This window comes from Parasphingorhabdus sp. JC815, from assembly GCF_040717415.1.
Lineage (GTDB): Bacteria > Pseudomonadota > Alphaproteobacteria > Sphingomonadales > Sphingomonadaceae > Parasphingorhabdus.
The window spans coordinates 1-230,686 of sequence record NZ_JBFEFM010000004.1; the positions used below are offsets into that span (position 1 = coordinate 1).

221 protein-coding genes, 4 tRNA genes and 2 pseudogenes (1 of these 227 cut by a window edge) are annotated in these 230,686 nt (G+C 51.8%); 80 read left to right on the forward strand and 147 right to left on the reverse strand.

Translation table 11 applies throughout. The annotated features are described in order from the left end of the window. From AB1K62_RS09895 to hisB, 12 genes are all read right to left on the reverse strand, one after another. On the reverse strand, nt 1-594 hold a 594-nt coding region (locus tag AB1K62_RS09895), incomplete at its 3' end, for a secretin and TonB N-terminal domain-containing protein (protein WP_367003367.1). A 90-nt stretch (nt 595-684) separates the two neighbouring features. Beyond that, nucleotides 685-1,641, reverse strand: coding sequence for a FecR domain-containing protein (locus AB1K62_RS09900; protein ID WP_367003368.1), 957 nt, complete (start codon nt 1,639-1,641; stop codon nt 685-687). After that, nucleotides 1,638-2,183: a sigma-70 family RNA polymerase sigma factor gene (locus AB1K62_RS09905; protein ID WP_367003370.1), complete on the reverse strand. Its 546-nt coding sequence runs from the start codon at nt 2,181-2,183 to the stop codon at nt 1,638-1,640. The genes AB1K62_RS09900 and AB1K62_RS09905 overlap by 4 nt, the downstream gene beginning before the upstream one ends. Before the next feature lie 198 nt (nt 2,184-2,381). After that, nucleotides 2,382-2,457: transfer RNA gene (locus tag AB1K62_RS09910), tRNA-Phe, on the reverse strand. A gap of 99 nt (nt 2,458-2,556) precedes the next feature. Next, nucleotides 2,557-2,760 carry a DNA gyrase inhibitor YacG gene (gene yacG, locus AB1K62_RS09915; RefSeq protein WP_367003371.1) on the reverse strand — a complete coding sequence of 68 codons (204 nt, stop codon included), beginning with the start codon at nt 2,758-2,760 and terminating at the stop codon, nt 2,557-2,559. Nucleotides 2,761-2,769: 9 nt separating this feature from the next. Continuing rightward, entirely contained in the window at nt 2,770-4,233 is a 1,464-nt protein-coding gene (locus AB1K62_RS09920; protein ID WP_367003372.1) for a sodium-dependent transporter, read from the reverse strand. Between the two features lie 64 nt (nt 4,234-4,297). Continuing rightward, nucleotides 4,298-4,678, reverse strand: coding sequence for a histidine triad nucleotide-binding protein (locus tag AB1K62_RS09925; protein ID WP_367003374.1), 381 nt, complete (start codon nt 4,676-4,678; stop codon nt 4,298-4,300). 3 nt (nt 4,679-4,681) lie between these two features. Continuing rightward, on the reverse strand, nt 4,682-4,999 hold the full coding sequence (locus AB1K62_RS09930) for a phosphoribosyl-ATP diphosphatase (protein WP_367003375.1): 318 nt from the start codon (nt 4,997-4,999) through the stop codon (nt 4,682-4,684). 372 nt (nt 5,000-5,371) lie between these two features. Beyond that, on the reverse strand, nt 5,372-6,151 hold the full coding sequence (gene hisF / locus AB1K62_RS09935; RefSeq protein WP_367003377.1) for an imidazole glycerol phosphate synthase subunit HisF: 780 nt from the start codon (nt 6,149-6,151) through the stop codon (nt 5,372-5,374). A gap of 2 nt (nt 6,152-6,153) precedes the next feature. Then, on the reverse strand, nt 6,154-6,879 hold the full coding sequence (hisA, locus tag AB1K62_RS09940) for a 1-(5-phosphoribosyl)-5-[(5-phosphoribosylamino)methylideneamino]imidazole-4-carboxamide isomerase (RefSeq protein WP_367003379.1): 726 nt from the start codon (nt 6,877-6,879) through the stop codon (nt 6,154-6,156). Continuing rightward, nucleotides 6,876-7,517: an imidazole glycerol phosphate synthase subunit HisH gene (gene hisH, locus AB1K62_RS09945; RefSeq protein WP_367003381.1), complete on the reverse strand. Its 642-nt coding sequence runs from the start codon at nt 7,515-7,517 to the stop codon at nt 6,876-6,878. Before hisH ends, hisA begins: the two co-directional genes overlap by 4 nt. After that, on the reverse strand, nt 7,517-8,122 hold the full coding sequence (gene hisB, locus AB1K62_RS09950; protein WP_367003382.1) for an imidazoleglycerol-phosphate dehydratase HisB: 606 nt from the start codon (nt 8,120-8,122) through the stop codon (nt 7,517-7,519). Before hisB ends, hisH begins: the two co-directional genes overlap by 1 nt. A 126-nt stretch (nt 8,123-8,248) precedes the next feature. Here hisB and AB1K62_RS09955 point away from each other — a divergent pair, with 126 nt between their 5' ends. The 5 genes from AB1K62_RS09955 to AB1K62_RS09975 all read left to right on the forward strand — a co-directional run bounded on the left by AB1K62_RS09955 (nt 8,249) and on the right by AB1K62_RS09975 (nt 13,084). After that, a complete protein-coding gene (locus AB1K62_RS09955; protein WP_367003383.1) occupies nt 8,249-8,734 on the forward strand; it encodes a ClpXP protease specificity-enhancing factor SspB in 486 nt (161 codons plus the stop codon). An 84-nt stretch (nt 8,735-8,818) separates the two neighbouring features. After that, complete coding sequence (gene fumC / locus AB1K62_RS09960; protein WP_367003385.1) at nt 8,819-10,216, forward strand: class II fumarate hydratase; 1,398 nt, start codon at nt 8,819-8,821, stop codon at nt 10,214-10,216. A gap of 121 nt (nt 10,217-10,337) precedes the next feature. Further along, nucleotides 10,338-11,261, forward strand: a complete 924-nt coding sequence (locus tag AB1K62_RS09965; RefSeq protein ID WP_367003386.1) for a mechanosensitive ion channel — start codon at nt 10,338-10,340, stop codon at nt 11,259-11,261. Between the two features lie 4 nt (nt 11,262-11,265). Next, a complete protein-coding gene (locus AB1K62_RS09970; RefSeq protein ID WP_367003387.1) occupies nt 11,266-11,574 on the forward strand; it encodes a hypothetical protein in 309 nt (102 codons plus the stop codon). Between the two features lie 190 nt (nt 11,575-11,764). Then, nucleotides 11,765-13,084 carry an MFS transporter gene (locus tag AB1K62_RS09975; protein ID WP_367003389.1) on the forward strand — a complete coding sequence of 440 codons (1,320 nt, stop codon included), beginning with the start codon at nt 11,765-11,767 and terminating at the stop codon, nt 13,082-13,084. A 7-nt stretch (nt 13,085-13,091) separates the two neighbouring features. Here the strand turns inward: AB1K62_RS09975 and AB1K62_RS09980 are convergent, their stop codons facing one another. Beyond that, the gene (locus AB1K62_RS09980; protein WP_367003390.1) at nt 13,092-14,246 is read right to left on the reverse strand and encodes an AI-2E family transporter; all 1,155 of its coding nucleotides are present in this window, start codon (nt 14,244-14,246) and stop codon (nt 13,092-13,094) included. 98 nt (nt 14,247-14,344) lie between these two features. Here AB1K62_RS09980 and gmk point away from each other — a divergent pair, with 98 nt between their 5' ends. From gmk to uvrA, 3 genes are all read left to right on the forward strand, one after another. Continuing rightward, nucleotides 14,345-15,010, forward strand: coding sequence for a guanylate kinase (gene gmk, locus AB1K62_RS09985; RefSeq protein WP_367003392.1), 666 nt, complete (start codon nt 14,345-14,347; stop codon nt 15,008-15,010). Nucleotides 15,011-15,460: 450 nt separating this feature from the next. Next, nucleotides 15,461-17,044 (forward strand): sulfatase-like hydrolase/transferase, encoded by a 1,584-nt coding sequence (locus AB1K62_RS09990; protein ID WP_367003394.1) that lies wholly within the window; start codon nt 15,461-15,463, stop codon nt 17,042-17,044. 184 nt (nt 17,045-17,228) lie between these two features. Next, on the forward strand, nt 17,229-20,120 hold the full coding sequence (gene uvrA / locus AB1K62_RS09995; RefSeq protein WP_367003396.1) for an excinuclease ABC subunit UvrA: 2,892 nt from the start codon (nt 17,229-17,231) through the stop codon (nt 20,118-20,120). A gap of 29 nt (nt 20,121-20,149) precedes the next feature. Here uvrA and AB1K62_RS10000 read toward each other — a convergent pair whose 3' ends face one another. Then, nucleotides 20,150-20,536 (reverse strand): DUF4345 domain-containing protein, encoded by a 387-nt coding sequence (locus tag AB1K62_RS10000; protein ID WP_367003397.1) that lies wholly within the window; start codon nt 20,534-20,536, stop codon nt 20,150-20,152. A 73-nt stretch (nt 20,537-20,609) separates the two neighbouring features. On the opposite strand from AB1K62_RS10000, the gene AB1K62_RS10005 reads away from it, so the two are divergent. Then, entirely contained in the window at nt 20,610-21,011 is a 402-nt protein-coding gene (locus tag AB1K62_RS10005; RefSeq protein WP_367003399.1) for a DUF3592 domain-containing protein, read from the forward strand. A gap of 55 nt (nt 21,012-21,066) precedes the next feature. Next, nucleotides 21,067-21,438 (forward strand): tRNA-binding protein, encoded by a 372-nt coding sequence (locus AB1K62_RS10010; protein ID WP_367003401.1) that lies wholly within the window; start codon nt 21,067-21,069, stop codon nt 21,436-21,438. Between the two features lie 1,745 nt (nt 21,439-23,183). On the opposite strand, the gene AB1K62_RS10015 is transcribed toward AB1K62_RS10010, so the two are convergent. Genes AB1K62_RS10015 through AB1K62_RS10025 form a run of 3 tightly spaced genes read right to left on the reverse strand, consistent with a single transcriptional unit; the run spans nt 23,184 to nt 26,352 of the window. Then, nucleotides 23,184-23,975, reverse strand: coding sequence for an SDR family oxidoreductase (locus AB1K62_RS10015; RefSeq protein WP_367003403.1), 792 nt, complete (start codon nt 23,973-23,975; stop codon nt 23,184-23,186). Nucleotides 23,976-23,986: 11 nt separating this feature from the next. Next, nucleotides 23,987-25,123, reverse strand: coding sequence for an acyl-CoA dehydrogenase family protein (locus AB1K62_RS10020; protein WP_367003405.1), 1,137 nt, complete (start codon nt 25,121-25,123; stop codon nt 23,987-23,989). Nucleotides 25,124-25,158: 35 nt separating this feature from the next. Beyond that, on the reverse strand, nt 25,159-26,352 hold the full coding sequence (locus AB1K62_RS10025) for an acyl-CoA dehydrogenase family protein (protein WP_367003406.1): 1,194 nt from the start codon (nt 26,350-26,352) through the stop codon (nt 25,159-25,161). A gap of 221 nt (nt 26,353-26,573) precedes the next feature. Here AB1K62_RS10025 and AB1K62_RS10030 point away from each other — a divergent pair, with 221 nt between their 5' ends. The 6 genes from AB1K62_RS10030 to AB1K62_RS10055 all read left to right on the forward strand — a co-directional run bounded on the left by AB1K62_RS10030 (nt 26,574) and on the right by AB1K62_RS10055 (nt 33,259). Next, nucleotides 26,574-27,407: an SDR family NAD(P)-dependent oxidoreductase gene (locus AB1K62_RS10030; protein ID WP_367003407.1), complete on the forward strand. Its 834-nt coding sequence runs from the start codon at nt 26,574-26,576 to the stop codon at nt 27,405-27,407. Further along, on the forward strand, nt 27,404-28,834 hold the full coding sequence (locus AB1K62_RS10035; RefSeq protein ID WP_367003408.1) for an MFS transporter: 1,431 nt from the start codon (nt 27,404-27,406) through the stop codon (nt 28,832-28,834). Before AB1K62_RS10030 ends, AB1K62_RS10035 begins: the two co-directional genes overlap by 4 nt. 108 nt (nt 28,835-28,942) lie before the next feature. Next, a complete protein-coding gene (locus tag AB1K62_RS10040) occupies nt 28,943-30,244 on the forward strand; it encodes an acyl-CoA dehydrogenase family protein (RefSeq protein ID WP_367003409.1) in 1,302 nt (433 codons plus the stop codon). A 15-nt stretch (nt 30,245-30,259) separates the two neighbouring features. Further along, nucleotides 30,260-31,345, forward strand: a complete 1,086-nt coding sequence (locus AB1K62_RS10045) for a Zn-dependent alcohol dehydrogenase (RefSeq protein ID WP_367003410.1) — start codon at nt 30,260-30,262, stop codon at nt 31,343-31,345. Between the two features lie 34 nt (nt 31,346-31,379). Further along, nucleotides 31,380-32,441, forward strand: coding sequence for a phosphotransferase family protein (locus AB1K62_RS10050; protein WP_367003411.1), 1,062 nt, complete (start codon nt 31,380-31,382; stop codon nt 32,439-32,441). A 23-nt stretch (nt 32,442-32,464) separates the two neighbouring features. Beyond that, nucleotides 32,465-33,259 carry an SDR family oxidoreductase gene (locus AB1K62_RS10055; protein ID WP_367003412.1) on the forward strand — a complete coding sequence of 265 codons (795 nt, stop codon included), beginning with the start codon at nt 32,465-32,467 and terminating at the stop codon, nt 33,257-33,259. 3 nt (nt 33,260-33,262) lie between these two features. Here the strand turns inward: AB1K62_RS10055 and AB1K62_RS10060 are convergent, their stop codons facing one another. The 10 genes from AB1K62_RS10060 to AB1K62_RS10105 form a co-directional block, all read right to left on the reverse strand. Continuing rightward, nucleotides 33,263-33,937: a hypothetical protein gene (locus AB1K62_RS10060; RefSeq protein WP_367003413.1), complete on the reverse strand. Its 675-nt coding sequence runs from the start codon at nt 33,935-33,937 to the stop codon at nt 33,263-33,265. Nucleotides 33,938-34,048: 111 nt separating this feature from the next. Next, complete coding sequence (locus AB1K62_RS10065; protein WP_367003414.1) at nt 34,049-34,567, reverse strand: hypothetical protein; 519 nt, start codon at nt 34,565-34,567, stop codon at nt 34,049-34,051. A gap of 240 nt (nt 34,568-34,807) precedes the next feature. Further along, on the reverse strand, nt 34,808-36,157 hold the full coding sequence (gene amt / locus AB1K62_RS10070; RefSeq protein WP_367003415.1) for an ammonium transporter: 1,350 nt from the start codon (nt 36,155-36,157) through the stop codon (nt 34,808-34,810). Nucleotides 36,158-36,172: 15 nt separating this feature from the next. Continuing rightward, on the reverse strand, nt 36,173-36,511 hold the full coding sequence (locus AB1K62_RS10075; protein ID WP_367003416.1) for a P-II family nitrogen regulator: 339 nt from the start codon (nt 36,509-36,511) through the stop codon (nt 36,173-36,175). Between the two features lie 140 nt (nt 36,512-36,651). Next, nucleotides 36,652-37,470 (reverse strand): patatin-like phospholipase family protein, encoded by an 819-nt coding sequence (locus AB1K62_RS10080; protein ID WP_367003417.1) that lies wholly within the window; start codon nt 37,468-37,470, stop codon nt 36,652-36,654. A gap of 31 nt (nt 37,471-37,501) precedes the next feature. Next, on the reverse strand, nt 37,502-37,714 hold the full coding sequence (locus tag AB1K62_RS10085; protein ID WP_367003418.1) for a DUF2007 domain-containing protein: 213 nt from the start codon (nt 37,712-37,714) through the stop codon (nt 37,502-37,504). 24 nt (nt 37,715-37,738) lie between these two features. Continuing rightward, the gene (locus tag AB1K62_RS10090) at nt 37,739-38,242 is read right to left on the reverse strand and encodes a CPBP family glutamic-type intramembrane protease (protein ID WP_367003419.1); all 504 of its coding nucleotides are present in this window, start codon (nt 38,240-38,242) and stop codon (nt 37,739-37,741) included. Nucleotides 38,243-38,267: 25 nt separating this feature from the next. Beyond that, nucleotides 38,268-38,807 (reverse strand): DUF924 family protein, encoded by a 540-nt coding sequence (locus AB1K62_RS10095; RefSeq protein WP_367003420.1) that lies wholly within the window; start codon nt 38,805-38,807, stop codon nt 38,268-38,270. A 29-nt stretch (nt 38,808-38,836) separates the two neighbouring features. Then, nucleotides 38,837-40,267, reverse strand: coding sequence for a metalloprotease TldD (tldD, locus tag AB1K62_RS10100; RefSeq protein ID WP_367003421.1), 1,431 nt, complete (start codon nt 40,265-40,267; stop codon nt 38,837-38,839). Between the two features lie 111 nt (nt 40,268-40,378). Continuing rightward, nucleotides 40,379-40,618: a zinc-finger domain-containing protein gene (locus AB1K62_RS10105; RefSeq protein WP_367003422.1), complete on the reverse strand. Its 240-nt coding sequence runs from the start codon at nt 40,616-40,618 to the stop codon at nt 40,379-40,381. A gap of 150 nt (nt 40,619-40,768) precedes the next feature. Here AB1K62_RS10105 and AB1K62_RS10110 point away from each other — a divergent pair, with 150 nt between their 5' ends. The 10 genes from AB1K62_RS10110 to AB1K62_RS10155 all read left to right on the forward strand — a co-directional run bounded on the left by AB1K62_RS10110 (nt 40,769) and on the right by AB1K62_RS10155 (nt 53,091). Next, a complete protein-coding gene (locus AB1K62_RS10110) occupies nt 40,769-41,704 on the forward strand; it encodes an ABC transporter ATP-binding protein (protein WP_367003423.1) in 936 nt (311 codons plus the stop codon). 121 nt (nt 41,705-41,825) lie between these two features. Continuing rightward, nucleotides 41,826-43,427 (forward strand): L-aspartate oxidase, encoded by a 1,602-nt coding sequence (gene nadB / locus AB1K62_RS10115; protein ID WP_367003424.1) that lies wholly within the window; start codon nt 41,826-41,828, stop codon nt 43,425-43,427. 163 nt (nt 43,428-43,590) lie between these two features. Further along, nucleotides 43,591-44,511 carry a DnaJ C-terminal domain-containing protein gene (locus AB1K62_RS10120; protein WP_367003425.1) on the forward strand — a complete coding sequence of 307 codons (921 nt, stop codon included), beginning with the start codon at nt 43,591-43,593 and terminating at the stop codon, nt 44,509-44,511. Between the two features lie 30 nt (nt 44,512-44,541). Then, nucleotides 44,542-45,447 carry a YihY/virulence factor BrkB family protein gene (locus AB1K62_RS10125; RefSeq protein WP_367003426.1) on the forward strand — a complete coding sequence of 302 codons (906 nt, stop codon included), beginning with the start codon at nt 44,542-44,544 and terminating at the stop codon, nt 45,445-45,447. A 79-nt stretch (nt 45,448-45,526) separates the two neighbouring features. Continuing rightward, nucleotides 45,527-46,330, forward strand: a complete 804-nt coding sequence (gene fabI, locus AB1K62_RS10130) for an enoyl-ACP reductase FabI (RefSeq protein WP_367003685.1) — start codon at nt 45,527-45,529, stop codon at nt 46,328-46,330. A gap of 379 nt (nt 46,331-46,709) precedes the next feature. Next, nucleotides 46,710-47,783, forward strand: coding sequence for a chorismate synthase (gene aroC / locus AB1K62_RS10135; RefSeq protein WP_367003427.1), 1,074 nt, complete (start codon nt 46,710-46,712; stop codon nt 47,781-47,783). A gap of 10 nt (nt 47,784-47,793) precedes the next feature. Beyond that, on the forward strand, nt 47,794-49,593 hold the full coding sequence (locus AB1K62_RS10140; protein ID WP_367003428.1) for an SLC13 family permease: 1,800 nt from the start codon (nt 47,794-47,796) through the stop codon (nt 49,591-49,593). A 100-nt stretch (nt 49,594-49,693) separates the two neighbouring features. Continuing rightward, the gene (locus tag AB1K62_RS10145) at nt 49,694-50,932 is read left to right on the forward strand and encodes a dicarboxylate/amino acid:cation symporter (RefSeq protein WP_367003429.1); all 1,239 of its coding nucleotides are present in this window, start codon (nt 49,694-49,696) and stop codon (nt 50,930-50,932) included. A gap of 143 nt (nt 50,933-51,075) precedes the next feature. Beyond that, complete coding sequence (locus tag AB1K62_RS10150) at nt 51,076-52,626, forward strand: ABC transporter substrate-binding protein (RefSeq protein WP_367003430.1); 1,551 nt, start codon at nt 51,076-51,078, stop codon at nt 52,624-52,626. A 42-nt stretch (nt 52,627-52,668) separates the two neighbouring features. After that, nucleotides 52,669-53,091, forward strand: coding sequence for a DUF4112 domain-containing protein (locus AB1K62_RS10155; RefSeq protein ID WP_367003431.1), 423 nt, complete (start codon nt 52,669-52,671; stop codon nt 53,089-53,091). 2 nt (nt 53,092-53,093) lie between these two features. On the opposite strand, the gene AB1K62_RS10160 is transcribed toward AB1K62_RS10155, so the two are convergent. The 16 genes from AB1K62_RS10160 to leuC all read right to left on the reverse strand — a co-directional run bounded on the left by AB1K62_RS10160 (nt 53,094) and on the right by leuC (nt 67,115). Continuing rightward, on the reverse strand, nt 53,094-53,771 hold the full coding sequence (locus tag AB1K62_RS10160) for a ribonuclease T2 (RefSeq protein WP_367003432.1): 678 nt from the start codon (nt 53,769-53,771) through the stop codon (nt 53,094-53,096). Nucleotides 53,772-53,838: 67 nt separating this feature from the next. Next, complete coding sequence (gene nadC / locus AB1K62_RS10165) at nt 53,839-54,699, reverse strand: carboxylating nicotinate-nucleotide diphosphorylase (RefSeq protein ID WP_367003433.1); 861 nt, start codon at nt 54,697-54,699, stop codon at nt 53,839-53,841. Further along, the gene (locus AB1K62_RS10170) at nt 54,696-56,027 is read right to left on the reverse strand and encodes a DUF2254 domain-containing protein (RefSeq protein WP_367003434.1); all 1,332 of its coding nucleotides are present in this window, start codon (nt 56,025-56,027) and stop codon (nt 54,696-54,698) included. Before AB1K62_RS10170 ends, nadC begins: the two co-directional genes overlap by 4 nt. 61 nt (nt 56,028-56,088) lie before the next feature. Then, nucleotides 56,089-57,102, reverse strand: coding sequence for a quinolinate synthase NadA (nadA, locus tag AB1K62_RS10175; RefSeq protein WP_367003435.1), 1,014 nt, complete (start codon nt 57,100-57,102; stop codon nt 56,089-56,091). Nucleotides 57,103-57,157: 55 nt separating this feature from the next. Next, complete coding sequence (locus AB1K62_RS10180) at nt 57,158-58,216, reverse strand: hypothetical protein (RefSeq protein WP_367003436.1); 1,059 nt, start codon at nt 58,214-58,216, stop codon at nt 57,158-57,160. Further along, nucleotides 58,213-58,929, reverse strand: a complete 717-nt coding sequence (locus AB1K62_RS10185; RefSeq protein ID WP_367003437.1) for a DUF4230 domain-containing protein — start codon at nt 58,927-58,929, stop codon at nt 58,213-58,215. Before AB1K62_RS10185 ends, AB1K62_RS10180 begins: the two co-directional genes overlap by 4 nt. Beyond that, complete coding sequence (locus AB1K62_RS10190; RefSeq protein WP_367003438.1) at nt 58,911-59,789, reverse strand: MBL fold metallo-hydrolase; 879 nt, start codon at nt 59,787-59,789, stop codon at nt 58,911-58,913. The genes AB1K62_RS10185 and AB1K62_RS10190 overlap by 19 nt, the downstream gene beginning before the upstream one ends. Nucleotides 59,790-59,878: 89 nt before the next feature. Continuing rightward, nucleotides 59,879-61,810 (reverse strand): M56 family metallopeptidase, encoded by a 1,932-nt coding sequence (locus tag AB1K62_RS10195; protein ID WP_367003439.1) that lies wholly within the window; start codon nt 61,808-61,810, stop codon nt 59,879-59,881. After that, nucleotides 61,807-62,175: a BlaI/MecI/CopY family transcriptional regulator gene (locus tag AB1K62_RS10200; protein ID WP_367003440.1), complete on the reverse strand. Its 369-nt coding sequence runs from the start codon at nt 62,173-62,175 to the stop codon at nt 61,807-61,809. Before AB1K62_RS10200 ends, AB1K62_RS10195 begins: the two co-directional genes overlap by 4 nt. Nucleotides 62,176-62,727: 552 nt before the next feature. Beyond that, nucleotides 62,728-63,063, reverse strand: a complete 336-nt coding sequence (gene grxD, locus AB1K62_RS10205) for a Grx4 family monothiol glutaredoxin (protein WP_367003441.1) — start codon at nt 63,061-63,063, stop codon at nt 62,728-62,730. Between the two features lie 21 nt (nt 63,064-63,084). After that, complete coding sequence (locus tag AB1K62_RS10210; RefSeq protein ID WP_367003442.1) at nt 63,085-63,318, reverse strand: BolA family transcriptional regulator; 234 nt, start codon at nt 63,316-63,318, stop codon at nt 63,085-63,087. Nucleotides 63,319-63,329: 11 nt separating this feature from the next. Continuing rightward, the gene (locus AB1K62_RS10215; protein WP_367003443.1) at nt 63,330-63,656 is read right to left on the reverse strand and encodes a DUF1476 domain-containing protein; all 327 of its coding nucleotides are present in this window, start codon (nt 63,654-63,656) and stop codon (nt 63,330-63,332) included. Between the two features lie 89 nt (nt 63,657-63,745). Beyond that, nucleotides 63,746-64,747 (reverse strand): NADPH:quinone oxidoreductase family protein, encoded by a 1,002-nt coding sequence (locus AB1K62_RS10220; RefSeq protein WP_367003444.1) that lies wholly within the window; start codon nt 64,745-64,747, stop codon nt 63,746-63,748. Nucleotides 64,748-64,821: 74 nt separating this feature from the next. Beyond that, nucleotides 64,822-65,415: a 3-isopropylmalate dehydratase small subunit gene (gene leuD, locus AB1K62_RS10225; protein ID WP_367003445.1), complete on the reverse strand. Its 594-nt coding sequence runs from the start codon at nt 65,413-65,415 to the stop codon at nt 64,822-64,824. After that, nucleotides 65,412-65,678 (reverse strand): hypothetical protein, encoded by a 267-nt coding sequence (locus AB1K62_RS10230; RefSeq protein WP_367003446.1) that lies wholly within the window; start codon nt 65,676-65,678, stop codon nt 65,412-65,414. The genes leuD and AB1K62_RS10230 overlap by 4 nt, the downstream gene beginning before the upstream one ends. 9 nt (nt 65,679-65,687) lie before the next feature. Next, on the reverse strand, nt 65,688-67,115 hold the full coding sequence (gene leuC, locus AB1K62_RS10235; protein ID WP_367003447.1) for a 3-isopropylmalate dehydratase large subunit: 1,428 nt from the start codon (nt 67,113-67,115) through the stop codon (nt 65,688-65,690). A 132-nt stretch (nt 67,116-67,247) separates the two neighbouring features. Between leuC and AB1K62_RS10240 the strand changes: the two genes are divergently transcribed. Further along, complete coding sequence (locus tag AB1K62_RS10240) at nt 67,248-67,760, forward strand: sterol desaturase family protein (protein WP_367003448.1); 513 nt, start codon at nt 67,248-67,250, stop codon at nt 67,758-67,760. 27 nt (nt 67,761-67,787) lie between these two features. Here AB1K62_RS10240 and AB1K62_RS10245 read toward each other — a convergent pair whose 3' ends face one another. The 3 genes from AB1K62_RS10245 to AB1K62_RS10255 form a co-directional block, all read right to left on the reverse strand. Further along, the gene (locus AB1K62_RS10245) at nt 67,788-68,420 is read right to left on the reverse strand and encodes a glutathione S-transferase family protein (protein ID WP_367003449.1); all 633 of its coding nucleotides are present in this window, start codon (nt 68,418-68,420) and stop codon (nt 67,788-67,790) included. A 149-nt stretch (nt 68,421-68,569) separates the two neighbouring features. Further along, nucleotides 68,570-70,057 carry a SulP family inorganic anion transporter gene (locus tag AB1K62_RS10250; protein ID WP_367003450.1) on the reverse strand — a complete coding sequence of 496 codons (1,488 nt, stop codon included), beginning with the start codon at nt 70,055-70,057 and terminating at the stop codon, nt 68,570-68,572. Between the two features lie 179 nt (nt 70,058-70,236). Beyond that, a complete protein-coding gene (locus AB1K62_RS10255; protein ID WP_367003451.1) occupies nt 70,237-71,400 on the reverse strand; it encodes an isovaleryl-CoA dehydrogenase in 1,164 nt (387 codons plus the stop codon). A 236-nt stretch (nt 71,401-71,636) separates the two neighbouring features. Between AB1K62_RS10255 and AB1K62_RS10260 the strand changes: the two genes are divergently transcribed. From AB1K62_RS10260 to AB1K62_RS10270, 3 genes are all read left to right on the forward strand, one after another. After that, nucleotides 71,637-72,695, forward strand: coding sequence for a quinone-dependent dihydroorotate dehydrogenase (locus AB1K62_RS10260; protein WP_367003452.1), 1,059 nt, complete (start codon nt 71,637-71,639; stop codon nt 72,693-72,695). A gap of 37 nt (nt 72,696-72,732) precedes the next feature. Continuing rightward, the gene (gene ggt / locus AB1K62_RS10265) at nt 72,733-74,454 is read left to right on the forward strand and encodes a gamma-glutamyltransferase (protein WP_367003453.1); all 1,722 of its coding nucleotides are present in this window, start codon (nt 72,733-72,735) and stop codon (nt 74,452-74,454) included. A 202-nt stretch (nt 74,455-74,656) separates the two neighbouring features. Next, nucleotides 74,657-76,414, forward strand: coding sequence for an AMP-dependent synthetase/ligase (locus AB1K62_RS10270; protein ID WP_367003686.1), 1,758 nt, complete (start codon nt 74,657-74,659; stop codon nt 76,412-76,414). A gap of 38 nt (nt 76,415-76,452) precedes the next feature. Here AB1K62_RS10270 and AB1K62_RS10275 read toward each other — a convergent pair whose 3' ends face one another. Beyond that, nucleotides 76,453-76,872, reverse strand: coding sequence for a hypothetical protein (locus AB1K62_RS10275; protein WP_367003454.1), 420 nt, complete (start codon nt 76,870-76,872; stop codon nt 76,453-76,455). A gap of 86 nt (nt 76,873-76,958) precedes the next feature. Then, nucleotides 76,959-77,681, reverse strand: a complete 723-nt coding sequence (gene gloB / locus AB1K62_RS10280; protein ID WP_367003455.1) for a hydroxyacylglutathione hydrolase — start codon at nt 77,679-77,681, stop codon at nt 76,959-76,961. A 163-nt stretch (nt 77,682-77,844) separates the two neighbouring features. Here gloB and AB1K62_RS10285 point away from each other — a divergent pair, with 163 nt between their 5' ends. Beyond that, entirely contained in the window at nt 77,845-79,578 is a 1,734-nt protein-coding gene (locus AB1K62_RS10285; protein WP_367003456.1) for a diguanylate cyclase, read from the forward strand. Between the two features lies 1 nt (nt 79,579). Here the strand turns inward: AB1K62_RS10285 and AB1K62_RS10290 are convergent, their stop codons facing one another. Next, nucleotides 79,580-80,020, reverse strand: a complete 441-nt coding sequence (locus tag AB1K62_RS10290; protein WP_367003457.1) for a VOC family protein — start codon at nt 80,018-80,020, stop codon at nt 79,580-79,582. 111 nt (nt 80,021-80,131) lie between these two features. Here AB1K62_RS10290 and AB1K62_RS10295 point away from each other — a divergent pair, with 111 nt between their 5' ends. Together AB1K62_RS10295 and AB1K62_RS10300 are read left to right on the forward strand one after the other, a co-directional pair. Then, a complete protein-coding gene (locus tag AB1K62_RS10295) occupies nt 80,132-80,866 on the forward strand; it encodes an SIMPL domain-containing protein (RefSeq protein ID WP_367003458.1) in 735 nt (244 codons plus the stop codon). A 23-nt stretch (nt 80,867-80,889) separates the two neighbouring features. After that, on the forward strand, nt 80,890-81,669 hold the full coding sequence (locus tag AB1K62_RS10300) for a DUF4163 domain-containing protein (protein WP_367003459.1): 780 nt from the start codon (nt 80,890-80,892) through the stop codon (nt 81,667-81,669). A 27-nt stretch (nt 81,670-81,696) separates the two neighbouring features. Here the strand turns inward: AB1K62_RS10300 and AB1K62_RS10305 are convergent, their stop codons facing one another. Genes AB1K62_RS10305 through AB1K62_RS10315 form a run of 3 tightly spaced genes read right to left on the reverse strand, consistent with a single transcriptional unit; the run spans nt 81,697 to nt 83,647 of the window. Next, nucleotides 81,697-82,497 (reverse strand): hypothetical protein, encoded by an 801-nt coding sequence (locus AB1K62_RS10305; protein ID WP_367003460.1) that lies wholly within the window; start codon nt 82,495-82,497, stop codon nt 81,697-81,699. Nucleotides 82,498-82,536: 39 nt separating this feature from the next. Continuing rightward, complete coding sequence (locus tag AB1K62_RS10310; RefSeq protein ID WP_367003461.1) at nt 82,537-83,286, reverse strand: alpha/beta hydrolase; 750 nt, start codon at nt 83,284-83,286, stop codon at nt 82,537-82,539. A gap of 10 nt (nt 83,287-83,296) precedes the next feature. Continuing rightward, nucleotides 83,297-83,647 carry a hypothetical protein gene (locus AB1K62_RS10315; protein ID WP_367003462.1) on the reverse strand — a complete coding sequence of 117 codons (351 nt, stop codon included), beginning with the start codon at nt 83,645-83,647 and terminating at the stop codon, nt 83,297-83,299. Between the two features lie 370 nt (nt 83,648-84,017). Between AB1K62_RS10315 and thrS the strand changes: the two genes are divergently transcribed. After that, nucleotides 84,018-86,024 carry a threonine--tRNA ligase gene (gene thrS, locus AB1K62_RS10320; protein ID WP_367003463.1) on the forward strand — a complete coding sequence of 669 codons (2,007 nt, stop codon included), beginning with the start codon at nt 84,018-84,020 and terminating at the stop codon, nt 86,022-86,024. Nucleotides 86,025-86,149: 125 nt separating this feature from the next. Beyond that, nucleotides 86,150-86,689 carry a translation initiation factor IF-3 gene (gene infC / locus AB1K62_RS10325; protein ID WP_367003687.1) on the forward strand — a complete coding sequence of 180 codons (540 nt, stop codon included), beginning with the start codon at nt 86,150-86,152 and terminating at the stop codon, nt 86,687-86,689. Nucleotides 86,690-86,737: 48 nt separating this feature from the next. Here infC and msrA read toward each other — a convergent pair whose 3' ends face one another. The 6 genes from msrA to AB1K62_RS10355 all read right to left on the reverse strand — a co-directional run bounded on the left by msrA (nt 86,738) and on the right by AB1K62_RS10355 (nt 94,983). After that, nucleotides 86,738-87,466 (reverse strand): peptide-methionine (S)-S-oxide reductase MsrA, encoded by a 729-nt coding sequence (gene msrA, locus AB1K62_RS10330; RefSeq protein ID WP_367003464.1) that lies wholly within the window; start codon nt 87,464-87,466, stop codon nt 86,738-86,740. A 377-nt stretch (nt 87,467-87,843) separates the two neighbouring features. Beyond that, a complete protein-coding gene (locus tag AB1K62_RS10335; RefSeq protein WP_367003465.1) occupies nt 87,844-89,046 on the reverse strand; it encodes a pyridoxal phosphate-dependent aminotransferase in 1,203 nt (400 codons plus the stop codon). 75 nt (nt 89,047-89,121) lie between these two features. Continuing rightward, on the reverse strand, nt 89,122-89,421 hold the full coding sequence (locus tag AB1K62_RS10340) for an alkylphosphonate utilization protein (protein ID WP_367003466.1): 300 nt from the start codon (nt 89,419-89,421) through the stop codon (nt 89,122-89,124). Nucleotides 89,422-89,644: 223 nt separating this feature from the next. Further along, a complete protein-coding gene (locus tag AB1K62_RS10345) occupies nt 89,645-90,934 on the reverse strand; it encodes an O-acetylhomoserine aminocarboxypropyltransferase (RefSeq protein WP_367003467.1) in 1,290 nt (429 codons plus the stop codon). 24 nt (nt 90,935-90,958) lie between these two features. Then, complete coding sequence (gene pabB, locus AB1K62_RS10350; RefSeq protein WP_367003468.1) at nt 90,959-92,731, reverse strand: aminodeoxychorismate synthase component I; 1,773 nt, start codon at nt 92,729-92,731, stop codon at nt 90,959-90,961. Nucleotides 92,732-92,955: 224 nt separating this feature from the next. Continuing rightward, nucleotides 92,956-94,983 carry an NADPH-dependent 2,4-dienoyl-CoA reductase gene (locus AB1K62_RS10355; protein ID WP_367003688.1) on the reverse strand — a complete coding sequence of 676 codons (2,028 nt, stop codon included), beginning with the start codon at nt 94,981-94,983 and terminating at the stop codon, nt 92,956-92,958. A gap of 191 nt (nt 94,984-95,174) precedes the next feature. Between AB1K62_RS10355 and AB1K62_RS10360 the strand changes: the two genes are divergently transcribed. Next, nucleotides 95,175-95,936 carry an NRDE family protein gene (locus AB1K62_RS10360; RefSeq protein WP_367003469.1) on the forward strand — a complete coding sequence of 254 codons (762 nt, stop codon included), beginning with the start codon at nt 95,175-95,177 and terminating at the stop codon, nt 95,934-95,936. A 40-nt stretch (nt 95,937-95,976) separates the two neighbouring features. Here the strand turns inward: AB1K62_RS10360 and AB1K62_RS10365 are convergent, their stop codons facing one another. After that, entirely contained in the window at nt 95,977-97,146 is a 1,170-nt protein-coding gene (locus tag AB1K62_RS10365) for an indoleamine 2,3-dioxygenase (protein ID WP_367003470.1), read from the reverse strand. A 111-nt stretch (nt 97,147-97,257) separates the two neighbouring features. Here AB1K62_RS10365 and AB1K62_RS10370 point away from each other — a divergent pair, with 111 nt between their 5' ends. Continuing rightward, nucleotides 97,258-97,710 carry an Lrp/AsnC family transcriptional regulator gene (locus tag AB1K62_RS10370; protein WP_367003471.1) on the forward strand — a complete coding sequence of 151 codons (453 nt, stop codon included), beginning with the start codon at nt 97,258-97,260 and terminating at the stop codon, nt 97,708-97,710. A gap of 18 nt (nt 97,711-97,728) precedes the next feature. On the opposite strand, the gene AB1K62_RS10375 is transcribed toward AB1K62_RS10370, so the two are convergent. The 4 genes from AB1K62_RS10375 to AB1K62_RS10390 all read right to left on the reverse strand — a co-directional run bounded on the left by AB1K62_RS10375 (nt 97,729) and on the right by AB1K62_RS10390 (nt 103,765). Next, nucleotides 97,729-98,913 (reverse strand): serine hydrolase domain-containing protein, encoded by a 1,185-nt coding sequence (locus tag AB1K62_RS10375; protein ID WP_367003472.1) that lies wholly within the window; start codon nt 98,911-98,913, stop codon nt 97,729-97,731. A 403-nt stretch (nt 98,914-99,316) separates the two neighbouring features. Continuing rightward, nucleotides 99,317-100,348 carry a DUF6607 family protein gene (locus tag AB1K62_RS10380; protein ID WP_367003473.1) on the reverse strand — a complete coding sequence of 344 codons (1,032 nt, stop codon included), beginning with the start codon at nt 100,346-100,348 and terminating at the stop codon, nt 99,317-99,319. A gap of 23 nt (nt 100,349-100,371) precedes the next feature. Continuing rightward, complete coding sequence (locus tag AB1K62_RS10385; RefSeq protein WP_367003474.1) at nt 100,372-102,621, reverse strand: TonB-dependent hemoglobin/transferrin/lactoferrin family receptor; 2,250 nt, start codon at nt 102,619-102,621, stop codon at nt 100,372-100,374. 454 nt (nt 102,622-103,075) lie between these two features. After that, entirely contained in the window at nt 103,076-103,765 is a 690-nt protein-coding gene (locus AB1K62_RS10390) for a Crp/Fnr family transcriptional regulator (protein WP_367003475.1), read from the reverse strand. Between the two features lie 82 nt (nt 103,766-103,847). Between AB1K62_RS10390 and AB1K62_RS10395 the strand changes: the two genes are divergently transcribed. Genes AB1K62_RS10395 through AB1K62_RS10420 form a run of 6 tightly spaced genes read left to right on the forward strand, consistent with a single transcriptional unit; the run spans nt 103,848 to nt 110,677 of the window. After that, nucleotides 103,848-105,677, forward strand: coding sequence for an acyclic terpene utilization AtuA family protein (locus tag AB1K62_RS10395; RefSeq protein WP_367003476.1), 1,830 nt, complete (start codon nt 103,848-103,850; stop codon nt 105,675-105,677). Nucleotide 105,678: 1 nt separating this feature from the next. After that, complete coding sequence (locus AB1K62_RS10400) at nt 105,679-106,485, forward strand: hypothetical protein (protein WP_367003477.1); 807 nt, start codon at nt 105,679-105,681, stop codon at nt 106,483-106,485. 16 nt (nt 106,486-106,501) lie between these two features. After that, nucleotides 106,502-107,305 (forward strand): class II aldolase/adducin family protein, encoded by an 804-nt coding sequence (locus tag AB1K62_RS10405; RefSeq protein WP_367003478.1) that lies wholly within the window; start codon nt 106,502-106,504, stop codon nt 107,303-107,305. Then, entirely contained in the window at nt 107,302-108,102 is an 801-nt protein-coding gene (locus AB1K62_RS10410; RefSeq protein WP_367003479.1) for an SDR family NAD(P)-dependent oxidoreductase, read from the forward strand. The genes AB1K62_RS10405 and AB1K62_RS10410 overlap by 4 nt, the downstream gene beginning before the upstream one ends. Nucleotide 108,103: 1 nt before the next feature. Further along, entirely contained in the window at nt 108,104-109,705 is a 1,602-nt protein-coding gene (locus tag AB1K62_RS10415) for an NAD(P)/FAD-dependent oxidoreductase (RefSeq protein ID WP_367003480.1), read from the forward strand. Nucleotides 109,706-109,753: 48 nt separating this feature from the next. Beyond that, nucleotides 109,754-110,677 carry an alpha/beta hydrolase gene (locus tag AB1K62_RS10420; RefSeq protein WP_367003481.1) on the forward strand — a complete coding sequence of 308 codons (924 nt, stop codon included), beginning with the start codon at nt 109,754-109,756 and terminating at the stop codon, nt 110,675-110,677. Nucleotides 110,678-110,916: 239 nt separating this feature from the next. Here AB1K62_RS10420 and AB1K62_RS10425 read toward each other — a convergent pair. From AB1K62_RS10425 to AB1K62_RS10445, 5 genes are all read right to left on the reverse strand, one after another. Then, nucleotides 110,917-110,993: transfer RNA gene (locus AB1K62_RS10425), tRNA-Arg, on the reverse strand. Nucleotides 110,994-111,033: 40 nt separating this feature from the next. Next, entirely contained in the window at nt 111,034-111,555 is a 522-nt protein-coding gene (locus tag AB1K62_RS10430) for a DUF1178 family protein (protein ID WP_367003482.1), read from the reverse strand. A 52-nt stretch (nt 111,556-111,607) separates the two neighbouring features. Beyond that, entirely contained in the window at nt 111,608-112,456 is an 849-nt protein-coding gene (locus AB1K62_RS10435; protein ID WP_367003483.1) for a carbon-nitrogen hydrolase family protein, read from the reverse strand. Between the two features lie 2 nt (nt 112,457-112,458). Further along, entirely contained in the window at nt 112,459-112,716 is a 258-nt protein-coding gene (gene grxC, locus AB1K62_RS10440) for a glutaredoxin 3 (protein ID WP_367003689.1), read from the reverse strand. Between the two features lie 55 nt (nt 112,717-112,771). Beyond that, entirely contained in the window at nt 112,772-113,542 is a 771-nt protein-coding gene (locus AB1K62_RS10445) for a ComF family protein (RefSeq protein WP_367003484.1), read from the reverse strand. Nucleotides 113,543-113,582: 40 nt separating this feature from the next. Between AB1K62_RS10445 and AB1K62_RS10450 the strand changes: the two genes are divergently transcribed. Further along, nucleotides 113,583-114,455 carry a methyltransferase domain-containing protein gene (locus tag AB1K62_RS10450; RefSeq protein ID WP_367003485.1) on the forward strand — a complete coding sequence of 291 codons (873 nt, stop codon included), beginning with the start codon at nt 113,583-113,585 and terminating at the stop codon, nt 114,453-114,455. A gap of 26 nt (nt 114,456-114,481) precedes the next feature. Here AB1K62_RS10450 and mutT read toward each other — a convergent pair whose 3' ends face one another. Further along, nucleotides 114,482-114,892 (reverse strand): 8-oxo-dGTP diphosphatase MutT, encoded by a 411-nt coding sequence (gene mutT / locus AB1K62_RS10455; RefSeq protein ID WP_367003486.1) that lies wholly within the window; start codon nt 114,890-114,892, stop codon nt 114,482-114,484. Nucleotides 114,893-114,987: 95 nt separating this feature from the next. Here mutT and AB1K62_RS10460 point away from each other — a divergent pair, with 95 nt between their 5' ends. Further along, the gene (locus tag AB1K62_RS10460; RefSeq protein ID WP_367003487.1) at nt 114,988-115,158 is read left to right on the forward strand and encodes a Flp family type IVb pilin; all 171 of its coding nucleotides are present in this window, start codon (nt 114,988-114,990) and stop codon (nt 115,156-115,158) included. 150 nt (nt 115,159-115,308) lie between these two features. Continuing rightward, nucleotides 115,309-115,473, forward strand: coding sequence for a Flp family type IVb pilin (locus tag AB1K62_RS10465; protein ID WP_367003488.1), 165 nt, complete (start codon nt 115,309-115,311; stop codon nt 115,471-115,473). Nucleotides 115,474-115,580: 107 nt separating this feature from the next. Here the strand turns inward: AB1K62_RS10465 and AB1K62_RS10470 are convergent, their stop codons facing one another. The 5 genes from AB1K62_RS10470 to AB1K62_RS10490 all read right to left on the reverse strand — a co-directional run bounded on the left by AB1K62_RS10470 (nt 115,581) and on the right by AB1K62_RS10490 (nt 121,138). Next, nucleotides 115,581-117,074, reverse strand: coding sequence for a M48 family metalloprotease (locus tag AB1K62_RS10470; protein ID WP_367003489.1), 1,494 nt, complete (start codon nt 117,072-117,074; stop codon nt 115,581-115,583). A gap of 146 nt (nt 117,075-117,220) precedes the next feature. Beyond that, nucleotides 117,221-118,168, reverse strand: coding sequence for an acetyl-CoA carboxylase carboxyltransferase subunit alpha (locus AB1K62_RS10475; RefSeq protein WP_367003490.1), 948 nt, complete (start codon nt 118,166-118,168; stop codon nt 117,221-117,223). A 31-nt stretch (nt 118,169-118,199) separates the two neighbouring features. Further along, complete coding sequence (locus AB1K62_RS10480) at nt 118,200-119,096, reverse strand: tyrosine recombinase (protein WP_367003491.1); 897 nt, start codon at nt 119,094-119,096, stop codon at nt 118,200-118,202. Between the two features lie 47 nt (nt 119,097-119,143). After that, complete coding sequence (locus AB1K62_RS10485) at nt 119,144-121,000, reverse strand: hypothetical protein (RefSeq protein WP_367003492.1); 1,857 nt, start codon at nt 120,998-121,000, stop codon at nt 119,144-119,146. A gap of 3 nt (nt 121,001-121,003) precedes the next feature. After that, on the reverse strand, nt 121,004-121,138 hold the full coding sequence (locus AB1K62_RS10490; protein WP_367003493.1) for a hypothetical protein: 135 nt from the start codon (nt 121,136-121,138) through the stop codon (nt 121,004-121,006). Nucleotides 121,139-121,243: 105 nt separating this feature from the next. On the opposite strand from AB1K62_RS10490, the gene AB1K62_RS10495 reads away from it, so the two are divergent. Further along, nucleotides 121,244-121,807, forward strand: coding sequence for a shikimate kinase (locus AB1K62_RS10495; RefSeq protein WP_367003494.1), 564 nt, complete (start codon nt 121,244-121,246; stop codon nt 121,805-121,807). Continuing rightward, nucleotides 121,804-122,916 (forward strand): 3-dehydroquinate synthase, encoded by a 1,113-nt coding sequence (aroB, locus tag AB1K62_RS10500; protein WP_367003495.1) that lies wholly within the window; start codon nt 121,804-121,806, stop codon nt 122,914-122,916. The genes AB1K62_RS10495 and aroB overlap by 4 nt, the downstream gene beginning before the upstream one ends. Before the next feature lie 22 nt (nt 122,917-122,938). On the opposite strand, the gene AB1K62_RS10505 is transcribed toward aroB, so the two are convergent. The 4 genes from AB1K62_RS10505 to radA are packed head-to-tail and all read right to left on the reverse strand — an operon-like array spanning nt 122,939 to nt 127,044. After that, nucleotides 122,939-124,711 (reverse strand): monovalent cation:proton antiporter-2 (CPA2) family protein, encoded by a 1,773-nt coding sequence (locus AB1K62_RS10505; protein ID WP_367003496.1) that lies wholly within the window; start codon nt 124,709-124,711, stop codon nt 122,939-122,941. A 3-nt stretch (nt 124,712-124,714) separates the two neighbouring features. Then, complete coding sequence (locus AB1K62_RS10510) at nt 124,715-125,149, reverse strand: iron-sulfur cluster assembly scaffold protein (RefSeq protein ID WP_367003497.1); 435 nt, start codon at nt 125,147-125,149, stop codon at nt 124,715-124,717. After that, nucleotides 125,146-125,670, reverse strand: coding sequence for a CvpA family protein (locus tag AB1K62_RS10515; RefSeq protein ID WP_367003498.1), 525 nt, complete (start codon nt 125,668-125,670; stop codon nt 125,146-125,148). The genes AB1K62_RS10510 and AB1K62_RS10515 overlap by 4 nt, the downstream gene beginning before the upstream one ends. A 9-nt stretch (nt 125,671-125,679) precedes the next feature. Next, nucleotides 125,680-127,044, reverse strand: a complete 1,365-nt coding sequence (gene radA / locus AB1K62_RS10520) for a DNA repair protein RadA (protein WP_367003499.1) — start codon at nt 127,042-127,044, stop codon at nt 125,680-125,682. A gap of 105 nt (nt 127,045-127,149) precedes the next feature. Here radA and AB1K62_RS10525 point away from each other — a divergent pair, with 105 nt between their 5' ends. After that, entirely contained in the window at nt 127,150-129,504 is a 2,355-nt protein-coding gene (locus AB1K62_RS10525) for a patatin-like protein (protein WP_367003500.1), read from the forward strand. A 233-nt stretch (nt 129,505-129,737) separates the two neighbouring features. Here AB1K62_RS10525 and AB1K62_RS10530 read toward each other — a convergent pair whose 3' ends face one another. Beyond that, entirely contained in the window at nt 129,738-130,361 is a 624-nt protein-coding gene (locus AB1K62_RS10530) for a TetR/AcrR family transcriptional regulator (protein WP_367003501.1), read from the reverse strand. 121 nt (nt 130,362-130,482) lie between these two features. On the opposite strand from AB1K62_RS10530, the gene AB1K62_RS10535 reads away from it, so the two are divergent. From AB1K62_RS10535 to AB1K62_RS10545, 3 genes are read left to right on the forward strand one after another with little or no spacing between them, the layout of a single operon-like run. After that, the gene (locus AB1K62_RS10535; RefSeq protein ID WP_367003502.1) at nt 130,483-132,816 is read left to right on the forward strand and encodes a TonB-dependent receptor; all 2,334 of its coding nucleotides are present in this window, start codon (nt 130,483-130,485) and stop codon (nt 132,814-132,816) included. Nucleotides 132,817-132,825: 9 nt separating this feature from the next. Then, on the forward strand, nt 132,826-133,734 hold the full coding sequence (locus AB1K62_RS10540) for an alpha/beta hydrolase (RefSeq protein WP_367003503.1): 909 nt from the start codon (nt 132,826-132,828) through the stop codon (nt 133,732-133,734). Further along, nucleotides 133,735-135,006 carry an MFS transporter gene (locus AB1K62_RS10545; protein WP_367003504.1) on the forward strand — a complete coding sequence of 424 codons (1,272 nt, stop codon included), beginning with the start codon at nt 133,735-133,737 and terminating at the stop codon, nt 135,004-135,006. It abuts the gene before it with no gap. A 25-nt stretch (nt 135,007-135,031) separates the two neighbouring features. Here AB1K62_RS10545 and AB1K62_RS10550 read toward each other — a convergent pair whose 3' ends face one another. Both AB1K62_RS10550 and AB1K62_RS10555 read right to left on the reverse strand, forming a co-directional pair. Then, a complete protein-coding gene (locus AB1K62_RS10550) occupies nt 135,032-136,723 on the reverse strand; it encodes a long-chain fatty acid--CoA ligase (RefSeq protein ID WP_367003505.1) in 1,692 nt (563 codons plus the stop codon). 60 nt (nt 136,724-136,783) lie between these two features. Beyond that, on the reverse strand, nt 136,784-138,178 hold the full coding sequence (locus tag AB1K62_RS10555) for a cytochrome P450 (RefSeq protein WP_367003506.1): 1,395 nt from the start codon (nt 138,176-138,178) through the stop codon (nt 136,784-136,786). A 241-nt stretch (nt 138,179-138,419) separates the two neighbouring features. Between AB1K62_RS10555 and AB1K62_RS10560 the strand changes: the two genes are divergently transcribed. Together AB1K62_RS10560 and AB1K62_RS10565 are read left to right on the forward strand one after the other, a co-directional pair. Next, on the forward strand, nt 138,420-139,277 hold the full coding sequence (locus AB1K62_RS10560; protein WP_367003507.1) for a hypothetical protein: 858 nt from the start codon (nt 138,420-138,422) through the stop codon (nt 139,275-139,277). 240 nt (nt 139,278-139,517) lie between these two features. Further along, a complete protein-coding gene (locus AB1K62_RS10565) occupies nt 139,518-140,618 on the forward strand; it encodes an acyl-CoA desaturase (protein ID WP_367003508.1) in 1,101 nt (366 codons plus the stop codon). Nucleotides 140,619-140,684: 66 nt separating this feature from the next. Here AB1K62_RS10565 and gspM read toward each other — a convergent pair whose 3' ends face one another. The 8 genes from gspM to AB1K62_RS10605 form a co-directional block, all read right to left on the reverse strand. Next, the gene (gspM, locus tag AB1K62_RS10570; RefSeq protein WP_367003509.1) at nt 140,685-141,167 is read right to left on the reverse strand and encodes a type II secretion system protein GspM; all 483 of its coding nucleotides are present in this window, start codon (nt 141,165-141,167) and stop codon (nt 140,685-140,687) included. Then, nucleotides 141,164-142,345 (reverse strand): type II secretion system protein GspL, encoded by a 1,182-nt coding sequence (gspL, locus tag AB1K62_RS10575; RefSeq protein ID WP_367003510.1) that lies wholly within the window; start codon nt 142,343-142,345, stop codon nt 141,164-141,166. The genes gspM and gspL overlap by 4 nt, the downstream gene beginning before the upstream one ends. Nucleotides 142,346-142,535: 190 nt before the next feature. After that, nucleotides 142,536-143,750, reverse strand: a complete 1,215-nt coding sequence (gspF, locus tag AB1K62_RS10580) for a type II secretion system inner membrane protein GspF (RefSeq protein WP_367003511.1) — start codon at nt 143,748-143,750, stop codon at nt 142,536-142,538. Then, the gene (locus AB1K62_RS10585) at nt 143,743-145,311 is read right to left on the reverse strand and encodes an ATPase, T2SS/T4P/T4SS family (protein ID WP_367003512.1); all 1,569 of its coding nucleotides are present in this window, start codon (nt 145,309-145,311) and stop codon (nt 143,743-143,745) included. Before AB1K62_RS10585 ends, gspF begins: the two co-directional genes overlap by 8 nt. Then, the gene (gspD, locus tag AB1K62_RS10590) at nt 145,311-147,458 is read right to left on the reverse strand and encodes a type II secretion system secretin GspD (RefSeq protein ID WP_367003513.1); all 2,148 of its coding nucleotides are present in this window, start codon (nt 147,456-147,458) and stop codon (nt 145,311-145,313) included. Before gspD ends, AB1K62_RS10585 begins: the two co-directional genes overlap by 1 nt. Before the next feature lie 27 nt (nt 147,459-147,485). Then, nucleotides 147,486-148,076, reverse strand: a complete 591-nt coding sequence (locus AB1K62_RS10595; RefSeq protein ID WP_367003514.1) for a type II secretion system protein N — start codon at nt 148,074-148,076, stop codon at nt 147,486-147,488. 365 nt (nt 148,077-148,441) lie between these two features. Next, nucleotides 148,442-149,089, reverse strand: a complete 648-nt coding sequence (locus AB1K62_RS10600; protein ID WP_367003515.1) for an HAD-IA family hydrolase — start codon at nt 149,087-149,089, stop codon at nt 148,442-148,444. After that, a complete protein-coding gene (locus AB1K62_RS10605) occupies nt 149,086-150,006 on the reverse strand; it encodes an SMP-30/gluconolactonase/LRE family protein (protein WP_367003516.1) in 921 nt (306 codons plus the stop codon). Before AB1K62_RS10605 ends, AB1K62_RS10600 begins: the two co-directional genes overlap by 4 nt. Nucleotides 150,007-150,089: 83 nt before the next feature. On the opposite strand from AB1K62_RS10605, the gene AB1K62_RS10610 reads away from it, so the two are divergent. Beyond that, nucleotides 150,090-151,526: an NAD-dependent succinate-semialdehyde dehydrogenase gene (locus tag AB1K62_RS10610; protein WP_367003517.1), complete on the forward strand. Its 1,437-nt coding sequence runs from the start codon at nt 150,090-150,092 to the stop codon at nt 151,524-151,526. 62 nt (nt 151,527-151,588) lie between these two features. Then, on the forward strand, nt 151,589-153,244 hold the full coding sequence (locus AB1K62_RS10615) for a thiamine pyrophosphate-binding protein (RefSeq protein WP_367003518.1): 1,656 nt from the start codon (nt 151,589-151,591) through the stop codon (nt 153,242-153,244). Nucleotides 153,245-153,573: 329 nt separating this feature from the next. On the opposite strand, the gene AB1K62_RS10620 is transcribed toward AB1K62_RS10615, so the two are convergent. From AB1K62_RS10620 to coxB, 14 genes are all read right to left on the reverse strand, one after another. Further along, on the reverse strand, nt 153,574-153,981 hold the full coding sequence (locus AB1K62_RS10620) for an EVE domain-containing protein (protein WP_367003519.1): 408 nt from the start codon (nt 153,979-153,981) through the stop codon (nt 153,574-153,576). A gap of 121 nt (nt 153,982-154,102) precedes the next feature. Next, nucleotides 154,103-154,675, reverse strand: coding sequence for a fasciclin domain-containing protein (locus tag AB1K62_RS10625; RefSeq protein ID WP_367003520.1), 573 nt, complete (start codon nt 154,673-154,675; stop codon nt 154,103-154,105). A 114-nt stretch (nt 154,676-154,789) separates the two neighbouring features. Then, entirely contained in the window at nt 154,790-155,560 is a 771-nt protein-coding gene (locus AB1K62_RS10630; RefSeq protein ID WP_367003521.1) for an SDR family oxidoreductase, read from the reverse strand. Next, on the reverse strand, nt 155,557-155,928 hold the full coding sequence (locus tag AB1K62_RS10635) for a dihydroneopterin aldolase (protein ID WP_367003522.1): 372 nt from the start codon (nt 155,926-155,928) through the stop codon (nt 155,557-155,559). The genes AB1K62_RS10630 and AB1K62_RS10635 overlap by 4 nt, the downstream gene beginning before the upstream one ends. A gap of 60 nt (nt 155,929-155,988) precedes the next feature. Further along, a complete protein-coding gene (locus tag AB1K62_RS10640) occupies nt 155,989-156,873 on the reverse strand; it encodes a class I SAM-dependent methyltransferase (RefSeq protein WP_367003523.1) in 885 nt (294 codons plus the stop codon). Continuing rightward, entirely contained in the window at nt 156,866-158,269 is a 1,404-nt protein-coding gene (thrC, locus tag AB1K62_RS10645) for a threonine synthase (RefSeq protein ID WP_367003524.1), read from the reverse strand. The genes AB1K62_RS10640 and thrC overlap by 8 nt, the downstream gene beginning before the upstream one ends. A gap of 48 nt (nt 158,270-158,317) precedes the next feature. Continuing rightward, nucleotides 158,318-158,896 (reverse strand): SURF1 family protein, encoded by a 579-nt coding sequence (locus AB1K62_RS10650; protein WP_367003525.1) that lies wholly within the window; start codon nt 158,894-158,896, stop codon nt 158,318-158,320. Next, nucleotides 158,893-159,288, reverse strand: coding sequence for a DUF983 domain-containing protein (locus AB1K62_RS10655; RefSeq protein WP_367003526.1), 396 nt, complete (start codon nt 159,286-159,288; stop codon nt 158,893-158,895). Before AB1K62_RS10655 ends, AB1K62_RS10650 begins: the two co-directional genes overlap by 4 nt. 6 nt (nt 159,289-159,294) lie before the next feature. Then, nucleotides 159,295-160,164, reverse strand: coding sequence for a cytochrome c oxidase subunit 3 (locus tag AB1K62_RS10660; protein WP_367003527.1), 870 nt, complete (start codon nt 160,162-160,164; stop codon nt 159,295-159,297). 35 nt (nt 160,165-160,199) lie between these two features. Next, complete coding sequence (locus AB1K62_RS10665; RefSeq protein WP_367003528.1) at nt 160,200-160,790, reverse strand: cytochrome c oxidase assembly protein; 591 nt, start codon at nt 160,788-160,790, stop codon at nt 160,200-160,202. Next, a complete protein-coding gene (locus tag AB1K62_RS10670; RefSeq protein ID WP_367003529.1) occupies nt 160,787-160,951 on the reverse strand; it encodes a hypothetical protein in 165 nt (54 codons plus the stop codon). Before AB1K62_RS10670 ends, AB1K62_RS10665 begins: the two co-directional genes overlap by 4 nt. After that, nucleotides 160,948-161,853 carry a heme o synthase gene (gene cyoE / locus AB1K62_RS10675; RefSeq protein WP_367003530.1) on the reverse strand — a complete coding sequence of 302 codons (906 nt, stop codon included), beginning with the start codon at nt 161,851-161,853 and terminating at the stop codon, nt 160,948-160,950. Before cyoE ends, AB1K62_RS10670 begins: the two co-directional genes overlap by 4 nt. 89 nt (nt 161,854-161,942) lie before the next feature. After that, nucleotides 161,943-163,595: a cytochrome c oxidase subunit I gene (gene ctaD / locus AB1K62_RS10680; protein ID WP_367003531.1), complete on the reverse strand. Its 1,653-nt coding sequence runs from the start codon at nt 163,593-163,595 to the stop codon at nt 161,943-161,945. Nucleotides 163,596-163,608: 13 nt separating this feature from the next. Further along, nucleotides 163,609-164,646, reverse strand: coding sequence for a cytochrome c oxidase subunit II (coxB, locus tag AB1K62_RS10685; protein ID WP_367003532.1), 1,038 nt, complete (start codon nt 164,644-164,646; stop codon nt 163,609-163,611). A 251-nt stretch (nt 164,647-164,897) separates the two neighbouring features. Between coxB and pyrE the strand changes: the two genes are divergently transcribed. The 4 genes from pyrE (at nt 164,898) to lepB (ending at nt 167,573) form a co-directional block, all read left to right on the forward strand. Further along, nucleotides 164,898-165,479: an orotate phosphoribosyltransferase gene (gene pyrE, locus AB1K62_RS10690; protein ID WP_367003533.1), complete on the forward strand. Its 582-nt coding sequence runs from the start codon at nt 164,898-164,900 to the stop codon at nt 165,477-165,479. Then, a complete protein-coding gene (locus tag AB1K62_RS10695) occupies nt 165,476-166,222 on the forward strand; it encodes a pyridoxine 5'-phosphate synthase (RefSeq protein WP_367003534.1) in 747 nt (248 codons plus the stop codon). The genes pyrE and AB1K62_RS10695 overlap by 4 nt, the downstream gene beginning before the upstream one ends. 10 nt (nt 166,223-166,232) lie before the next feature. Beyond that, a complete protein-coding gene (gene acpS / locus AB1K62_RS10700; protein WP_367003535.1) occupies nt 166,233-166,637 on the forward strand; it encodes a holo-ACP synthase in 405 nt (134 codons plus the stop codon). Nucleotides 166,638-166,703: 66 nt separating this feature from the next. Further along, complete coding sequence (gene lepB, locus AB1K62_RS10705) at nt 166,704-167,573, forward strand: signal peptidase I (protein WP_367003536.1); 870 nt, start codon at nt 166,704-166,706, stop codon at nt 167,571-167,573. A gap of 15 nt (nt 167,574-167,588) precedes the next feature. Here lepB and argC read toward each other — a convergent pair whose 3' ends face one another. The 8 genes from argC to AB1K62_RS10745 form a co-directional block, all read right to left on the reverse strand. Next, nucleotides 167,589-168,521 carry an N-acetyl-gamma-glutamyl-phosphate reductase gene (gene argC / locus AB1K62_RS10710; protein WP_367003537.1) on the reverse strand — a complete coding sequence of 311 codons (933 nt, stop codon included), beginning with the start codon at nt 168,519-168,521 and terminating at the stop codon, nt 167,589-167,591. A 21-nt stretch (nt 168,522-168,542) separates the two neighbouring features. Continuing rightward, nucleotides 168,543-169,481, reverse strand: a complete 939-nt coding sequence (locus tag AB1K62_RS10715; protein ID WP_367003538.1) for an NlpC/P60 family protein — start codon at nt 169,479-169,481, stop codon at nt 168,543-168,545. A 128-nt stretch (nt 169,482-169,609) separates the two neighbouring features. Continuing rightward, nucleotides 169,610-171,028, reverse strand: coding sequence for a leucyl aminopeptidase family protein (locus AB1K62_RS10720; RefSeq protein ID WP_367003690.1), 1,419 nt, complete (start codon nt 171,026-171,028; stop codon nt 169,610-169,612). A gap of 63 nt (nt 171,029-171,091) precedes the next feature. Next, complete coding sequence (locus tag AB1K62_RS10725) at nt 171,092-172,630, reverse strand: NAD(P)/FAD-dependent oxidoreductase (protein ID WP_367003539.1); 1,539 nt, start codon at nt 172,628-172,630, stop codon at nt 171,092-171,094. A gap of 334 nt (nt 172,631-172,964) precedes the next feature. After that, entirely contained in the window at nt 172,965-174,092 is a 1,128-nt protein-coding gene (locus AB1K62_RS10730) for an MBL fold metallo-hydrolase (RefSeq protein ID WP_367003540.1), read from the reverse strand. Between the two features lie 127 nt (nt 174,093-174,219). Further along, nucleotides 174,220-174,906 carry a DUF1013 domain-containing protein gene (locus AB1K62_RS10735; RefSeq protein ID WP_367003691.1) on the reverse strand — a complete coding sequence of 229 codons (687 nt, stop codon included), beginning with the start codon at nt 174,904-174,906 and terminating at the stop codon, nt 174,220-174,222. Nucleotides 174,907-175,257: 351 nt separating this feature from the next. Continuing rightward, nucleotides 175,258-175,548: a GIY-YIG nuclease family protein gene (locus AB1K62_RS10740; RefSeq protein WP_367003541.1), complete on the reverse strand. Its 291-nt coding sequence runs from the start codon at nt 175,546-175,548 to the stop codon at nt 175,258-175,260. A gap of 85 nt (nt 175,549-175,633) precedes the next feature. Further along, nucleotides 175,634-176,644 (reverse strand): NAD(P)H-quinone oxidoreductase, encoded by a 1,011-nt coding sequence (locus AB1K62_RS10745; RefSeq protein WP_367003542.1) that lies wholly within the window; start codon nt 176,642-176,644, stop codon nt 175,634-175,636. A 129-nt stretch (nt 176,645-176,773) separates the two neighbouring features. Between AB1K62_RS10745 and AB1K62_RS10750 the strand changes: the two genes are divergently transcribed. The 5 genes from AB1K62_RS10750 to AB1K62_RS10770 all read left to right on the forward strand — a co-directional run bounded on the left by AB1K62_RS10750 (nt 176,774) and on the right by AB1K62_RS10770 (nt 180,798). Next, nucleotides 176,774-176,968 carry a DUF1192 domain-containing protein gene (locus AB1K62_RS10750; protein WP_367003543.1) on the forward strand — a complete coding sequence of 65 codons (195 nt, stop codon included), beginning with the start codon at nt 176,774-176,776 and terminating at the stop codon, nt 176,966-176,968. Nucleotides 176,969-177,263: 295 nt separating this feature from the next. Then, nucleotides 177,264-179,582 carry an ATP-dependent Clp protease ATP-binding subunit ClpA gene (gene clpA / locus AB1K62_RS10755; RefSeq protein ID WP_367003544.1) on the forward strand — a complete coding sequence of 773 codons (2,319 nt, stop codon included), beginning with the start codon at nt 177,264-177,266 and terminating at the stop codon, nt 179,580-179,582. 273 nt (nt 179,583-179,855) lie between these two features. Then, nucleotides 179,856-180,188 (forward strand): VOC family protein, encoded by a 333-nt coding sequence (locus tag AB1K62_RS10760; RefSeq protein WP_367003692.1) that lies wholly within the window; start codon nt 179,856-179,858, stop codon nt 180,186-180,188. A 3-nt stretch (nt 180,189-180,191) separates the two neighbouring features. After that, entirely contained in the window at nt 180,192-180,437 is a 246-nt protein-coding gene (locus AB1K62_RS10765) for an HTH domain-containing protein (RefSeq protein WP_367003545.1), read from the forward strand. Further along, on the forward strand, nt 180,391-180,798 hold the full coding sequence (locus AB1K62_RS10770) for a glutathione binding-like protein (RefSeq protein ID WP_367003546.1): 408 nt from the start codon (nt 180,391-180,393) through the stop codon (nt 180,796-180,798). The genes AB1K62_RS10765 and AB1K62_RS10770 overlap by 47 nt, the downstream gene beginning before the upstream one ends. A 10-nt stretch (nt 180,799-180,808) precedes the next feature. Here the strand turns inward: AB1K62_RS10770 and AB1K62_RS10775 are convergent, their stop codons facing one another. The 4 genes from AB1K62_RS10775 to AB1K62_RS10790 all read right to left on the reverse strand — a co-directional run bounded on the left by AB1K62_RS10775 (nt 180,809) and on the right by AB1K62_RS10790 (nt 184,044). Continuing rightward, nucleotides 180,809-181,678, reverse strand: coding sequence for a hypothetical protein (locus AB1K62_RS10775; RefSeq protein WP_367003547.1), 870 nt, complete (start codon nt 181,676-181,678; stop codon nt 180,809-180,811). A gap of 90 nt (nt 181,679-181,768) precedes the next feature. Continuing rightward, complete coding sequence (locus AB1K62_RS10780) at nt 181,769-182,476, reverse strand: Bax inhibitor-1/YccA family protein (RefSeq protein ID WP_367003694.1); 708 nt, start codon at nt 182,474-182,476, stop codon at nt 181,769-181,771. A 254-nt stretch (nt 182,477-182,730) separates the two neighbouring features. Further along, nucleotides 182,731-183,189 (reverse strand): low molecular weight protein-tyrosine-phosphatase, encoded by a 459-nt coding sequence (locus tag AB1K62_RS10785; RefSeq protein WP_367003548.1) that lies wholly within the window; start codon nt 183,187-183,189, stop codon nt 182,731-182,733. 258 nt (nt 183,190-183,447) lie between these two features. Next, nucleotides 183,448-184,044 (reverse strand): superoxide dismutase family protein, encoded by a 597-nt coding sequence (locus AB1K62_RS10790; RefSeq protein ID WP_367003549.1) that lies wholly within the window; start codon nt 184,042-184,044, stop codon nt 183,448-183,450. Between the two features lie 106 nt (nt 184,045-184,150). Here AB1K62_RS10790 and folK point away from each other — a divergent pair, with 106 nt between their 5' ends. From folK to AB1K62_RS10815, 5 genes are all read left to right on the forward strand, one after another. Beyond that, nucleotides 184,151-184,654 carry a 2-amino-4-hydroxy-6-hydroxymethyldihydropteridine diphosphokinase gene (gene folK / locus AB1K62_RS10795; RefSeq protein WP_367003550.1) on the forward strand — a complete coding sequence of 168 codons (504 nt, stop codon included), beginning with the start codon at nt 184,151-184,153 and terminating at the stop codon, nt 184,652-184,654. A 104-nt stretch (nt 184,655-184,758) separates the two neighbouring features. Further along, nucleotides 184,759-184,834: transfer RNA gene (locus AB1K62_RS10800), tRNA-Lys, on the forward strand. A gap of 468 nt (nt 184,835-185,302) precedes the next feature. Continuing rightward, nucleotides 185,303-185,740, forward strand: a complete 438-nt coding sequence (locus tag AB1K62_RS10805; RefSeq protein WP_367003551.1) for a host attachment family protein — start codon at nt 185,303-185,305, stop codon at nt 185,738-185,740. Nucleotides 185,741-185,787: 47 nt separating this feature from the next. Next, nucleotides 185,788-186,012, forward strand: a complete 225-nt coding sequence (locus AB1K62_RS10810; protein ID WP_367003552.1) for a hypothetical protein — start codon at nt 185,788-185,790, stop codon at nt 186,010-186,012. A 32-nt stretch (nt 186,013-186,044) separates the two neighbouring features. Beyond that, nucleotides 186,045-187,142 (forward strand): endonuclease/exonuclease/phosphatase family protein, encoded by a 1,098-nt coding sequence (locus tag AB1K62_RS10815; protein ID WP_367003553.1) that lies wholly within the window; start codon nt 186,045-186,047, stop codon nt 187,140-187,142. 72 nt (nt 187,143-187,214) lie between these two features. Here the strand turns inward: AB1K62_RS10815 and AB1K62_RS10820 are convergent. From AB1K62_RS10820 to AB1K62_RS10875, 12 genes and pseudogenes are all read right to left on the reverse strand, one after another. Further along, nucleotides 187,215-188,102: pseudogene (locus AB1K62_RS10820) on the reverse strand (MFS transporter); the annotation flags it as partial. 177 nt (nt 188,103-188,279) lie between these two features. Beyond that, complete coding sequence (locus AB1K62_RS10825; RefSeq protein WP_367003554.1) at nt 188,280-188,576, reverse strand: MFS transporter; 297 nt, start codon at nt 188,574-188,576, stop codon at nt 188,280-188,282. A gap of 334 nt (nt 188,577-188,910) precedes the next feature. Further along, nucleotides 188,911-189,540, reverse strand: coding sequence for a trimeric intracellular cation channel family protein (locus AB1K62_RS10830; protein ID WP_367003555.1), 630 nt, complete (start codon nt 189,538-189,540; stop codon nt 188,911-188,913). Nucleotides 189,541-189,620: 80 nt separating this feature from the next. After that, complete coding sequence (locus AB1K62_RS10835; protein ID WP_367003556.1) at nt 189,621-190,739, reverse strand: ABC transporter permease; 1,119 nt, start codon at nt 190,737-190,739, stop codon at nt 189,621-189,623. Beyond that, nucleotides 190,739-191,908, reverse strand: coding sequence for an ABC transporter permease (locus AB1K62_RS10840; protein WP_367003557.1), 1,170 nt, complete (start codon nt 191,906-191,908; stop codon nt 190,739-190,741). The genes AB1K62_RS10835 and AB1K62_RS10840 overlap by 1 nt, the downstream gene beginning before the upstream one ends. Then, entirely contained in the window at nt 191,909-192,964 is a 1,056-nt protein-coding gene (locus AB1K62_RS10845; protein WP_367003558.1) for an efflux RND transporter periplasmic adaptor subunit, read from the reverse strand. Continuing rightward, nucleotides 192,961-194,355: a TolC family protein gene (locus tag AB1K62_RS10850; RefSeq protein ID WP_367003559.1), complete on the reverse strand. Its 1,395-nt coding sequence runs from the start codon at nt 194,353-194,355 to the stop codon at nt 192,961-192,963. Before AB1K62_RS10850 ends, AB1K62_RS10845 begins: the two co-directional genes overlap by 4 nt. 230 nt (nt 194,356-194,585) lie before the next feature. Further along, nucleotides 194,586-195,951: pseudogene (locus AB1K62_RS10855) on the reverse strand (catalase). Further along, entirely contained in the window at nt 195,933-196,202 is a 270-nt protein-coding gene (locus AB1K62_RS10860) for a hypothetical protein (RefSeq protein WP_367003560.1), read from the reverse strand. Before AB1K62_RS10860 ends, AB1K62_RS10855 begins: the two are co-directional and overlap by 19 nt. Before the next feature lie 292 nt (nt 196,203-196,494). After that, nucleotides 196,495-197,727, reverse strand: a complete 1,233-nt coding sequence (gene hmpA / locus AB1K62_RS10865) for an NO-inducible flavohemoprotein (RefSeq protein ID WP_367003561.1) — start codon at nt 197,725-197,727, stop codon at nt 196,495-196,497. A gap of 189 nt (nt 197,728-197,916) precedes the next feature. After that, a complete protein-coding gene (locus tag AB1K62_RS10870) occupies nt 197,917-198,243 on the reverse strand; it encodes a YnfA family protein (protein ID WP_367003562.1) in 327 nt (108 codons plus the stop codon). Between the two features lie 85 nt (nt 198,244-198,328). Continuing rightward, nucleotides 198,329-198,403 (reverse strand) — tRNA-Gly (locus tag AB1K62_RS10875). A gap of 266 nt (nt 198,404-198,669) precedes the next feature. Between AB1K62_RS10875 and AB1K62_RS10880 the strand changes: the two genes are divergently transcribed. From AB1K62_RS10880 to AB1K62_RS10890, 3 genes are read left to right on the forward strand one after another with little or no spacing between them, the layout of a single operon-like run. Next, nucleotides 198,670-199,581, forward strand: a complete 912-nt coding sequence (locus tag AB1K62_RS10880; protein ID WP_367003563.1) for a tetratricopeptide repeat protein — start codon at nt 198,670-198,672, stop codon at nt 199,579-199,581. Between the two features lie 2 nt (nt 199,582-199,583). Next, entirely contained in the window at nt 199,584-200,204 is a 621-nt protein-coding gene (locus AB1K62_RS10885) for an LON peptidase substrate-binding domain-containing protein (RefSeq protein ID WP_367003564.1), read from the forward strand. A gap of 23 nt (nt 200,205-200,227) precedes the next feature. Continuing rightward, nucleotides 200,228-200,410, forward strand: a complete 183-nt coding sequence (locus AB1K62_RS10890; protein WP_367003565.1) for a Trm112 family protein — start codon at nt 200,228-200,230, stop codon at nt 200,408-200,410. Between the two features lie 28 nt (nt 200,411-200,438). On the opposite strand, the gene AB1K62_RS10895 is transcribed toward AB1K62_RS10890, so the two are convergent. The 7 genes from AB1K62_RS10895 to mutS all read right to left on the reverse strand — a co-directional run bounded on the left by AB1K62_RS10895 (nt 200,439) and on the right by mutS (nt 207,338). After that, nucleotides 200,439-201,056 (reverse strand): MarC family protein, encoded by a 618-nt coding sequence (locus AB1K62_RS10895; protein ID WP_367003566.1) that lies wholly within the window; start codon nt 201,054-201,056, stop codon nt 200,439-200,441. After that, the gene (locus AB1K62_RS10900) at nt 201,053-201,772 is read right to left on the reverse strand and encodes a hypothetical protein (RefSeq protein WP_367003567.1); all 720 of its coding nucleotides are present in this window, start codon (nt 201,770-201,772) and stop codon (nt 201,053-201,055) included. Before AB1K62_RS10900 ends, AB1K62_RS10895 begins: the two co-directional genes overlap by 4 nt. After that, nucleotides 201,769-202,692, reverse strand: coding sequence for a bifunctional methylenetetrahydrofolate dehydrogenase/methenyltetrahydrofolate cyclohydrolase FolD (folD, locus tag AB1K62_RS10905; protein ID WP_367003568.1), 924 nt, complete (start codon nt 202,690-202,692; stop codon nt 201,769-201,771). The genes AB1K62_RS10900 and folD overlap by 4 nt, the downstream gene beginning before the upstream one ends. Nucleotides 202,693-202,702: 10 nt before the next feature. Next, the gene (locus AB1K62_RS10910; protein ID WP_367003569.1) at nt 202,703-203,005 is read right to left on the reverse strand and encodes a YggT family protein; all 303 of its coding nucleotides are present in this window, start codon (nt 203,003-203,005) and stop codon (nt 202,703-202,705) included. Nucleotides 203,006-203,112: 107 nt separating this feature from the next. Continuing rightward, a complete protein-coding gene (gene argB, locus AB1K62_RS10915; RefSeq protein WP_367003570.1) occupies nt 203,113-204,054 on the reverse strand; it encodes an acetylglutamate kinase in 942 nt (313 codons plus the stop codon). A gap of 95 nt (nt 204,055-204,149) precedes the next feature. Next, nucleotides 204,150-204,728 carry a redoxin domain-containing protein gene (locus AB1K62_RS10920; protein WP_367003571.1) on the reverse strand — a complete coding sequence of 193 codons (579 nt, stop codon included), beginning with the start codon at nt 204,726-204,728 and terminating at the stop codon, nt 204,150-204,152. Then, nucleotides 204,729-207,338 carry a DNA mismatch repair protein MutS gene (gene mutS / locus AB1K62_RS10925; RefSeq protein WP_367003695.1) on the reverse strand — a complete coding sequence of 870 codons (2,610 nt, stop codon included), beginning with the start codon at nt 207,336-207,338 and terminating at the stop codon, nt 204,729-204,731. Nucleotides 207,339-207,657: 319 nt separating this feature from the next. Here mutS and AB1K62_RS10930 point away from each other — a divergent pair, with 319 nt between their 5' ends. Then, complete coding sequence (locus tag AB1K62_RS10930; RefSeq protein WP_367003572.1) at nt 207,658-209,928, forward strand: NADP-dependent malic enzyme; 2,271 nt, start codon at nt 207,658-207,660, stop codon at nt 209,926-209,928. Between the two features lie 139 nt (nt 209,929-210,067). On the opposite strand, the gene bamE is transcribed toward AB1K62_RS10930, so the two are convergent. Next, entirely contained in the window at nt 210,068-210,532 is a 465-nt protein-coding gene (bamE, locus tag AB1K62_RS10935) for an outer membrane protein assembly factor BamE (RefSeq protein ID WP_367003697.1), read from the reverse strand. A gap of 298 nt (nt 210,533-210,830) precedes the next feature. Between bamE and AB1K62_RS10940 the strand changes: the two genes are divergently transcribed. Together AB1K62_RS10940 and AB1K62_RS10945 are read left to right on the forward strand one after the other, a co-directional pair. Next, a complete protein-coding gene (locus AB1K62_RS10940) occupies nt 210,831-211,379 on the forward strand; it encodes a ubiquinol-cytochrome C chaperone family protein (RefSeq protein WP_367003573.1) in 549 nt (182 codons plus the stop codon). Continuing rightward, nucleotides 211,376-211,918, forward strand: a complete 543-nt coding sequence (locus AB1K62_RS10945) for a DUF177 domain-containing protein (protein WP_367003574.1) — start codon at nt 211,376-211,378, stop codon at nt 211,916-211,918. Before AB1K62_RS10940 ends, AB1K62_RS10945 begins: the two co-directional genes overlap by 4 nt. 12 nt (nt 211,919-211,930) lie before the next feature. On the opposite strand, the gene AB1K62_RS10950 is transcribed toward AB1K62_RS10945, so the two are convergent. Then, nucleotides 211,931-214,714: a [protein-PII] uridylyltransferase gene (locus AB1K62_RS10950; protein WP_367003575.1), complete on the reverse strand. Its 2,784-nt coding sequence runs from the start codon at nt 214,712-214,714 to the stop codon at nt 211,931-211,933. Further along, nucleotides 214,711-216,417 carry a class I adenylate-forming enzyme family protein gene (locus tag AB1K62_RS10955; RefSeq protein WP_367003576.1) on the reverse strand — a complete coding sequence of 569 codons (1,707 nt, stop codon included), beginning with the start codon at nt 216,415-216,417 and terminating at the stop codon, nt 214,711-214,713. Before AB1K62_RS10955 ends, AB1K62_RS10950 begins: the two co-directional genes overlap by 4 nt. A gap of 104 nt (nt 216,418-216,521) precedes the next feature. Between AB1K62_RS10955 and lgt the strand changes: the two genes are divergently transcribed. Further along, entirely contained in the window at nt 216,522-217,382 is an 861-nt protein-coding gene (lgt, locus tag AB1K62_RS10960) for a prolipoprotein diacylglyceryl transferase (RefSeq protein ID WP_367003577.1), read from the forward strand. Continuing rightward, nucleotides 217,375-218,439 carry an SAM-dependent methyltransferase gene (locus tag AB1K62_RS10965; protein ID WP_367003578.1) on the forward strand — a complete coding sequence of 355 codons (1,065 nt, stop codon included), beginning with the start codon at nt 217,375-217,377 and terminating at the stop codon, nt 218,437-218,439. The genes lgt and AB1K62_RS10965 overlap by 8 nt, the downstream gene beginning before the upstream one ends. A gap of 3 nt (nt 218,440-218,442) precedes the next feature. Here AB1K62_RS10965 and AB1K62_RS10970 read toward each other — a convergent pair whose 3' ends face one another. From AB1K62_RS10970 to AB1K62_RS10985, 4 genes are read right to left on the reverse strand one after another with little or no spacing between them, the layout of a single operon-like run. Next, complete coding sequence (locus AB1K62_RS10970) at nt 218,443-219,069, reverse strand: ABC-type transport auxiliary lipoprotein family protein (RefSeq protein WP_367003579.1); 627 nt, start codon at nt 219,067-219,069, stop codon at nt 218,443-218,445. A gap of 11 nt (nt 219,070-219,080) precedes the next feature. Beyond that, entirely contained in the window at nt 219,081-220,028 is a 948-nt protein-coding gene (locus AB1K62_RS10975) for an MlaD family protein (RefSeq protein ID WP_367003580.1), read from the reverse strand. A gap of 45 nt (nt 220,029-220,073) precedes the next feature. After that, the gene (locus tag AB1K62_RS10980; protein WP_367003581.1) at nt 220,074-220,895 is read right to left on the reverse strand and encodes an ABC transporter ATP-binding protein; all 822 of its coding nucleotides are present in this window, start codon (nt 220,893-220,895) and stop codon (nt 220,074-220,076) included. Beyond that, entirely contained in the window at nt 220,895-222,007 is a 1,113-nt protein-coding gene (locus AB1K62_RS10985; RefSeq protein WP_367003582.1) for an MlaE family lipid ABC transporter permease subunit, read from the reverse strand. The genes AB1K62_RS10980 and AB1K62_RS10985 overlap by 1 nt, the downstream gene beginning before the upstream one ends. Before the next feature lie 129 nt (nt 222,008-222,136). Between AB1K62_RS10985 and AB1K62_RS10990 the strand changes: the two genes are divergently transcribed. Beyond that, nucleotides 222,137-222,805 carry an HAD-IB family hydrolase gene (locus AB1K62_RS10990; RefSeq protein WP_367003583.1) on the forward strand — a complete coding sequence of 223 codons (669 nt, stop codon included), beginning with the start codon at nt 222,137-222,139 and terminating at the stop codon, nt 222,803-222,805. Nucleotides 222,806-222,822: 17 nt separating this feature from the next. Here AB1K62_RS10990 and AB1K62_RS10995 read toward each other — a convergent pair whose 3' ends face one another. The 3 genes from AB1K62_RS10995 to pepN all read right to left on the reverse strand — a co-directional run bounded on the left by AB1K62_RS10995 (nt 222,823) and on the right by pepN (nt 227,721). Beyond that, nucleotides 222,823-224,181, reverse strand: a complete 1,359-nt coding sequence (locus tag AB1K62_RS10995) for a cystathionine gamma-synthase family protein (RefSeq protein ID WP_367003584.1) — start codon at nt 224,179-224,181, stop codon at nt 222,823-222,825. 146 nt (nt 224,182-224,327) lie between these two features. Next, the gene (gene pgeF, locus AB1K62_RS11000; RefSeq protein ID WP_367003585.1) at nt 224,328-225,116 is read right to left on the reverse strand and encodes a peptidoglycan editing factor PgeF; all 789 of its coding nucleotides are present in this window, start codon (nt 225,114-225,116) and stop codon (nt 224,328-224,330) included. Next, entirely contained in the window at nt 225,109-227,721 is a 2,613-nt protein-coding gene (gene pepN, locus AB1K62_RS11005; protein WP_367003586.1) for an aminopeptidase N, read from the reverse strand. Before pepN ends, pgeF begins: the two co-directional genes overlap by 8 nt. Nucleotides 227,722-227,813: 92 nt before the next feature. Between pepN and AB1K62_RS11010 the strand changes: the two genes are divergently transcribed. Then, nucleotides 227,814-228,611: an SDR family oxidoreductase gene (locus AB1K62_RS11010; protein ID WP_367003587.1), complete on the forward strand. Its 798-nt coding sequence runs from the start codon at nt 227,814-227,816 to the stop codon at nt 228,609-228,611. Between the two features lie 13 nt (nt 228,612-228,624). Here AB1K62_RS11010 and AB1K62_RS11015 read toward each other — a convergent pair whose 3' ends face one another. The 3 genes from AB1K62_RS11015 to AB1K62_RS11025 all read right to left on the reverse strand — a co-directional run. Beyond that, nucleotides 228,625-229,575 (reverse strand): EamA family transporter, encoded by a 951-nt coding sequence (locus tag AB1K62_RS11015; protein ID WP_367003588.1) that lies wholly within the window; start codon nt 229,573-229,575, stop codon nt 228,625-228,627. Beyond that, nucleotides 229,572-230,573 carry a beta-eliminating lyase-related protein gene (locus tag AB1K62_RS11020; protein ID WP_367003699.1) on the reverse strand — a complete coding sequence of 334 codons (1,002 nt, stop codon included), beginning with the start codon at nt 230,571-230,573 and terminating at the stop codon, nt 229,572-229,574. Before AB1K62_RS11020 ends, AB1K62_RS11015 begins: the two co-directional genes overlap by 4 nt. 65 nt (nt 230,574-230,638) lie before the next feature. After that, nucleotides 230,639-230,686, reverse strand: the end of a protein-coding gene (locus AB1K62_RS11025; RefSeq protein ID WP_367003589.1) for a hypothetical protein. The gene runs 135 nt beyond the window's last position; 48 of the gene's 183 nt are visible here — the last part of the coding sequence; its start codon lies beyond the right edge, outside the window; the stop codon is at nt 230,639-230,641.

A 230,686-nucleotide genomic window follows, 5' to 3' on the forward strand; every position in this document is an offset into this window, starting at 1 on the left:
CGCAACCGCCGGGTCGCTCGATGCCGAAATCGCCTTCGTCCCGATCCCGCGGATCGAGAAATTATACATGCTGAAATTGCTTTTCGAAAAGGTCACGTTGGGAACCGCTCGGAGCAGCTCCGAGCCGCTTTCGATTTTGCGCTCGTCCAATGCCGCCGACGACAATGCGGTTACGGCGATCGGAACATCCTGCACAGACTCCTCACGCTTTTGCGCTGTCACGATGATTTCGTTGTTTGTGTAACGGGGATTAGTAGCGGTAGTGTCAGCGTCGTTTCCCACAGACACAACCGAATAAGTCTGCGATCCCGTCCGACGTGCAACGAGGCCAGTGCCTTTTAGCATCACCACAAGCGCCTGTTCGGCCGTCATATCACCGCGAACCGCATTGACCTGCTTGCCCTTGGTATCTTTGCGAGCCGCGACAATCTGGATATCGGCCTGCCTACCGAGTTCCGTTATGCCAGTTGTTGCTGACTGTGCTGGCACGTCGAAGCTTTTGGTTTGAGCGAATGCCGGTGTCGCCACCACTCCCGCTACACAGACAATTGCGGTCGTGGCCATATATGCACTACGGCTGATTTCTATCCCCATATTCCCCTCCTATATCGGGCGTTTTATTTCACGCCTCCGATCTATAAGAGCCCCATGCCGCAATTTTCCTTCTTCTATTGACGGATTTATTTATTGGCCAGGCTCACCAATACGGATTTGGGCGGAATTGGACAGGTCAACCGGCACGCCTAAAGTAACGTGAACGGACTGTGCGAAGCCTTCTGGATCATCTGTCCGGAAAACTCCGTCCAGTTGCTCAACGGCAATGGCGGGGTCCGCGATGACCACAATCCGCTGATTATAACGGTTGAATTCGGCCGCAGCAGCATCCAGTCGTGCGCCAGAGAGGTCTATTTTGCCATTCCGCCACGCAAGAGTGCGGTCAATAGCCGATGGCGCGACGGGCACCTGCTGCATCGCGGCATCGTCGGCAATAAAGCCACGCGATCCGGCTTTTAGCTGTATGCGTTGGCCTTCAGCGCCATTAGCCCATATTTCAACAATGCCCTCAGTGACCATCACTTCGGTCTTGCTGCTATGTCGCCGAACCGAGAAGGCAGTCCCTACTGCGCGGATACGTGCACGACCCGCCGCGACTATAAAGGGCCGCTGTTGATCCTTGGCAACCTGGAACCATGCCTCACCCCGCTCAATAGATATATTGCGGGCTGCATCGCGCAGCTTAACATCGATCGCGCTGGCGGTGTTAATTACGACTATTGAGCCGTCTGCAAGTGGTACCCGCCGGATCTCACCCACTGAAGTACTATAGCCGGTCCCCCCCAGCAACATGATACCGCCCGCAATAGACGCCGCTATGGCTGTGCTGCCACCTGCAAGAACAGTTCGACGGTTCAGCCATAACGCAGGCTTTTCTTGTTCTGTTTGTACGTTAGCTGATGGTCGAGGGATATCTAACGCCATCCACGCTGCTTGCGCTCTCAGCAAAGCGCCGGGATGACGAGGATCGCGTGCGAGCCAACGTTGAAGTCCATCCTCCTGTGCGCTGGTCCACTGCTCGCCGTCCATCTCTGCGACATATCTCGCGGCCACTTCATCAATGTCGTAGGCGGTCTGCTGCTTCATGATTGCCTCTTACGATCATCAATTACTGCCAGTTTTTGCTCGGCCTGTGTTTCACCTTCCCTCCATGCGCGCAGCACGGCTTGCACACCGCGAAAAACTTCATTTTCAACGATGCTTTCCGTCACACCGAGTTCTTTCGCGATTTCCCGCTGTGAATAGCCATCAAGCTTTCGCATCCGAACGATGCGTCTGCGCCGCTCTGGCAAACCGTCGATCAGCGCAAGAATACGTCGGTATTCAAGCCGACTGCCTGCTTCGCGCTCTGGCGAGGGCCGCATATCGTCCTGAAAAGCATCAATTTCAGCAATGGCTTCTATTGGCACGATCTTGGAGCGCCGAAGACGACGAACCAGAAGATTACGGGCGATGGAGAAAAAATAGGCGTCGGCGCGATCAATATGATCGACACTATCCAGTGCTGCAAGCCGCGAGTAAGATTCCTGTATCAAATCGTCAACGTCCTCCTGAGACGCATGGCGCGCTAGCCAGATACGCACGGGCCGTTCATGGGGAATGACATGCTCCGTCACCCACGCGGCCATGCGGCGCCGCCGCTCAAAATACGCGCCCTTCGTCGTGACCTCTACTCTCCTCCCCAGGAAATATATGATCTTTAACTCACAAGAGTCGCAGGCGCTATTTTTCCTTCTTATTTCCGATAATTTTTTTTCGGTCGGACAAACTGGTACATAATGCAACGCCACCAGCGCCGCGGGATATTGAACATAAGGGGAAGAAAGTGGTGCCCGAAGGCGGATTCGAACCACCGACACAGCGATTTTCAGTCGCTTGCTCTACCAACTGAGCTATTCGGGCAACGGGCAGGAAGGTTGTTCCTACCGATTTAGAAGCGCCGCTATAGGCGGGCCTTGCATGGCTTGTCTAGCCTAAAAATTGCTGTTTTGTCACGCACCTTCAAGACTCTCCGTCACGGCCGGATTCTCCGGCGAAATGATCAGCCAGTTGGTTTGGTGAAACCGGTGGGCCGGGGACCTTATATCCCTCGCCCAGCCATTGCAGTAAATCACGGTCTTTACAGCCTGCACTGCAAAAAGGCGCAAATTCAGCGGATTTCGGTTTTCCACATATTGGGCATGACGTTGTTTTAGATTTTGACATAAGAAATTTCTACGTGACCAGATCAGGAAACAAGCCAGTGAGCAAAATAAGCCCGATTATCACGGGGCATACCCAGCGAACAAGAAATAGCCAGATGCGCTGCATACCGCCGCTCAGTCCATTTTCTCTATTGATCAGTTTCCGGTCGACCACCCATCCGACAAATACCGAAACCAATAGTGCTGAAACCGGTAACAGGATTTTAGCCGTCAACTCATCAATAATACCGAAAACCGGCTGATCAGCAAATATGATGAAATTCAGCGGTTTGAAATCGGCCTGGCTATTGAAGGAAAAACTGGCCCAGCCACCAATCATGAAAGCCACTCCGCCTAGGAGGATTGTCATCAGCCAGCGCGGCTGATTAAATCGTCTGATTGCCCAGCTAACCGATGCTTCGAGCAATGCCACCGAACTGGTCAGAGCTGCAAAAAATACCATGATAAAAAACAATAATCCGATTATTGACCCGCCGGGCATGGATTGAAAAGCGACGGGCAAGCTGACGAATAATAACCCTAGCCCCCCTTGCACCTGTTCTGTTCCATCCAGAATGGCCTGCAAACTTAGCGGTGCCAATGTAGCAAAGATGATCGGAAATATTGCCAATCCCGCAACAATAGCAACTGACGTATCTGCCGTTGCAATTTGCACCGATGTTTTCGCAAGATTTATTTCTTTTGAAGCATAAGCCCCATAGGTAATCATTAACGCAGAACCCAGAGAAAGGGAAAAAAGCGCCTGACCAAGGGCTGATAGTTGCACCGACGGATCAAGTAGGCGCGCGGGTTGAAAATCAAACAGAAAAGCCAGAGCAGCACTGAACGCGCCATTAAACGCGCCATAGACGGTTATGCCGATTATCAATAAGAAAAAAATCGGCATCAACCAGACCGCCACTTTTTCAATACCACCGGTTACACCGCGGCCAACCGCAAAAATGGTCATAGCCATAAATATGGCGTGCATCATCAACATTTGGGTGCTGTTGGCGTGCAATGCGGGCAGTATTGCCTGCACCTCCGCGACTGAACGATCCTCTAGTGCGCCATCGGCGAGGGTATTGGCACCGATTGCCCCGATTGTATCGCTGACAAAAATACCAATAAAATGGACGATCCATCCTGCAAGCACGCTGTAATATGTCAGAATTAAAAACGCACCGACCATCCCGACACCAGCTGCCACCGACCACCAGCTGGATGCACCGGATTCCCTCGCGACATTCTTAAAGCTGCCGATGGCTGAAGATTGACCATGCCGACCGACCAAAGTTTCAGACAAAAGAATCGGTAAACCTATCAGACATACACAGAATATATAGAAAATGACAAAAGCACCGCCGCCATTGGCACCCGCCTCCGCAGGGAACCTTACAAGGTTGCCTAGACCAACGGCAGATCCCACGGCTGCCAAAACAAAGGCCGTCCGCGAGGACCAACCTTCGCCTGTTGGTGTTGCTGGTCCTGCCATTCTTAATCTCCCCAAAAAATATTTTATATTATATGTCGTCCAAACGGCTTAGTTGCTATGGTTACTAGCCCTTCACCAGCATTGGGCCAAGTGGTTTTCCGGCAAATATGTGGACATGAAGATGCGGCACTTCCTGATGCGCGTTCTGACCAATATTGGCGAGCAGGCGATAACCTGCCTCAACCATGCCTGCCTCCCGCGCGACATGGCCTACAGCGCGGACGAACCCGCCAATTTCAGCATCGCTAGCTTTTGCGGAAAAATCATCCCAGCTTACGTATTTCCCCTTGGGAATGACCAATATATGCTGCGGCGCCTGTGGATTTATATCTTGAAAAGCAAGAACATGCTCATCCTCGTAAACCGTTTTATTAGGTATTTCCCCACGAAGGATTTTCGCAAAAATATTATCGTCATCATAAGGCAGGGTTGCATCAATCGCCATGAATTAATCCTTTCTCGAAGCTTTTTCAGTAATACCCGATAGTCCCTCGCGCCGAGCTAGTTCGGTCAACACATCATCAATAGATAAGTCCATATCGGCTAATAGGACCATGAGATGGAACAGAACATCTGCGGCCTCCCCTGTCATTCCTGTCTTGTCATCCTGCACAGCAGAAATTACCGCCTCAACGGCTTCTTCGCCTAGTTTCTCCGCCATTTTGGCACGGCCTTTTGCCCGCAAGCTGGCGACATAGCTGCTTGCGGGGTCCGCACTGCGCCGTTCACGGATGGTATTGTCCAGTTTTTTCAGGATATCGGTCATAAAGGCCCGTTTGCGCGAGCAACAGGACAGCCGTCAAGCCTTAGGTTAACACCGGAGAGAATAATCCAAGAGAAAGGGCCGTCGAATCCCCCGATGACGGCCCTTTCATGGTGCAGCAAGATCATAGATCTGCGCTCCAATAGTGACGAAACATTACAATTCTTCAGTGCGATATTCCAAAACCGGTGTTTATCTCAGACATTTTGAAAAACGCATAAACTACCTACGGCTGCTCAACTAATCTTAAGCATCTGACTAGCAGAATATAGGCGCGCAGAAAAGTGCAAGTTAACCTAAGATTAACTTTTGCGGCCATCTGCCCCATTATGGGACCGTTGCTGGATGTTGTAAATTACCGGTTATTTCCCGCGATCAAATATTGTTCCGGGCTGGCAAACCAGCATCGCGAAGCGCATTATGTGCATCCGCTATGCTGTGCTGGCCAAAGTGGAAAATCGAGGCCGCAAGCACAGCATTGGCACCGCCCTTTACCACGCCGTCAACCAGATGGTCCAGATTGCCGACACCGCCGCTGGCCACCACCGGAATGGAAACAGCATCAGCAATCATTCGGGTCAAATCCAGATCATAACCATCGCGTGTTCCGTCCCGGTCCATTGACGTTACCAGCAATTCCCCCGCCCCAAGCTCCGCCATCCGCACGGCATGGTCCAGTGCATCAATTCCGGTTGGCGTCCTTCCACCATGGGTGTATATCTCCCAGCGCGGCACTGCTCCGGAGTCTACCACCCGCCGGGCGTCTATGGATGCAACCATGCACTGGCTGCCAAAGCGGCTAGCTATATCGCTGACAACTTCGGGACGTGTGACAGCTGCGCTGTTGACCGCGACCTTATCAGCGCCAGCCATTAGTAAAGCGCGCGCATCATCTGCTGTACGCACGCCGCCGCCGACCGTGACAGGCATAAAACACACCTCCGCAGTCCGTCGCACGACATCAATGATCGTATCGCGCTGTTCATGGCTAGCTCCGATATCGAGGAAGCACAGCTCATCAGCCCCCGCAGCATCATAGGCACGTGCTTGCTCCACCGGATCACCGGCATCTTTCAAGTCGACAAAATTAACCCCCTTGACCACACGGCCACCTGCAACATCAAGGCAGGGTATTACGCGGATACGAACAGTCATATCTATCGCTTCGCCATCGCTATAGCTGTCTCCAGATCAAGCCGCCCGTCATATAGAGCCCTGCCGGTAATCACGCCTTCGATACCATCGTCGGTAAACTGGCTAAGCATATGAATATCATCAATCCCTTTAACGCCGCCACTAGCGATGACGGGAATATCGACCGCACGGGCCAGATCGACCGTTGCATCTATATTACATCCGGTCAACATACCGTCGCGTCCTACATCGGTGAACAATAAAGACGCCACACCGGCATCTTCAAACCGTCGAGCCATATCAATCACACTGACCTGTGAGACATCGGCCCAGCCTTCAGTCGCGACCATGCCGCCGCGCGCATCAACCGCGACGACAATGCCACCTTCATATTCTTTAGCCATATCACGGACAAATTCTGGGTCTTTCAGCGCCGCTGTGCCAATGACCAGCCGTGCTACGCCAAGCTCAAACCAGCGCTCGACCGTCTCCCGGTTTCTAATCCCGCCGCCAAGCTGAATATAGCCGGGGAAGCTGGAAACAATCGCTTCAACCGCTTCGGCATTGCGCGGAGAACCGGCAAACGCGCCATCCAGATCGACGACATGGATATGCTCTGCTCCAGCGGCGGCAAACAGCCCCGCTTGCTCCGATGGATTATCACCATAGACGGTTGCGCGGTCCATGTCCCCTTCGGCCAAGCGTACAACTGCGCCGGATTTCAGGTCGATAGCAGGAAATACGATCATGGTTTCCACTCCAGAAAGCGTTTCAAGAAAGACAGCCCATAGGCCTGACTTTTTTCAGGATGAAATTGCACACCGACAATATTATCACGACCGACTGCTGAAACCAGCGGCACTCCGTGATGGGTCGTAGCCAATATATCATCAGTATTTGTAGCATCAAAATGATAGCCGTGGAGGTAATATGCCTCACCCGCCAAGATTAGATTATGAGCGCCTTCTCCCGGATCAGACCTTGGTGTCGGTGTGACATCATTCCACCCCATATGCGGTATTTTTATATCCGCAGAAGGTGCTTCGATGGCTTGGACCGTCCCGTTTATCCAGCCAAGCCCCTGATGCTCCCCAAATTCGATACCCTTGTCAGCCAGCAATTGCATGCCGACACAAATGCCAAGAAAAGGCGTGCCTTTTCCGTGTACCCGCTCATCCAGCGCAGCGATCATGCCATCAATCGCGGCCAGCGCATCACGGCAAGCTCCAAATGCGCCGACGCCCGGTAAGATAATACGATCAGCAGCCGCGACTACGTCCGGATCATTGGTCACGGCAATACCCGAGGCACCGGCTGCGATCAGCGCATTATGCACGCTACGCAAATTGCCGGCACCAAAATCAATCAACGCTATGGTTTCAGACATTACCCGCCAAGCTGCCCTTTGGTTGAAGGAACAGCATCACCTTTACGCGGATCACGTTCTACTGCCAGACGCATGGCACGGGCAAAGCCCTTGAAGATGCTTTCGGCAATATGGTGGTTATTTTCGCCATAGAGCAATTCAATATGAAGCGTAATTCCTGCCGCTTCGGCAATGCTTTGGAACCAATGTTTGATCAGTTCCGTATCCATCTCGCCCAGTCGCTCTTGGGTAAACCCAGCCTGCCATGCCAGCCACGAACGCCCTGAAATGTCCAGAGCAATCCGGCTAAGCGTTTCATCCATCGGAGAATAAGTGCTGCCATAACGCACGATTCCCGCCTTGTCGGCGAGCGCCTGATTTATCGCCTGCCCCACAGCAATGGCACTGTCCTCGGTCGTGTGGTGCTGGTCAACATGCAAATCGCCCTTGATCCTCATGGTCAGGTCGATCAACGAATGGCGCGAAAACTGTTCGATCATATGGTCCAGAAAACCGATGCCGGTCGAAATATCATATTCTCCGGTTCCGTCGAGGTTCAACTCGACAAAAATCTCTGTTTCCTTGGTGTTGCGTTCGATTTTCGCTGTGCGTGCTTCTATGGTCATAGCGGTGCCTATAATGGCTGGATTATTACAAGCAAGCCGTTCGCTGTAAAACGCAAAATATCACAGTCTGTGAACAAATGTTCAAATAGTCTTGACCATGCCCGCGTATCGCGCCACCTAGAGTTAATGAACGATAGCGCACCAGACAGTCTGATTCCATATGATGAAATAGTACAAGAAGCTTTGCGCGCGGTTGTAGGGCGCGTGTTGGGCGAGGTGGAGGCCAATGGCCTTCCAGGTGAACATCATTTTTATATCACTTTCAAAACCCGTGCGCCGGGCGTGGAAATACCTGATCACCTTATCGCAAAATTCCCCGATGAAATGACGATTGTTTTGCAAAACCGGTATTGGGATCTTTCGGTCGGTGAAGACCGGTTTGAAGTAGGGCTCAGTTTCAACCAGATAAGCTCTATGCTCCACATCCCGTTTGCGGCTATCACCTCTTTTGTTGATCCGGCGGTCGATTTTGCCCTGCAATTTCAAGTCGATGAAGTCGAAGGTCATCTGGATGCACATGAACCCGCTGAAAATGACGGTGATCAGGAACAGTCAGAGAAAACCGATGACGGTTCCAACGTTGTGACAGTGGATTTTGGCAAGAAGAAATAGCTACTATTCAACTTTTTCTGATAAGTAGCAGCCAGAAACAAGTTCCGGATGACGATTTGGTAGCTTGGTGATACACTCGTCGCCATGACCAACACCCGCACAGAAACTGATAGCATCGGCCCCATAGAAGTTCCGCAGGACGCATATTGGGGTGCACAGACACAACGCAGTATTGAAAACTTCCCCTTTCCCCGTCATGAACGCATGCCGATCAGGGTAATTCATGCCCTCGCTACGGTTAAGCAGGCCGCCGCTCGTGTGAACGGTGCTCATGGAACGGAGAGCAAGATTGCTCCCGAAATTTTTGGCGCGATTGATAATGCCGCCGATCAGGTGCGCTCCGGAGCGTTTGATACACAGTTTCCGCTGACCATCTGGCAGACCGGGTCGGGAACGCAATCGAATATGAATGTTAATGAAGTAATCGCTGGAATTGCTAATGAAAATCTGACTGGTACACGCGGTGGAAAAGCGCCCGTTCATCCCAACGATCATGTGAACCGCGGGCAATCATCCAATGACAGTTTCCCGACCGCCATGCACATCGCCGCGGCATTAGCACTGGAAGTAGAGCTATTTCCCGCACTAGAGCAATTACATGATGCGCTTGAGGCCAAAGCACAGAAGTGGAAAGCCGTTATCAAAATTGGCCGCACCCATTTACAGGATGCAACGCCCCTAACGCTGGGTCAGGAATTTTCCGGTTATGCCGCACAATTGCTCGCCGCGCGCGACAGGATAGAAACAGTATTGCCACGCTTGTATCAATTGGCACAGGGCGGAACGGCTGTTGGAACCGGCCTGAACGCTCCGGATAATTTCGGTGAACAAATAGCCCGCGAAATTGCCAAGATTACCGGGCTGAACTTTACCTCTGCACCGAATAAATTTGCCGAGCTGGCCGCACATGACACGATGGTTGAGCTATCAGGTGCACTCAATACTCTTGCGGTTGCCCTGACCAAGATTGCTAATGACATCCGCCTGCTGGGTTCTGGTCCGCGTTCGGGTTTAGGCGAGCTCAGTCTGCCTGCGAACGAGCCTGGTAGCTCGATAATGCCGGGAAAGGTTAATCCGACCCAGTGCGAAATGCTGACCATGGTTTCAGCGCAAATGATAGGCAATCATCAGGCAGTGACAGTTGGCGGGATGCAGGGGCATCTGGAGCTGAACGTTTTCAAACCGATGATCGCAGCCAATGTCCTGCGCTCCATAGAAATTGCGTCTATCGGTATGTCGAGCTTTACAACCCGCTGTGTCGAAGGGTTGGAGGCCAATGAAGCCCGTATTGCCGAGCTAGTCGATAATTCATTAATGCTTGTCACCGCGCTTGCTCCGGTCATCGGCTATGACAAAGCCTCCCGGATTGCCAAACATGCCCATGAAACCGGAAAAACCCTGCGCGCGGCAGCGCTGGATCTGGGATTGGTCGATGCGGAAACCTATGATGCTTATGTCCGGCCTCAAGATATGACTAGATAATTTCAGTTTAATTGCAACCTTTCCATAACTTAGACGTTGAATTTAACGACTTCCCACAGGCGTTTAGTGCGTTTTCTGGATGAAAAGCGTCTGTAATCGGGGGATAAAGATATGGGGAAAAATGACTAATACGACTAGCACCACTGAAATATCAAAAGACTTTGCTGACAAAGCTGAAACTTCTGTCGAAATTTTAATACAGCAATTAAATGCTATGTGGGAGGGGCTGGTTGCTCTTGTTCCCAGCATGCTGATCGCTGTCGTGGTCCTTGTGATCACTTGGATCGTAGCGCGTTTCGCGGCCAAAATTGCCGGGCGGCTGACAGGCAAAGCCTCGATGAGGCCATCCTTAAGGCAATTGGTGGATACCGTGACGCGCATCGCCATCTGGGTCATCGGTCTGATGATCGCGCTGACCATCCTGCTTCCCGGCCTTACCCCGGCAAGCTTGCTTGCTGCGCTTGGCTTTGGCGCTGTAGCGATTGGTTTCGCATTTCAGGATATTTTTGAAAATTTCATGGCCGGTATTCTTATTATGCTGCGCGAGAAAATGCGTATTGGTGATTTTATTGAATGTGAAGGGGTCGAAGGGCGAGTGGAGCATATTGCATTACGCGAAACCCACATCCGCAAACCAGATAAGGAATTGACCATCGTTCCCAACGCCATTTTATTCAAAAACCCGGTCAAGATTCTGACCGATGTTACTAAACGGCGTCATGAAATGATTGCTGGCGTATCCTATGATACCGATTTGGAGGATGCCCGCAAAGTTATCCTGAATGCAGTGCAAAACGCGGATCATGTTGATCAGGACGAAACAATTGATGTGTTTGCCCGCGAATTTAATTCCAGCTCCGTCGACTTTACTGTCCGCTGGTGGTCGGGATCGCAACCTCGCGACATGCACCAAAGCCGTGACACGGTCATCCGGGCGGTCAAAGCCGCGTTGGACAACGCGAATATCGAAATTCCCTTCCCCTATGTCACCCATACTTTCAAGGAACCTGTGCCGTTCAAAAGCTCCGATAATAATAAGGATTGAACCCATGTCATTCATTAGGAATCTTACGACCTCTTATATAGGCAATAAAGCGCGTCAACAGGCTAACGGCACCGGATTGATGGGCTTTGGCATCGGTGTTCTTGCTGCTCGTCTTGCAACCCGTTCTATTCCTGGTGCGCTGTTTGTTGCCGGTGTTATCATCGCCAAAGCGGTTTATGACCGTGCAAAGGAAAAATCTTCAACGGAGATCAAGCGACTTCCGGCGCCCGATAAAATGACTGAAATCGATGATAAGATTACCCCGCCCGCTAAAGCCGACAGCGCGACCCATAATATTGCAGCGAGCCGATAGAAAAGAAAATACTGCCTCGCGGTTGCGGTCAATTAATATGAAATAATTATACCGCAATATACGGACATTATTACAAGTATATATGGCGCAAATTAGCGCATATAGCAGCACTTTCAAACACAATTTATAAATGACTTCCCTAAATCGATTCTCCTGCTAGCATCGCTGGATAAAAAGTCGGGAGAGAGCTTTGGCAAGCACACAGGTAACGCGGGACGAAGGTAGGCCTTCGATTCCGGCGAAGCATCGTAAATTCTACGGCTGGAACAATGCCGCCCTTCTGTTTTTTATCCAGTTCGCATCTTCCGGATTTGTCACCTATGCTTATGCTGCGGTTTTCCCTGCTATGGTTGTGGCAATGGATTGGGACCGGGGGGATGCGTCCATCGCGCATAGCCTCAACTTTCTGATGATTGGCATAGCTTATCCGGTCACCGGGTGGATGATCGGGAAATGGGGTGTGCGCTTTACCCTTACTACTGGACTAATGCTTGTTTTGATCGGGCTTTTGCTCACCGTTCTTCTCGTTACACAAGTCTGGCATTGGATATTGATCTGGGGATTTCTGATCGGAGCCGCCGGAGCGCTGGCTGGTCCGTTGTGCTGGCATACTGTCGTGATACACTGGTTTGACGCCAGACGCGCGACGGTTCTGGGCATCATGCTAACCGGCAGTGCGCTGGGGGGTTTTGTCGCGCAACCGGTGCTAATGGGAGTTATGGACAGTTTCGGTACCTGGCAATCGGGCTGGCTGGTCAGTGCAGCAGCGGTTGGAGCGGCTGTGCTTTTGACGCGATTCATTATCAATCGGCCACATGACATTGGTCAGTATCCTGATGATATTGATCCGCGAGACGCTAAGGACAGGAATCAGAAATCTATTCCCACGGCACGCACTTACCGCAGCGCACATAACTGGACACTCAAGGAAGTTTTCCGGAGTTATGCGGTCTATTTAGCTATGATTATCAGCATCACCTACCTAGGCGTCGGAACATTTTTACTGACCCATGGCGCACTTTATTTTTCTGATATTGGGATTTCAAGTCTACAGACGGCCTCCATAATCAGCATGTTCATTCTGGGTAATGGAATGGGTCGCATGCCGGCAGGATGGCTGGGAGACAGGATTGAGCTGCGCTGGTTGATGGCGGCGATTATGACGGCCATGCTTATCGGTTTCATCATGCTATGGGCTTTACAATATCCACTCACATTGGCTCTCTCCGCTTTCATATTGGGGTCCTGCTATGGCGGACTTTTTGCGCTGACCCCTGCACTGACCAGTAATTTTTTTGGACAAGGTAGTTTTGCGAAAATCAACTCGGTTTTAGCACCCTTACTTCTGCCGTTCGTTGCCATAGCCCCTGCCGGGGCGGGTTATATTTTCGATATATATGGTAGCTATGACCGCGCCTTCATGATCGGCACGATACTGCTCATCATGTCAGTAATTGCGGCGGTCTGTCTGAAACCACCTCGCCACATGACTGTGGCAAACACAGTTTGATAAACCGCTAAACTTTACCGTCGCTGGAAAGCAGGGCTGCGATTGGTCTGGTTCCTTTACGGCCTGCCAATATGATCATTAAAATTGTGGTGAACGGTACCGCCAGTATCGCGCCGGGAATGCCCCATAATGTGCTCCAGACTGAAAGCGCGACCAAAACGACCATCGGGCTGAGATTGACCGATTTGCTTAGCATATGCGGCTCGACAATATTTCCGATGATCACCTGTGACGCAGTCATCAAGCCAGTGGCGACCAGCGGAACTGTCAGCGTTCCGAACTGGGCAACTGCAAATAACGCCGGAAAAGCGACCCCGACAATCGAACCGATATAAGGAATATAATTGAGCAGACCGATAATAATCGCCCACAACACGGCATATTCAATGCCGAGCAACCGCATGATGAACCAGCAAACTACACCCAATATAATATTGATGAGTGTTTTTGTAGCCAGATAGCTGCCGATATCGTGGTTGATCCGCGCAATCATGTTCAGCGTATCTTTTGATTGCGTATCGCTACCAAAAGCGCGGCGAACCTTGGCCGGGAATCCGGTAATCTCACTCAACATAAAAAATGCATAAAGAATGGTAATAAACACAAATCCACCAAAGCTGGTCAGTGACGACAGAACCGATTGCGCCAGTGCAGCAATATCAACTTCGGTAAGCAATCTAGTGGTAAATTCGCTCGCTGCCTTGATCACCGCGTCACTACCACGATTATATAGTTCACTGGGAGTAGCCATTAAATTACTCAAATCTGTCCGAGTCGGAACGGGTTCTTGTTGAGCGGGGAACCAAACAGCGAACAGATTCTCCAGATTGGATTGATATTTCGGAAGAGAAGGAACCAGAGTTTGAAGGCTGGCCACCAGCATCCGTGTCAGGGCAAACAACAATAAGACCACACCTATGAGCGCCAGTGTCGACCGCATCCACATAGGCGAACGGCCCAATCCCGGTATCCGGGCGACAGCCGCACTGGCCGCATAGAGTATCTGAAGCAGGATTATCGCCGTTACTATCGGCAGAATAATATCCTTGCCCACGTAGAATAACCAGCCGATCATGATCGTTATACCGACCGAGAAAAAAATCGTACTGACGCGGCCTTGCAACATAATCAAAGCGATAGACGGAAAATAAATCCCTGTCATTAAGCGATTCAACCGAATGAATCTTTCTAGCGATTTAAGTAAGATTCTTTTACCGAAACGGTCTTGACGAGATACGTCCTTGTCGGCCAAGAGCCGCTATGGCTGACAATCTATCTCCCGTTTCACATCATGAACTTAGCCGCCGTGGGCTGCTGTTTGTGCTTTCTTCTCCATCAGGCGCAGGAAAATCTACGATAGCTGGCATGCTGCTAAAGGATGATGAGCAGATCGCCATGTCTGTATCTGTCACTACCCGACCGCAACGCCCGGGTGAGGAAGATGGCAAAGATTATCATTTCGTCGGCGGTGATGAATTTGAAGAGATGATCGCGGACAGCGCTTTTCTGGAATATGCCACCGTATTCGGCAACCGCTACGGCACTCCTGCCGCGCCCGTGCAACAAAAGCTCGAAGAGGGTCAAGACATATTGTTCGACATTGACTGGCAGGGAACACAGCAGTTGTATCAGCGTGCAGGCGAAGATGTCGTGCGTATATTCATTCTGCCGCCCTCGCTCACTGTTTTGCGTGACCGTCTGGAAAGCCGCGCGACCGACAGCAACGAAATTATCGAAAGCCGTATGCAACGCGCGGCTAGTGAAATCAGTCATTGGGACGGATATGATTATGTGCTGGTCAATGATGATCTGGATGCCTGCTTTGCCAAAGTGCGAAACATCCTTGCCACTGAACGTATGCGCCGGGCGCGTCAAACCGGATTGATCAGCTTTGTTCGAGATTTGATGGCACAAGAGCGTGGGTAAACTGAGATCCATATAAAGACTCAATTAAACAAAAAGGGATGACGCCGGTAACATCGTGAACAAAGCGCAATTAAGGGGGTGGCGCTTTGAAACCCGGACTGGGAAACGGAGCTGCCTATGCGGTAGGCAAAATTTCCCGGAGGCCCGGATTACGAACCACGTTATCATGTGGCATCATCCCTTCGAAGTGCAAGCCGTTGGGCGATCCTGCACTGGTAAACAACAGTATCGCGATGAGGCTCTGGCGTTACATTATATTCTAATGGATCAATTAATCAGCAGTTTTCGACGAAAAGATGATGGGCTTCGACTACGGTCTATAAAACCGATAGACTGCGGCTTTTGGAATTGAAGCGCAAATTGTAGTCACTGATTTTTAACAGCTCTACACTATAGCAACTTTCCGATTTTATCCTGATTGATGAAGCATTTGATGCAAGGCAGCTCCGCGTGACCAATACTCCAATCGACAGCTCTGTCGGAACATGCTCGATAGGTCGATTTTTGACGGGTTTCATACTGTTTGCCGCAGCCTATGCACTAATCAATGAAGCACTCTTGGTCCATACAGTTCTTTATCGTGCATCAGCTTCTGATTATACCAATGCAGCGCTAGCCATGATGTCCTTTGTGGTTCAAGCGCTGGTGTTATTTGCTGCCGTCATGTTGTTACCACGCAAATACTTTCTATTCTGCTTGGCGCTCGTGACGGTTTCAGCTGCCATTAACGGTATCTATGGCCAAATCGTTGGCGACATTCTCGACCTGCAAAAAACCGCCTGGCTCATAGCTGAAGCGCGGCAGGCAAGTGACGCTGTACGGGAGTTTTCAGGTCCTCTGGCGCTGGCGCTCGGACAATTGGCACTGGCTATACTTTTATTGGTGGCGGCGCGGCGCATGTTGCACTCCGGCATGCACCCTAGCGGAAAAATAGCTGTTCCCGTGATTATAATGTTGCTAATTGCCCCGTCGCTTATTTGGCTGAGACTTGGCCTTTACCCGTTGGCCGCCGAGCGCAATATTTATAATTTTACCGTCTCCATTCTGTCCGCCGACCCGCCGCCAGAGCGTCGCGCGGTTACGCCAGAGCCGGACAGAAATTCCGACGTGGAGAAAATTATCTGGCTGATCGACGAAAGCGTTTCCGACACTGGCTTTTCGCAGATTATTGCACCGCAACTCGCCCAATTCGAGTTTATTGATTTTGGCAAAGCAGCTTCGATGGGCCATTGCAGCACACCTTCTAATGTAGCGCTACGATCGGGTGTGAATGTCAGGACTGTCGGCCCTATAACCGATCTGCGCCGTACCCCCTCTATCTGGGGCTATGCGGCGAAGGCGGGCTATGCCACTATGTTGATTGACGGGCAAATTTCCGGGCCACCTCAAAACCTGATACTGGCTCCGGAACGGGCACTCATCCAAGATTATCGCAGCGCCGCCAACGGTATGAAAACCGACCTTGAAATAGCCCGCATGGTCAATACGGACCTGAAAAAATCAGGCAAACAATTTATTTACATCAACCTGCGCGGTGTGCATTTTCAATATCGTGATCATTACCCCGAAGGCACCCTGCCCCCCGGCAGTAGCACTATCTCTCAATATAAAGCTGCAATAGCCTATTCCAAAACCGGATTCTTCGATGCGTTACTTAGTGGCATCGATCGCTCCAAAGCCGCAATATTTTACACTTCCGACCATGGCCAAAACATCAAAGAGGGCGTTCCCCCGCATTGCAGCGCCCGTCCGGTCGCTGCCGAATTCGCCGTGCCGCTCATCGCATTTCTGCCACCGGATGTGCAAAAGCGCTATATTAATAATGGCTCCACCGCCGTCCGGCATAGCCTCAGCCAGCTATTCCCGACCACATTAGCTCTGATGGGATATAGCGCCGACTATGCGAGCGAGAATTACGATAATCTTCTAACCGCTCCCACCGCACGCTATGTCTGGTTTGGCCGCGGCGTTGTTCCAGCAGAAAATGGCGGCACGATCGATTTGCAAAGTGGAGATATGTTCCCCGGACATTAGCACGAGCGCCATTTTATTCAGGTGAAGAAACTGCCTTGCAAAAGGAACATAACTGGAACATACTTTACGACCTGCTGGACTCTCTTCTTCAACTTCTGCAAAGTATATTTATGATCCTTTTCCCCCATTTGACGGCAAAAACCTTCGCGGTGCAATATTCCATTTCACAGCAGGCATCCCCCTTATGTTGACCCACATCAAAGTCAAAGGCGCACGGGAGCACAACCTTAAAGGCGTTGATATTGACCTACCGCGCGATAAGCTGATCGTTATTACCGGCTTGTCAGGCAGCGGCAAATCCAGTCTGGCATTTGACACCATCTATGCTGAGGGACAGCGGCGCTATGTCGAGTCGCTCTCCGCCTATGCGCGCCAGTTTCTGGAGATGATGCAAAAGCCGGATGTCGAGCATATCGAAGGGCTATCGCCTGCCATCTCGATCGAGCAGAAAACAACTTCTCGCAATCCCCGCTCCACTGTTGCGACCGTGACCGAAATTTACGATTATATGCGTCTGTTGTGGGCCCGCGCTGGCGTGCCATATTCACCCGCAACCGGTGAACCGATTACTGCACAAACCGTCAGCCAGATGGTTGATCGCGTTATGGCATTGCCCGAAAAAACGCGCTTCTACCTGCTCGCTCCCGTGGTACGTGGACGCAAGGGTGAATATCGCAAAGAACTGCTGGAATGGCAAAAAGCGGGGTTTACCCGGATGCGTATTGATGGCGAATTTTACGATATCGAAGATACGCCTAAACTGGATAAAAAGCTGAAACATGATATTGAGGTTGTTATCGACCGGCTGGTTGTCCGTGAGGGCATGGAGACACGGCTGGCGGACAGTTTCGAAACCGCGCTTCGGTTGGCTGATGGACTGGCGTTTGTTGATCTGGCAGAAGGCGTTGTTCCCGGCCGCGAGGAAGCGGCGACTGGTAGGAAAATGAAAGGCACCGGCCTGCCTGACAACCGCATTGTGTTTTCCGAACGCTTTGCCTGTCCGGTCAGCGGCTTTACAATCGAAGAAATCGCGCCGCGCCTTTTTTCGTTTAACGCACCGCAGGGAGCATGTCCCGCTTGTGACGGACTGGGTGAAAAACTTCATTTCGATGTTCAGTTAATTGTCCCTAATCCGGCGCTCTCGATCAAAAAAGGCGCAGTCGTACCATGGGCAAAATCTAACCCGCCCAGCCCTTATTACATGCAGGTTTTGGGCAGTCTCGCACGACAATTTGAATTTTCTCTCGACACCCCATGGCAAGAACTGTCCGATCATCACCGCGATATAATTCTCAATGGTACGCAAGGTTTGCCAGTCACTTTGCGCTTTCAGGATGGGCGCAAAAGTTACGAAGTCAAGAAACCGTTTGAAGGCGTGGTCGGCAATCTCACGCGCCGGATGCTGCAAACCGAAAGCGCGTGGATGCAGGAGGAACTGGCGAAGTTCCAGGCCGCTGCTCCATGTGAAATATGTAACGGTGCCCGGCTCAAACCCGAAGCTCTGGCAGTCAAAATCGCAGACGAGGATATCAGTATTCCGGTTCGTCGCAGTGTTGGCGATGCGCTGGTCTTCTTCAACGGTCTTGCGGATCAACTCGACGCGACCCAGCGACAGATAGCAGAACCTATTCTGAAAGAGATTATCGAACGACTGGGGTTTCTCAACAATGTCGGGCTTGATTACCTGAACCTTGACAGGACCAGCGGAACATTATCAGGAGGCGAGAGCCAACGCATCCGGTTAGCGAGCCAAATAGGTTCAGGGTTAAGCGGCGTTTTATATGTATTGGATGAACCCAGCATCGGTTTGCATCAACGCGATAATGACCGATTATTGACGACATTGAAACGTCTACGCGATCTTGGCAATACAGTGATTGTCGTCGAACATGACGAGGACGCTATCCGTACTGCCGATTATGTTGTCGATATGGGGCCGGGAGCGGGCGTTCACGGCGGGGAGGTTGTCGCTGCCGGCACGCTTAAGCAGGTGCTGAAATCCAAAAAATCCCTAACCGCGGCCTATCTAAATGGCTCACGGGAAATTCAGGTTCCGGATAAACGACGTAAAGGCAATGGCAAAAAACTGACCGTGCACGGCGCGACGGCAAACAACCTGCAAAATGTCACGGCGTCGATCCCACTTGGTACATTTACTTGCATTACCGGCCTTTCGGGATCTGGCAAATCCTCGCTGACCATCGACACGCTATATGCCGCTGCGGCACGCGCACTGAACGGGGCGCGTATTATAGCCGGTAAGCATGACAAAATCAGCGGCCTGCAATATCTCGACAAGGTGATCGATATTGACCAGTCTCCGATTGGCCGGACGCCGCGTTCCAACCCGGCTACCTATACCGGCGCTTTCACGAACATCCGTGACTGGTTCGCCGGCCTGCCCGAAGCGCAGGCGCGCGGCTATAAACCGGGGCGGTTCAGCTTTAATGTAAAGGGTGGACGCTGTGAGGTGTGCCGTGGTGACGGACTGATCAAAATAGAAATGCATTTCCTACCCGATGTTTACGTAACGTGCGAAGAATGTGGCGGCAAACGCTATAATCGTGAAACGCTGGAAGTGAAGTTTAAGGGCAAGTCCATTGCTGACATTCTCGACATGACGGTCGAAGATGCAGTTGAGTTTTTCAAGGCGGTTCCGCCGATCCGCGACAAAATGGCGATGCTTTATGAAGTCGGGCTAGGCTATATCAAGGTCGGGCAACAGGCGACCACCCTATCAGGAGGAGAAGCACAGCGGGTAAAACTCGCCAAGGAACTGTCTAAACGTTCCACTGGGCAAACGCTTTATATTCTTGATGAACCAACGACCGGCTTGCATTTTGAAGATGTCCGAAAACTTCTCCAAGTGCTCCACCAACTCGTCGAGCAGGGCAATAGCATAGTGGTGATCGAACATAATCTGGACGTAATCAAAACCGCCGATCATATCATTGACCTAGGCCCCGAAGGCGGTGTACGCGGCGGAGAGATCGTGGCTGAGGGTACACCAGAAGCCGTATCCAAAGTGGTTAGCAGCTTTACCGGTGGTTATCTGAAGGACATGCTGGGGTCTTGAGGTTCAATAAAAAACTCTCCCCATCCGGCCTAACGGATTATACTTCTGGATGCTTTAATCACCCCGCCCTGCCACAGGATAAATAGCGGCGAGATCAGTTCCAGTCCCATGGCCCCTACTTGCCACATCTCTGCCACGCCGATAGTTAAATAGGACACAGCCCGGCCAATACCGCCAATAAACACGGCAATGATCGCCAAACGAAATGCCAGAGATCGCCGTGCCACATTGCCTGCCGAATAGAATAGCATCACCGCTACGCCGATATAAACGCCGGAGAGATAGCGAAACTGATTGTCGATTGCCGGTGCGACTTCTCCGCTCGCCAATTGTGCCGCGCCAAATATTACTCCGGTAACGCCGAAATATAGTGGTATGAATGCGAAAATAATTGTCGCTATACGAAATAATGTCATGATTGCCCCCCATTTTTCTCCATTTCTCTTTCTGGAAAAGGTTCGGCACTCATCTTAACAATCTGATATAACAATGCTACCCCCAGCCATCGCTACAATCATTCTCTGGATTTTTCTGGCCCTCTCAGGCACAGGATTGGCGCTGGTGCTGCGAAGCGATCTGCCATTTCTGCGAAATCCCGTCCGCCGCACGCGGGCAAAAATTGTTCGCCATGACCGACGGTCGGAAGCGGGCCGCACCCTTTATCAGCCGGTATTTCTCTTCGCTGACGAAAGCGGTACTTTTTTCGAGGTGCGAGACAATCTTTTCATGCCCTTCCCAAAACCGGTAATTGGCGAAATCATCGAAATTATCTATCCCGAAGGCCATCCTATGCAAGCACGCATCCCTTATCCGGTTTTCCGCGGATTGCTCTATGCTGCGCTAGGTTATATATTCGTCATGACGGGAACAGAATTGACCGGGTGGTGGTGATATATCATCCAAATAATTGGTGGCGAAAGCCTTCTATTATGTCTAAATGTTTGTCATGCATATAGCCCATAACCCTGAAGCACCTGTTTGCGATACTATAGACTTTGACCAGTTCCTTAGCGTGGACATACGCGTCGGACAGATCATCCAAGCGCACCCTTTTCCCGAGGCTAGAAAGCCGGCTTTTAAACTCGTGATTGATTTTGGCCCTGTCATCGGAATAAAACGATCATCCGCGCAGATCACGGAAAATTACCGGCTGGAGGATCTGTTGAACCGTCAAGTTGCTGCGGTGGTCAATTTCCCCCCGAGGCAAATTGGCAAGTTTATGTCCGAGGTCCTCACTCTGGGCTTTCCCGATGCCTCGGGACATATTGTTTTATTCAAACCGGACGTTGATGTTCCACTCGGCAGTCGTCTTTCCTAAGAAAAGACAGTAGCAGCAATTGCTGCCGTGCGAGTGGTGGGGAAAGCCTTTGCAGGGCTCACACTAAAAAAGCCCGACGGCCGGGTCGCGAGGCCGTCGGACTTCTTGGAATTACGGCATCAACGCTAGAAGCATATGCCGCCGTAACCCTGCTATGTCAGAGATTTGTAAACTTTGTGTGACCATCCTCACGGAAAGGGAAAAAGAGAGATTTTATTTTTTGTATCGCCACTTGAGTAAATTTACATTTCCCCTAGGAAACCCGGTGGCCGGGTCGCAATACCACCGGGCTTCCAGTGGTATGTCCATTTAGGACACCCAGAGGGAAGTCACCGCCAAGAGGACGTAGCCTCAATGGAAGTGCGAGGCCGCTGCCCCCCACAAATATTTGTGAATTAGCGGCATCGCCTTATTGTGATAACGGGTGATTCCCGCAGACGCTGTGACAGGTATCACTGGCAGTGAAAGTAAAAAATCTTTCTTTCGCTGAATCATAAATAAACAACCGCAACGGTGATATGTGCCCCCTACCACGCTTTTTCATGGACGCGCAGATACGCCCACCCGGAGCCTGTGGTCCACAAACCCCATGGGAACATTAGGTAATCGGCATAAAGGCATGAGATTGCTACCAAAGAAAATGGGAGTCGATTCCTGAATAAATTCAGGTTTCGGCTCCCACTGCGCCTAATCAGGGATGCGACAATCTTTCGATTCGGGCATCCGCTTTTTCGGCGTTCGGCTACTGGGCCAATATCGTTTATGGTTTTTTGGTTTTCCGCAGCATCGCTCGCGCAATGATGTTTCGGTTTAAAACCCGATATTTGGTCCAGCTACCCGGTGATCATTGTCTATCCGATCCATATGGCTTGCGCCGTCATTTAACGGATTTCGTCCAATCACCAATCGAAACACCTTTCTGCTATTCATGCGAAAAACAGATAACATGGTTCGATTATCTTTCGGTGTTGAATCGTCCGGCGGGTCATCACTGACTGGTCGCGGGCCGGGTTCACATCCCGTCCGATAACTCGCTTATAACATGGGGTCTCGAGTCGCTCCAAGTGCCAGAATATGGATCATATCTAGCGCAATGTCCTAATCGGTGGATAGGCTTTCATCGTTTTCCGAACATGCCGGAACGAAGTAATTTATTTTACACAATATGCTGGGTAAAAGGACCTATGTAGAGATTTTATGCAGGTTTATGCTCAATCCGGGATAATGAATATACGGGTTTAATCAAACGAATTGCATTTCGTTCAAGCCATCTTGGCCCAGATCACAGAGCGAGGCTTTGTAGCCAGTGGGAAAACATCCGTTGGTCCGACCCTTTGATTGGGAGGAATCTTGTAAGGGCCGGACCTTCGGGACAATCCCGGCGCCATTAGGGAGGGGGAGAGGCAGCCGGGACTGTGTAACTTTAGCGTTTATACCTGAACCGTAGTCATCAAGATGATGCTGCTAACGGTCAGAGAGGCTAAAATATTGAAAAGCGTTTTCATGGGAATTCTCCTGTTTTTTAAAACGCCGATCAAACATCACTTTTCCTGTCGAACTAACAAGTCTTAGATGGACGCCTAAGAGAAAAGTTGCAATTGAGAACATAGACAGTCGAGTTGCACGTTTTGCAACCGATCCAGTTTAAAAACACAAAACTTGTTTAGTGGCGTCATTATGCCAATGGCACACAACAGCAACGGGAATTTCACCCGCCCACATATTTGCTGCGCCACGCTTATTTTTTATGGATCTATAGTGGCGTCCGGATTTGCTGCATTCACTATCCCGCCATCAACAATCAAAGTCGTTCCGACAACATAATTACCAGCGTTACTGGCGAGATAAATTGCTGCGGCTGCCATATCCTCGGGCCGTCCAATCCGTTTTGCAGGGATGCCTTTTTCAACAGCATCCTCATGGTCGCGAGCGCTTTTATTCATATTGGAGGCGAATGCACCAGGCGCAATACCGGACATAATAATATCTTCGGAAACCAGCTTGGATGCCATTTTGCGAGTCAGGTGCACAACTGCTGCTTTGGATGCCTGATAGCTATATGTCTCCCACGGGTTGACCTTGAAACCATCTATCGAGGCAATATTGACGATCTTTGCGGGCTGTTCAAAACTGGCAGCAGCTTTCAATTGCGGGTGGAGTGCCTGTGTCAGGAAAAACAATCCTTTAACGTTGGTGTCCATGACCTTATCCCAGCCGGACTCGGGGAAGTCGAGATATTCCGCACCCCACGCAACACCGGCATTGTTAATCAGAATATCAAGTTTTGGTTCACAGCTGGCCAATTCCGCGGCTAATGCCTTGCAGCCTTCAACGGTGCTGACATCACCTGGCACGGCGATACAATTGTCGCCCATTTCATCGGCAGCGGCTTTGCAAGCATCGGCCTTGCGGCCCGAAATATAAACTTTTGCGCCCTGAGCCAGAAAACCTTCGGTTATCATCCGACCAATACCGCGGTGGCCACCGGTCACCAAAGCAACACGACCTTCGAGCGAGAATAATTTGTTATAATCCATCAGTAATCCCCTTAATATCCGTGCATTTCGGCAACGCGATTTGTATGATAATTTATATCGCCCATAAATTCGGTCAAGGCGCGGTCCCGCTTCATATACAAGCCGATATCATATTCATCGGTCATGCCGACACCGCCATGCATCTGCACACCTTCCTTGACTGACAGCGCGGTCGCTTTTCCGGCTTTGGCCTTGGCAACGGATACCATCATTTCGGCTTTAGGCGAGCCTTCATCGAGCATCTGCTGCGCTTTTAATACAGCGGCACGGGCAATTTCCATCTCGCTGTATAGATGTGCTGCACGGTGTTGAAGTGCCTGAAATGACCCGATAATATGATCAAATTGCTTACGGCCTTTGATATATTCAACCGTAATATCCATCGCACCGGAACCAACCCCCAAAGTTTCGGCAGCGGCCCCGGCACGTCCGGCATTCAACATGCGCTGCAATACCGATGCACCCTCATCAACCTCGCCAATAACAGCATCTGCATCGACCAGAACCCCGTCAAATTCGACATGGGCCGCCATCGCGCTATCAACCAGACGGACGCTGTCTCTGGACATGCCTTGTGCGCTAGTCTCAACGGCAAAAAGCGTTAGCCCCTTGTCATCACCTGGACTACCACTTGTGCGCGCCGCAACAATCAACATATCTGCCGAACCGCCTTGCACAACAAATTGCTTTTTACCGTCGAGCTTAAAGCCATTGCCCTCACGCGTTGCTGCCATGGCAATCTGTTCGGGACGATGTTTCGCCCCTTCATCAACCGCCAAAGCCAATATACTATCGCCTGAGAGGATGCCGGGGAAATACTGATCGCGCAGTGCCTTCCCGCCCGCATTCAGGGCTTCGACACCCGCGACTGCGGTTGAAAGAAACGGTGACGGGGTCAGGTTGCGGCCAATCTCCTCAAGCACAACACCTGCTTCGACATGGCCCAGCCCCAGACCGCCCTCTTCTTCGGGAATCAATATGCCGGAAAAGCCCATTTCCGCGAACTGTTTCCACAACGCATGCGAGAAGCCGTCCTTGCAATTTTTATCACGAAACTCCCGAAAATGGGCGACATTACCTTCACCCTTCATAAATTCTGCTGCGCTATCGTGCAGCATCTTCTGATCGTCGTTCAAATAAAGCGCCATCGCTTATGATCCTTCTAATTTGGTGCCGGTAATTATTAAGCGTTGGGTAGCTGTAATATCTGCTTGGCGATGACATTCAGCATGACTTCGCTAGTGCCGCCCTCGATACTGTTCGCCTTGGTCCGTAACCAGCTTCGTGCCGTCAGCCCGCCATTGGTTGCATCGCTTTCCCATTCAAGTACCTCACTACCGCCTGCTGACATGATCAACTCATGACGACGTTTGTTAATCTCGGTACCGGCATATTTCATCATATTGGGTTGAGCCGGGTGGCAAAGATTGGCTTTGAACGTGTCGCCAAAGCGCTCCGCCATCGCGCGGAATGCCAAAACGTCAATATCCATTTCCGCCATTTGAGAGCGGAGCATTGGATCATCCAGACGCCCCTTTTCATCGCGGCCGTAAGTATCTGCGAACTTGGCCCCTAGAGAAGTTGCTCCGGCGGAACCATCGCTAGAAATCATGCTGCGCTCATGTCCCAACAGATATTTGGCGACATCCCAGCCCCGGTTCACTTCACCGACAACCGAGGATATACCCTCGCCATAGGTTTTGGGGACTTCTACATCCGTAAAAAACGTTTCGCAAAAAGCGGACTGACCGGAGATCAATACAATCGGCTTAGTTTCAACACCTTTGCTCGTCATGTCAAACAACATGAAGCTAATGCCCTTGTGCTTGCTCGACTTATCCGTTCGCGTTAGGCAGAAAATCCAGTCGGCTTTGTCCGCATAGCTGGTCCAGATCTTCTGACCGTTAATCAGATAATGGTCGCCCTTGTCCTCAGCTGATGTTTGAAGCGAAGCGAGGTCCGATCCGGAACCGGGTTCGGAATACCCCTGACACCAGCGAACTTCACCGCGGGCAATGGGTGGTAGGAAATGTAGTTTCTGTTCCTCGGTACCGAAATGAAGCAACGCAGGCCCAAGCATCCAGATTCCAAAGCTCGCCAAAGGGGAACGTATCTTCAAACGCCCCATTTCCTGCAACAGGATTTTGGTTTCTTCACGGGACAATCCACCGCCGCCATATTCCTTTGGCCAATCCGGAACGGTCCAGCCTTTCGCGGCCATTATATCCATCCATTCCTTCTGCCCTGGTTTGTAGGTTGCGTTTTTCCCACCCCAGCACATATCGCTTTCATCAGTAACAGGCTCACGCATTTCCGGAGGACAATTAGCCTCCAACCATTCGGCGGTTTCAGCGCGGAAACTTTCAAGATCGGACATGATGGTTGTTCCTTTAATTGATCGATTAAGAGCTAGCTACCATAATTAATGATCAATCTTCAATGTCCCGCTTATTAAAAATAAAAGAAAATACAGAGCATCAACTGTTTGCCAAGGATTCCGTAACGGCAAGTAAAACTCTTGTCAGAATTGATTGACGGCCAATTCACGCTAGGCCTATGCTCCAAAGAAAAACAAACGAGGATGCAGGAGCGTAAGCTATGAGATTTAAAGGCAAAACTGCTGTAATTACAGGCGGTTCATCGGGTATTGGTCGTGCAACAGTTGATCTATTCTTGCGCGAGGGAGCCCATGTGATCATGGGCGATATAAACGTTGATGAAGGCACAGCCATGATGTCTTCACTCGGTGACAGCTTTCATTTTCAACAATGCGATGTCACGCAGGAAGACCAGATCAAAGCGCTAATGGACTATGCGGCTGAGACAACCGGGGGTATCGATATTGTCTTTAATAATGCAGGAGCCGGCGGACCACGCGATAGAATTGACGAAATTAGCGGCAATGACTGGGATTTCGCAATGGCATTACTGCTCAAATCCGTCGCCATGGGCATACGACATGCTACTCCATATTTGAAAAAGCGTGGCGGCGCAATTATCAACACAGCTTCGATCTGCGCTTTTCAGGCAGGCTTTGGTCCGATTGCCTATTCCACAGCCAAAGCAGGAGTTTTACATCTTACCAAATTGGCAGCTGCAGAACTTGCCCAACATAAAATACGGGTGAATGCCATCTGTCCCGGATTCATCCAGACCAATATTTTTGCGGCTACAGTGGGCGCCAATAAAGAAGAAGCGCTTCAGATTAACGCCATAATGGGACAGGCTGCTGCAAGCGTCCAGCCCATAGCCCGGCCCGGCGTACCGGATGATATTGCTGAAACGGTTGCCTATCTTGCATCTGATGCAACAGGATTTGTAACTGGTACGCATATACTGGTTGATGGCGGATTGCTTGTAGGTACACCGGCAAGCTGGAACCCGGAAGCACCTGGCTTACTTGATGCCATCGTACCGGAGCATCTCCGTTGACAGAATTGTCTGAGAAGCTCCCACTTCGGACCAAGGTTCTTTATGGCTTTGGTTCGGCCGCTTATGGAATCAAAGACAACGGTTTCGCCGTTTTTCTTCTTTATTATTATAATCAGGTTGTTGGCATGCGCGCTGACGTGGTCAGCTTAGCGATTGCGATCGCGCTGTTCGTCGATGCTATGGTTGATCCGCTTATAGGCCAAATGACTGACCGGACCAGAACCTCAATCGGTCGCCGCCATCCATGGCTTTATGGCTCAGCAGTTCCGATAGCGATTGCATGGCTATTTCTGTGGCACCCGCCCCAAGCGAGCGCAACGGTTCAGTTTTTCTATTTGCTGGCAATGGCCATGCTGGTACGTTTCTCACTTTCTGCAAATGAAGTTCCGTCATTGGCAATAGTCCCCGAATTGAGCAAAAATTATCACGATCGCACTGGCATCCTGCGCTTTCGCACTTTGTTCGGCTGGGGAAGCGGCCTGAGTATGATGGTTCTGGCATATGGCGTACTTCTGGTGCCCAGTGAAAATTATCCGGTCGGCCTACTCAATAAGGATGGGTATTCAACCTTCGCATTTATTGGTGCCGGTATAATGGTTGTAGCCGTTTTGGTTTCAGCGCTCAGCACTCACAAGAAGATCGTGAACAGGTATAAGGCGGAGAATTCACATCCCGAAACTGCGGAAGGCTTCACCCAGATGCTGGCCGCTTTCCGTTTTTCGCCATATATGCTTCTGATGTTCGCGGGAACTTTTGCATTCACCAATCAAGGCCTGATGTTTGCAATGACCCCCTATCTTCTTACCCATGTGTGGGAATTCGGTTCTACTGAACTTACACTCTATTCTGCTATATTGTTCATCGGCGTTGTTATGGCTTTTGTTCTGGTTACTCCGATTTCTATGCGAACCGGAAAAGCTAAAGGCGCTGCGTATCTTACGTTTTGCGCGGTAATTCTCGGTACCTCGCCTTATTGGCTTCGGATGGTCGGGCTTTTTCCGGTTCCCGGTTCTGCCTATCTAATTCCTGCGCTATTTTCGTTATCCGTGATCGCGATAGCAGCAAGCATTTCGGCAATGATTTTAACCTTTTCTATGATGGCCGATGTCACCGACGCCTATGAATTTGAAGCTGGCAAACGGACAGAAGGACTATTTTCTTCCGGTATGTGGTTAATGCAAAAAATGGTCGGCGGCATGGGCATTTTACTGTCGGGCCTGATCATCGCCTTCATTAAACTGCCCGAACAGGCCGTCCCGGGCACCGTGGACCCTGCCATCGTGGATAATCTTGCCTTGATTTATGTCACTATAATGTCCGTTATAGGCATGACAGGGGCATGGGCTTACACATTATTTCCGCTCACAGAAAAAGATCATAGTGACCGACTTGCCAAGCTCGCAGCTACATCGTCGCCGGCGGAGTGAAAAGAGGAAAACCGTCAACCCGACCATTATTCGCTGTGGCAATATTTCTACAGCTCTGATAAGTTAATTGCATAGTTAAATTGAAAAGCTTTCAAAAAGGATAGAAGCATGGATTTTGATCTCACCGAAAAGCAAGAATATTGGCGCAATCGAGTTCGTGAGCATATTGAGAATCATCTTCGTCCACGTATTGCCGACTTTAAAGCGGAAGATGAGTCAGGAGACCGCTGGAAAGTCCTTCAGGTTGTTGAAGAAGAAAAAGCAAAAGCAAAAGAAAAGGGCATCTGGAACCTTTTCATGCCGCCCTCAAACCCTAACCTCACTCATATCGACGATAGTTTTGAGTTTGATGGCCCGGGCCTTACAAACCTTGAATATGCTTTATGTGCAGAGGAAATGGGCCGTGTCGGCTTTTCGTCCGAAGTTTTTAACTGTTCCGCTCCCGATACCGGCAACATGGAAGTGTTCCATCGCTATGGTACGCTGGAACAAAAAGAACAATATCTTCGTCCGTTGATGAATGGTGAGATTCGCTCTGCATTCCTGATGACAGAACCCGCAGTAGCTTCATCCGATGCTACCAATATCGAAACGGCAATTGTTCGCGATGGCGATGAATATGTCATCAATGGCCGCAAATGGTGGTCTTCGGGCCTTGGTGATCCGCGCTGTAAAATTGCCATTGTCATGGGAAAAACGAGTTTCGAAGGTAGTCGTTATACCCAGCAGTCACAGATACTGATGCCCACTGATGCACCCGGTGTAAATATTATCCGCCATTTACCTGTTTTTGGTTATGACGACGCACCGCACGGCCATATGGAAGTCGAAATGAAAGATGTTCGGGTTCCTGCTTCCAATATCATTCTTGGTGAAGGACGCGGATTTGAAATCGCTCAGGGTCGCTTGGGACCTGGCCGTATTCATCACTGCATGCGTACGATTGGTGTTGCGGAGGAAGCGCTTGAGAAAATGGTCAAGCGCCTTCAATCACGCGTCGCTTTTGGCAAACGTATTTCCGAGTTTAGCATTTGGGACGAGCGCGTAGCGCGTGCACGTATCGACATTGATATGAGCCGTTTGCTTTGCTTGAAAGCTGCGGACATGATGGACAAAGTCGGTAACAAATATGCAAAAGCCGAGATCGCAATGATCAAAGTGCAAGCTCCGAATATGGCTTTGAAAATTATCGACGACGCTATTCAGGCCCATGGCGGCGGCGGCGTCAGCGATGATTATGGTCTTGCCAGCGCGTTTGCACATCAGCGGACCTTGCGCCTCGCCGATGGTCCCGATGAAGTTCATAACCGCACTATTGCCAAGATGGAATATGGCAAATATGCCGAAACCGCCGATGGCAGCAAAATGAAGGAAAATATATCTTCAGGTGACATGGGCGCTACGCGTTAAGAGAGGTAAAAATCCATGAAAGCAGCAGTTCTGGTAGAAGCGGGTAAACCGCTTCAAATCGAAGACGTCGTTATTTCAAAGCCGGGGCCACATGAAGTGTTGATCCGAACGGCTGCCTGCGGGCTATGCCATTCGGACCTTCATTTTATAGAAGGTCAATATCCACATCCCATGCCCGCGATACCGGGCCATGAAGCAGCGGGTATCGTAGAAGCAATTGGCAGCGAGGTTCGTACGCTCGCGGTCGGAGATGCTGTGATATCGTGTCTTTCCGCATTTTGCGGCCACTGTGAGTTTTGTGTGACAGGGCGCATGTCCTTATGCCTTGGAGCAGACACACGGCGTGGCGAGAATGAGGCTCCGCGCATCACCCGTCCCGACGGTACGCCGGTAGCGCAAATGCTCAATCTGTCTGCTTATGCTGAACAAATGCTGATTCATGAGCATGCCTGTGTGCGGATTAATCCGGATATGCCACTTGATAAGGCAGCCATAATTGGCTGCGCAGTCACCACAGGTGCCGGAACAATCTTTAATGCTTGTAATGTCACCCCTGGAGAGACTGTCGCAGTCATCGGGTGTGGCGGCGTCGGATTAGCTACAATCAATGCTGCGAAAATTGCGGGTGCTGGCCGTATCATTGCAGCGGACCCGATCCCCGAGAAGCGCGAACTTGCGGTCAAGCTAGGGGCAACTGATGTCGTTGATGCGATGGCTGATAATGCCGCTGAACAGATTTTAGAAATGACAAGCGGCGGTGTTGATCACGCAATCGAGGCCGTGGGTCGTCCGGCATCCGGCGATCTGGCCGTTGAATCACTACGGCGCGGCGGCACTGCGACAATTTTGGGCATGATGCCGCTTGATCACCAAGTCGGTCTTAAAGCAATGGATTTACTGTCCGGCAAAAAATTACAAGGTGCCATCATGGGTGGCAACCGTTTTCCGGTCGATATACCGCGTCTTGTTGATTTCTATTTGCGCGGTATGCTCGATTTGGACAGTATCGTTGCAGAGACCATTCCGCTTGAACAGATCAACGAAGGTTTTGAAAAAATGAAAAAAGGTGATGCGGCGCGTTCCGTCATTACATTTGAGTAGATCAGATTTAGGGTTAGACTATGAGTAAAATGGCATGAATCCACAAGAAGACATGACAGGCACCATGGAGGTGCCGGAGAAAGACAAGCTCGACGAGGCAAAGCTTGCTATATGGATGGATGCAAATGTCGAAGGCTTTGCTGGGCCTATGACCATCACCAAATTTAAGGGCGGGCAGTCCAATCCAACTTATAAAATAGAGACGCCGGATACCGATTACGTCCTCCGGAAAAAACCATTCGGGAAATTACTACCATCGGCTCATGCTGTTGACCGAGAGTTCAGGGTCCTGGCGGGGCTTTACCCGGCCGGTTTCCCGGTTGCGAAACCCTATGGCCTGTGTGAAGATGACGATGTCCTTGGCACCATGTTTTACGTCATGGGTATGGCAGATGGACGGACGCTCTGGGACGGCAGCTTGCCGGGCATGGCCCCTGATGAACGGCGCGCTATTTATCATGAAATGATTGATACTCTGGCATTATTGCACAGCTATAATCCTTCGGAAGTCGGTTTGGAAAACCATGGCAAGTCCGGCAATTATTGCGAGCGCCAAATCTCTCGCTGGACCCAGCAATACAGGTTATCGGAACTCGAAACCATTCCGGAAATGGATCGGCTGATAGACTGGCTGACAAAGACGATCCCTGAACAAAAGGGTTTCGGCATTGTTCATGGCGACTATCGGCTCGACAATATGATTTTCGCGCATGACGAGCCCAAGGTTATTGCCGTGCTTGACTGGGAACTCTCCACGCTTGGTGATCCGATTGCGGATTTTGCATATTGGTTGATGGCCTATGAGATGGAACCCGAAGGACGAAGCGGCCTCAAAGGTATTGATCTGGAACCGCTTGGTATTCCATCTCGTGACGAAGCAATCGCACGCTATTGCGAGAAATCTGGCATAGATAATTTACCGCCGATGGATTGGTATCTTGCCTATAATCTTTTTCGGATCGCAGCTATTTTACAGGGCATCCAGAAGCGTGTAGTAGATGGCACCGCAAATAGCGCAGCGGCAGCCGAAATGTCCGATAGGGTTACCCCTCTTGCTCAGGCTGGATGGGAAGTGGCAAAAAGGGCTGGCGCATAATCCAGACTGACAGGAGCGAAACTATGGCAGACCTAAAAGATAAAGTGGCCATTGTTACCGGAGCAGGCAGCGGTATTGGCCGGGCTTCGGCGCGGTTATTTGCCGAGCATGGCGCCAAAGTCATAGCTAGCGATGTCACCGATGCGGTTGAAGATACTGCCAAAGGTTCAGACGGAAATATCATTGCGATAAAAGCGGATGCCGGTTCCGAAGGTGATGTTGAAATGCTGGTTGAGGCAGCTGAACAAAAATTTGGCGATCTGCATGTTTTTTTCGCCAATGCCGGTATTGGTGGCGGTTTTGAAGGCATCTTCGATAGCAGCGTTGCCGAGTGGCAGGAAGTTTTACGTATTAACCTGATCGGGCCATTTCTGGCCGCCAAATATGCAGGCAAGGTAATTGCCGAAAGTGGACACGGTGGCTCAATCATCTGCACTGCCAGTGTAGCCGGGATTAGATCAGGCGCTGGTGGCCCGGCTTATTCGGCGTCCAAGGCCGGTGTCATCAATCTTGTGAAGGTGGCAGCACAGCAATTTGCGACCTCCAATGTCCGCTGTAACGCGATTTGCCCCGGTATTACAGAAACCGGCATGACCCAGTTTATCTATGATAAAGCGCGGGAGAAAGGCAAGGAGGACCGGCTTGGCTACCTCAACCCGCTGCGTCGCGGCGCTAATCCGATCGAGATGGCAGAAGTCGCTCTGTTCCTTGCCTCTGACCGCTCATCCTATGTAAATGGACAGGCGATTGCCGTTGACGGGGGATTGAGCGCATCACATCCTGTCACGCGTCAGGAGTTTGGCCGTACAGCGGTTTAACGATCAGTTTGCAAAAACAAGGTCGCCGTTACCCAATTGCACAAAATCAACCCGCCCATCGGATGCGCCGCATAAAAACGCACGTTGCGTGCTACCAGAAAGCGCCCCCTCGACGCGCCAGCCATTGCCGTCCCGTGCAACTGACTCTATCTCGGAAACGCGGGCGTCCCCTCCGGCTTGTATCTCAGCAGCATCGGAGCAGATATTTATAGCAGTATCCATTGAACCAGTGCCACGATCACTTCTACGGTCGTACCGGTCATTATAGCGCCAATCATTGCGTCGATCATCTCTATACCGATTATTTCGGGACCGATCATAACGATAATCAGAATCATTATTGCGATCCTGTTTTGAAGCCGCGCTGGCAATAGCAGCGATACCGCCAATTATTAATATACCCGCAATTACATCGCCTGCATCAACCCGGTTGCGACGATAACCACGTCCATAACGATACCCGCGATAGCCCCTATAACCACGATGTCCCCGGTAACCACGCCAGCGATTGGCTTTATCATTTTCCGCGCTCCAGCCCAGACTGGTTATATCAATGGTATTATTCGCACTGACAGGCGCAATCGCAGGATTGACCGTTGCCGCCATAGCAGGCGCAAATCCGGTGAAGACTAGCGCTACAGACGCGGTGATAGTTGATAATTTTTTGGCAAAATGCATATTTCATACCCCAATGACTAGCAGATTCTGCGCCCCGGAATCGACTCGTACACTATATATAGGTGGTCCAGCCTGTCACCAGGCTGAACCATATTCTTTTATTCTGCAAAATTATCTACGATAGCGCAGGTTTTTAAAACGCACATCGGACACTCTGTTGCCATTGATATAGCAAGTGAATTTACCCCGATCAGTGCCACGCCGATATCCGTTATCTACGATTACCCGTCCTTTGACCTTATACCCGTACCGGGTCCGATCAACATCGCGAATTCGGGTAACATTGGCACGGCCATAATAGCCGGCCCTGCGTTCAGTTGCCCGAACACATTTTCTCACAGCTCGACGGGGACTAATACGTCTTTTGTGGCGATATTTCCGGCCATAGCGATCATAGCGGTAGTAACGATCATAACGATCATCATCATAGCGATCATCGTCATAGCGGTCATCATCATCCGAACTTGCAATTGCTGCGATCGCGCCAAGAACAACAGCTCCGGCAATGATTTCCCCGGCGCTAATCCCGCCCCGATCACGGTCATATCCCTTGGCCATTGCCGGTGTTGCAGAAACGGCCATCGCAGTTGCAGCAGCGGTTCCGATCATTGCTTTCTTAATAGTGTCCATCTCCACTTTCCTTTCACAAACTACCCGAGAACCATTTGTCGAGCTTGTGACCAGTTATAATGGTTAGCCATTGAGTAGAGACTGAACCTTTTTGTCAGCAACCGTTCATGTAAATAAGGAATTTCCTGAACAAAAAAATGGCCGGGGCTTGCACCACCGGCCATAAAGTTGATGTTCTCAGGAGGAACATGGTGAGGTGCCGATCATAAGTTCAAAGAGAAAGGACCAGCAACAAACGGGTTAACCTTTGACGAATTCCGGATAAGCCTCGACACCGACTTCTGCGATATCCAGGCCTAATCGTTCGTCTTCTTCGGTAGGACGCACACCGATGGTGTATTTCAATAGTGTCCAGACGATAGCGCTGATAGTGAAGACGAACGCACCTATGGCCACGACGCCCATTGCTTGCACACCCAATTGTGCACCGACGCTTAACGTCACGCCATCGACCTCTGATTGTGTATTCCACGCCACGATTAACGTGCCCCATATCCCTGACAAAAGGTGAACGGGTATAGCACCGACAACATCGTCGATCTTCAGTTTATCAAGCAATGGCACTGCCACCACTACGATCAAACCACCGATACCGCCAATCAATATGGCAGCGGGAATAGAAGGGGTAAGCGGTTCAGCGGTAATAGATACCAGACCCGCCAGCGCACCGTTAAGCGCCATGGTGACATCAATTTTCTTATATAAAAGCTGCGTCAGTATGACTACCGTAACCACACCGCCAGCAGCGGCCATATTGGTGTTTACGAAAATCTTTGAAATATCGCTGACATCGCTAATCGTGCCCATTGCGAGTTGTGACGCACCGTTAAATCCGAACCATCCCAACCACAGGATGAAAGTGCCCAATGTCGCCAGAGGAATATTGGAACCGGGCATCACCGTAATCCTGCCCCCGACATAGCGCCCCATCCGCGGCCCAATGATTAGCGCACCAGCCAAAGCAGCCCAGCCCCCGACCGAGTGAACCAGTGTTGATCCGGCAAAGTCGCTAAACCCGCGCTGGTCCAACCAGCCCGCACCCCATTCCCAGCTACCCGTAATCGGATAAAGAAACCCGGTCAGGATCAGCACAAAAATCATGAACGGCCAGAACTTCACCCGCTCCGCCACGGTCCCCGACACAATCGACGCTGTAGTGGCACAGAAAACCATCTGGAAAAACCAGTCCGATGCCACGGAATAGCCAGTTCCGATATCTGCAGTGCCCACAGCCTGCATGCTATATGGACCGAAAGTTCCGATCCAGCTCGTCACATCGGTATACATCAGGTTATATCCCGTAACCCAGAACATGATCCCGGCAAGCGAATAGAGGCTGATATTTTTCAGGCACTGCATCGACACATTTTTGGACCGGACCAGTCCCGCCTCTAGCATCGCAAAGCCAGCGGCCATCCACATGACCAGAAATCCGCCGATCAGGAACAATAACGTGTTAAAAATATAGCCGACATTAGAAGTCAATTCGGCTATTTCAGGATTGGCTATTTGCGCCGCATCCCGCGCCAGTGCGGGTGATGCCATCCCGATGCCCAGCAATCCCGCAGATAGTGTTAGAATATGTTTCATTATACGCTTTCCTGTTTAAATCGCGGTTTCGCCAGTTTCGCCCGTACGAATACGAACGGCATTTTCCAGACTGATCATGAAAATCTTTCCATCGCCGATGGATTGTGTGCCCGCAGCGTTTTGAATAGCCTCCACCACATGCGCGGCTATGTCGCTGCTGCATGCGATTTCCAGTTTCACTTTCGGAACCATATTCGTGGTATATTCGGCGCCCCGATAAATCTCGGTCTGCCCTTTTTGACGCCCAAACCCCTTAACTTCCGACACAGTCATGCCCGCGACGCCGACTTCCGTCAGCGCATCACGCACTTCATCGAGCTTAAATGGTTTTATAATGGCAACGATAAACTTCATTACGCCCCCTTTTTGTGGTTCAAGGGGATATTCGCAAAGCCCGTGCCAAATTGTTAAAGCACTGTAATTAAAAAGAAAGATTTAAATCTTATGCTGAAGCGGGGGTAAAACTTGAGCAGTGAAAGAGGATTGCCTAATATTTAGGCAGCGCCTTTCTTCATTCTCTCAAGAATGTCAGGGATGATCGCGGCGGTTTCCCGGCGGCCTATTTCGATCAGTTCATCTGCTTTGGTGAAATTCTGCATATCAATATGGCCAACCGCTGGCGACAAGGCAAAATCGGGCGGATCGAGAGCCAATGAATAGCGACCCAGATTACGCAGAGAAAGGCCGATAGCGGCTTTCACAATGGCGATAGTATTGGGATATTTTCCGTCATGGCGGCTGATACCAGCCATTTCCGCGCGGTTGATAAAATCGTCCTGTAAATTGACGGACAGGCACAGCGCATCAGGTGCCATCTCCCGCGCTGGCGAAACAGGAACCGGTAGCGCCGTGCCCCCATCAACCAGCAAGCGACCATCATATTCGACCGGTTTGAAAATACCGGGCAGGGACATGGATGCCCGTAGCGCGGGAACCAGCTTGCCGCTGTTCATGATGATCGTGTCGCCAGTCCTCAGATCAGCCGCGACCGCCGCCACGGGAATAGCAAGATCCGAAAAATCCAGATTGCCAAGCTGTGTTTCCAGTTCTTTTTCAATTGTCCGCGCGCCCATAACCGCGCCGCGTTTGAAATGGGGGTCCATGAAACGGATCAAAGTCCGCAAATTAGCTGTGCGCGCGGTTGCTTCCAGATAATCGAGCTTTCCGGCGGCAAAGCTGGCCCCTGCTATAGCACCAATAGATGTTCCGGAAACTGCGGCTATTTCAATCGGCGATTCTTCCAGCGCGCGCAATACCCCGATATGGGTCCAACCCAAACCGGCGCCGCCGCCAAGAGCGAGGGATAATTTCATCGCCATTAGGCTCCTACAGAAGGAAGGTCAGTCATAGCGACACATCCTCCGCCAATATCAGCTTCGCGTGATTCAAGTCTTCGGCAAGCACCATGACGCGCGCGGGTAGCGCGATCCCTGCCCCCTCCACGATATTCACGCCGCTGTCGAAACAAACTGCGCCAATACCAGCCGCTTCCAACCGGCCACGGATAATTTCTGCTTCATGGCTGTGCATATGGCGGGACAGTTCAACCAAACTCATATATTATTCCGTTTAATAGCCCGCTCAATAGAATGGCCCTCCTAACAGAGATTTCCAGATCAAAACAGCAAACCAATGTATCAGAATCGTCGGCCAAAGCGAACGGGAAACGATGCGAACATGCGCCAATATAACACCGAGGACCAGCATCGCGCCCCAAAATGTAGGGTGCAAGAATATGTCAGCCCACGGCGGACCGATGGCCAGCGCCTGTAACGGATGCCAGACGACAAATAACAACGTCGATAGCCATGCGCCCCAGCGCGGAGTTAGCTGTATAAGCCAAGACAATAAAACTCCGCGAAAAACAATCTCTTCTACCAATGCGGGCACAAAAAACAATATTACAGCGGTTGTCAGCAAGGCCGGAACATCTGTCACCGGCGCCCAGATCAGCCACTCCGCCAGAAAACCCAGTGCAGCGATAATGGCCAACGCCGGTATGGCAACGCGCAACGCGGCGCTCCATTGCTTGCGTTCTGGCCAGATTTTCAAAGCGGCCATAGTTTGCTGAAATATTTTTTGCACTACTCCAGTCCTGCCAGATGCGGCTCTACCAATTTTCCCCTTGTTCTACCGCTGCCTGCTCTTCCGGACGGGTTTCGCGGCCAAGCACTGCATTGCGATGCGGGAAACGGCCATATTGTGCGATAATATCCCGATGCTCTTTGGCATATTTGATGTTGGATTTTCGTCCCAAAGCAGTGAACAAGCCCAGCGAACGGGTCTGGTCATCCAGATCTTCGCTGTGCATGAATGGCATATAGGCGAATGTGCGCTGATCATCGGACAATTCGTGATCATATTCCCGGTCAATCATTTGTTGAGCGATTTGCAGCGCCAGATGGTCGGTAGAAAATGCCTCTGCCGTACCCCGGAACATATTGCGGGGAAACTGGTCAAAAAGAATGATCGCGGCAAGAGCGGTTTGCGGCGTATCAAGAAAGTCCGCAGCGGTTTTGGATTTTTGCTCCTCCCACAGCTCGTGGAAACGCTCGACAATCTGTTCGTCAACCGCGTCACTTGCGCCGAACCAGTCACTACTACCCAATTCATCAAACCAGAAGTCCCGAATCTCTGTGGTCCAGTTCATTTCAGCCTCTCCTGCATCGGACCGCGCGGTCAAGCTGCCGTGCCGCCAACAGTTAAACCATCGACGAGCAAAGTCGGCTGCCCGACACCAGCGGGGACGGATTGTCCGCCCTTGCCGCACACACCAATTCCTTCGTCCAGCGCCATGTCATTGCCGATACCGGACACTTTGGTCAGTACGGTCGGGCCGTCACCTATCAGTGTTGCCCCCTTAATCGGAGCACCCAGCTTGCCGTTTTCTATCTTGTAAGCCTCTGTGCAAGAAAATACGAACTTGCCAGAAACAATATCCACCTGCCCTCCGCCGAAACTTTTGGCATAGATGCCGTTTTTGACCCGGCTCATCAACTCGTCCGGATCATCATTTCCGCCCCGCATGAATGTATTGGTCATGCGCGGCATAGGTGTGTGGGCATAGCTTTCGCGCCGTCCGTTACCGGTGGCCGGAACCCCCATCAGACGAGCGTTCAGCCGGTCCTGCATATAACATTTCAGAATACCGTCCTCGATCAGGATATTTTCCTGCGTCGGCGTGCCCTCATCATCAATAGTTAGCGAGCCGCGCCGTTCGTTGATTGATCCATCATCAACAACCGTCACGCCCGGCGCTGCCACGCGTTCGCCAATTCGCCCGGAAAAAGCACTGGTCCCCTTGCGATTAAAATCACCTTCCAGACCGTGACCTATTGCTTCGTGCAGGATGATGCCGGGCCAGCCGGGCCCAAGCAACACAGTCTGCTCACCCGCAGGCGCAGCCACGCTTTCAAGATTAACCAGCGCCTGATGCAATGCCTCGTCTATCGCGCGGTTCCAGCGTGCTTCTTCAAATAGCTGATCGTATAAATAACGTCCGCCCATACCGAAACTGCCGGTTTCACGGCGACCATTTTGCTCCGCAACAATGGAAACATTCAGCCGGACGAGAGGCCGCACATCGGTTGCGACAAATCCGTCCGGACGGACGATCTCGATCACGCTCCAGCTACCGGACAGACCGACCGACACCTGTGCTACGCGCGGATCACGGGCGCGTGCGGCAGCGTCAATTTGCTGACATAATGCAACCTTTTGGGCGAAGGGGATAGATTCCAGCGGATTGGCCTCGCCATAAAGATGTTGGTTGGAGCCGCGCGGTGGCGGAGCGGGTTGCCCCTTGGCCGGGTCAAGCAGTTGCAGCGTTTGAGCTGCGCGCGTAATCGCTGCTTCGCTAATTTCATTGCTGTGCGAAAAGCCGGTCATTTCACCGGAAACACCGCGCAGGCCAAAGCCGCTATCGGTGCTGTAATCTGCGGTTTTCAAGCGGCCATCATCAAAGCCAAAACTCTCTACCGCACTATATTGAAGATAAAGTTCACCATCATCACAGGCCGTAAGGCTGTTAGATACTAACGCCTTGGCCCGCTCCGGGTCCAATCCGTCGGGGCGATAAAGAAACGAGCGGGGGTCCATATTTTTCATCATTCCGCTTATATAGAAACGAAATCAGGGCGGCGCACCCCTTAACTGGGAATATCGTACAGATAATTCACCGCAGGTCCGGTTTTCAGCAATAGCCGTTAAGCAAGATTTGGGTCAGGCAGGCTTCGACAGTTCGCCGACTCCTGCCGCATCCGCAGCTATCGCCGTCACGTCTGCCGGTCCGCCGATCAAGATGAAACGCCGGTCACAATAACCGCAATCCACATAGCCTTTTTCATCTATTTCCAGCCACACACGCGGATGGCCCAGCGCTACCCCACCAGGAATTTCGGATGCTCCATCACAGACATTACGTCTTTTTGAGGTTTTTACAGTTTCAGCTATGAGAGTCATGTCGCGGAATTAGCAAGAGTTACCGGTTCACGCAATATATTACGCCATAATTGAATATCAAATTTCACGCGCATATCTTGTTGGAATAGTGCAGACGGATAATCGCGCAAAGCCTTTGATTGTAGTTGATAAGATGTTTATGCGGTTTGCATGACAGAAGCAGCAATTTCCATAAACCATCTCTCCAAAACCTATGCCGGCGGCAAGAAAGCGCTGGACGATGTCACTTTCGACGTAAAGCGAGGAGAGATTTTCGGGCTTTTGGGCCCCAATGGCGCGGGCAAATCTACATTAATCAATATTTTATCCGGTATGGTAAGGAAGACCAGTGGCTCAGCCAATATCTGGGGATTTGATATTGATGACGATCACCGCAATGCAAAGGCATCAATCGGTATTGTTCCACAGGAAATCATGTTCGACCCGTTTTTCACACCAGCCGAATCGCTGGAGGTTGTAGCCGGGCTTTACGGGATAAAAAAAGCAGACCGCCGAACGAAGGAATTGCTACGCGCCGTTCACCTTGAGGACAAAGCCGACGCCTATTCACGCACCCTGTCGGGCGGGATGAAACGCCGTCTTCTGGTCGCCAAAGCAATGGTACATTCCCCGCCTATACTAGTGCTGGACGAACCCACGGCTGGCGTGGACATTGAATTGCGGCAACAGCTTTGGGAATATGTTGAGCAACTTAACAAATCCGGCGTCACTATAGTTTTAACTACCCACTATCTGGAAGAAGCAGAAAACCTTTGTGACCGGATTGCGATTATTAATCATGGCAAATTGGTCGCGCTCAAAACGACACCGGAACTGGTTAACATGGCGCGTGAAAAGCTGGTTGAACTGACATTAGACAGGGATTTATCCGAAATATCCGACGTAATCACCTTTACCGATGACCGCTTCCTGAAGGCAGACATAATCGGACCGCGTACCATTGCCATTACATATAGCAAGGACCACACCAATGCTGGCGGCGTGATGGAAGCTGTACAAAAACGCGGATACCAGATTGTCGAAGTCACAACCCGTGAAGCGGATCTGGAAGATGTCTTCCTGAACCTCACAAGGAAAGCCGCTTGAGCGGGCGCAAAATTAAACGCCCCCTCTTTAGTCGAGATGTTGGGGTAAAAGAGTCAGGTCGCTACGAGAACGACATTTTTCGTATTGTGGCCGCTACGGCCTCTGTGGAGGAGCGGTATAAGTGACGCATGACATCATTATCGTCGGTTCCGGCGCAGCGGGACTGAGCGCGGCAATTACGCTGGCGCAGACGCATAAAGTGCTGGTATTGGCCAAAGGTGATTTGGCAGGCGGGTCAACTGCATGGGCGCAAGGCGGGATTGCCGCTGTGCTTGATGCCGGGGATACGTTTGAAGATCATATTAACGATACCATGGTTGCAGGAGCTGGCCTCAACCGGCGAGAAACCGTGGAATTTGTAGTCGAAAATGCTCCCGCCGCGATTGAGCGGCTGGAAAAAATGGGCGTGCCGTTCAACCGCGAAGCAGAAGCCCTGCACCTTACCCGTGAAGGCGGGCATAGCCACCGGCGGATCGTCCACGTCGATGATGCCACCGGCTGGGCCGTGCAAGATGCGTTGCAAAGAACCGCAGCCGCTCATCCCAATATCACGATGCTACCACATATGGTGGCGATTGATTTGATCGTGGACCGCAATGCCCAAACGCCAACCGGATCGAAAAACGTCTGGGGAGTATATGCGCTTAATAACAGCACAGGACGGGTCGAAACACTGACAGCCCGGGCCACCATCATGGCCAGCGGTGGCGCAGGGCGAACCTATTTATTTTCCACTGCACCGCGCGGGGCGACAGGGGACGGCATTGCCATGGCATGGCGCGCAGGGGCACGGGTTTCCAATATGGAAATGATGCAGTTTCACCCGACCTGCCTCTATAATCTTGAAGTCAAAAACTTCCTGATTACCGAAGCCGTGCGTGGCGAAGGTGGACATTTAAAATTACCGCCTTCGGAACACGGCACCGGGCCAGAAGCTGGAGAGCGATTTATGCAACGCTTTGACCCTGAACGTAAGGAGCTGGCTCCGCGTGATATCGTGGCCCGTGCGATTGACCATGAAATTAAACGTCTTGGCCTGGATTATGTCCATCTTGATATTTCCCACCGCGATCCGGACTTTGTGAAGGGCCATTTCCCGAACATTTATGACAAGCTGCTCAGTCTTGGCATTGATATGACCAAGGAACCGATACCTGTTGTCCCGGCACAACATTATACATGCGGAGGGATATTGATTGACCTTAATGGCCGCACCGATCTGCCCGGTCTTTATGCAGGCGGCGAAGTTAGTGAAAGCGGCCTGCACGGAGCCAATCGGCTTGCCTCGAACAGCTTGTTGGAATGCTTCGTTTTTGGTGATGCAACAGCCCGTGACATCGCCGCCAACTGGAGTGACTTTCATGAACCGCCAGCTATCCGGCCATGGGATGAAAGCCGCGTTACCGATAGTGACGAAGAGGTGGTAATCAAGCAAACATGGACAGAAATCCGCCGTTTCATGTGGAATTATGTCGGTATTGTCCGCACGACCAAACGGCTTGAACGCGCACAACACCGCATCGACTTACTACGCGGAGAGGTTGAAGAATATTATGGGCATTTCCGCGTAACACAGGACTTGATCGAACTCAGGAACCTGATCGTGGTTGCCGATCTGATCGTAAAATCCGCACTGGCACGCAAGGAAAGCCGGGGACTACACTATATAACCGATTATCCGGATCTTTTGCCCGAAGCAGAAGATACGGTTTTAGTACCTTAAAGCCTCACATATTCCGTTAATCTGCGGTTTTATGCGTCATCAAGCACTTGCAGATACCGTAGTAGCGCAATAAAGCACGGTTGAAATAGCGTTCAAATATCGTTGAAATATCAGCGTGCGGTTCCAATCTCTACAAGGATAAGGAATTGAAAAAGGGTAAATAATGGTAGATCCATATCAGGCATTGGGCGTAGCAAAAGGCGCCAGCGAAAAGGAAATTAAAACCGCCTATCGCAACCTTGCCAAAGAACTGCATCCTGATCGCAACAAGGACAACCCCAAGGCCTCGGAACGATTTTCCGATGTTACCAAGGCTTATGATCTGTTGCTCGACAAGGATAAGCGTGCACAATTTGACCGCGGCGAGATTGATGCCGATGGCAACCCTTTAGGTTATGGCTTTGGTGGCGGACAGCGTGGTGCTTATACGCGCGGCGGCGGTCAGCAATTTGATTTTGGCAATAGCGGCACAGATTTTGGCGATATTTTTGAAGGATTATTTGGCGGCGGAGGCGGCGCTCGCGGGGGCAGTCCCTTTGGCCAGCAACGGAGTGCCCCGCCCCCCAAAGGCGCCAATGTCTCTTATCGGCTAAAGGTCGAATTTATTGCTGCGGCGACATTGGAAAAACAGCGGATTACGCTGGAAGACGGCAAAACTATTGATCTCAGCCTGCCCAAAGGCGTTGAGGAAGGCACGCAGATGCGGCTGAGCGGCAAAGGCAAGCCGGGGGCCGGAGGCAATGGGGATGCAATTATAACCATTCACATCGGTAGCCATCCTTTTTTTGAACGTGATGGCGATAATGTGAAACTGGAATTGCCGATCGGCCTTAAAGAAGCTGTTGAGGGCGCAAAAGTCCGTGTACCAACCGTTGATGGCCCGGTGATGCTTTCGATTCCCGCTGGCTCCAACTCCGGCAAGACACTGCGTCTAAAGGGTAAAGGCTTTCACAAGAAATCCGGTGGGCGCGGAGATCATCTTGTGACCTTGATGATCACCTTGCCAAAAAATGATGCGAAACTGGCAGAATTTGTAAAAAACTGGAACAACGAAGATAATCCGCGTGCCGCGATGGGTGTGTGATCATGGCTGACGGACATTTCACCGGGCTTTATGTCTGACCCGTCTTTTCTTTCCGCCGAAGAACGACGTGAAGAACGGCCGGCAAAGGAAACGTGGCCAAAGCAGATAGTCGCTGTGATAGGTCGCACCGCCGTCGGGGTTTATACTGATGGCTTCACTTTTGCAGGAAACTTTGCCTATCTTTCGCTATTGGCGGTTTTTTCATTTTTTATTGTTGCCGCCGCGATTGTCGGCAGCTTTGGCCAGACCGCTATCGGGACAGATTTTGTCGAGGCTTTCCTAAGGACCGTTCCCCCATCAGTTGCACGCGCACTGCATGATCCGATCAGCGCCGCGATGACAGCGCGGACTGGTCCGTTGTTGTGGTTTAGTGCAGCCGTTGGCCTGTGGACCACAGCCAGTCTTATCGAAACAATCCGCGAGATACTCCACCGTGCTTATGGAATAACGGCGCAGCGGGCGTTTTGGGAATATCGGCTAACCTCTATCGGGCTAATCATTTTATCCGTATTTTTGGCGATGCTGGCGCTTAGTACACAATTTGTCATTGCCGGGATCAGCGAGTTTCTTAATGCTTTTTTCCCGCATCTGATCCAGAGTTCAACATGGTTCTCACTTTCGGGCATCTTTCCGTTTCTGACCCTGTTTTTAACTCTCTATATTTTGTTTAGACTGCTTACTCCCCGCCAATACCGACCACGCATTTATCCTAAATGGCCGGGCGCTGTTTTCATTAGCGGCTGGTGGTTGCTTATCACCGGCTTTCTACCGCTATTCCTTAAATATGCATCCAATTATCAACTGACTTATGGCAGTCTTGCCGGGGTGATAATCACACTGATTTTTTTCTATCTGATCGGCCTTGGCATGGTGATTGGTGCTGAACTAAATGCCGCTCTGGCTGATCGACCACATAACGAAAAGACGGATTTATGATATATTACTGATGATTCTCTGGAACATCAGCGACATGAACGCTATTGAGCTTGATATATTAGACATAAAAGGACTGGCAATGAATGGACTTATGAAGGGCAAGCGCGGCCTGATCATGGGGTTGGCGAACAATAAATCGTTGGCTTGGGGCGTAGCCCAAAAGCTTGCCGAGGCAGGCGCGGAACTGGCGATCAGCTATCAGGGCGAAGTTATGGCCAAGCGGGTTAAGCCACTGGCGGCAGAACTGGGCTGTGATCTCCTGCTGGATTGCGATGTATCCGATATGGGACAGCTCGACAGAACATTTGCCGAGCTAGCTGAAAAATGGCCAACAATCGACTTTATTGTCCATGCGATCGGCTTCACCAACAAGGACGCCCTGCGCGGTAAATATTTTGATGTAACGCTTGATGACTTCCTGATGACTATGAACATCAGCGTTTACAGCTTTACCGCCGTCGCCAAACGCGCCGCTGCGATGATGAAACCGGGCGGTTCCATGTTGACCCTGTCCTATTATGGCGCGGAAAAAGTCATTCCCCATTACAACGTCATGGGCGTTGCAAAGGCGGCGCTGGAGACATCGGTCAAATATCTTGCCAATGATGTCGGCCCCGACGGTATCCGGGTCAATGCGATTTCGGCTGGACCGATCAAGACTTTGGCAGCATCCGGCATCGGGGATTTCCGTTATATCCTGAAATGGAACGAATATAATGCGCCGCTGCGCCGGAATGTGACGATTGATGATGTCGGATCATCCGCACTTTATTTGCTGTCCGACCTGGCATCCGGAGTGACCGGAGAGACACATCACGTTGATGCCGGTTATCATACGGTTGGCATGAAACAGGAAGATGCCCCCGATATCGCGCTGGATTGATGATAATAAGAGCCGAGCAACCCGGCGACGAAACATCAATGTTTGCAGTTAACCAATCGACTTTTCAACGAACGCCGAAGCAAGGCTTGTAGATATGTTGCCCGCGGACGGCGATTTATATTTTTCGCATGGGGCTGAAATCGATTTTTGCCAAAACGGATGAATGGCAGTTGATGATACTGCTGGGCGAACCGGAATTATGAACAGTTGAGCCTTTCCGTTGACGATGCGAAACCATTTGCTTCCCCTTATGCAGGCTCCTATTTTCAAGCACTCTGGCTTGACGAAGCAGTGCAAAAGCCGCAGTCAGGTCGAGCTGAATATGCGCCCGTGTTTGGTCGACTGTAAAAACAACAAATGCGCTAATGAATGAGGGTTTATGAGTTTTAATAGTTTCGGCCACGTTTTTCGCTTTTCCACTTGGGGAGAGAGTCATGGACCTGCTCTGGGTGCGGTTGTCGATGGCTGCCCTCCGGGTTTATCACTTAGCGAAGCCGATATTCAGCCGTTTCTGGATGCGCGGCGACCCGGCCAGTCAAAATATACGACGCAGCGACAAGAACCTGATCAGGTCAGGGTCCTGTCGGGCGTGTTTGAAGGTAGAACTACCGGCACACCTATTTCGCTGATGATCGAAAATGTCGATCAGCGGTCCAAGGATTATAGCGACGTCGCCAAAGCCTATCGCCCCGGCCATGCCGATTATGCCTATGATGCCAAATATGGTTTTCGTGATTACCGTGGCGGTGGCCGGTCCAGCGCCCGTGAAACAGCATCGCGGGTAGCTGCAGGAGCAATCGCTAGATTAGTTATCCCGGAAGTTTCAATCCGCGCTTGGGTGGCAGAAATTGGCGGCGATGCGATAGATATGGCGAATTTTGACGCCAATGAAATTGGCAATAATCCGTTTTTCTGTCCCGATGCACAGGCCGCGAAACGCTGGGAAAAGCTGGTCGACGGCGCGCGCAAGGATGGCAGCAGTATCGGCGCTGTTATCGCATGCGAGGCAACCGGCGTCCCGGCGGGATGGGGGGCACCGGTTTATGCAAAGCTTGATAGCGAGCTTGCTGCCGCAATGATGACCATCAATGCAACCAAAGGCGTAGAAATTGGTGACGGCTTTGCCGCTGCCCGTCTGCGCGGCGAGGAAAATGCTGATGCCATGCGCCCCGATAAAAACGGGGCCGGCCCCGAATTTCTCTCCAACCATAGTGGCGGAACAGCGGGCGGCATTTCCACCGGACAGCCGGTTTTCTGCCGCATCGCATTCAAACCGACCAGTTCCATTCTAACACCGGTGGACACAGTTACCCCCGAAGGGGAAGCAACCCAAATTAGCACCAAGGGCCGCCACGATCCCTGTGTCGGCATACGCGGTGTGCCTGTAGTGGAAGCTATGATGGCATTAGTTCTAGCGGATCAAAAAATGCTGCATAATGCCCAGTGCGGATAAGTAACCTTCAATGATCGACCTCGTCCTACATGTCGTTGATGACTATATTCAGGCGCATAAGGCGATCATCGGCCTCGTTATTCTGGTGTTTTTGTTCGCCGGTTTCATCATGGAACGTTTCCCTGCGGCTGTTGTTGCGGTGCTTGGTGCCTGCACTTTCCTGCTCCTTGGCATCATCGATTCAGATGGTCTGTTTTCGGTTTTCTCCAACACCGCACCGATCACCATTGCCGCCATGTTCATCCTGTCTGGCGCACTGTTGAGAACCGGCACGATTGACGCCATTGCAGGATTCATCATTGAACGTGCCAAAAAAAGGCCAAAACTTGCTGTCGTAGAGATGTTCTTCGGCGCATTTATTGCTTCAGCATTCATGAACAATACACCCGTGGTGCTGGTGTTGATCCCGATTATCATCCGCTTGTCCCGCGCGACCGGAATTTCATCCAAAAAGCTGCTTATTCCGCTTAGTTTCATCTGTATATTGGGCGGAACTACGACATTGATCGGGACATCAACAAACCTGATCGTCGATGCCGTGGCTCAAGATAACGGTATGGAAGGTTTCGGAATTTTTGAAATCTCGCCTTACGGTCTGGTAGCAGCACTGGCCGGAACGCTTATGATATTATTGTTCAGTAGTTGGCTGTTACCTGATGGTCAGGTCGGCGGCGCATTTGATAGCAGCGATGAAAGTGATTTTCTTACCGAACTAACCGTGCGTACAAGGTCATCTGTAATTGGCAAATACCTCCCGGACATACCGGTATTCCGGCGGGCGGGTGTAAAGGTTTCCACGATCATCCGGCTCAGCACATATATCCGACATGACCTGGACTATCATGAATTGCGTGCCGGAGACCGCATAGTTGTGCGGCTTGACCTCGCAGAGCTTATATCACTACGATCATCGGAAGATTTCAAAGTCGGCATTGTCCGGTCAGGTGACGTCGGACCGTTGGGCGAAGAACTGGTCGAAGCGACGGTAGCCCCCAGCCATCCCAGTATCGGCAACCGCCTATATGATATTCCCTTTCTCAGCCGTTTAAATGTGCGGCTATTAGGGATGACACGGTATCGCAACTTACCGCGATCCGATTTGGCTAATGCGCGCATCCATGCCGCTGACCGCTTACTCGTCACCGGGTCGAGCAAGGATATTCAGCGGATGTATGAAAACCCCAATCTGTTCGGTGTCGGCCAGACCAAAATCCGCGCCTTCCGGCGGGATCGCGCACCGATTGCGATTGGCGCGCTCGTCGCTGTTGTTGTCCTGGCCGCCCTGAATATTGTTCCGCTACCGGTCGCGGTTATATTGGCGGTTGGCGCGATATTGCTGGCACGTTGTATAGATGCAGAAGAAGCATGGAGCGCAATTGACGGCAATGTGCTGGTGTTGATTTTCGCGATGCTGGCGGTCGGCCTCGGTCTGGAAAAAGCCGGTAGCGTTGACCTGATTGTCAATCAACTTACACCCTTGCTGCAAACGATACCTCCATGGACACTGGTATTCGTTGTATATGCATTGTCGGTTATCATGACCGAAATCGTTACCAATAATGCTGTTGCCATACTCATCACGCCGATTGCGATTGCCATAGGTCATGATATGGGGGTTGATCCCCGGCCATTGGTGATCGCCGTCATGTTTGCTGCCTCCGCGAGCTTTGCAACGCCAATCGGATATCAGACTAATACGCTGGTTTACGCAGCCGGTAATTACCGGTTCACGGATTTCTTCAAAGCCGGTATCCCCGTCACATTTGGCGTGGGGCTGGCCTCCTGTCTTGCCATTAGTTTCTGGGTCTGAGCCGAGGCGGAAACGGTTGCCCTATGGGTTTGGCCCAGATACACCTGAAATATAGTTGTGGCAGAATGCCAAATAATAATAGTCTTTAGGGGTGCGTAATATGCTGACTTTCTGGTTCAAAATACCGCTTTGGCAGAGAGTTATCGGCGCATTGATATTGGGTATAATTACCGGTTTCCTTTGGGGACCGGAAGCAGAATCGATCAAATGGATTGGTGATTTCTTCATTAAATCGATCAAAATGCTGGTCGTGCCACTGATCTTCTTCTCTCTTGTCGCTGGCATTGCCGCCATTGGAAATATCCGAAAACTGGGCAGCGTCGGTGGGCGTGCGATGTTATTATTTATCATTACGGGCCAGATTGCCGCATGGCTGGGTCTTGCGCTCGGTTCTTTGGTAAAGCCAGGAGCCGGAGTTGTGGTCGATGCTATCGAGAAGGGTGAAACACCCAAGCCCAACAATACCAGTGCGGTAGACATGATCCTGTCGATCGTACCCGATAGTCCGGTACAGGTCATGGCGGATGTCAATGTTTTGCCTTTGATCGTTTTTGCGCTGCTTATTGGCATCGGCATATTAATGGCCAAGGAAGACGGTAAACCGCTCGCTAAAATTTTTGATAGCGGTGCGATTGTGATGCAGAAAGTCACCCTTATCGTAATGGAGCTCACCCCTTTTGGCGTGTTTGCGCTTATGGCGTGGGTCGCAGGCGTTTTGGGTATGGATGCGCTTCAATCACTCGCCTGGCTGGTCGGCTTAAATTATTTTGGCTGTTTGCTGATCATCCTTGTCGTTTATAGCTCGATGATAAAATTTCTTGCCAAATTACCGGTCATAGACTTTTTCCGCGGCATTGTTGATGCGATGGTCGTTAGCTATTCCACCGCATCATCCAATGCGACTATACCGGTTACGCTCAAGTGCACACAGCGCAATCTGGGAGTCTCGCAAAGCGTATCAAGTTTTGTCGTTTCGCTAGGCGCGACGATAAACATGAACGGCACTGCCATGTATTTGGGCTTGGCTACCTTATTTGGTGCCCAGATTTTTGGAGTTGATCTGAGCTGGGGCGATTATCTGATGATTACGATCACCTCTACTCTTGGAGCCATTGGCGCTGCGGGTATTCCCGGCGCGGGCCTTATCATGATGGCGCTGGTTTTTGGCAGTGTCGGCGTACCGCTTGAAACCATAGCCTTTGTAGCCGGTGTGGACCGGATTATGGATATGATGCGTACAACTACCAATGTCTCCGGGGATGCCGCCGTAGCAACAACGGTAGCGGTTATGACAGGTGAGATTGATACCGCGGAAATGATCTCTGCCGATGATATTTAATAGCGATATTTAAATATATGCCAGCCGGTTTGCTGCGAGTGAGTGAGAGCATCACTGTGAATCGCTACTCCAGAATATATGGATAAATAGCAGAATAATATTTCCAATGTTTATCCCGGTCATAGTTTGCGTATAAGTGCCGTATGATCCAAAATCATCGCTACGACTTCAAGACATGTTTTATCGCGATGCTTGCATCTTTATGCTTGTCATCCTGCGGTTTGTCAGGCGATCAGGATCAAGTCCATGTAACGGTGATCGAAGATGCAGAACCCGTAATCAAACCCGTTGGCATAAATCTAAACTATGCCTCCGCTACGACCCGCGCAGCAATAGCCAAGGGTCTGGTCGGCCTTGATGAGGAAGGCCGCATTGTCCCGGCACTGGCAGTCCGCTGGATCGTGACCGATGATGGTTTGAGTTATATTTTCCGGTTGAACGATACGTATTGGAACGATGGGCGTGAGGTCACCGCAGAGCGAGTGGCAAAATTGTTACGGCAACGGATTAGAGAGTTACGCTCCAGCCGGTTGAGCCAGGATCTGGAGGCAATTGCAGAAATTGTCTCGATGACAGGCCGGGTAATAGAAATTCGTTTAAAATCTCCGCATCCGAACTTTCTACAGCTTATAGCGCAACCTGAAATGGGGTTATTTCGCGCTGGCCATGGCGCTGGCCCGATGAGTGTATTGAGCAATGGTCGCGTATATACATTGGGCATTTCCAATCAAAGCCCCACAGAAAATGAGGAGAATGATGGAAATAGCGATCGGGATGCCGATGAAGATTCCCAAAACGAAGATATGGACGAGGATCCCCGCCAGATCACCCTGCGTAGCGAAAACGCTGCAAAAGCACTCGCGCGATATACATCCGGCCATACTGATATGATCTTGAACGGAAAATTCCATCATCTGCCACTGGTTGACGAAGCTGGCGTGAACAGTAATGATTTATATCTGGATCCTGTGGCGGGCCTGTTCGGGCTGAAATTTATAAAAGCCGACGGTTTCTGGGCCTTGCCCGCAAACCGCGAGATATTGTCAATGACTATTGACCGTCCAGCGCTTTTGACGTCTTTTCCTAAGGTATCAGCATGGCAAAGCCGTCACAAAATCATTCCCGATGCCTTGAACGTTAGTGGTATTAACGCCAGACCGGACTGGTCCGGTATGACCATGCAGGATCGACAAGCATATGCGCGCGAACATGTCCGCCGCTGGGAAGCGTTGGAAGGCCAGGTTCCCCCTTTGACAATCGCTTTACCGGATGCCGCCGGTGCAGACATATTATTCTTGCGTATCCGCTCTGATTTACGCCGCGCAGGACTGGATGCCCGTAAAATCACTTTGAGAGATCAGCGGAAAAACGGCGAGGCCGACGTGCTCCTCATGGATGAAATCGCGCCTTATGACAGTGCCCAATGGTTTTTATCCCGCCTGACCTGCTCGCATAGCCCGGTTTGTCTGAACGATGCTGATGATAAAATCGCCATGGCCAACGCTGAAGTGAATTTGCAAACCAAGGCCCGGCTTTATGCCGAAGCCGAAGTTCTTTTGGTTCAGCATTATAGTTTCATACCTCTGGCCGTTCCGGTTCGCTGGTCTATTGGCAAGCCCGGCACACGCGGATTTGCAGTTAACCAGCGCGGGTGGCACCCATTGAATTATCTCGTCGGGATTCCTATTTCCTAGTAATAAAGCAAATATCGCTTTGGAACTATTACGGAAGGTCGCATGGCAATTTCGGAAGAGAAATTAAGGCGTTTGGCCGAACAGCTGCCCGATGTCAGCCGCGATCCGCAAGCTGTGCGTACCCGTGTCGAGGCGATGGAGAAAGTGCTGGAACGCGCCTTTGTCGTTCCCGGTATTAACAAGCCCGTGGGGGCTGATGCTCTGGTCGGCCTAATCCCAGTAGTCGGTGATATAGTGACCGCAATCATGGGGGCTTATATTGTATGGGAAGCCCGCAATCTGGGGATGTCCAGATGGCAGATCACCCGCATGGCGACCAACGTCGGCATTGATACCGCGCTGGGCGCAATTCCGTTAGCGGGCGATGCTTTTGACTTTTTCTGGCGCTCTAATACGCGCAACTTGCGGATCATCCGCAAACATCTCGACAAGCATCACCCCGGCACTCGCACGATTGATGGGTGAGTTTACGCTCCTCGCCATATCTTAACCGGTTTATTATCCTGCACCGCTTTCATATGGCCGGGACAGCGTCGGGGCCGGAAACTTTTGCCCAGACACAGCCGCACATCTTCTAGCCAGCCACGCCGGTTGACTTTAAGCCGCATCATATCTGGTTCCAGTCCATCATTGGCTGACGCAAAGGCCACACGAAATTCACCAGCGGTCAGCGGCTTACGTGACAGGCGGTCCATATCGGGATACTGCACTGCACCAAACATGATCCGCGAAACACGAAAATAGGTCCCAGGATTTCTGGTCATGCAAGTGCCGTGTTTGGCCCATTCGCGGGCCATCAGGCGCACTGATGGCATCATGCAAAAGTTACGCTTAACAACCGCCGGAGGGAGCGGTTTCGTTGCACGGCACCACTGCGGATAAGAAAGCCCTTGTCCGTCGGGCCAAAGGCCATGCAAGATGAAACCAAAGCTGCCATCATCACCGCTACACTGGGTTTTATGCCGCCTATCATCCTTGCGTAACCGACAAAATTCGGGCGACCAGCTCATCGCGAGTGTATAGCCTGTTATCTCCATGGTCCGGCGCGGCTCATCGACCGGTTTACGGGCCGGTGCGGGTGATGGCACTTTGGAAGGCGCGCGGCATTGATAGGATTGGGCTATCGCCGGTACTGTTGGAAGCACACACAGAGCCATCACCCCTGCACACACCCACACGGCCCGCCGGATTAAGCCAAAGTCGGCGCGTGCATCAGATTTGAGCAAAATCCAACCCGATGTCCGCTGCGGGCGCTGATTGCGTTAAACGGCCAACCGAAACAAAGTCCACACCGGTATCCGCCTTTTCAAAAATAGTTTCCAGCGTGATACCGCCAGACGCCTCTACCGGCACACGCCCGCCGATCAGCGTTACTGCGCCGCGCAAGATGGCCGGTTCCATGTTGTCGAGCAATAAATAGGTTGCACCGGCAGCGAGAGCAGGTTCGATCTGGTCAATCTTGTCTACTTCAACGATAATCTTTTCAATGCCTGCATCAACTGCACGTTTAACCGCTTCACCAATGTTTCCCGCAACCGCGACATGATTATCTTTTATCATAGCCGCATCCCACAATCCCATGCGATGATTTTGCGCGCCGCCCATGCGGGTGGCATATTTCTCAATCATGCGAAGGCCGGGAATCGTTTTGCGCGTATCAAGCAATATGCAACCTGTACCATATATTTTTTGCACATATTCATTGGTCATCGTCGCAATACCGGAAAGATGTTGCACCGTATTAAGTGCGCTGCGTTCTGCGGTCAGCATCGCGCGCCCCTGCCCTTTCAAGCGCATGACTTGGGTTCCAGCGTCCACAGCCTCACCTTCCTGCACCAGAATTTCGATCTCGACTTCAGGGTCGAGTGAACGGAAAAAAGCTTCTGCGATCGGCAATCCTGCGATCACCACGGCATCACGGCTACTCATAACGCCGGTAAACATCGCCTCAGCGGGGATAACCGCTTCGGACGTCACGTCACGCCCGCCTTCTCCGGGCGGTGCGCCAAGGTCTTCGGTCAGTGTGCGGCGCACAAAGTCATCAAGGTCAAAAGAGTCCAAAGCAAAAGTCAATTCATCTCGCCTTTCATTTTCAGCTTAAAGTCGCTCAACCGCACTTCCAGTTCCTCCAATGAAGGGCCGGATAATTGCGTTCGTGCCAATCGAACCATGGTCTGTGCTTCCAGAACCAGTAAGTCAGATCTTTTGCGGGAACGACACGCACTACTCGCGGCATAAAGCGCGTCGATAAACTTAAGTGAGGCCACAGCGCTGGTTGCTGCTGCGCTACGGATGACTCCAAAACTGCGTTGCACATAATGGTTGAAATCATCGCTGAGCGGTTGAACGCAGTCCCAGTCATAATCCTCCTGCTCAGGCCCCCTGTCAAGGTCACGCCGCGCCAGTTCCGCCACCGCTGCCCCTGTCCAATGCATGGCTGTAACCGCTGTAAAAGGGTCGTTTATGCCCGGTGACAATGCGCGCAATGCAATCTCGGCCAGCTCATCAATCAGATATTCCAGATCTTGTGTTGCCGAGCGCATTCCTCCTGTGCTGATACAGTTACGGATTTTTCTGGAAATATCGTCGGTGAGATCGATATTGCTAACCTCAACTAGCGGAACCAGCGGGTGGATGAAATCACCCGTGCGGATTTTAATCGCTATCGTCGCGCCGCAGTTTCTTGCAATGTCATCCAAACCGTCAAAATCAATTATTTTGACATAGCCCACACTGGTAGCAACAACCTTTTCGCCGGGTGACTGCTCTCTTGGTTCGCGTTCTTGTGCGTCGGTCGGAAACCGCTCCTTGATATCATGGATAAGCCGTTCGCCAATACCTTGTAGTACCGTATTGATCCGGATACTCGCCGGAATATGGTGCAGGAAGTATACCAGAACCGCGACCGAAAATATCGCTAATATCATGCCCACCATCAACGACAATTGAGGTGTAAAGCCTGGTAAGGCGGTCGCCCCGGCGCTCATGGAGCTAGCCGCCGCCTCATTCTCATTCCGCACAGTACGCAGCACCATAAGGGAATAGGTAAACGTCGCTATAAAGACACCTAAAGAGAGCTGATTACCGCGATCTTCCATAAAATTGGTAAGCAATCGCGGCCCGTAGTTACCCGAGGCATAGGCCACAGCAGCAATAGTAATCGAGAAAACTGTAGCAGCAATACCGATCATTGAGCCGGCAATTACAGTAAATGTCGTTCTGGCTCCTTCGGGACGGCTAGGGTGCATCCAGTCAAACTGCTGTAGCCACTCCGCTGCGCCATTGCGATCCAGATAGACTGTCAGCAATGCAAGGAGGCCGGCCAGTATCGAAAAAAGTGCAGGAAAAAACCAGTAGCTGGCATTGATCGAGACCAATAATGAACGAATACGCGCGATCATATCGCAAACATATCGTGCAAAATCATCACATCAGCACCTTTTGGGGGACGGGTGATCGCAACTAACCTTCATGTGCCAAATCAGTTGGCCCCAAGTCCCCCTGCCCAACGGTCGCGCTGGCCATTTCCATCATTCTGTCTATCGACTTGCGAGCCTCAAGCCGCAATTCCTCATCCATCTCGATGCGAGGTTCCAGATCGCGCAGCGCAACATAAAGCTTTTCCATCGTGTTAAGCGCCATATACGGACATATATTGCAATTACAGTTGCCGTCCGCACCGGGTGCACCGATAAAATTCTTCTCCGGCACCGCTTTTTCCATCTGGTGGATGATATGCGGCTCGGTTGCCACAATCACTGTGCCACTGTCGGATTCTTTGGCAAATTTTAAAATTGCACTGGTCGAACCCACCATATCGGCATGATCCAGAATATAGGCAGGACATTCCGGATGCGCGGCAATCGGCGCGCCGGGATGCTGCGCTTGCAATTTTAACAGTTCGGTTTCGCTAAACGCTTCATGGACGATGCAGACACCGGGCCACAACAGCATGTCACGCCCGCTCTTCTTGGAAATATAGGCGCCAAGATGTTTATCAGGTCCAAAAATAATCTTCTGGTCCAGCGGGATTTGCGACAGAATATGTTCGGCAGACGAACTGGTTACGATAATATCTGAAAGCGCCTTCACCTCCGCAGAGCAGTTGATATAGGTCAGCGCGATATGATCGGGATGTTCGTCCCGAAACGCTTTGAACTTGTCGGGCGGGCAGCTATCTTCAAGGCTGCATCCCGCGTCCATATCCGGTAGCACAACAATTTTCTCAGGCGACAGGATTTTGGCCGTTTCCGCCATGAATTTTACACCGCAAAAGGCGATAACATCAGCATCTGTCTCTGCTGCCTTACGCGATAGCTCAAGACTGTCACCGACAAAATCGGCAATATCCTGTATTTCCGGTTTCTGGTAATAATGGGCAAGGATAATCGCATTACGCTCTTTGCGTAGCTTGTTGATTTCCTCAATAATATCCACTCCGGCTAGACTGCCGCCAATTCCGCCACGTGCGTCCATTGTTTCTTCCTTATAAGTAACTTGCCGCCGCTATGCCATGAAGAAGCAGCGAAGATCAATCATCTATGCGGAACTTCATAATCCGCGCTGTCACGGCCTGATCCGCGTCCATTCCGCCTATAATATAGTAATCATTACCCGCTTTTACGAGCCCGCGATGATCCATGCTCGGTTCTGGGAGTTTGCCAAGTTCAATCCACTGGTCCGTTTTTAGATCATATCCGAAGATCCGGTCCGTTGGTTTTGACCGGACACCGTCATAGCCGATTCCATCGTAATTATACGGATTATCACCGCCGCCAGCAAACAGGATCAGGCCGCGATCCTTATCGCCCATTGCCGCCATGCGGTATAGCGGGGCGCCGGGATGAGCGGCCACTGCACGCCATGTTATATGCGCCGGATCATCTGCATCAATATCACCGCGCCATGCAAACGGGGCAGCGACAAATTTACGTTTTCCATCGACCAACCCGGCCACGGCTACGCCATCGCTTATAATCATGCTGTTACCCGCAATGCCGCCGGCGTGGCCAAATACAGGCGTTCCGGGAAACTCGTTCGCCATCTGCCATGTATCAGTTTGCGTGTCATAAAGCTGGACCAGAGCAACGTTACCTTCATTATGCCAGCCAGATACCAGATAAATATAACGTTCACGGTAAGGCAGAGCGACCATATCATCCACTGGCGTCGGCATATCGGAAAGACGTGCATATTCTTCTGTTTCAGGATCAAATATAAACAGCTCGGGTGCCGAAACCTCGGCTCCGTTTTCTGCAACAGTATAGCCACCGAAAATATAGATTTTACCGGCCACAGTAACAGCAGTGCTAGCCAGCCGCCCATCACTTACCGGCACAGACGCAATTTCTTTGCATGTTTTTAACCCGATATCACATGCAAAGGCGGCGTTGCTAGTATCTTGCCAAGTTTTACCGGATTTCAGGCCGTTAAAGCTATAAATCGCCTGATTCCTGCCCGCCAATGCAACTGCATTATTGGTTATCGGGACGGGTAGCGCAAATTCAGTGGCTGTGGATTGCTGTTCATCTTCCGCTTGCTGACAGGCAGCCAACATTAGCACACATAAACCGATCCAAAGGCTCCTCATCTTGCATCATGCCTGTCTTTTTCCGCCAACACTTCCTTGATTGAGCGGGATACGTCCCAGCGATCTATATTGCCATTACCCCGTTCGTATGGAAAAAACGCATCAACTTTAGCATCCAGTCCGGCTGCGCGCAATGGCAAGACAAAACTTGATTCCACCGCCCGCCGCGCCGCATCACGCGCCAGCCGCATCTGCAGAGGATTTTTTGCTTGCTTCGCCAGTTCAGCCACACCTTTTTTCCGATTGGCTTCATCGAGCGTCTTTTCCGCATCGGTCAGGGCTAATAATATACCGCCTTCGCCATAGCTTTGAATACGGTCAATCTGCACCTCTGGCCGGGCAATTTCTATTGGTGGCATCTCCACGGAGAGCGTGTTTGTTTCTGCATCCCAGCGGACATTATCAGCATCCAGCTTTGCAAGATCGACCTCATAACGCACTGCCCCCGGCATGATCAGAGTCTTGCGCGCCGATAGCCCCATACGCGTCATTGTGGTCGTAACAGTCGCATTATAGCTTGCGGAAAAAACCGTCAGGCGGTTCTGTTCACGCAATCCGTCCAGGCTGGCGCTGGCAATAGATACGGGATCAGGACTAAAGCCGCTTTCAAATTTTGAGAGCAAACCCCATGACAATGCGCCGATGATTACCAAAACACCAACCATGATCGCCATGGGTATGGCGATGCGGCGGTTCATGTGGACATTTGCCATATATCGCCATCTTCACCGACAATCCCCCTGTTCTGCAAGTCGATCAGATGCGCCCGGACGGATTGACCGGCCGCTCGTTTCAAGCGGGGATCAAGCCCTTTATACATTTGTGTGACCATATCGGGAATAGCCGCTGCGCTGCCTTCAAGAAGTTTTAATATTTGTCGCTCGCGCTGTTTGCGATGGCCCATCATACCGCGGACCAATTGTCGGGGCTTCTCTACTTTCTTTCCGTGTGCGGGGTAATATATCTTGTCATCGCGCTCATAGATTTTCTGCAAGCTGGCCATATAATCAGCCATATCGCCATCAGGTGGAACGATAACACTTGTCGACCAGGCCATGACATGATCGCCAGTAAATAATGCGCCAGATTCTTGTAAAGCGAAACACAGATGATTGGATGTATGACCCGGCGTCGCCACCGCTTCGATCGTCCAGCCATCACCCGACACGGTTTCACCATCGCTCAACACACGGTCAGGATTATAATCCTTGTCGAAACTTTCATCTGCGCGCGGCCCATCATCTTCCAGAACCAGAGGCGCACAACCGATAATCGGTGCGCCTGTGCGTGCTGCCAGCGGTTTTGCAGCCGGACTATGGTCGCGGTGGGTATGGGTGCACATGATCGCAGTGATTTTTGTATCGCCGACCGCCGCCATTATAGCGTCAATATGTCCATCTATCACCGGGCCGGGATCAATGACCGCCCGGTCACTGCCGTTGCCGACAATATATGTTTGTGTGCCGGTATAGGTATAAGGGCTAGGATTGCCAGCCAACACCCGGACGACTAGCGGTTCCAGTTGTTCCGAAATACCAGTCGGGAAACTATCGGGGTCAAATTCTGTGCTCATGTTCAAGATGTGGCATGTTTACACCAGAAAACAACCCGAATTTCATCGCAAAATCGGAAGATCCGCGCTTTTCGCCTTTTATATTCCGGTCAGGCTTCAACTTTCGCAGTGTGCATGCCGTCTTTTTCGTTGCAAGCCGCCGTCTTTATCTGTTCGTGCTCTACTATTTTCAACGCATTTTTCAGCAACGGTTGCTTTTCCTGAATCGGGCAACCTGTCATATTGGCCCAGACCAGATTACCCATCCCGCCCGTAGTAACCGCTGCTATATTTACGGATGTGCACTCAGGCTTGGCACTGTTCACGCTCATGGATCGGTTAGCGTTATTAGCGGATGCAAAAGATGAATTGAAGCTAATTTGCGATGCTGACCAAAACCGGCCTGCGACGGTTTGTGTCTTAATGGCTTTTTCCTGGCCTATCCGCCGGGCCTCTCGTTCGGCTTGACGCGCTTCATATTCCGCTTCTTTTACCGCCTTTTCTATCTCGTGCTGGGCCTCTCTAAAAGCACGCTCAATTTCCAACCGCGTTTCATGATCTAGAGGAGCTTTTGCTGACCGCTTTTTCTTCCACTCATTTTCCACCTGCTTCATTTCCCGTGCGGCTTCAGCAAGCTTGGCGCGAATTGCATGGCGCTCTATTTCTGATTGCTTAAGGCTCTCTTCTGCTTCACGCCGGGATTCCTCGGCTTCCTCAACCATTTTCCGGACTTCATCCTTATTGAGATCTTTGTTGGTTCTAAGAATGATAGTCCGGCCATTATGTTTAATTTTGTGAACAAACTCATCGCCGTTCGCTATGACTTTGCCCCAATCCTTTTCGCCGTTCAGTATCGTTATGGCTTGATTTCCGTCAGCTGGATCAAAATTTCTGGATTTCAACGAATCGCTATTGACCGGCTCTACCGGAGCCATATGCGGCAGGTTTGCACTGTGCGGCGCACCCACTTTCTGCAAAGTGCTCGTCATTTCCTGTTTTTGCTGATTATTTTCTGAAAGAGAATATCTACTATCGCCGGTATTATAATCATTCCCAGCACCGGCGCTGACAACGGCGACGCTATTGCCGATCTGATCCTCATCCGGTTGCACTTCGACGGCATAGGTCACCGTGGCTGTTAACGGCAATGCAACAACCGTGCTGACCCCAACCATCAAAGCACCCATCCGCTTACGCAAAACCGACTTTTCAGTCTGCCCCAGCATTTTCAGCCGATCCTTGATTTTATTCTTTTGATTCAACGGACTTGCAAGGCCTAGTTGATGGCCGGATACGGATTTCGCGATCGTCCGGCCATATACCCCGCGCAGCTCGCGACCGCCATTTTGCAGAACACGAGCATCACAAGCGGTTTCCTGATCCTGCCGAAATGCGATCCACGCATACCATGCCACCGGGTTAAACCAGTGTAATGACAAAACCAACAGACCAACGAAATTGGCCATTAGATCACCCGATTCATGATGGGAAATTTCATGTTCCAATGCCAGTTCACGCTCACGTGGCGCAAAATCCCGAAAGAAATTGGTCGGCACTGCTATATATTTTTCCAGCAATCCAAAAGCCAAAGGCCCGCCCACTGCCGCTGTTTCAAGGATTTTTATCCGTCCATGCCGTCCGACAAGTTTACCATCGGAGACTATATCCTCGCGAAACTGAAAATAACCCGCCAGTTTGCTTATAAATAGCATGCCAGCACCGCCAATCCATACCACCAAAGCGACCATCATCCAATCGATCGAGCCAAGCGCACTAACCGCAGCAGACTTGTCCGAAGCGACGATTGCGATGTCCGAAAACAACGGCGACGCCGCTGCTGTTTGCGCGGATGTTTGCATTGTTTCAACAGGCGCTGGGGCTTTTATCGTCAGGGTAGGCATGAACAGCCGGGCAAGCGGCAACGCCCAGAGCAAATAAGCGATATGTGCACCAAAATAATGGCTTACCGGCTTTCGGACCATCAGCACCAGAGCCATCAGAAGCGTCATTGACACCATTGTGTCCATCACCCAGTTGGTCATCCCTTCAACTCCCTCAAAAGCTCTTCAATTTCCTTTATATCATCCGCGCTTAGCTGATCCGCTTCGGCCAGATGCGCCACCAGCGGCGTCACTTTACCTCCGAAAAGGCGATCTACAAACTTGCGGGAGACACCCGTCAGATACGCATCACGCTCTACGAGTGGGGAATATAGAAAACGCCGACCATCACGTTCTGTACCGATAGCCGCTTTGGCAGCCAGACGGGACAAAAGCGTCTTGACGGTTTGCAACGACCAGCCTCTGGCATCACCTATACGGTCAGCCACTTCTGTCGCAGTCAAAGGTGCCTTTTTCCAAAGCACCTCCATGACTTCATGTTCGGCATCGCTGATACGTTCGACCATGTCCAGACACTCCCAATAATCCCAGAAATAGAATCAACAGTGACTACATGTGTAGTTTCATTTGCCAAAAATGTAAATAGCCTTCATCTTTTAGGCATCTTTCTGGCATTTTTTGTTAATCTGCTGAGTGGCGGTTCGCGTTGGAGCGGACAGCTTGCCATGCGGGGCAATCGAACAGCACCTGTAATCTGTCGATAAACTTTACAACAGCAATATAGTTAAAGCGATTTTAACTATACATCATGTTGAAATATAATATAAATCAAAAACTGGCACAGGGAATGCAGTGATATAGGGGTTCCTACGTTTCACTACCCATGAAACACTTTACGAGGGGCGGCATACTGGTCTGTGCCGCCCCCCTCCCAAATAAACGTCTTTATGGAACTGCTACAAAAATACCGGCATTCCTGCATCGCAGAAAACCGGTATCTTTTCCAGTAAGGCTCTAATGAATCGGGCCACATCGGCACGAAGAGCCAGTGATTATATGCAGAATTATTGCTCGGTAGACTTAAAAAACACCGTCACCGGACACACTAACACCGCGCTTTAGCTTGCCGCAGGCGCGACCTTTTTTTCGGCCATTAATTCGCCCAGCTCGCCTGCTTCATACATTTCCATCATAATATCGCTACCACCAACAAATTCGCCTTTGACATAAAGCTGGGGGATGGTCGGCCAGTCGGAAAACTCTTTTATTCCCTGGCGCACTTCCATATCCTGAAGCACATCGAAAGATTCAAAACCGACACCGAGATGCTCAAGGATCGCAACTGCTTTGCTTGAAAAGCCGCATTGCGGAAAAAGGGGCGTTCCCTTCATGAACAGGACCACGTCATTCGACTGGACCATTGTGTCAATTTTCTGGTTTACGGCGTCACTCATCTTCATTCTCCATTTCAGGTTCTATTCCGGAACCCCGGTGGTTAATTGCAGCGCGTGCAGCTCTCCGCCCATTTTACCTTTTAGAGCCGCATATACGGCCTGATGCTGCTTTACCCGGTTCATACCTGCAAAAGCGGGCGTTAAAACCGTTGCTGCATAATGATCTCCATCCCCGGCAAGGTCCTGTATGGTAACCTCGGCATCGGGAAAAGCTTCAAGGATCATTGCCTTGATATCGTCACTTGCCATTGGCATATTAAATTATCCTATGAAGCCTCTTCAATATACTGACGCCGCGCCTCGACCATTTTGTTGGACAGCTCTGTGCGTATACCGGCATCATCAATTTCAACCCCGGCGGTTGTTAGATCACCTAGTAGCTTGCGAATAACATCTTCATCACCGGCTTCTTCAAAATCCGCCTGAACAACCGCCTTGGCATAAGCGTCCGTTTCTTCAGCTGTAAGACCCATTTTTTCAGCAGCCCATTCACCAATAAGGCGATTGCGCCTTGCGGTTAACCGGAACTGCATTTCTGCATCGCGCGCGAATTTATTCTCAAACGCTTTTTCACGATCTTCAAAGCCAGTCATAATTTTCCCTAATTAGCGTTTATCCATTACTGGATCTTGTTGAATAGAAATAGGCATTGCCCGCACAGTCGGCAAGAGGCCCGTAAAAATCATTCTGCCACTTTCACCACCAGCTTACCAATCGCACCGCGATCTGCTAATTTCTGAATCGCTTTTCCAGCATCAGCAAAGTCGAATACTTCCGATACGCGTGGTTGAATCTTGCCCTGGTCCCACAGTTTGAACAAATGGTCGATATGTGCCCGATTACCAGCAGGGTCGCGCGCTGCATAAGCGCCCCAGAATACTCCGCAAACATCACAGGACTTCAGCAAAGTCAGATTAAGCGGTAATTTTGCAATGCCGGCAGGAAAACCGACAACCAGGAAACGTCCCTCCCATGCAATGGAACGCACTGCCGGTTCACTGTAATCGCCGCCAACCGCATCATAAATTACATCTGCGCCATTGGGGCCGACAGCCTCCTTGAACTGCGTCGCCAATGCTTTGGACTGGTCTTTGTCAAAAGGCGCGCGTGCGTAAACAACCGTTTCATCCGCGCCAGCCGCTTTGGCAAATGCGGCTTTCTCTTCAGAGGATACCGCAGCTACAACCCGAGCGCCAAATGCTTTACCCAGCTCAACCGCTGCGATACCGACGCCGCCGGACGCTCCAAGCACCAGTAAGGTGTCGCCTTCTTTGATATGCCCGCGATCGACGAGCGCGTGGATCGACGTGCCATAGGTGAGTATCAATGCAGATGCGTCTTCAAAGCTGACACTATCGGGAATCTTGAATAGGCTGTTTTCGTTAACCGCCACTTTTTCAACCAGACCGCCATGGCCGGTTGTGGACGCCACACGGTCGCCCACGGCAAAGCCGTTCACCCCTTCGCCAATTTCGGTAATGATGCCCGATACCTCTCCGCCGGGCGCAAAGGGCCGGGGTGGTTTGAATTGATAGAGATCCTGGATAATCAGGACATCGGGATAGTTGATCGAACAGGCTTTGACATCAATGACCACCTGCCCCTTGCCTGCTACCGGACTATCAACCTCAAGCATTTCCAGACTATCGGGACCGCCAACCTTTGTAGACATTAATGCCTTCATTATCTTCTCCTGTTATAATATTTCTGGCCAGTTAAATCCGGCCTTAAAAATGATCTGACCTTATAGTGATACAGCTATTCCGCCACTGGCCTGTGCCATGGCTGCACAGAATCAATATGTTGTTCATGAGCTTTTATGGCATTGGACTTGGCCATTGTCAGGTCAATTTCATCAAGCCCTTCCATCAAACATTTTTGCCGGAAAGGGTCCATGGTGAACGAAAAACGATCCTGAAACGGGGTCGTCACACTCATGCTTTCCATATCTATCGTGATCGGGTCGGTCTTTGCGACCTCCATCAACCGGTCTATCGCCTCTTGCGGAAGCGCGATGGCAAGCAGACCGTTCTTGAAAGCGTTGCCGGAAAATATGTCCGAAAAACTGGGAGCAAGTATCGCCTTGATACCCATATCTTCCAGCGCCCATGCCGCATGTTCGCGACTGGATCCGCACCCGAAGTTATCACCGGCAATCAAGATAGGAGCCCCGGCATATTCGGGATCATCAAACACATTACCCTCTTGTGCACGGACCGTTTCAAACGCACCCTGGCCCAGCCCTTCCCGCGATATGGTTTTAAGCCATGCCGCGGGAATAATCACATCGGTATCGACATTTTTCTGACCAAAGGGAATAGCACGCCCCTCGACCTTTTTTACCGGCTTCATTCTTCTTCCTCTTCAATAGCATCATCAACCGGCTCATTTTCATAGCGGATGCCCGCTTTCGGCTTGGGAGTTTTAAATTCATCCAGCTTACGCATCTTGTGCCGCCCGGCATAGATTAACGCCGCTGCAATCGCAGCCGAGCCGACCGCCGCGCCGACTTTGGCACCGGTAGTCCATTTGTCATTTTTACTATCACCGCCCTTGGTATCGGTTTTCTTTGATTCAGAACCTTCAACTTCAGGCTGTTTCTTGTCATCTGCCATAGCTAAATCTTATCCTAGTTCACGAATATCTGTAAGCTTGCCCTTAATCGCGGCGGCTGCGGCCATTTCAGGAGACATGAGATGGGTTCGCGCACCCGGCCCTTGACGCCCGACAAAATTGCGATTGGATGTCGACGCACAGCGTTCACCCGGCGGTACTTTATCCGGATTCATACCAAGACAGGCCGAACATCCCGGTTCACGCCATTCAAAACCCGAATCAATAAATATCTTGTCCAGCCCTTCTTCCTCGGCCTGCGCTTTCACAAGTCCCGATCCGGGAACGATGATCGCCCATTTTATGCCAGCGGCAATTTTGCGGCCTTCCAGCACTTTTGCGGCAGCGCGCAGATCTTCTATCCGGCTGTTGGTGCAACTACCGATAAAAATATTTTCCACCGCCACATCGCTTAACGCCTGCCCGGCTGAAAGCCCCATATACTCCAGAGACTTACGGGCCGCATCCTGTTTGGAAGGATCTGCAAAACTCTCAAGATCGGGGACATGGCCCGTAACCGGAACAACATCTTCCGGACTGGTGCCCCATGTTACGGTTGGCACAACATCGGCTGCGTTGATCGTAACGCTTTTGTCGAATGTTGCGCCTTCATCGGTTGGCAATGTTTTCCAATATGCGACCGCAGCATCCCAATCAGCACCTTTCGGAGCCATCGGGCGACCTTTCAGGTAAGCAAAGGTTTTCTCATCCGGTGCGATCAATCCTGCGCGAGCGCCCGCTTCGATTGACATATTGGCTATTGTCAACCGCCCCTCGATCGACATCTGATCAAAAACCTCTCCGCGATATTCGATTACATGGCCGGTTCCGCCCGCCGTGCCAATCACACCAATGATATGAAGGATCAAATCTTTGGGGCTGATACCGGGGCCAAGCAAGCCCTCAACCCGGATCTCCATGGTTTTTGAGCGTGACAATTGCAGTGTCTGCGTCGCCAGAACATGTTCGACTTCACTGGTTCCGATACCAAAAGCCAGCGCGCCCAATGCGCCGTGGGCCGCCGTATGGCTGTCGCCGCAGACCAATGTCGTGCCGGGTAGCGTAAACCCTTGTTCGGGACCGATAACATGGACAATGCCCTGCTCCTTGTCGCTGGCACCGATATATTTGATACCATTTGCAGGCGCATTGGCCTCCAGCGCTTCAAGCTGAGCCGCGCTTTGCGGGTCGGCAATGGGAATCTTATTACCATCGGCATCAATGCGCGCTGTTGTCGGCAGGTTATGATCGGGAACAGCGAGTGTCAGATCAGGTCGTCGCACCTTGCGACCGGCCTTGCGTAGCCCTTCGAACGCCTGTGGGCTGGTAACTTCATGCACCAGATGGCGGTCGATATAAATAAGCGCAGTGCCATCATCGCGCTGATCCACTACATGCGCGTCCCAAATTTTCTCATACAGGGTTTTTGCTTCGGTCATTCCTTATTTATACCGTCCTTATGTATCTATATGGCTTTATAAATCTATATGGTGCCCCGTTTACCGAGATCAATTGGCCTTGCAAGGGAGAAGTGTCTTCAAAAGCACTTCCGAAAGGCGTATTCTCATCCCATGAGTCTATTTGCAATCCTTGCTACCATATTTGCTTCTGTCATAGCGATGGAGATTGTCGCTTGGTCTGCACACAAATATATCATGCACGGTTTCGGCTGGAGCTGGCACCGCGATCACCATGAACCGCATAACAAACTGCTGGAGAAAAATGACCTTTACGGCATAGCCGGTGCGCTGATGAGCATTTCGATGTTCATGGTCGGCAGCCCGATGATTATGGGCGCTGCTGCGTGGGAGCCGGGCACATGGATCGGGCTGGGCATATTATTCTACGGTATTATTTACACGTTAATCCATGACGGCCTGGTGCATCAACGTTACTTTAAATATGTTCCGAAGCGAGGCTATGCCAAACGCCTTGTGCAGGCGCATAAACTGCATCACGCCACCATCGGCAAGGAAGGCGGCGTGAGCTTCGGTTTTATATTTGCCCGCAATCCGGCAAAGCTGAAAGCCGAATTAAAGGTTCAGCGCGAAACCGGAAAAGCTGTGGTCAGGGAGTCTGCCTGACCAACAGCGGATCTTAACCTGCCAGTTCTACCCCGCCAACGTGGGAACAACCGGCCCACCCAGTTCAATCGCTTTCTTGTAAGCCGCCCGTGCCATCATCCGCTTGCCATAAGCCATGGAAGCGGGACGATTGGCAAGCATCCCGCCCGCCATCGCCAGTTCGATGACATAGGTGATATTGATATCGGCGCCCGTGAACCCGTCCCCGACCATATATTCACGATTGTCGAGATGATGCTCTACATAGTCGAGCAGCTTGACCACCTCTCCTTCAACAAACGGTGCATAGCCCTCACCCAGTCCGCCAAAACGGGGAGCAAGCATCTGGATAATAACCGGATTGGCCAATGTCCCTTCGGCAAAATGCAACCATTCGAGATATTCGGCGCGATCCTTTGACCCCACCGCCGGAGCCAGCCTGCCTTCGCCATATTGTTCCAGAATATATTCAATAATTGCGCCCGATTCCATCATCAGATGGTCATCGACAATAACCGTCGGCGCTTTGGCCAGCGGATGTATCGCCGCGAGGTCTGCTTGTGCCCGCATGGTTTCAGGATGCCGTTGATGCCGCACCATATCGTATTTCAGGCCCAATTCCTCAAACAGCCAGATAATCCGGGTTGAGCGGCTATATTCCAGATGGTGCAGTTTGATCATGGTGGTCTCCTGTGGTTTTTCCTAGAGCCTAGATGGTGTCTGTAGGACAAACAACAAAAACAGTGTTTGCCGCTCTATTAACATCATCGCCATGCTGCAAACGCCATCATCGCAGGCACAAAATGACTGTGGCTTTAAGACCCCGTCAATCAGTGCCCGATGACGCCCAGACTTTCAAACGGCCGATCATTTTCGCTATATTTCTCGACCAATGTCGCGCTGGCTTGATTCAGGCCGATTACCTCAACCTTTTTGCCCTCACCTTTTAGCCGGTCGACAATCTTGTCGAGCATACCCGTCGCCGAAATGTCCCAGAAATGCGCGTCGTGCACATCAATGATCACCGTATCAATGCCTTCTTCGTTAAACTCCATTGCCTCATAAAGCATATCAACAGAGCCAAAGAAAATCTGACCGGCAAAGACATAGCGGTGCGTTGTCACTTCGATAAAATCCTGAATAGTGACAAGCTGACGCACCTTCCATGCGAAGAATATGCCAGAGAGCAAGACACCCGTCAGCACCCCGATGGACAAATCATGCGTGGCCACCACCATTACAACAGTTGCCAGCATAACGACATTGGATGGCCACGGGTGATGGGCAGCTTCGACAAAGCTTTTCCAGCGGAACGTGCTGACCGACACAAATATCATTACAGCGACCAGGGCAGGCATAGGGATTTGCGCTACTAGCGGCCCCAATCCGACAATCAGAACCAAAAGCATCACGCCTGCAACAAAAGTAGAAAGCCGCCGACGGCCACCTGATTTAATGTTGATGACAGACTGGCCGATCATCGCACAGCCGCCCATGCCGCCGATCCAGCCAGTGATGAAATTGGCAATGCCCTGCCCATAGGTTTCACGCCGTTTATCGCTGCGTGTTTCTGTCATATCATCGACTATTGAAGCGGTGAGCAGCGATTCCAGCAAGCCGACCGCAGCCATCGCCAGAGAGAAAGGCGCAATAATCTGCAAAGTTTCCCAAGTTAGCGGAACCTGCGGAATATGTAGCCATGGCAAGCTGTCGGGCAATTCACCCATATCGCCGACGGTCGAAACATCCACTTTGAAATATATGCTCACCCCCGCCAGCACAATGATCGCCGCCAGTGGTGATGGCACCAAACTGGTCAATTTTGGCAAGCCATAGATAATCGCCAGACCGGCAGCGACCATCGCATAGGTCTGCATAGTAAAGGCTTCGCCGGTCAACTGGGGAAGCTGCGCCATGAAAATCAGGATCGCCAGTGCGTTGACAAAGCCGGTAATCACCGACCGCGATACAAAGCGCATCAGCAGATCGAGCCTTAATAAAGCGGCAATCCCCTGAAAAACGCCCATTAATATCGTTGCGGCGAATAGATATTCGACGCCATGATCGCGCACCAGCGGAACCACCAGCACCGCGACAGCCGCGGTTGCGGCGCTAATCATGCCCGGACGCCCACCGACCATAGCGATAATCACCGCAATCGAGAAACTGGCATAAAGCCCTACACGCGGATCAACCCCGGCAATGATTGCAAAACCGATGGCTTCGGGAATCAGGGCCAAAGCCACAACCAGTCCGGCCAGAAATTCGGTTTTCGGATTGGAAAGCCAGTCGCGTTTGAAATCGCTGTGTATCGCCATGCTATTGGCCCCCGCTGAATGTATTTTTAGATTGAAATGCTGCGCTGCAACATCACTGGTCGCGGCTTTAATCTATTGATTAGACGGGGTCAAGCACACGGCCCTATTCCATGTTTGAACGATGAGCGCGTGATTGTGAGGGCCCCGCTATTCAGACCTCGCTATTCAGACCCCTCCGATCAATTCCCGCCGATCAGCTCACGCCCGATCAGCATCCGCCGGATTTCATTGGTTCCCGCGCCAATGTCGAGCAGCTTGCTGTCGCGCCAATACCGCTCCACCGGCCAGTCGGTTGTATAGCCCGCGCCGCCCAGTGCCTGCACCGATTCCTCGGCCACGCGAACGCTGCTCTCCGACGCATACATGATAGCGCCAGCCGCATCAAATCGGGTTGTCTGGCCGCTGTCACAGGCTTTATTGACGGCATAGACATAGGAACGCGCACTGTTCAGACGGACATACATATCGGCAATCTTGCCCTGCATCAGTTGGAACGTGCCAATCGGTTTGCCAAATTGCTTGCGCTCCCGAACATAGGGGATGACCGTATCGAGACAGGCCTGCATCAGGCCGAGCGGGATAGCGGCCAGCACCGCCCGTTCATAATCCAGTCCGGACATCAACACGCCTACGCCGCCGTTAATCGGCCCCATGACATTTTCTTCCGGAACTTCGCAATCATCGAACACGAGTTCTGCGGTAGGGCTGCCTTTCATACCGACTTTCTCGATTTTTTGGCCGATGGAAAAACCTTTCATACCCTTTTCTATCAGAAAAGCGGTTATGCCACCTGACCCCGCTTCGGGCCGGGTTTTTCCATATACCACCAGAGTATCGGCATCGGTTGAATTGGTAATCCAGAATTTCGTGCCGTTCAGAATATATCCGCCCTGCACCGCTTCGGCCTTCAGCTTCATGCTTACGACATCGGACCCTGCCCCGGCCTCTGACATGGCCAGCGAACCGACATGCTCGCCGGAAATCAGTTTCGGCAAATATTTTGCCTTTTGCTCCGGTGTGGCCCAGCGGCGGATCTGGTTGACGCATAGATTACTATGCGCCCCGTAACTAAGCCCCAGTGCGGCGCTGGCCCGGCTAACTTCCTCCACCGCAATAGCATGCTCCAAATAGCCAAGACCCAAACCGCCATGCTCTTCCTCAACGGTCACTCCGTGCAAACCCAGATCGCCCATCTGCTCCCAAAGTTCGCGCGGGAACCAGTCTTCACGATCCATTTTCTGCGCCAGAGGCATGATTTTTTCTTCAGCAAAGCGCCGTGTCGTATCGCGGATCTGGTCGGCCATTTCACCAAGCTGGAAATCAAATTCAGGGGTGGCGATCATATTATTGTCCTTTGCAATATGATTACCCGTTTAACAGATTTGGCGTCAGCTTCTAGTCAATTCCGGCCTGAGAGATAGGTGTAGAGATAGATGTAGAGACGGGTATAGAGTTGGCCGGAGAGATAGCCGGAGCTATGATAGCAGAATTGTCTCTTTTGCCCCTGTAGTGGTTTAAGTCATCATTCCCCTACACAAGCATATTGCGCCGTTTCTTTCTCGCTGCCATAGGCCCGATCATGCTCTATGACCTTGCACGCCCGTTTATTTTCTCGCTTGATGCCGAAAAAGCCCATGGGCTGACTATCGCCGGATTAAAAGCACTGCCGCTTGGGCCGGCACCTAAATCCGATCCCATATTGGCTACCACGCTGGCCGGTTTGAATTTCCCCAATCCCATCGGCATGGCCCCCGGCTTTGATAAAAATGGTGAAGTGCCAGATACGCTGATCCGCATGGGTTTTGGCTTTGCAGAGGTCGGCACTTTGACACCGTTGCCACAGCCCGGAAACCCTAAACCGCGCATATTCCGGCTGGCCAAAGACAAGGCCGTTATCAACCGTTTAGGCTTTAATAATGATGGTCAGGAAACCGCCGCGCCGCGCCTGAAACGGATGCGTAACCGCATGGGTAACGGCGTGCTGGGCATAAACATCGGTGCTAATAAGAACAGTGACGACCGCATTGCCGATTATGTTATCGGCGTTAGAAACATGGCACCGCTGGCGGACTATCTTACGATCAATATATCATCACCCAATACGCCGGGCCTTCGAGCCTTACAGGACAAGGGCGCGCTGGAAGAATTGCTTGCAGCCGTCATGGAGACACGCGATACAGTGGCAGGCAGCGCCCGGAAAGTTCCGGTTTTCCTGAAAGTTGCGCCTGATCTGGAGCCTGCCGATATTGATGATATTGTCGATGTCACGGTCAAACAGAATATCGACGCGCTGATTGTTTCCAACACAACCATTACGCGGCCTTCATTACGGTCGGCCAGTAAAGACGAAACCGGCGGCCTGTCTGGCGCGCCCTTGAAAGACCTTGCGCTGCAACGGTTAAAGGATTTTTACGCTGTTAGCGGCGGCAAAATTCCGTTAATCGGTGTTGGCGGGATTGCTAATGCAGATGATGCCTATGAGCGGATAAAAGCCGGAGCCTCACTGGTGCAGCTGTATACCGCAATGATCTATGAAGGCCCGTTAATGGTCCGGTCTATGAGCTGCGGCTTGGCTCGGCTTTTGAAACGCGACGGATTTTCCTCAGTTGCCGATGCGGTGGGATGCGCCCATAAATGATTTGCCAAAGCAGTGAGCCGTCCATAAACTTGGCGGCATGAAAAAACTGCTGACTTTATTCGCTTTTTCCTTCCTCACACTTTCGGCTGTTCCGGCACTGGCCACTTCGGCAAGCGCGCAATATTCCGGCACTGCTGCTTCCGCCCATCCCGAAGCCACCAAGGCCGGTTTTGAAATATTACAGGCCGGCGGGTCCGCCACTGACGCCGCAATGGCGATGATGCTGGTATTGACCGTGGTGGAACCGCAATCCAGCGGCATTGGCGGCGGTGGATTCTTTTTGCATCATGACGGCAAAACTGGCTGGATGGAAACAATTGACGGGCGGGAAACCGCCCCCGCAGCGGCCAGTTCCGACTGGTTTCTGGATAAAGACGGTCAGCCCATGGGCTATCGTTCAGCGATTCCGGGCGGAAAATCTGTCGGTGTCCCCGGCAATATGCGATTAATGGAAATGGCGCACAAAAAATGGGGCAAGCTGCCATGGGAAAAACTCTTCAAACCCGCGATTAAACTGGCCGAGCAAGGCTATGCGGTCAGCGCGCCGCAGCATGACTGGATAAAACGGCTTGAAAAACTCTGGGTAGATTTTCCTGCCATGCAAAAGCTTTACTGGCGTGACGGCGCAGCGGCTCCGCGCGGCACGATCATCAAAAACCCTGAACTGGGCACATTGCTTCGCGAATTGCAGGCTGGCGGCGCAGATGCCTTTTACACGGGCAAGACCGTCGCAGCCATTTCTGCGGCGGTGGCCAACGCGCCAAGCAATCCGTCCACGCTGACGCAGCAGGATTTCGCCAATTACAGCGCCATATTGCGCGCGCCGGTTTGCTCCAGCTACCGTGAATACCGGATTTGCGGCATGGGGCCGCCCTCTTCGGGCGCGACAACCGTGCTGCAAATACTCGGCTCTATCGAGCGTTTTGATATGGGCGCGCTTTATAAAAACGAACCGGCCCGCGCATGGCATGTGATCGGGGAGGCCATGCAGCTTGCTTATGCCGACCGTGAAAAATATCTGGCGGATCAGGGTTTTGTTTCCGTGCCGGTCGCGGGCCTGATCGACAAGCGCTATCTTGCCAAACGTTCAGCCCTGATCAGCTTGCAAGGCGCACGGACGCGGGTTCCGGACGTAGAAACCTATCCCGCCGGTAGCCCGCCCGGAGCAACTCCGCGCACCGCCGCTATATCGTCGGAAGTGGCTGGCACAACCCATTTCACCGCCGTCGATAAACAGGGCAATATTGCCAATATGACGTCAACCGTCGAAGGACCATTCGGCAGCCAGCTACTCGCCCGCGGTATGGTTTTGAATAACGAATTGACCGACTTCACCTTTGCGCCGGAAAAAAATGGCGCACCTGTGGCGAACCGAGTGCAAGCGGGCAAACGCCCTCTTTCCTCTATGTCACCAACCATTGTCTATGATGCAAATGGACAACCGATACTCGCTTTGGGTTCTGCGGGTGGCAAGCGGATTATCATGCATGTAACCAAAACACTGATTGGCGTGCTGGATTACGGAATGTCGCTAAAAGACGCGATGGCGATGCCCAATATCTATTTCAACCAATCCGGCTTGATCGTCGAGGAGGGCAGCGATCTGGAAAAATTGCAAGATGCGCTGACCCGGCTCGGTCATGTTGTTGAAACTGGCGGCCTGCCCTCAAAACTTGCCGGCGCGCAGAAAACCGATGCGGGCTGGGTCGGCGCAGTGGACCCGCGCAGCACTGGAGAGGCAGTTAGCAGGCTTCCGTAATATAGAAATATTCTGATATTACCGAATGACCATCGAAACCATATCCTAAAAGATTGCCGGATAGTTTTATCCGCGCTAGCCTGTGTTTCCGATGGTGCTAAGCCTTTGATATTATAAGCCGCGCGAGAGGGTGAATAGAGTGTCAGCAAAAACGAAGAAGAACCGCTATCTGGAATTTGACGGGTTCCCAAATCTGGTTTCCATGTTTTTCCAGCGCGCGCGCGAGGGTGGAGACAAACCGTTTTTAAGTGCCAAAATCGACGGCCAGTGGCAGGCAATCAGTTGGGCGGAAGCCGCGCGGCAAGTTGCGGCGCTGGCCAAATCTTTTCAAAAATTGGGCCTAAAACCGGGGGACCGCATCATGCTGGTATCCGACAATTGCCCCCAATGGTGCATCACCGATCTGGCCATCATGGCGGCGCGGTGCATCACTGTTCCGACCTATACCACCAACACGCCGGGCGATCATCAGCATATTTTGGATAATAGCGGCGCAAAGGCCGTGGTCGTCGCAAATCAGAAACTGGCACAAAATCTGATACCGGCGGTATTAAAATCCTCGGAAGCAGATATAGTCATCGGCTTTTCCGATCTTCGCATCGGGCAATCGGGGGAATTTTCAATCCTCCAGTGGAACAATCTGGTGCAGGGCAGCGATGAAGATGTCGCTGAAGTGACGGCTCAAGTTGCTGATATAACCCGCGAAGATGTTGCCTGTATCATATATACCAGCGGCACTGGCGGTAAGCCACGCGGGGTGGTGCAATCACATGGCGCTATATTGCATAATGTCAAAGGTCCGACGGAAGTCATCGAAAATGATTTTGGCTGGGATGATGAGGTTTTTCTGTCTTTTCTGCCGCTGAGCCACGCCTATGAACATAGCGCCGGTCAATTTTTCCCGATGGGGCTGGGTGCAGAGATATATTATTCGGAAGGGCTGGAGAAGCTCGCTTCCAATATTGAGGAGGTTCGGCCTACCATCATGGTTGTGGTGCCTCGCCTGTTTGAAGTGCTACGCCAGCGGCTCATCAAAACGGTTGAAAAACAGGGCAAAATGCCCAGCTATCTGCTCGGCAAGGCGATAGCTATGGAGGAACGTGAGGCAGACGGAAAAAGGCGTTTGCGTGACAAACCGATGGATATTTTCCTGGACAAAACCCTCCGCCCCAAGGTTCAACAACGCTTTGGTGGCCGGATTAAAGCCATGGTATCCGGCGGAGCGCCGTTAAATCCGGAAATTGGTGTGTTTTTCCAATCACTCGGACTGACACTCTTGCAGGGCTATGGCCAAACCGAGTCCGGGCCGATTATCTCTTGTAACCGTCCGCGGGCTGGCCTGAAGATGGATACAGTAGGCCCGCCGATGATTGATACAGAGGTGAAAATTGCCGAGGATGGTGAAATAATGGTTCGCGGCGAACTGGTCATGAAAGGCTATTGGCGCAATCAGGCCGAAACCGAACGCGTGATAAAGGACGGCTGGCTATATACCGGCGACATCGGCATGATTGACGAGGCTGGACGGCTTGCGATTACCGACCGGAAAAAAGACCTGATCGTCAACGACAAGGGGGAGAATGTCGCTCCGCAAAAGGTTGAGGGTATGTTGACACTGCAACCGGAGATTCTCCAAGCCATGATTGCCGGTGACAGACGGCCTTATATGGTTGGCCTGATTGTGCCGGACCCGGAATGGGCACTGGAATGGTCACGCGAAGAAGGCATGACCTATGACTTTTTGAAACTACAGGCCAACCCCGCCTTCAAAACGGCGGTTGGCAAAGCGGTGGACCGTGTGAACAATAGCCTGTCCGTAACCGAAAAAGTCCGCCGGTTTGAATTTGCCGACGAACCGTTCGCAATCGAAAATGAAGAGCTGACGCCCAGCATGAAGATCCGCCGCCACATCATTCGTGACCGCTATGAAGAGCGTCTTAACGCCCTTTACAGGAAATAGGACAAATTAACGAGCCTAGGTGTCGCGCTAAATTATATTCAATCTGACATTTTGGTATAAGGCACGAAATCACTGAAGCTACAGCTATTGATGACTATATCCGATTGCAGATCCTTGACCCGCGCAATCTCTCCACGACATAGGCGCGACGTGGATTTGCGCGTTACCAATGTATAATGTTCCGCATTTCTGCATCCACCATAAGGTTCATTCACATAGATAGTCTTGGGATTGCTGCTACGCTGATAGACCAGATATTTGTCACCGATCACTGTTAGCCTCTCCTGATCAGCCCGGCTGATACAACTCACAGGCTCGCCAGCAGTTCGGCCTTCGACAAGATTGTCAAACCTGGCTTGATCCTTTTCGCTAATTTTGACTTCAGCCGTACCGCTATATGCGGCTGGTGCAGCAAGCATCAATGCCAGCGGCAGAGTAAATATGATTTTACGCATCATGTTTCTCCATTGCCCCGCGAACCGTTCCTTAAACGGCAATCCAAGTCCTCATTATACCATAAAGTTGCAGAAAACCGAAACCGGGTTCAGAAATTATCTTTCGCTTCCCGTCGTTCTGCCAATTGCTCAACCGATGACGCCCGCATGAACGGGTTCGTTGCTAATTCCAGTGCAATTGTGGTCGGAACTGTTGCCTCTCCCCTGCTCCGCGCAGCCAGGACTTTCTCCATACGCTCTTTGAGTGCCTGATTGTCCGGCTCTGCGACCAGCGCATATTCGCCGTTGGCCTGTGTATATTCATGAGCGCAATAAACCTTCGTATCGCTGGGCAATTTTGAAAGTTTTTGCATATTATCATACATTTGCGCCGCCGTACCTTCAAACAGGCGACCACAGCCCATTGCGAAAAGCGTATCACCGACAAACACGATTTTTTCCTTTGCGAGGTGAAAAGCAATATGCCCCGCTGTATGGGCCGGAACGTCGATCACATCGGCCACAACTTCGCCCAGACGCACTGTATCCCCCTGTTTCACCAGAGTATCCAACGTCGGAATACGGTCTTTTTCCGCTTCGGGGCCAGTGATATGACATCCCGTCGCTTCCTTGATTGCCGCATTACCGCCGGTATGGTCGGGATGCCAGTGGGTGTTCCATATCTGGGTAATTTTCCAACCGCGCTTGTCCGCCTCGGCCAATACCGGCTCGGCCACAGCAGGATCAACGACCATGGTTTCTTTGGAAACCGCTTCATGGACCAGCCAGACATAATTGTCGGACAATACGGGAATACGGATGATTTCAAGCATGGCTGGTAATTTAGGACACAGTATCTTCCCTGTCGAGGGTTAACGACAAAATAACCAATGCCGCTTAGCAACTATGAACTCGAACATAGAAAAAAAACGAGGGCAAAGCTTTTGAATTTGAACGAAAGCTTTCCCGGAACGATCCATTAGAAAGGGCCGAAATTTGCGCCTACCCGCTGCATTTCTGGCATTATTTATATTTTTCATTGCACCGATGTTTTCCGGTCCGACGCACGCTGCCGTTCCTTTGTCTAATGAGCTGTGTACATATAGCACAGCTATAAACGGCACCATCGACGATATATTAAGGGTCAGTGACAAATTTGACTGCTCTGACCAGAAATATGCAGTTAGCGGGCCGCGCGTATGGGTCAAAATACCGTTCAAGGATGCTGCCATTCAAGATGGTGCGGTCGAGGTCCAGAGCGATAGTAGCGGCCTCTCATCCATGGCTTTATATGCCGTTCTTGATGACGGCAGCGTTCGCTCTGCTGAATTTTCGGAAAGCGAAGTCATCCATAGCTGGCGGCCCAAAGGCTATTTCGGACTGGTCGTGCCAGGCTCTGAAGATCCGCAAATCCGGCAGAATATCCAACATGTCTATGTTGCGATGAACAATCCCAAAGTGTCCAGCTCCATTTTGCTTTTGCAACTTGCATCAAAGGAAGCGTCGAACAAACTTGTGCTGCCCCTGTCAGTGATGTTCGCTATCCTGTGCGGCATGGCGCTCATGCCTCTTTTCTATAATATTTTCTTCTATGGCGCGCTTCGTCACAGCTTTTTGCTCTGGCATAGTCTTATGATTACAGCCAGTGTGATCTATACATTCAGTTCTTCCGGCCTGATTTTCATTGCCTTTCCGGACACTACACTGACGACTAAATTCCTGCTTAATTACTGGACTTTGGCAATCGCCATTGCGGCCAGCGGCTTCTTTCTGGTTCGTTACATAGAACCAGGAAAAATAGCCAAATGGTTAGAATCGACCATTCTACTAACAGCGGTGTTTCCGGTATTTGTCACCGCTCTGGCCCTGCGTTTTGATGGGGGATATAATCTGGAAGGGCGTCACTATTACCACGCAGCCTTCCTGCCTTATTTCTTCGTTGTTATATATTCGATGTTCCACGCGTGGCGGCGGGGCAGCCAAGCAATCTGGTATCAAATAATAGCCTGGACCCCGATCCTTTGCTTCACTCTTGATCGTATCTTGCGCGGCATGGATGTTTATGTTGGTATTCCGGCAATGGATTACGGCCTGTATTTCGTACTGGTCGCTGAAACAATCATATTGGCCTTTGGTGTCGCCCACCGCATCATGCAGTTGCGACTTGCTCATGAAGACACGTTACTTAAACAGGCTGAACTGACATTGCTCGCAGAAACTGATGGCCTGACCAGCATCGGGAACCGCCGTGCATTTGAAAATGCCTTCAAGGTAAATCGCGGCAACCAAAGCTATGATCATCTTGCCATTTTGGACATTGATCTGTTTAAGCGCGTTAATGATTTATACGGGCACGAAGTGGGTGATGACGTGTTGCGGATTGTTGGTCAGGAACTACAAAAAACACGTCATTTTGCTGCCCGTATTGGTGGTGAGGAGTTTGCGTTACTGCTTGCAAAGGACGGACGGGAGAACCGCAAAGAGCCTCCCGCCACAGAATTGACCCGGATATGCGAAAGCCTGATCCGGGCGGTGCACCGGCACGTTCCGGTAATCAAAGATCCCGTTACATTTTCCGCTGGAATTGCCGCCATTACCGAACAGTCATCGCTGCGATCAACTATGTCCGTGGCCGACCGGCGGCTTTATACTGCCAAGAATAATGGCCGAAACCAGGTCATCAGCTTTGACTTGCCACAAATACCAAGGGGCACTCGTGACGCGGCATAAGCTACCAGTGACCGATATTTTCCATGCTGGCCCATGGCTCCTGCGCCGGCAAAGCATCACCGGCCTGTAATAATTCTACCGATATATTGTCCGGTGTCCGCACAAAGGCCATATGTCCGTCGCGTGGAGGCCGGTTGATTGTCACACCGGCATCCATCAATGTCTGGCAAATCTGGTAAATATTATCGACCCGGTAAGCGAGATGGCCAAAATTGCGCCCTTCGTCATATTCTTCCGGGGGGCTATCTTCGCTGGGCCAGTTATAGGTTAATTCAACTTCTGCGATGTCTTTTTGGCCCGGTGCGGCGAGAAAGATAAGTGTAAAGCGGCCTTGCTCGCTATCATAGCGGCGCACTTCTTCAAGGCCAAGGAGGTTGAAAAACTGTATTGTTGCATCGGGGTCACTGACCCGCAACATGGTGTGTAGATATTGAATTGGCATAGAGGGGAACTCCGTTTATCGTTATTCAGACACGGTTCATCGCGGCTGACGCAATGTCCGAATGTCTCAGTCAATATAGTTTAGAATGATAGGAACGGGAGGGAAAGCACTATGAGCGAATATACTGACAATGGGGGGATTCTAGGAAAGCGAAACAATGTTTTGTTGGCCAGCGCAGGACTGCTGACCATCGGGATGATTGTTGGCGGCTATCTGCTTGGCGATGGGTTGCTCCGTTCCAAAATGGCAGACCGTAGCGTCACAGTGCGCGGGCTTTCTGAACGTGAAGTGACAGCGGATCTGGCAACCTGGACCATCGCCTATAGTGCTCAGAGCAGTAACCTTGCCACAGCGCAAGCCGACATTGATGCCGATACCGCAGCGATTAGCAAGTTTTTTAGCGAACTTGGCTTTGAAGCAGATGCGCTGAAACCCACGGGCGTCAACGTCAATCAATATACGAATAACGGTATTCCCCAATATACAATCCGCCAGCGGCTTTCTCTTCGCACCACTGATATTGAAAAAGCACAGGCCGCCGTTGCCCGCCAATTTGATCTGGTCCGCCGCGGCGTTGTGCTGGAGGACGGGTCGGGCATGAGCTATAATTTCACCAAGCTTGAAGACATTAAACCGGCAATGGTCGCAGAGGCCACCAAAGACGCCCGCAAAGCTGCCCAGCAATTTGCCGAAGACAGCGGAACCGATGTCGGCGGGATCAAATCCGCAACCCAAGGCTATTTCTCGATCAACTCCCGCGATGGAGATGGCGGCGGATATGGCGTGACTGATACGCCCTATAAAAAAGTGCGCGTTGTCACGACAGTTAATTTCTATCTCGATTAAACACAGGAGCTTAAGCCAGCATCATGCACTATCGTAACGTCCGGAATCTCATGGGCGCTCTCCTCCTGCCCGCCATGCTGTCGTTTAGTCCGTTAAAGGCTGCTACAGATGATACTGCCGAAACTCCGGAGACTTATGGCATAACTGCCGAAACAGAAAACCATAGGTTCCTGTATAGCTACCCTAAGGCGCTGGCCCGTGAGCCGGCTTTGTCCGGCTACCTGAGCAACAAAGCTCTGGGCGAGGCTATAATTTTTTCCGCAGATTCCGACCGCGACCATGCAGAGGCAGTGGCCAGAATGGGAAATGGGTACAGGCTTAAGCCCTATGATTATCAGGTCCTATGGACCGAGGAAGCAGAAACCTCCACCTACATCAGCCTGTCGCGCAGCATATATCAATATCTTGGCGGCGCACATGGCATGTCCACAACCACCAGCCTGCTGTGGGACAAAAATGCTGACGGGCCGGTCGAAACCATGGCATTATTTGGCGCAGAAAGATTTGATCAGGCATTGCAAAAGGCGTTTTGCGAACAGTTAAATATCCAGCGCGCGGAAAAGCGCGGTCATCCCGTAGACGCCAATAGCGAGGATGGTTTTGACGCATGTATCACTCCCTCGGAACAGACCGTGATATTGGGATCGGCAAAGGGCGCGCGTTTTGACACTGTGTCTATCAACGTTGCTCCCTATGAAGCCGGGCCTTATGTCGAGGGTTCCTATCAGGTGGACCTACCCGTGACACGGACGATTATCAGCGCGGTCAAACCCGAATATCGCAAGCATTTTGCGATTAGATAAGCTCAGCCCGATTAGGTATAAGCAGACCTATTGCGAAACGTCGGTTGCTAATTGCTCAAGATATTTCTGCGCTGCTTTAGCTGAGCGGCTTTGGGCGTCCATCTTTACCGCCTTTTCCCAATTGGCTTTTGCCTCGACCAGATCACCGCCTGCATAAGCGATATTACCCGCTTCCAGCGCAATCGCCGGGTCTTGCGAAGCCAGCTTGGCAGCTACCTGAATATCCGCCTTGGCCAGTGCCAGATCATTTTGACGACGCGCCAAAGTTGCGGATAAAAGCCAGCCCAGCGGGTCTTGCGGGGCCAGTTTTTGGACCATTGCAAATTCCTCTCTGGCGGCATCATAATTATCCATCGCAACATGCACGCGTGCGCGGTCCAGATGCACCTCGCCCTTTTGCAAGCCCGTCAGGCTATTTTGCACCAAAGCGGCATTAAGATATTCCAGCGCTTTTTCCAGCTGATCTCCAGCCAGGGCAGCATTGCCAGCCTGTGCCCAGAAATTGGCTGTCCGGGGATATTTGGCAATCTCTGCTTCACGCGCGGCTTCTACGAAACTTGTGGTGGCCGCGCTCCAGTTAAATTGCTCGGCATAAGCAAATCCCAGACAGTGCCGGGCCAAAAATCCGCCACCTTCCATGCGCCATTTATTGGCTGCGACAATCCCGCTAGGCGGGTCATCCACCGCCAGATCAACACATTCGTTAAACCGCACTTCGGTCATCGTCATGGGAACCGACAGACCGGAACCAGCCTGCTCGGGAACAGGTTGATCAGGACTAGCTTGATAATCCGGAGCGGCAAGAGCCAAAGCAAGAGTTATAAACATACGAACATCCAAATCGAGGCATACGGCCAAATCAGGGCTTCAAGAAAGCCGTGACACCACATCAATCAAAAGATGAATATCCTGATCGCGTGACAAGCGGTGATCGCCATCTTTTACCAGATGCACCTGCACATCGGCTGAACGTATTTTCTTGGCGATTTCGATTGCATAAGGCCATGGCACATCGGCATCTTCCTGTCCGTGCAGCAATCGCACCGCACCATCAAAGGCAATTTCTTCCTTGTGGAGCAGGCGATTAGCTTCACCGGACTGCCAGAATATCTTGGTCGTGACATAGGGATCATCGCTATATTCACTATGTTCTTCCAGCTTGCCTTCGCGCAGGATGGTCATTTTCTGGTCTTGTGAAAAACCCCAGTCGGTGAAATCGGGCGCCGCGGCAATACCGACTATCGCCTTCACCCGCATAGGCCGCGCGAGCGCCACAAGCAGCATCAGCCACCCGCCCATGGATGATCCGACCAGTGTGAGCGAACCGGATGTCAGTTTCTCGATCAGGAAAAGCACATCATCGCGCCACCCGGTCAGGCTCTGTTCTTCAAATGCGCCGCCGCTTGCTCCGCATCCGGCATAGTCAAGCCGCAACATCGCGCGTCCTTGTTCCTTTGCCCATGCATCAAGCGCCAGTGCCTTGCCACCTTCCATATCCGACATATAGCCGGGCAGAAATACCAGCGTGCTGCCCTTTACCCCCGGTTTGGCTGGGTGGTAACAATAAGCCAGATTAGCCCCGCCGGGGCGTTCGAGATAGTGTATTTCATCTTCCATAGCCCGCTTATTAAGCGGCAGCAGCTAAATAGACAATTACCAAACATAGAATAGCGATCACGGCCATCGCGCCACGGCCCAATGCGGGGCGTTTCAATTTGGGTAATAATCCGGAAAGCTGTGCTGGCGGCGAACCGATAAAACCAACTTGCCAATGCGGACGCGCCTTGATCCCGTCCTCAAGACCGAAAATATGTGAACCACCCTTCAGGCCGCGATACACCAGATCGCCAAAATAATAGGCTTCGCTACGCCATTCATTTTCATAGAACAGAAAAGTCTTGCCAATCGTTTCCATCCGGACAGAGCGCTTGCGCGCACCCTTTGTTTCGCGGTGCCAGATGGAAATATTATCGTCCATGAAGAATTACCCTTATTTTGCAGTAAGTTATAGACCTATACCCTAATATGTTTGCAAAATGGTTGAGATGAAATCCGCCCTCCCTACACTCCATACCGTCGTTCCCGCGAAGGCGGGAATCCAGCTTACTCTGCACGGCTTTGATAGCTGGATTCCCGCCTTCGCGGGAATGACGCAGATGGAGTCGGCATGAAGGATTAATGATTTGATGCTGTGCATGACTTAAAATCCTTTCCTACCAAGAGCCATCCGTCTATGAACGCCGCGGTTGACTTGGCGGGACCACGGCCTAAGTCAATAAAAGCCATGAATCGCTGTTTGCCACGGTTCCTTGGTGTGAACTTAGTGAACTTAAGAGATACATGTACCCATGACCAAGATGATAAAAATCACCCTTCCCGACGGCAGCGCGCGTGAAGTGGCATCGGGTACGACACCGGCGCAAATTGCCGCCGATATTGGCCCCGGCCTTGCCAAGGCGGCTTTGGCTGCGCGCATTGACGGCGAGATCCGCGACATCACGCGGCCATTGGAAGATGATACCGAACTGGCGCTCATCACTTCGCGCGACGAAGCGGAGGCGCTTGAACTGGCGCGTCACGACTTTGCCCATGTGTTAGCCGAAGCGGTGCAAAACCTGTATCCCGGTACGCAAATCACCTTTGGCCCTTCCACCGATGACGGCTTTTATTATGATTTTGCGCCCGCGGGAGATCCGTTTACCGACGACGACCTGCCCAAGATCGAAGAGGAAATGCGCCGGATTATCAAGGCTGACAAACCATTGCGCCGCGAAGTGTGGGACCGCAATGACCTGATCGCGCTGTGGGAAAAAGACGGAGAGACATTCAAGGCAGAATGGGCGGCCGAGCTTCCCGAAGATGATGAAATTACGGTTTACTGGTCCGGTGATGACTGGATGGACATGTGCCGCGGTCCGCATCTCGCCTCTACCGGCAAACTTGACCCGCAAGCCTTTCAATTGACGCGCGTGTCCGGTGCCTATTGGCGCGGTGATCAGCGCAATCCGCAATTGTCGCGTATTTACGGCACGGGCTGGCTCAACAAGAAACAGCTCAAGGCGCATCTGGTCCGGCTGGAAGAAGCGGCCAAGCGCGATCACCGCAAGCTGGGTCAGGAAATGGACCTATTCCACTTTCAACCCGAAGCGCAAGGATCAGTATTCTGGCACAGCCAGGGCTATGTGATGTGGCGCGAGCTGGAAGCCTATATGCGGCGCAAGCTGGACGGCGCGGACTATAAAGAAGTCAAAACCCCGCAAATCATGGATGCCCGCCAGTGGGAAGCATCGGGCCATTGGGGTAAATATCGCGAAAATATGTTCGTGGTACCCGACGAAGTGCCCAATGTGGACGATGATGCGCCGGTTATCTCTGCAGATGCCGATATGATGGCTTTGAAACCGATGAACTGTCCGGCGCATGTCCTGATTTTCCGTCAGGGAATCAAAAGTTACCGCGACCTGCCGATGCGTATGGCGGAATTTGGTTGCTGTCACCGAAACGAACCGCACGGCGCACTCCATGGATTGCTCCGCGTGCGACAATTTACGCAGGATGACGCGCATATTTTCTGTCGCGAGGACCAGATTGTCGATGAAGTCCGGCATTTTTGTGATCTGCTTGACGAAATCTACAAGGATCTCGGCTTTGAAAGCTATGCGATCAAACTGGCGCTGCGTCCCGAAAAGCGTTTTGGTAGCGACGAAATGTGGGACAAGGCGGAACAGAATTTGCGCGATGCCGTGCATCAGGCGGGCCGTGCGGGCGAAGAATATGCGTGGGAAGAGCTGGAGGGTGAAGGCGCTTTCTATTCGCCAAAACTGGAGTTTCACCTGACCGACGCGATTGGCCGGACGTGGCAATGCGGGACGATCCAGCTAGACTATGTCCTGCCAGAACGGCTCGATGCCAGCTATATTGGCGAGGATGGCGCACGCCACCGCCCCGTCATGCTGCACCGCGCGATATTGGGCACGTTCGAGCGTTTTCTGGGCATCATGATCGAACATCATGCCGGACGCATGCCATCTTGGCTGGCCCCCACGCAAGCGGTTGTTGCAACGATTGTGACGGATGCCAATGACTATGCAACAGAAGTAACCGCAAAGCTGAAAGCTGCCGGAATCCGGGTGGAAGCCGATCTGCGTAACGAAAAAATCAACTATAAGGTGCGCGAACATTCGCTCGCCAAAGTGCCTAATATATTGGTCGTGGGCATGCGCGAGGCCGAAGAGGGCAAGGTTGCCCTACGCAAATTGGGCCAGAAGGAACAGCTCTTCCTTACGCTGGAAGAAGCGGTTGCGATGTTGAAAGAAGAAGCTCTGGCCCCCGATCTGAAAGAAGCGGCAAATTGACATTATTGTTCGTGATTCCGCCCATTGATCCGGACGCTGTTAGACATTAGATATACAGAATAATTTGCGACCGAAGCGATTTAACGCTATTGGCCGCTTCATTATAGCAATCAGGAGTATATAACATAGCTGCACCACCACGCCGTCCAACGCCGCCCGTCAAAGGCGGTCCGCGTTTCAACAATTTGATTATTTCGGGCACTGTTCGGGTCATTGACGATAAAGGTGAAAACCTTGGCGTAATGAATACGGGCGAAGCGATTGAGCGAGCCAAGGAAGTTGGCCTCGATCTCGTAGAAGTATCCCCGAATGCCTCCCCGCCAGTCGCAAAATTCCTTGACGTCGGCAAATTCAAATATGAAGCCCAGAAAAAGGCTAATGCGGCGCGTAAAACGCAAAAAGTGCAGGACGTTAAAGAAATCAAGATGCGTCCGAATATCGACGATCATGATTATATGGTGAAGATGAAAAACGTCACCAAATTTATCGACAATGGCGACAAGGTAAAAGTCACCCTGCGTTTTCGTGGTCGTGAAATGTCGCACCAGCAGCTTGGGATGCAATTGTTGCAGCGTGTGCAGGAAGACATGAAAGAAACCGCGAAGGTCGAAGCCTATCCAAAGCTGGAAGGCCGGCAGATGTTAATGGTGCTGTGCCCCAAATAAACATCACCCCGTCATTCCCGCACTGGCAGGAATGACGGTTAATGTGGCTTAGCTTACCGGCTTTGCGCGATATTTTGCGGAAAAATGCTTTTTTAGATTGGCCAATTTCGGTTTGTCCCAGCGCAAGATATAACCGTTCCGGGGGTTCTTCTGCATGAAATCCTGATGGTTGGTTTCCGCGGGATAAAAGGCTTTATAGGCCTCGACCGTCGTTACAATGGGCCGGTTCCAATATTTACCGGCATTAAGCTGGGCCAGATATACCCGCGCTGCTTTGGCCTGTGCCTTGTTCATCGGTATCAGCGCACTGCGATAATGTTTACCGCGATCGGGTCCTTGAGCATTCATCATCGTTGGGTCGTGGACCACTGAAAAGAATATCTGCATTAACTGGCCATAGCTAATCACGTCCGGGTCATAAATGACGCGCACCGCTTCGGCATGATCGGTCATTCCCGCGCTGACCAGCTTGTAAGATGCGGACCGCTTACCACCGCCATGATAGCCCGACACCGCGCTGATTACACCTTTGGTATGTTCAAACACGCCCTCCACACCCCAAAAACAGCCACCGGCAAATATGGCGACGGCACGATTACCCTTTTCGGGCGCGTCAATACGGGGAGCAGGAATGATTACCGCTCTTTCAGCGGCATAGGCCTCACCGGCAAACAGGTTATTCTCATCGGGAGAAGCGGCGTTGATACCAACCCACACTATAGCAAAAGCAGCAAGGCTTGCGCCGACGATAGCTATTTTGGGAAAGGTCGTATTCATATCAAACGCCTTTCTGTTTTCATCGGACCTAGTGCATCACCTGCTGAGCGTTGCTAATAGCCGAAGAGGAATATTGATTAAAACTCTGCTGCTCGTCAGCCGGCTGCATGAAAAACAGGGCAAGCGCGCCGAGGATGAACCCGCCGCTCAAGCTATATGTCAAATCTGATTTCAAAAACCTCGGCATAATTTAACCCTTGTGACTATTCGTTGTCTGGTCACTTTTGACCCTGATCCGGAATGTCTCCTGATTCGGTTACTGTAATAATTTAGTGCAACTTTCTACGCTGTGAATGGCGTCACAAGACGATATTCAGTTTTTAAGCGCAAAGTTTTCCTTTTCGGTTATCGCTATAGCAATGCTGCATGACAATAACCTAGCGCAGCGCAGAACATGCCCGTTGAATACGGGTGCATGCTTCCTGCAAAATCTCTTCAGATGTTGCATAGCTCACGCGGAACGCGGGCGAGAGACCAAAAGCAGCGCCATGGACAACTGCGACCTGTGCTTCGTCAAGAAAATATCCGATCAAGTCCTGATCGCTTTGAATGGTCTCACCCTTTGGTGTTGTCTTGCCGATCAGCTCGCTGGCATCGGGATAAACATAAAAAGCGCCTTCAGGTGTCGGACAATTCAAGCCCGGCGTATCATTCAGCATCGAAACCACCAGATCCCTGCGGCTCAGGAAGGCTGCATTGCGCTCTGTCAAAAAGTCCTGTGGCCCGGTAAGCGCAGCTAGTGCCGCTGCTTGGGAGATTGAACTGGGGTTGGATGTTGATTGCGACTGCAATTTGCGCATCGCACCGATCAACCATTCCGGACCACCGGCATAACCAATACGCCAGCCGGTCATCGCATAGGCTTTTGAACAGCCATTGACCGTCAACGTGCGGTCAAACAGATCGGGGCAAACCTGCGCGATAGTTGTGAACTGGGTATCGGCGTACCAGATATGTTCATACATATCATCGGTCATAATCATGACATGCTGGTGCGGCAGTAATGCGTCACCAAGCGCCTTCAGCTCTTCCCTGCTATAAGCAGCGCCAGTCGGGTTGGAGGGAGAATTGAGGATCAGCCACTTCGTTTTCGGTGTAATCGCGGCTGTAAGCTGCTGCGGTGTTATCTTGTAATTCTGGTCCGCGCCTGCCTGAACAATGATGGGTGTGCCGCCGGCAAAATTGACCATATCGGGATAGCTGACCCAATAGGGCGCAGGGATAATAACTTCGTCACCGGCGTCAATTGTCGCCACCAGCGCATTGAACAATGTATGTTTACCGCCACTGTTCACCGAAATCTGCGAAGGCGTATAGTTGAGATCATTGTCGCGCGCAAATTTCTCGGCGATAGCATCTTTCAAGGCAGCCGTGCCATCAACGGTGGTATAATTGGTTTCCCCGTCTCGGATCGCTTTGATAGCCGCTTCCTTGACGAAATCCGGGGTGTCAAAATCCGGCTCGCCCGCCGACAGACCAATGATGTCGATGCCTTGTGCCTTAAGCTCATTGACCCGGCCAGTCATAGCCAGAGTAGCGGAGGGTTGAATACGGCCTAAAGCTTCGGAAATTTGGGGCATGGAAAAAACCTGTTTCAAGGAAAGAACAGCCAGCGCATAATGCCGTTGTGACAGCAGTGCAACAGGGCGATTTACTTAGCTGCGTTTTTTCACAAATTCCGCGCGCAGGACCAGACCTTTTATCCCCTCATGCTTGCAATCAATTTCCTGTGCATCGCCGGTAAGCCGGATGGACTTTATCAAAGTCCCGCGCTTAAGCGTTTGCCCGGCCCCCTTTACTTTCAGGTCTTTTATGAGCGTCACCGCATCGCCATCGGCCAGAGGATTACCTACCGCATCAACAACGTCCGGCCCTTTCTTCTTCGCAGCTACATCTTCGGGACTTAACCACTCTCCGCTGTCCTCGTCATAAACATATTCATCACCTGAGGTCATGTTGCTCTTTCTGTTATGGGGCCAATTTCGCTCAATATGGCGGGACTGAACTTTATTTAGTAAAATATCGTCATTCTGATGGTTTTTATCCCCGTTGGTCAGGCAAGAAATTGTTAGTGGTGAGCCTACCGAACCCGTTTCTAAATCAGGTATAGCATCAAATCACTAACCGTTTTGACTTCTCACCTGCTCAACGAGGGAATAAAACTAACCTCAGTTCCGACTATAGCGACGATAGCGCCTGCTCCATATCAGCGATAATATCATCAATATGCTCAATACCGACTGACACGCGGACAACATCCGGTCCGGCACCTGCTGCGGCCTGTTCTTCCGCATCCAGTTGGCGGTGCGTGGTTGAAGCCGGGTGAATGATAAGAGAACGTGTATCGCCGATATTGGCCAGATGGCTGAACATTTTTACCGATGATACAAGCTTAACTCCTGCATCATAACCACCTTTAAGGCCGAATGTGAAAACAGCGCCGCCTTGTCCGTCAAGATATTTCTGTGCAAGGCTGTGGTAGGGGCTGTCCGGTAAACCGGCATAGGAGATCCAGCTCACTTCATCACGTTCCTTCAACCAGTTCGCCAGGGTCAGTGCGTTGGAACAATGCCGCTCCATCCGCAGCGCCAGTGTTTCCATGCCGGTCAATATCTGAAACGCGTTAAACGGGGATAGCGCCGGTCCCAGATCACGCAAAGCCAATGCCCGCGCCGCCAGAATGAAGGCCAGTTCGCCAAAGGCTTCGGTAAAGACCTTGCCATGATAGGATGGATTGGGTTGATTGAGATGGGCGAATTTCTCGCTCTTCGTCCAATCAAATTTGCCGCTGTCAACGATAAGACCGGCAATGCTATTGCCGTGACCACCAAGGAACTTTGTGCCGCTATGCACGATAATATCCGCGCCATGCTCAAATGGACGGCATAGCATGGGTGATGCCATCGTATTATCAACAATCAGCGGGATACCAGCTGCATGGGCAATATCGGCAATGCCGGCTATATCCTGAACCACGCCGCCCGGATTGGCGAGGCTTTCAATGAAAACGCAACGTGTTTCATTGGTAATGGCGTTTTGGACTTCTTCCAGATTATCCGCATCGACAAAAGTGACATTCCACGCCATTTTCTTGAACGCATGGGCGAGCTGGTTCAGCGATCCGCCGTAAAGTTTATTGGCTGCTACAATATGTGCGCCGGGGTCCATCAATACATGGAAAGCCAGCACTTGTGCAGCATGGCCAGAGGCCACGGCCAATGCAGCCGCGCCACCCTCCATCGCAGCGACCTTGCCTTCAAGCGCGGCATTGGTCGGGTTCGTAATGCGGGTATAAATATTGCCTACGGCATCCAGATTGAACAAATCTGCTGCATGATCGACGTCATCGAACACATAAGAAGATGTCTGATAAATCGGGGTGATGCGCGCATTGGTTGTCGGGTCAGGTTCGGTCCCGGCGTGAACTGCCATAGTCTCCAGATGAGTGGTTTCCAGATCGTCAGTCATAATATTCTCCGTAAAAATATATATTCAAACTAGCCGGGCCTTCAGCAGGCCCCGTAAACTATTTCCAACATAGAGGTTACTGTCTATATCTCCAGCCTGTAAATCAGATTCAACGGCATCTCCGTTTGTCAGTAACTCTGCGCGCAATATTCCCGGCAGGACACCGCGCGAAAGAGGCGGTGTCAACAATTTGCCACCCCGTTCAACAAATATATTCCAGATCGCCCCCTCGGTCAGATAACCGTCAGGGTCATGGAATAATGGATGTGCCTTACCCTGAATTGCGGGCGCGTCATAAATGCTGCGGTCGCTCGTTTTGTGGCGCAGACGGTAATCCATGGAGTTGGCCAGCATAGGTGTCAGCATCATCTTCACCGGCTCTGCGAGCGGCTCCGGCATCGGTTGCAATTCAATCGCGATCGCGCCGGAGCGGGCCAGCATCAACCGCACTTTTGCGGGCTTCTCCTGATAAAAGGTGATCGCCTGTATGGCGTTACGAGCGGCATGGCGGTCAAATTCAAACTCCAGTGCAGCGGCACTCGCCTTCATCCGCTCCAGATGGGCCTCAAGACGCACGATACCGCGTTCGGGAACAAACGCCATCGTCTCCATTAAGTCCACTATATCGTCTGCGCCTTCACTCACGGCAGCAAATTTCCCCTTTGCGAGACATTCCCGCCATTCATCATCCACAACAGAATCAGCCACTACGCCAGAGCCAAGGCCGATGGAAAGCGTTTCTTGTCCTTGGCCAAGAAAGAACGTACGAATTGCAACATTGAAAGCCGCGTCACCATTTGCATCAATCCGGCCGATCGCACCGCAGTAGATGCCACGCTGATCGCTTTCCAGTTCATCAATAATCTCCATGGCGCGGATTTTTGGCGCACCGGTAATAGAACCGCATGGATAAATCTCACGTAACAGGTCCACCGCATCGCGGTTCTCAGCAAGCTTTGCCGTCACAGTCGATGTCATTTGATGAATGGTTGGATAGCTCTCTACTTGAAATAACTCCTGCACCTGCACACTACCCGGCTCCGCAAGCCGCGATAGATCATTACGCAGCAAATCAACAATCATCAGGTTTTCGGCTCGCTGTTTCGGATCGCTTTGCAACTGTGCCCGTGCTTCAGCATCGGCTGTTTCATTCACAAGCCGAGCGGAAGTTCCTTTCATCGGTTTGGCAGTGATCCGATTGTCTTTTATCGCAAAAAATAATTCGGGAGAAAATGATAATAGCCAGTTCTGACCGTCAAATACTACTCCGCCATAACCAGCTTTTGCTCGCCTGCGGATCGCTGAATATAGCCCTAGCGGATGGCCCGCATATGCTGCATGGGCACGAAAGGTCAGATTAGCCTGATAAATGTCCCCTGCGATAATATAATCCCGAACCTTGCCAAACACGCTGTCATAGTCCTGCCGGCTAATATCAGGCTGTATTTTTCCCATCCACGCACTCTTGGCATCCGGCAGCCATATTGTCATGGCTTTGGGGGTCAATAAATCATAACCTTCAAACAACCCGAACCATGCCAATGGACATGTGCGGTCGGTGCGCAGTCGCATGGCTAATCGATCTTCCAATGTCAGCCCTGCTTCATAAGACATGTAACCTACTGCGTGGAGACCTTCCCTTTGCGCAGCAGCCACATGGTTTAAAACCGCATCAAGCTCGTCCGGCTCATTGGCCATAAGCGTCTCTACCGGATTACTGTAAAGCCGTGCCGGAGCTGCCCCTTCGCCTTCGCGGGCATCATCAAGCAATATGAAAGGGCTGTTATCTGGAACCATACCCTTCCCTAATTGCTTTTGATGCGGTTCGTCCATAAGCAGAAATGAAATTATACAATAAGAACCGCTGATACGCCTGACATTTGCCGCCAGTTACCTAGCTGCATCAACACAACATATAGCCCGCCCCAATACGGGCTTCGTAACCAAAGGTTTTTAGAATGATGTCCAGACGCTTCGCGTGAACAACCCAATGACCTGCTTCACAAAAGGCTACTGCTAATTCACACTGCCGCTGCCATGTAGCTAGCCTGATTAATAGCAGCCTTGGCGTCGAGTTCCATTGCCTCATAAGCTCCGCCAACCAATTCCGCCGACAAACCGTCCGCAACCAGATCCTCATATAGATCCCTTAATGGATCCTGCCCGGCGCAAATGATGATGGTATCAACTTCCAACAATTGCGGTTGACCGTTCTGTAAAATATGCAGGCCATCATCATCGATTTTGACATATTCCACGCTGTTCATCATCCCTACTCCGCGGCGCGCAAGAGTGATCCGATGAGTCCAGCCAGTAGTTTTACCAAGGCCAGCACCTACGCGGCTGTCTTTGCGTTGTAAAAGGGTGATTTCACGATCCGATTTTACGACCTTCGGTTCGACACCGGTAACGCCGCCACGTGGATGAGTTTCAAAATCAACTCCCCATTCGGCCGCGAACACATCACGGTCTGTAGCACCGGAAGGCCCGGCATGGCTGATCAACTCGCAAACATCAAAACCAATCCCGCCAGCACCAATGATGGCGACCTTTTTACCGACCGGTTTTTTACCGGTTATCACATTAATATAACTGACAACCTTGGGATGATCGATACCTTCAATGTCGGGAGTCCTGGGCTTGATGCCCGTAGAAATAATTATTTGGTCGAACCCCTCAGCTTTAAGCATCGCAGCATCAGCTTTGGTATCAAGCCTGAGATCAATAGCATGTACCTCGATCATTCGCTTATAATAACGGATCGTTTCGTAAAATTCCTCTTTGCCGGGTATTGTTTTTGCCAGATTAAACTGGCCGCCAATTTCTGAAGATGCTTCGAACAAAACGACCTTATGCCCACGTTCCGCTGCTACTGTCGCATAAGCCAGGCCGGCTGGCCCTGCCCCAACAACCGCGATACGTTTTGCCGCGGTCACTGGCTCGTAATTTAAAATTGTCTCGTGACAGGCGCGCGGATTGACCAGACAGGTCGTCAATTTTCCTGAAAATGTATGGTCCAGACATGCCTGATTACACGCGATGCAGGTATTGATCTCATCTTCACGCCCCTCAATAGCTTTACGCATAAAAGCACTATCCGCCAATAATGGCCGCGCCATAGACACCAGATCGGCATCACCGCGGGCCAGCACGTCTTCGGCGACCTGCGGCATATTGATCCGGTTGGACGTGATTACCGGCACGTTGACTTCTTTACGCAGACGTCCCGTGACAGATGTAAAAGCTGCTCTGGGCACCATGGTTGCGATGGTTGGCACTGCACTTTCGTGCCAGGTAAAATGGGTTGAAATAATTGTCACACCAACCTGTTCCAACCGCTGAGCCAGAGTGACTATTTCTGCCCAGCTCATACCCCCTTCAAGCATATCCATCGCCGCAATACGAAAAATAAGGATGAAATCCTCACCCACTGCAGCGCGCGTTTGCTCTACGATTTCAAGAGCAAAGCGCATCCTGTTTTCATAAGAACCGCCATATTCATCGTCACGCAAATTTGTCTTTTCCACCAAAAAGGTGGAAATCAGATAGCCCGCCGATCCGATAATTTCGACCCCGTCATAACCAGCCTTCTTGGCCATTACAGCGGCGCGCACGTGATCATCGATCTGTTTTTGGATACCTGCTTTATCTAATTCATTCGGAACATAGCGTGCAATTCTTGATTTTACCGCAGATGGCGCAACAGCTTTTTTTGTATGAGCCAATGGACCGGGATGCAGTATCTGCATACATATTTTGACATCGGGGTCCGCCTGATGTACCGCATCTGTGACCAACCGATGCTTTTCCGCTTCCTCTTCGCTGGACATCATAGCACCACCGCTGGACGATTCTTCATTTGGCGCGATTCCGCCCGTGATAATCATCCCGATATTATTCGCCGCACGTTCAGAAAAATATGCAGCCATACGTTCAAACCCGCCCTCCATTTCTTCAAGGCCGGTATGCATAGACCCCATGATGGAACGGTTTTTTATGGTGGTGAAGCCAAGATTAAGTGGCTCTAGCAATAGAGGATAATTCATAATTTTTCTTTCTAATGAAATTTATCAGCGTTTCTATTATCCTAACTATTAGTCTTGGGAATATTTCCGAATAACTATCTATTGATAATTTCCAGTTCTCAAGCTCGTTATTTCTATATTGGTTTTTTCAATGATGGCCTAAGATTTGATAAAATATGGTCGCCAAGCCTGCTCTATTCAGTAATAGAGGCCCAATGTGTATCTTAGCATTTGCATGGCAAGCGCACCCACGCTGGCCGCTTGTTGCCATGGCCAATCGGGACGAAATCCACACGCGCCCGGCAGAAGCGCTGGCCAGATGGGATGATCCCTCTCATTTATTGGCGGGACGGGACACAAAAGCTGGCGGAACGTGGCTTGGCATTTCCGAAGAGGGCCGCTTTGCCGCTATCACCAATCTCAGCGGGCATGGAGCGGCGGATATTGAGCGGGCTTCACGCGGAGATCTTCTAAAAGACTATCTATCAGGTCATGGCCGTTTTGCAGAGCTCAGCACTACCCGGTTTTCAGAATTTAATCCGTTTAATTTAATCACTGTTGATCGGAACCAGGCGTTCATCCATTCTAACCGGCCCGATACAGTCAGCGACGTTCTTGCGCCGGGAATCCACAGCCTTTCAAATGGTCCGCTGAACAATCCCTGGCCAAAAGCCGCGCATCTCAATTCCGTTTTGGAGCACTGGATAGACCAGCGCGTTGACGATCCGGAGACTTTGCTGGAGCCGCTGCTTGACCGGAAGAATTTCCCGACTGCTGCTCAAATAAACGGTGGCGCGGAATATTCGCTCGAACCCCGGAATTCAGGTATTTTCATCCAGAACCCGGTTTATGGGACCCGATGCAGTACAGTCGTTGCCATAGACGATAAAGGCACAGGGACAATCATCGAAAGGCGTTTTGCAGCTTCCGGAGAAACGACCGGCGAAACCCGTCTTGCCTTTACTTGGCCCATCTAGGCGATAGTGCGATCAAACATATTGATCTGCAAGCCGCCTTTTATAGCATATGAGCCGCTGCTTCATCCCGATGCTTCTTCAGATATTTCATGAACGGCGTTCCGCCCGTGCCAACATCTGATACGTTACCAGCGCCGCCTTTGGACTGCTTATTGATATAGCTGGCTGCATATTCCAGATGCCGTGTGCGGAAACGGGTCAAATTCTGCACACATATATTGTAAAGCTCATTCAATATCGGCGAACCGGCGGACGTGACAAATGGCCGCAAGACACTGTTTGCGCGAATATCATCTATAAACTGGCGGTGTTCGGGTGGGCGATAAATATGGAGTTGATCAAGATAAGTACGCAGCGGGTCTCCCGCATGATCAATGCCGAGAAACGCATCCATTGACGGAACAATGGATGATTGCGACCCGGTCTGCCCACGAAAAGCCTGTGGCTCACCGCCTGTTTCCATAACCCCTTCGTAAATCATACCTTTTTCCAGTGCCGGATTATCTTTCCAGCCATGAATCCATGGCCGTACCCGGTGGAAATAAATATAGGGATCACAGCGGTCCGTCATCCTCCCGAAAATATCGTTCATATCATCCCAAACCGCTGACATAGCCGATAATCCGGATTCCAGTGTCGCGGTATCTCCGCTCTTGCACGCCTCCACCAGTGCCGGAATAGATGCCAGCATTTCTCCCGCCCTTGCTTCAATCGCAACGTGGACCAGCACAAACCATGCTTCGTCCTGCCCGCTCTGAAAAGGTTGGATCATATAAATATTCGACAGGTCTATAGGTCCGCTGTCATCAATCCTCCCCCAATTATCGAGCACATAGCTGGAATAAGTGAGCAGTGGTGGCTGTCCGATGGCATTGCCCAATTGCCAAATTGGCAATGCGATACATTTGGGCAGCGCCTTCGGAGGCTCCGGCTCACCCCAAACATAGGCTTGCACCAGAAACGAGTAATGGACCATCGCCAGTCGTCGCTGGGCCAGACTGGCGCTCGCGCAAAAATCAGCCAGATCAATGAACGGCAGTGCCTCTATATGCTGGCGAGCTTCGCCAGTAACGATAATGCGCGGCAATGCCATGGCTAAATCGCGAGCCGGATGTAATTCGGCTGGTAGAACGGTGTGCGCTGAATCGAAGGAGGAAAGGAAGCCACGCTCGGCCGTAATATCGTAATCTGCAAGATCTAATGCTGTCATGCTGCGCTCCATATGCTGCTTTTGGTGTTGACCAATGACCGCACAATAATACCGCAAAATGCCCGCAATATTCTTGCTTTATAATCGTCTTATCCTAGTATTATGCAATATATGATGGATTTGGATAACATCAGCCGAAATATATTGCTTCAACTGGAACGCGATGGACGAATCAGCAATATTGATCTGGCCGCAAAAGTGGGGCTTTCCCCATCCGCCTGTTTGCGGCGTGTGCAAGAACTGGAACGCACCGGCCTGATTAAGGGCTATCGGGCGGTTATTGATCCTTCTGTTCGCGGTGCCGCCATCATTATTTTCGTTATGGTTGGCTTGTCCGAACATTTGAAGAAGGACTCGCTGGCATTTGAGCAAGCGGTTGCAAAGGCGCCTGAAGTACGTGAGTGTCATAATATTACCGGGTCCGTTGAATATCTCTTGCGTGTCGAGGTAGCTGACCTTGCTGCATATAAGGCTTTTCATGCCGATATATTAGGAACGCTGCCACAGGTGAGCAGTATTACCTCCCATATCTGTCTGGGCTCACCGACCGACAAACGCGCATAGGTCGCGCAGCCGCGAAAGCTATTCTCGCAACAGACGGTAAGTGGCATCGACCAGGCTTTGACCGCGATCATTGAGCAATAATCCCATGCCCATCTGGTTCATGGTATAGCTGAAAGCCAAACCATATTCCGGGTCCGCAAAACCGATTGAGCCGCCTGCACCAACATGACCAAAAGCGGCGTCACCGATTATTACCGACATCTGGTCCCCGCCGGGATAGGCGCGATTATCCATTGATTTCATGAAACCCGAAGCAAAGCGCGTAGGGGCAAGTAACGTTGCATCAATTTGGGTCGCTGTTGACACCTGTCCCATATGGGCCAAGCGTTCAGGCGATACCAGTCTAACGCCTTTATGCGATCCGCCGAGGGCTAATGGCTCATACATCGCGACTTGTCCGCGGGCATTTGCCATGCCTCCACCTCCCCCGATCTCGGCTTTGTGAGCCGCCGGGTCATTCTGATTCCACCCACCATTGTTGAGGAAAGAGAGCGCTTGAATAGAATCAGGTTCCCTCATCAGTTTTTTGGTAAAAGGACTAAGCTCCGCAGTCGGGTCCGGCGTCGGCGGAGTAATCCGCGCAATCGGATTGGTCACATCATCAGGCAGTCCGATCCAGAAATCAGCGCCCAGCGGCCCGGCAACCTCATCCTGAAAAAACTGGCCCAGCGACTTGCCCGACACCCGGCGGACCAGTTCGCCAACGGTCCAGCCAAAATTGACCATGTGATAGCCATTCCGGGTTCCCGGCTCCCAAAATGCTTCTTCATCCTCCAACCGTTTAATCATATAGTCCCAGTCCAGAAAGCCGCCCGGCTTTACCGGATCACGAAACGCTGGCACCGCGCTTTCATGATTGAGCATCATCTGCACTGTCGTATTCTCTTTACCGTTTTTGGCAAATTCCGGCCAATATTCCGCTACCGGCGCATGCAGTTTAAGCAAACCGCGGTCCACCAATATATGCGCGCACAGAGCGGTCGCAGCCTTTGTGCAAGAAAATACAATCGAGATTGTGTCACGTTCCCATGGGGTATCTGTTTTCACATCAGCGATGCCGCCCCACAGATCAACGACTGTCTCGCCATTGACACTGACACAGACCGATGCGCCAACTTCTCCGCGTTCTGCAAAATTACGTGCGAATTCATCTTTTATGCCCGCGAATTTCGCTGAAGTCGTGCCTTCGATGATTGCCGTCATGTTGGTGCTCCCCTATGTTTCGACAGTTTTGTTAACGCTGCTCACAAAGGAAAACCATCTATTTCTGCCAAGCTGGTGTTACCGACGATGCCGCAGATGACAGTATCTCAGTGTGTTTTCTTTTCCGTCTATTAGGTCATTTGCTGAGCGAAACTACATTTCAAAGTTCACACATTTCACACACCCCCGCATCGGGGTTATTGTCGGTATTTTCCCGTAAATCTGCCACTGGCTCGATGATTATATCCTCTCCTGCAAACCTTAAAAAATGGCGTTTATATTACCATGGAAACACACTTGTAGGAAAGGCCCAGACGTAACAGGAAACCAGCAATCCCGCGCAGTTGTTATGGCCGCCCGGATTGGCGGCCATAACTGACGTGTTTTTCGCTTTGAGTAGGCTTTAATAGGCTTCGGATTTTGAAACCTTTTTAGCAGTCTGGACCGCGCCGGGACGCGTGGCATTGGCGATAAGGCTAACCGCTTTTTTCGAAGCGCTGTCACTATCCAATTCACCATTGGCAATTTTTGTGCCCATTTCCAGCAATTCACCGCTGATAACGGTTCCGGTTTGCGCTTCCTCTTCCACAGTCACTCCGTTGCCAGATGCAAATGCTTCTTCCCAAGAATTGCGAACCTTGGCCCAATAATCTTTGGTTTTTGCCCAATAGTCATCGGCTGCCTGAACATTATAATCATCAAATTTAGTATAGGTGTTCAGCACATATTCCGAAACAATGGGGACCAGTTTGCCATCGACCATTCCCATTTTTATATTATCCTGAAAATGGATCCAGCCATCTGGTGTCGGGCTATGGCGATTGATGGCATAATAGCGATCATAAGGGGTGTCGCGGACCGCATCACGACGGGCCAATGGACGCCATGTCCAACCCGAACGCCAGCGCCGGATGCCGCCTTGTGTTTCCCATTCGCCCAGGCTGGCATAGCGCGGGCTATCGTCCACCTGATAAACGGTTTGTGACCAACGACCATTACGGCGTTTTTCCGATACCGGTTGATATTCCCAGCTATTCCGGTCGGAATAGGCAAGAATCTGTGCTGGCTCATATTGCCAGTCCTGACGCCAATGCTTCACAATAAAATCTGTGCCATCATCCATTCTGGCAACCAGCAAATGTTGAAGAACAATTTTTTTGCCGCTGTCTTCAATAACTCTCACAACTTCATGGCCACCGGAAATTTTGCGCTCACGCGGCTCGTAATCCGCATTCCATGGCGTGGATTCCTGCATGTCAAACCGGACCTTATAATTTCCGGCCATTGCCAATATGTCGGCCCGATCGGCTTCAAAGGCTGTTTTTTCTGCATGAGCAGAGCGTTCGGGAATTGGCGGATGCGCCAGCACCGGAGCAGAGCCGAGGGCAAGAGCAAATATCGCTGCGCCCAATTTCGCTTTAAGTTTTCTATTCATAGTCGTTTCTCCCTTTAGTAATGTTAAAATGACAGGCTGAGCGAGACACTGGCGTTGCGTCCCGGCTGGGTATAAGCGTCGGTAATGCTCGACGTTTCGGTCAATCCGCGAACATCGCTCCACAACGCATATTTTTGATCGGTGATATTGAAAATACCGGCACGGACAGTGAAATTATCATTGATCCGAACAAAAGCCGTTGCATCAATAATCGCGGATTCCTGAGGACGGAAACAGCTGCTGCTACAGACTCCGGCAGTCTCGCTCGCTTCCTTGCGTGCGTTATAGCTGACGATCACTTCACCGCCAAAACTGCCGGCAGGATCGCGGTAACCAAGCCCCAATATCGCATTAAGCGGATCAATCGAACCCAGTGACGAGACACCGCCTGCCGGGGATTTTATTTCTCCATCGGCATAAGCAATAGCAAATCGTGCGCGAAAACCATTATCCGCTTCATAAGATGCTTTGGCTTCGATCCCCTGCACATTCACGCTGTCAAAATTGACAAATTGGAAAACCAGAGGGTCCGCAGGTGTCCCGGTTCCAGAAGTGCTGATCTGTTCGATAAAACCATTAAATCCCGCGGTATAGCCGGTCAGGGTCAACTGAATGTCGTCTGTGACATAGCGGATACCCGCTTCGAAACTCTCACTGGTTTCCGGGCGCAGATCAGGATTGGGAGCAGATGTATATCCAAATGCCAGATTTTCGAAGAAATTGTTGACCTGACTGGGGGTTGGCGCGCGAAAACCGCGGGCATAATTGCCGAATATTCGGACATCATCACCCAGTTTGACCACTGCGCCCAATTTTGGCGACAGCTTCGACCCGCTCTGTCCGGTAGCCGCAAAGCCGGGAAGCAGCCGCGTTTCTTTGGGGTCCAGATCATAAAAATCAAAGCGCAGTGCGGGATAAAGCGTCACAGCGCCTTCTGCAAATTCTATGGCATCCCCGACGAAAAACCCGCCCAGAGTAAAATCGGTGACCGGAAACGCACGCGATGGGAATATTTCCCCGAATGGCGGGTGCGTGCCGTCGCGCAGACCCTCTTGCCGTGTTTTGCTGATATCGCCGCCAAAGCTGAGCGTATGTGTGACAGAGCCGGTGTCAAAAGCTGACCGGAAATCTGCGACCGCGCCAAATACCTCATTATCGAACGTGTTAAGCCGCTGTCTGTCCGGACGCGGTGTCGAACTGACAGCTGTGCGGCTTTCCTCGGCAAACTGGCGGTCGTTACCTTCCTGCCAATATGCAGCAAGATGGGCATAGTCGATTAGCCCGGAACTTTTCGTTCCGGCATCATAAGTATAGTCAAAAGATGCCCGGACGCGCTTGCTCTTGTCTTTTGCGATCACATTATCGACAATCCAGACCGGCGTTGGACCGAATAAAAAGGCCGGTCCACGGCCTGACAAAATGTTCGAGAAAACTTTCCGTTCCAGATATTCGCCGGTCAAGCGGACACGGTTATTGCCCTGATTCCAGACCAGTTTTCCCAGCAACGCATCTGAATGTCCATCTTGAGGATTGGGCGCTGTGCGGGTGGCATCTTCGGTTTTGATCGTGCCCTTGTTATCCAGCTCTTTGAAATCACGGCGCGAATAAGCCAGCATGGCAGAGAAATTTCCTGCCTGGCCCGCCAGCGCGGCCGTTTCGGAAAACTCTTCATCGGCGGAGCTATATTGCGCTCTTGCAAATCCGCCGACGCTATTGCCTTCAGGGATGAAATCGGCGGGATCGGAAGTCACGAAACTCACCGCTCCTGACAGGCCATCGCTGCCATATAGGGCAGAAGCCGGGCCGCGCAAAATCTCAACCGATTTGATCAAGCCGACATCCGTTGCATTGCCGCGTCCGACCTCTTGTGCACCGAAGCTAAACCCTTGTGGAGAGCGTATCCCATCGACCTGAATCAGGACACGGTTGCCGCCAATGCCGCGAATGTTAAATCCTTCGTTACCGGCACGGCCAACCGTCCCTAGTGTGGCGCCGAAACGCGCCGGTGCACGGCGGACGCTGACCCCCGGTTCAAAACGCACAACATCCCGGATATCTGTTACCAGTTTATCCGCAATGCGGTCCGCATCAATAACCGTAACCGTTGCAGGGGCTTCATCCACATCAACCGGCGCGCGGGTAGCAGTAACGGTAATCATGTCATCAATATAGACGGAACCGGCATCGTCTGCGGCATGGGCGAGCAAGGGAAATCCAAGCGCAAAAATGCCACAAGTAACTGCCATCCCGCGGCGCCGGTAGTCAAAATTCATATAGTTCACCCCTTTGATTACCTGCTTCACCTAATTGCTAATGCAAGTGATTCTCATTCGTAATTAGGGGGATTTAACATATTGTGTCAATTAAAAAACTTGGTTGTTTGGAAAATGGCTGATTGACTGGGCCGCCATGGGCCAGCCGGGACGGGACTATGTTACAAATCTCCGGATGCAGATGATATTGCGACTTTCACTGGACTCCCGGAATTACAGCCAATCCGCGTCTACGCCGGACTTGCACAAGCCAAAACGTCCGAAAAGCGGGCAACGATTGCACGTGCTGAACTAAAACGACTTGGCGGATAAAACGCATAATATTGAACGAGGCAGACAGCACCCGCCTTGCTGCTCATTGTGGTGGCGGATTCCACAAAAGCTGCAATGAATGAGGGAAAAGTATGATCGTCGAAATTGCTCTATATTGCGCCACCGCTAAGCGTCTAAACTTCTAGCGGTTGGCTATTTCCTTCAATCCGTCCGGATCATATATCTCGATTTGGGCATAACCTACTTTGAGAAACCCTGCCTTTTCGAAAGCTGACAAATGTATGTTCATTGTTTTGCGGGTGAGGCCCATCATTTCTCCGAGCAGCTCTTGGCTGATCTTCAAAATGCTTGTTTCATCCGGGCGGTCGGACTCGGCCATAGCCACAAGTCGCGCCGCTATGCGCTCACGCGGGCGCAGCGATATGACTTCGGCTGCCATGCGTAATGCTGCGCGCGTGTGAGTATAAGCGAAGCTTGCGATAGCGCGCCAGATTTCAGGCGACTGGTTCGCAATCTCGTCCAGCGCAGTTTCGGATATTTCGAGCAACAGGCTGGGTTCAACGCAGACCGCTGTCACCATCCTTGGCCCGCCGCTATAGCAGGTCGCGTGGCCAAGGACCGAACCAGGACCAACAAGACCAATCAGAACCGATTTATCGCCTGGAGCGGCGCAATAGGAGTGTAGCAAACCCCTTATCACAATGAAAAGCCCCATGCGATTATCACCTTCGGACTGCGCCCATTCGCCTACTCCCAAACGGGTTAACCGCCCTTCGTTGACAAGCCGCTCGGTAAGCGCGGGGGAATAGCCTTTCAGCCAGCCCACTTCACCGAGCACATGGAGCGCCAATTTTTTCTCATCCTGTTTCATTGTAGAATTGTAACTCTGGTAACAATTGTTCGCAAGGGTTCGTGATAAGCCGGGTAATAAGAAAAAAATAAGGAGAGTATGCTTGGACACGCAAGCTGACGACAAGGTCATACGGATTGGCGGCGCAACTGCGTCTTTTTCCGACACGGCGCTTTCGGTGCCGCAACTGCTCGCGGGCGGCAATCTGGACTATCTGATATTTGATTATCTCGCTGAAGGTTCAATGGCGATTTTTGGCCGGATGCAGGCTGCAGATCCGTCGGCCGGATATGGCACAGACTTTCTGAACGTTCATGTTGGGCCGTACCTTCATGAAATAGCATCACAAAAGCTGAAGATCGTTGCCAATGCCGGCGGAGTTAATCCATCCGGTCTGGCCGCTGCGCTAGAGGAAATGATCGCGAATGAAGGACTTTCCCTGACTGTCGCATATGTTGAAGGGGATGATTTGCGCGAGCGTACATCCGAGCTGCGCGATGCCGATTACCGCGATATGTTTACCAATTCGCCCTTTCCGGAAAATATAGTCAGCTCCAACGCTTATCTGGGCGCATTTCCTATTGCTGCCGCTTTGGCCGAAGGTGCGGATATCGTCATCACTGGCCGGGTCGTCGATAGCGCAGTCGCCCTTGGCCCGCTCATCCACGAATTTGGCTGGAAACACGACGAGTTCGACCTCCTCGCGGCAGGAACACTCGCAGGTCATTTACTCGAATGCGGTGCACAGGTCACAGGCGGGACATTCACTGACTGGCGCGATGTGCCCGATTGGAGCAACATCGGCTATCCTATAGGCGAATGCCATTGCGATGGCACGATCGTCATCACTAAACCAGAGGACACAGGCGGACTTGTTTCGGTCGGAACGGTCGCGGAACAAATTTTATATGAAGTAAGTGATCCAGCCGACTATATCGTAGCTGACGTGCGCTGCGATTTCAGTCATGTGCAGCTCGAACAAATCGCCCCTGACCGTGTACGCGTTACCGGAGCCAAAGGTCTGCCCCCAACCGATACTTACAAGGCATGCGTCACTTTTGAGGACGGGTGGCGGACAGTCGCCTATCAGCCAATCATTGGCGAGGATGCCGCCGAAAAAGCGGTGCGTCAGGCAGACGCGCTGTTCAGCCGCGCCCGCACCTTACTGCGCTCTCGTAATTTACCCGATTATACGCTGACCGATAATATATTGATTGGCGAGGAATCCAGCTTTGGCGCCCATGCCACCACCTCCGGCACTCGCGAGATCATATCCAAGTTGGTTGTCGATCATCCCACTCAGGAAGGCGCCGGTATTTTCGCGCGTGAGCAATGGGCAGGCATTTCTGGCATGTCCGTAGGCACGTCGATCAATCTGGGCACTACTATATTACCGAAAACGGGTGTTTTTCTGTTCCTGATAGAAAAGCAATCAATCACGCCCAGTTTGACAGTGAACGGCACGAAACGGGATCTGCCGAAGGCCAACGGCACCTTGGGAGCAAAAAACGCCCCGGAACGCGGTACCGAAATAGCATTACCTGTTGAGCCAGGCACTACTGCTGTAGATCTCGTCCAGCTTGCATGGGCGCGCAGCGGCGACAAGGGGCATTTGTTTAATGTCGCGGTTATTGCCCGCCACCCTGATTTCCTCCCCTATCTGAAGGCCGCTTTGACATCAGAGGCTGTGGCCGAATGGTATCGGCACTTTGGCCCGGATGGCCAGCCCCCGCGTGTTGAAGCCTATGAAGCGCCGGGGCTCAATGCGCTTAATTTCGTGATCAATGATGCCCTGACCGGCGGGATAAATGACAGCACCCGGCTTGACCCCGCAGCCAAGGGAATGGCGCAGATGTTATTGCGTTTCCCGGTCAAGCTAACGTCCGCCATCGCTGCCCGACTGGCTGGAAATAGCGCAAAGCAAGGAGACTGATATGCCTGATTATTCATATTTGATGCAAGGCATCAAGAAGGTCGAGACCGACAGTAGCTTACTGGTCAGTTCTTCAAAATATCTCAACGACGCGCGTGTGCGTGACTGGGTCTCGACGCATCTTTTACGGCGCAACGGATCGGATGTTCCAACGCCTTCGGATTCGATCCAGTTGGTGCAGATTCTGCGCGAGGTTCAGGACATTGATTATATCAATGAATTGATCGCGAACGAGCGAAAAGCCAATCCGGAGCTTGACGCTTGGTTCGCGGAAGGTTTTTCATCCAGCTTCACCTTGAAGGATTTGAGCGAATATGCGCCCGATACCGTTGGTGGTATTTTCCATACCCAGCTTAGCAACAATTCGCTTGATGTGAACATTGTTCCGCCATTCGAACCGCAAAATGATTTTGAGTATTTCAACCTTCGCGCTGGGCAAACACATGATCTGGAGCATATTCTTGGAGGCGGCGGCTTCGACTTTATCGGCGAGCTTGTGCCTTATTACATGCGGCTTACCAACTTGTTCGTGCATCTCAGCCCCGAACTGGCCGGAGAGCTTTCCGCCTTCTCGATTCTCGGCTCGACCCGCATCATCACCCGCGCAGTGCTGCATTATCCCCAGACATGGCTGATCACGCAAAATGCCATGGAACGCGGCGCAAGAGTGGGCCGGGAATCAGCTCCGCTCTATATGATGAAATTCGAGGATGTGTTCGACATGACGCCAGACGCTGCGCGCGAACAATTGGGTATCAGATGCGTTGAAATCGTCGATACATCTGCCGCGTCGGCGCAATGGAACTAGGGTAAAGGACAACACTATGGAAGCTCCGAAAAGAAGCAATCCGATGATGGAAAAGCTCGCACCGCGGCCCGGCCGCTACGCCTTGCTTCCTGAACTGACACCGCAGCAAGAGCTTGCATTGCTGGCCCGTGCGCTACATCGCGAAGGATATGACGATCACATCGCCGGCCATATTACGTTGGCGCAGCCGGATGGAACATTTCTGGTAAATCCATGGGAACTGGCTTGGGATGAGCTGACCGCTTCGGACATAATCCGCGTCGATAGCACAGGCACCGTGATCGAGGGCGAGTGGAATGTTACTCCGGCAATCGGCTTGCATCTGGAAGTTCATAAACGGCGGCATGACCTGAAAGTCGTGCTCCATAACCACTCGCGTTGGGGACTGGTCTGGTCTGCTTCAGGGCGCGTACCGCCGGTTTACGATCAAACGTCGGGTCAAGTCGCAGGGGATCCGATATATTATGACGAATATACCGGCACAGTCGACGGTGCCTCGGAAGCCGAAGCCGCCGCCGCCGCATTGGGTAACGAAAAATGGGCTATCTTGAAGAACCATGGCGTTTTTATAGTCGCCAAGGATATCCGTCAGGCACATCTACGGTCTATCACGCTGGAACATCGCTGCCGATTGGCATGGCATGTCGAATCGCTGGGCGAAGGCCATCCTATAACCGATCTTGAAACATTCCGCGTGGCGCAAATGTCTGATGATCTGGGCTTTCCTTTTCTTTGGGAAGCAATGGCCCGCAAAGAAATTCGTCTCGATCCGGCAGTTCTCGGCGATGAAGCAACAACTAGTGCGGAGCGTAAAGCATGACTGTCGCAGTGATCACGGGAGCCGCCAGCGGTATCGGTGCCGGTCTGGCCCGCCATGCGGCATCGCTCGGCATGGATCTGGTGCTGGCGGACTGGGACGAGTCAGCATTGCAGGAAACGGCAAACAGCCTGTCATCACAGGTTCTCGCAGTTCCGACCGATGTCCGCAATGAAGCCGCCGTTCAGGCTCTGGCAAAAGCTGCCTATGACAAATTCGGGGCCGTTGATCTATTGTTCAATAATGCCGGTGTTCTATCGAGCGGTCTCACATGGGAAATTGATACCGCGACGTGGCAACGCTCGCTCGACATCAACATCGGCGGGGTGATCAACGTGATCCGGGCATTTGTGCCCCGGATGATCGACGCAGAACGCCCTTCCCGCATCATCAATACCTCCTCACTGGGGGGCTTTCTCACTTCTCCTTTCATGGCACCATATACTGCGACCAAATTTGCGGTGGTCGCCATCTCCGAGGCATTGGCGGGCGAGCTTTCTGCAACTGGCAGCCAAGTCCAAGTCTCGCTGTTAGCGCCCGGTCCGGTACAAAGCGCGATCCTGAACGAAAAGGCACCTCCCCATACTGCCGACTTCATGAATGTGATGCGTGATATGAACAATGAAAACGGGATGACGCCGGACGAGTTTGCACCACTGGTTTTTGAAGCCATTGAGCGCGGGGAATATTGGATCGTGCCTCAGCCCGAATTGCTCGACGCGGGGCTGCGCGATCGGACAGAAATGATTTTGAACAGGACGCCACCAAAGAGCTTCCTTGTGGATGAGGATAGAAATTAAGATGGCTGAAAACCCCGAAGAGTTCGACATTGTTGTCATTGGCGCCGGTTTTTCCGGCCTTTACGCACTTCACAGGCTCCGCAAAGATTATAAAACCATATGTTTTGAAGCGGGCGATGGCGTCGGTGGCACCTGGTATTGGAACCGCTATCCTGGTGCTCGCGTCGACATCCAAAGTGTTGAATATTCCTACGGATTTGATGAGGAACTCCAGCAAGAATGGAAATGGCCGGAATATTTCTCTGCCCAACCCGAGCTGGAGGAATATGCCAATCATGTGGCTGATCGCTTTGAACTGAGGGACAACATCCGGCTATCAAATGCAGTGGAATCGCTTCGTTTCGATAAAGAAACCAATCGCTGGCACGTCCAGTCGGAAAATGGTGATTATGTCTTATGCAAATATATCATCGCTGCGACGGGCAGCCTGTCGGCACCAAATATGCCAGACTGGCCAGGGCGCGAGAAATTCCGCGGAGAAATATACCATACGACGCAGTGGCCACGCGAACCTATTGATTTGAGAAATAAACGCGTCGGCATCATCGGCACCGGTTCGACCGGAATACAGGCGGCTCCGTTGTTAGCCGAAAAAAGCAAGCAGCTTACCGTGTTCCAGCGCACACCGGCGTTCAGCATGCCATCAGGCAATCGCCCGACGGACGAAGAGCATGAGCGCAATTGGAAAGAAAATTATGGCGAGCGCCGTGACAAAATGCTCGACACCTATGGCGTATCGCTGATTGAATATGGCACCAAATCAGCACATGAATGCACACCGGAAGAACAGCATGCTATTCTTGAAGAAGGCTGGACCTCGAAGAGCGCGTTTCAGATGATGGTTGCTTTTACTGATGTCATGACCGACCGTGCTGCGAATGAAGTGGTCTGCGAATTCGTCAGGAGCAAAATCCGCGAAATAGTTGATGATCCAGCAACAGCTGAATTGCTTTGCCCCACCGATTATCCAATCGGCGCCAAACGATTGTGCATTGATAACGGCTATTTCAGCATGTTCAATCGCGACAATGTTTCGCTGGTCGATGTAAAAGCGGCTCCTATTACCGAGTTGACGGAAACCGGACTAAAAACAACCGATGCTTCCTATGATCTTGACGTGATCGTCATGGCAACCGGCTTTGATGCTGTTACAGGCGCGCTGACACGGATTGAAGTCGAAGGCGTGGACGGGCTTAAACTTCGGGATAAATGGAGCGAAGGCCCAACCAGCTATTTTGGATTCATGGTCGCAGGTTTTCCAAACTTATTCATGATTCACGGGCCGCTGACACCAGCCGCGCTCGCACAAATGATCACGGCAGGCGAGTGGCAAGTTGATTACGCCGCTAGGGTCATTGATGATATGGAGAAGGACAATTACTCCTGCATCGACACCACCGAAGAGGCCGAACAATCCTGGGCTGATGAAGTCAACATAGCTGCTTCGCATACCATCTTTGGTCAGGCAAATTCGTGGTATAACGGGAAAAATATTGAGGGGAAGAAGGGTGGCTTCATGATCTATGTCGGCGGCTTCCCGCGCTATCGTGAACTTAGCGAGAATGCCTTGAATAATAACTACAAAGGTTTCGTGCGTAGCTGAGCCTTATAGCCCACGGCCATCAAACTTTATGCATTGGACCCCGACACCATGATTGATCCACATCTCCAGACAATTTTGAAAGCGATGGCGGATAGCGGATTCCAGTTGCCCGACCCATTGGAAGTCCCTTCGCTTAGAGCCATCGCGGATGCGCCCATTCCTGCCCCGCAGATAGAGATTGCCCAGCAACGAGATCTGACCATTGCCATTGATGGTCGGGAACTTGCAGGCCGGCTATATCATCCCGAGCCGAGTAAGCTCTTACCAGTTGTGTTGTTCTTTCACGGTGGAGGATGGGTTCACGGCACGCTGGAAACGCATAACCGTCTTGCGGCTCATATCGCAGTGAAGGCGCATTGTGCTCTGATCTCGGTCGATTATCGCCTTGCTCCGGAAAATCCCTTTCCCGCAGCATGGGACGATGCGCTATTATCGCTACGCTGGCTCAAAAAACATCACGGCGATCTGAATATCGATGCAGAACGCATCGCTCTTGCCGGTGACAGCGCCGGTGGTAACCTGGCTGCGGCTGCGGCGCAGGCAGTTGCTGGTGATGCTGCTATCGTCCATCAACTACTATTCTATCCGGTGCTAGACGGACGCTGCGCTACCGCTTCCTTCGCACAAGATCATCCCGGTTTCCTGTCATCCGATCAGATGCGCTGGTATTGGGATCAATATGCTCCCGCCAAGAAGCGGTCCGACCCGCGTGCCTCCCCCGCTGTAGTCTCTATTTCTGCGGATCTTGCTCCTGCGACAATCATCGTAGCAGGTAATGATCCGCTCCATGATGAAGGAACCGCTTATGCGGCAGCGCTTGAAGCAGCGGGAGTCGCGACAAATTTGCATGATTTTCCCGTCGCCATTCACGGATTTGCCAGCCTTTTCGGCATGGCACCGATAGCCGATGAGGCCATTGGCAAAGCTACGGATGCTTTAAGATCTGCTTTTCGTTCAAAGCAAGATGAATAGAATTGGCGAAATTGGCCCCAAGAGCGCAATCTGAAAAGCGTCTGAAGGGACGAACTAACGAGAATGAGATTCTCGACTATTGGCACAAACCGATAGAATGACACTCACAACAGCCAGGTTTACGATGAAGACATCCACTGGTCATTTGCGCCGCTGCAAACCAACGTTCCGATAATTGTTAACGCTTCAAGCCCTCTGGCATGGCCATACGCCTCAAGCCTTGCGCCGTACCCAGGATATGGTGCGCCCGACAGGATTCGAACCTGTGGCCCCCAGATTAGGAATCTGATGCTCTATCCACCTGAGCTACGGGCGCTTATGCGTCGTTTAGCGAGTGATGGGTCGATAGACCAGCGTCAATTTTGTGCTTTTGGAGGGGTGACGGGAAGGGGCAAGGGCATAATATCTATGCCTTCGTCCTGTAACTCGGTGACATCATCGGCTGATGCTGTGCCGTGGATAGGCGTAGCATCTTTTTCGCCATAATGGATGGCGCGCGCCTGTTCAGGAAAGTCACTGCCAACCCATTTTGATTGCTCCAGCATTTTCGTTTGCGCCTTGGCCAGTTTTCCGATCAGTTCCTGATATTCGGCAGGGATCGAAACCGTCGTCGCCAAGGATTGATCGGTCATCGGCACTCCGCTCTGTGCCGGTTCAATATTCTCTCTGTTGCTGGAGGAGGCGGGCGGCAGGCTTGTACGCTGATTGCCTTTCACGCCGACATTGGGAGCCATTACCGCTTTTTCAATGGCGCTGGAGCCACAACTGGGACAGTCAATCAAACCCGCTGCAAGCTGTTTTTCATAATCATCCGAAGAACCGAACCAACCTTCAAATTGATGGCTGCCATCCCGGCAAATAAGATCAAATACTATCATCAAACACCTTTAAGTTTTAGCAGATTTGGCCAGTGCATCACTTACCAGTGCATCACTTGTAACTCACGTTAGGCGGAGCAAATTTCCGGCGATTGGCAATCGCTGGGATACGGCTCCGTATCTTTGCAATATCGTTCAAATCAATATCGCACGTCGCTATGCCAGTATTTGTGCCCATGTCCAGTAACACTTGGCCCCAGGGATCGATCACCATCGAATGTCCATAAGTGCTGCGGCCATCTTCATGCGTCCCGGATTGCGCTGCTGCGACCACGAAAACACCCGCCTCTATGGCGCGGGCGCGAAGCAATATTTCCCAATGCGCTTCTCCCGTAGGGACAGTAAATGCCGCAGGTATCGACAGTATATCTGCCCCGCCATTGGTCAACGCGCTATAAAGCGCTGGAAAGCGAAGGTCATAACAAACCGACAAACCAAGCAGGGCTTTGTCACCCGTCACCGAAACCGGCGCAACGACTGCTTGGGCCCCACCCTCATACGCAGCGGATTCCCGCCAGCTCTCACCAGTATCCAAATCCACGTCAAACAGATGGATCTTGTCGTAACGTGCAGTAATTTGACCGGATGGATCAATTAAGAACGAGCGGTTTACCCATTTTCCATCGCCCTGTTCTTCAGACCTTAAAGCAAGTGAACCAAGGGCGACCCAGATACCTGCCTGTCCAGCCGCTTCACAGGCTTGTTGTAACACAGCATCTTGCTGTTCAATATGGATATTATCCGCTGCCCTATGTCTGTTGCGGTCCACCAGTCCAGTCATCTCCGGAGTAAAAAGTATATCCGCGTCCTGCGAGGCTGCTTCATCAATATAAGTTCGCAACATTTTCGCATTGGCGGCCGGTTCAATACCGCTGCACATTTGTGCCAAAGCAATACGCATATTCAGGCCGCCAACAATGGGTCCAGTTTTCCTGCGTGCTCCAGGGACATGAGTTCGTCGGAGCCGCCAATATGCTGGTCATTGATAAAAATCTGCGGCACAGTTGTGCGTCCGTTAGAGCGCTGGATCATCTCCTCACGCTTGCTGGCATCCATGCTAATGTCAGTTTCTGCAAATGTTACACCCTTTTTTTCCAGCAAGTTTTTCGCTCGAAAGCAGTATCCGCACGTGAATTTGGTATAAATTTCGACTTTTGCCATGACCGTTTTCCATTGGTTTCTATCATTCATCAAATGGACATTATGTCCGTTTATTTCAACTCTGGCTATAATCCGTCAAAACTCTGGCCCAACAGAAAACCAGCACCCGGCCTGCTCCGGCTGTCTTTAATATTCTGGCGCAGGCATTGGCTGTTGATCCGCTAGTGTATACATCATCCACCAGAATGATAGTTTTCCCATCTATTTTGATTTTGGCGTCACCGTTCAATGTAAAAGCATTTTTGACAATATTATGCCGCTGTTTTGCGGACATAGAGCGCAGCGGCGGTGTCGCATTTTTTCGTTTCAGCAAGGCTGTATCCATTGCAATGCCGCTTTGCTTTGACAGCGCCCGTCCGATGAGCACGGACTGATTAAATCCGCGCGACCAAAGGCGCCAGCGGTGAAGCGGCACTGGAATAATCAAGGACTCCGGCCCAAGTTCGGACATGAAGCGTCCCAATTGACCGGCGATTAATTCCGCAAAGCCCAAGCGCCCTCCATATTTTAATCGTATCGGCAGCAAGCTGCTATTTTCATCATAAGCGACAACCGCTCTGACTCCATCATGATCGGGCGGTTGTTGCAAGCACGATAGGCAGCGCGCCTCGTTACCTTGTGCAAAGGCGAAAGGCTTTCCGCACGCAGCGCACCAAGGCTCGGTCAGGAAATCCAGACTGTTCCAGCAGGATAGACAGAATCGGTTATCAGCCTCTACCGTGACGCCGCAAATGGGGCATCGCGCCGGAAGTGCAAAATCAAGAACCGGTTTTACCAAAACCGATTTAAAGAGGGCCGATCGGAACAGGGCCGACAAAATTTCCATTTGCTCTTGTCGCCCGTTCCGACGAAAGGCACAAGACTATATGAGCAAGATTGGCACCCCCGCAGAAATATTTGACCGAAACCGAAGACGGCACCTTCGTGACCGTGCGTTTGAGCGAACCGGAGGACGGGATTTTATCGGCAAGTTAATGTCTGAAGAAATATTGGACCGGCTATCGCTGGTTAAACGGGACTTCAAGAAATGCCTTCTGGTCGGACAGGCAGGACATGGGTTACGGACTGCGCTAGAGGACCAGAATATTGAAACGGTCGTTGCGGATTCCAGCTTTGCACCTGCACTGAGCCATGGCGGCATTCAATGCGATGAGGACCGTTTGCCATTTGCCGATCATAGCTTTGATCTGATAATCAATATTGCAACACTGGATAGTGTGAATGATCTGCCCGGCGCATTGGTTCTTACACGTCGTATATTAAAACCGGACGGGCTATTTCTGGCTTCGTTCATTGGCGCAGAGAGCCTGACCACATTAAAATCAATTTTAATGCAGGCCGAAGGAGACCGCGTGTCGGTCCATATTCATCCGCAAATTGATATCCGCACTGCAGGCGACCTGATGGCTCGTGCCGGATTTGCCCTGCCGGTGATTGACAGTGATGGCCTGCGCCTCCGCTATTCCGCTTTTGACAAGTTGATTAGCGATATCAGGGATATGGGCAGCGGTAATATTTTGAAAGGCCGGGTGCAGACGTTGCCTCGACATGTGTATCAGCTATCAAAGAGCGCTTTTGAAAAGAGCGCAGATGATGACGGCAAGACAACCGAACAGATTGAACTGATATATTTGTCCGGCTGGGCGCCTCATCCCGATCAACCCGCCCCCGCCCGGCGCGGCAGCGGTCAGATGTCTTTGAAAGATGCTCTAAAAAAGCCGCCCAAGAAAACCGACTGAAAGAACAGGTGGATTAAGCCCTGAGTTCACAGCGCGGCCATCAATTGATTCACCAGAGGAATGTCGGCAGGGGGCATATCCAGATGCTGCAACTCATCCAGCGGCAGCCATTTCATATCCGGGCATTCCAGATTCTGTACTTCACCCGCCCAATACTGACATGTGTATAATAAAAGCAGAAGATGTTTGCTCCCCAATGGCTCGCTGGCAAATGCAACGGGATTAAGTGCTTCTTCCGATACCGTAATCCCCAGCTCCTCTCGTAATTCCCGTACCAATGCTTGTTCCGGAGTTTCATCAGCCTCGATCTTTCCGCCGGGGAACTCCCACAAACCTGCCATTTGTTTACCTTCCGGACGTTGCTGCACCAATATGTTCCGGCTTTGATTGATTAATGCTGCGGCGACTACGAACAGATATGTCGGTTTATTTTCCACTTTTCTTCCTAATTTAAGTATTTTGTTAATCCCTTTCTGTGAAATCTGGAGTGTTCGCAAGCCAACAAAAGTTTTGCGATGCTGAGAGAGGTGTAATGCATTTAGTCAAAAGCCTAATCTGTTCTGAAAAAGGCGCTACAGCCGTTGAATATGGCTTGATCGTAGCACTGATCGCCATCGCTGCTATTGCGGCTATAAATGGTGTCGCAAATTCTACTGGGAATATGTGGGACCATGTTGCTGAAGAAATTACTTCAAATTCTTGAACGGCCCATATTCTTAGAAAACCCCCATATTCTTAGGCAACTTTAGACGATTAAACATTTATAAAGTTTTCTAAAATAATGTTTGAGCATCGACCCGAAATTCGGGGTTGATTGGGTAAGTGAAGTTCGTAAAAATACAGGAGACCAGTTATGAAACTCGTACATAAAATGTTCAAAAATGAAGAAGGCGCAACGGCTATCGAATATGGCCTGATCGCTGCTTTGATTGCTGTTGCAGCGATTGTTGCAATGGGATCTCTGGGTAATACCCTGAGCAACACGTTCAGCCAGGTTGATACAGAAATGCAGAACTAAAATGTCAAAAAGCGCTGACAGTTAAAGCGCCTCAGACATTTTATAAAAATAGACGGCAGCCTGTAAATGGCTGCCGTCTTTTTTGTGCCTTATAAAATTACTGAAAATCAATATGTAACGATCTTCACCTTCTGTCCTGCATGAAGACTGTCGGTAGAACGCATCCGGTTCAGCACCAAAAACCGGTCTTTCTGATAATTAGTATAAGCCATGCGCCTAGCGAGACTGTCGACAGTATCGCCGCGCCTTACTGTCACGACATCAATCTTGCGTGGTTTAATCGCCGCCGCTTGGGCAGAAGAAAGCCGGGTCAGGCTGTTATACATCGGTGTAAATACAGAAGCCCTCCCTGCTGGCGTTAAAGTGACAAAATGAAATGCACTGTTTTTAGAAAATTCATAAGCAAAAACCGTTACATCAATCTGGCCATTCTTACTGTTGACCCGCGCAGTTGAATAAGCTGCGGGCAATCCGTTAACGGTTGTTCGCTGAATATTGCTATGGGCTATATTCTGGCCTTGCCCTGACAATGCCTTGAAAGCAGACGCAATATAGGTCGCCATGTTGCCGTTATAAGCGGCGGTTGTAAACTTCCCCTGACCAGCAGAACCATTGATTGTAACTGCCCGGGTTCCATTTTGCATCGTAAACCCACTCGGCACGGAAAATTTCATCTTCAAGTCGGGATGGAGGAAGCTGTTCCCCTGTATCACACCCTGCTTGGGATCATCGCCATACATAACGCCATCAAGGTTGGTTAAAAATATATCGCGATTACGTTTCCCGCTAGAAACACCAAATTTTTTCGCGTTTCTTGCCGCTCGGGCTACCCGTTCGGCAGGATTAGGGTGAGTACTGGCCCATTCAGGCACACCTCTGGCGTCCCGACCAGCAACCCGAGCATCAATTGCCGATTGCGCCGCGAGAGATTCAAGCATTGTCGATAGCGCATCCGGAGCATAGCCTGCAGACGCGAGATATCTGATACCAAGATCATCCGCTTCATATTCCTGACTCCGTGAATATTGCAGCGTCAACAGCTGGCTACCAGTACCAAAAATTTCCTGTCCCAACTTACCAAGCGCAGTGTCGCCGAGCAGAACCGCTGCTCCAATCTGGCCCAATACGCCTAATATGCTGTTACGTGTGGCTGTTTTTTGTCGCTTCTCGCTATGACGAGCCGCGACATGACCCACTTCATGGCCCAAGACGCCTGCCATCTCCGCTTCGTCATTCATCAAAGCCATGAGCTGCCGTGTCAGATAAACATAGCCCCCCGGGATAGCGAAAGCATTGTTTACGGGGCTATTGAGCAATGTCACCGTAAAATCACTACGCGCATTGCCTAATCCGGACTGGACAGCAATATTCTGCCCGATCCGCGTAACATAAGCACTTTGCGGCCCGGTATAAGCGCCGCCGAATTCCTGTAGAAGCTGGGGATGCGCTTTTGCGCCCTGGCGCTTTTCCTCAGCCGATATAGATCGCGCTTCGCCAGATTGTGCTGTGGAACTACTAGCGGATTCCACAGAATCACCACCTACTCCGTTACAGGCTGCCAGTGATAAAATTGCGACTGTTGATAATAGTTTCTGGGACATGGTTCACGATCTCCTTTTGCTACGATTATTATAGAGCATTTTCCAATCGCAAGACTCAAGAAAAAGGCCCGCTGGAAACGGCGAACCTTGTAAAATCATGTAGCGACTGGCCGCGCCAGTTACGTTTCAAATTAACGGTCGGAGAGTTATATGGTTCCAATGTTCAGGAATTTTTCCCGTCGCATAGCACGCAAATCGGACCGGTCCAGTTGAGCCAATGCGTTGATTTCCTCGGTTATCGCTTGCCCTAACGTTGCAATACACAGACTAGGGTCGCGATGAGCACCGCCCACAGGTTCTGGCACGATACGGTCTATAACGTCCAGTTCTTTCAGATTTTGTGCAGTGATTTTCATTGCATCGGCTGCGACATCGGCCTTGTCACCCGTCCGCCACAATATTGATGCACAGCCTTCCGGAGATATGACCGAATAGACCGCATGTTCCAGCATCAACACACGCTCTGCAGCAGCCAGAGCCACAGCACCGCCAGAACCGCCTTCTCCAACGATAACCGCAACCATTGGAACCCCAAGAGAAAGACATTTTTCGGTAGAGCGCGCGATTGCTTCTGCCTGCCCTCGCTCTTCGGCGGAAACACCGGGAAAAGCGCCAGATGTATCAACCAGCGTTACCACGGGAAGAGAGAAACGATCAGCCAGATCCATTAGACGGATGGCCTTGCGGTACCCTTCAGGTTTACCCATCCCGAAATTATGGCGTAAGCGGCTTTGGGTATCGTCACCCTTTTCGTGGCCGATAACCATCACGCGCAGATCACCGATTCTGGCAAAACCACCGATAATGGCCTGGTCATCGCCAAAATTACGATCCCCGCCAAGGGGAATAAACTTGTCAAACAGACCAGCAATAAAATCTTTGAAGTGCGGACGCTCCGGATGGCGAGCGACCTGTGTTTTTTGCCACGGTGTCAAGTTAGCATATGTATCCGCCAGCATTTTAGCGGATTTTGTCTGCAACTTCGCAATTTCCGCTTCAATATCCAGCGACCCTTCGTCGGCTGTCTCTCTAAGCTCAATAATTCGCGATTCCAGCGCGGCGATCGGTTTTTCAAAATCAAGAAAGGATGTCATGATATCCGGTTAGAACCGCTGGACAAAAACGTCAACGCGTCAGATCATGACGATTGAGTGGATGACGATTATTTACCAGCTCCACCAACCGCGCACTATCAACATGCGTGTAAATCTGGGTTGTGCTGATATCGCTATGGCCAAGCAACACCTGAAGCGCACGAAGATCGGCGCCCCCTTCCAGCAGATGTGTCGCAAAGGCATGGCGCAGGACATGAGGACTTATTTTTGCGGGGCTGATACCAGCCTTCACAGCCAGGTCTCTGATAATCTGATATAATCTGATCCGGCTTAGATGTCCGGTGCGGGAGGGAAAAAGATAATCTTCATCCTCATCAACAAAGGCGGTCCATCGACTCACAGCATTTCGGGCGCGATCGGAAATGGGAACAAGTCGCTCTTTCCCGCCCTTACCACGCACAATCAAAAAGGGGCGATCACCCATCACTGACCGCCGTGGCAGAGAAACCAGTTCACTCGCCCGAAGTCCGGACCCGTAAAGCAGTTCGATCAGAGCCGATAACCTTAGATCACCGGGCTTTGCTTTGGGATTAGACAAGCAGGATTCGATTGTCTCAAACAATCTGGCAATTTCTTCGTGCGACAGAATCTTGGGCAAATTACGCTGCTTTCCGGGGCGTGGCAAAGCTGGTGACGGGTCGTCCTGGCGGAATCCCTCTTCCATCAAAAACCCGAAAAACCGCCGCAAAGAAGAGGATTTACGCGATATGCTACTGTTTTTCAGATCGCTCCATTCATGGGTGATTTTCTCAAGCGCACCGTGATCTGCCTGTGACAACGCCCCCTTCATGAAATCCGATGCCTGTTCAAGATCCGAACGATAAGCCGATATGGTATTTAATGAGGCGCCGGTTTCGGCGGCCATCATCTCTAGAAACCGGTCGATATAAATAGCATCATTGCTCATTATTTCATGACGATAACGGCGAGTCGCCTGAAATGCCACGACTCAGTTTACGGAATACGCATCAACGCTTCGGCTGCGATCATACGCGCCTCTGCTTCCATTCCGACGCGGGAGAGTGCGCGCGTGATATGGAACAGATGGAGAGGCGACATCGCATTCCAGCTTCGCCCCTGCATTCCAACAGCCGCCAGCAATGCGACGGTCCCGCCCTGCCCGCGCTGCGCTGCCGAACGTATCGCTTCGCTCCAACGCGACGTTGCTGCGAGGTTCAGGTCGAGGTCGCTGGAAAACTTCTGCAACGCGTCGCCTTCAACACGGCCCAGTCCGGCGAGTGCAGCCAGCAGAAATTTGCTTTTTAACTGTCCGGCGCTTTCATCATTATCACCAAATTGATCCAGCGCGCTATAATCAACAGTGACTGCAACATCCGGCGCTCCAACTGCAAGCAAGGCCCAGCCATAGCTACCCGATTTTACTGTATTGGCCCAAAGCGCCGCATTGCGGTCTAACCCGGCTGAAAGCATGGATGCGATTAACTGCCCACTGCTATCGGCAAGCGCGTCAGAAGCAGGGATTCTGGCCGCTGCACGGGCTGTTAATATTATTGCCGAATAGGAAGTCAAAGCCCCGTCGGACCGGTCCCATAAAGCGCGCATTGCCTCAATCCGCCGCTCAGCGGTTGCGCTGTTATACGCCTGACGCAACAAAGAGGCTCGGGCTTTCAGGTCATCATTTGCTTCCGGATCGTCATAGGTCGCGGCGTACAGATCGACCATCGCACGGTTGGATAATACACCGATTGCCGCTGCAGTATCAGCCGCTTTCATGCGCGAGTTTCTCGAAAGCATGGGCGCACGGACACGCCACCCCTGCACATGCCGCCCGGCCTGTTCGTAAAGCCGGTCCGGCGGCTCTACTCCGGTTGCCAGCCCCAGACCAAAACGCCAGTTATTGAAATATTGAATATCATCCCATTTTAGCGTGACAGCGCGTCGGCCATCAAAGCCCGCTCCGACTGTTTTTTCGGTAAGCAGATAATCTATTCCGGTTGCTACCTTATTCTGGCGTGCCTCTCTCAACAGTGTCGTCGCCCGGCTTTGCTCACCCGAAAGAGAAGCGCAAATAGGACGGAAAAAAATCCAGGTCGGTTCATCATTGACTTGCGAACCACCGTAAACATAGGGGCAAACCCCGGCTGGATCGGCTGTTGCCAAATGGGCCTGCATCGCGACAGTATATAGCCGCGGTGTGAAATTGCTCGCATCAACTTTAAGCACCAGCGCCCGGGCGGCTTCTGCCTCTCCCATGCGTAATAATCGCCATGCGCGTTCAGCAACCCAGTCAGCCGGATCGATATTTTCCGGACTATTCACGTTGCTGAGCAATGTCCGGCGCAGCAAGATCGAGGCCCAGCGCGAAATGATCGGTCCGTGCAGATTCTTGATAAGATTGGTCAGATATTGACCGCCTTCGCCGCCAAATGCGTCCGCCTTCATGCCGCCGGAGCTTTCCGTCAAAACACCAATTTGATCCATTGAGCGCAAGGCTTTGCTCGGCAGATAATATTGCTGCATCAACCGTTCATCAATCGCGCCAAGATCGACTTCACCCTCATCAAGCGAATCCGGACCAGCGGCCACGGATTCTTCGGAAGACATACCGGAGGAATTGGTTACAGAACCGGAAGCTGGACCAGATGCTGTATTGGATGAAGATGGGCGCGGTGCAGGTGTGGGCGCCGGAGAGGGCGTCGGGGACGGCGTTGGAGCTGGCGCGGGGTCAGGATCACCAAAACCGGGCGGCAAAAGAGATTCGGGCGAACTTTGTCCCAATACCGGCAGTGACAAAGCAAGGGCAGCAATACCGACAGTCGCCAGCGATATATGTTTCGGGCGAAGGCGCATCGCTTAATTCGATTCTCCGACAAGGACCGGCTTTTCAACCGGCTTCACGTCCTGCTCGACATCCATTGATGCCAGAAAAAACATCCCGCCAATGATGACAACCAGAAAAACGATCAGAAAAACCAAATTGCGCGGCATATATGTTCCACTATCCTGCTTTTGACGATATAGGCGGTCGCAACAGCATTGGGTTTTGCACTCGCTACCATCCTATGTATAGCCTTTGCCTCAATGGACAAAAACATGAAAGACCCTTTTAATCATTCCACCGAATTATCCGGTGAGAAGCCTGATATACTGGCCGAAAAACCACTGGTTTTGATCGGACTGATGGGCGTGGGCAAAACAACCGTAGGGCGCAGACTGGCAAAAAGGCTGAACCTACCCTTTGTCGATGCCGATGAAGAGATTGAAAAAGCGGCGGACCTGAAGATTACGGAAATCTTTGACCGCTTTGGCGAAGATTATTTCCGTGACGGGGAAAGACGCGTCATAGCCCGCCTGATCGAGGGGCCGCGCCGGGTTATCGCTACTGGTGGCGGCGCATTTATGAATGAGGAAACCAGAAGCCTCATCCTCTCCAAGGCCACTGCAATATGGCTGGATGCGGATATTGAAACGCTGGTTAAACGTGTGTCCCGGCGCGATACCAGACCCCTGTTGCGTAACGGCAATAGCGAAGAAATCTTGCGTAATCTGGCTGCAATAAGAAACCCGGTTTATGCGCTCGCCCATCATCATGTGACCGGCAATGATGCCCCGCATGATTTGACCGTAGATAAAATAATCAAGGCATTACGCACATGAACCGAATAGCAGTAAATCTTGCTGGCAATGGCTATGATATTCTGGTCGAACCTTTTGTTTTTAACGCGGTTTCGGACCATCTTGTTCCCCATATTAAAAGGGACAGGGTTTTTCTGATCACCGACGTCAATGTTGCGGCTTCGTGGCTGGAACCGCTGGAAACGGATTTGCAGAAATCTGGCGTCAACGTGATAAGCCATGTGCTTCCTGCGGGAGAGCAGACCAAAAGCTGGGCCGAACTGGAAAAACTGACTGACTGGCTATTGGACGAGGGCGTAGAACGGTCGGACACATTGATCGCATTGGGCGGCGGCGTGATTGGCGACCTCACCGGCTTTGCAGCCTCCATATTGAAACGCGGTTGTCATTTTATCCAGATACCGACCAGTTTGCTAGCACAAGTAGATAGCAGCGTTGGTGGCAAAACCGCGATTAACAGCCGCGCGGGTAAAAATCTGATCGGGCGGTTTAACCAGCCTGAATTTGTTTTAATTGATCCTTTGGTTCTGAACACATTATCCAGCCGCGAACTGCGTGCCGGCTATGCCGAGGTGGTTAAATATGGCCTGATTAACAATGCACCGTTTTTTGAATGGTGCGAGGAAAATAGCGAGGCTTTGCTTAACCGCGATCCAGCGGCATTAACCTATGCGATAACGCAGAGTGTTCAGGCAAAGGCCGCGATTGTTGCGGAAGATGAAAAGGAAGTCTCTGGCCGCCGGGCGCTACTCAATCTGGGCCATACATTCGGACATGCGCTGGAAGCGGAAACCGGATATTCAAACGATTTAGTCCATGGCGAAGCGGTTGCGGTGGGCATGGCACTGGCTTTTCACTATTCCGTCCGGCGCGGACATTGTGATGAGGCCGAGGCGCGCCGCGTAGAAAATCATCTTAAAAACGCGGGATTACCCCATAGTTTGAGCAGCGTAGCAGACGGGATATTAGCCGGTGTATCCGGTGACACGCTGGTCCAACATATGCTGCATGACAAGAAAATGGCTTCAGGTAATCTGCCGTTCCTGCTAGCCAATGGCATCGGCCAGACATTTCTGGCGAGCGATGTTGACTTAGCCGATGTCGCAGCCTTCCTTGATCAGACAGGCTAAAACGCTTGAACCGCCTGCTTGCTCAATCATCGCCCTTATCTGTCTCGGTCACGCCAAAGGCAAGATGGCGGCCCGCGAACATGTCACCGGAAGCGCTCTGCGCCTCCAGTCGGTCACAATCCAGTTTCCGATATTCGCGCTCAACGTCATCTATCAGCACCTCGTCAATCTCGAGCCCCATCATAGTCTGGCGTGCAAGATGAATTGCTGATTCAAAAATCTCACGCTTGGCACCGGCAATTCCGGCCTTTTTCACCTCAAGCAAATGGACCCTGTCATAAACGCGCATATATAGTTTCGCGTTAGGAAATGCCGTACTTATGCCCCGCAGCACTGCCGCATCCAGCTTTGTGCCGTCGATGCAAAAAACGATTGCCGCGCATTTTTCAGCCCCCGCACCGCGTAAGATGTCCACGCGCATGCCATCACCATAGAAGACCTTGCGCCCGTATTTCCGGCTAGCGCCGATCTGCTGCGGTTTAATGTCAATCATTGTCACGGGCACCTTTGCGCCGCTGAGCATCTGTGCCACTGTCTGGCCGAACCGGCCATGGCCAACTACAATGACCGCAGCCGGATTGGCATTGCTTGCGTCATCATAGTCCACATCGCCAATGGGGTCAGCAGCGTAAAACCGTCTGGCAATCAGCATCAAAAACGGTGTCGTTGCCATCGAAAGCGTAATCACCGCGCTGAACAGGCTGCTCGCCTGCGGCTCAATCAGCAACGCCTGTTCAGCGGCACCGAACAAGACAAAACCAAATTCACCGCCTTGACTGAGCAACAAGCCCATGCCCAAAGCGGGCAATGTATCCATGCCGAACAATTTACCCAAAGCGAAAATAATAGCTGTTTTTGTCACAACAAGCGCAATCGCCGCGCCGAATACAAATGCCGTATTCTCCATAATAATGCCGATATCCAGCATCATTCCTACGGCAAGAAAAAACAGTCCCAAAAGCAATGAGCGGAAGGGGTCAATATCGGCCTCCAGCTCATGACGATAGGGGGAATTGGCCAGCATGACCCCCGCAATAAACGCGCCCAGTGCCGGGGATAGCCCGATCATTTCCATCAAGGCCGCGCTGCCAAACACCACAACCAGCCCCGCGACAATGAATAACTCCCGCTCCGCAATCTTCCCGATCAATTCCAAAGCAGGTTGCAGCACATATCGCCCGGCAAAGATCAATCCGCCAATCGCCAAAACACCGAAAACGGCAATCTGCCATCCCGGCAGCGCCCCTTCCGCCGCAGGGGCACGGGACAATGCTGCCACAATTGTCAAAAGCGGAATGATCGACAAATCCTGAAACAACAGGATCGAAAATGTTCTTTCACCGCCCGGCGTATTAAGACGACCGGAAGATTGCAACATCGGCAAAACCTGTGCGGTAGAAGAAAGCGCAAGTGGCAAACCCAGTGCTAGCGCAGCGCCAAGAGTGAAGTTTGTCGTCGCCATGATGAGCAGGAAAAGCGCCAGTCCGCATAGCGCCACCTGCCCCATGCCCAGACCGAATATCGCCCGGCGCAACCGCATCAATCGGGACGGAGCGAGTTCCAGCCCGACCAGAAACAGCAGCAGAATGATCCCGATTTCGGAAAACTCAAGGATGTTGGCACCCTCACGGATCAGGCCCAACCCTTGTGGGCCGATCAATATGCCTGCAATAAGATAGCCCAGAACCGCACCAATTCCGAATTTGCGAAACACAAGCACCAATATCAGCGCTGCTCCCAGCATGGTGAAACCGCCAAGGAGCAAATCGCCTAAATGTGTTTCTGTGCCGTCCATCCGTTAGACCACCTCATCCTCATGGGTTTCAAATGCGGCCAATATGGCATCATAAGGCAAAACTATTGCGGCATGACGACCGGCATGGTCCTTCGCAGCGCGTAGATGCTCCATGTTATCCCAATCGCCGGGTTGTTCGTGTGAACCTGCCAGAAATCCGGCTAAATGCTCCCGGGCTGCGGCAATGTTTTTTGCCGATTTTCCGATTGCCTGCGCCGCCAAAATCGCTGTGGAAGCCTGACCCAATGCACAGGCCTTCACTTCTATTCCCAATTGAGAGATCAGCCCGTCATCCGACAATATAATATCGGCAGCGACCCGGCTGCCGCAGGTGCGTGAGCGGACCTCCGCCGTGCCATCGGGCTTGTCCAGTCGCAATTGATGCGGAATTGAAACAGCCAGACGGAGTATCTCGCGGTTATAAAGTGCGCCGCTCACTCCTCAACCTCCGGCCCGAGCCCAGTAATTTCCTTCTGTTTTCCAACAAATTCAACCATCGCATCCCCGCTGGCATTCAATAACGGATATGTCCGCGAATCCGCAATCCACTCTGGTCGCGGCTCAGCTGCACCATAGATGCTGTCATAAACAAGGATAACCAACAGATAGGCAAGCGTGGCGCCAATCAACCCCTTGATCATACCAAAACCGAAACCAAGCACACGGTCAACAGGTCCCAACAGCGATTTACGCGACCTTTGACCGATTGATCTGGCGATCCAGCGGCCCAAAGCATAAGTGACGATGACAATCGAACAAAATGCCAGAACCGAAGCGCCGCCTTCCGTTCCGATCGGCGCAATCAAAAACTCCGTCACCGGCATATGCAGGAAACGGACCGCAAAGATGACCATCACCCATGCAATAAGTGCAAGTATTTCTTGCACAAATCCGCGCAGGAAACCCAATATAGCTGCGCCGCCCATCAGCAGTAAAACAAAGATATCCAAACTGGTCATAAAATCTAGCTAAGCGCGGGCAAGCATATGGTCAACGAGATTGGCAAGTTTTGCAAATTGTTGTTGTTTTACAGTGCCGCCGACTTTCTCTCCGGAAGCCGGAATCATCGCCCGGTCAAATCCCAGTTTCGATGCTTCTTTCAGGCGAAGCGGTGTATTGGACACAGGACGGATTTCCCCCGAAAGCGCAATCTCACCGAATATAACAGCGTCGCTGGGCATGGGCCGTTCCGCATGGGCAGAGATCAGCGCCGCCGCAACTGCCAGATCAGCCGCCGGATCAGTCAAACGGTATCCACCGGCCACATTCAGATATACCTCCGCGCCAGAAAAGCTGAGGCCACAGCGCGCTTCAAGCACCGCCAAAATCATCGCGAGGCGCGAACTGTCCCAACCGACAACCGAGCGGCGCGGCGTAGCCCCGCTGGCCAGCCGGACGGTCAGCGCCTGAATCTCCACCAGCACGGGCCGTGTTCCTTCCAAGGCAGGAAAAACGGTCGCGCCGGTCACTTCTTCGCTTCTGTCCGTCAGGAAAAGTGCGGAAGGATTCTGCACTTCGCTTAGCCCCATTTCCTCCATCGCAAACACACCGATCTCGTCCGTGCCGCCGAAACGGTTTTTTATGGCTCGCAAAATCCGATATTGGTGGCTGCGCTCCCCTTCAAAGCTCATCACTGTATCGACCATATGTTCCAGCACGCGTGGACCAGCAATATTGCCGTCCTTGGTGACATGGCCGACCAGCATGATCATTGTGCCATATTCCTTGGCAAATTTGATCAGCTCCTGCGCGGATGCGCGCACCTGACTGACCGTTCCCGGCGCCCCTTCGATAAGATCACTGTGCATTGTCTGAATGGAATCAATCACTACAAAATCGGGCGCATCCTTGGACAAGGTGGTCAAAATATCACGCACCGAAGTCGCCGACGCCAGTTTAACCGGCGCACTCCCCAAGCCCAGCCGCCGTGCACGCAGCCGCACCTGATCCGCGGCTTCTTCACCCGATATATAGGCCACAGAACAGCCTGCATTGGCGAGCCGTGCAGACACCTGCAACAGCAATGTTGACTTGCCAATACCCGGATCGCCGCCCATCAACGTAGCGGAACCGGCTACCAACCCGCCGCCAACCGCGCGGTCAAATTCCTCGATACCCGTTTTTTTGCGTTCCGGCAGTTTGATTTCGGAATCCAGCCCGACCAGCCGGACTTCCCGTCCGCCACTTTGCAAATTATGCTTGGCGGCAAATACGGTTTCCCCCGCCTCTTCAATCAGCGTGTTCCAGTCACCGCAATCAGCGCACTGCCCCTGCCAACGATGCGAGATAGAGCCGCATTCCTGACATACATATTTTTTCTTTGGCTTGGCCATGACCATACTTTCACTAGAACAAAAACAGAACGCTATAGTTTTTCTTGGTTTTTTCAACCACTTTCATGCTTGCGCCATGCCCTTCATGCTGCCAATCTTGGAAAAATGCGCCAAAAGGAACTCAGACTCGCTCTTATTTGCTATGGCGGCGTTAGTCTTGCCATTTATATGCATGGTATAACCAAAGAAGTCTGGAAACTCGCCAGAGCCAGCCGGGATTTTTACGATGGCGAGCAGCCCGGGAACAACAGCCGCGCTGTCTATCATAACATCATGACCTGGATCGAACAGGAAACCGGCGTCAAACTGCGTGTGCTACCGGATATTATCTCGGGTGCCAGTGCCGGCGGGATTAACGGCATTTTTCTGGCTCAAGCGATTATTTCGGGCGAATCGCTGGAACCGCTAACGGAGATGTGGCTGGAAAAAGCGGATGTTGATACATTGCTTGATCCCGATGCCAGGCCGCTGTCACGCTTTTCCAAATTCTGGGCTGAACCCATTGCATGGATGGCACTGGGCCGCAAAGGCGGAGCGGTAGAGCAAACCGTTTCAAAAGAGGCGCGGGAAGAAGTGAAGATGAAACTCTCCCGCTTTGTGCGTGCGCGCTGGTTTGCGCCTCCATTCGGGGGAAAAATATTCTCTGGCCTGATCATGGATGCGCTTGCCAGCATGAAAAATGCCAAACTTGGCCCGAAGTTGCTGCCGCCCGGACAACCGCTGGACTTGTTTGTGACGGTTACAGATTTTGTCGGCTATCCCGAAAGACTGCAACTGCACAGTCCATCAGAAGCCCTGGAGATGGAGCACCGGATCACGATCAGTTTTTCGACACGGGGAACAAACCGCTCGAACATTGCCGATCCGGCTGAACTGGTGTTTGCGGGCCGAGCGACAGCCAGTTTTCCCGGTGCTTTTCCGCCATTTACCGTTGCAGAACTCGATAATGTTTTAACGGCTCGCAAACTTGACTGGCCCAACCGGAAAAATTTCCTGAAACGCATATTACCCAATCAAAGCCGTGCCGGAACCGCTGAAGACACTGTGCTGATAGATGGCTCTGTTTTAGCTAACGCTCCCTTTTCCCAAGCGATAGATGCATTGAGAAACCGGCCTGCAAAACGCGAGGTGGATCGACGCTTTGTCTATATTGATCCTCGTCCCGATCTGGATGTCGACAAAAGCAAACGCGCTTTGCGGCGCTTGCAAGCAGCACAGGAGGCCGAGGACGAAAGCCTGCCCGGTTTCTTTTCCACTATATTCGGAGCTATTTCGAATATTCCGCGCGAACAGCCGATCCGTGACAATCTTGATGATATATCGCGGCGCTCCAACCGGATCATCCAGATGCGGCAGATTATGGAGAATCTGCGAACGGAGGTTGATTATAATGTTGAGACCATTTTCGGAAGAACGCTTTTTCTCGACAGCCCGACAGCAGCCAGACTGGCTTCATGGAGACGCAAATCTAGGGAAAAAGCAAGCAAGATGGCCGGGTTTTCCTATAGTGCCTACGGTCATCTGAGGCTTGCTACTGTAGTCGAGGATATCGCCCATACGGTAAAGCGCGCGCAGTCCGATACTTCTTCGCATAATCACCACGCCGTGCGATCGGCTTTATGGTCTAATTTGCAGCAGCGCGGTTTTGACGATCTCTCCAAAAAGGGCGGGCTTGGCCCATCGAAAATAGCTTATGAGTTTTTCAAGGCCCATGATCTGGGTTATCGCATACGCCGCATTCGATTTTTGGCGCGGCGCTTTGCCGAAGACCTTGACCGCACAGTTCCAGAGAATTTTGCAGTGGTCGAGCAAGCCCATGATACGATCTATGAGTGCCTTTCGCTTTATATCGAGCGTGAGACAATCGAATATCTGGGCGATGATTTTATGGCCATGTCCGAACATGCAGAGACACAACCGGCGGCTATGCTGGAGCAGTTGGCCAGCGCCCGTGATCTGGTCGCAGTAGACGCAATGGTTGATCGGAAACTGATCAAAGCCATGGCTAAACTGCCTAAGGCTGAGCGGCGGTCAATGCTCTTGGCGTTCCTTGGCTTCCCGTTTTACGACATTGCCACATTGCCCCTTCTTCAGGGCGAGGGACTGGACGAATTTGATCCGATAAAAGTGGACCGTATTTCACCCGAAGACGCCACAACCATCCGCACAGGCGGTGTCCTTGCGACGTTAAAAGGTATTGAATTTAATAATTTCGGAGCGTTCTTTAGCAGAAGCTACCGCGAGAATGATTATTTATGGGGCCGGCTGCACGGTGGTGAGCGCATGATCGACATATTGATCTCCACGCTTCCTGAATCCAAACAGCCTGATGCGGCCAAAACGCTGGAATTTAAAAAAGCGCTGTTCCAAGCGATTATTGATGAAGAGGAAAAGCGACTGTCCAAGATAGAACCGTTGATCCTGTCTCTCCGCAAGGAGATTAACCGGGCAACTGTTTAATGTCAGCCGGCTGAGCACCCAGCACCAATATTAGCCCCCGCACCGAAAAACATGGCAATAGTATCGGCCAATATTACGGTCTTTATCACAACCTCTGCAAGCGAACCGTTTCCTGCGCGTAGCCCTGTGAACAGGCAAACAGGACCATTGGGGAAATACCAGCAGCGATAGCGTCCGGCATAGAGGGTCCTTCATCGGTTCTTCCCGTAGCGTGGCGGATCAACCGGAGAACATCAGCTACGCGCCACGATCCCTTTGGAGAGAATATCATTGGCAATTTGCGCCACTTGCGCGGCGGATTTATCCTCGCTCCAAATGCCGTAGCGCAAACCGAGAAACACGTTCATGCCCATGATTGCCCATGCGTGTGCTTCTTCCAGATCACCGCGTAGATCACCTGCTTCGCTACCTTCCTGCAATCGTTCAAAAATACGTGCAGCAGTCCCTTCATAATGGCGATGATAGCTTTCCGGATCGACAAATTCGGCTTCGTCGATGATGCGGTAAATTTCCTTATTTTCGCGGGCAAAGTTCATAAACGCTTCAAGCGCCAGCTTTTCCCGTTCCAGCGCATCCTGCCATTCGTTCATCGCATTGCTGGCATGGTCTTTGACGCGAAGACTCATATCGCGGACCAGCGCACTGAACAATTCGTCTTTCGAATCGAAATAAGTATAAAAACTACCAAGCGCCGTTCCCGCCCGCTGGGTTATCCCGGTAATAGAGGCTTCGTGAAAACCTTTTTCCCCAAATTCCAGTGCCGCCGCATCCAGAAGCTTGCGCTTGGTTTTAAGGCCCCGTGCTGTGCGGGGTTGCTTGTCTTTGGACTCGACATAGTCGGTATATTCTGTGGCCATAAAAGCACGGCTAGCGTCATTTTCTATAATTGGCAAATTCTCAAGTTGAAATATGGTTCAAGTTTCAATATAGGTGTCTTATAACCCGGAATAGCCGGGAAAGATTCAGGAGGGTGTTCTTATGAAATTTCAACACAGCGTAAGTTATGCGGCTTTGATAAGCGGCTTGGCGACTAGCCTGCTCACACCGACTGCGGTATACGCGCAGGCCACGGAATCCGTTAGTCAGGATAATGATGATGGCACAATTGTCGTCACCGCCCGGCGCCGTGAAGAACGCATTGCGGATGTCCCTTTGTCGATCACAGCCATTAGCGGAGATGCTTTGGCTACTGCCGGGGTGCAGGAGATCACCGAAATCGGCCAAACGGTTCCCAACATGACACTGGAAGTATCTCGCGGTACAAATACAACGCTGACGGCTTTCATTCGCGGTGTGGGACAACAGGATCCGGTTGCCGGGTTTGAAGCTGGTGTTGGCCTATATGTCGATGACGTTTATTTGAACCGGCCTCAGGCGGCTGTTCTTGATGTATATGATGTTGAACGAATAGAGGTTCTGCGCGGACCGCAGGGCACTCTTTATGGCCGCAACACAATTGGCGGCGCGATTAAATATGTTTCCCGGCGCTTGTCCAGCGACACACAATTCAAGGTCAAAGGGACTTATGGTTCTTATGATCAAGCCGATCTGATCGTCACTGCTTCTACGCCGGTCACTGATAACCTGCGTATCGGAGCCAGTGGCGCACGGCTTAGCCGGGGCGGTTTTGGTGACAATCTGGAACAGCCGGGTGTCGAAAATTACAATAAAGACGTCTGGGCGGCCCGTGCCAGCATGGAATATGAAAATAACGGGTTTTTCGTCCGTTTGTCCGGTGACTATATCCGCGATGAAAGCAATGCGCGGCAAGGTCATCGCTTGATTCCCGGCCAGCTTTCCGGTGCGCCGGTGCTCGACGATGTTTATAACACACGCGCTGGCCTGAAAGTTCCTGACCAGTTGGTAGAGGCTTATGGTGGATCGCTGTTGATTGAGGCTCCGGTATCGGAAAACATCACCCTAAAAAGCATTACGGCCTATCGCAAAGACAGTTCGGCCTCGAATATCGACTTTGACAGCCTGCCTTCTGCGGACCTTGACGTTCCGGTAATTTATAAAAATGACCAGCTCAGTCAGGAGTTCCAGATTCTTTATGAAAGCGATAATCTGAACGGCGTTTTGGGCGCATATTATCTCGATGCCAATGCGTTCAACGTCTTTGATGTGCTACTCGCTACAACCGGCGATCTTATTAACCTACCTGGTCTGAACGCACAGACGCTGGGTGATGTTGACACCAAAACATGGTCGATCTTCGGTGATTTCACCTATGATCTGACCGATCAGTTCAGCGTTTCTGTTGGTGGCCGCTATACCAGTGACAAGCGCAGTGCGCGTATTTTACGGACAACATTCATCGGCGGCTTGTCCGATGCATTTGACGGACCGGGTGTTCCAATTGCGGTAACGTCCGACTTTAACGGCAGCGACACGTTCAAGGAGTTTACACCGCGTGCGTCGGTTAGCTGGAAACCGGACCAGAATAACAATATCTATTTCACCTATTCACGCGGCTTCAAAGGCGGCGGGTTTGATCCGCGTGGACAGACCAGCGCGACACCGGACTTTAATCTGGACGGCACGGTTTCGGACGACGAGATATTCAACTTCCTGCGTTTTGAACCGGAAACGGTCGACAGCTATGAACTTGGCTGGAAAGCCTCTCTGCTCCAGAACCGCCTGAACGTCAGCATTGCTCTATTCAAAGGCGATTATTCCGACGTTCAGATACCCGGCTCTGTCGGCGTTGACACAACCGGAGACGGAATCAGTGACAGCTTTGCCGGGATAACATCCAATGCGGCAAGCGCTGATGTAAACGGCTTTGAGTTTGAAGGACGCGCACTGGTCGGCAGAGACTTTGCCGGAGCCGGTAGCCGTTTCAACGTCAGTTGGTCGCTGGGTTATCTGGATGCCAAGTTCAATAAATTCATCGATGCATTTGGCAATGATGTGGCTGATCAACGGGTGTTCCAGAACACACCGGAATGGACGGGTAGCATGTCATTCAACCTTGGTGTGCCCGTCGCCAGCGGAATGCTCGACCTGATTAGTTCAATCTCGTTCCGCAGTGATGCCAGCCAGTTTGAATCGCCTAACCCGTTCCTGGATCAGGATGGATTTTCGCTGGTCGATGCCAGCGTGGTTTACACCGATGACAGCGACCGGTTTTCAGTCGGTGTCCATGGCAAGAACCTGTTTGACAAGCGTTATAAAGTGGCCGGTTATAATTTTGTCACCGGCGGACAAAATGGCGCGCCTTTCGTGCCTAACCTTGGACTGGAAGGGACGTTGACTGCGTTTTACGGCGATCCGCGGCGTGTATTCGTGACTGGTGAAATCAAGTTTTAAGCCGGATATATGACCTATGATAGCAAGCGGGCGGATCAAGCCGATCCGCCCATTTACAAAGATCATTTCTATCGCAGCGGTGATGACCGCCTGACGCTATATGCGCGGATTTATGAAGGTGACGGAGAGGACAAACCAACATTATTGCTGATGCACGGATTGACCCGTAACAGCGCTGATTTTGAAACTCTGGCCGCATATCTGGCCGGGCGATACCGGCTGATTGTTCCGGACCAGCGCGGACGCGGGCGCTCCGATTATGATCCGGAACCGAAAAATTACACACCGGAAGTCTATGTTGCCGACATGATGGCGCTCATTTCTGGGTTGCAACTTGACCGCATCGGTCTGATCGGCACGTCGATGGGAGGCCTGATGGCCATGGCCATGGCAGCAAACGAACCGGAACGGTTTACCTGCATCATTCTTAATGACATTGGGCCGATTGTTGAAAAGGCCGGTCTGGACCGGATTCAGGATTATATTGGCGAGCGCGAGCCATTTAATGACTGGCAGGATGCTGCGGCACATGCCCGCAAGGTCCATGGCAGCGCCTTCGCAGGCTATGACGCGCATGACTGGATGGGATTTGCCCGGCGTACTTGCCGCGAAATGGCTGATGGCCGCGTGAAATTTGACTATGACCCTGCCATTGCTCTGGGCCTGTCCGGTAGTGACCAGACCGTTATTCCACCCGATCTCTGGCCGGTTTGGGACACGCTTTCTGCCATACCCGCCTTGATTATTTATGGCGCTTTGTCCGATATTATATCCACCCAAACGATAGAAGAAATGCAGCAACGCCATGCAGGACCGATCAGCGCAATAGAAATTACAGGCCGGGGGCATACACCGATGCTGGACGAACCAGCGGCCTTATCCGCGATTGATGCGTTCCTGAAGAAAAGCACCCGATAAATGGCAAGCACAACAATCACCGGGCCACGCACGACATCACCTAAAGTTGCACTTGGTTTATTGTTGGTGGTTTATATTTTCAATTTCGTCGATCGTCAGATTCTGGCGATCCTGGCGGGTCCGATACAGGCTGATCTGGGGTTGAGCGATACCCAAATGGGTCTGCTTGGCGGAATTGCTTTTGCGTTACTCTATTCCACTCTGGCGGTGCCGCTTGGCTGGATTGCCGATAAGACCAACCGTAGCTGGGTCATCACCATTTCGCTGGGTGTATGGAGCGGATTTACTGCGCTATGTGGCTTGGCTCAGGGTTTCTGGTCAATCTTTCTTGCCCGGCTCGGCGTCGGGGTTGGCGAAGCAGGCGGCGTCGCGCCGTCCTATGCACTTATATCCGATTATTTTCCCAGCACCAAAAGAGCACGGGCGCTGTCCATCTATTCACTTGGTATCCCGCTCGGCTCTGCGACCGGCGTGGTTGCAGGCGGCTATATCGCAGCAGCAGTGGACTGGCGCCTTGCCTTCATGGTTGTCGGGCTTTCGGGTATATTGCTCGTTCCCGTCTTCAAATATTTTGTCCGCGATCCGGTGAAGCCCCCTGTGACCGAAATTGCACCAGCGCAACCTTCCTTTATGCAAACAATAGAAATCTTAGCCAAAAAACGTGCGTTCTGGTTTCTCGCTTTGGGCGCAGCGTGCAGTTCGATGCTCGGCTATGGCATTGCTTTTTGGCTGCCTAGCCTTTTGCAGCGCAGCTTTGGCCTCGACCTGATTGAAACGTCATTATTCTTTGGTTCCATTTTGTTGATCGGCGGGGTCGCCGGTGTGATGGGTGGCGGTCTATTGGGGGATTGGCTCGGCGGCAAAAATAAAGCCGCTTACGGGCTGGTTCCGGCCATAGCCTTTCTGCTCGCGGTGCCGTTATTTGCAGCGGGCATCATGAGCAGTTCGGCCACGCTGGCTTTCATCTTATTCCTGATCCCGCAAGGTCTGGCCTATATATGGCTGGGACCGGTCTTATCAGCGGTGCAGCATCTGGTAACGGCAGAAACACGAGCCACGGCCTCAGCGCTATTCCTGCTCATCAACAACCTTGTCGGCATTGGAGGCGGGATATTTTTTCTGGGCGCATTATCCGACATTTTGACGCCGGTTTATGGCGAAGACGGCCTGCGCTATTCCATGCTGATTTCGCTAATATTCTATACATTTGCCGCCGGTTTAATGGCCTTGGCAGCACGTTATTTACAAAAGGAATGGGTCGAGGATAGCTGAACGAAAAAGCGGTTGCCCCCATCTGTTAACCCAGCTCTTCTGTCCTTAACGCTTTGCGGTCCAGTTTGCCGATCATCGTCTTGGGCAGACTTTCCCGCACGACGACATCCTCGACCCGTTCATGTTTGCCAAGCTGCGGGTTGAGCCAGTCTTTCAGCGCAGCGCCATCAACATCCATGCCGTCTTCCAACGCCACATAAGCCCTGGGGCTTTCTCCACGATAATCATCAGGCACGCCGATAACCAGCGCCTCTTTAACCGCTTCATGGCGGTAAAGTATTTCCTCGACCTGACTGGGGAAAACCTTGAAGCCGCCTACCGCGATCATATCCTTTAGCCGGTCGACAATCTTGATATAGCCATCGTCATCAATCACGGCGACATCGCCGGTGCGAAGGAATCCATCAACAAATACTTCTTCATCTGCCTTGGGCAGGTTCCAATAGCCTTGCATCACCTGTGGACCGGAGAAAATCAGCTCGCCCGGTTCTCCGTCCGGTGCCGGTTTTGCCGGGTCTTCCTTGTCCACCAGCTTAACCATTGTGCCCGGTACCGGCTGACCGATCGTGCCGGTTTTGTTCAAGCCGGAATAAGGGTTGGCGCTGACCACGCCGGAACTTTCGGTCAAACCATAGCCTTCAACAAGTTTCGCACCTGTCTTGGCTTCAAACTTTTTCTTTAACTCCTGCGGCAACGGCGCACCGCCCGACACACATATTTTCAGCGACGAAAAATTGGTCTTGTCGATGTCGGGATGGTCGAGCAAAGCCTGATACATCGTCGGCACGCCGGGCATGGCGGTAATCTGGTTACGGGAGATCGCCTTTAATGTTTGCTTGGCATCAAAGCGCGGCAACATCACAATCTCTCCGCCACGCTCCACCGTGCGGTTTAGCACCGCGCTATTAGCAAAAACATGAAAGAACGGCAGCACCCCCATTAACCGGTCTTCCTCGTCAATAAACGGATCAATGCTGTTAATCTGACGCGCATTGGCGGTCAGATTCTGGTGCGTGAGCATCGCTCCTTTTGGTGTACCAGTGGTGCCGCCGGTATATTGAAGCAGCGCAACATCCTTCTCCGGATGGATATTGGGCGCAGTATAATTGCCGTCGTTGTCGGTCAAATCGGCAAAAGGTGTAATCCGGTCATCATCGGGTTGCGGTGTGTTTTCCTTGTTACGAAACAGGCGATAGAATATCGCCTTTCCGGTCGGCAGCGCCCCCGCCACACTGCCAACGACCAGCCGTTCCAGACTGGATTGTTTAAGCACTTCATAAGCGACCGGAAAAACCGCGCTGGCAGATAGCGTGAAAAGTATTTTAGTTCCGCTATCCTCAACCTGATGGTTTAATTCCTCAACGGTATAGAGCGGCGAAAAATTGACCACGGTGGCACCAATCGCCATCGCGCCATAATATGCGCTCACATAATGCGGGACATTGGGCAGGAACAGGCCGATCCGGTCGCCCTTTTTGACACCCAGATCCTGCAATCCTTTGGCAACCCGAATGACACCGGAAGCTACTTCGGTATAGCTATATTTCCGCCCCATGAAATCGAGCAGATTTTTGTCACCCCGCCGCCCCGCCGAGCGAAAGAACATACCGGGCATCGACAGTGGCGCGTAAAACTGGTCCCAATCGGTGGGATGATTATAACGCGACTTCCATATCGGAGAGCGGTCTTGAGAATATGTTTCCGGCGTGTTGTTCATAATATTATTTCTATGTGAATACGTTCGGGCTGACAATGGCAATCGCCGTGCAAGCCATTATCAAAGCTTTTCGAACCGCACCGGCAGACCGTCTTTGGGCTGAGGGATCGGGAACACTTGCCATTCCGGTTCATAGCCTGGCCCACCAGCTAAAACGACGCGGTTTTGAGTGAGCACGGCATGCATCAAAATCTTGATTTGCATATAGGCGAAATGCAGTCCCAGACACATATGGGCACCGCCGCCAAAAGGAACCCAGGCATATTTGTGGCGGCCTGCACTGTTTTCCGGGGTGAAACGCATGGGGTCAAATTTGTCCGGGTCCGGCCAGTGCTTTTCCATTTTGTGAACAAATTGCGGGCTGACACCAACATTAGTGCCAGCGGGAATAGTATAGTTGCGGAAGGTAAACTCCTTGATCGCGCGGCGCGGTATGCTTGGCACCGGCGGGATCAGGCGCAGCGCTTCCTTGAACGCCATTTCTGTTAGTTCCAGTTTACCGAGATCCTCATACGCCACTGGCTGACCGGCAGGCGCAACGGACAGACATTCATCGCGTAGCTTGTCCTGCCATTCAGGATGCTTGGCGAGCAGATAAAGCATAGTGGTGGCAGATGACGTAATCGTATCATGCGCTGCCATCATCAAAAAGTTCATATGGTCAACAACTTCGCCCTCGGTAAGCAAGGTGCCATCCGCGTTGGTTGCCAGACAAATCTGCGTAAAAATATCTTCCCCGCCTTTTTCGCGCCGCGCCTTGACCTGTGGAGTGAAATAGCTGAGCAGATATTCACGCGCCTTCACGCCGCGCCACATTTTTGTGAACGGGATCGGGGAACGCACAATGCCGACAGAGGCCTGCACTTCATCAACAAAGGCTTTATTGATCTTGTCCGCTTCCGGTCCCCATGGAATCCCCAGAATCGCGCTAGCCGCCGTATCGAGAGACAGAGACTTGATCGCCGGATAAAATTTGAATTCGGTTCCGCTCCATTGCGCCACCCGCTCCGCTATGCCTTCGTTCAATACCTTGCAATGATGCTTCATCGGACCCGGCTTGAACGCCACCGACAGTGCTTTGCGATCTGCGCGGTGGTGGTCAAAATCCATCAGCATCAACCCGCGCGGGAAAAGATTGTTGAGCACGGGTCCCCAACCCTGTTCGCTGGAGAAAATCTTGTCTTTGTTAAACATCACCAGCTCTGTCGCATCCGCGCCCAGCAGCATGACACTGTCGCTGCCAAAACTATATGTCCGGTAAACCGATCCATGTTTTTCAAACATACGCCGGCTAAAACCGATGGGGTCTTTAATCACCTGAAGCGTGGTGCCGAATATGGGTATCCCATCCTCACCGGGGATGTGGGCAAGCGCCGCTTTATCCGGCGGAGTTACCCAATGCGGATTCGCGGTTTCCGTATGTGGAAACCCATGAGCTTGTGCAGCGCTGGCCAAAATAATATCTCCTAAAATGCTCTTTCAGGACTTTATACCAATTACTTTCATTAATGTCAGCAAACATCTCCGTTCATGCCCAATTCAATCGTTTAGCGTTACATAAGAGCTATTAAAAATGGTTCGGGCAGGGGTCCGGACCAATAGGGCAGATCCAGACTACGGATACCACCGTTCAGGGATATTGCCGTCAGGTGCGCTATGATCCAGCATCACAGGCGTACAAGCAAGGGGTATGAATATGACACAATTTTCAATCAAAACACTGGTCAAGCCTGCGCTGATTAGCGGAGCGATGCTTGGCCTGAGTGCCTGCACCTATGGCGGGTCTTATGGTGATGGCTATGTGAACGGCGCTGGCTATGCCTGTGACCCCTACGCCCCGTTTGATGATTATTATTCCTGCGATTACAGTCACGGCTATGCCAATATCGGATTTGATGGCGGCTGGTATGACAGCTTTTACTATCCCGGCTATGGTATCTATATTTTTGACCGTGGTGGATCGCGTCATGCCATGCAGCGTCACCACCGGCGATACTGGGCGCGTGAACGTGCAAGATATGGTTCACGCCATGCCCGTCGTGTTGAAAGGCGGGCTGAGAGAAGAGCTGAAAGACGGGCCGAGAGACGGGCTGAAAGACGATATGAACGCCGTGCAGAAAGACGGTCTGAACGTCAAGCCAACCGCCAAGCCGAGAGGCGCGCTGAGCGCCAAGCCCAAAGACGGGCCGAACGCCAAGCCCAAAGACGCGCAGAGCGCCAAGCTGAGCGACGGGCAGAACGACGGGTCGAGAGACGCCAGGCCAAACGACGGGCGGAGCGCCAGGCCGAAAGACGGCAGCGCCGAGCAGAAAATCGCCGGAATATGACACCGGCCCAGCGCGCCCAACGTCAGGAGCGCCGCGCCGAACGGCGGAAGCGTAACGCAGAGCAGCCACGCAGTAGAATGCCGCGTGCCGAACGCCGCAACCGTCCAGTGGTCAAGCGCAAGCAAGCTCCGGCTACCCGGCGTGCACAGCGCATAGCGCCTGCGAAGCGGACTAGCCCGCGCTCATCCCGCAGCGAAATTTCCCGGCGCAATGTCCATGATGAGTAACTATGTCCCCGGGCGCTTTATATTTTGATCAAAATATATGGTGCCCCGGTAATTATTTTCGCCGGTTTATGATGACCTATATCAATAGCAATAGCCTGATTTTACACGAATATATAATCATCCGACATGGAAACACAGACATTATCCTGCATTATTAATTAACCCGAATAGTTAACTTGTTTGTAACTTTTCGTAAAAACCGCTAGTTTCACTGTTGTCAGTTAGATTGGGGGTAAGGCTATGGCGACAGCTTATAGTGATATTCAGCCGGATAATTTCAAACCAACACAGAAACATCCGCAGCATGGCGTAATTATTGGCGGTCCTGCCGCGCGGGCAAAGCGGATAGAATATGGTATATTATTGTCGTCCATGGTGATCGGATCGCTGGGCGCACTCTATTGGACTTTGACTCATGCAACCGGCTGGGTCGAATGGTCGGCTTTCCTGTTTGGTTATATATTGATCAATATGGGCGTCGGCATCGGCTATCACCGTTTTTACACGCATCGCGCCTTTGAGGCTGGCCCGAAAATGCGGCTTGCTATTGGCATCATGGCGCAAATGGCCTGTCAGGCGTCTGTTCTGAAATGGGCCGCCGACCATCGCCGTCACCACGCCTTTGCCGACCGCGTCGGCGATTTGCATAGCCCTTATATCGACGGCCACGGCAAGAAAATGTCAAAGTGGAAAGGGCTTGGCATTGCCCATTTTGGCTGGCTGTTCGACAATACGACATCAGATATGAATGTTTATGGCAAGGGTCTGATTGATGATCCTCAGGTGTTGTGGTGCCATCGTCATCGCTGGACCATTGCCATTTTCTCCAGCATCGTGTTTCCGGCATTATGGGCGCTGGCTTTTGGCGGACCTGAACATATTATCGGCACCATTTTGATCGGCGGGTTTTTCCGCAATTTCTTTTTCCTCAATTTCGTAATGGGCGTGAACAGCATCGGTCATGTCTTTGGCTCTCAGCGGTTCAAGACAAAAGACGGATCACGCAATAACTGGTTCATGGCATGGATGACCTTTGGTGATGGCTGGCACAATAACCATCACCAGCACCCGCGTTCGGCCTATGCCGGTTTAATGTGGTGGGAAATTGATGTGAACGGCTATATTATTTCTCTTTGGGAGAAAATGGGTCTGGTCTGGAATGTCCAGCGCGCACCAAAATATACGCGCGACGCCGATGGCAACTGGGTACAACAAAAAAAGCTGGCCGCGACAACAACCGAAGAGCCGCAAAGTCCCGAAGCCATGTCGGCGGCTGATGGCGGATTCATGTTTGCTAGTGAAGCAAAAACCCCTGATGTAAAGGTTACAGCTACCCCCTAAATCATCACAAAATAACAAAAGCAGGAAAGCGGTTGCGATGATAGGGGAGCTGGGAGGCCATTGCAGCTACTCCAGCTCCACCGGCTGCAAAATGATTGTTGCGGTAACCGTTTGATTCGCTCCGGGATTAACCGTGAGTTCTGCAACAGATACACCGCGACTTTCAAGCGCTGAGAGCCAGCCGAACAAAGCGGTTGGATTGGCGGAATCAATCGCAAGCAAGATTGTGCCATCATTTTGCGGGTCCAGCCGCCCGACCGCAAAGCCTGCCTCTCCCGCATTTTGACCGATGAAAATATCCAAAGGACCATCCACCGGCTTTATCGCCGTGTTTAAGGGAGCTGTCAGTGCCGCGACCTTGGCTTCAATTTGCGTTTGCCGGTCAATGGCCTGTGTATAGCGGTTTTGGGCGCTTTCATAAGCGCCTAAAAACGGAGCAATAAGGGCATAATAGCCCAATATCAGCGCAATCAGAAAGCCTAGCACGCCGATCAAAATCTGCTCGCGCTGGCTCAAGCCCAGAAACCGGTCTTTGATCGTCGCGATCATGGCGCCCTCACCATAATATCTGCTTTAGACGCTCCTGCCGCGTCGGTTCGCGCTGTTGATGTGATTATAAAACCCGCATTTCGTAGCGCAGTCACCACCTGATTTATATCCCCGGCCCTGACCGCGCCTAACGCAGCAGAAACCATGCCGTCCCTGCGATAGCTAATCTTTTCGATTACCACGCCCTCGGCTTTCTGAACCGCAGAGAATAGCGCCGATGTGGGAACGGAGAATATTATGTTCCCGCGGTTTTCGCCGATAAACCTTTCACTTAATAGCCGGTCCGCCTCTTCCGCGCTTTCCACTGGCCCGGTCAGCGGTCTTGCTATCGCCAGCGCAGCTTCATCTGCCGCCGACGCAGCGCGGTGATATTTGACCAACTGAATTATCGGGATCAGCAATGAAATAACAAGTGCTGCCAAAGCCATCCAGCCCAATATCCGTTTTTGGCGAAGCGTCATCGACCGGCGGATCTTTTTGGCAAAATCGCCGCAACGCAAATTCAGCGACAGTTTCTCCGCTTCATGGGTTCCTAGATTAGCCAGTGCCTCGTCAACTGCTTGAGGCAAGGCAATCACGGCGCTGTCACCTATCAGGTGCGCCCGCAAGTCCGGTTCGTCCGGCACAATCATCCGCTTGCCCCGCAACAGTTTCTCAAAACCGAAATCAGCTTCAATAACCACGTCTTCGCGCGGCGTAATCAGCCAGCCAGCGGGTACGACCGCATCGGGATCAATGCCAAGCGCCTTGAGCTTTAGTAACCCGCTCGCCATGACATCCTTGCCAACCGTGGCGGTTACTGCACCTCCAGATCCGTCCATCGTCGCCGCGATATGGACATTCTCCCCGTCAAGGCTGCGTTCGCGGGCGGCAAGACGGGCCGCAGCCAATATCTGCTGTTCGGTAAGACCATCCATTGGATCATGCCAGCGAACAACCCCTCGCGCCGACGGCATGAGCGCAATCATCACTAGCGGCTCTTTTTCCGGTACCCCAGTATCAGATCCCCCGTTTTCTGCTTTTTCACTCTCGCCAGACAGCCGTTGTAAACCGGCAGCAAGCAGTGGATCAACGTCACTGCCCTTGGCTTCCAGCACAGCTTCATCGCTATCTACAAGCCACCATTGCAGCACCTGATTTTCTGTCGTCGGGAAAACAGTTATAAAGAACCGGGACATCAGTATAGTGACTTCAAAGGGGCGAAACGGCCAGGCGGCAACGGATGTGTTTCCAAAATGGCCTCCCCCGAATCAACTGAAAAATCTCGTGTTTGCAGGCATTGGTTAGTCAATTTTACCTGCGCTGTCACGATCTGGCATTATCCGCTGGCATAGCTATATTGGGCATATATCCGCGTCATCACCCTGCCTATAATCCGGCCAGATTTTGAAGCTGTAATATCGGTAATAATATCGCCAGAATCACTATCGCGACAACGCCGCCCAACACAACAATGATCAGCGGTTCCAGTAATGACAGGGCTGTGGAGGTGAAATTATCAAACTCCCGCTCCAGATAATCCGCAGCGCGGGCCAGCATATCGTCAAGCTGTCCCGATGCTTCGCCGCTGGCGGTCAGATAAACCAGCATCGGCGGGAATACACCGGAATATTTTAGCGCCTTGGACAGACTGTCCCCGCCACGAATCGCTTCGACCATATCTTCCGATGCTTTACGCAATACGCTGTTGCTGATCGTGCCGGTTGTCAGGCGCAATCCTTCTAGGATAGGTAAGCGGCTTGCTACCATGGTGGACAGGGTTCTTGCCAGCCGCGCCGCGTTTAAATCGCGCAGCAACCGGCCAAAAAACGGCAGGCGCAGCAATAAACTGTCAAACCGGAAACGGATCTTCGGCTCTTTCAATGCGCGCCACCCGATGACCATGATCACGACAATTGCGGCCAGTATCGCCCACCACCAGTTGGCCAGAAAATCGGATATGCCGATGACCAGCCGGGTAACAAAGGGAAGCTGTTGGTTCACATTGTCAAATTGCTCGACCACTTTGGGAACAACCACAATCATCAGCAAAGCTACAACCAATATCGCCACAAGCGCCAGAACAATAGGATAGGCCAGCGCACTGACCAGCTTTCCGCGTATTTCGGCTTGCCGCTCAAGCAAATGGGCCAGACGTTCCGTAATGTCCGGCAGTGTGCCGGAGCTTTCTCCCGCTGCAATCATCGCGCGGTAGAGCGGGGGAAAACTTCCCGGTTCGCGGCGCATCGCTTCGGCCAACCGCTGTCCCTCCATAACACCGCTATGGACTGTGCTTATCCGGTCTCGGACATGGGCTTTTTCATTCTGGCTACCGATAGTCCGCAAGGCTTCTTCAAGCGGGCTGACCTGCACAAGCGAGGATAGTTGCCGGGTAAAAAGCGTCAGTTCTTTTGAGCCAAGCTTACGCGGGCCGAATAAAGAGCCAGACGGCTTTCCCTCTTCTCCCCGAGCAGGTTCCACTTTTACCACGTAAAAATTGCGTTCTGCCAGTTTTGCCCTTGCCGCTTCGTTACTATCTGCGCTCAACCGTCCGGTTTTTTCCTGCCCCTTCGGGTCAATCGCGGTGTAGGAAAAATCAGGCACCGGCCTGTTCTCCGGTTATCTGTTCCTCATGCTCTTCACGGCGGGAAATGCGTATGGCTTCTTCCGCGCTGGTTATCCCTTCCCGGACCAGCGCCCGCGCCGCTTGCGACAGGCCGGATTTATTACGGAAAGCATGGGCTGCGATAGCTGCTTCATCACCGCCATCGTTTATCAGCTTGCGGATTATCTCATCAATGCGGATCGCTTCAAATACACCAATCCGCCCCTGAAAGCCGGTCTGGCTGCAATGATCGCAGCCCGCCTCCCGATAGATGGTCGTGCCATTATCAAAACCCAGCAATGCGGCCAGCCTGCCCTCTGCCTGCACAGGAATACGGCAATGCGGACACAGCTTGCGAACGAGCCGCTGCGCGATAACTGCGCGCAAGGTCGAGGCAAGCAGAAACGGTTCAATCTTCATATCACGCATGCGGGTGATCGCGCCGACCGCATCATTGGTGTGCACCGTAGAAAGCACCAGATGCCCGGTCAAAGACGCCTGCACCGCAATGTCGGCGGTTTCCTTGTCACGGATTTCGCCAACCATCACTACGTCGGGGTCCTGCCGCAAAATTGCGCGCAAACCAGCGGCAAAGGTCAATCCGACCTTGGCATTAACCTGTGTCTGGCCGATGCCGTCAATGGCATATTCCACCGGATCCTCGACCGTCAATATATTGCGGCTGCCATCATTTAATTGTTTCAGCCCCGCATAAAGCGTGGTTGTTTTGCCCGAACCGGTTGGCCCTGTGACCAATATAATACCATTGGGCTCTGCCAGTGCATCGGTCAAAATCCGGTGCGTGCTTTGCGACATACCGAGCAGGTCCAGTGATATTGCCGCGCTTTCTTTGTCCAATATCCGCATCACCACCCGTTCATTGGCGCGGTTAGGCAGTGTCGAGACACGCACATCAAGCAATTTCCCGCCAAGCGTCAAGCTGATCCGCCCGTCCTGCGGTATCCGCCGCTCGGCAATATCCAGCCGCGCCATAACCTTTACCCGGTTTACAATCACGCTGGCGACATGCGGCGGCATGCGTAGTTTTTCGTGCAATAGACCATCGACACGCATACGCACGACAAGGCCGCTTTCATAAGGTTCAATATGAATATCGGACGCGCCTTGCCGGGCTGCCTCCGCGATAATCCCGTTGATCAAACGGATCGTCGGCGCATCGTCAGCGCTATCGAGCAAATCTTCCGCGCTTATATCTCCGGCAATCTCATCAAGCGCATCCTGGTTCAGGCTCATATCCCCGGCCATTGCCGCAGCGCTGCCATCCATCGCATAATGATCGGATAGAGCTTTTTCAAACGCGGCAAGCGAGACTTTTTCTACGTCAAAAGGCATCGTCAAATGGCGGCGCAGTTCAAGCAATCCCTGTGGGTCGGCACCCTCGCGCATTAAGGCAACCGCGCGTTCTCCGTCGCGGACCAATAATATGCCATGGTCCCGCGCAAAGGCATAAGGAATATCGGGCGAGGATATGGTCTGCGGATCAACCGCTGGCGTATCGCTATCGCCTAACCCACTATCTGCTCCCTGCCCGGCTTCCATCAATCCCCTCTCTGCGGGCTGCTTGTAGGAACCGGAACCTGCTCTACCGGACCGCTATTTTGCGCTGCGCCGATCGCTTCGGGCGCATATATGATCTGGTCGCCGGGACGGCTCACAGCGGTAGGGGGCACAGTGCCCATATAATCGCGGACCAGCACATCGAGTGAGGGTTCAAGCTCCGGATTGCGGCGAAGCTGCCGGTCGCGGATATAACCATAGCGGCGCGCCGAAAAATTGCGTGCCTCGGCGCGGCTACGTAGAATTTTTGGCCGGATAAACACCATGAGATTGGTTTTGACCCGTGACTTGCCCCGCGATTTGAATAATTCCCCGAGTAGCGGAATATCGCCCAGAAACGGAATTTTCTCGATCGTGCGGCGTTCATTATCGTCCAATAAACCGCCCAGCGCGATAATCTCTCCATCCCCGACTGTGACTGTCGTGTTAATCTCGCGTTTGTTGATAATCAGTTCGCTGAAATCCTTTGAAACCGGCCCTGCAATAGAGCTGACTTCCTGACGCAGTTCCAGCCGTACCTCGTTCCCGGCATTGATTTGCGGGGTAACTTCCAGTTCGATACCGACATTTTGCCGTTCAATGGTCCGGAACGCATTATCAAAATTATTGGACAAGGCTTCGCCGGTAGAAACCGGAATTTCCTGACCAAATAATATGCTGCCCTTCAAGTTGTTATTCACCGTCAGCGAAGGCGTGGACAACAGATTGGAATCCGAATCGCGCTGCACCGCATTGATGATCGCGCCCAATATAGTGTCACCACCCAAAGATGTTGCAAAGCCGGAAAACGCACCCCTTGCGCCCAGCGCCGCGTTCGCTGCATTTTCCCGCAACATATCACCGACCGCGCTATTCGTGGTGGTGGTTGTCGCTGTGTTCGTGGTCGTTGTCGTCGTCGTATCAAATTGATCGGCCAGCAACCCACCGGCAATATCGACAATATTGGGGGCCGCGTTGGAAAAATTGGTGACAGCGAAGGGTGTATCTTTTCCGCCGATCAGAAATTGCACACCCAATTCACGCGCCAGCGAGTCCGAGATTTCGACAATGATCGCTTCGACAGAGATTTGTTCCTGCCGGTTATCCAATTGCCGGATCAATTCGCCTACCATCCGCTGAACATCGGGATTGGCAGCAACAATAATTGCATTTGACCCTTCATAACGTGTGACCACTGCCGGACCGTGACGCGCTATACCGCCACCCGATATTGCGGTGGGCATGGGGGCAGTTGTCTCTGCGCTGCTGCTTGTCGTGACCGGCGCAGAAATACCGCCGCCCCGCCCCAATAATTGCTCGATTACCGGCAGCAATGTTTCGGCATTGGCATAATCAAGCTGATGCACCCGGATTTCGGTTCCGGCTTCGGCGCGTTGGTCAAGTTCGCGCGCCATTTGGGTAAATTTAGCCACCGCACCGGGATCACCGCGCAGCGCGATACTATTGCTACTGTCAATCGCAACCACTGTGACCGGCGCCACGCCCTCACCGCCCTGCCCCGCCAGCGCTTGCATGGATGCAGCGATTTCACGTGCGCCCGCATTTTTCAGATTCACGATCTGCGATGCCGCACTGTCGCGGTCAATCTGCCGGACCAGCTCTCGCACCCGTCGGATATTGTCGGCATAATCGACAATGACCAAACTATTGGCGTTGCGATTGGCTGTAAGCGATCCTTGCTTGCTGATCAGCGGGCGCAATGTTTCCACCGCAGCAGCCGCTTCGATGGATTTCAGGCGGACAACCTCTGTCACAAATTGATTGGCGGGGGATTGGCGCGTGCCAATCCGGGTGGGCTGGGTCGCGGCACCATCGGCGGGCTGAATGCGATAAGCCCCGCGCGTAGTCGGTATGGCGACCAGATTATTGGCACGCAAAGTCGAGAGAAAAATCTCGAAATATTCGGAGCGCGAGAGCGGCCTGTCTGTCACAACCGATACCTTGCCTTGCACCCGGCTATCAACGATGAAGGTTCGTCCCGTCACCCGCGCGGCATCCTGAACAAAAGCGCGGATATCGGCATCACGGACATTCAAGCTGTGCTGCGCCGCCACCGGAGCAGTAGCAACACCACCCAATAGGGTTAGGCATGCCACCCATTTTACGGCCAATTTTATCAGCATTTTCATTCTTACGCGCTCATATTCATTACTGGCCTATATTGCCGGAGTTTCATCGTCATTGTCTGTATCTTCGGCGCTTTCATCAGCCCTATTTTCCGTATCAATCACGGCCCCGCTATCAATGTTATCGCCCACAATTTTTGCAGGAACGGATTGATCCAGATACAGGCTTTCCCTGATCCCGCCGCGATCAATCACCACATGATCGAAATGCACCGCATATAATGTGACGCCGGGCATAATCTCTTGCCCCACAGGATAGCTTTTCTGCACGCCGTCCGGCCCTGCCAATATCGCTGAACCCAAACCGGACCCCGTGTTCATTCTGATGCCGTATAAAGTGAGTTGTAGCGATGTAACTATATTGACGCTCGCCGTCGGAGCACCGCGATAAAAGGGGTCGAAATTATTGAACAATATTGTTCGCGCCTGCGGAGAAAGCACCTGTACCTGCGCGGCCTGCCAATCGCCAACCGGCCCCATAGGCGTCACCACAATCCAGAACAGCCGGATCATCTGCACCGCCAGCACGACCGCCAATATAGCATGCAAAACCGGATGTATGCCCGGCATGGAAAATGCCCGGCGCTTTATCAAAAGCTGGTTTGATGACTGATTATCCACGAATCCCCACACTCCCTGAAACGCGTATAACGGCTTACAAGACAACCTGCGACTCATTGATGGCAGAAAAGTTTTTTGGCAATGAATCCTGTAAACAAGTTCACTATTATCCATTCGGCCAAGGATACTCACAGTATATTCGCAGCCCTCCAACACCGTCATTCCCGCGCAGGCGGGAATCCAGCTTTTGGGTCTGCTTTAGCTGGATTCCCGCCTGCGCGGGAATGACGAGTGATAATGTGTTTATTTCAAAAATATGGTTCGACAGGTTCAACATTAACGGCAGCATCCTTGGCCGAATGGATAATAGTGAACTTATTTATTTTCGATAGTTTATGAAAGTAACTTCGGCTTCACCATGCCAGCTACCCTAGCGGCATTTCCAACAGGTCATGCAAATCTTTCAAAGCCTGCTCCTCACTGGTCACTTTGATCGCCGCCATGCCGAGCGCCGCCGCCGGCTTGCAGTTAATACCCAGATCATCAAGGTAAATGCACTGCTGCGGCTGCACATTAAGCGCCTCACACATCATCTGGTAAATGCGCGGATCAGGTTTACGAACCCCCGCTTTGCTGCTTTCAATAATATGATCAAAGCGCGCCATGATCTTGGCAATTGCAGCCGCTTTCTTATCATCCGTCGCCATGCCGGAGCCTTTGCCTGTCGGCACATTATTGGTGATGCAGCCAATGGTGAAGTTCTTGGCTTTCAATATATCAAGCATCTCCACCATCGCGGGCCTGATGTCCCCGGCCAGACAGGCAAGCACTTCGCTGCCGTTCAGATCAACACCAAGGGCGCGTGCTTCTTCGGCAAAAAGCCGGTCGAAATCCGCGGCGTCAATTTCGGAGCGTTCAAATTTTGCCCACGCATTATCATGCGGGTTGGTGCTGTTGATTTTGCGGACACTATGCTTGGGCACTCCGCGTTTTTCCTCAAGCCGGTTAAACGCGTCAAACGGCGATGATGTAATCACTCCGCCAAAATCGAAAATTACTGTATCATATTTCATTTATTCAAAAATTCCAGTTTAAGGCCGGGACGTTTCCAGCGGGTTTTGACAAGACGGCCAGACGCGGACAGACAGAGCCATGCATCCATCATATCCTCGCCGCCGAAACAGATATTGGTGGTAAAAATATCGTCGGTCTGGACAAATTCGACCAGATTACCATCGGGAGAAATCACGCTAATCCCGCACTCCCCGATAGTGGCAACGCAGATATTACCGCTTTCCTCGACCGCGAGACTATCAAAAAACTTGTAGCCTGCGGGGCGATAGACGGGGATACCCGGACCGCCCGGACCGGCATCGGGGGCCACTTTCCCCGGCGCAGTGATATTGAATTTCATCAACCGGCAGGTATATGTTTCCGCTGCATAGAGCGTCTTTCCATCGGGTGAAAGGCCCACGCCATTGGGGTTTTGCGAGGGGAAGATAACTTCCTCAAGATAGCTGCCATCGGCTTTCGCATAGAATATACCAACAATATCATGGACGCGTTTTCCATAATCGGTCTTGCCATGATCGGTGAACCAGAAGCCGCCATGTTCATCAAAAACAATATCATTGGGTCCGCGCAGCACACAATCGAAATCGCCGGATTTATACAATAGCTCAACCGCGCCGGTTACCGGGTCAATCCGTTCGATCCGGCCACCGGAATAATCATTTGCAATTCCAGCAGGGGTCAGGAACCCGCCCGATTCCTGATATTCAAAACCGCCATTATTACAGACATAGATTTTACCATCCGGTCCCAAGGCCGCGCCATTTGGTCCGCCGCCCGGTTTTGCGATAACATCCTTTGTCCCGTCGGGCGCTATGCGGGTTAGCTGCCCTGCTTCAATTTCGACCAATATGACGCTGCCATCAGGCATAGCAATCGGGCCTTCGGGAAAGCGCAGACCATCTGTTACAAGTTCCATAATATCCCCTCCGTTTTGATGACAGTCATTGCGGGAAAGGAGCGACAAGTCTAGTGCTGTTTATATCAGTAACAGGAGCAACTATGTCAGATACTTACCCCCGGACACTGCAACTTCATATTGATGGCGAGTGGATTGATACAGGGGACCGCAAGGTTCATCATGTCGTCAACCCATCTACCGGACAAACTATTTCCGACCTGCCCAAGGCCAATGCCGCAGACCTCGACCGCGCTCTGGATGCTGCGGACCGCGCGTTTCCCGTCTGGCGCGATACTCCTGTGAATGAACGCGCGGCCATTCTTCGCAAAGCCGCCGAGTTAATGCGCGAGCGTGCACCGGACATCGGTCGCATGATGACCGCCGAACAAGGCAAGCCGCTGGCTCAGGCCGTTGGCGAAGTTACCAATTCCGCCAATATGTTTGACATCATGGCAGAGGAAGCCAAGCGCTGTTATGGCCGCGTTCTGGTGCGCCCCGCTGGCCAGCAAAGTTTCGTCAAATATCAGCCGGTTGGCCCGGTTGCGGCGTTCAGCCCGTGGAATTTCCCTGTCTTTACGCCTGCCCGAAAACTGGCCCCCGCGCTTGCCGCAGGCTGTTCGATCATCCTCAAACCAGCCGAAGAAACGCCTGCCAGCCCGATAGAGATGGTGCGATGTTTGATTGATGCGGGTCTGCCCTCTGGCACTGCTCAGGTCGTATTCGGTGACCCAGCCGAAGTGTCCAGCCACCTGATTGCATCGGATGTCATCCGCAAAGTCAGCTTCACCGGATCGGTTCCGGTCGGCAAGCATCTGTTAAAATTGGCCGCAGAGGGCGCCAAGCGCACGACGATGGAACTGGGCGGCCATGCGCCGGTGCTGGTCTTTGATGATTGCGATATGGACAAGGCTCTGGATCTGCTCGCCGTTTCCAAATTCCGCAATGCCGGACAGGTCTGTGTCTCGCCCACGCGATTTTATGTGCAGTCCGCTATTTACGAGAAATTTGCGACAGAATTCACCAAGCGCGCCGAAAAGGTTCAGGTCGGTGACGGCTTTGGCGATAATATCGACATGGGGCCACTCGCCAATCCGCGCCGTCCCGCTGCGATGGAAAAACTAATCGGTGATGCCCGCTCCAAAGGCGCGGATGTCCGTCTTGGCGGGGAAGCCATGGGGGACGATGGCTATTTTTACCGGCCTACAGTTTTGACCAATGTGCCGCTTGATGCCGATATTATGAACTCCGAACCATTTGGCCCGGTGGCAGCAATGCGACCTTTTGATACATTAGACGAGGTCATAGAACAGGCCAACCGCTTGCCGCTTGGACTTGCCGCTTATGCCTTTACCGAAAACCTGCGTACCGCCAATATTGTTGGCGACAAAGTGGAAGCGGGCATGGTTGCGATCAACAATCTGACCGTCAGCCCCGGCGATGCGCCCTTTGGCGGGGTCAAGGAATCGGGCCACGGATCAGAGGACGGTCCCGACGGGCTAAAAGCCTATATGGTGATGAAAGCAATCCACCAGAGTTGAACGACAGGGTTAACTCGTCGCCCCCGTCACCGCGGGTGTGACAATATTTAGGGGAGATGAATATGGCAACCACACGGAGCGGCGCACAAATTCTGGTCGATCAACTGGTCATACAGGGCACCGACCGCATTTTTACCGTTCCGGGTGAAAGTTTCCTGTCCGTGCTTGATGCGTTGCATGATTGCGGGACAATCGAAACCGTCACCACGCGTCAGGACGGTAGCGCGGCTTTCATGGCAGAGGCCGATGGCAAGATGACCGGACGCCCCGGCATCGCCTTTGTCACGCGCGGCCCCGGTGCGACCAATGCCAGCATCGGCGTCCATACCGCGATGCAGGACAGCACCCCGATGATATTATTCATCGGTGATGTCGCACGCGATGACCGCGACCGTGAGGGCTTTCAGGAAGTCGATTTCACCGCCATGTTCTCTCCGCTTGCCAAATGGGCAGCGCGGATCGACAATGCAAAGCGCATTCCCGAATATCTCGCCCGCGCTTTTGATACCGCCAGTTCCGGTCGTCCCGGTCCAGTAGTGCTTAGCCTGCCCGAAGATATGCTGCGCGATCAGGTTGAAGCGCTCGACCGGCCCAAAGTCGTCGCACCGGTGCAGCCGATGTGCCCGGATGCAATGACCACGCTCACCGATTTGCTGCGCGATGCGACAGACCCTATCGCAATAGTCGGCGGAGCGGGCTGGTGCGCCAGTGCGCGTGAATATTTCGCGCAATATGCCGAGCGGATCGGCCTGCCCGTAGCCTGTGCGTTTCGGCGGCAGGATAATTTCCCCAATACAAGCCCCGTCTATGCCGGCAATCTGGGCTATGGTCCCAATCCCAAATTGGTCGAACGGATCAAGGTTGCGGATCTAGTCATCGCCGTTGGTGCGCGTCTGGGTGAGGCAACCACCGATGGCTATACGCTTATCACGCCCGATCATCCTGACCAGATATTAGTACATATCCACCCCGACCCGGACGAGCTGAACCATGTCTATCGCACCGACCTGCCGATCTGCGCCGAAATGCACGAATTTGCCGAGCAGGCCGCATTATGGGATGATGATCTGCTCAGTTTCGATAGCGGCAAGGTCGCCCATGCAGAATATCGGGAATGGGCGACCGTAAAGCCAAATGGTGCCAGTCTGGACCTTGGCCCCTGCGTTGCGGCGATGCAGGATATATTGCCCGCCGATACGATAATCAGCAACGGAGCCGGAAATTTTTCCGGCTGGTGGCATCGCTATTGGAGTTATGGCGCTTTCCCCAGCCAGCTTGCACCGACATCGGGCGCAATGGGTTATGGCGTGCCTGCGTCAATCGCTGCTGCTTTGCGCTTTCCCGAGCGTGTCTCGGTCGTGATTGCGGGTGACGGCGATTTCATGATGAACGGACAGGAACTTGCCACCGCCATCCAATATGAAGCGAACCTGCTCGTCATCATTATCGACAATAGCAGCTTTGGCACCATCCGGCTGCATCAGGAACGTGAATATCCGGCGCGGCTATCTGCCACAACCTTGCGAAATCCCGATTTTGCTATGCTCGCACGGGCCTATGGCGGATGGAGCGCAGTCGTGGAAAGAACCGACCAATTTGCCCCCGCGCTGGAACAGGCCATGCAACAAACCGGCCTGCGCCTGCTTCATTTGAAAACCGATGTGGAGCATCTAACGGCGGCGGGCGCGACGGTGAGCGGGCTACGCGCTAAAGCCTGAAAATAATGCGCCGTTTCATGTGCCGAGCACTGGCTCCACAACCGCTATTTCCAGCAACCAATGATGGATTAACCGCTCTTTGATTTAGAATATTGACTTGAGACTTATAAACTGGCTCATGCCCCTTTCCTACAGACACCCGGCTATGATATTTCTGTCTTTGTTCTTTCTCAGCTTTGAATAATAGTAGCGCATCTTTCGCTTGGCCGAAAATGTTAAATTGCGCGCAGGCCAAACCTATATTTGCAATATTTGGCAGAAAATAAACGCTCCTTGGTGTGAACTTAGTGAACTTAAGGAAAATTGAGCGCAGTTACACAAAAGCTGATTCACCCTGCCATAGCCAATATTTCATCCCATTGCGCCTTGGTCACAGCGGCGACGGACAGGCGGGACTGGCGAATTATTTGTAAGTCGGACAGCTTGGGATTTTGTTTCATGGCTTTCAGCGTAACTGTCTTGTCCAGCTTGCGGACCGGCTTTACTTTTACGGCAACCCACCGACCCGTATCATCAAATGGATCGGGGAAATGCTCTTCGCTGACTTCCATGATGCCGACAATTTCCAGCCCTTGCCGTGAATGATAGAAAAAGACCTGATCCCCGACCTTCATCTCTTTCATATTATTGCTGGCTTGCGAATTTTTGACACCGTCCCAAGTGCCTTCTTTTTCGGCAACCAGATCATCCCAGCCATATTCATCAGGTTCCGATTTCATCAACCAATATTGTGTCACCGCTCCGCTCCTTCATGCAAAGTCGGGATAATAACTGCCCCAACCCCAATAACAAAGTCCCAACAAAAAAGGCCTTACCGGTCGGGCAAGGCCTTTTGAAAAAAATGATGAAAACGGCTTATTAAAGGTGAACAACCGTATCAATGCCGTGAATGACGCCATTTGTAGCTTCAACATCAGCTACAACCACAGAAGATTTCTTACCTGCTTCATCTTCCAGAATAACCTTGTTACCGGCCAAAGAAGCAGTAAGCGCCCCACCTTGAAGCGTTTTCAGGGTCGCGGTGCCTTCGCCCTCTGCAATAGCTTTAGCGATATCTGCTGCTGTCATCTTGCCCGCGACAACATGATAGCTAAGCACTGCCGTCAGTTCGTCTTTCTTTTCGGCAGTCAAAAGTTCACTCAATTTGGTCTGGTCAACTTTGTTGAAAGCAGCATTGGTTGGACCAAAAACAGTATATGGGCCTTCTTCAGCTAATGTGCTGCCCAGATCGGCAACCGCCAATGCAGTCACCAGAGTAGAGAAATTTTCGTCACGTTGGGCTGCTCCAACAATAGATACCGGCTCAGCCGCTTTTGCTGCGGCTTCCTCTGCAGCAATCTTGTCAGCTTCGCTTTCAGCGCTGTTATCGGCACAAGCGGCCAAAGAAATAACAGCAGCACCTGCCACAAGAATTTTAGAAGTAATACGCATTAGATTCCTTTCAGAGACATGTGAATAATGATGAGGGGGAGATTTGGCCTCGGAATGGAGAAATCCAGCCAGTAAGCAAGGATTTTATAGACGAACCGAGGGGAAAATTACGACCTACCGTTGTTCCATGAACATAAAGTCCCGTTCAAAGCTTTTTAGATGGGCGCCGCCATCAACAAAAATTGTCTGACCAGTCACACTTTGCGCCCCGGCCAGATAGCAGACGGCATCGGCAATATCATCCGGAGAGGACAGTCGCTCTAAGGGCATAAGCTCGGTCAGGCGTTGCATTTGACCGGCGGTATAATCTTCTGTTTCAATGGTCAGGCCGGGCGCAACGCCATTAACGCGCAAGCGGTCGGCACAGGCGGCAGCCAAAGTCCGCACCGATGCTGCCAAAGCCTGTTTCGACAAGGTATAGCTTAGCTGATCTCCATTGGGATTGCGGACTCGCTGGTCAATAATATTGACTACGGACGCACGTTTCCCGTCCGAAAACAGGTTTGATAACGCGGTCGTTAACAAGGTCGGCAGCATCATGTTCACCTGAAAATGTCTTTCCAGCGTCACTACGCTTATCGTCCCGGCATCATCATAATCAAAAATGGACGCATTATTGACCAACAGATCAGGAGCCCGGCCAAAATGTTGAACAATCTGGTCCATCAAACTATCCGCTGCCCCCTCCTCTCCAAAATCAGAGACGAAACCGGACCATTTCGTATCGCAGTCCTTCAATATTCCGGCCAGACCATCTTCAGGAACAGCATCGCTATGACCATGGAGGGCCAGTGCATAGCCAGCTTTTGCCAAACGGCCCGCAATATGTGCGCCCAGCCGCCGAACGCCGCCCGTGACCAGGGCCAGCTTTACCGGATCGTTCATTTACGCTCTCGTGAAAGGGTAATACCTATGGCCTCTCCCTTTTCAGAGAGTAGCAGTTTTACAATCTTTACCGTGACCCGCAGGACAGCTTTATCCTGAAGAAACAAAGTCTCGATGATGTGATCCGCAACCGCCTCGATCAGCTTGAAATGCACACCATCCGGCAAGGCTTTGGTCGCGGCATCTTTAAGATCCATATAGTTTTTGGAGCATTCGAGCGGTGTTTCCGGCTCATAACGATCCTGAACCTTTAGCTCTGCCGCGATGGATATACGCAAGGGTTGCGGCAAATGTGTCTCTTCGGAATAGATGCCGGTCAAGACATCGACCTCCAGATCATTGACTTCTAATATGAGTGTATCTGTCATAATATATATTCACCACTTTGCAGGCTCAGGGCAAATTGCCCCGCCCGGAATGAGTTTCGTCTATCTTGACCAGCGCGCATAAATCGCTGTCGGCAAAATCAATCCGCGCGCTTCTTCCCGGACAGCCAGTTCGCCCACTTCAACAGTGCCACCAAGATGCTCAAGCTTTTCCCTGAGCAAAGATCCCAGCGCCAAAGCCGACATTCGCACAGCATAAACCGTGAGGAAAAGACACCGGCTGTTTTCATCAAGCAGCTTACCGCAATTTTCTATTAGCGGTGCAAGGTCTTCTTCCAATCGCCAAACCTCACCATCCGGCCCGCGGCCATATTTGGGTGGGTCGAGAAGGATTGCATCATAGCGCCTCTTCCGCCGGACTTCGCGGGCAGCGAATTTCGCTGCATCGTCAATAATCCAGCGCACCGGACGCTCCGCCATGCCGGATAGCGCCGCATTATCACGTGCCGCCGAAACAGATTTTTTGGAAGCATCAACATGCACCAGCTTCGCTCCCGCTGCAGACAGTGCCAGAGTTCCGACCCCGGTATAGCCAAACAGATTAAGGGCTTGCGGGTCCTCGATCCCTTCCAGATTAGAACGGATCCACCGCCAGACCGGATCCATATCCGGAAAATAGGCAAGATGACGAAAGGGCGTGCATTGCGCTGTAAAAGTGACCTCTTCCCAAGTTAACGGCCATCCTTCTTTCGGGACCGGACGGTTAAAGTGCCAGCGGCCACCGCCATCATCATCGGAGGCGGGAATAAACTCACCATCTGCTTGCCAATCAGTCTGTGCGGGTGCCCACATGGCCTGGGGTTCAGGGCGGATGAAATGATAAGCACCATAGCGCTCCAGCTTGCGCCCACCGCCACTATCGATCAACGCATAATCGCTGCGGGGATCGCTGATCATCACGCCCGGATTTAACACCGTTTCAGCCATGGGCAGGCGTTGCTTTTGCGGTAATATAATCCTTCACAGCGTCATAATCGCCTGGCAATTTCTTGCATGCCTCCTCGCGGTCGAACAAATCCCCGATCCGGCGCGGCAAAATAGGCCGCGTGCCGGTAGCCCGCTCCACAGCCTCACGGAATTTGGCAGGATGGGCAGTGGCAAGAGTAACAATAGGAACAGACGGGTCGATATCCGCTGTCTTCGCAGCAGACAGGCCGATGGCAGTATGAGGATCAATCACCTCTCCGGCCTTTTCCTGCGCCTGACTCATAGCCAGCGTCATGCTATCAGGGTCCACCCTCGAACTAGTGAATATTTCTGCTGCCTTAGCCCGCATATGTGGATCAATTTGCATTTTACGTGTTTCTTCGAAAGCACTCATGCGGGCAGCGGTTTTAGCGCCATCGCGGCCTTCGAGGTCAAATAACAGCCGTTCAAAATTACTGCTGATTTGAATATCCATGGATGGTGCAGCGGTTGGCGTCACGGTTCCGGTAGAATAATCACCCTCACTTAACGCCCGGTGCAATATATCATTAACGTTAGTTGCGACAATTAATCGCTCAACCGGAAGTCCCATTTGCGCCGCAACATATCCAGCGAACACATCACCAAAGTTCCCGGTTGGAACGGAAAACGCGACTTTACGATGCGGTGATCCGAGTTGGGAAGCGGCATAGAAATAATAGACTATCTGCGCCATCAGCCGGGCCCAGTTAATCGAGTTTACTGCAGAAATGGCAAACTGGCCTGTCACCAAAGTGTCGGCAAACATACGTTTGACCATGGCTTGTGCATCATCAAAGCTCCCGTCGATCGCGATGTTATGCACATTAGGAGCTAGAACTGTAGTCATCTGGCGCCGTTGGACATCCGATATACGTCCATCGGGATGCAACATGAATATATCTACCTTGTCGCGTCCGGCCAACGCATCAATAGCCGCTGACCCAGTATCTCCGGACGTAGCCCCTACAACGGTCAGATGTCTGTCCTGCCGGGCCAAAAACGTCTCAAACAATAGCCCGAGCAATTGCAACGCAACATCTTTGAATGCCAGAGTTGGGCCATGAAACAACTCAAGTAGCCAATGCTGCCCATCCAGTTGCACAAGAGGAGTCACTGCACTGTGTGCAAAACGGCCATATGCCTTTTCACACAGGGTGCGAAGTTCGTCTTCCGACAATATATCGCCAATGAACGGCTTCATCACTCGAACCGCAACTTCAGGATATGACAGTCCAGCCATATTAGCAATTTCGGCCTGTGTGAGTTTTGGCCAGTGAGTCGGGACATAAAGCCCGCCATCGCCTGCCAAGCCAGCAAGTGTTACCTGTTCAAAATTAAGTGGTGTTCCGCCACCGCGCGTTGAGATATATTCCATGATGGCGGGTTAGCGATCTCGCTGAACTAGAGCAAGTTTTTAGGCTCTCTACCTCCTATTACGCAATCGCAAAGCCAGAATATAAATAATTAAAGCAATAGCCGCGAACAAAAACCACTGCACTGCATAGGCGATATGGTTATTCGGGATATCCTCGGTCGATGGTGGCTGGCTTTGTGTTAAGCCCGCGACAGGATCATTTGCAACAAGCCTCACAATATACTGGCTATCAGGAGCAATAACACCGCCTACAATCCCGCCAGTCCATTCCGGATTTTTGGATGATCTTGACCAACCGGCAACAATTTGTGCTCCCGGCCCTTCCCCTCCTGAGGTTCGGCAATGCGCTATATGAGCCCAGCCTGATTCGCCTTTGGCATTTCGGCCGCTAACCGCACGCCAACCCAAAACTTGCAGGCAATTGACTGTTGATCGCCGGAAATAAGGTGGATCACCTGCAACTGGAACAGATGGATACGTGATAGCGGGTTGATCACGCGCAGTTGCATAGGTTGCGAGCAACTCGTCTTTCCACTCCGCGCGCTGTAATTGCCAAATGCCAAGCCCGATCATCGTCGCTATAGCTGTCAGGGCTATAAATGTGGCAACAACCGGTAATCGGTTCATTCTATCCCACCATCATCAATACTGCCCTCACGGGCCTGATTGCGATGTTCCAGAATCAACAGCAATCCTTTTGATAGCCGCAACGAGCCGACGACGGCTCCAATCGTCAAAGGAACCCATAATAGAGCATGCACCCATACAGGTGGATAAAAATTCAACTCTACTATTAACGCCAGAGCAAGCACCATGCCGCCGATGATCAATATCAGGAAAGCCGCGGGCCCATCACCGACATTATATTGGTCATAGTCCAGCCCGCAAGCCCGGCATTTCGAGGAGAAAGCGGTTATACTACGGAAAAGCGTTTTTTGTGCACAATTGGGGCAAAGTCCCAAAAGGGCAGCCGAAACAATGTCCGGCTGCCCTTTGGTATTTTCATCATCAGTCAACAAACTGGCCTAGTGCACCGGCGCGCCCCAGCCGCCCCACACATAGACAACAATGAAGAGGAACAACCACACGACATCGACGAAGTGCCAATACCAAGCCGCTGCTTCAAAACCGAAATGCTGTTTCGGTGTAAAATGCCCTTTATATGCCCGCGCCAGACAAACAATCAGGAAGATCGTGCCGACAAGAACGTGGAAACCATGAAACCCGGTCGCCATATAGAAAGAACTGCTATAGTTTAATCCAGAAAACGGGAAAGGTGCGATGCTATATTCATAAGCCTGAATAGCAGTGAATACCGCGCCGAGGATGATCGTCAACCACAGACCAGTGATCAATCCCTTACGGTTTCCGTGGATCAAGGAATGATGCGCCCATGTTACCGTAGTGCCTGAGCACAGTAATATCAGGGTATTCAGTAACGGCAATTCAAACGCGTTAAGAACTTCAAGTCCTTTAGGTGGCCATTGCACGAGAGCTTCCACCCCTTCTTGACCAATCATATTCGTGGCAATGCCATCTGCAAATTCGATTGGCTGAGGGAAGAGTGAAAAATCGAACCAAGCCCAGAACCAGCCAACGAAGAACATGACTTCGGAAGCGATAAACAGGATCATTCCATATCGAAGATGCAATTGGACCACAGGGGTATGATCGCCAGACTCCGCCTCAATAATGACTTTTCTCCACCACCCGAAGAAGGTCAGAGCAAGCGCAGCGACGCCAATGTAGAAGACTAGAGTACCAAATGCCCCGAAAAAATCAGGGTGCAACCACATTATACTGCCCATAGCCAAGGTTAGCGCTGAAAAAGCACCAAAGAACGGCCAGATGTCTGGCGGTAAGATATGATAATCGTGGTTTTTGGCTCCAGCCATGGTGTAATTCCCCAAACTTCTTTCGTTACTGTTCTTTAGCTACCGCTTATCGCGGGGTCTACTGCTATGCCGTCTTTTGAGCGATAAAAAGTATAGCTCAAAGTAATCTCTTCAATATCTTTGGTATCCGGATCATCAAGGATCGCCGGATCAACAAAATACAGCACTGGCATCCGCATAGTCTCTCCGGGTTTCAATACCTGCTCAGTGAAGCAGAAACACTGTACTTTATTGAAATATTTACCAGCCTGAACCGGCGTCACATTGAACGTCGCTGTGCCAACGACAGGCTCATCTGACAGGTTTGTCGCCAGATAGATCGCCATATCGCGCGCGCCAACAGTCACCCGGTCAACGGCTTGTTCAGGCTTGAAGGTCCATGGCAAAGCAGCATTAACGTTGGAATCAAAGCGTACAGACATAACTTGGTTCGTTGATTTCACAGTAGCCGCCTGCGCCTCACCAACGCGTTGCGTCGTGCCACCATAGCCGGTGACACGGCAGAAAACTTCATAAAGTGGCACCGCCGCATATCCTACGCCGAGCATTGCTAGCCCTATAGCGCCTATTGTAAAACCGATCCGGCGGTTTTTAGCCGCCAACTTGCCCGACTGTGCTTGTTTCATGATGCAGACCCATTAATCTTAACGAAAGTGATAAGATAAAATAGCACCACCAGAAAAAACAGCAAGCCAGCCATAATAGCCGCCCGATGCTTCTGACGTGCCTGATAGGCTTTTTGCTCTTCTGGCGACATGGGCTTTGTATCAGGATCTATCTTGCTCATAGCAAAATGATCCTGTCTGCGATCAGCGCGCCAAAAAGTGCGAATAGATAGATAATGGAAAAACTGAATAAATGCTTTTCTGCCTTCATCTTTTTCGGGTCTTCGGTTTTACTGAGCGCGACACGGAAGGATAAGAAAGCGAAAGCTGTACTAAGCACAATTGCAACAGTGCCATAAACCACGCCGGTCATGCCAAACATGAAGGGAGCAATAGCACAGGCTGCTAATATTAGGCTGTAAACTGCGATTTGGCGGCGAGTGGATTGTCTGCCTGCCACAACCGGCATCATGGGAATTCCGGCTTTTGAATAATCGCTGTTAACGAACAGAGCGAGCGCCCAGAAATGCGGCGGTGTCCAGAAAAATATGATTGCGAACAACAATATCGGCATCAACGTAATATCACCGGTTACCGCTGCCCAGCCAATAACTGGAGGGAATGCCCCCGCTGCGCCGCCGATAACAATATTTTGGGGCGTACTGCGCTTCAGCCAGATAGTATAAACAACCGCATAGAAGAATATTGAGAAAGCCAAGACTCCGGCACTCAACCAGTTAACCGCCAAACCCATAAGCACGACAGAAAATACAGCAAGACCGATACCGAAATGAAGCGCAGTTTCGCGGTCCATTCGTCCCGCTGGTAATGGACGGTTTGCGGTGCGTTTCATTACCGCATCGACATCATGTTCATACCATTGATTCAAGGCCGCTGATGCCCCCGCGCCCAGGCTAATCGCCAAGATAGCCGTAAAACCGATCACGGGATGAATTGATCCCGGTGCAGAGAGCAAACCACATATTGCTGTGAAAATAACCAGCGACATCACGCGAGGCTTGGTCAGCGCAAACAGATCCTGTGCACTGGCCAGCTTATAAGGTGATGTCGAGGCAATAGTCATTATGTTTCAAATATCTCAATCGTCATTACGGCCTTCTGTCCGGCAGAACCAAAGCCACCGGACAGATAGAGCCAGTCAATTTTCCCCGATTATTTAATCTGGGGCAGTGTTTCAAACTGGTGGAATGGCGGCGGGCTGGACAAAGTCCATTCCAACGTCGTTGCGCCTTCGCCCCAGTAATTATCTTCTGCTTTGCGTCCTGCAATGAATGCCCACGCAATGTTGATGAAGAATATCACCACACCAACTGCCATGATCGCATAGCCGATGGAAGCAATTTCATTCCAATAGGCAAATTGCTCCGGATAATCGGGATACCGACGTGGCATGCTCTGGTTTCCAAGGAAGTGCATGGGGAAGAACAAGACATTCACACCGATAAAGAAGATCCAGAAATGCAACTGACCCAACAGTTCACTATAATGGCGACCCGACATTTTCGGGAACCAGTAATAGAAGCCCGCAAACATAGAGAATACAGCACCCAATGAAAGCACATAGTGGAAGTGGGCAACCACATAATAGGTATCATGCAGGTTGTCGTCGATTCCGCCATTAGCCAGAACAACACCGGTCACACCGCCAACGGTGAACATGAAGATAAAGCCCAATGCCCAAACCATCGGGGTTTTGAAGGTCATCGACCCGCCCCACATGGTTGCAATCCACGAGAAGATCTTGATGCCGGTCGGCACCGCGATAACCATCGTCGCAGCGGTGAAATACATTTTCACGTTAACCGACAGACCGGTTGTGAACATGTGGTGAGCCCACACAACAAAGCCGACCACGCCAATCGCGACCATGGCATAAGCCATGCCGAGATAACCGAAAATCGGTTTGCGTGAGAAGGTCGAGATGATGTGGCTGACCATACCGAAACCGGGCAGGATCATGATATAAACTTCGGGATGGCCAAAGAACCAGAACAGATGCTGATACAGCACTGGATCGCCACCACCGGCAGAGTCGAAGAAGGCTGTGCCGAAATTACGGTCCGTCAACAACATCGTGATAGCAGCGGCCAGTACAGGAAGCGCCAGAAGCAACAGAAAAGCTGTGACAAGAACCGACCATGCAAACAGCGGCATTTTGTGCAGCGTCATACCCGGCGCCCGCATGTTGAAAATGGTGGTAATAAAGTTCACTGCGCCGAGAATGGAGCTTGCACCGGCCAAATGGAGCGACAGGATAACCATATCCACAGCTGGCCCGACAGACCCGCTGGTCGAGAGCGGCGCATAAACCGTCCACCCGGTACCAGCACCGTCACCCGTACCGCCAGGCACAAAAGTCGAACCAAGAAGCAGAATGAATGCGGGGACCAGAAGCCAGAAGCTGACGTTGTTCATGCGAGGAAACGCCATGTCTGGCGCACCGATCATCAGCGGCACGAACCAGTTACCAAAGCCGCCGATCATCGCTGGCATAACCATGAAGAACACCATGATCAGTCCGTGAGCGGTAACCAGCACATTCCACAAGTGGAGCGCTTCATCCGCAGAAGCGCCTGAACCAACCCAGTCTGCAAGATACTGGATACCCGGCTCAGCCAGCTCCAGCCGCATCATACCGGAAATTGCACCACCGATAACACCGGCGACAATGGCAAAAATCAGATATAATGTACCAATATCTTTATGATTGGTAGACATGAACCAACGCTGGAAAAAGGCCGGTTTGTGATCTGCATCATGTGCATGATCGTCTATAATCTGCCCATCTGCTGCAATAGTTGTCATCGCTTGCTACCCCTTAATTCACAGCTACGGCTGCACCAGCAGACGCGCCTTGTATATTCATGCCATCAAATGCAGCAACCTCTGCTGCAGGCTCACCACCTTCAGCGGGCTCATCACCTTTTACGGTTCCGCCATTGGCGCGCACCCAATCGTTAAACTTGTCTTCCGGCAAAACCTCTACCGCGATTGGCATAAAGCCATGCCGCGCGCCGCAAAGCTCGGAGCATTGACCATAATATACGCCAACTTTGTCAATTTGCAGAACCTTTTCGTTAATCCGCCCTGGCACAGCATCCAGCTTGAACCATGCAGAAGGAATTGCAAAGCTGTGGATCACATCCGCCCCGGTAACAAGCAGCTTCACAGGCTTGCCGACAGGAATAACCATACGATTATCTACAGCAAGCAGTGACGGCTCTCCACGCGCTTTTGCCTCATCTTCGGGCAGCATGTTGGAAATTACTTCGAAATCACCATTGTCAGGATAACCATAACCCCAATACCACTGATAACCGGTCACTTTTATTGTTAAAGATCCATCGGGCGCTGGCTCAAACTGCTTAGCCAACAAGCTGATTGAAGGAACAGCAATAACCAACAAGATCAAAACGGGAATAACCGTCCAGACCACCTCGATAAATGTATTATGCGTAGTTTTTGAAGCCTCGGGATTGGCGCCTTTGCGGTAACGGATCACCACTACAAAAAGAAGCACAAGAACCAGCAAACATACTATTGCCATAAGAGGCAGCAATATCGAGTTGTTGATCCATTTGGCTTGCTCACCGGTCGGGCTGACCTGTGGCTGAAAATCAATACCGCCATCTACAGGCATGCCAACGCCTTCGGTTGGCTTCATTGGGGTATAAAGCGCTGGATCAAGACCAGAGGCAGGAGCCTCTTCAACCGCAGGCGCTTCTGCCTCAACATTTTGTGCAGCCGGTGCTGCATCTACGTCCGGCGCTGCCGGCAAGGCATCTTGTGCCATTGCCGCCGCTGGTGTGAGAATCAGGCCCAATGCCAAAATCCATGCTTTCACGTAATGAGTCATTACTTGCCCAACCTTATTTAAACCATAGTTTTCCGACGCTTACCGCCAATAGACCTATCAGAAATTTCCAATAATTTGTCCAGACAGACACTGAACCTACCAACTCGAAACATCCCATTTGGAGCGGCTTATAAGCAGGGTTGTCGCAAGCCTCAAGCTACTCTACGCATATTTTTGAACTTTTTGGACTTTCATCGTATCAAAGATGTCACCAATTCGAGAATTCAGACAAAGCAGGATGGAAAAATAAATTGACCGAAAACGAGATACTCGACGAATTTCGCACCAGCGACGCTCTGTTGGAGGGGCATTTTATATTGTCCTCCGGTCGGCACAGCTCACAATATTTGCAATGCGCGCGGGTATTAATGAACCCTGCACGGGCAGCCCGGCTTGCACAATCGCTGGTCGCCAAGCTGCCGGACGACATTCGCAATGCTATTGATATTGTCGTGTCCCCTGCAATGGGCGGTGTTATTGTTGGCCACGAAATGGGCAGAGCGCTTGGCAAGGAAGCGATATTTCTTGAACGACCCGAAGGCACATTTGAATTGCGCCGTGGTTTCCATCTGGAACCAGGCCAGAAAGTTTTGATGATGGAAGATGTCGTGACCACCGGCCTGTCATCACGCGAAGCTATTAAAGCGATTGGCGCGGCGGGTGGTGAAGTCGTCGCTGCGGGTGCGTTGGTCGACAGGTCTAATGGCGCGGCCAGCTTTGATGTCCCCTTCTTTCCGTTGATCGCTCTGGACGTGCCATCTTATGCGGATGATGAAGTGCCTGCGGAACTGGCCGCCATTCCAACGTCAAAACCGGGCAGCCGCAAACAATGACTAGAAGCCTGAATCAAACCCGGCATCTCCGCTTGGGTGTTAATATTGATCATGTTGCGACCATCCGTAACGCCCGCGGAGGCGAACACCCTGAACCTATTCGCGCTGCAACCATTGCGGCGGCCGCCGGAGCTGATGGCATAACCGCCCATCTTCGGGAAGACCGCCGCCATATCCGTGATGATGATCTGGTCGCACTTATGGGTAGCCTGTCTATTCCTCTGAATCTCGAAATGGCAGCGACTGACGAAATGCTCAGCATTGCGCTGCGTCACAAACCGCATGCAGCGTGCATCGTGCCTGAAAAGAGGGAAGAACGCACAACCGAAGGCGGTCTGGATGCTGCAAGCCAGCAGGAACGGTTAAACGATTTCGTCGGTCAGTTACGGGACGCCAATATCCGCGTGAGTCTGTTCATAGAGCCTGATCCCAGACAAGTTGAAGCTGCCATTCATCTGGGTGCGCCGGTGGTAGAATTTCATACTGGCCATTATGCCGAAGTCTCCGGAGCGGAACGGGAGGCAGAATTGCGGAGGATCAGCGACGCCGCCGCTCTCGCTGCGAAAAACGGTATCGAACCACATGCCGGTCACGGGCTGACTTTTGACAATGTCGTGCCAGTCGCCGCAATCCCGCAATTGGCGGAATTGAATATTGGCCATTTCCTGATCGGGGAGGCCATATTTGGCGGACTGGCCGGAAGTATCCGGCAGATGCGTGCCTTAATGAATGATGCAAGATGATTATCGCACTATGATAATAGGATTAGGATCAGACCTTTGTAATATAGAGCGCATTCAAAATTCGCTCGATCGTTTTGGTGAACGCTTTGAAAAACGGGTGTTTACAGAAATCGAGCGCGCCAAAGCTGCTCGGCGGCCTTATACAAAGGCAGGGACTTATGCCAAACGCTTTGCCGCTAAAGAAGCCTATTCAAAAGCGGTTGGGACCGGCTTTCGAGCGGGCGTGTTCATGAAGGATATCGGAGTCGTCAATTCCAAAAGCGGCGCACCGACGCTTGCTCTTTCCGGCGGCGCAAAAAAACGGCTCGACGCGTTGACTCCGGCGGGATATGATAGTGTTGTTCATCTCACACTCACTGACGATCATCCATGGGCGCAGGCATTCGTGATTATCGAAGCGATCCCCTCCCGGTAGAGGGGTGTCGATATGGCTGTTTTAATTTGTGTATAAAAAGAACGACAATAAAGAAGAAAACAGGATATGAGTTTAGACAAGGCGGATCAACAGACGGTCAAGCCGGATGATTCCAAAAAGGAAAAAACCGATTGGATCGGGGAGGCAAAGAGCATCGGACTCTTGTTGTTAGCGGTTCTGGCCTTTCACAGCTTTGTCGCGAAACCTTTTTATATCCCTTCTGTTTCAATGATGCCGGGCCTGTTGGTTGGCGACCGCCTGATCGTCAGCAAATATGCTTATGGCTGGTCGTGGGTATCCCCTACTTTTCATATATTACCACGGATGGAAGGACGGCTTTTCGGATCATTGCCGGAACGCGGTGACATTGTAATCCTGACACCAAAAACCCAAAGCAGTGATTATATTAAAAGGGTCATCGGCTTACCGGGAGATATGCTGGAGCTTCGGGGAGGCCAGGTGTTTCTGAATGGCAAGCCGGTTAAACAAGAAGTCCAACCGGATCTAAAGCTACCGATTGATGCCAATGCGCCTTGCGGTAGCCGTGAATTTCCTGGTCTTCGGGACACGGATGAAGCTGGCAACAGTTTTTGCTCCCTCCCCATTTTGCGCGAAACCCTGCCCAATGGGGTGAGCTATGACATTATTGATCTGGGACCACAGGTTTCGGACGATATTCCGCCGGTTATCATCCCCGAAAACCATGTCTATCTGCTGGGCGACAATCGCGACCTTTCTGCCGATAGCAGGGTGGCCAGTCCGCTTGGGCTAGATGGTGCGATTCCTTGGGAAAATATTGGTGGCCGCGCTGAATTTATTACCTTTTCGCTCGACGGGACAACCAGTTTCAACCCCGTTAGCTGGTTTACTTCATTCCGCAGTGGCCGTGCAGGAACAAGCCTGCGGCCACATAAGGAAAGCGTCGCCGCCAAATAGGCTATATTGTGGCGTTTACAGACGCAGTCCCAAAGTTTCGTCCAGTCCTGCCATGATATTCAGGTCCTGAACCGTGCTGCCTGCTGCCCCTTTGCCCAGATTATCAAGCTTTGCAGCCAAGCGAATATAATTGCCACATTCACTGGTAAATACATAGAGATCAAGCCGGTCGGTTGCTGGCTCATTATCATTCAGCAACAACTCGCTCATACTGCTGCCATCATGCACGCCGACAATTGGCGAGCCCGTATAATGATCTTTCAACGCAGCGAGTAAATCCGCAGCTTTTACGTCGCAGTTCATCGCGGCAAGGTTGAGCGGAACCTCAACAATCATGCCCCGATAGGCCTGTACGACCGCTGGCGCAAAAATAACTTCGTGGTCTAGGCCAGCATGGCGTTTCATCTCTGGCAGATGTTTATGCGCAAGGTTGAATCCATAACCGCGAAATCCAATAGTCTGTTCTTGCTCGAACCGTTCAATCAGTGCTTTGCCTCCGCCTGAGTAGCCTGAAACAGCGTTAACCGTATAGGGCCAGTCCGCCGGTAGTAGTCCGCGTGCGACAAGTGGCGCGACAAGTCCCAGAAAACCTGTTGGATAACATCCCGGATTGGATACCCGCTTTGCCGTCGCAATGCGTTCGCGCTGCCCTTCGCGAAACTCGGCAAAGCCATAGACCCAATCGGGTGCGGTGCGATGGGCGGATGAGGCATCAATGACACGCGTCTCGTCATTTTCGATCAATGACACTGATTCTATGGCGGCATCATCAGGTAGGCACAATATGACAAAATCACTATCATTGATTGCTTCCCGGCGGGCGCTTAAATCCTTGCGCTTATCCTCTGGTAAACGCACAAGAGAAAACTCCTGCCGATCAGCTAGCCGGTCGGCAATTTCAAGGCCGGTCGTTCCGACTGCCCCATCTATAAAAACACTGTAAGTCATGGCTTTCCTTTAACCGGCCATTTAACCGGACCGTTTGCGCGCTAATACGGGCTGCTTAACATCTTCGCCGTAACGGGCAATCACCTTGGCCAGCGGTTCGATGACAACTTGCATCCAATGTGTATTGGCGTGAATAATATGTTCATCATCGGCCATGATCCCGACATTGTCCGGGAAGAATATAAAATCGCCGCGACGCAAATCCTCATCATCGGAAATTTCCGAGCCTATGGTCTTTAATTGCTGGTCTGCGTCACGCGGTGCTTTCTCTCCGGTTAAGCCAAGAATCATCTGGATTAAACCAGCACCATCTAACCCGTCACCACTGCGCCCGCCCCATAAATAGGGTGCGCCCACAAGCTGTTCTGCAAAAGAGACCGTGTTATTCGCGCCATCAAAAACACGTTTGGCGCCAATTTCCTGAATATGGCGAATATGGACGTAGCCCTTCCCGGTTTGCAGGAACTGACCACATTCACTCGCTTCACCGCAAGCCAGCCTTGCGCCCATTGGCAGACGTTTGATTACGCCCGATTTAATATCAGGCGCAATGAATATCAGCGCTGCCCGTGCGGAAATCAGGTGGGTGGGCTGCGGCGTCTTGCGCTGATGCTGCAAAGCATGCACCGGCAAATAACCGACATAACCGTCATGATCGCAATAGCCCCATGCCCAGTCGCCAACCACATCAAGCAGGTGAAAATCCTCACCATGTAATAGTTCGGACACGGCTTCGTAATTTTTACCGCCCTGCTTGCGGAGCATTGCCTTTGGTGCGGCACAGCGCATCGGCATTGTCTCTGCATAATGCGGCGCAAATAATTTCCCGGCAAGCGCTATATCGGCCAGATCGCCGCGATGCGCCGTAGTTCGCGGATCGAATTCTTCTTCGGGGCCGCGGAGCGAAAATTTCGCACGCGCCGCAATCTCTCCGGCTTTCATATCCCCGATAACATTCATTATTTCCAATACCCTATTAACGATTTTCGCCGCAACCACGCGAATTCAACGTTTTTAGCGATGCGGTGACAATAGCCGCCCTTAAACGAGAAATAGCATATTGATCAAGCAGCGATGCGTAATGCCCATCAGTTATAACGCGCTTTCAGGTAATTCCAGCTTGCCCGCAAACCCAGCGCTTCTCCCCCCTTGGGTCGCCCTGCCTTACTGGCCGGACGCCACGCATAAGTATCAAAATGTGCCCACGCCGTATTTTCGGGGACAAATTTCTGCAAGAATAATGCAGCGGTAATACAGCCCGCAAAAGAACCGCTGGCGACATTACTGATATCAGCAATATTGCTATTTAGACGGGATTCATAGCGGGACCACAAAGGCATTCGCCACAGCGGGTCATCTTCTTGATCGCCCCCCTCTATCAAACCCGCTGCCATGGCATCATCGCTACAGAATAAAGCCGGTAAATCGGGACCAAGCGCAACCCGCGCTGCGCCGGTCAGGGTCGCAAAATCAATGATGAGCTCCGGTTCATCCTCACCTGCCAGCGTCAATGCATCGCCCAGTACCAGACGCCCTTCCGCATCGGTGTTGCCAACTTCTACAGTCAACCCTTTGCGGCTGTGCAAGATATCACCGGGGCGTAAGGCATTGCCATCAATCGAATTCTCAACCGCGGGAATCAATAAATGAAGCTGAACAGGCAATTTTGCTTCCATGACCAATCGGGCCAAGGCAATGGCATGGGCCGCGCCGCCCATATCTTTTTTCATCAACAACATGCCTGCCGGCGATTTCATCGAGAGGCCGCCGCTGTCAAAGGTAACGCCTTTTCCGACCAGCGCAATTTTCGGATGATCCGGCTTACCCCATTTCAATTCAATCAGCCGCGGCGCGTGATCGCGCATCGCAGCTTTACCCACCCCGTATATCATCGGAAAATGTTTCTCTAGCGTATCTCCGCGTGTTATTTTCAGGTCGGCACGGTGCGTTTCCGCTAGCTTTTCAACGATAGACTCAAGCCTGTCCGGCCCCATATCAGCCGCAGGCATATTGACCATATCGCGCACCATCGCGGTTGCCTCGGCCTGACGAAGCGCTTCGTCAACCTGACTGATTTCGTCTTTGACTAATAAAGTGCTTGGTCCCTGACGATTTGGCAATTCTTTGTATTTGTCAAACTCATGCTGTGGAATTAACCAGCCGAACAGCGCGTTTTTCGCATGGGCTCCCGCTAGCCGGTATTTTCCTTCAGGCAGCTTCCCGCCCAGCTTCGCCAGTGCCCACGGGTCCAGTTTTTCGTGGTCAATAACACCGGCAACAACAGTAAAGTCGCCTTGCTCTGCGCTATCGTCATTGCCTTTGCTCGATAAAACCGGAAGGATCAGATATGATTCCGGATTAGCGGTAAAATTATAGGCCGTCACAATGTTGCGGATAGTATCTGGCTGATCTTTCAGCCAATCCTCGAAATTATTAACGTCCAATATCCGGATGGTCCGGGCAGGCTGGCCCTTATCGGCCTCAATCAATGCGTTAAAGTCAGTCATCATCACCCTATAACTACACAATGACCTGAACGCGAGTGCCTATTCTGCTGCCTGCCCAGGCAGTTATTCCGCTGCTTCCATGGTCAGTTCTTCCTCACTGGAAGCTACGCTATTGGGCCCGTAAAACTGGATGACACCATCGTCCACCGGCTCTTTCAGCAACACCTTTTTATCAAACAGATAATCCTGATTGAGCTTCCACGGCATTTTGGTGCTGTTACGCGGTAACTCGTGGATAGAGCGTTGAATATAGCCGGACGAGAAGTCAAAAAGCTCATCCTCCTCGACCCCGTCCGTTAACACCGGATTGGCAATCCGCGTGCTGGTAGCATCCATATGATTGAGCAAACGGCAGGTATATTCCGAAACAATATCCGCTTTCAGCGTCCATGAGGCATTAAGATAGCCAAAGACAATGGCCATATTCGGAATGTCGGAGAACATGCAGCCTTTATAATAATAATGGTCGTGGAAGTTGATCGGCTTGCCATCGACTTCAAACGCAACCTTACCTGCAACCGCCAGTTTAAGGCCGGTGGCAGTGATAATAATGTCTGCATCCAGTGTCTCACCAGACTTCAGCTTTATACCGTCAGCCGTCACTGTATCAATATGCCCGGTTTTGACATCCGCTTTGCCAGCACGGATAGCCTTAAACATGTCGCTGTCTGGAACAAGGCACAACCGCTGCTCCCACGGGCCATAAGGCGGAGTGTAATCTTCCTTGTTATATTTATCGCCCAGTTCTTTTTTCAGGGGTTTTTCAAGTTTTGCGATAACCTTTTCCGGGTTTTCACGGGCCGTGCGATAAACCTTATCCTGCATGAACACGTTTTTCTTGCGGATAATATTATAAGCCCATTGGTCCGGCATGATCTTGCGAAGGAAATTGGCAAGATGGTCCCTTGCATCACGCGCAAAATACCATGTCGGCGTGCGCTGTAACATGGTGACATGCGCGGCCTTTTTCGCGATGACGGGAACGATCGTGACTGCCGTAGCGCCACTGCCGATGATTACGACTTTCTTGTCGCTATAATCCAGATCTTTTGGCCAGAATTGCGGGTGGACAACGTCGCCCTTGAAATTTTCAATCCCCTCTATCTTTGCGTCATAACCCTGATCATAATCATAATAGCCGGACCCCATATAGAGGAAATTGGCGTGCATAACGGCATGGCTGCCATCAGATTTTTCCGCTGTTACAGTCCAGCGTGCATTTTCGCTAGACCAACTGGCAGACAGCACTTTGTGTCCCAAGTGCATATGTTTTTCCAGATCATTTTTCGCTTTGATCCGGTGGAGATATTTCATAATCGAGGGGCCATCGGCAATGGCTTTTTGCTCGGTCCAAGGCTCAAACTTAAAGCCCAGTGTATGCATGTCGCTATCAGAACGGATACCGGGATATTGGAACAGGCTCCACGTTCCGCCAATTTCGTCACGCCGGTCCATTAGGGCAAAAGATTTTCCCGGACATTTATCACGTAGGTGAACGGCCATACCGATACCGGAAATACCCGCCCCCACTATGAGGACATCGACCGATTCCATAGTCGCCTCAGACGCTTTATTGCTTTTCTTGATAGCTTGTGTTGTCATTTGCCGTCTCTCCCAGCTTTCCATCCACTATGCCATTTCTGTGATAAGGTTGCAATTGGCAATTTAATCGGCTGGTTAAGCGCTAAGTTCAGTAAGTTCACACCAAGGAACCTTGGCGTTAGGCCAAAAAACCAAACTATGGCCGGAATAGTCAAATAAGAAACCATAGCAGTCAAACGGACCCCGGGATTTGAAAATCCCGAAGTTCATACGAATCGTAATAAAAACCCTCTCTGCACGGATAGAATAGCGCAAACCACATCTATCTGCCGATCATGTATAGCGTGCCGGTAGCCATGTAGGACAGGATTATTCCTATCGGTCTGCCGAGCCGTCAAACAGCGCTATACCAAGCCGTGCCGTCTTTCATTTCATGCTTTGCCCGGCCAGTATATTCCAGATGGCGGAGCGTTGCCATGGCTTCGCCAGTAGCCATTCCGACCACATCCGGCCCAATCGGTCGGGAGAATAAGAGCGGGAAACTATCTACCACCCGCATCGGCCCTTTCGCCAGCGCAGCGACAACATCGTCCAGCGCTTCATTATGGCGCAACGCCAATGTATCCAGCCGCTGATGCGCGCCTTTGAACGGGCGGCCATGGGCGGGCAAGACCAACAGTTCAGGGTCAATTTCGGCGCGAAACCTTGCGATACTGGCCAGCCATTCACCCAATGGATCGGCGGTAGGCTCGCTTAACATGACCGAGATGTTGGACGTGATACGCGGCAATATCTGGTCGCCGGAAATCATCACGCGGTTCTTGTCATCAATCAAACAGGCATGCTCGGGTGTATGGCCGTGGCCGATCATCACCCGCCAGTCATTATCGCCGATGGTCAGGTGGTCCCCCTCATCCATACGGATATGGCCGATGGGCAACCGCGATACGGCGCGGGCAAAGCGCCCCCAGCCACCTTCGCATTTTTCCTTGATCAGCTCTTCATCCCATCCGGCAAAACGCCATTCGTCAATCGCCTCTTGCGGGACTTCTTCGCTGACATCCGAGGTCAACATACGTGTCAGCAACCATTCAGTGCGGTTCATATGCAGAGGGGCCTTGAACCGGTTGGCCAGCCATCCGGCACAGCCTACATGATCAGGATGAAAATGGGTTACGACAATTTTTGTAGCGGTTTTACCATTTAGTCCGGTTTCAAAAAGCTGCTTCCACGATTCGATAACGGCGGGCATGAACAAGCCGGTATCGACAATCGCAAAGCCGGGTTCCCCCTTTTTCGGGCCATCGGAATGCACATCGTCCAGCACCCAGTTGTTAATATGACCCAATGGCCCTGGAACCGGCGTCCGGGTCCAGCCGATACCGGGCATCAATTCAAAATATTCGCCATATTTTGGCTCATAATCACCCAGCGGATAGGTTAATCCTTCCGCTACGATAGGGTCAAAACCATGGTCGGCTAATGTGGCATCATAAGCGGGAGATTTTATCGGGGCATCCATGATGTAACCATAGACACAGGCAGAGAACCGGCGCAACCATATTTAACCGTATAGTTAAACCAGCCCTCTTATACGGCTAGTTCGGGAAGCTATGTTATTTCGCTAGCCCTCAATTGTCTTTGAACCCTCAATTGTCTTTGAACAATGTCTCGGCTGTCAGATCTTCCTTTGTGCCCTCTTCTTCACCGGACTCGGCTGCCAAAGCAGCTTCAGCATCCCTTTCGGCCTGCGCCCGTTCTTCGCGCAATTCAGCAATAAGAGCTTCCTTATCACCGCCAAGCTTCTTGTCTTCCGGCACTTCAGGTTCAATTCCGGCCTTTTTCGCGGCTTTGGCTACCACAGCGTCAAGCTCGCGCTGTGAACAGAGACCCAGCGTTACCGGATCCTTGGGTACGATATTAGCAATATTCCAATGCTCGCGGTCGCGAATCGCGTTAATTGTGGTGCGGGTCGTGCCGATAAGTTTGCCCACCTGTGCATCGGAAACTTCCGGATGATTGCGGAGCAACCATGCAATGCCATCGGGTTTGTCCTGACGCTTGGAAACCGGTGTATAGCGAGGCCCTTTGGTCCGTCGGACCTGATCCGGTCCTTTTTGCATCTTCATGCGATATTCCGGATCAGCTTCCGCTTTTTCAATTTCTGCGTTGGTCAATTCTTGCGATTGCACAGGATCTCGTCCGGTATATTTGGAACCGGCAAGATCGTCCGCCATCGCATTAACTTCCAGAATGTGTATTCCGCAAAATTCGGCAATCTGCTCAAAACTCAAACCGGTATTGTCAACCAGCCAGCTTGCGGTTGCATGCGGCATCAATGGTGTCGGATTATCATGGGCCACGGCGGCATCCTTTTCAATAAATCGGGCTTTTCAGTACACGACTTTTTTAAATATAGTTTTTCAAAACACAAAAAATAAGGGCCGCCCCTTGCGGGAGCGGCCTATTAATACCGTCATTGTAGGCGATATCGAAAGAGTCGGCAAGATATTTGGTTCTACTACATGTTTTTAAGATGGCGAGGTGGCTTAAAATAACCCTCGACGAAGAAAGCGAGCTGGATTCCTGCCTTCGCAGGAATGACGAGGAGGGTTGGCAGAGACAATGGCCTAACTGTTTCCATACGTCCCATCGTCATTCCCGCGCAGGCGGGAATCCAGCTTCACCTATCCGTTTAAAATATCAAACAGATCATCCCAATTTGGGTTCTGTTCTTCAATTAACCGGAATTTCCATTCCCGTTTCCATTTTTTCATCGTCTTTTCTCTGACGATCGCATCCTCGATATTGTCATGGCGTTCCATGTAAACCAGCCGGTGGAGGTCATATTTCTGGACAAATTGTGAACCGTTGCCACTTCTGTGCTGCATAACGCGAAACGGAAGATTGGCGGTCACACCGATATATTGTGTCCCGCGATAGCGATTGGCCATAATGTAGATATATCCGCCAGCCAATGGGTTTTATCACTTTAAGACAGCTGGATTCCTGCCTTCGCAGGAATGACGGTGGGGCGCGAGAGGTTTATGGATAGCGCCGCCTTCATTCCACTTTCAGAATGATTTTCCCGATATGGTCGCCCGCTTCCATATGGGCGTGGGCCTTTGCTGCATCTTTCAGGGCGAAAACCTCGTCCATTACAGGTTTCAACTTGCCTGCTTCAATATCGGGCCAGACATAGCGATAGATTTCATCTGCCAACAACGCCTTGCGCTCGGCTGATTGCGGGCGCAGGGTTGATCCGGTTAGCGTCAATCGTTTCATCATGATCTGGGCCATATTCAGGGTCGCTTTCGCGCCGCCTTGCACAGCGATAGTGACATGCCGGCCATCTTCTTTCAGACATTTGAGATTGCGCGGGACATAGTCGCCAGCAACCATATCAAGCACCACTTCAACCCCCTGCCCGTCGGTGATTTTCTTGATTTCCTCGACAAAATCCTGCGTTTTATAGTTAATCGCGTGGTCAGCGCCTATCGCCTTGGCAGCGGTGCATTTCTGATCGGAACCGCAGGTCACAACCACCTTTACACCGAACAGCTTGCACAGCATGATCGCCATCGTGCCAATCCCGCTGGTGCCGCCGTGGATCAATGCGGTTTCATCCTCACGGGCAAAACCGCGATTGAACAGATTGCTCCACACCGTGAACAATGTTTCGGGCAAGGCCGCGGCCTCTTCCATCGTCAGGCTATCTGGCACGGGAAGGCATTGGCCCACCGGAGCCACGCAATATTCCGCATAGCCGCCGCCATTAGTCAGCGCGCATATTTTACGACCTATCCATTCCGGTTCCACGCCAGCACCCAGGGCAACAACAGTGCCCGACACTTCCAGCCCCGGAAGCGGAGATGCGCCCGGCGGAGCAGGATAAAGCCCCTTGCGCTGCACCACGTCCGGACGGTTCACTCCAGCGGCGGCGACCCTGATCAACACTTCCCCTGTGGCAGGTTGTGGAACATCCATTGTTTCAGTCTTGAGGACATCCGGCCCTCCTGGCTCGCTGATCGCGATAGCTGTCATTTCCGACTGCAATATTTCTGAAACTGTCATGGCTGCCCCCCAATATCCCCAAAAAAGCGCACGGATATCATGCCTTTTTCCATGGCCGCCTTATTGACAGCAAAGCGGCGCGGGTCAACATTACCAGTATCAATGGTCGAAAAAAACAGGAATTTTTACATGAATGACGACGATAATCTGCCGCGAAACGCTAATGATCCGCTCAGCCTGCTTGTAAAACAGGATATTGATCCCTTGTCCGTCGATGAACTGGAACAACGGATTACGACGCTAAAAAACGAGATAAGCCGCTGTGAAGAGCGGAAGAAATTTGCGGTTTCGCATCGTGCCAATGCTGATAGCCTGTTCAAGTGAGGCCCGGCATATAATATTGCTAATATAATATAATGGGCAGGCTTTTGTTAATCCTGTTCCTTAATCAAAAGGTTTAAGTTGATCCGGGCCGAACCGTATAGAAAGTAGTAGAAAAATACGTTTAACGCCGGTTGAACACTTGCCGTTATTGGGCCGTTATTGGGAAATGCCCTTGATGTTTTTCGGGTTACGCATAAATTAAGAGTGACACCGAATAGTTACGACCAAGGTTCCAGCTACTCTGGCGAAACTATCGGTTAGCGGGACAAACATTGTCCCATCAAGGAGTAAGTACATGCCTTCATTCGCAGAATCACTGGAAAAAACACTACATCAGGCGCTGACGAATGCGGCAGAGCGGTTCCATGAATATGCGACATTGGAACATCTGTTACTGGCATTGATTGACGATGGTGATGCCTCGCAGGTGATGAATGCCTGTGGTGTTGACCTGACGGAACTGGAAGATGCGGTTGTCCTGTATCTCGACAGCGAACTTGATTCCCTGAAAGTGGAGAAATCCATTGACCCTTCCCCGACATCCGGATTCCAGAGGGTAGTCCAGCGGGCGATTTTACATGTACAATCCTCGGGCAAGGATGAAGTAACCGGCGCAAATGTGCTGGTCGCGCTCTTCTCCGAACGCGAGAGCTATGCAGTCTATTTCCTTCAGCAACAGGATATGAGCCGCCTTGATGCGGTCAGCTATATCAGCCACGGCGTTGGTAAAGGCGGGCAAACTATCGACCCGGCCGAACTATCCGGCAGCGACGGGGATGAAGACAAAAAAGAAGCGAAAAACAAAAAAGAGACCGCGCTCGACCAATTTACGGTCAATCTGAACGAAAAAGCCAAAGAGGGCCGGATTGATCCGCTGATCGGTCGGCAGGCAGAGGTTGACCGCACGGTGCAGATATTGTGCCGCCGGTCAAAAAATAACCCGCTTTATGTGGGTGAACCCGGCGTTGGCAAAACCGCCATTGCCGAAGGTCTGGCCCTGCGTATTGTCGAAGAAAATGTTCCTGATGTGCTGAAGCCGGCGATTATCTATTCGCTCGACATGGGGTCACTGCTTGCCGGAACGCGATATCGCGGTGATTTTGAAGAACGGTTGAAACAGGTCGTTTCCGAGCTTGAAAAAATGCCGGACGCGATATTGTTCATTGACGAAATCCACACGGTCATCGGCGCAGGAGCGACCAGCGGCGGCGCGATGGATGCGTCTAACCTGCTGAAACCCGCATTGTCGGGCGGTGTCATCCGCTGCATCGGATCGACCACCTACAAGGAATTTCGCAATCATTTCGAGAAAGACCGCGCCTTGCTGCGCCGTTTTCAAAAGATTGATGTGAACGAACCAAGTGTCGAAGACACGATCAAAATCCTTGCCGGATTGCGCGGTGCGTTTGAAGAGCATCACAAGGTGCGTTACGCACCCGACGCCCTGAAATCAGCGGTTGAGCTGTCCACCCGCTATATCAACGACCGCAAATTGCCGGACAAGGCGATTGATGTGATCGACGAAGTGGGGGCCATGCAGATGTTGTTGCCGCCTTCGCGCCGCAAAAAAATGATCACGACCAAAGATATTGAAACGGTTATCGCTACAATGGCGCGGATCCCGCCTAAATCCGTGTCGAAGGATGACAAGAAAACCCTCGAGAATCTCGACAAGGATCTAAAGCGTGTTGTCTTTGGCCAGAATGAAGCCATTGAAAAGCTGTCGAGCGCGATCAAACTGTCACGTGCCGGGCTGCGTGAACCGAACAAGCCGATCGGCAACTATCTGTTTTCCGGTCCTACGGGTGTGGGTAAAACAGAAGTGGCGCGCCAATTGTCATCTATCATGGGCATACCGCTCAAACGGTTTGACATGTCCGAATATATGGAGCGCCACAGCGTATCACGCCTGATCGGCGCGCCTCCGGGCTATGTTGGCTATGATCAGGGCGGATTGCTTACCGATGCAGTGGATCAGAACCCGCACTGTGTGCTGTTGCTCGACGAGATCGAGAAAGCCCACCCGGATCTGTTCAACATCCTGTTGCAGGTGATGGACAATGGCAAGCTGACCGATCATCACGGCAAGACGGTTGATTTCCGCAATGTCATATTGATTATGACCACCAATGCGGGCGCTTCCGACATGGCAAAAGAAGGCATTGGCTTTGGCAATGTGTCCAAGGAAGATGCCAGCGACGAAGCGGTGAAAAAAATGTTCTCACCGGAATTTCGCAATCGTCTGGATGCGATTGTGCCCTTCGCCTATCTGCCACCCGAAGTGGTCGCGCGGGTTGTCGAAAAGTTTATTCTCGAACTCGAGTTGCAACTGGCGGATCAGAATGTCCACATCACGCTGGATGATGACGCAACCAAATGGTTGACGGATCGCGGTTATGACAAGCTCTATGGAGCGCGGCCAATGGGTCGCTTGATCCAGGAAAAAATCAAGCAGCCGCTGGCCGAGGAATTGCTGTTCGGCAAGCTGATGAATGGCGGCGAGGTCAAGGTTCATCTGAAAGACAATGAACTGACGTTCGAGGTCACTCCTGCTGCTCCTTCAGGCAAAGCGAAAAATACCAAGCCCAAGAAAAAGACGCCGACAAAAAGCTAATAGTTTCGCGTTAATGATGGGGTTGAGGCTTTAATCCCATCATATCCCACCGTCATTCCCGCGAAGGCGGGAATCCAGCTACAACAACGCAAGAAGCTGGATTCCCGCCTTCGCGGGAATGACGATCCTGACCAAACCGGATGATACGCATGATTTTAAAACACTACTGACAATATGCTGTCAGTAGGCCTATGACATAAGCTGCTTTTCCCGAACATTGAAAGGCACAGCAATATGACCGAAGCAAATTAGAGACGCCTCTATTGGACTGAGATTCCAGTAACCGATTTGAAACGTGCACACGCATTTTATGAAGCGACCCTCGAAGCGCCGTTAACCGAACATGATGATGGACCGCAGAAGATACTGCTTTTACCTGCATTCGGCAGCACAGGTGCAATTGGCCATCTGTATGAAGGGAAGCCGGTAACAGCAGGTGACAGGATAACCGTGCATCTTGCCGTGGACGGCAGTTTGGAAAATGCAATGGAACGCATCAAAACGGCGGGCGGCGAAGTGGTTTCTCAGGTAATCTCTATCCCGACAGGCTCTTTCTTTTATGCGAAAGATACAGATGGCAATTCCCTTGGCATCTTCAAATATTGAATCATGCGTAGAGCCGACCCCTTTTTCCAGATTGTCCAATATCTGCGCGGCGGGCGGCTTGTAACCGCGGCCATGCTCGCCGGGCGTCTGGAGGTTTCCGAACGCACCATTTACCGCGACATTGCCGACCTGCAATCCACCGGCGTTCCTATCGACGGTGAAGCCGGTATCGGTTATATCATGCGCAGCGATATGCGCCTATTTGGCCGAAGCATTCCCCGATGCGGGCCTTGCTCCCACGGACGATGAGCGTGCCGATTACTATCGCTGGCTATTCTTTGCCGCTGGCCCGCTTGAAGCGGCGATTACAAACAAGTCTATGGGCTTCACAGTCGATCCGGACAAAGAGAGAATGGCCGGCTATGGCAATTATGATCAGGTTGTCGATGTGCTAGACCAAAAACTGTCCGTCAGTGACTATATCTGCGGAGACCGGTTCACCATGGCCGATGTTTATGTCGGAGCCCATGTCGATTGGGGACAGCAATTTGGCAGTCTTCCCGAACGTGACAGTTTCCAGGCCTATGCCCGGCGTCTGCGCGACAGAGCAGCCTATAAGGCGTCAAAGGCGGTGGACGCCGCATTGTTGCCCGATCAGCCAACAGGCTGAATGAGCCGGATTAATCGTCGGTAGGCGGCACAATTTTTGTCGCTGGCACGCTGCTCGTTGCCGGTTCGTTGACTACAGGAGCCGAAGGCTGGCCTTCATATTTCTCCGGATCTACCAGCCCGCCGGTCAGTCCGGTTGTGTTGATTGTCTCGTCAACAGCATCGCGAGCCTGTTCAGGTGCATATTGCACTCGCCAGGCATCAAGCGCTTTTTCATATTCCTCATAGGCCAGATAAAAATCGTTGAACGGTTTTTCCAGTTCCAACAATGCTTGTGCACCGAAAGTTTCCAGATCTTCCTTGGTCGTTACGATTGCGCGTTGGCTGACCTGAACCGCCTGATCACAAAAAGGGCGACGCAGAGGGGAGAATGACCAGAAATTATACATATTGGTCTGGTGACGGTCATGGGCCTGTCTGTAATCTTTGCCATGTTCGCGGCGATATTTGCTGATTATCGCATTATTTGCATTGCGTAGATATTTCTCATTATTGCTGAGAAACAGATTATAATCGTCGATAATCCGGCTATATTGCGGATCGGTGCAACTTAGCGCCGCGACATTCAACGCACCGCGCACATGCCATAATGTTTCCAGCGGACCAAGGTTACGGTTAATCGTTTGACGCAAACCATCTGGCCGCAGTTGTGGCACAATGGTGTTCGCGCTGGCATTGAACGGGGTTGTCGGTGCGCGAGGGATCGGTTTCGGTGCAACAACCGGCGGAGGCGCAGGAGGAGGAGGCGCCTGACAGGCAGCCAGTGCGGCCACCGCCGTCGCAACCAAAACTAGCCGTAGATTCTTGATACCGTGAAACACTTCTATCTCCTCAATCCATAGGGAAATGCTTATGAGCGGGGCAGAGTCTTGTCCAGCCATAGCACGCCAAAAATCGACAGAATGCCTAAAGAAAAAGCCCAGCAATTTCTTGCCGGGCTTTTCTGTAAATCAAATTACCTGAATAAAGGCTTATTCCTGACTGCCCATGAAGGTGAGCAGGAACTGGAACATGTTGATAAAGTCCAGATACAGGTTCAGTGCGCTCATGATAATCACTTTCCCGACCATGTCGGTTCCGGCAACATAAGCGTACATGCTCTTGATCCGCTGTGTATCATAAGCGGTCAGTCCTGCGAAAATCAGAACACCGATCGCACTGATTACAAAATGCATCATCGTAGACTGCAAGAAGATGTTAATCACCATCGCAACCAACAGGCCGACAACACCCATAATCAAGAAACTGCCCCAGCCAGACAGGTCTTTCTTGGTCGTGTAACCAAAAAGGCTAAGCCCCAGGAAAGCCGCCGCGGTGGCGAAGAAGGTCTGGGCAATCGAAGCGCCGGTGTAAACAAGAAAAATCGTCGACATGGATAGACCCATCAAGGTCGCAAAGCCCCAGAACATTCCCTGAAGCGTGAACGTCGAGAATTTATTCTGCCCAAAGCTCATCGCAAAAACGATCGCCAGCGGTGACAATATAATCACCCACTTCAGTGGGCCACCGCCAAGCATGATGTCCGCCGCCATGCCGGAGTTGGCAAAAAGCATTGCCACAATACCGGTGAGCAGCACACCGCTCGCCATATAGTTATAAACTTTCAGCATGTAGGACCGCAGTCCGGCGTCATAAGCCACATCGGATTGCGGTGTCGTACCAGCTGGTGTCCGCGACATTGTCGCTCGTGGGTCAGGCCAGGCCATGATTTCAAAACTCCTCAATATATTAAGCCGCAAAAACTTCTGCGTTTCGAGGCTATCCCGATCAATATCGGTTTAATAGGTGAATAATTCAAGAAAAACCGCATGGCGAAACGATAAAATAAACATCCGATTTCATAGATATTATCAATGAGCGGTCACGATAGGCGGATAAACTGTCAACTTCACCTTGTCATATGCTCAGCCAGCAGGTTTTGACTGAATGTGTTTCAGGACAGCTTTGCGATCAGCGCTTTAGCCCCGGCGACCACATCGGCCCAGGTTGTTTCAAACGCTTCATCGGCTTCATAATAGGGATCAATGACATCCTGACCGTTGCGTCCTTCCAGAAGGTCTAGAAACAGCGAGAGCTTAGCCGAGCCATCAGATGGCGCCATAGATTTCAAATTACTCAGATTATCGTTGTCCATCGCTATGATATGATCAAATGTCCGGAAATCTGCGACGCGAACCGGGCGAGCGCTAAGATGGTCAATCGGTGCGCCATATCGGGCAGCGACAGCTTGTGCCCGGTCATCAGGAGGATTGCCGGTATGCCAGTCTCTGATACCAGCAGAATCAATAATCATGGTCTTTCCGGCCCGCGCGCACTCCTGACGCAGCGCCGCCTCTGCCATGGGAGAGCGGCAAATATTACCAAGGCATACAAAAAGAACTGAAGTCGTCATAGAGTCTCCGATAAATGAAAATCATGGATGATATTACATGGGATATTTGCGCCAAGAGCCAAGCAGCTCTTTACTATCTGGTCGAAATACTGGCCAGATAGGCGCAGATTACGCTGCTTGGTCTTTGAGCTGGGCTAGCCTGCCTTATAGTCTGGCATGCTATGCAAGGCCATAGTCAAGTGGCGATCAGACAAGGCTCGTAAAGAGGGGCGAGACACAGCCAGAACAATCATTCTAAAGCTCGGCGTTTTGGACCGTTTATTTAGCGGGCTTAAAGCGCTGGATCTCAAAAACACCGCAAGCTATCCGCCCTCCGCTCTCACCCGATGGATCGGTTTTCATGTCATCAGGCCCGGCATGTATCACAAAAGCCGCACCATCTGCATCCATTAGCGGGGTCGAGCCACCTTTCAAGCTCGCTCCCTCAATTCTTGTTTCGAGCGCACCTGTGCCGTTTTCACCGACCTCAAGGTTCAACAAATCACCCATATGGGCGCCCTCCGGATTATCAAATCCATGTTTTTTCCCGGCCGGATTCCAATGTCCACCGGCTGATTTGAAATCGGGCGCTTCGCATTGTCCGGTCTCATGAATATGGACGCCGCGCGGCCCCGGCTCCAGACCCTCCGCCTTGATCTGAACGATCAGGCCACCATCGCCCTCTCCAATTATGACTTCGCCATACCGCGTGTCATCTGCGCCAGTTAACACAGCCCGAACTATATCTTCTACCGGCTCTGGCGCGGTTTCTGAGCCATTGTCACTACAGGCTGCCAGTGAAAGAGCCAGCCCGGACAGCAATAGCCCTGCCTTCACTTTACCTGCACGCACTTTACCCATATTATGACTGGCCATAATCCCGCTCTCCGTTTTGACTGAATATCCATTCATGATAGCAGTCCATTTTGGTTGTTGGAACCGTTAGTATATAGTTATTTTTAGCAAATTATGGGGAAATCCTGTGCCGGACACCCGTTTCCTGATTGCCCTCGGCTCCAACCAGCGCCACGTTCGCCATGGCTCCCCGCGGCAGGTGATTTCGGCTGCGCTATCCGCATTGGAGCACGCAAACCTGAGCATTATCAAATATTCCGCAATCCTGTCATCCCGTCCCGTCGGTCCATCAAGCCGCAGCTATGCCAATGCAGCTGCAATCATTCAAACGGCCCTGGATCCGGACGAGCTACTCATCCTTTTCAAGACCATCGAATCGGATTTTGGCAAAAGGCGCGGCCAACCATGGTCACAAAGAGTGCTAGATCTGGACATTATTTTATGGAGTGAAGGCTCCTATTCCAGTGACAAACCCCAACTCACAATCCCCCACATCATGATGCGGGAACGCTTATTTGTCTTACGCCCTGCCGCAGAAATAGCGCCTAAGTGGCGCGATCCGCTAAGCGGGCTGACCATCACGCAACTGGCCTCACAATTGGCCGCAAACTCGACTTCCCGCACATATTGATCACAAAATCCGGAAAAAACAGCGCAAAGCCGCTTGACCCCACGGGCAACCACCACTAGGGAGGCGCTTCTCAAGGGCATTTATGCAAAGCATTGGATGTCAGAGGGCCCTTAGCTCAGTCGGTAGAGCAACTGACTTTTAATCAGTAGGTCGCTGGTTCGAACCCAGCAGGGCTCACCATATTTATGTGGTTTATTAGATGATCCCGCTTCACGGGTTGCACATTTAATATCTTGGGAAGCGTTCTGATAGCATCTCAACTTTTGACTCCTGCCAAAAAGTGAAACTCGTCTGTAGGGCGACAAGAAATGGCGTAATAATACTTAGCTTCAGAAATATAATTTCGAAGTCCGTCATACCAACATTCGCACGGCTCAACCTCGAATCAATTTTCGATATTGTGTAAGATGTGATCGGCGGTGTCTTGCCTATCATCGCTCAATGACCAATGGCCTTTGGCATATTCAGACTGGCCATAACCAACTCGGTGGTTATGTTGGTAGGGATGCTCATGAATATACAGGCAGAAGACAATGTGAAGAAGGCAATGTGATTAGCAAAATCTTGCATAAAGATTGCTTACTGCCCGAACGTGCTATGATGTCTCCCTTATTAGAACATAATAGATATAACTGTTAGGAGCCCCTTATGCTTATAGACAATGGAACTTACATTTTGGTGCTGAATGGCGCGACCATGACAGTTTACCGGAACCTCGGCAAAGCTCTACATGTCGATCTGGAACTTGTCGAACAGAAGGAGCAATTTACACCCGAAACTTCTGAACTTGGCCGGGATCGGCCCGGGCGATCCTTTTCGAGAGTGGGTGACCATCGCAGTGGATATAAAAACACCGATCTGCATAGTCAGGAGGAGGAACAGTTTATCAAGGAATCTGTAGCCCGCCTCGACGCGCTAGCCACTGCTGAGCAGAAACCTGCGATCATTCTTGCTCCGCCGGAAGCGCTGGGTATCGCGCGCAAACATTACCGTCCGGCGCTACAAAAACTGATCACGAAGGAAATTGACCGCGATTACTCGACCCACCCGGCAAAAGAGGTCGCCGCGTTTCTGGCAGATTATTGAGGCACTATATTCAAAGCGATAAACAATAAGCCGAGAGGTAAAGGAGCATGCGCCAACTGTGCGACGCTGATATTGTGGATATAGATGGACTTGAAATCGGTGAAGTCGAGCGCATCATGCGGGATGCCTCCGGCACGGTAACCAAGCTATTGGTCGAAGTGGAGGATTCAAACCCGGACCATATTGTTGAAATCTCGCTTGCAGGATTAACGCCAACGCAAAACGGTGATGACTGGGATCTGGGATCTGGTAACTGCTATGTCCAGAGATGATCTTATGGCTCTGCCGAACAAGAAATAACTGCATGACCATGTCCTGTTTATATGGCTATTCCCCTGCCAGAACCCTCAAAAAACTTTTGTTGATTATCTGCGTTACCGGATTGTCTGGATGTGCAGATCACATATATGAGACGCGCAGTCTTGCCGGTAGCCCCGTCCCGGTTCCTGAAATAACCAGATTGCAGGACGGATTATTGACGACAGAAGTCAGCGTCCTCATTTATAATGTGGAGGGATTACCATGGCCCGCGCGCAGCAACCGTAAAGGAAAGCTCCGTCAGATAGCAGATGTAATAAAAAAGTCGCGTGAGAACGGGAACGGACCGGATTTCATTTTTCTGCAAGAAGCTTTTTCCAAGAGCGCGGCAAAAATCGCTGAAATATCCGGCTATCAAAATGTTGTTGCCGGACCTCGGCGTTCCAGAAAACGGAGAGACGAAAGCGCCGACATTCCCAAAGATTTCAAAAAAGGACGGCGACGCTTCAAAGGAGAACGTTTCGGCAAGTTTCTGAACAGCGGGCTTTATGTGCTTACCGACCATGAAATCATTTCATATAGAAGAGACCCGTTTTCGAAGCGCGCCTGTGCCGGTTTCGACTGTCTGGCGAACAAGGGGATTCTTTCGGTCCGGGCACAGGTTGCCGGCGTTCCAACACCGATTGACCTTTTTACGGTTCACATGAATTCCCAAAAAGCATCGGGGGTCAAAACTCCTCGCGCCAACAAGGCGCATGAATATCAGGTCGACGAGACGACTTTTTTTCTTAGAAATCACCGGGACACGCAAAACCCTTTTGTGTTCGCAGGTGATTTTAACATGCGGAATTCATCCGGTCGGCTGGAATATTTCAGCTATCAACTGCCTTATAATGTCGTGCGCCATTATTGCACTGTGATTGTCCAAGACTGTCAAATCGAAATGTCCTGGGATGGCGATGAACCGTGGCTCGATACGCAGGATTTGCAGTTTTTCGGAAACGGACAGCACGTAAAAATTCGTCCCATACACGCAAAGGCGATGTTCGATGAGAAATATCCCGATGGAAAGCTGTCAGATCATGACGGATATCTAGTGACTTACCGTTTGTCGTGGGATGAGAAATATTGCTTCAGCCAATAGCTATGATGTACATCGCGTCATAAAGCTTTTTCAGACGCATTTTTCGCTCCGCCATTAGTTTATGGACGGCATTTACACGCGAATACGCATATCTCTGACCGCAACGAGGAGCGCTAGCAATACTGCAAAAGAGATCAGGCCGAACCCGACGATCATCGCCGTTGCCCAGGATGTCTCCGCGAGCACGGAGAACATTGCTGCCGTAATTACCGCGATTCCAACCGCTGTGCCGACACGTTGACAGGTCTGCATAATAGCCCCCGAACTGCCAGCATAATCGAGCGGCACCTCCGCAAGGGTCAGTGTCTGGTTCGGACTGATGATTGATCCTTGCGCCAAGCCGACAAGAGACAGGGGTGCCATGAGCCACCAGATGCTCAAATAATCAGCTTCGTGCATCATAATCACGACAATGCTAAGCGCGAGTCCTAACAGAGCTAATGACAAGCCGACGATAACCAGTTTACGGCCAAAGCGGGCGACCCGGCTCCCCGTCCAATGGGCAGCATAGGCCGAAAGCATGGCTGCCGGTATTCCGAAAGCTCCTGATTGTAGCGCCGTTTTCCCATCGCCTTCCTGCAAATAAAGTGCAACCAGCACCCACACACTGGTTATTCCCATGAAATAAAGTGTCATGATGGCGATACCGTTGGTATAATTTTTGGTCTCGAAAATCTTGAGGTCAACCATCGGACTATAGCCGCTACGCGTATAGCGCCGTTCCCACATTATCCAGAGCCAGACCAGCAAGAAACCAAATGGCAGTAATAGCCAGACATATACGCCGCCCCTCCCTTCGACAAAGGGATATAAGATAGCAAGCACAGCCAAGCCCAGAAGAACCGCGCCCATAGGGTCGAGCGATCGCAGACTGCCTCCTGCTGCTCTTGATAGTCGTGTGACCAAAGGCCGCGGAAACCATAAAAGTCCCAGAATGATGACAAGAGCGCCTATTGGAACATTGACAAGAAAGGTACCAGTTCGGGGCCGCCAATCTCAATCAGAAAGCCGCTGAGAACCGGCCCGATGGCAACCGATAGGCCCACTGTCGTACCGAAATACCCAAAGGCACGACCACGCGCGTCGCCGCGAAAAATTATGCTGGATCATCGAAAGGCCCTGTGGATTGAGCAATCCTCAACCGATCCCTTGCGCGAAACGGGCGGCATTGAGCCATTCAGGGTTAGGTGCCAGACCTGCGGCAACCGAGGAAGCAGTAAAAATACCAACGCCCGTAAGGAACAACCCGCCCCGCCCCATAATGTCTCCGGCCCGGCCAGCCGCCACCAAGACAACACCAAAAGTCAGCACATAGCCTGATAATACCCACTGGAGATCGGATTGGGATGCGTCGAGCCCCTGTCGGATTGAGGGCAACGCAACGTTAACGCTGCTGATGCCGATCAGCGTCATAAAAATTGTGATTAACAACACGAAAAGGATTCGCCATCTCACCGGGTCCGTTGATGAATCAGCTCCGGATTTCGCAGATATGTTCACAACTGTGTCTGGCGGAACCATTCTACAGACTTTCTCTAAAAAATACGGATGCGCTAAGATATGACAAGAATAGCCAAAAGCGTTTTAGCGTGGTCAAGCAGGGTTAACGAATTCTATCTGTGCTGCATAGTCGTGGACATGTTTAATGAATAATATGGGATGTGCCAATGAACTGCGCGTTTTTGGTGCAATGGACTCTGCTAAATATCAAAAGATCACACTATTATGAGACTCCTTTGGACCTTGAAGCAGGGCTTTGATCCAATCGTCAATTCTTGCCCCGTGCGCGGGGTTTGTAACGCGGGATCGACCAGCCGAATATCAGCGCACCGGCGCGCAGACCGAACCCAGCCACCAGAGCAAAACCGATCGAAATCTCGCGTGACAGGCCAAGAGCATCCATACCAACGAAACTGAACGCAGCAGTCAGGGCAGCGGTCGCATAGATTTCGTGAGAATAGATGATCGAGTCCTCTTTCCCAAGAACATCGCGGATGATGCCACCAAAACAGGCAGTAATCACCCCCATTGTAATCGCGACAAGTGGTTCTTCTCCCAAGGTAACAGCTTTTTCGGCGCCAGCAATCGCAAAAATAACCAGCCCGAGAGCGTCTAGCCAGAGAATGAATCGATAACGCGAAGCCGTCAATGGAGCCGATAGAAACACAGCGATCGAAACCAATATACACACTGCGAGATAAAGCGGCTGGTCCAGCCAAAAGACCGGATGTGCATCAAGAAGCAGGTCACGGATCGTACCGCCACCGATACCGGTCACAGTGCCAAGAAGCACGAAACCCACGACATCCATCTCGTGTCGTGAAGCTACCAATGCGCCCGTGATGGTGAAGGCGATAATGCCAATCCAGTCAAGAATGATGATGCCATGGTCAAACATTGATCGAGATTGCTACACTGCTATTTGCGGTTCCGCTAGTAACAGATGATCCACCAGACCAAAGGTTCACAGCAATATTCTCAGGACAATCTGCTGTGTTTGTACTTAGAATCTGGACGGCAACGCAGCCATGCGATTGATCCGTAAATGAGCGACAATAATACCAGATTGATAATCTCGCTTGTGACTTGGCTCAAACTCGTATCCATCTGGTTGATAGCAACGATCAGATTTATCCCTGCGGTTGTGGGAACGAGCTTGGCAACCCATAGCAAAAGCGGCGGGGTTGCTTCTGCTGGCCATGATAATCCACTAAGAAAATAAAGCGGCAACGATGTGATAATCCATAGCTGTAACACGCGCTCGCGAGTTTTGAAGAAGCTGCCAAGAAACAGCGCAAAGGCAACTATAGCAATGACAAAAATGGGTGCCGCGATCAGTAAGCCGGCAAAATTACCACCTCGCGGATAGTCCTGGAACCAGAAAACAAAACCGCTAAAATAGGCTATATTGACCAGACCGATCAATACGAACGCCATGGATATTCCGGCAAAAGTTGCAAAGGGGATCTGTACCGGCCCTAGTTTTTCACGCCTGCTGGCATATAGCAATATGAGCCCGACCAGCAATGTTTGCTGGAGAATTAGCCCGACCACGCCCGGCACTATCCCGCTGCCATAGCCTTCACTGGTGTTAAACAGCGGGCGCACACTCAAAGCGATGGGAGGGCGAGCGGGTTGGCCCATGAACCGAGTTTGTGTGAGCACTGCCTCTGCGCCAAAATCACTAAGCGCGCCCCCCATACCAGTCAAAACTATGCTGCTTCGCAGCAGATAGGCGCCGTTACCGTATAGAGCGATCTTCGCCTGCCTGCCGCTTAGAATATCACGTTCGAAATCATCCGGAATAAGCACAATCGCAAAAGCTGCTCTTTCTTTGATCAGGCTCTCTGCATCCGCGATAGTTTGTTCTTCGGCAATAATATCAACCTGTGGCAATCCCGAAAGGCGTTGTAGAACGGCTCGGCTCATGGCGCTTTTATCATTATTTACGATTACGATGGGGATATTGTCTGCCACCTCTCCTGAATAGGCGGACGGATAAAAGAAAGAATATAATATCACCGAGCCAAACAGAAGCATGAGCGCAATCTGGTCGGCAAAAACAGCCCGGAATGTCTCCCTGAATGCGGAAAACATCAGCGCCGCCTCCAGAGTTTGGGATTATCAGCAGCATTCATATAGGCGGGTAAGCCTATAACAGAACCGATGATGAAAAATGCCAGCATGATCCAGACATGGCGCAGCGAGGTCAGAATATCCGCACCCATCGACAATTGCTCGATCTGCAAATTTGTGTAGGCAGTATAAGGAAGCAGCGCGCTCCAAATCTGGGCAAAGCGGGATGCGGATTCTATCGGGAATATGGCGCCCGCAAACGCAAATGACGCTCCGGCATATAGCCCTGCTGCCGAGAGTGATTGTGACATCCTGCGGCTAATGCCGACGATCAACAGGCTCACACCCGAATAGGCGAGATACATCATGGCTGATCCAAGCAGGATCATCGCGGCGCTCCCCCCGATACTCCAGCCACGAATGACGGAGATGTAAAATAATGCAGCGATACTCCAGACGAAAAATATCATCAGATATAGTGCAATTTTGCCGCCAATGGCTGCGACTTTTTGCGCTGGTGAGCCATGGAGCCAATCGGCAATTGTCGCATCGCGAAGCTCGCGCCCCAGCGCGCTTATTATCGCCACCATAAAAATGAGATGCAGTAATGCGGGATGGATAAGAGAGACCAGCTGAAGCTCGTAGCTGCTTTGGGGATTGAACAGAATGGTTGTTTGCACAGCGACAGGGGCTGGCCGAATGTTTTCCGGACCTTTGATTGCCGCGATGTCATCCACTACCAACCGCATACCCGCTGCACCGATAGCAGAACCAATTTCGCGGGCAGCAGCGCCGCCAGCTGTTAGATAGCTCGCGTTAAAATATGCGACTACCGGCGCGGACTCCCCCTGATATACCTTTTTTTGTATATCCCGTGGGATCAGGACGACGGCATAAACCTTTTTTTCGCGGATCATTGCTTGAGCGCCCAGCATATTTTCTGGCGCGGCAACCACTCGCAAACCCGGCGCCGCTTCCAGATGCTGTGTCAATTTGCGCGATACTGACGTTCCGTCCTGATCCACAACTGCAATAGGCAAGTCGCGCATAACGCCTGACGAAAACTGCCAAGCCATCACGGCCATTAACAATAAGGGAATCCAGCTAACCAGCGCCATGTCCCATGAATTGTCTTTTAAAAACCGCCACTCACGTAACAAGCTATCTGAAAATGCTTCCCGCACGTCCATCTAATGCGGCCAGTCGAACAGGACACTCATACCGGGCCGCAAACCTTCCACTTTTTTAACGGGGGTCAATCGCACCTCAAAGCTTTTGACATCAAATCCGGACGATTGCCTGGTAGCACGCCATGTCGCGAAATCACCTGCCGGAGCAATGAAGCTGACCTTGAAATCAGCTTTTCTGTCACCAAGCGCCGGGATTATACCCGCAAATACAGCGTTCTTTTTTACTACGCTAAACTGATCCTCGCGCAATGTGATCGTGACCCACGGATTTGCTATATCGGTTATTGTGAATACCGGATATCCAGCAGGCACCAACTCACCGACTTCCGCCAATCGGCGACCAAGCTCACCCGATGATGGCGCGACAATCTGTGTTTCTTCCATGGCGGCGTCCACTTCGGCAATTGCGCCGCTGGCTTGCTGCACTTGACCGCTTGCTGCTGCTTTGTCTTCGCTACGTGCACCGGCAAGCGCCAGCTCATATTGGGCTTTTGCCGCAGCAGCCGCCTCTGATGAGGCGACCGCATTTGTTCTGGCCTCATCGCGGCGCTGTCTTGGCACCACGCCTTCACTATATAGCCGGTTCGTGCGTGCATAAGTGTTTTGCGCCAGGTTGGCCGCGGCTTGCGCGCGGCTCCACTGCGCTTTTGCCGCGCGTATTTCCTGTGGCCGGGCGCCCGTATCGGCCTTATCCAATACCGCTCTGGCTGAGGCCAAGGCACCTTCGGCTTGCTGTCTTTTCGCTTTGATTTCCGGACTGGTCAGAGAGAAAATAGGTTCGTTTTCACGCACCATCTCGCCTTCCTGGACGAAAAACTGATCAATTCTACCAGCCACTTTGCTGGATATCCGCACCTCGTGGGCATCAACCATGCCTTGCACCTGCTGGGGCTTTGACCGGAAAGACAGCCACAGACCTACCGCCAGTAACGCGAACAGGATCAATATAATAACGATAATCCAGAACCGGCTGATGCTGCGCGTTTTATCTTCGGCAGGTGCACCGTTGTGGCTATCTTCGCTGCCCGTCTGATCCATGATAGGTTTTTGTGTCATTGCAGAACCTGATCGGCCCGTGCGACATATTCCGGAAAACGGCGCGTTTGGCCACTGGCATTAAGCAATTGCGCCAGTGCCATAACATAGTTGAACGCGGCCTCCGATCGCTGCGTCTTGGCACGGCCAAGTCCAAGCTGTGCATCAATCACATCCAGCGATGTGCCCAGTCCTTCGCGATAAGAAAGTTGTTGCAGCCGTAAATTTTCATTGGCGGACGCGATCGAACTGTCGAGTAGATTAAACCTTTGCCGGGCGCTTTGCATTTCATTCCACGCTTTCGTAACGCCAATTTCCAATTGCATCCTTGCTTCCCTCATCCCCGCATCCGCCTGCATGACCTTTTGCCTTGCCGCATCTACAGATTGGCGCCGACCCAGCCCGCCAAATATCTTGTATCGAACACCGATACCGAACGCCCAATCCGGCTCAGTCAGCAAAGCATCGTCGCGATAGAGATCATATTGCGCGAAGCCATAGACAGTTGGCCGTAATTTCGCCTTTTGCATTTCGACACCGCTTGATGCCAGTTTGCCACGCGCATCGAGACGGTTAAGCTGCGGATGAGCATCTCGCGCAGCTTCAAGAAACGCGTCCAGCGATCCAGAAATACGGGAATTGACGAATAGCTTCGTAGTCGGCGCAACCGGACTATCTGTACGCAGCAATGCGGAAAGATAGGCATTGCTTGTTGCCAAATCGCTTTGCGCTTGCTGCATTTCCCTTTCCGCCTCATCGCGGGCAACCTGTACTTGTAAAAGCTGCGCGCGGCTCACAAAGCCCTCTCGCTCCAACTTGCTCGTATCGGATAAATGTCGGTCCAGTCCATTTCGCACCTGTGTGCGGATATCATAGGCCTGTTCTGCTAGCTGCTGGGAAAAATAGGCCTGTATAAGCTGCATCACTCCATTTTCTGCCGCGATGTTTAACTCCGCTGTTGCCTGAGCGACTTGCGCCTTGGCACCTTGTTGGGTGGCGCGTATTTTGCCTCCGGCATAAATCGGCATCTGAGCAGAAAGAACGGGGCGTAGCCGCACGCCGCCTTGCCGGAATTTCAAGGGATCCTGTATATTAAATGCAGAAGCTACCGGCGCTAGCGACCCTAATGGCAAAACCAGCGTTTTTTGATAATCCATCACACGCGTATCAATGTCGAGATCCGGGCGACGCAGCGACCGGGTTGCTTCCTCTTGCAATGTCAGCCCGCGCACATTTGCTTTTGCCGCTTCGATAGAGTCCGATTTCGATAAAAATCGCTGCTGTGCATCGGCATAGCTGATTTCCAGCTGCCCTTGTGCGTATGTTGGGACAGGAATAAAAAGCAAGCAACTAGCAATTGACGAGAATATACTACTGAGGACGAAGCGAAGCCTGTTAACCTCAACGCTCATCGCGCAGTCCTTTTGCCCGAGTGACAGTGGATTTTACGGTCGTGATGGAACTCTCTATCAAGATGCTCCAGGCCTTCATTCATAACCTCGTGCCCAGTTTCGATAAACATATCACCCGATCAGTTGCGTATAACGGCGTCAAATGCTGAACAGAAGGCTCATCCGCACGTTTATATCCACATACTCTTTTAATTCCTCCCGGTCCAGACAGCGCGCCAGTAGCCAACAGGCTACTCCGCTAATTCAGGCTCCGGTGAAAGCTCTGCTGCAGATTTGACCGACATCCCCATAGCTTTGGCCACTCCTTCGCCATAAGCCGGGTCGCAACGGGTGCAATTGTCGATATGGCGCTGTTTAATGAAATCCGGCGCGTCGCCCATATTCCGGCTGATCAACCCATTGGCCATAGCTATTTGGCTGATAATGCGGCAATCCGCCGTAGTTGCTGTCCGCTCGCCCCCGCCCGTCACGGTGATTACTCATCACGGGGCATTTCGCCGCATTTACCGGAACCTGATGGTAATTTACTCCCAGACGATAACGCTGCGAATCAGGATAATTGACGAGCCGCGTCTGCAACATCTTGTCAGGGGAAACGCTGATTCCCGGCACGAGGTTTGATGGCGAGAAAGCTGCCTGTTCGACATCCAAATGATAGTTTTCCGGATTACGGTTCAATTCAAATTCACCGACCTCGATGAGGGGATAGTCACCCTTGTACCAAACCTTGGTCAAGTCGAAGGGATGCACTGAATATGATTCAGCTTCGGCCTCGGGCATTATTTGCACAAACATTTTCCAGCGTGGAAAATCACCACGTTCGATAGCCTCATATAGGTCCCGCTGATGACTTTCCCGGTCATTGCCGATTATTGCGCCTGCTTCAGCGTCACTTAGATTCTCTATGCCTTGCTGGGTTTTGAAGTGGAGCTTCACCCAGAAGCGCTCACCCTCTTCGTTCCAGAAGCTGTATGTATGGCTGCTAAACCCGTGCATATGACGATAGCTTTTTGGAACACCACGATCCGACATCAAAATGGTAAGCTGGTGCAATGCTTCAGGAAGCAAGGTCCAGAAATCCCAGTTATTGGTTGGAGAACGCATATTGGTGCGCGGGTCGCGCTTTACCGCCTTGTTGAGATCAGGGAATTTTTTGGCATCGCGCATGAAGAACACAGGGGTATTGTTACCAACCATATCCCAATTGCCTTCTTCGGTATAGAATTTGAGCGCAAACCCACGAATATCCCGCTCGGCATCCGCTGCGCCGCGTTCTCCGGCGACGGTGCTGAAGCGGGCGAACATCTCGGTCTTCTTGCCGACTGTATTGAAAATACTGGCGCGGGTGTAGCGTGAGATATCGTTGGTCACAGTGAAGGTGCCAAACGCGCCGGACCCTTTGGCGTGCATCCGCCGTTCCGGGATGACTTCGCGAACGAAATTCGCAAGTTTCTCGTTAAGCCAGACATCCTGAACAAGGACGGGACCGCGTTTGCCCGCTGTCATCGAGTTTTGATTGTCAACAACCGGAGCGCCAAAAGCCGTGGTCAGGTGGGACACGGGACATTTACCCTTGTTCAAGATATCATCAGACATGGTTTTTCCTCTTCAGTTATGTTTTTTGTGACAAACAGCATCGAAACGGTTGCTACGAATTTTTCACTATCGCCATGGTCAAATGCTGCGGACATTTCGTCAACGACTTTTCTGGCCGAATATTCGTTTTTACGCCATTTTTCACAGTCGCTCACAGCTGTTACAGCACTGGCATAATCAGTAAAATAAGTGATTGGCAGCGCCAAGCGTTGAAAAAGGCCTGTGCACATCCACTTTGCATAAGATCCCATAATTGTCATCTTCACACTAGTGTTACACAATAATTGGAAAACCCGAAGAAACTAATTCGGAATAGATAAATCAGTTGAAGCGCTATTTAAGAAGCGCTGCGTATGATGGGCTTTGAATTCTGTTGCTGGGGCTGTTCTAATAGGGCAAATATATATGCAACTATCGCTTGGCGAAAATCATGAGGTCCGGCTGGTCGCAAACGCGCACAACGTTGATAACCCGGTAACTGATAATTGGGTATCGAACGGGGCAAAGCGCGCGCTTCGCCCCGCTTCATTCTTACACTTGGTGCTATGCCGCTTTTTCGAGATCCTGACGCGGACCAAAAAATTCAAAATGCACCTGCGATGACGGAATACCCCACATCAACAAATCCTGATAGATATTGATCATGAAAGGCTTTGGACCACAGAAATAATAATCAGCGTGACGATTTGGCACCAGCGATTCAATCAGTTTGGCATCGACCATACCAGCCGAACAATTTTCCTCTTTGCACGCATCATCTTGCGCCACATCACTATAGCGATAATGCACTTTCAGGTTCGGGTGTTTTTCAGCTAGTTCGTCAATGGCAGTTTTGAACGGCTGCACTTCGCTGGTCAGACACCCGTGGATCAGGATGGTTTCACGGTCCGGCATGGCATCAAGCGTGGTTTTCAAGATGCTCATAATCGGAGTAATGCCTATTCCGGCAGCCAACAACACCAGCGGGCGTTCATGCCGGTCTTTGACATTCAGGAAGAACTCACCGCACGGCGGGCCGATTTCAAGCGTGTCGCCTTCCGCTATATTATCGTGCAGCATATTAGACACATAGCCATTAGGGACATTCGCAACCGGAGCGACCTCTCTTTTCACACTGATCCGGAAATAATCACGGCCCGGTTTGTTCGACAGGCTGTAATTCCGCATCGTGGTTGATCCATCGGGGGTCGGCATCCGAATGGTAATATATTGTCCCGGCAAAAATTCCGGCAACGCACCGCCATCTTCCGGCTTCAGGTAGAATGAGGCAATATTGCTGCTTTCCTGATCTTTGGTGTGAACCTTGAATTTCCGGAAACCTTCCCATCCACCCTTTTTGGACGCGCTATCACCGTAAATCTGCTTCTCCCGGCCAACCAGAATATCGGTCAGGAAACCATAAGCCTCTGCCCAGGCATTTATAACGTCATCCGTGGCCCCGTCGCCCAATACTTCTTTGATCGACGCAAGCAGGTTTTCTCCCACAATCGGATAATGTTCGGGCTTAATCATCAAGGAAACATGCTTATTGGCAATAAGCTCTACCGCATCGCCCAATACCTCCAGATTATCGATATTCGCTGCATAGGCACATATCGCCCCGGCCAGAGCGCGTTGCTGTGTCCCTTGTGATTGATTGGCCGGATTAAAAAACGGACCCACTTCAGGGTTATGGGAAAACATGCGTTCGTAAAAATGCCGGGTCAGTGTTTCACCGTGCTCCTGCAATATGGGAGCTGTAGATTTTACGATGGCAATTGTATTCTGGTTCAGCAATTTTCTGTCCTTTTCAAAAGATGTATATTTAATACATCTTCCCGTTAGGGCGGCAAAAAGGATGTGACAACCCTGTATTTCAGAAATTTTCCAAAACCGGTTTAGCTCTTCTTTTCAGGCAGTCGTGAAAGGTTACGCACATGCGCTCATACTGCCGCGATCCGTGGTTTCATCAGCAGGCAGCTCCCGCTAAACTGGTCGCGGTCCCCATAAAATAATGGCCGCGCCGCCCAGTGCCACGGCTGTGCCAATCAGATCCCACCTGTCAGGAGTGTGCCGCTCCACAGTCCAGAGCCAGAGGATTGATGCCATAATATATACACCGCCATAAGCCGCATAGGCTCGGCCCGCGTGGGCGCTGTCCACCCGTGTGAGAGCATAAGCAAAAATGGCAAGGCTGAGCATCCCCGGAACAAGCCACCACGGAGATTTATCAAGCCGGAACCATGCCCAAAATGCAAAGCAGCCTGCAATCTCGCCCAGCGCAGCGATAATATACCATCCGATTGTAACCATGAACGCCGCGTTAGCACGGGCAGACGAACCCGACAATTGCCCCGCAAGGGGTAACAGTTAAAACCAAAAATGATTTCTGGAAAACTGGAGCGGGCGAAGAGATTCGAACTCTCGACCCCAACCTTGGCAAGGTTGTGCTCTACCCCTGAGCTACGCCCGCTCGGCGATGCTGTGACATTGGGTTATAGGCTATCGTCATCAGCAGTTGAGGCGCGCGGTTAGCACGGGTTTTGGGGTCCGGCAAGCCCCATTTTTCAAACTATCGCAATGAAATGTAAAAATAACCTTGGCTTTGGCGCCTCTCTCCCCACATAAAGTACGGATATAACAGAAGACACTCCGCGATTCCCTTGGAAAACAGCCCTTTGTAAAAATGGTCTATTGGGAGAGTGAAGCGGGAACAGAAAGAAATTAAAGGAGCAGCAATTGGCGACAGCAGGACTAACAGTGGACGAACAAAAGGCGGTTGAGGAATTTCAACAGACCGTCGTTGTCCCCAGCATGAACAAGCTGGTGATTCTGGATTTCTGGGCAGAATGGTGCGGCCCGTGCAAAGCGCTAACGCCAGTACTGGAAAAAGTGGCAGCCAATTATGCCGATAAGGGCGTGGTTCTGGCAAAGATCAATGTGGATGAAAATAAATTCATCGCCTCGCAGTTTCAGGTGCAATCGATCCCCACTGTCTATGCTATTTTTCAGGGCAAGCCGGTCGCAGACCTGACCAGCGCCCGGACCGAAAGCCAGTTGGGTCAGATAGTTGACCAGCTATTGGCGCAGCTTCCTGTTGGTGGCGGCGATGAAGAGCCAAAACAGGATGTTGCCCCCTTACTCGCCATGGGTGAAGAAGTGCTTGGTCAAGGCGACGGGCAACGCGCGGCGGGTATTTTTGCCCAGATCGCGGATATGGAACCAGACAATGCCGAAGCGGTTGGCGGATTGATTCGCGCACTGGTTGTTGCCGGGCATCTGGCGGAGGCCGAGACGACTTTGGCTGGTGTGTCCGAAACGATTTCTGCTGATCCCGCCATTGAGCGCGCCAGTTCTGCTTTGAAACTGGCGAAAGACAAGCCGGATGACAGCGCGGTTGAAGCATTACGCGCGGCAGTTGCTGCTGATGGCAATGATTTTCAGGCCCGTTATGATCTGGCTGGTGCGATGATAGCATCGGGTGATTATGTTGGCGCGGCGGAGCATCTGCTTACGATCATTGAAGCCGACAAGGACTGGAATGACGGCGCTGCGCGGGCAAAGCTGCTCTCGTTATTTGAAGTTGTCGGGCTGGAAGATGAATGGGTATCGGCCACCCGGCGCAGACTTTCCGCGATATTGTTCGGATAGATATGACCGAAACCAAAAGAATATCCATTTTCCCGCTTGCTGGCGCGCTGCTTTTTCCGGGCATGCATCTGCCTTTGCATATTTTTGAGGAACGTTACCGCGCACTGATTAACGATGCGATGGCGCGTGACCGCCGAATCGGGATGATCCAGCCAAAGACGGCTGGCGACATGCCGGAATTGTTCGACATTGGTTGTGTTGGCAAAATTATTGACATTGAAGCCATGGAAGACGGACGGTTCAACATTGTTCTGGAAGGTGTCGCGCGGTTCCGCGTAATCGAAGAAATAGACGCGTCCACCGCTTTCCGTCAGGTTCGGGCAGAGATTGAAGACGATATGGAAATGGACGAGGTTCTGGCCAGCGCCGAACGTGCCGCTCTGGAAATTGAGTCCCGCAAATTCGCTGAGTCCCAGGGCTATCAGGTTGACTGGGACAGTATCGGTCGGCTTGATGATATGTCCTTTGTCAACGGGATAGCGCAGATTGCTCCATTTGATGCTGCGTCTAAACAGGCATTGCTGGAGATTGACGGCCTGTCCAATCGCGCGGAGCTGATCATTCAATTGCTGGATTTCTTTGGCCGACAGGACGGCGATGAAGGTCGCGTCACTTTACAGTGAAGGCAGACAATGAAAGACGCATAATGGACGGGAATATAAACAGCTTCGACACCGAATTGCTCGACATATTGGTTTGTCCGGCAACCCGGGGGCCATTAAGCTATGACGCGGAAGCACAGGAGCTTATCAGTGAAGCCGCAGGCGTGGCCTATCCGATTAAACAGGGCGTTCCGGTCATGCTGATCGAGGAAGCGCGAAAGATATAGCCTTGTCTCGGACTAGTCGATTTAAGCGCTAAAAACTGCCTCTTAACCCATCGACAACAAACTGCACGGCCAAAGCGCCCAGCAACACACCCAATAAACGGGTGACGACCGCTTCGACATTACCGCCCAAAATACGCATCAGCGGCCCTGCCAGCATCAATCCTATCAAGGTCAACAGCAAAACCAGTCCAAGCGCGCCCATGATAACCAAACGGCTTTCTACGTCTTCGCTTCTGGACATAAGCAACATGACCGCCGCGATCGACCCTGGACCGGCAATCATTGGCATTGCCATAGGAAAAATGGAAACATCTTCTATTTCGGGCTGGTCGATAATTTCCTGCGCCCGGTCTTCGCGGCGCTGGGTCCGCTTTTCGAACACCATTTCCAGCGCGATCATGAACAGCATGATACCACCGGCTATGCGAAAACTGTCGAGACTGATACTTAAAGCCCCCAGCAGCTGTTCACCGAAGATTGCAAAAACAGCTAAGATCAACGCAGAGACAACCACCGCACGAATAGCCATATTCCGCCGCTGTGCGAATGAGGCATCACCGGTCAGGCTGGCATAGATTGGTGCACAACCGGGCGGATCAATGACGACAAAAAACGTGATGAAGGCGGAAATGAAAAGTTCGGTCATCCAACAGGCGCCGCTACATCGTTAAAGATAATTTCTTCCCATTCGGCGCCGTTCCACATCCGCACCAATAATGAACGTGATTGGTCAGCAGAGCTTTCAGCGCTCCAGAACATGGTGCGATCGGCGGAATATCCACTCTTGTTTTTCTCACCCGCTGGCGGGGCTGGAACGGCTGGTAGCGCATCTTTGGAGCATGCCGCAACGCGTGTGCTTATAAAATCGGGTTCTGGCAAAGGCTTTTCCAACCGAACGCCATGATCGAATACCCATTTCCACTCGACATCCTTACCGCGCAGACGGCGGCTCTTCGCATCCTGTTTTTCCCAGATGGTGGTAAAATAACCCATGACGCCAGCCGCGCTTTGCCATGCTCCCGTAGCCACGCCCATGCTGCCATCACAGGACATAAAAACTTTATGCACCTGCCATTCCGTTGCCTGCGCCGGGTCAGCCTTGCCACTTAACCAGACCGGCGCGCTGACCAATTCTGGCATGAACATCAGTGCATCGGACGCTGCCGTTTCACGAAAAGCTGTCCACTGCCCCTTTTCCCGTGCAAGCCGGGCAAAGGCCAGCTCCGCTTTCACAATGTCGCTGGGGTTGGCAACCGGTTTTCCGGCTGCACGAATATATCGCTCCCTGTCGGTCGGTCCGCTGCTCGCGCATCCGGTCAGAGCCAGTCCCAGCACAAGAGCAACCAAAAACTGTTTCATCATAATCCTTCCGGCTTGGCGAGGCCAGCACGAGCAGATGCGGCAACCAATGTATTACGCAATAACACAGCTATGGTCATTGGCCCAACCCCGCCGGGAACAGGAGTAATCGCACGGACATGATCCATGGCTTCTGCAGTAGCAACATCGCCCACCAACCGGCCTTTGTCTTTACCGGGGTCGGGCGCCAGCCGGTTTATCCCGACATCAATGACAACTGCGCCATCTTTTAGCCAGTCACCCTTTACCATTTCTGCCCGCCCGACCGCAGCGACAACAATATCGGCGCGGCGCACAACATCGCGCAGAGCGCGGGTGCGGCTATGTGCAATGGTGACGGTGCAGTTTTCAGCCAGCAATAACTGCGCCATTGGCTTGCCTACCAATATCGAGCGTCCGACAACCACCGCATTCATACCCGACAAATCGCCCAGTTCATCCTTGAGCAGCATCAGGCTGCCCAGCGGGGTGCACGGCGTCAAAGCCTCTTCACCATTGGCCAGCCGCCCGGCATTTATGACATGAAGGCCATCAACATCCTTATCCGGATCAATCGCCATGACCACCGCTTTTTCATCAAGATGAGCGGGCAACGGCAATTGCACCAATATACCATCCACGGCATCATCGGCGTTTAGTTTCTCAACCAGCGCGATCAGATCGTTCTGAGTAGTGTCAGCGGGCAAGCGATGTTCAAAACTTTCCATACAGGCGGCCAGCGTCGCCTTATGCTTGGATGCTACATAGACCTGACTGGCGGCATCATCGCCCACTAGCACCACTGCCAATCCGGGGACACGGCCCGTTTGTTGCTCAAAATACGGAACAGCGTCTTTTATCCGTTCACGTAGGCCAGCGGCAAAAGCTTTGCCATCAATGATTGATGCTCCGCCGGTAGGCTCTTGGCCAGCTTCTTTGCTCATAAAATAATGCTCATAAAACGGGGATTAGGGCAGCGGCGAGCGGCGGAAGGATCGCGTCCTGCAAAATGATGATACCGATAATCACCACCATCGGTGTCAGGTCAATCGATCCGAAATCCGGCATGATCCGCCGGATCGGATTATAAATTGGCGCTGTTAGCGCATCCAGCGTCGTCCATAGCGCGCGAACAATATCATTTTGCAGATTGATCACATTAAAAGCGAGCAACCAACTCATAATCGCTTGCACGATGATGACGGTAATCGCGACAGTTAACAGGATATTGATAATCTGAAACAGGGCAAAAAACATGGACAAGGACCTTTTAATTCATGTTGGTCACTAAACGATAGTAGCGCGCAATGCCAAGCAATCTGTGCTAAAAACTAGTGTATCACCATTATAATACAGTGCAGCGATTAATCAACCGTTTCAAAATCATCCCGGATCAGCGTCCCCGCTCCTTCGCTGGTGAAAATTTCCAGCAGCATGGCATGGGGTACGCGGCCATCCAGCACGACAGCGGCATCAACTCCGTTCACCACTGCATTGACACAGGTTTCCAGCTTTGGAATCATACCGCCGGATATAGTCCCATCACCCTGTAGCCGTTTTATGTCCGATGGATTCAAATCCGTCAGCAGCTCGCTGTTTTTATCCAATACGCCTGCCACATCGGTCAGCAAAAACAGACGTGCAGCCCTGAGCGCCGCTGCCACCGCGCCCGCCATTGTATCGGCGTTTATGTTATAGGTATGACCATCATCACCGACTCCGATCGGAGCGATAACAGGAATCATTCCGGCGGCTGAAATCGTATCGACGATGCTGCGGTCTACCCGCTTTGGTTCACCGACAAAACCCAGATCAATTATCCGTTCGATATTACTGTCCGGATCACGGGCAGTGCGGCGCAACTTGGTTGCTTTGACAAAGCCGCCATCCTTTCCCGATATGCCAATCGCGCTTCCGCCAGCCCGGTCGATCCAACTAACCAACTCTTTGTTAATCGCGCCAGACAGGACCATTTCGGCAATTTCAGCGGTTTCCTTGGTCGTGACCCGCAGACCGTCGACAAATTTGCTTTCTACCCCGACTCGTTCGAGCATAGCACCAATTTGCGGCCCGCCGCCATGCACCACAACCGGGTTAATGCCGACCGCTTTTAACAAAACAACATCTTCGGCAAAATTGCGTGCCAGTGCCGGATCTCCCATGGCGTGGCCGCCATATTTGACGACAAAAGTTTGCCCTGCGTAACGCTGCAAATAAGGCAAAGCCTCGGTCAGTGTTTCGGCTTTGGCCAGCATTGCAGGATCGGGCGCGTGATTGGCGGTTTGTTTTGGTGCTTTGTCGGTCATGCCGCCTTTCAATCCAGCTTTATGGCAAATGCAAGTTCTTTATGGATTTTCTCGTGCTTTGAGGGGCGCTGCGCTTTCCCTTCCCACTAGACCAATTAACTTTCGGGCGGGGCAGCAAGTTTAGCACGGGCCAGTTGTTCAACTTTTTCCAATGTCAGTTTCACATGTTTCTTGGGGTCTTGCCCACTGTGCGCCAGAACGATTTTGCCATTTTGGTCAATGACATAACTGGTCCTGTTCGTCAGGGCCAGCTTAGGCATCATTCGCACATGATAGCCGTCCATCACCCTATCATTAGCGCGGGCAACGGCGAATTTGTCGCGACATTCCTCGATCGAGAATTTGGCCAGCGTTTCGACATCATCGCCTGACATACCGATAACAGTTGCGCCCGCTGCTTCAAAATCTTTGGTTGCTTCGGCAAACATATTTGCTTCAATCGTACAGCCTTCGGTGAAGGCCTTGGGGAAAAAATACAGCACAACCGGGCCTTGCGCCAGTTTATCCGACAGACGAAATGTAAACTGTTTTCCCGCAAGCGCGCCGGTCGCGGTAAAATCAGGCGCAGTTGCGCCGATTTCCAGCGGCTCGGCATTGGCGCTGCGCGTGCTATAGACATATGCACCGCCGCCCAACAGAAACACGGCTATTATAATTATGATCCAGCGGTTCATTCATTCCTCCTCCAGCACCGATTTCAGCGCGTAAAGTTGATCTAGCGCATCACGCGGGCTTAACGCATCAATGTCCAGCTCCCGTAAAGTCTCCCTCAACATATCGACCTGTTTATCTTCATCTGCAAGGCTGGCAGCGAATAATGGCAAATCGCCAAGCCCGGCAGCCAGACCGCCTGTCTCCGCTTTCCCGGCTTCCAGCTTGTCTAGCACTGATTGGGCGCGTTTCAAAACCGGCTTCGGGATACCGGCCAGTTTTGCCACCGCCAGACCATAGCTGCGATCAGCCGGACCTTTTGCCAGCTCATGCATCAGCACCAGATCGCCCTTCCACTCCCGCGCGCGCACATGGTGCAGCGACATGGCATCAAGCCGGTCTGCCAGCCGGGTCAGTTCATGGTAATGGGTTGCGAACAAACAGCGGCACCGGTTGGTCTCGTGCACCGCCTCAACCACCGCCCAAGCCAATGCCAAACCATCATAGGTCGATGTGCCGCGCCCCACTTCATCAAGGATGACAAAACTTTTATCCGTTGCCTGACTTAAAATCGTGGCAGTTTCGACCATCTCGACCATGAACGTGGAACGCCCCTGCGCCAGATTATCCGACGCCCCGACGCGGCTGAACAAACGGTCCACCAGACTGAGCCGCGCCGATGCTGCTGGGACAAAGCCTCCTGCCTGCGCCAGAATGACGATCAGCGCATTTTGCCGCAGAAAAGTCGATTTACCGCCCATGTTCGGCCCCGATACCAGCCATAGACGCTCATCATTGGACAAGGCGCAATCATTGGCCACAAAGGGATGACCAGCTGCATCAAGCGCGGCCTCAACTACCGGATGGCGCCCTGCCCTGATCTCCAGCATATTGCCATCGGCAAATTCCGGGCGGCACCATTGCCCCTCAACCGCGCGCTCTGCGAGCGCTGCTGCCACATCAATCCGCGCCAGCGCATCAGCGCTATTTGCAATAGCATCCTTGCGTTTCAATATCCTGTCGATCAGTTCCTCAAAATGCGCGGCCTCCGCTGCCAGAGCATGGGCCGCGGCCTGTGTGACCCGCACGGCTTCTTCATGAAGCTCGGCAGAGTTGAACCGCACGACACCGGCCAGAGTCTGACGATGGGTAAAGCCGGAATTTTCGGCCATCAGGCTGTCGCCATGCTTTGTCGGAACTTCGACAAAATAACCCAGAACAGCATTATGCTTGATCTTGAGGGAATTAATCCCCGTCGTCTCGCGGTAGCGCGCCTCCATCGTAGCAATCGCCTTGCGACCATCGGAACCGGCGCTGCGTAATTCGTCAAGCGCGGGATCATAGCCCGCCGCGATATAGCCCCCCTTTGTCATATCCGTCGGCGGTGTTTCAACCAGAGCGCGGGTCAGCAAATCAACCATCGCGCCGTGACCATCCAGCGCGGGCAGCAAATTGTTCATCAAATCGGGCAGAGCCATATCGAGCGCAAGCCGTTCGCGCAAAAGCCGCGCCCCGCTTAACCCGTCGCGTATTTGTCCCAAATCACGCGGACTGCCCCGCCCCGCCGATATGCGCCCCAATGCGCGGCTAATATCAGGCATGGCCTTCAGCGCATCTCGCACCACGTCACGAATGGCGGGCGCGTCATGAAACCATTGGACCATTCCCAGCCGCAGGTTAATCTTTGTTTCGTCAAACAGCGGAGCCGCAAGATCCCGGCCCAGCAAACGCGCGCCGCCCGGTGTCACCGTACGGTCAATATTGCCGAGCAGACTGCCCTTGCGCTCTCCCGCCATTGTACGTTCAATTTCCAGACTCGCCCGGGTCGCTCCATCAATCAGCAGATATTCACCGGCATGGCGGTGCACCGGCGGCTTTAAAAAAGGCGTGTCCCCTTGCGCTGTATGTTCGATATAGGCGATCAATCCGCCCGCAGCCGCCAGTTCGCAGCGAGAAAAATCACCAAAGCCGTCGAGCGTCGAAACACCGAATATAGATTTCAGCTTGCGCTCGGCTTTCTGACTGTCGAAATCTTCTTTTGGCCACGCTGTTGCCGCAAGCCGTTTATCATCCAGCCGTTCATTGAGCGACGGGCTGCAAATAATTTCAGACGGAGCAATCCGCGATAATTCAGCGGTCAACTCACCCAAACTCTCCGGACCTTCGCCAGAAATCCGCAGCAATTCAAAATCGCCGGTGGAAATATCGCTCGCGGCGATACCAATCTCTCCCTGCACTTCGGCAACCGCGACCAGCATATTGTCCGACCGTGCATCAAGCAGCGTGTCTTCGGTCAGCGTTCCGGCAGTAACAAAGCGGATGATGTCCCGCGCAACCAGTGCTTTGTGTCCACCGCGCGCTTTTGCTTGAGCGGGCGTTTCGGTCTGCTCGGCAATTGCTACCTTGAAACCGGCACGAATCAGCTTTGCCAGATAGCTTTCTGCGGCATGAACCGGCACACCGCACATCGGCACAGATTCCCCCGCATTTTTCCCGCGCGTGGTCAGCGCGATATCAAGCGCCGCAGATGCCAGCTTGGCATCTTCGTAGAATAATTCAAAAAAGTCACCCATGCGATAGAAAAGCAAGCAATCATGCGCCTTTTCTTTCAGCGTGAAATATTGCTCCATCATAGGAGTCAGCTTTGGCTGTGCACCGGCTGCACTATCCGTTTTATCCGATTTTCGGGGCTGAACTTTCGTGGGCATGAGCGCAGCGATAGCGGACTATGCTGGCACATTAAAGAGCCGCAATTTCATATTTAGTCCATATTTAGGCTATAAATAGTTTCCAACAATCCAATCAGCTTATCAGCAACCCTTGCCGAATAGCTATATTTCAGAGTAGGCAAGCGCCGGACACTTAATTGCTGGGCACTTAATCACTGACTGGGATCACTGGCTGGGATCACTGGATTGGGGGACGCCGGAATATTAATTATGGAGATATCATTTGGCTGACAACGATGACAATAACGTAGAATTTTCCGAGCGCGAAGCATTGTTATTCCACTCCCACGGACGTCCCGGCAAAATCGAAATTGTCGCATCCAAGCCAATGGCTACCCAACGGGATTTAAGCCTGGCTTACTCACCCGGCGTTGCTGTTCCCGTCCGCGCCATTGCCGAAGACCCTACCAAAGCCTATGAATATACCGCCAAGGGCAATCTGGTCGCCGTTATCTCCAACGGCACCGCGATTCTGGGTCTTGGCAATCTGGGCGCACTTGCCTCGAAACCCGTGATGGAAGGCAAGGCCGTATTGTTCAAACGCTTTGCCGATGTAGACGCCATTGATCTGGAACTTGACACCGAAGATACCGAAGCCTTTATCAACGCGGTGCAATTGATGGAACCCAGCTTCGGCGGCATCAACCTTGAAGATATTGGTGCACCGGCCTGTTTCATCATAGAACAGACCCTGCGCGACCGGATGAATATTCCGGTCTTTCATGATGATCAGCATGGTACCGCCATTATCGCAGCCGCTGGTGTCATCAACGCCTGCCTGCTGACCAATCGCGAGGTCAAGGATATAAAGGTCGTCGTTAACGGCGCCGGAGCCGCAGCCATAGCGTGCGCGGCACTGATAAAGGCTATGGGCGTGCCTCATGACAATCTCACCATGTGTGACCGCAGCGGTGTGATCTATCGGGGCCGTGACAATGTTGACCAATGGAAGTCCGCGCATGCAATTGATACCGATGCCCGCGACCTTAACGATGCGCTGAAAGGTGCTGACGTATTTCTGGGTCTTTCGGCGGCTGGTGTGTTGAAACCGGAAATGGTCAGGGACATGGCCGATCAACCGATTATCTTTGCCATGGCCAATCCGGATCCTGAAATCACCCCGCCTGATGCCAAGGCAGCACGGCCCGATGCGATTATTGCGACCGGCCGGTCCGATTATCCCAATCAGGTCAATAATGTACTCGGCTTTCCGTTTATCTTTCGCGGCGCACTGGACGTTCGGGCCACTCGCATCAATGACGAAATGAAAGTGGCGGCGGCCAATGCGATTGCCCAACTGGCCCGCGAGCAGGTGCCCGAAGAAGTGGCACTGGCCTATGGCGGACAGGCACCAAGTTTTGGCGTGGACTATATTATTCCCGCGCCCTTTGACCCGCGATTGATGGAAGTCGTCTCCGCCGCCGTAGCAAAGGCGGCAATGGACAGCGGCGTCGCACAAAAACCGATTGATGACCTTGATGTATATCGCCAGAATCTCAAGGCACGGCTCAATCCGACCACATCCGTCCTTACCCAAGCGTATGAAGCGTGCCGTGTCGCGCCAAAACGTGTTATTTTTGCAGAAGCGGAAGAAGATGTCGTGCTGCGCGCCGCAATCCAGTTTCAGGACGGCGGCTATGGCACGCCGGTTCTTGTTGGCCGCGACGACCGGGTACGCAACAAACTGAAAGAACTGGGTATCAGCGATCCGGACAGGTTCGAGATTCATAATTCTCGCAATAGTCCGCTCGTGCCAGATATGGTCAATATGCTGTATGAGCGGTTGCACCGCAAAGGCCATATGAAGCGCGACATCAAACGCATGGTTAATCAGGACCGCAATATTTTTGGATCTGCCTTGCTTGCGCTGGATCAGGGAGATGCGATGATCACCGGCGTTACCCGCCCCTATTCGCAAACCTTCAAAGATATTGCCAAAGTCATTGATATGGAACCGGGCCGCACTGCCTTTGGCATACATGTCATGGTCGGGCAAAGTCATACGGTTTTCATGGCGGACACGACTGTCAATGAACGCCCCACCGCAGAGGAATTGGCTGATATTGCCGAACAGACGGCTGCCGTTGCCCGGAAAATGGGCCATGACCCACGCGTCGCCTTCCTCAGCTATTCGACTTTCGGTAATCCGGCGGGTCGCTGGCTTGAAAACATCCGCGAAGCTGTTGCAACGCTGAACGATCGGCGGGTCAATTTCGAATATGAAGGTGAAATGGCTCCCGATGTCGCACTCAACCGGAAATTAATGGCGAATTATCCGTTTATCCGTTTATCCGGCCCTGCGAATGTTCTCGTCATGCCAGGTCTGCAATCGGCGAACCTGTCTGCCAAGCTACTGCGCGAGCTGGGCGGCGATGCGGTGATCGGTCCCATGCTGGTCGGGCTGGACAAGTCAGTGCAAATCGCAACCATGGCTTCTACCGCATCCGAACTGGTGACGCTGGCTGTGCTGGCCGCTAGCGGTATTGCGAAATAGGGATCACGGCCAAATAAGAAACAGGCAGATAACCCGCCATCGTCGTTCCGGCGCCGGCTCGCTCGCGCAGGCTCGCATACACCAGTCCGACTATACCGGAATGACGTTGTTACACTATTATGTGGTGGATATTACCGGATCAAGGCCTAGTGGGGTCGTTGCTCCGCCCCTGTGCACCGGGTGCGCCGACCGCGCCGATATTTCCGAATAATTCTTCAAAGAATGAACGCTCACGCCCCAAAGTCGGAGTTGTGCGGCCATCCGGGGTGATACTGGCGACCTGTTCCAGACCGGAACGATCAACCGCAGTCACATTGCCGGCTTTATCAAAAGACACGCGCAAAACCGTTTGATCGCGCGGCGTGGGTGAATTGAAGGCATATTGTTTTGTTTCACGCGAATAATAATACCAGCTATTGTCATCAAACTGTCCGGTAAATGTCGGGCGGCCCAGTGTCGCTTCGACAGACTGCCGATTATCTACACCCGGCTGGATAGCCTGTAGAAGAACCGGATCGACAATATAACCCTGATGCCCACGGACCTGCGAACAGCCGGACAATATCAGTCCGCTGGCAACCAGACCGGTCAGCATAAAGTGCATTTTCATTCCGGTCGATTTCACTCGGCGCAATTTCGCTTGGTTACGCATCAATTTATTCTCCAAAACGGCTGCCCCATGTTCAGCAAAATATTTTTGCCACTAAACTGGACGATTTCAATTCCCATAGCAGTTTTTTATCCGCCTGTGATAGCGCCCATTGCATCTCGCGTTACAAATATCAATATCCCCTGTATGTAGTCTTAACATAAGCGGCCGGAAGCCAGCCCGAAAGCTGTCTGTATTTATAACCAATGTGCCTGAAACCAACGTCGGGGCCAAAACCGGAGTTTCTATAATAATGTCATTTTTGAACGAGCTGCTAGGGCGTAAAAACCCGAACCTGGTGATGCAGCCGCTTTACAACGCCATCATCACCCAGGGGCGGCAGGTCGATTGGTATGAACATGGCGGAGTCCCTGATACGCTGGATGGTCGGTTTGATATGATCGCGGCAATATTGTGCGCGGTGCTGATCCGGTTGGAACATCCCGAGGATATGGGGCAGGAAATCGCGCAGAAAACAGCATGGCTCACAGAATTATTCGTCACTGATATGGAGGGCCAATTGCGACAGATTGGCATTGGCGATATGATAGTAGGCAAGCATGTCGGGAATATGATGAGCGCATTGGGTGGACGTTTGGGCGCTTATCGGGAGGCGCTGAACTATGGCCCCGATATTAAAGCTACTAAAGAGGCTCTAACCCGCAACCTGTATCGCGGTGAAGCACCGGAACCTGACGCACTGGACTTCACTGCCAGTAAATTCGCCGGCTTCTATGCCAGACTTTCTGACACGGCCATTGATCAGATCATTGCCGGAAATATCGCAAAGGTCGAACCATGACTCAATCACAACCCTTACCATCCCCTGAACTGTCGAAAATTATCAAATTATCCGACATCGGCAGCGCTCCAATATCCGGGCAAATTACCGCCGATAATGACCAGCGGCAAGCACTTGCCAAACGGTTTGACCTGCCCTCTATAGAGGAGATAACCGCCGATTATAGCCTCAAACCCGGTGAATATGGAATAGACTTTACTGGCTCCATTCGTTCCAGCCTGCATCAAAGCTGCGCGATCAGTGGTCAGCCTTTCCCCGTCAAACTGACTGAAGATTTCTCCATCATCTTCACAGAAAAAACCGATGTTCCGCACAGTGAGGAAGAGATCGAACTGACCGCAGAAGATTGCGATATAATCGAGTTTGAAAACGCCCGAATTGATATTGGCGAAGCCATAGCGCAAACGCTCTATCTTGCGCTTGATCCCTATCCACGCGGCCCCGATGCAGATGATGTTGCAGAGAAACGGGGACTGAAAAGCGAGGAAGAAGCCGGGCCATTTGGTGCACTAGCAGCGCTTAAAGATAAAATGGGTTAGACGGGTTGCCGATTAAGCAGCAGTTTTTTTGGCAAAATTTTGGGCAGCCGCTTTGACGAGCTTTTTTTTCAAATTTTTCAGCCGCACCTTATTCTCGATTTTTCCACCCAGTAAATCGGTCACGTAAAACGTATCCACAGCGCGTTCGCCATAAGTTGTAATATGCGCGCTGTGCACGGTAACTTTCGCTTCGAACAGAGCGTGGGCCAGCGCGGTTAACAAGGCCGGACGGTCCCGTGCCGTCACCTCGACCACGGTAAAGCGATTGGAGGCATCATTATCGACCATCGCATTGGGAACAATCGTAAATGCCTCCGCCCGTGAATGGGCCAATGGACGCGCTTCCAGCTTGGTTGCCAGTTTGGAACGATTGGCCAGTGCATCCTCGACAGCTTTCTTGAGCCTTTCCAACTGGCGATCCTCGGCAAATGGCTGGCCATGCTGATCTTGCACCAGAAAATTATCCAACGCCATGCCATCGCGTGTGGTATGGATGCGGGCGTCGATAATATTACCGCCAGCTACATGGATTCCACCAGCTATACGGTAGAAAAGCCCGGCGTGGTCCGATGCGAATATCGTCACCAGCGCTGCGCCCCGATCAGGATAAGCAGCGGACGATATGGTCAGATTACTCTCCCCGGCGCGCAACATTAGCCGGGCATTGTGGGCGATAACATCATCTGGTTCAGCGATCCAATAGGGGTCAGTAAGCCGATCGATCAATCTGGCAAAGCGGTCGCTGGATATGCCCAAATCATCTTCCAGCACAGCCTTTTTCGCGGCAATCCGTTCCTTGCGACCCCGCTGCTTATGTCCCAGCAAAAGCATTTCCTGCGCGGCTTCAAACAGATCAGTCAGCAACTGCCGTTTCCAGCTATTCCATACACCTGGTCCGACGGCCCGAATGTCCACCACCGTCAATACAGTCAAGAGGCGCAGACGCTCGATACTTTTAACCTGACTGACAAAATCCTGAATAGTTTTATAATCCGACAGGTCGCGTTTGAACGCCATGGCCGGCATCAACAGATGATGTCTTACGAGCCATGCAACCAACTCGGTTTCATAAGGTTTCAGCCCTAGTCTTGGGCATAATTTCATCGCCACTTCTGCGCCAAGCACGCTGTGATCCCCGCCCCGCCCTTTGGCAATATCATGCAACAAAGTCGCGACAAAAAGCACCCGGCGATTTTTCAGTCTATTGATTGTCTCCGTCGAATTGGGATGATCATCCTCCAACGTGCCGCTACCGATACGCGCAAGCAGGCCGATGGCCCTTATGCTATGTTCATCAACCGTATAATGGTGATACATATCAAATTGCATCTGCGCGACAACCCGGCCAAAATCGGGAATGAACCGCCCGAAAATTGACGCTTCGTTCATCCAGCGCAAGACCAGTTCGGGATCACGCGGGGAGCATAATACATCAAGGAACAGCGCATTGGCGCGGCGGTCCTTGCGTATCTTGTTAGTGATTAGTTTCGCATCCCTGCGCGCTGACCGCATAGCCAGCGGATGAATTTCCAGTTCATGTTTATCCGCGAGCTGGAATATCTCGATCAATCGGACGGGATCTTCTTTAAAGAAATCCTCATCCGGCAAAGCCAGACGCCCACGATCAAGAGTAAAACCTTTCAATTTTTTGGGGCGCCGAGTGATATTGGGAATGAACCGCCGCACACCGGCGTTATGTGTTTCATCAAGGTGGGCCAGAAATACGCCGGTCAGGTTACCGACCACTTTTGCATTCAGGAAATAATATTGCATGAACCGCTCAACTGCTGATTTCCCTGGCCTGTCAGCAAAGCGCATCCGCTCCGCCACACCGGGTTGCAAGTCAAAGGTCAAGCGGTCTTCGGCCCTGCCCGTCATATCATGCATATGACATCGCACCGCCCACAAGAAATTCGCAGCCTTGCGAAAGCGTTTAAATTCATCAGCAGTCAAAAGGCCAACATCAACCAGTTCTGCTGCCGAAGCCACATGATGAATATATTTACCGATCCAGTAAAGCGTTTGCAGATCGCGTAGCCCCCCTTTGCCTTCTTTGACATTGGGTTCGACGACATAGCGGCTGTCGCCCATACGCACATGCCGTGCGTCACGTTCAGCTAGTTTTTCAGAGACAAATGTCCGATCAGTGCCAGCAACAACTTCATCAAAAAACCGTGCTTTGGATTCCTCATAAACCCCGGTATCGCCCCAGATATAACGCGCTTCAAGCAATGCCGTACGGATGCTAAGGTCCTCACGGGCCATACGGACCATCTCGTCAATGGAACGGCTACTTTGGCCAACTTTCAGTCCCAGATCCCATAACCAATATAGCATCGCTTCAATAGCCTGCTCGGTCCAACTGGTCCGTTTATAAGGTGTTAGAAAGGCTATATCCACATCGCTATGTGGTGCCATTTCCCCTCGCCCATAGCCGCCCACTGCCAGTACCGCGAGACGTTCGCTTGATGACGGGTTGCTCACCGGATATTGATGCCCGACCGCGACATCATGAATAATCCGCACCAGTTGATCTATCAGAAAAGACTGGGCCGCCGACGCGTCATGACCAGAGGACGGTTTTTCAATCAACCGACGGCTAATTTCCGCCCTGCCTGCGGCTAGCGCATTTTGCAGCAATGTTAATATCAAAGGCCGCGCTTTAGTTATACCGTGATCTGTAATCAGCGTCGCAATTTCTTCGGTTAGCTTGCGACGGTCGATAACATCGCGCTGACGGACAATCCGCTTTCCCGGGTCAGCCGCTGGCTTCGGTATATTGGCGCTAATATTCATCCAGTCTCGGCTAACATTTCCCGGTGCTTCTTCGCCAGAACGATTTTGGCGATTTTGGCTGTTCCCAACTTGGGTAATGGCTCATCATACTGCCAGATATGCACCGGTATTTTAAATGGTGCGAGCTTGTCTTTCAGATAATCCCGCAAATCGTCAGGCAAGAGCTTTTCGCCCTCTTTTACATGATAGACTAGCGCAGGAACTTCGCCAAGGCGTTCGTCCGGCACACCAAAAACACTGGTCTCTGACACAGCGGTATGGCCGTAAACCACCGCTTCCACTTCCTGACAGCTAATATTCTCACCGCCACGAATGATAATCTCTTTTTTGCGGTCCACAATGTAAAGATAATCTTCCGGGTCAAGATAGCCGATATCGCCTGTGCGAAAATAGCCATTATCGGTCAGAACTTCTTCTGTTGCCTCTTCATTCTCCCAATAACCTGTAAAATTCGCAGCAGAGCGGATACAAACCTCGCCGCGCTCCCCTTGAGGTAGTTTGTTACCGTCATTATCTAAAATCGCGACATCCACAATCGGCGGTGTCGCACGGCCGGTACTATCAGGCTTGGCAAGATAATTCTCATTCTGGTTGGAACAGCCGACACCGTTGGTTTCCGTTAGGCCATAGCCAATCACAGGAAATCCTTCCCCCATGGCTTCCTTAATCCGCTTTACATGCTCAGCCGGACGCGGCGCGCCGCCACCCGCCATGGAAACACAACTGCTAATGTCATAATCCGCGAGCTTGGGATGGGAATAAATCTCCATACTCATAAGCGGAACCCCTACAAAATAGGTGATTTTCTCCTTCTCAATAAGGCGCATAGCCTCTTCCGCGTCCCACTTCTTCATCATCACTAGCTTGCGGCCAATCGCATAGCTGACCAGAACTAATGGCACTGCGGCTGTGACATGGAACAGCGGAACAGCCACCAACGCGCTTGGCTGAATATCCGGCATCGTTCCGGCTTCTTCCATCAACTGTGCCATCACGGCAACGGCCCCGACATAGCTCATCGCTCCTTGCACGACAGCGCGATGTTCCGAATATGCCCCTTTACAGCGGCCAGTGGAGCCGGATGTAAACAGAATCGTCGCATTATCCTCTGGCCCCAGTTGTGGTAGCGGCGTTTGTGCATCGCCGCCTTTTTCCAGGCAGGCTTTCAATCCTTCCAGCGGGACAAGGTCATGTTCGAATTGAATCAATTCCGCACCGTGATCGCGGCCCGATTCGATCAATCTTTCAGCACGTTGTTTATCAGCAAAAACAATCGAACAGCTAACGTCTTCAATAGCATCAGCGAGTTCATCACCCTGCCACCAGCCGTTTAATTTGGTTGATATTCCCCCCGCCATGGTGATCGCCATATCAAGGATGATCCAGTTAGCCGAATTGCGTGCTGCGATTCCAATCCGGTCGCCTTTCTGTACGCCATGCCCGCCGACCAATCCACCTGCCAGCGCACGCGCAGCAGCATAGGCATCTCCGTAAGTCAGCCGGATTTCGCCATCGACAAGAAATTCCGCGTCCTTATGCTGGGCACAGAAAAAAGCATAAAAATCTGCAAGATTGCTGGGGGCGTTTTTAAAAATCGGCAAATCGACACCAAATTTATTAATAGTGTCTAGCTCCAGTAGCTGCCCCGGCTGTGTCATGACGCCAAGTGCTTCGTCTATTTTAGCGTCCAGTTGCGATTGCATTTCAAACTTCTCCCACAATGATCAAAGGGTTTCTCTCTTGGTATCGGAGAATTTCCCGTTATATGCGCTAACTATATGGCGATGAAACCGAATGGGGAAAAGAGTTGATTGATATTATTCTTGCAAATGCAGCACAATTCACTCGATTCGAGGAATTGGGGCTGTCTCCCAATGCCCTCGACCTCGGCTTTTTTCAGCTAAGGTGGTATTCGTTGGCCTATCTTGCGGGTATTTTGATCGGCTATTGGTATCTTACCAGGCTGATTGCCCAACCCGGTGCGCCAATGGCCCGGCGCCATGCCGATGACATGATTTTTTACGCAACATTAGGGATCATCCTTGGCGGGCGGTTGGGCTATGTATTCTTTTATCAGCCCGCTATTCTTGAAAACCCGATGGATATTTTCAAAGTATGGAACGGCGGCATGTCGCTACATGGCGGGGTGCTGGGGGTTGTGCTCGCTATCTGGTATATCGCCCGCAAGGAAAAGATCAGTTTTCTGCGGATCTGCGATTATATTGCCTGCGTCGTGCCGTTTGGATTATTTTTTGGCCGGCTTGCGAATTTCGTTAACGGAGAGCTATGGGGCCGTGCCACCGATGTGCCATGGGCCATCATCTTTCCGATGGGTGGAGAAGTCGCACGCCATCCCAGCCAGCTTTATGAGGCCGGGCTGGAAGGGCTGCTCTATCTCCTGATCACTTCACTGCTTTTCTGGAAAACCGATGCGCGCTATCACCCCGGCAAATTGGTCGGCACCGGACTCCTCGTCTATGGCTTCAGCCGCTTCATAGTCGAATTTTTCCGTCAACCCGACAAAGGTTTGGAAAACCTTAGCTGGGGCCTCACCATGGGACAAACCCTGACAGTGCCGATGTTGCTGCTCGGCTTTTATCTGGTGCTTACATCCAAGGGCCGCCGTATCCGCACGGAACCGGTTGCCGGAGACAACAGCATTGCCTGAGAAAGGATCGGTAGCGCATATTCTCGCTGAAAAAATCTCGGCAGAAGGGCCGGTAGCTCTCAGCGAATATATGGGCATTTCCAATGCCGCTTATTACGCGGCCAAAGACCCGCTTGGAGAAAAAGGCGATTTCATCACCGCACCGGAAATCAGCCAGATGTTCGGGGAGCTAATCGGTATATGGCTATCAGACCTATGGCTGCGAAAGGACAGACCGAAAAATGTCCATTATGTTGAGCTAGGACCGGGCCGCGGCACGCTGGCTTCCGATGCGCTTCGCACCATGGACCGGTTTGGCTATAATCCGGACATTCATTTTGTCGAGACCAGCCCGGTATTAAAGACCAAACAGGCCGCGCTTCATCCCGGAGCTACATGGCATGACAACATCGCGGACTTGCCCACAAACGGCCCGCTAATGATCGTCGCCAACGAATTTTTCGACGCTTTGCCCATTGAGCAATTTACCGTCACAGACAAAGGATTGCAGCGGCACCTTGTAGGGTGGAAGCAAGGTAAATTTATTCCGCTTACAGACAAACAGGCTGCAAAAGACCGGGTGTCCCAAGCAACCGGCGGGCTACCGGAGGGCGCTATATTGGAAACTTCCCCTGCCAGCGGCGCGCTTATGGAACAGCTTTCGGGTCGGGTTGCAGAGCAGGGCGGCGTTATCCTGATTATCGATTATGGCTATGATCATCCCGGGACAGGCAGCACCTTGCAGGCGTTGAAAAACCACAAGCCCGTCGATCCCTATGAAAGTCCCGGAAAAGCCGACCTCACTGCCCATGTCAATTTTCACAGCCTTGCTAATATTGCTCGGACTCGGCTGTTATCCGTGCACGGCCCTGCGGATCAGGGGCAGTGGTTAAAAGCTTTGGGCATTGACCAGCGGATGGCAAAGCTTGCACAAAATAGCCCCGACAAAGCGGATATGATTCGCGCGGCTCATCACCGTTTAACCAGTGCTGATGAAATGGGCCGACTATTCAGGGTTATGGCTGCATCTGCAATGGAGTGGCCAGAACCGGAAGGCTTTGCTTCCGACGAGGGTTGAATTTTAACCAACCCAGTCCGCGACTTCCAGAACCACTTTATTCGCGGCAGTGTTCAATGCTTCACCCACTGGGCCTGCCTCGGCTGCAAAAACGCTTTCTTGCGCTTCAAACCGGCGCTTCTCGATCGGTTTGCCTTTACGCATTTTTACGGCATCGAAAGTGACCGTCACAGTCAGACTGGGACCATCTAGACCAAAATTGACCAGTTCACCTGACAAATATGTGTCTGCATCACCGCGCGCCTGTGCGGGCGTAAGAACCAGACGTTTATTCTTGGCGGCGATGGTTTCGCCAAGCAGCGACTGAAACAGACGGGCCGGCTTGTCTACCCAGGTCGCATTTTTCAGATAGGCGATCGCAGTCGTGCTGGTTTGCACCGGAACGCGTATATTATTCAGTTTTTGCGGTGTCGAAAACGATTGAATAACCAAAGCGCCACCACGCGGTCCGGCGCGCACATCGCCTGCATCTACTTGCGTTTGCGGAGTTAGCGATAGCAGGAATGGCGGTGGCTCTGCTCCGCCAAAACTTACGCAGCCAGTCAAAGCGCCCAGAGTGAACAGCGACCCGGCACCTAGCCCAAACGACTTAAGCCTGCTCAATATGGTCTTTATACCATGACTATTCATTCTGGGTTCCTCTATTTGCCCGGTTTATAATCTGGCAGCGCGGGCGCTGATAGCAAAGATCCTGCGCCGCCTTCATCCAGACGCTCGGTCACAGATGTAAGTGATTTGGTCAGCGCCTGCATATCCTGAACCAGCTGATCTATCTCTGGCAATGTCTTGTTTCCAAATTGTTGAACCCCTGGCCGTGCATCATCCAGCACGACGCTTAGCGCTGCCATGCTCTGTTCCGCCGCAGCGAGCGTCTTGGTCAGGTTTTTCGCCAAAGGCTCGCCATTATTATCCAATAGCTGATTGGCCTGATCCGCAACATCAGATAGTTTTTCGATTGTTTCACCGGCTTTTTTAATCGTAACCGTCGATTCTGTCATTAATCGGTCAAGATTGGGTGCCTGTTTCGCCAAAGCACCAGTCATTTGTTCGGTGTTTTTCAAAATCCCCTCAATCGACTCCTGATTCTTGTCAGATAACAGCATCGTCAACCGGTCAGTCAATGTCGCCAGCCGCTCCACCACCAATGGTGCGCTGTTTAGCAATTCTCCCAATGCGCCCGGTTTGGTAGGGATCACAGGCACGCCTTCTGGCCCCAGTTCTACAATGGGCGGAGCCCCTTTGACCGCACCATCCAGTTGGATATTTGGTGGAGCGGTAAAGCTAATGCTTTGAACGGTTGCTGTCGTACCCTGTAGTATCGGTGTTTTCTGACTGACTTCGATGCGAACGCGCACGAAATTCGGATCTTTTTCCCATAATTCCACTTTGAGCACCTGACCGGACGGAACCCCCGCAAAGGTTACCCCCGTACCTTTTGCCAGGCCACCAACTGCCTGTGCAAAAAATATGTCATATTGTTTGGTTTCGCCATCACCAAACCGGACAATCCAGACCAGAAATGCCGCGACCAGCGCAAGCAAAAGCAGGGTGATCGCACCCACTAGAATATGATTGGACCGTGTCTCCATTATCTCACCTTTATGACCAGCCGTCGCCGTACCTGCAACATCTCTCTATCTCCGCGCCTGTTTTTCCGCTGCATGAGCTGCGACGCGACCCCGTGGCCCGTTAAAATACTCCTGTATCCACGGATGATCGAGCGCCAGGAGCTCCTCTATTGTCCCCACCGCAATCACGCGTTTTTCCGCCAATACAGCCACGCGATCGCAAATAGTATGCAGGGTGTCGAGATCATGGGTGATGAGGAAAACAGTCAACCCTAGAGTCTGTTGTAATTCCAGTGTCAGACTATCAACTGCGGCCGCGCCTACCGGATCAAGCCCGGCAGTCGGCTCATCCAGAAACAATAATTCCGGATCAAGCGCTAAAGCACGGGCTATACCTGCACGTTTTCGCATCCCGCCCGATAGTTCAGCCGGATATTTAGGGGATGCTTCTGGTGGCAAACCGGATAGAGCGACTTTGTATCTCGCAACCTCACGGCGAAACTCACGATCCATCTGCGGATAATATTCGCGGATCGGGACCATGACATTTTCTGCCACTGTCAAAGTGGAAAACAGCGCGCCGCCCTGAAATAATACGCCCCAGCGTTTGCGTACATCCAGAGTTTCGGCTTCCGAACGACCGAGCAAGGGCTCGCCAAATACATCAATCTCGCCTTCATCAGGTATTTGCAGCCCGATGATCGAACGCATAAGGACGGACTTTCCAGTCCCCGACCCGCCGACGACGCCCAGAATCTCTCCCTTTCGGACATCCAGATCAAGATTCTCGTGCACCACCTGCGGACCGAAACTGTTGCGTAGCCCTTTGACACGGATCACCGGTCCGTCATAGCCGGTCTTCATGGTCACAGAGTCATCATCTGCCATCAATTCCACCCGATCCAGCTAAAGAACATGGCAAAAAATGCATCCAGAACGATAACCAGAAAAATCGCTTGTACAACCGCAGCCGTCGTACGCTTACCAACTTCTTCAGCATTACCTTTAACCTGCATTCCTTGATAACAGCCGCTAATTGCGATGATCGCCCCGAACACTGGCGCTTTTACAAGACCGACATAAATATCGGTAATCGGAACAACTTCCCTGATCCGGGCAAAAAACGTTGCCGGCGGAATGCCCAATTCCAACCAGCTTAACAGGCCGCCACCAATAATGGCGACTATCGATGAATAAAAGCCAAGCAGAGGCAGCATTAAAACAGCCGCCAGAAAGCGGGGCAGCACCAATGCTTCCACCGGTGACACGCCAATAGTACGCATGGCATCAATTTCTTCGGTCAGCTTCATCGTGCCAATCTGTGCGGCAAAAGCAGAACCGGACCGGCCAGCGACCATGATCGCAGTCATCAAGATGCCCAGTTCCCGAAATGTCAGTCGCCCGACAAGATTAACGGTGAACACTTCCGCTCCAAATTGCCTAAGCTGCACTGCACCTTGCTGGGCAATAACCATACCGATAAGAAAGCTCATCAATCCGATTATGCCAAGCGCCCGCACGCCTACGACATCAAAACGCTGAATCACGGCATGCCAACGGATTCGGCTGGGATGACGCAGCAATGAACCAGCCGAAATCAAAATAGCGCCGAAAAAACCGATCAAGCCAGCCAAGGTTGAAAGCGCCGTTGTCGTCGCTTCCCCAACTTCGTTCAACACACGCAGAACGGGATTTGGTGGCATAGGACGGACATCTGCATCCTGATCAGCGCCACTCACTGCTGTGATCAGACGCTCCGCCTCTTGATCCGCACCGACAATTTCTGCGCCGGTGTCGCGGGCCGTGCGATGGATCAGCCACGCTCCGACCGTATCAATATATCCCGTATCAGACAGGTCCAGCCGATGAATATCCGCGCCATAGTCGTGCAGACGTTCAGGCAGGTCACCTATCGCGGCAATGGACAGATCGCCGGAAAAGCGAAGAATATATTCGCCATCCCCTGTCACCTCCTCGACAAAATCGCTCTCCACTGTCATTCCCTAGTGGTGACGTAAAATCACTGAAAGCTCAAGCAATTATGAGCATCATTTAGTAAGTGGCGATTTATTCAGGACCGTTTATTCAGATATTTCTATTATGGCGCAAAAAATTGATAAAGGAACGCGATGACAAAAATAGCAATCTATGACATGGACCGGACGATCACCGTGCGCGGCACTTATACTCCGTTTCTGTTCCATATGCTATTTGCGCGCGCGCCATGGCGGTTGATATTCTTGCCGCTGCTGCCGTTTGGGTTCATTGGTTATGGACTGAAGCTCATCAGCCGAAAAAGCCTGAAAACCTATAACCAGCGGCTTTTGCTGGGTAGCAGACCCAAGCTCGCCAAAATGATGCCCCATATCGAAAGCTATGCGGATAAAGTGATGGAGATGAACAGCTATCCCAAAGCTATTAAGCAGGTCGAAGCCGACCGGGCAGAAGGTAGGAAGTTAGTCCTCGCAACCGCGTCCTATGAGCTTTACGTCAATGCCATAGCTGCGCGGCTGGGATTTGATGCAGTAATCGCAACCCGGCTGAAAATTGATCAGGGGCGCGTATTGCCAGAAATTGTCGGCGAGAACTGCTATGATGAAGCCAAGCTCGACCGTATCAAGGCTTTCCTGAACGAACAGGGTCTAGAGCGTGAGGCTGTCTATATCCGCGCTTATTCCGATCACATCAGTGACGCACCGATGTTGGAATATGCCGACGAACCCATTGCCACCACGCCCAGCGGACCGATGCGCTTACTTGCCAAAAAGCGGGGATGGAAAATATTGGACTGGAATTAAAAAACTCCGCCTCTCCCTCAGACAGCTTCCAAAGCCTGCTCAAAATCAGAGATCAGATCATCCGCATCCTCGACCCCAATGGAAATCCGCACCAGATTATCGGTAATACCCAAAGCTGCCCGACGCTCATCAGAGACGGATAAATGTGTCATTGCGGCAGGAAGGCTCGCCAAGGTTTCGGTTCCGCCCAAACTGACCGCCAGCTTGGCAATTTTCAAGGCATCGAGAAACGCAAAACCCTCCGCCTCTCCGCCCTTTATGAACAGCGAGAATGTCGATCCGGCACCGCTGCAATGGCGATTATAAATATCCTTTTGGTACTCATCGGAAATAAAACCAAGATAACCAAGCCCTTCAACCTTGGGATGGTCACGCAGAAAAGCGCAGATTTTCTCGGCATTTTCACCAGCACGAGTCATACGCAACTCCAGTGTTTCCAGACTCCGCATTAGCATCCATGCGGTATTGGGATCGCATATTGTTCCGATGGTGTTACGGATTGCACGGACCGGGTCCATGGAGGCTTTGGAGCCCAATACGCCACCAGCGACAAGGTCGCTATGTCCGCCGACATATTTGGTCAGGCTGTAAATCACTATATCCGCGCCATGCTTTAACGGTTTCTGCCATAGAGGGCCAAGAAACGTATTATCAATCGCGATTGGGGGGGCATCGTCAGTGTCGAAAACCTGATCACGGGCTGCGGCCACTCCTTCAATATCCACTAACGCATTGGTCGGATTAGCCGGACTTTCAAGATAGATTATCGCAACCTTACCTCCATTTTTGGCCGCTTGCGCCTTGGCTTGTTCCAGCACCTCGGCTACCTTGTCCGGAGACGCCCCTGCCGGAAAGTCCAGATAGGTCACGCCAAACCGGCCCAAAACTTTGCTGATCAGCGTTTCGGTTGCCGCATAAAGAGGGCCACTGTGCACCACGACATCGCCCTGATTAACATTGGCAAGCAGCACCGTTGCAATAGCCGACATGCCGCTTGAAAATACCAGCGCATCCTCTGCTTCATCCCAAACGCCAAGCCGGTCTTCAAATATTTCCTGATTGGGACCATTAAAGCGCGAATAGACCAGCCCGTCTGCTCCGCCGGGCCGTTTGCCGGTAATACCCTCAAAATGCCGCTTGCCAGCTGCTGCATTTTCAAAGGCAAAGGTGGAAGTCAAAAAAATCGGCGGCTTGAGCGAGCCTTCTGACAGAGCCGGATCATAACCATGGCCCATCATCAAAGTGGCCGGTTTCAATTTGCGTCCGCCAATTTTTTCGATCGGTGCTTTGGGTACATGGCGCGGTGTGACCGCTACGCCAAGATCTTCGGTAGCATCATCCTGAGTGTCATACTGATCGTCGTTTTGATCGGCCATTTCTTCTATCTCCACCATCGATTATCTTATGAATCCCATGCCGCAAAATATGGTTGATTTCAAATGAAACCATATCAATGCCGCCAGAATATAATATCAAGCAGACTAGCCGCATCTCTTGTCGGGTAAAGCAGATAATATTGCTATCACCGTAATCCGATCAGTGAGATTTGCCGCCCATAGCCTGCTTCTCCGCGATGGCAAGAACGGCGGTAGCTGTAATAGCGGTCCTCATTTGTATAAGTGTCGAGGCCAAGCGCGTCGATTTTCTTAATTCCTGCTATGGTTAAAAGATGCACGACATAGGCTTCGATATCGAAATGAAAATGATCGGGTCGCCCCGCTTCAAAAAACCGCTCGTTAACAGGATCATCTGTCACAAAATGCTGCCGGAATCCCACATCAACTTCATAGCTGCCTTGCGCGATGCACGGACCGATAGCGCACATAATATTTTCCCGGACTGCGCCGAGCTTTTCCATCGCCGTGATTATATTGTCCGTCACACCGCCAAGCGCCCCCTTCCATCCGGCATGAGCGGCGCCAATAACCTGCGCGACAGGGTCATAAAACAAGACCGGCACACAATCAGCGGTCAATATACCGAGCAAGTATCCCGGTCGGTCCGTTACCATTGCATCGGCATGGGGGCGTTCTGTATCAGCATCAATCGCAAAACCTTTGCCAACCGTCACAACATCGGCGCTATGCACCTGATGCACAGTCAACAGTTGGCTGTCAGGTAGCACCGCCGCTTTGGCGCGATGGCGGTTTTCCAAAATTATATCATGCTCGTCATCGCTGCCCAGACCAACGTTTAGTCCTGCATAAATGCCCGTGGAAAGCCCGCCCGCTCGGCCCAGAAATCCGTGAGGTACGCCTTCCAAAAGCGGTGATGTTGTAACTTCCACAGCCAAAGAGCATTCATCAGGCAAGGCTTCTGCTCACTTGCTCGGATACATCTTTTGATAGTTCGGGTGTGGCCGCAATCTTCTCCAGTGCCTGCCGCATCAATTGCGACCGGCCCTGTTCATACCGGCGCCAACGGCCCAGCGGCGGAATGAACCGCGCAGCAGTTTGCGGATTTTGCCCGTCCAGCGCGATGATCATATCGGCAAGCATCTGATACCCCTGGCCTGACGGATCATGGAACCGCACAGGGTTGCTGGTAAATCCGGCATATAGCGCACGCACGCGGTTGGGATTGGCGAGGGTAAAAGACGGATGTTTTGCCAACCTTTCTACCCGCTTTACAGTGTCTGAGCGCTGTGACAGCGCCTGCAAAGTGAACCATTTATCCAGCACCAGCGCATTATCCTTGAACTGTTTGAAGAAATCTTCAAATGCCCATGTCCGCTGTTTTGCTTCCATATGAGACAAAACAGTCAGCGCCCCTTGCATCGCGGTCATGTTGTTAGCGTTGCGAAATTGATCAAAAGCCAGTTCTGCCGCATCCTCAACTTGCGATGCAGCGATATAGGATAGTGCAACATTCCGCAGCTTGCGGTCAGCGCGAGCCGGAGCATCCAGAGAAAATTCACCCGGTTCGCATTGTTTGTAAAGGCGACGGAATTTCCGTTCAAACTGCACACCTATTTTGCCGCGTAATTTTTCGCGCGCATCATGAATTGCTTGTGGGTCGACCTCTGCCATCTGGTCTGCCAAAAATGCTTCGCTGGGAAGCTGGACCAGTTCTGCCAGAAATGCACGATCAATAGTTTCGTCCGCCAAGACCGCACCGACGGCTTGCAAAATAATGTCACGATCTGCGGGCGCCCCCGTAATCTGCGCGACCAGATAGCTGGTCATGAGTTGCTGCATAGCCTCGAACCGCGCAAACGGATCGTCGTCATGAGAGGAAAGAAACGCCAACTCCTCTGCTGTGCGGCTACTTTCAAGAATGATTGGCGCAGAAAACCCGCGATTGATCGACAGGACCGGACGCTCTTTATAGCCCTCAAAAGTAAAGCTTTGCTCCGCCTGATCCAGCGTTATCAGCTTTTCGCCCGAGTGCGCTCCGGTTTCCGGATCAAGCAATGCGATTTTTAGAGGGATGACCATGTCCGAAGCAGCTGGCGGCGCTCCGCCTGCTGACAAAGTCTGTTTCAGATCCAGCGTGGCTGTGCTTGTTTGCGGATCATGACTAAGCTTGGCCGACACGCGCGGCGTTCCCGCTGTTTCATACCAGCTACGAAACTGTTTCAAGTCAATATCGCCGCCATCTTCCATAGCCACGACAAAATCTTCGCAGGTTGCTGCCTCTCCATCGTGGCGGTCAAAATACAAGTCCGTGCCTTTACGAAACCGCTCTGGACCTAGCAAAGTCGCCATCATCCGGATGACTTCCGCGCCCTTGTTATAAATGGTCGCGGTGTAGAAATTGGATATTTCCTGATAGCTTTCAGGGCGGATCGGATGCGCCAGCGGTCCTGAATCTTCGGGGAATTGCGCGGCGCGTAAGATGCGGACATCCTCAATCCGTTTCAGCGCCGCCGAACCCATGTCCGCCGAAAAGCTTTGGTCACGGTAAACGGTAAAACCTTCTTTCAGGCTAAGCTGGAACCAGTCGCGGCAAGTGACACGGTTGCCGGACCAATTGTGAAAATATTCATGCGCCACGACGCCCTCGATCCCGTCATAATCAGCATCGGTTGCCACTTCGGGGTCTGCCAATATGTAGCGGGAATTAAAGATATTAAGTCCTTTATTTTCCATCGCGCCCATATTGAAATCACTCACTGCGACAATGTTGAACAGTCCCAGATCATATTCGCGGCCATAGGTTTCCTCGTCCCAGCGCATAGAATCTTTCAGCGCCTTCATCGCATGGCCGGTGCGCGGCAAATCACCGTCCCGGACCCAGATATTCAATTCGACCATCTTTCCTGATCGTGTCGTAAAACTATCTGTGTTGGCGACCAGATCACCCGCCACTAGCGCGAATAAATAGCTGGGCTTTGGCCATGGGTCATTCCACTGCGCCCAATGACGGCCATTTTCGCCATCTCCTTCCGCCACTTTGTCACCATTGCACAGCAGAATAGGGAATGTTTCCTTATCTCCCTCCATCCGCACCGAATAACGGCTTAAAATATCCGGCCGGTCCGGGAAAAATGTGATCCGGCGAAATCCCTCTGACTCGCACTGTGTGCACAACATGCCTTGCGAAGCATAAAGCCCCATAAGCTGGGTATTGGTGGACGGGTCCAGCTCAACTGTAATTTCCACCTCATGTGCAGCGCCGTCGAGCGGTAATTGCAGGTTGCCGTCCACCAACTGCCAATCAAGGCGTGCAGCGCCATCTACCTTTACCGAAACAGGGAGCAATCCATCCCCGTCCAATATGAGCGGTTCTTGTCTTTTCGCGGATTTTGAACGACGCACGTCCAATGTCGAGCGCACAACCGTGTGTTCCAGCCCCAATTGGAAATCGAGCGCGATGGCCGGAATGAACCATGCCGGTGGCCGGTAATCTTCGCAGCGGATGATAGCGGGGGCGAGTGCGGGTTGGGCCGCATCAGTTTTTTGAATATCTAGCATAGCTCTCGACATAAGGGCCATTGGCCCGCCGTGCAATTGTGATTATGCTTCTGGTGATTGTGTTCACCCTTTCGTTATTCAGGAATTAAGCCATGCCTAACATGCTGATCTTTGGTCTGGGTTACACCGCAACCCGCCTGGCGACACATCTGCGCGCCGAGGGTTGGCAAATCACTGGCACAAAACGCGACGCAGACGACGGGGCCATAGACTTTAATGATGAAACAGCCGTCCTGAACGCATTGGATAAGGCCACACATATATTATCCACCGTCCCGCCGTCCCGTGATGGCGATCCCGTGCTTGAAAAATATGGCGCAGCGATCAAGGCTGCGACGCTGGAATGGACCGGCTATCTGTCATCCACAGGGGTTTACGGCGATGTCGCTGGCGCATGGGTCGATGAAAGCGCGCCCATTGGCTCTGGCCGGCGAAAGGCACGCAGCGAAGCCGATCGCAAATGGCAAGTGCTACGCGATAAGGTCAGCGTGCTGCGTCTGCCCGGTATTTACGGGCCGGGTCGCAGCCCGATCACCCGCGTCAGGCAGGGTAAGGCAAAGAGGATTGACGTTCCGGGCCAAATATTCAGCCGCATATATGTCGATGATATTGTGGCCGCTATCATCGCTTCTTTTGATGGGCCGGCGGGAGTCTATAATATCTCCGACGACCTGCCCGCGCCGCAGCAGGAAGTTATTGCCCATGCCGCACAGCTCATCGGTATGGAGCCACTGCCGCTACTGTCATTAGAAGAAGCGCAACTGTCTGATGCCGCCATGGGTTTTTACGAAGAAAACCGCCGGGTTGCCAATGGTAAGGCGAAAAGGTTGCTGGATTGGCAGCCGCAATATCCGGATTATAAGGCGGGATTGGCAAGTCTGGCGGAATAAGCGCGATGCGTCGTCAAGCGACCACTCTTGGCATTTTCGGCTTGCGGGCACGCAGTGCCACGATCAACCCTGTAATCGCCAATAATGCCCCCGCAACGGGTAAAGCAGTCCAAGTATAACCTTCAAACAGGGTCGACAATATCATTGCGACGACCGGCACCAAAACACTGGCATAAGCGGCCTTTCCTGCTCCGATTTCTCTCAGCAGTGCGAAATATAGCGGGAATGTAATCACTGACCCGACAATGGCGAGATAGAAAATCCCGGCGATATAGCCTGCCCGCATTTCCATTACCGGTGGACCGGCCATAATCCATGATAACGATATATTGAATAGCGAGCCCCAGAACATCGACCAGGCGAGCAACGTGAAAATCGGGTAGGAACTTAATCTGGGCAATGCCTGCATCACATTGGCGCTAGAAGCCGATAATATCCCGCAAATGGTCAGCGTCATACCCAATATCACGTCGGTAATGGTTGCCGGAGAGGATTTATATTCATGCCATAATAACAGCGCTATCCCTGTCGCGGCTATTGCTGAGCCAGCCAGAAATGTACCCTTTATCCGCTGCCCCAAAAATATTCTTCCCAGCACCGCATTGGGGACCATCAACAAAGCAAATAGAACCGCAACCAGCCCGGATGTAATGTAAAGCTCAGCGTTATAGACAAAGTGAAAGTTGAATGAAAATTGCGCTATACCGATCAGCATAGCCCAAAACTGACCAGCGCGACCCAGCCGGAAAGGCAGCCGTTTGAACGCCACCAATAGAAACATCGCTACCGCTGCCACAATGAACCGATAGCTTACGGACCAGCTTGGCGGAACGTCGGAAATCTGGTCTTTTATCACCAGCCAAGTTGAACCCCATACCAGTGATATGAGCAGAAACGGAAGCAATATGCGCGGTGATAGCAGGCTTGGCTCCTGAACGGCGGTGTCGCCCTCTTGCGCGGTCATAAAGCCGCAATCGCTGTAGCTAAGGGCTGAATATCCGCCGCGCTCTGGTTCCAGCTGGTCACCAGTCGGGCCTGCCCCTCTCCCCAGTCATAAAAATCAAATCCTGCACGGCGCAGTGTTTCGGCTTCGCTGGCTGATAGTCTAATAAAAACCTCATTGGCTTCGACCGGATATAGCAGCCGCTTTCTGGCGGCCTGCGCGATCATCTGCGCCCCTGCATTGGCAGCGCGCGCATTTTCAAGCCACAGATCACCGTCCAGCATCGCGAGTAACTGCGCCGCGAGATAGCGGCCCTTCGACTGTAAATGCCCGGCACGCTTGCGGCGGTAATGGGAATCACGGGCCAGATCCTTGTCAAAAAATACCAGCGCCTCCGCGCTCATTCCGCCATTTTTGACAAAGCCAAAGCTCAGCACATCGACGCCTGCCTTCCATGTTACTTCGGCAGGGTGACAGCCCAGCATTGCCACCGCATTGGCAAAGCGGGCGCCATCCATGTGCAAGCCCAGTCCGCGCGCTGTGCAGGTTTCCGCAACTGCCGCAACCTCATCCGGTCTGTAAACCAGCCCGTATTCCGTCGCATTGGTGATCGACACGGCGGCGGGCTGCACCTGATGCACATCATCGCGGATCGCGGCGCAATAGTCATTTACCGTCTGCGCGGAAACTTTGGCACCTTCGCCCCCTACCAGCATCAGCTTCGCTCCGCCGGTATAAAAACCCGGCGCGCCCGCTTCATCCTGTTCGATATGCGCTTCTTCGTGGCAGATCACACCTTGATACGGCTGGCATAATGCTGCCAGAGCCAAAGAATTGGCCGCTGTGCCGGTCGCCACCCACATCGTTTCAACTTCCGTTTCAAAGATGTCTGAAAACGCTCCGTTCAACCGCGCGCTAAGGGCATCTCCATCATAGGCAGTGTCTTGCTCGTTAGCCTGTGCCAAGGCATCCATCACCTTCGGATGCACAGATGCTGCATTATCGGAGAAAAATCGCATGCCACGTGCCATGATGCGAACCAGCCGTTACGTCAAGATTATGATTGCGATAGAGTATCGCGTGGCTAGCGCTTCTTGGCGATCTTTAACTTATCGGCCTTGGCGCGCGCTTT

Bases quoted from the DNA above. Each gene is read 5' to 3' on its own strand.
- AB1K62_RS09980 (WP_367003390.1), bottom strand. From the start codon at position 14,246: ATGACAGGGATTTATTTTCCGTCTATCGCTTTGATTATGTTGCAAGGC.
- AB1K62_RS10505 (WP_367003496.1), bottom strand. From the start codon at position 124,711: ATGGACGGCACAGAAACACATTTAGGCGATTTGCTCCTTGGCGGTTTC.
- AB1K62_RS10200 (WP_367003440.1), bottom strand. From the start codon at position 62,175: ATGGTCGAACGTATCAGCGATGCCGAACATGAAGTCATGGAGGTGCTT.
- AB1K62_RS09955 (WP_367003383.1), top strand. From the start codon at position 8,249: ATGAACGATAGCGCACCAGACAGTCTGATTCCATATGATGAAATAGTA.
- AB1K62_RS10065 (WP_367003414.1), bottom strand. From the start codon at position 34,567: ATGGACACTATTAAGAAAGCAATGATCGGAACCGCTGCTGCAACTGCG.
- msrA (WP_367003464.1), bottom strand. From the start codon at position 87,466: ATGAATACGACCTTTCCCAAAATAGCTATCGTCGGCGCAAGCCTTGCT.
- AB1K62_RS10195 (WP_367003439.1), bottom strand. From the start codon at position 61,810: ATGACCAACTGGGTGATGGACACAATGGTGTCAATGACGCTTCTGATG.
- AB1K62_RS10185 (WP_367003437.1), bottom strand. From the start codon at position 58,929: ATGGCAAATGTCCACATGAACCGCCGCATCGCCATACCCATGGCGATC.
- AB1K62_RS10550 (WP_367003505.1), bottom strand. From the start codon at position 136,723: ATGAACAACACGCCGGAAACATATTCTCAAGACCGCTCTCCGATATGG.
- AB1K62_RS10080 (WP_367003417.1), bottom strand. From the start codon at position 37,470: ATGAAATTATCCCTCGCTCTTGGCGGCGGCGCCGGTTTGGGTTGGACC.
- gspD (WP_367003513.1), bottom strand. From the start codon at position 147,458: ATGAAAATGCTGATAAAATTGGCCGTAAAATGGGTGGCATGCCTAACC.
- AB1K62_RS10650 (WP_367003525.1), bottom strand. From the start codon at position 158,896: ATGAACCGATTACCGGTTGTTGCCACATTTATAGCCCTGACAGCTATA.
- AB1K62_RS10390 (WP_367003475.1), bottom strand. From the start codon at position 103,765: ATGAAACAGGATGAGAAAAAATTGGCGCTCCATGTGCTCGGTGAAGTG.
- AB1K62_RS10360 (WP_367003469.1), top strand. From the start codon at position 95,175: ATGTGTATCTTAGCATTTGCATGGCAAGCGCACCCACGCTGGCCGCTT.
- tldD (WP_367003421.1), bottom strand. From the start codon at position 40,267: ATGATGAAAAATATGGACCCCCGCTCGTTTCTTTATCGCCCCGACGGA.
- AB1K62_RS10190 (WP_367003438.1), bottom strand. From the start codon at position 59,789: ATGAGCACAGAATTTGACCCCGATAGTTTCCCGACTGGTATTTCGGAA.
- AB1K62_RS10885 (WP_367003564.1), top strand. From the start codon at position 199,584: ATGACCGAAACCAAAAGAATATCCATTTTCCCGCTTGCTGGCGCGCTG.
- AB1K62_RS11010 (WP_367003587.1), top strand. From the start codon at position 227,814: ATGCCTAACATGCTGATCTTTGGTCTGGGTTACACCGCAACCCGCCTG.
- aroB (WP_367003495.1), top strand. From the start codon at position 121,804: ATGAACCGAATAGCAGTAAATCTTGCTGGCAATGGCTATGATATTCTG.
- hisH (WP_367003381.1), bottom strand. From the start codon at position 7,517: ATGTCTGAAACCATAGCGTTGATTGATTTTGGTGCCGGCAATTTGCGT.
- AB1K62_RS10735 (WP_367003691.1), bottom strand. From the start codon at position 174,906: ATGCCGCATGCAACCGCAAGCTGGCTGGTTGACAATACCGGTTTGAGT.
- AB1K62_RS10945 (WP_367003574.1), top strand. From the start codon at position 211,376: ATGACTCAATCACAACCCTTACCATCCCCTGAACTGTCGAAAATTATC.
- AB1K62_RS10055 (WP_367003412.1), top strand. From the start codon at position 32,465: ATGGCAGACCTAAAAGATAAAGTGGCCATTGTTACCGGAGCAGGCAGC.
- AB1K62_RS10250 (WP_367003450.1), bottom strand. From the start codon at position 70,057: ATGGCGATACACAGCGATTTCAAACGCGACTGGCTTTCCAATCCGAAA.
- AB1K62_RS10750 (WP_367003543.1), top strand. From the start codon at position 176,774: ATGAATGACGACGATAATCTGCCGCGAAACGCTAATGATCCGCTCAGC.
- AB1K62_RS09925 (WP_367003374.1), bottom strand. From the start codon at position 4,678: ATGGCGATTGATGCAACCCTGCCTTATGATGACGATAATATTTTTGCG.
- AB1K62_RS10050 (WP_367003411.1), top strand. From the start codon at position 31,380: ATGAATCCACAAGAAGACATGACAGGCACCATGGAGGTGCCGGAGAAA.
- AB1K62_RS10380 (WP_367003473.1), bottom strand. From the start codon at position 100,348: ATGAATAGAAAACTTAAAGCGAAATTGGGCGCAGCGATATTTGCTCTT.
- AB1K62_RS10540 (WP_367003503.1), top strand. From the start codon at position 132,826: ATGACCTATGATAGCAAGCGGGCGGATCAAGCCGATCCGCCCATTTAC.
- AB1K62_RS10490 (WP_367003493.1), bottom strand. From the start codon at position 121,138: ATGCCGCGCAATTTGGTTTTTCTGATCGTTTTTCTGGTTGTCATCATT.
- AB1K62_RS10210 (WP_367003442.1), bottom strand. From the start codon at position 63,318: ATGCCAATGGCAAGTGACGATATCAAGGCAATGATCCTTGAAGCTTTT.
- grxC (WP_367003689.1), bottom strand. From the start codon at position 112,716: ATGGCAAAAGTCGAAATTTATACCAAATTCACGTGCGGATACTGCTTT.
- AB1K62_RS10140 (WP_367003428.1), top strand. From the start codon at position 47,794: ATGATCGACCTCGTCCTACATGTCGTTGATGACTATATTCAGGCGCAT.
- AB1K62_RS10985 (WP_367003582.1), bottom strand. From the start codon at position 222,007: ATGACAGTGGAGAGCGATTTTGTCGAGGAGGTGACAGGGGATGGCGAA.
- gspM (WP_367003509.1), bottom strand. From the start codon at position 141,167: ATGATCGCGACGATCAAAGACCGGTTTCTGGGCTTGAGCCAGCGCGAG.
- AB1K62_RS10300 (WP_367003459.1), top strand. From the start codon at position 80,890: ATGCACTATCGTAACGTCCGGAATCTCATGGGCGCTCTCCTCCTGCCC.
- AB1K62_RS10340 (WP_367003466.1), bottom strand. From the start codon at position 89,421: ATGACCTCAGGTGATGAATATGTTTATGACGAGGACAGCGGAGAGTGG.
- AB1K62_RS10095 (WP_367003420.1), bottom strand. From the start codon at position 38,807: ATGAACTGGACCACAGAGATTCGGGACTTCTGGTTTGATGAATTGGGT.
- AB1K62_RS10430 (WP_367003482.1), bottom strand. From the start codon at position 111,555: ATGATAGTATTTGATCTTATTTGCCGGGATGGCAGCCATCAATTTGAA.
- hisF (WP_367003377.1), bottom strand. From the start codon at position 6,151: ATGACTGTTCGTATCCGCGTAATACCCTGCCTTGATGTTGCAGGTGGC.
- AB1K62_RS10530 (WP_367003501.1), bottom strand. From the start codon at position 130,361: ATGGCCACAGAATATACCGACTATGTCGAGTCCAAAGACAAGCAACCC.
- AB1K62_RS10515 (WP_367003498.1), bottom strand. From the start codon at position 125,670: ATGACCAGTTTGGATATCTTTGTTTTACTGCTGATGGGCGGCGCAGCT.
- AB1K62_RS10715 (WP_367003538.1), bottom strand. From the start codon at position 169,481: ATGAATGTTATCGGGGATATGAAAGCCGGAGAGATTGCGGCGCGTGCG.
- AB1K62_RS10585 (WP_367003512.1), bottom strand. From the start codon at position 145,311: ATGGAAGCCGGGCAGGGAGCAGATAGTGGGTTAGGCGATAGCGATACG.
- leuC (WP_367003447.1), bottom strand. From the start codon at position 67,115: ATGACCGAAGCAAAAACCCTGTATGAGAAAATTTGGGACGCGCATGTA.
- AB1K62_RS10995 (WP_367003584.1), bottom strand. From the start codon at position 224,181: ATGGCCGATCAAAACGACGATCAGTATGACACTCAGGATGATGCTACC.
- AB1K62_RS10535 (WP_367003502.1), top strand. From the start codon at position 130,483: ATGAAATTTCAACACAGCGTAAGTTATGCGGCTTTGATAAGCGGCTTG.
- AB1K62_RS10775 (WP_367003547.1), bottom strand. From the start codon at position 181,678: ATGGCTGGACAAGACTCTGCCCCGCTCATAAGCATTTCCCTATGGATT.
- AB1K62_RS10805 (WP_367003551.1), top strand. From the start codon at position 185,303: ATGCTTATAGACAATGGAACTTACATTTTGGTGCTGAATGGCGCGACC.
- AB1K62_RS11015 (WP_367003588.1), bottom strand. From the start codon at position 229,575: ATGACCGCGCAAGAGGGCGACACCGCCGTTCAGGAGCCAAGCCTGCTA.
- AB1K62_RS10085 (WP_367003418.1), bottom strand. From the start codon at position 37,714: ATGAGTTTGGTTGAACTGTCCCGCCATATGCACAGCCATGAAGCAGAA.
- ctaD (WP_367003531.1), bottom strand. From the start codon at position 163,595: ATGACAACTATTGCAGCAGATGGGCAGATTATAGACGATCATGCACAT.
- gloB (WP_367003455.1), bottom strand. From the start codon at position 77,681: ATGCTTGAAATCATCCGTATTCCCGTATTGTCCGACAATTATGTCTGG.
- AB1K62_RS10745 (WP_367003542.1), bottom strand. From the start codon at position 176,644: ATGACAGTTTCAGAAATATTGCAGTCGGAAATGACAGCTATCGCGATC.
- AB1K62_RS10230 (WP_367003446.1), bottom strand. From the start codon at position 65,678: ATGGCAGATGACAAGAAACAGCCTGAAGTTGAAGGTTCTGAATCAAAG.
- AB1K62_RS10955 (WP_367003576.1), bottom strand. From the start codon at position 216,417: ATGCAATCGCAACTGGACGCTAAAATAGACGAAGCACTTGGCGTCATG.
- AB1K62_RS10125 (WP_367003426.1), top strand. From the start codon at position 44,542: ATGTCTGACCCGTCTTTTCTTTCCGCCGAAGAACGACGTGAAGAACGG.
- AB1K62_RS10920 (WP_367003571.1), bottom strand. From the start codon at position 204,728: ATGAACCGCTGGATCATAATTATAATAGCCGTGTTTCTGTTGGGCGGC.
- AB1K62_RS10785 (WP_367003548.1), bottom strand. From the start codon at position 183,189: ATGACGACTTCAGTTCTTTTTGTATGCCTTGGTAATATTTGCCGCTCT.
- AB1K62_RS10495 (WP_367003494.1), top strand. From the start codon at position 121,244: ATGAAAGACCCTTTTAATCATTCCACCGAATTATCCGGTGAGAAGCCT.
- pabB (WP_367003468.1), bottom strand. From the start codon at position 92,731: ATGGTTCCAGATAACAGCCCTTTCATATTGCTTGATGATGCCCGCGAA.
- AB1K62_RS11020 (WP_367003699.1), bottom strand. From the start codon at position 230,573: ATGCGATTTTTCTCCGATAATGCAGCATCTGTGCATCCGAAGGTGATG.
- AB1K62_RS10730 (WP_367003540.1), bottom strand. From the start codon at position 174,092: ATGGATGCCCCGATAAAATCTCCCGCTTATGATGCCACATTAGCCGAC.
- AB1K62_RS10765 (WP_367003545.1), top strand. From the start codon at position 180,192: ATGCGTAGAGCCGACCCCTTTTTCCAGATTGTCCAATATCTGCGCGGC.
- AB1K62_RS10110 (WP_367003423.1), top strand. From the start codon at position 40,769: ATGACAGAAGCAGCAATTTCCATAAACCATCTCTCCAAAACCTATGCC.
- fumC (WP_367003385.1), top strand. From the start codon at position 8,819: ATGACCAACACCCGCACAGAAACTGATAGCATCGGCCCCATAGAAGTT.
- AB1K62_RS10830 (WP_367003555.1), bottom strand. From the start codon at position 189,540: ATGTTTGACCATGGCATCATCATTCTTGACTGGATTGGCATTATCGCC.
- AB1K62_RS10890 (WP_367003565.1), top strand. From the start codon at position 200,228: ATGGACGGGAATATAAACAGCTTCGACACCGAATTGCTCGACATATTG.
- AB1K62_RS10040 (WP_367003409.1), top strand. From the start codon at position 28,943: ATGGATTTTGATCTCACCGAAAAGCAAGAATATTGGCGCAATCGAGTT.
- fabI (WP_367003685.1), top strand. From the start codon at position 45,527: ATGAATGGACTTATGAAGGGCAAGCGCGGCCTGATCATGGGGTTGGCG.
- AB1K62_RS10150 (WP_367003430.1), top strand. From the start codon at position 51,076: ATGATCCAAAATCATCGCTACGACTTCAAGACATGTTTTATCGCGATG.
- grxD (WP_367003441.1), bottom strand. From the start codon at position 63,063: ATGAGTGACGCCGTAAACCAGAAAATTGACACAATGGTCCAGTCGAAT.
- AB1K62_RS10950 (WP_367003575.1), bottom strand. From the start codon at position 214,714: ATGAATATTAGCGCCAATATACCGAAGCCAGCGGCTGACCCGGGAAAG.
- AB1K62_RS10245 (WP_367003449.1), bottom strand. From the start codon at position 68,420: ATGATCAAACTGCACCATCTGGAATATAGCCGCTCAACCCGGATTATC.
- AB1K62_RS10145 (WP_367003429.1), top strand. From the start codon at position 49,694: ATGCTGACTTTCTGGTTCAAAATACCGCTTTGGCAGAGAGTTATCGGC.
- AB1K62_RS10310 (WP_367003461.1), bottom strand. From the start codon at position 83,286: ATGGAAGATGAAATACACTATCTCGAACGCCCCGGCGGGGCTAATCTG.
- AB1K62_RS10725 (WP_367003539.1), bottom strand. From the start codon at position 172,630: ATGACAACACAAGCTATCAAGAAAAGCAATAAAGCGTCTGAGGCGACT.
- AB1K62_RS10155 (WP_367003431.1), top strand. From the start codon at position 52,669: ATGGCAATTTCGGAAGAGAAATTAAGGCGTTTGGCCGAACAGCTGCCC.
- AB1K62_RS10640 (WP_367003523.1), bottom strand. From the start codon at position 156,873: ATGGCTGAAACGGTGTTAAATCCGGGCGTGATGATCAGCGATCCCCGC.
- lepB (WP_367003536.1), top strand. From the start codon at position 166,704: ATGAGTTTAGACAAGGCGGATCAACAGACGGTCAAGCCGGATGATTCC.
- AB1K62_RS10295 (WP_367003458.1), top strand. From the start codon at position 80,132: ATGAGCGAATATACTGACAATGGGGGGATTCTAGGAAAGCGAAACAAT.
- AB1K62_RS10670 (WP_367003529.1), bottom strand. From the start codon at position 160,951: ATGAGCAAGATAGATCCTGATACAAAGCCCATGTCGCCAGAAGAGCAA.
- argC (WP_367003537.1), bottom strand. From the start codon at position 168,521: ATGACTTACAGTGTTTTTATAGATGGGGCAGTCGGAACGACCGGCCTT.
- AB1K62_RS10940 (WP_367003573.1), top strand. From the start codon at position 210,831: ATGTCATTTTTGAACGAGCTGCTAGGGCGTAAAAACCCGAACCTGGTG.
- nadA (WP_367003435.1), bottom strand. From the start codon at position 57,102: ATGGACGCACGTGGCGGAATTGGCGGCAGTCTAGCCGGAGTGGATATT.
- aroC (WP_367003427.1), top strand. From the start codon at position 46,710: ATGAGTTTTAATAGTTTCGGCCACGTTTTTCGCTTTTCCACTTGGGGA.
- AB1K62_RS10910 (WP_367003569.1), bottom strand. From the start codon at position 203,005: ATGTTTTTTGCCCTGTTTCAGATTATCAATATCCTGTTAACTGTCGCG.
- AB1K62_RS10240 (WP_367003448.1), top strand. From the start codon at position 67,248: ATGAGTCTATTTGCAATCCTTGCTACCATATTTGCTTCTGTCATAGCG.
- AB1K62_RS10275 (WP_367003454.1), bottom strand. From the start codon at position 76,872: ATGATGCGTAAAATCATATTTACTCTGCCGCTGGCATTGATGCTTGCT.
- AB1K62_RS10105 (WP_367003422.1), bottom strand. From the start codon at position 40,618: ATGACTCTCATAGCTGAAACTGTAAAAACCTCAAAAAGACGTAATGTC.
- AB1K62_RS10980 (WP_367003581.1), bottom strand. From the start codon at position 220,895: ATGGCAGATGATGACTCTGTGACCATGAAGACCGGCTATGACGGACCG.
- AB1K62_RS09965 (WP_367003386.1), top strand. From the start codon at position 10,338: ATGACTAATACGACTAGCACCACTGAAATATCAAAAGACTTTGCTGAC.
- folD (WP_367003568.1), bottom strand. From the start codon at position 202,692: ATGAGCAAAGAAGCTGGCCAAGAGCCTACCGGCGGAGCATCAATCATT.
- AB1K62_RS10445 (WP_367003484.1), bottom strand. From the start codon at position 113,542: ATGGAAATTTTGTCGGCCCTGTTCCGATCGGCCCTCTTTAAATCGGTT.
- AB1K62_RS10345 (WP_367003467.1), bottom strand. From the start codon at position 90,934: ATGACTGACGATCTGGAAACCACTCATCTGGAGACTATGGCAGTTCAC.
- AB1K62_RS09970 (WP_367003387.1), top strand. From the start codon at position 11,266: ATGTCATTCATTAGGAATCTTACGACCTCTTATATAGGCAATAAAGCG.
- AB1K62_RS10170 (WP_367003434.1), bottom strand. From the start codon at position 56,027: ATGATCGCGCGTATTCGTTCATTATTGGTCTCGATCAATGCCAGCTAC.
- AB1K62_RS10385 (WP_367003474.1), bottom strand. From the start codon at position 102,621: ATGAATTTTGACTACCGGCGCCGCGGGATGGCAGTTACTTGTGGCATT.
- AB1K62_RS10635 (WP_367003522.1), bottom strand. From the start codon at position 155,928: ATGACAGATACACTCATATTAGAAGTCAATGATCTGGAGGTCGATGTC.
- AB1K62_RS10215 (WP_367003443.1), bottom strand. From the start codon at position 63,656: ATGACTGGCTTTGAAGATCGTGAAAAAGCGTTTGAGAATAAATTCGCG.
- AB1K62_RS10290 (WP_367003457.1), bottom strand. From the start codon at position 80,020: ATGCCAATTCAATATCTACACACCATGTTGCGGGTCAGTGACCCCGAT.
- AB1K62_RS10485 (WP_367003492.1), bottom strand. From the start codon at position 121,000: ATGCGCCTTCGCCCGAAACATATATCGCTGGCGACTGTCGGTATTGCT.
- AB1K62_RS10030 (WP_367003407.1), top strand. From the start codon at position 26,574: ATGAGATTTAAAGGCAAAACTGCTGTAATTACAGGCGGTTCATCGGGT.
- AB1K62_RS10815 (WP_367003553.1), top strand. From the start codon at position 186,045: ATGACCATGTCCTGTTTATATGGCTATTCCCCTGCCAGAACCCTCAAA.
- AB1K62_RS10420 (WP_367003481.1), top strand. From the start codon at position 109,754: ATGATTGATCCACATCTCCAGACAATTTTGAAAGCGATGGCGGATAGC.
- AB1K62_RS10475 (WP_367003490.1), bottom strand. From the start codon at position 118,168: ATGACATCCTTTCTTGATTTTGAAAAACCGATCGCCGCGCTGGAATCG.
- AB1K62_RS10335 (WP_367003465.1), bottom strand. From the start codon at position 89,046: ATGCCCCAAATTTCCGAAGCTTTAGGCCGTATTCAACCCTCCGCTACT.
- AB1K62_RS10000 (WP_367003397.1), bottom strand. From the start codon at position 20,536: ATGACATTATTTCGTATAGCGACAATTATTTTCGCATTCATACCACTA.
- AB1K62_RS10060 (WP_367003413.1), bottom strand. From the start codon at position 33,937: ATGCATTTTGCCAAAAAATTATCAACTATCACCGCGTCTGTAGCGCTA.
- clpA (WP_367003544.1), top strand. From the start codon at position 177,264: ATGCCTTCATTCGCAGAATCACTGGAAAAAACACTACATCAGGCGCTG.
- argB (WP_367003570.1), bottom strand. From the start codon at position 204,054: ATGACCGACAAAGCACCAAAACAAACCGCCAATCACGCGCCCGATCCT.
- AB1K62_RS10270 (WP_367003686.1), top strand. From the start codon at position 74,657: ATGTTTTTCCAGCGCGCGCGCGAGGGTGGAGACAAACCGTTTTTAAGT.
- AB1K62_RS10600 (WP_367003515.1), bottom strand. From the start codon at position 149,089: ATGAAATATGATACAGTAATTTTCGATTTTGGCGGAGTGATTACATCA.
- AB1K62_RS10850 (WP_367003559.1), bottom strand. From the start codon at position 194,355: ATGAGCGTTGAGGTTAACAGGCTTCGCTTCGTCCTCAGTAGTATATTC.
- AB1K62_RS10720 (WP_367003690.1), bottom strand. From the start codon at position 171,028: ATGACTGACTTTAACGCATTGATTGAGGCCGATAAGGGCCAGCCTGCC.
- AB1K62_RS09900 (WP_367003368.1), bottom strand. From the start codon at position 1,641: ATGAAGCAGCAGACCGCCTACGACATTGATGAAGTGGCCGCGAGATAT.
- AB1K62_RS10120 (WP_367003425.1), top strand. From the start codon at position 43,591: ATGGTAGATCCATATCAGGCATTGGGCGTAGCAAAAGGCGCCAGCGAA.
- AB1K62_RS10835 (WP_367003556.1), bottom strand. From the start codon at position 190,739: ATGTTTTCCGCATTCAGGGAGACATTCCGGGCTGTTTTTGCCGACCAG.
- AB1K62_RS09905 (WP_367003370.1), bottom strand. From the start codon at position 2,183: ATGGCCGCGTGGGTGACGGAGCATGTCATTCCCCATGAACGGCCCGTG.
- AB1K62_RS10180 (WP_367003436.1), bottom strand. From the start codon at position 58,216: ATGAGGAGCCTTTGGATCGGTTTATGTGTGCTAATGTTGGCTGCCTGT.
- cyoE (WP_367003530.1), bottom strand. From the start codon at position 161,853: ATGACTATTGCCTCGACATCACCTTATAAGCTGGCCAGTGCACAGGAT.
- AB1K62_RS10780 (WP_367003694.1), bottom strand. From the start codon at position 182,476: ATGTCGCGGACACCAGCTGGTACGACACCGCAATCCGATGTGGCTTAT.
- AB1K62_RS10435 (WP_367003483.1), bottom strand. From the start codon at position 112,456: ATGCGTATTGCTTTGGCACAAATGTGCAGCGGTATTGAACCGGCCGCC.
- thrS (WP_367003463.1), top strand. From the start codon at position 84,018: ATGACCAAGATGATAAAAATCACCCTTCCCGACGGCAGCGCGCGTGAA.
- AB1K62_RS10970 (WP_367003579.1), bottom strand. From the start codon at position 219,069: ATGAATAGTCATGGTATAAAGACCATATTGAGCAGGCTTAAGTCGTTT.
- acpS (WP_367003535.1), top strand. From the start codon at position 166,233: ATGATAATAGGATTAGGATCAGACCTTTGTAATATAGAGCGCATTCAA.
- AB1K62_RS10400 (WP_367003477.1), top strand. From the start codon at position 105,679: ATGCCTGATTATTCATATTTGATGCAAGGCATCAAGAAGGTCGAGACC.
- uvrA (WP_367003396.1), top strand. From the start codon at position 17,229: ATGTTGACCCACATCAAAGTCAAAGGCGCACGGGAGCACAACCTTAAA.
- yacG (WP_367003371.1), bottom strand. From the start codon at position 2,760: ATGTCAAAATCTAAAACAACGTCATGCCCAATATGTGGAAAACCGAAA.
- mutS (WP_367003695.1), bottom strand. From the start codon at position 207,338: ATGATGGAGCAATATTTCACGCTGAAAGAAAAGGCGCATGATTGCTTG.
- AB1K62_RS10255 (WP_367003451.1), bottom strand. From the start codon at position 71,400: ATGATCGCCACCCCTGAATTTGATTTCCAGCTTGGTGAAATGGCCGAC.
- AB1K62_RS10460 (WP_367003487.1), top strand. From the start codon at position 114,988: ATGCATTTAGTCAAAAGCCTAATCTGTTCTGAAAAAGGCGCTACAGCC.
- AB1K62_RS10465 (WP_367003488.1), top strand. From the start codon at position 115,309: ATGAAACTCGTACATAAAATGTTCAAAAATGAAGAAGGCGCAACGGCT.
- AB1K62_RS10560 (WP_367003507.1), top strand. From the start codon at position 138,420: ATGACACAATTTTCAATCAAAACACTGGTCAAGCCTGCGCTGATTAGC.
- AB1K62_RS10840 (WP_367003557.1), bottom strand. From the start codon at position 191,908: ATGGACGTGCGGGAAGCATTTTCAGATAGCTTGTTACGTGAGTGGCGG.
- AB1K62_RS10810 (WP_367003552.1), top strand. From the start codon at position 185,788: ATGCGCCAACTGTGCGACGCTGATATTGTGGATATAGATGGACTTGAA.
- AB1K62_RS09930 (WP_367003375.1), bottom strand. From the start codon at position 4,999: ATGACCGATATCCTGAAAAAACTGGACAATACCATCCGTGAACGGCGC.
- AB1K62_RS10025 (WP_367003406.1), bottom strand. From the start codon at position 26,352: ATGTCCGATCTTGAAAGTTTCCGCGCTGAAACCGCCGAATGGTTGGAG.
- bamE (WP_367003697.1), bottom strand. From the start codon at position 210,532: ATGCACTTTATGCTGACCGGTCTGGTTGCCAGCGGACTGATATTGTCC.
- AB1K62_RS10305 (WP_367003460.1), bottom strand. From the start codon at position 82,497: ATGTTTATAACTCTTGCTTTGGCTCTTGCCGCTCCGGATTATCAAGCT.
- leuD (WP_367003445.1), bottom strand. From the start codon at position 65,415: ATGAAGCCGGTAAAAAAGGTCGAGGGGCGTGCTATTCCCTTTGGTCAG.
- AB1K62_RS10615 (WP_367003518.1), top strand. From the start codon at position 151,589: ATGGCAACCACACGGAGCGGCGCACAAATTCTGGTCGATCAACTGGTC.
- AB1K62_RS10005 (WP_367003399.1), top strand. From the start codon at position 20,610: ATGCTACCCCCAGCCATCGCTACAATCATTCTCTGGATTTTTCTGGCC.
- AB1K62_RS09920 (WP_367003372.1), bottom strand. From the start codon at position 4,233: ATGGCAGGACCAGCAACACCAACAGGCGAAGGTTGGTCCTCGCGGACG.
- AB1K62_RS10015 (WP_367003403.1), bottom strand. From the start codon at position 23,975: ATGGATTATAACAAATTATTCTCGCTCGAAGGTCGTGTTGCTTTGGTG.
- radA (WP_367003499.1), bottom strand. From the start codon at position 127,044: ATGGCCAAGCCAAAGAAAAAATATGTATGTCAGGAATGCGGCTCTATC.
- AB1K62_RS10450 (WP_367003485.1), top strand. From the start codon at position 113,583: ATGAGCAAGATTGGCACCCCCGCAGAAATATTTGACCGAAACCGAAGA.
- AB1K62_RS10870 (WP_367003562.1), bottom strand. From the start codon at position 198,243: ATGGTTACAATCGGATGGTATATTATCGCTGCGCTGGGCGAGATTGCA.
- AB1K62_RS10075 (WP_367003416.1), bottom strand. From the start codon at position 36,511: ATGAAGTTTATCGTTGCCATTATAAAACCATTTAAGCTCGATGAAGTG.
- AB1K62_RS10480 (WP_367003491.1), bottom strand. From the start codon at position 119,096: ATGAGCAATGATGCTATTTATATCGACCGGTTTCTAGAGATGATGGCC.
- hisB (WP_367003382.1), bottom strand. From the start codon at position 8,122: ATGACCATAGAAGCACGCACAGCGAAAATCGAACGCAACACCAAGGAA.
- amt (WP_367003415.1), bottom strand. From the start codon at position 36,157: ATGAAACATATTCTAACACTATCTGCGGGATTGCTGGGCATCGGGATG.
- AB1K62_RS10020 (WP_367003405.1), bottom strand. From the start codon at position 25,123: ATGGCGCTTTATTTGAACGACGATCAGAAGATGCTGCACGATAGCGCA.
- AB1K62_RS10610 (WP_367003517.1), top strand. From the start codon at position 150,090: ATGTCAGATACTTACCCCCGGACACTGCAACTTCATATTGATGGCGAG.
- pepN (WP_367003586.1), bottom strand. From the start codon at position 227,721: ATGCTAGATATTCAAAAAACTGATGCGGCCCAACCCGCACTCGCCCCC.
- AB1K62_RS10605 (WP_367003516.1), bottom strand. From the start codon at position 150,006: ATGGAACTTGTAACAGATGGTCTGCGCTTTCCCGAAGGCCCGATTGCT.
- coxB (WP_367003532.1), bottom strand. From the start codon at position 164,646: ATGACTCATTACGTGAAAGCATGGATTTTGGCATTGGGCCTGATTCTC.
- AB1K62_RS10625 (WP_367003520.1), bottom strand. From the start codon at position 154,675: ATGCGTATTACTTCTAAAATTCTTGTGGCAGGTGCTGCTGTTATTTCT.
- AB1K62_RS10315 (WP_367003462.1), bottom strand. From the start codon at position 83,647: ATGGACGATAATATTTCCATCTGGCACCGCGAAACAAAGGGTGCGCGC.
- AB1K62_RS10410 (WP_367003479.1), top strand. From the start codon at position 107,302: ATGACTGTCGCAGTGATCACGGGAGCCGCCAGCGGTATCGGTGCCGGT.
- thrC (WP_367003524.1), bottom strand. From the start codon at position 158,269: ATGGAATATATCTCAACGCGCGGTGGCGGAACACCACTTAATTTTGAA.
- ggt (WP_367003453.1), top strand. From the start codon at position 72,733: ATGAAAAAACTGCTGACTTTATTCGCTTTTTCCTTCCTCACACTTTCG.
- hisA (WP_367003379.1), bottom strand. From the start codon at position 6,879: ATGATCGTATTTCCTGCTATCGACCTGAAATCCGGCGCAGTTGTACGC.
- AB1K62_RS10415 (WP_367003480.1), top strand. From the start codon at position 108,104: ATGGCTGAAAACCCCGAAGAGTTCGACATTGTTGTCATTGGCGCCGGT.
- AB1K62_RS10045 (WP_367003410.1), top strand. From the start codon at position 30,260: ATGAAAGCAGCAGTTCTGGTAGAAGCGGGTAAACCGCTTCAAATCGAA.
- AB1K62_RS10900 (WP_367003567.1), bottom strand. From the start codon at position 201,772: ATGATGAAACAGTTTTTGGTTGCTCTTGTGCTGGGACTGGCTCTGACC.
- AB1K62_RS10370 (WP_367003471.1), top strand. From the start codon at position 97,258: ATGATGGATTTGGATAACATCAGCCGAAATATATTGCTTCAACTGGAA.
- gmk (WP_367003392.1), top strand. From the start codon at position 14,345: ATGGCTGACAATCTATCTCCCGTTTCACATCATGAACTTAGCCGCCGT.
- AB1K62_RS10545 (WP_367003504.1), top strand. From the start codon at position 133,735: ATGGCAAGCACAACAATCACCGGGCCACGCACGACATCACCTAAAGTT.
- AB1K62_RS10660 (WP_367003527.1), bottom strand. From the start codon at position 160,164: ATGGCTGGAGCCAAAAACCACGATTATCATATCTTACCGCCAGACATC.
- AB1K62_RS10010 (WP_367003401.1), top strand. From the start codon at position 21,067: ATGCATATAGCCCATAACCCTGAAGCACCTGTTTGCGATACTATAGAC.
- AB1K62_RS10695 (WP_367003534.1), top strand. From the start codon at position 165,476: ATGACTAGAAGCCTGAATCAAACCCGGCATCTCCGCTTGGGTGTTAAT.
- AB1K62_RS10565 (WP_367003508.1), top strand. From the start codon at position 139,518: ATGGCGACAGCTTATAGTGATATTCAGCCGGATAATTTCAAACCAACA.
- AB1K62_RS10845 (WP_367003558.1), bottom strand. From the start codon at position 192,964: ATGACACAAAAACCTATCATGGATCAGACGGGCAGCGAAGATAGCCAC.
- AB1K62_RS10375 (WP_367003472.1), bottom strand. From the start codon at position 98,913: ATGACGGCAATCATCGAAGGCACGACTTCAGCGAAATTCGCGGGCATA.
- AB1K62_RS10665 (WP_367003528.1), bottom strand. From the start codon at position 160,790: ATGAAACAAGCACAGTCGGGCAAGTTGGCGGCTAAAAACCGCCGGATC.
- AB1K62_RS10365 (WP_367003470.1), bottom strand. From the start codon at position 97,146: ATGACAGCATTAGATCTTGCAGATTACGATATTACGGCCGAGCGTGGC.
- AB1K62_RS10630 (WP_367003521.1), bottom strand. From the start codon at position 155,560: ATGAACGATCCGGTAAAGCTGGCCCTGGTCACGGGCGGCGTTCGGCGG.
- AB1K62_RS10990 (WP_367003583.1), top strand. From the start codon at position 222,137: ATGACAAAAATAGCAATCTATGACATGGACCGGACGATCACCGTGCGC.
- AB1K62_RS10405 (WP_367003478.1), top strand. From the start codon at position 106,502: ATGGAAGCTCCGAAAAGAAGCAATCCGATGATGGAAAAGCTCGCACCG.
- AB1K62_RS10525 (WP_367003500.1), top strand. From the start codon at position 127,150: ATGCGCCAAAAGGAACTCAGACTCGCTCTTATTTGCTATGGCGGCGTT.
- AB1K62_RS10895 (WP_367003566.1), bottom strand. From the start codon at position 201,056: ATGACCGAACTTTTCATTTCCGCCTTCATCACGTTTTTTGTCGTCATT.
- gspL (WP_367003510.1), bottom strand. From the start codon at position 142,345: ATGTCCCGGTTCTTTATAACTGTTTTCCCGACGACAGAAAATCAGGTG.
- AB1K62_RS10975 (WP_367003580.1), bottom strand. From the start codon at position 220,028: ATGGAGACACGGTCCAATCATATTCTAGTGGGTGCGATCACCCTGCTT.
- AB1K62_RS10860 (WP_367003560.1), bottom strand. From the start codon at position 196,202: ATGGGATCTTATGCAAAGTGGATGTGCACAGGCCTTTTTCAACGCTTG.
- AB1K62_RS10260 (WP_367003452.1), top strand. From the start codon at position 71,637: ATGCTCTATGACCTTGCACGCCCGTTTATTTTCTCGCTTGATGCCGAA.
- AB1K62_RS10790 (WP_367003549.1), bottom strand. From the start codon at position 184,044: ATGGCCAGTCATAATATGGGTAAAGTGCGTGCAGGTAAAGTGAAGGCA.
- AB1K62_RS10470 (WP_367003489.1), bottom strand. From the start codon at position 117,074: ATGTCCCAGAAACTATTATCAACAGTCGCAATTTTATCACTGGCAGCC.
- AB1K62_RS10220 (WP_367003444.1), bottom strand. From the start codon at position 64,747: ATGAAGGCATTAATGTCTACAAAGGTTGGCGGTCCCGATAGTCTGGAA.